Genomic DNA, 179,256 nt, shown 5'->3' with positions numbered 1-179,256 from the left:
ACGAACAGGTCCCGTCGTCGGAGTGAGCCTCGTGTTGCACGAGCTCCGTAGGCCTTCCGGCCGTGCTCGGCCCCGACGGTATGGGTCAATATTGTCACGTGAATTCCGAAGTTCCATACGACCCCACCCATCCGGAACCAGAGCTCGACGCCGACCGGCTGATGCTCCAGTCAGCAGTCGTTCTTCGCCTTGGCAAGCTCATGCTCGCCGCTGGGGCGGGCTCGTATCGGGTGAAGTCCTCGATGGCCAAGGCGGCCTCGGCAGTCGGGCTGGACCGGCACGAGGCGACGGTGACGATGACCGAGCTGGTCACGTCCTCCTTCATTGGTGAACGCTTTCGGACGGAGGCCTGCGAGGTCCGTCGAGTGGGCGTGAACGTGGACCGTCTCGAGGCTCTTCGGCGAATCGTGCACGACCTGCGGGCTCACGAGACCGTGGAGCAGCTCGACCGTAAGCTGGATGAGGTCGAGGGCATGCACGCTCTGTACGGCGCCGGCGCCAACGCGGCCGCCTCCGGAGTGGCGTGCTCAGGGTTCTGCTTCCTCAACCAGGGCGGTTGGATCGAATGCCTGGCTGTCCTCGTCGCCGCCTTCGTCGGCCAGCTTGTTCGGCGGCAGATGCTCAAGCGCTCCTACCAGCATTTCTTCACCTGGATGGTGTGCGGTGTGGTCGCCTCAGCCGCTTACATGGGCATCGTGAGCCTGCTCCAGACGACGGGGATCGCCGAGGGCAACCACCAGGGCGGTATCATTTCAGCGATCCTCTTCCTCATTCCCGGCTTCCCCATGGTCACGTCCATGCTCGACCTGGTGCGTCAGGACTTCTCGAGCGCCCTCTCCCGCGCTGCCTACGTCGTCGTCGTCATGGCGTCAGCCGGCATGGCCGTGTGGACGGTGACCTTCATCTTCCACTGGGAGGTCGATGCCACCGACGTCGCCGTACCCACGGGGCTCGTCCTTCACGTCCTGCGCTGCTTCTGCTCATTCATCGCCGCCTATGGGTTCGCCATGCTCTTCAACGCCGGCGTCAAAGCGTCGCTGCTGGCCGCCGTCGTCGGCGCGCTGGCGAACACCGGGCGTCTCGTCGTCATCGATGAGTTCCATGTGCCGTGGCAACTGGCCGTGGGCCTGGCCGCTGTGACGATTGGCCTGCTCGCTCAGCTCTTCGTCTCCCGCGCCTCCCTGTCGAGGGTCGCCCTGTCGGTTCCGGCGGTCGTCATCATGATTCCCGGTGTGCCCTTCTACCGGGCCGTCTCCGCCCTCAACAATCAGACCGTGGACGCCAACGTCGCCGTCGGCCAGGCAGCGGGAAACTTGGCGGAGGTCTTCTTCGTCATCACGTCCATCGGAGTCGGCCTTGCCATTGCGCGCATTATGACCGACCACAACTGGCGCCACGACGTCGCCACCTCCGAGCATGTGATCCTGCCTGAATCCCATGGGAGCGCCGCCGAGCCGGGCCAGCGGCCCGACCACCGGTCCCGCCACCGCTGAATCAGCCGTGGCGACGGCCGCTCTGTACGGCTCATAGTCCGCCGAGAAGCTGGGCGATGAAGATCTTCACGATCATGGCCACCGGGTAGACCATGGCGTAGCCCAGGGCCACGCGGGGATCGGCACCGGTGCGCTCATTGGCGAAAGCCAGCACCGCGGGCTGAGTCTGCGCGCCCCCCAGGAGACCGGACAAGCGCGTACCACCCATCTTCATGACCCACCGCATGGAGACGTACAGGCCCAGGCCCATAATGGTGGTAATGATGAAGCCCGTTGCGAGGATCTTCCACCAGTCGCCGCCGGTGAAGGCGTTGGCGATCTGGCCGCCGGCCTTCGTGCCCGCCTGCGCCAGGAAGATGAGCAGCCCGAACTCGGAGAGCACCGCCGTCGCCGTGAACGGCATGGCCGTCACGAAGTTCCGAATACGGCCGATCTTGCCGAAAATCAGTCCGACGATGAGGGTGCCCGCGGCCGACCCGATGGAGAAGGTCGCCCCGGTAGGGGTCAGGATCTTCCACTCGCCGATGATGATTCCCACCGCCATGCCCAGGCCCAGAGCGACCGGATTGATCGACGATAGCCCGCGCGAGGAATCACCGAAGAACTTCGAGATCTCCGTCATACGGCCCGTGGGCGCCACTACGCGCACGCGGTCCCCCTGCTGGAGGACCAGGTCGGGGGTGCCCACCATGTCGGTATCACCACGGCGCACGCGGGAGATAGTGGCACCGAAACGGTGGTCGATGTCGAGCTCGGCGACTGTATGACCGGCGATCCTGGGATCGGAGACAGTGATCCGACGAAAATCCAGGTACTTGCGATCCTCGATCAGCGAATGGGAGGAGCCATGGCCCAGAGCCGTGATGACCTGCGTGACGGCGTCCCGGGTGCCGACGACGGTGACCAGGTCGTCCTTGAAGAGCTTGTCCTCCCGGGCCGGGCGTGTAATGGGCCCCTGCTCGCCGCGCCGCAGGCGTGAGAACTTCAGCTCGCCCGAGATCGTCTCGGCGATGTCACCTATCATGGGGCCGTCGGAGCGCTCGACTCGGATTGTGCGGTTGACCAGGGGCGAGGGCGCGTCCTTGTCGCTGCGACGGTAGCGCAGGGCCAGCAGGCAGAAGAACAGCATGCCGATGACGCCGTAGAGGTAGGCCACCGCGTAACCGACCGTGGCGATCGCCGCACCGTCGGAGTATCCCGCGATCGCAGCCGCGTTGCCAGCGGCCGCCAGAGCGGGGGTGTTGGTCGCCGCGCCCGCGAAGGTGCCCGCGATCATAGGACCGCTCATTCCCAGGGAGCGGCCGATGCCGAGTCCCGCGACGGCGGCGATGATGAATGCTGCGAGCATGAGGGCCAGCGGGCCGAGCGCGGTGCGGATGACGTGGAAGAAGTTGGGGCCGGACTGGACTCCGATGGCGAAGGTGAAGACCGCTAGCCCCAGAGTACCCAGTGGCGGTGGGATCTCGATGATCACACCCTTGGCGACTCCCAGGGCCGCCAGGACGATGCCCGCGAAGAGTACGGCGGCTGCGCCCAGACTCACGCTCTTGACCTTGATGTGCCCGACGAGCATGCCCAGACCGACGAGCAGGAACAGAACGAGAACGGAGTTCTCGGCGAGGTGGTGGAGGAGACCTATGACCACGAGTGCGAAGCCTTCCGGTGCCGCTGCTCGTCGGCGCGCGGCGGGGAGATGTACGAAGAACGAGCACAGTCTGGCACTGGGGCGCCTGGCTCGTGTCGGACCAAAGACCAGGGCGCGTCGGGAACGCGAATTCGGGACGGACGACACAGCATCAGGGTCGTGATTCCAATATGTAAGACATTCTTCCTGTCTGTTCGACTCGTATCTTGAGACGTCCTACGGTTGACCAGCGGCCGGCCGTCAGGCCGCGCCCGATCGCGCAGATCGTACAGAAAGGAGGGCGGAGGATGACGCGCGGCAACGCATCCCTGGCCCAGGAGTCGCAGGACCGCCGGGTGATCACGGGCGCCCAGGCGCTCGTACGGGCTTTGGAGAAGGTCGGCGTCACCGACATCTTCGGCATGCCGGGCGGAGCTATTCTGCCCTTCTACGATCCTCTTCTCGCCAGCGAGCAGATCCGTCACGTGCTCGTGCGTCACGAACAGGGAGCGGGCCACGCCGCAGAGGGCTATGCCATGGTCACCGGCAGGCCCGGCGTGTGCGTGGCGACCTCCGGACCCGGTGCCACCAACCTGGTGACAGCCATTGCCGACGCCCATATGGACTCCGTCCCGTTGGTGGCGATCACCGGCCAGGTCGGCGCCAGGGCGATCGGTACCGACGCTTTTCAGGAGGCGGACATCGTCGGCGCGACGATGCCCTTCGTCAAGCACTCCTTCCTCGTGACGACGGCCCAGGAGATCCCCGTGCGCATCGCGGAGGCCTTCCACATCGCCTCCACCGGCCGCCCGGGCCCCGTCCTGGTTGATTTCTCCAAGAGCGCCCAGGAGGATCTGACCGAGTTCCGCTGGCCGGCCCGGCTCGACCTGCGCGGCTATCCGCTTCCCGGTAGGCCCAACCAGCGTCGTCTCGCCCAGGCCGCGGAGGTCATCGCGGCCGCTGAGCGCCCCGTGCTCTACCTGGGCGGCGGCCTGAGTCGAGCGGACGTGCCGACCGAGGAACTCACCGAGCTGATCGACCTCATCGGCGCCCCCTTCACGACGACGCTCACCGCTATCGACGTCATGCCCACGGACCACCCCCTCAATCTGGGGATGCCGGGCATGCACGGCACCGTGGCCGCCGTCGGGGCTCTTCAGCGCGCCGATGTCGTCGTCGCACTCGGAGCTCGCTTCGACGACCGTGTCACCGGCAGACCCGACACCTTCGCCACCCGCGCCACGATCATCCACGTCGACATCGACCCCGCCGAGATCTCCAAGATCCGTACCGCGGATGTGCCGATCGTCGGCGACCTGATCGACGTCGTCCCGGCACTGATCTCCGCCTGCCGTGCCCAGTTCGCCGAGGAGCCCCGCGCCGAGATCGACCAGTGGCTCACCGAGGTCGCTCATATACGCGTCACCTATCCCACTGACTGGACCGACACCGACGATGGCCTTCTCCAGCCTCAGGAGGTCATCACCCACTTGGATAGAGCCGCGTCCAAGGACACCATCTGGGTCACCGGCGTCGGCCAGCACCAGATGTGGGCCGCCCACTACCTGCATTTCACGCGACCGCACTCCTGGCTCACCAGCGCGGGGGCCGGCACTATGGGCTACGGCGTGCCCGCGGCCATGGGCGCGCAGGTCGGCGCTCCGGATCGCCCCGTGTGGCTCATCGACGGGGATGGAAGCTTCCAGATGACCAATCAGGAGCTGGCGACCTGCACGCTGAACGGCGTTCCTATCAAGGTCGCCGTCATCAACAACTCGTCGCTCGGCATGGTGCGTCAATGGCAGACGCTGTTCTACGGGCAGCGCTACTCCAGCACCGACCTGCACACCGGAGCGGACACTCGGCGCGTCCCCGACTTCGTCAAGCTGGCCGAGGCCTACGGAGCCCTCGCGCTGCGCTGCGAGCGGCTCGAGGACGTCGATGACGTCATCGCCCGGGCCAACGCCGTCAATGATCGGCCGGTCGTTATCGACTTCATCGTCTCCGCCGACGCCCAGGTGTGGCCGATGGTGGCTGCGGGTGTGTCCAACGACGAGATTCAGCACGCCCGGGGCATGAGCCCGGCGTGGGAAGAGGAGTGAGACCGTGAGCGAGAAGCACACGTTGTCCGTCCTGGTGGAGAACAAGCCCGGCGTGCTCACGCGCGTCTCGGCGCTGTTCACCCGCCGCGGCTTCAACATCCACTCCCTGGCCGTGGGTCCCACCGAGCACGAGGCTGTCTCGCGCATTACGGTGATCGCCGACGCCGAGGGACCGGCTATGGAGCAGGTGACCAAGCAGCTCAATAAGCTGGTCAACGTGCTCAAGATCGTTGAGCTCGACCCGGCCACCTCCGTGGGCCGCGAGCTCTACCTCGTCAAGGTCCGCGCCGATGACTCCAACCGCACCGCGGTGCTGCAGATCGTTGATCTCTTCCGGGCTCACGTTGTGGACGTGTCGCCGACATCGGTGGTCATCGAGACCGTCGGCTCGGAGTCGAAGGTCAAGGCGCTGCTGGAGTCTCTGGGACCCTACGGGGTCAAGGAGATCGTCCAGTCCGGTGCTGTCGCCATCACGCGCGGGCCTCGGTCCATCACAGATCAACTCAAGGAGAAGTGAAATCAATCATGGCAGCTGAGAAGTTTTACGACGACGACGCCGACCTGTCCGTCATTCAGGGCAAGAGGGTCGCCGTCCTCGGCTACGGGTCGCAGGGTCACGCCCACGCGCTTAACCTGCGCGACTCGGGTGTCGAGGTCGTTGTCGGCCTGCGCGAGGGCTCACGTTCCATCGCCAGGGCCGAGGAGGTCGGGCTGACTGTCAAGCCGATCGCCGAGGCCGTCGCCTGGGCGGACGTCGTGACGATTCTCGCCCCCGATCAGGTTCAGGCCGAGTTGTACAAGAACGAGATCGAGCCCAATCTCAAGGATGGCGCGGCGCTGCTTTTCGCGCATGGCTTCAACATCCACTTCGGGTACATCAAGCCGGCCGCCGGCCACGACGTCATCATGGTCGCCCCCAAGGGGCCCGGTCACACGGTGCGCCGTGAATTCGAGGCCGGCCGGGGCGTGCCCGTCCTCGTGTGCGTCGAGCAGGACGCCTCCGGCGAGGCCTGGCCCCTCGTCCTGTCCTACGCCAAGGCCATCGGCGGGACCCGCGCCTGCGCCTTCAAGACCACCTTCCGCGAGGAGACGGAGACCGACCTCTTCGGCGAGCAGGACGTCCTGTGCGGCGGACTGTCCAAACTCATCCAGTACGGGTACGAGGTCCTCGTTGAGGCCGGCTACCAGCCCGAGATGGCCTACTTCGAGGTCTGCCACGAGATGAAGCTCATCGTCGACCTCATTAACGAGGGCGGCATCTCCAAGCAGCGCTGGTCCTGCTCCGATACCGCCGAGTACGGCGACTACGTCTCCGGCCCGCGCGTCATCACTCCCGACGTCAAGGAGCACATGAAGGAGGTCCTGTCCGACATCCAGAACGGCTCGTTCGCTAAGCGGTTCATGGACGACCAGGCCGCCGGTGCACCGGAGTTCAAGAGGTTCCGCGCCGAGGGCGAGGCCCACCCGATCGAGAAGACCGGCCACGAGGTCCGTTCCATGTTCGCCTGGCGCTCCGACGTCGACAAGGACTACACCGAGGGCTCCGTCGCCCGCTGAGCCGCAGCATCAGGCAGCGCCGGAAGATCGACGGCGCGAACGGGCGGGTCCGTCTTCTGCTCCGGCGGGGTGCGGATCCGCCCCTCGTGCATCTGCCGGCCCATGCGGATGGAGTGGTCACGGCGCTCGGTCCCCTCCGGCTCGCGCGGAGATGATCGTCTCGTCCATACCCGGCACGCTGACGCCCCGGCCCGGGCGCCCCGCCACTGCGCCACCATCCGAGCTTCACGTCTCGGACGCTGGCAACTGCCGTAGCCTGAGGCCATGACTGAGACCGCGCAGAGCAGCACCATCGAGCTCGCAGTGATCCCCGGTGACGGCATCGGCAGGGAGGTCGTGCCCGAAGGCCTGAAGGTTCTGGACGCCGCCCTGGCCGGCACCGGCGTCCGGGCCGCCATCACCGACTTCGACCTGGGGGCCGAGCGCTGGCACCGCACCGGCGAGACCCTCTCAGACGGCGACTTGGAGGCCATCAAAGCCCATGACGCCATCCTTCTGGGCGCCGTCGGCGACCCCTCGGTCCCTTCCGGCGTCCTCGAGCGCGGCCTGCTGCTGCGATTGCGCTTCGCACTGGACCATTACGTCAACCTGCGCCCCTCCAAGTGCTACCCGGGCGTGCCCACGCCACTGGCCGACCCCGGCGACGTCGACTTCGTCGTCGTGCGCGAGGGGACAGAGGGCCTGTACTGCGGCAACGGCGGAGCCGTGCGCGTGGGCACCCCCCACGAAATCGCCACGGAGGTGAGTGTCAACACCGCTTACGGCGTCGAGCGGGTTGTGCGCTACGCGTTCGAGAAGGCTCGCTCGCGCCCCGCTAAGCACCTGACCCTGGTTCACAAGCACAACGTGCTCGTCAACGCCGGTCACCTGTGGCGCCGCACGGTCGAGACGGTCGGCGCGGAGTATCCCGAGGTGAGCGTCGACTACAGCCACGTCGATGCCGCCACCATCTACCTGGTCACCGATCCCGGTCGTTTCGACGTCATCGTCACCGACAACCTCTTCGGCGACATCCTCACCGATGAGGCCGGTGCCATCACCGGCGGCATCGGTCTGTCCGCCTCCGGGAACATCAACCCCGATCGCACCCTCCCCTCCATGTTCGAACCCGTTCACGGCTCCGCCCCCGACATCGCGGGACGGGGACGGGCCGACCCGACGGCCACCATTAGCGCCGTCGCCATGCTGCTGGAGCACGTCGGCCGGCCCGAGGCGGCCGCGCGCGTGCACGCCGCCGTCGATGCCGATATGACGGCCCGTGCTGAGGCCGACGCCGCCGGCATACCGCTGAAGCGTTCGACCGGCGAGATCGGCGATGCGATCGCCGAGACCGTGCGAGGGTGCGAGGGATCGCCTGAAGCCGACGAGGGCTGATGTGGGACGCTGACGTCGCGTCCGAGAGCGCGGCGCCGGCTCATACGGGGAGTTGCCGGCCGGCCCGTTCTGCGCCGGCCGGCGGCCGGTCAGTATGCGAGAGGAGCGAGTCGGCGCTCCTCCTACGACGGTAATGTGATCCCATGCCTGAGACTTCGGCCGCCGCTTCCACACCCGCCTCTCTCGAAACACCACTGGCTCGTGCCGCCGCCGTCCCTGTTCCGGATGCCGACGCTCTCGCCGGACGTTTCCCCCTGGGCCCCGGCACGGCCGCCGCCAGCGACGCGGAGCGCGCTCGGGCTCTGACGGATCTCCATTTCGGATCCGTCTTCACCGACCATATGGCGCACGCCCGGTGGACCCGCGGTGCGGGCTGGGCTGAGCACGGGGTCGTGGCCTACGGCGATCTGACGCTGTCACCGGCGGCCGCCGTGCTGCACTACGGGCAGGAGGTCTTCGAGGGGATCAAAGCTTACCGGCACGCTGACGGCAGCATCTGGACTTTTCGGCCGCGCTATAACGCCGCCCGGCTCAACGTCTCCGCCCGTCGTCTGGCGCTGCCCGAGTTGCCCGAGGAGGACTTCGTTGCCTCGCTGGTCGACCTCGTCCGTGCTGACGCCCGGTGGGTCCCCTCCGGCGAGGGCGAGTCCCTGTACCTGCGTCCCTTCGTCTTCGCCTCGGAACCCTTTCTGGGGGTGCGGCCCGCCGGCGTCGTGGATTACTACGTTATCGCCTCGCCGTCGGGCGCCTACTTCACCCACGGCCTGGAGCCCATCAGCATCTGGGTCACCCAGAACTACCACCGGGCGGGACGCGGCGGGACAGGCTTCGCCAAGACCGGCGGAAATTACGCCTCTTCGCTGCTACCCCAGGGGGAGGCCGCGGCCAAGGGGTGCGATCAGGTGTGCTTCCTCGACGACGTCACCGAGCGTAACCTCGAAGAGCTCGGCGGCATGAACATCATGGTTGTCGACGACGACGGCACGGTGCGCACCCCCCACCTGACCGGCACGATCCTGGAGGGCAGCACGCGCTCGGCGATCATCCGTCTACTCACCGACGCCGGGCGGAGGGTTGTGGAGGACACCATCAGCCTGGAGGGGCTGCTGGCCGACATCGATTCGGGCAGGGTCCGCGAGGTCTTCGCCTGCGGCACGGCCGCCGTCGTCGTTCCCCTGGGGCGCCTGACGGGTGAGGGGTTCGACGTGACCATCGAGGGATGCGCGGTCACCCACGAGATTCACGACCGCCTCATCGGCATTCAGTACGGCGCCCATGAGGACCCGTACGGCTGGATGTACCGACTCGCATGAGTCCGCACTTCGCACGGCCGAGGCCCTGCAGGGATGCGACGGGCACGTTATCCGATTGATGCGCCACGGTATGCGGAGTGGATGCGAGGCGACGCTCAATAGGTGATTGCATAGGGTCATGAGCGACCCCACCCCGACCCGCCCCTCCCCGTCGGCCGTCACCCCCGTGGAGCCCGGTGACTCCCCGCTCCCGGCATCGGACAGCAGTGCGCCGGCGCGCACGTCGGGCCGCGGATGGAAGGTCGCTCTGCTCTCGGTGGTGGGAGTGATCGTAGTTCTGGTGCTGGGGACGACGGCCGCCGGTCTGTGGATCCGTCATGCACTGGCCGGCAATGTGGAGACTTTCGCCGACCCGTTCGCGAACCTGACCGCGCGTGCGCCCCAGCAGGTGCCCGGGGACGGTCGGGAACCGGCCACGAACATTCTTCTGCTCGGTTCGGACTCGCGCATCAGCGCGGGCGACCCCTCGCAATGGGAGGCCGGAGCGCAGCGCACCGACGCGATGATGGTCGTGCAGATCAGCGGGGACAGGAAGGACGTGTCGATCATGTCGATCCCGCGCGACTCCTGGGTGGACGTCCCCGGGCACGGTCGGGCCAAGATCAACGCCGCTTACTCCTACGGCGGTCCGCCGCTGACCATTCAGACCGTCGAACAGCTCACCGGTATCCATATCGATCATGTCGTTGTCGCCGACTTCGAATCCTTCAAGGCTCTGACCGATGAGATCGGCGGCGTGACCATCAACCTCAAGAACCCGCAGACACTGGCCGGTAGCGACTTCAACTCGGGGGCGCAGTTGCTCGACGGCGAGCAGGCACTGGCCTACGCGCGCGAACGGAAGACGCTTCCCAACGGGGACCTCGACCGCGTCAATCGCCAGCAGGCGTGGATGCGGGCCATCATCGCGCAGGTGTTCGACAACGGCACGCTGTCGGACCCGACGAAGCTCTACTCCTTCCTCCATGCGGTCACCAATACGATGGCGGTCGATGAGGGATTCACCATCGGCCAGATGCAGGACCTGGCGCTGGGCTCACGCTCCATCCGTTCGAAAGATATCCACTTCATGACTGTGCCGACGGCCGGGACAGGCATGTCCGAGGACGGCCAGTCGATCGTCAACCTCGATCCGGATGCGGACGTCCCGCTCTTCGAGGCCTTCGCCACCGACATGGTGGGCGATTATTTGAGGGAGCACCCCGATGCCGTCGAACTGCTTCCCGCCACGGTGAACTGACCCGGCCCGGCCGCCGATTCGACCGAGAGCCCGTCAACAATCGCGGACCGCCCCGGACTGCGCGGTCCGATAAGTGGGACACGCACGTGACATGCGTCAGCTCGCCCGCGGCTGATGATGGCTCTGGTGATCGTCTGAAGAATGTGATGCCGAAGCTCGCCGCGATTCTTCTTGGTCGTATTGAGGCCACGACGGACGGACCTTGCCTTTGTTACCCTTCTGCGACGTCAATAGCGCCGTGTGCGACCGACGCTCGCATCGACGCGCTCGTAGTGTCATCCATGCAGGATTTCAGGTGAGTGAAGTGCACCGCCTCACGAGTACGATGCGCGCAGGGGACGACGGATGGCAGAAGAGGGCCCAGGGTCGGTTACCGGTGCGGGATGGTCGCCCGCCGTCGCTGTGCTGACCCTGCACAATGTCAGGAACTACGGGTCGGTACTTCAGGCTTTCGCGACCCAGGAACTCCTCAAGGAGGTCGGGGCGCGGTGCACGGTGATCGATTTCCGTCGTGAGGGAATAGGGGACGACGCTGCGAGTTACTTCGCGGGAAGCCGGTACTCGAACGTTCCTCTGGCCTCGCAGGCGTACCGCGTCGTGCGAGGGCGCGATGCGCGTCGACGCTCATTGGTTTTCCGCGACTTCCTCGCGAGAAGAATCAATTTGACTGGCCGTCATTACAGCTCCTTCGAGGAGCTGCGTCATTTTCCATTCGACGATTATGATGCCTACTGCGTGGGCTCGGATCAGGTGTGGAATATCGAGTACAACCGTGACAACCGCCCGTTCTACCTCTCGTTCCTGCCGGAGGGGTATCCGCGCTTCTCCTTCTCCTCGTCCATCGGTCTCGCCCGCCTCCCGCGCGGCGAGGAGGAGCGCGCGCGAGAGGCGCTCTCCCTTTTCGATGGCCTGTCCGTGCGGGAGGTCAGAGCCTACGAGTACCTCATGTCGCTCGGCCTGCGGGTCGACCAGCACGTGGACCCCACTCTTGCCCTCTCTCCCGAGTACTGGTGCAGAACCGCATCCCCGCCTGTTGTGGCCGGATCGTACGTTCTGGTCTACCAGCTCAATCGGAATCCTCTGCTTGTGAGCGCGGCGGCCCGTCTGGCCAGAAGGACCGGCCTGCCGGTGGTCAGGATCGACTACTGGCCGACCGCACGCATGCCCAGTGCGAAAAGCTATATCACACCTTCAGTGGAGGATTTTCTGGGTTTGATCAGGAATGCGTCATTCGTGGTGACCGATTCCTTTCACGGTATTGCCTTCTCGCACATATTCGAGACGCAGTTCGCGGCAGTCCCCCCACCCCGGTACAGCGGTCGGATCATGTCGGTCCTTAACCTTCTGGGAACGGACCGGAATCTTGTCCTATCTGTGGAACAGGTCGACGACATCGCCCTCAGCTGGGGTGTGCTCTCCTTCGATCGCGAGCGACTCGCGTACGAACGCCGGCGCGCTCTGGACTATCTTCGCTCGCAGGTCCCGGGCTAGTGAGAGGGGCAAACGAGACCGGTTTCAATCAACCTCAGCCGGTATTATCGATCCGCCTGTGCACGGCCTCGCTCGGGAACCCGACGTGACTGTCTATCTTCTGACCGGCCTCGTCGTGATCGTTCTCCAGATGCTGCGCGCTCATACTGTCACGGCGCAGGAGAGCGCGCCATCAGGACGCCGTGCGAGCCAGTGCGCCATCGACGTCCTGTGCGTGGTGGTTCTCGCTGCCGCGCCGGCGCTGCGCGCCGAGCAGGTCGGCACCGACACGTGGATGTACGTGGAGATGTACGACACGTCGGTGGAGACGGATTCGTGGACGAGCACGATGACGCAGTCGATCGTCGAACCGGGGTATACCGTGTGGGAGTTCGTCCTCAAGTCCGCGGGACTGGACGCCCGTGCGTTCGTGATCGTCACAGCGCTGGTGATCAACGGTCTTCAATACGAGGCGATCCGCGTCTCGCGCGTGAATCCGCTGCCGGCGGTCAGCGCGTACGCGCTGTCGGGCGTCTACCTGTTCCAGTACAACGGGATGAGGCAGGCGCTGGCCATCGCCCTGTTCCTGCTCGGCGCGGTCCATGTCGCGGGCGGGCGCCGGCTCGGCTGGATTCCCGCGCTGATGGCGGCGACGATTCACCAATCAGCTTTGCTGGCCACCATCGCCTTTGCCGCGGCGCTGCGGTTCCCCGGGCGTTCGACCTTCAGAATGCCCGCGGTGCTGACGGCCGGCGGTCTCCTCCTGGCAGTCCTGCTGATCAGCTCGGATGTGACATCGGCGATCGCGGGGCTGCTGGGCGAGAAGTACGGCGACTATCTCGGTCAGGACGCCGGATCCGGGTACGGGCGGATCGTGCACTTGTTCCTGATGCTTCTCGTGGTCTGGTTCCTCAACACGACGGAGGTGCCGGCCGGGCTGCGGAGCGTCTCGCGATTCTATTCGTTGGGCGTCGGCGTCCAGGTGGTCGGGCTCCAGCTAGCCGTCCTGGACCGGGCGACCTTGTACTTCGCGGCGAGCCTGCCCCTGCTCACGTCCTCACTGGTCTCGCAGGGCTCCCGGGCCAGGCATGCGGCCCTGTGGACGGCAATGGCCGTCTACTTCTGCATCTGGCTCGTCCGCTACGGCGATCTCCTCCCGTACTCGTGGTCCTGGAGCTGAGGCGCGTGGGCGGGCGTGCATGAGAGGTAATCGGATGGAGCGGAGTTCATCGTGACACTGAAGTCGTGGGTCAAGACTCATAGTCCGGCATTCGCCGTGCGGGCGTATCGGAGGGCGGCCATCGCACGGGAGTATGCGAGGGACTGCCGGGACTACGTTCGTTCCACCGATTGGGAGGCGGGTAGCGCGGGGCGCAGTGCACAGATCGATCGGACCGAGTGCGCCGCTTCGCGTCTGATCCTCGCCTCTCACGGACTGGAGAAGGGCGCGACCCTGCCCCGTGCGCGTCGCCCTTTCGGACATGCGCGGCGCCGGCAGATCGAACGGATCCTGGCTTCACCCGAGCAACTCGAGCTGCTCCCGGATTGGTTGGTGGACGCCTGCCGGATCGCGCTCGGCCAGCACGCCGCCTTCAACGCCACGGGCGTGATCTGCGACGATCTGACACCGCCGGGCCCCGAGCGCACGATCGCCTACCCGGTGGAGCGGGTCGAGGCGTTCGTCGATGCCCGGCATTCGGTGCGCAGCTTTGATATGTCCCGCCCTCTCGAACGTAATCTGCTGGTCGAGGCCGTGCGCATTGCGGGGCGCACACCGTCGGTGTGCAACCGCCGGTCCTACCGCGCCCACCTCATCGACGACCACGACTCGGTCATGCGCGCGCTGGACATGCAGAATGGGAGTGCTGGATTCCGCGACCGCGTCCCCGCCCTGTTCATCATCACTGAGCGCAGGTCGGCATTCATCGGAGCAGGTGAACGGAATCAGCGCTGGGTCGACGGCGGCCTGTTCGCCATGACCCTGGTCTGGGTGCTTCATGCGCTGGGGCTGGACACATGCTTCCTCAACTGGTCGCAGCCCAACGCAGTAACCGACGGGCTGCGCGCACAGGTGGGGATCAGCGTCAGCGAGGACATCGTCGTCATGATCGCCGTGGGGCATGCTGCGCGCGGGTACCGGGTCGCACGTTCGCTGCCTCGCCCGTTGAACGACATACTCACGATTCACGACTGACCGATGGATGTGAGGCGCATGGGGAGGGGGAATCCTCGTCCCGGACGGGTGCTGGTCCTGGTCGGGACGTTCGTCGCCCCGTTGTCCCAGTGGTTCGTCTTCTGGCTGCTCGCCCGATCGGATGGGCCCGGGGGGCCGGGGGAGTTCGCGACCGTCATGGCTTACGCGACGCCCATTTTCGTGGCATCGGGATGGGGGTTGAGGAACACCTGCATCACCATTCGGCGGGCTTACCCGTTCTCGTCGTTCCTGCGGCTCCGGGCGGCGGGGATCATGGCGGGTCTGATTCTTCTCGCCTGCACCGGCGCCCTGGTCGGCCTTCAGCCCGTCATGGTGGTGGCGGTGGCGATCATGAAGAGCGCCGACGCCGTCGTCGACATTCTGTACGCGCCGCTGCAGAAGAGCGGCAGGCTCGTCGCCTTCGGCTCGCTCATGGTGCTCAACGGGGTCGTCACCTCGCTGGCGGCGGGCGGTATTGCGATATGCCATGCGCCCGCCGGCGTCGTCGTTCTGGGCTCGTCGTCCGGTTCGCTCGTCACGGCCGTCGCCGCGGCCACGGCCACGCGTCGCCCTCGCCCGGACGGCGGGAGGGCGCCCGCCGCCGGGAGTCTACGCCGCCTCACGGCGGCCTCCGCACCCGTCGCCATCGCCCAGGCGGCCGCCGTCCTCGTGGCGAATCTGCCCACCTGGATCGTCTCGGGCACCGGGTCGGCGGTCGACGTGGGACGGTTCGCCGGCGCCGCCTACATCCTCACCGTCGGTTCGCTGCTGGGGTCCTCCCTCAACTCGATGTACATCGGTGAGTACCAGTCGATGGTCGTGACGCGGGGGCCCAGCGGCCTCGTGACCCGGGTAGTGCGCGCGTCGGGGTGGATTCTGCTCTGCGGAGCGGTGTGCGCGGTCGGCGTCTACGCGCTCGGGCCCGCTCTCCTCCACCTGGTGTACGGCGGCGAATTCGTCTACTCGCCGTGGTTCTTGGTGCTGATGACCTCCGCCGCGGTCCTCAACCCGGGCACGCATGTGCTGAACGCGGCGCTGCTCGCCCTGAACCTCTACCGCACCCAGATGCGGGTGGTGCTGTGGGCGTTGGCGCTGGGCGCTGCGGTCGTCGTCCCGTGCGCGGTGTGGAGCGTTCCCGCCGTTTGGTCCGGTGCGGTGAGCGCCGCGGTGACCAGCGCGGCCAAGTTCGTGCTCTCAATGAGGTGCATCGGATCTCTGAAGCGATCGCGGTGCTCGTGATGCGGTACGCGATGCGTTGCCGGTGTTCGGAAAGGAGAGGGGCCCGTGTCTGTCGCGATGCTCATGTCGGGTTTCTTCGCCGGTGAGGACTACTACATCGAGCGGTTGAGGAGCCGGGGAGTCGGTGTTGCCCACTCGCTGGCCGTTCTCAGGTCCAGGGGAATGAGAGGTCTCAGGCGGCTGCACATGCGGTCCGGCCTGCCGGGGTACGCGGCCTGGTTCGAGGACTGGGAGCGAACGGTCGACGGTGCCGACACGATCATCGTGCACGCGAGCGACCTATCGGTCCCTGTGGCCGGGTACATCCATCGCCGGTGGCCGAGGAAAAGACTGATCTCGTGGTACTGGAACCCGGCCGGTCCGGGTTCGGACCCCGGGCTCGTCCCGCCGGGCACCGGCGAGGTGTGGTCGTTCGACAGGGGGGACTGCCGCGCTCTCGGGCTGAGCCTGAACACCACCTATTCCTTCCGCGAGCTGGGGGACTTCCGGGGACGGGGCGAGGTGGATTTCCTGTTCGTCGGTTCTGACAAGGGTCGGGCCGCGGTGCTGGCCGATCTCGCCCGGCGCCTGGAGGCCGACGGCTACACCTATCGGTTCTGCGTCGCTGGGATGAGCCGGCGGACCAGGGACAGGTATCCCCGTCTGGAGCCGATCGGTCCGATCCCCTACGTCGAGATTCTGAGGATGACCGGCACGGCGAGGGCGGTCGTCGAGATTCCCCAGGCGGGGCAGCGGGGCTCCTCTCTGAGGCCGGTGGAGGCGGTGCTCATGGGCAGGAGCGTCCTCAGCCTCACGTCGGATATTCGCGCGGAAAGGCTCTACGACCCCGAGCGCGTGTTCATCGTCGGGCGGGACCGCTGGGACGGGCTCGAACAGTTTGTGGAGCGCGCCTCGGCCGGGCCCGTGCAGGACATCGTCGACTACTACGACTTCAACTCCTGGATCCGTCGTTTCGATGACGGCGGCGTGCCGTTGTGAGCGGGCGGGCGTCTCGCGCTGAGAACAACGGATGCAAGGGGGAAACGGTTTTCATGGGTGAATGTGTGACGACGTCGGGCCTGATTCACGACCAGAGGGGGAGGGCACGCCCCCTCAGGGTCCTGCACGTCACCGAGTGTTTCGGCGCCGGTGTCGGGCGCGCGATTGGTCTGAGAGCCGCGGCCCTGCCCGAGGCCGAGCACCACCTGCTGTGGACGGGGGAGGAGACGCCGACCGCCTCCCGCTGGGCGAGCATGATGAGGCTGCCGCGAACCCTACCCTCCCGCATCAGCGCCGCCAGGAGAAGAACGCGCGAACTGGGGGTGGACGTCGTGCATGCCCACTCCAGCTGGGCGGGCGTTTACACGCGGGTGGTGAGTCTGGACGCGCCCGTGGTCTACGAACCGCACTGCTTCAAGTTCACCGACCCGGCGCTCAGGGGGCCGGTGAGCCGGACCTACCGGTTCATCGAGCGCTGCCTGACGATGAACACCGCCGCAGTGGGCGTCCTGTCCCCCGACGAGCGCGCGATCGTCGCCGGCATGTCGCGCCGCCTCCCGGCCATCGAGATCCCCAACGTGCCGACTCTTTCGCAGCCGGATGTCGTGGACGGGCCGCGGCGACCCTCCCGGCTCGTCATGGTCGGCAGGCTGGCGCCTCAGAAGGACCCAGGGTACTTCGCCGAGGTGGTCGCGCAGCTGCGCCGCGGAGGCTTCACCGGTGATGCCGTGTGGGTCGGCGATGGCGACCTGGGGCTGCGCCGGATGCTGACCGCGGCGGGAGTCCGCGTGACCGGATGGCTGGGGCCGGCCGATCTCGAGGCGATGCTCCGGGAATCGATCTACATCCACTCCGCGCGCTACGAAGGGTTCCCGCTGAGCATCCTCGATGCCGCGGTCTGCGGCGCGCCCATCGTCGCGCGAAGGATTTCCGCACTGGAGCGGACCGGACTGCTGATGGCGAGTGCCGCGCACGACGTCGCCGACCTCGTCGCGAGGCTGCTCCGCTCCCCGGAGGCCGTGGACCGGTGCAGGCTCAGAGGCGAGGCTCTGCTGGCGTCCCACTTACCGGAACAACTCGCCCGGGCGCTCGCGACGCTGTACACGAAGGCGCTGTCTGAGGAGTCCGAGTGAGCGAACGCGAGCGGATCTGCCTCGTGATCCCCTACTACGAGGCCGGCGACGATCTGACGACGACCCTGGGCAGCGTCAGGCTCCGTGCGGACGACCTCATCGTCGTCGTCGATGACGGGTCGCGACGGCTCCCGGCCAGGGACGTGGCACCGCGCGAGGCCGGCCGGACACCCGTCGAACTCGTGGAGCTAGAGCGTCATGGCGGCATCACGGCCGCTCTGCGCGCGGGGGCGTCGAGGGCGCCCGAGGAATTCGGACTGCTCGGCCGCCTCGACTGCGGCGACACCTGCCGGCCGGACCGGTTCGACAAGCAGCGACGCTACCTGGAGGTCCACCCGTCGGTAGTCCTCGTCGGATCCTGGGTGGACTTCGTCGCGCCCGACGGGTCCTTCCTCTACCGTCTCGAGCAGCCCGCGGGCCCCGAGTCCGTTCGCAGGAGGATGCGCATCAACTGCGCCGTCACCCATCCGGCCGCCGTTTTCAGGCGCAGCATCTACCAGCAGGTCGGTGGTTACCCCGCTGGATACCCGGCTGCCGAGGACTTCGCCCTCTTCATGCGGCTCCTCGAGCGGGGGGAGGGGGCGAACATTCCGGAGGCGCTCGTGCGCTGCCGCACGGGAGACGGCGGGATCTCCGAGAGCAGACGACGCCAGCAGCTGGCGTCGCGGTGCCGCATCCTGATCGAGCACTTCGAGGCTCGGCCTGTGGCCGTCTACGGTCTTCTCAGAGCCGTGGTCCAGATGGTCACCCCACGTCGCTGGAGCACTTGCGCCCACCGGGTCCGTACCATGATCGACGGCGGAGGCTGAGCCGTGGAGACTGGGCCCGTCGCTCAAACCGACCCCTCCCGGGCGAGGACGACCCGCAACGTCCTGAACAGGATCCGGATGTCCATGGACAGCGCCCAATTCTCCACGTAGAAGAGATCGAAGCGCAGCGCCTCCTCCCACGTCAGCGACGACCGGCCGTTGACCTGCCACAATCCCGTCATACCCGGCTTGATCAGGAGCCGGCGGGCTGCGGTGTCATCGTAGAGCTCAACCTCCTCGGGCACCTGGGGCCTCGGGCCGACCAGGCTCATCGTCCCCCTGAAGACATTGAACAGCTGCGGGAGCTCGTCCAGGGAGGTCCGCCTCAGGAAACGGCCGAGACGGGTGATGCGGGGGTCGTTGTCGACCTTGAACAGTGGCCGGTCCGAGGTCCCCTGCCGGGCGAGGAGCGCGGTGAGCTCGGCGTCGGCGTTGACGCGCATCGTCCGGAACTTCCAGATGCGGAACTCATGGCCGTCCAGACCCACCCGTGTCTGGCGGAAGAACACCGGGCCGCGATCCTCGCTCCAGATGAGGACCGGGAGCACGATCCACAACGGCGTGAGCACGATGATGAGCGCCGCGGACAAGACGACATCCCACAGGCGTTTGATGAAGAGCCCCGCACCGTCGAGGTGGGGGACCTGGATCTCGATCAGGGAGATACCGTCGACCGGGCGCAGATGGAGGCGCGGGCCGGCGACGTCGAGCATGGAGGGAACCATGATGAGTCGGCTCGTCGCTCCCAGGACCCAGCTGATCCGACGGATGTCGGACGGGTTCAGACCGGATGACCGTGCGATGACGAGGGTGATCCCGTCGGCTCCGTCGACGGCCTTCAACAGGCATGCGGTGCCCCCGATCACCGCAGCGGGCAGCTCCGCGTCCCGGTGATCGTCCGCGCCCGCCTCGGGCGGGAGGTCGGATAGGAAGATGCCGCAGACCGCCAGCCCGAGCTCGGGCCGCCGGCCGATCTCCGCGATCACGGCGGATGCGGACTCGCAGGACCCGACGACGAAGGTCGGGTGCGTGAACACCCCGTTCCTGCGGGCCCTGACGAAACGACGGCGGGCCAGCCACCGCCACAGGTGGAGGGCGACCAGCCCGCCGGGCAGCGCCACCAGGAAGTAGCCGCGCGAGAGCTGGATCCCGGCGAGGTAGGAGACCAGCGCGAGTCCGCCGAACTCGGCGACCGTCGCCTGGAAGACGCGGTGGTACTCGTCCGGTCCGTACCCGAGCAAGTGCTCCCTGTAGGACTTCACGGCCGCCAGGAGCAGCCACCAGGTGATGACGATGCCGACGCCCAGGGGTACATAGCTCGACCACGTGCCGTGTCGAAGCGTGGCGATGGAGGCGTCCCCCGGGCCGAAGCGCACGAGGTGGGCCCCGAGGATGACCAGCGAGATGATCGCGAGGTCGCCGACTTGCAGGGCGCGTTGGAAGGACTCGGTCGTGTGGACCACCGCGTCCGTGCGGACCTGGGGGTGGTGGAGGCGTGTCTGAGTCATGGTCTCATCGGTGGGGGTTCGTTGGCGGGGGAGGGCGTTGAGGGCGAGGGACGGCTGGGACGCGACGTGGCCGTGCGGGTGGTTCGCCAGGAGACTCGAGCGGTGAGAAGGTCGAGATCGGCTATGATCATCCGCGCGATCCGGCGGAAGGCCCGTCGGTCGCGTCCGTAGGGGTCATCGATCCAGTCATCCGGCTGCGGAGTCGGGCGACGTGCGAGAACGGTCTCGGTCAGTGCCCACCATGGGACGACGACCCGCTGGGGCAGGGACGCGAGGACGGCGCCGACCTGGCCGAGCGAGAGCACGCGGTCCGCCACCTCGGGCTGGTTCGTGAAGACCCACTCGTGATGCTCCGCGCTGAAGACCAGGAGGATGTCGGAGTCCTTCAGGAGCCTGCCGGTGAGCTGTTGGGCGCGGTGCCCGCGGGGATCGATTCCCAGGTCCTCAGCGAGACGGGCGAAGGGCTCGTCCATCCCATGCCCGACGACGGCCGCGGTGCCCGCCGAGGCGGTCTCGACTCCCCGGGTCCTCGGGCTCGAGGTGAAGTAGCACGCGGCAAAGGCGGATCGGCAGATGTTTCCCGTGCAGACGAACAGCGCTCGCGGGGGGCGCCAGGCCCTTCTCCGCTGCGTCCGGGCCGCGGAATCGGTCATGAGCCACGACGGCGGTTGAGTCATTGCGACCTCGGCCTCCTGCCGTCGCGGCGAGGAGGGCTCCGCACGATCGGTGCGTGCCCGGCGCTCGCGGTGTCTCACCGTGCCTCGGCCGCGTTCGCGGCGCCGTAACCGGGGCGGGTGCGCCACGTTTGCGCCTGAGCCGGCGTCCACCTGCTGGCAGTGGGACGCTGGCGCTCCAGCATGGCGATGAAGTCCATCGTGGACGGAGCGCTCCCGGCACCGTCATCGCTTCCTGCACCCGGAGTCCGGTTCGCGGAATCCGCCGGTCCGTGCGTATCGGGGACGGCTTCCTGCATGATGCGCGGAACCGATTCGCGAGGGCCTTTCGGGGGCTTCGGGGACGGGGATGACGGGGCGTAGTCGGTGGCCGCGTATCCGTACAGGTCTTCGCCGTAGCGCAGGCGGTCGAAGCCAGTTGAGGGGACCTGGTTGAGGACGACGCCGAGGACCGCGCCGCCACCCTGCTTGATGCCGGCGGCGGCCTGACGAAGCTGGTCCTGCGTGGTGGACCCGGAACGGACGACGAGGAGGACTCCGTCGGCGTGCTCGGCCAGCGCCACTGCGTCCGTGACCGGCAGGATGGGGGGCGCGTCGATGATGACGACGTGGTCGGCGGCGAGGTAGGACAGCAGCTCCGACATGCGTGTGGAGCCCAAGAGTTCCGACGGGTTGGGAGGGGTGTCGCCTGCGGGGATCACCTGCAGGCCCGCGACGGGGGTGCGGACGAGCGCCCGTTCCAGGGAGGTTGCCCCGACAAGGAGCTGGGAGAGTCCCGGATGGTGCGAGCCCATGCGGAAGGTGTCCTTCATGGTCGGCCTGCGCAGGTCTCCCTCCATGAGGATGACGTCCTGCCCGGATAACGCCATGACGCGGGCGAGGTTGGCCGAAACGGTCGATTTTCCGTCTCCCTGCAGGGCGGATGACACGATAAGGGTACGGAGTCCCTTGTCTATATTGGCGTACCGCAGATTGGTACGCAGTTTGCGGAGCGCCTCCTCAGCCCTGTGGTCGTGATCCTCCGAGCGCTCGTCCCGTGCGATTGACGCTGAACGAGGAATGGCGGCCAGAACAGGCTCCTCGACGACTGATGCGACGTCCGACTGAGACCGGACGCGTTTGTCCAGGGCGTTGCGGGTGAAGGCCAGGAGATAGCCGAGGACGACTCCGCCGAGTCCTCCGAGCCCGAGGTGCTTGGGGAGGGAGGGCGATCGGGTCGCACCCGACATGCTCGACGGGGACATGAGGACGAGGCCGACTGGCGACCGCGAGCCCTCGAGGCGCCTGATCTGCGCGTCCGCCTGGCGGACGGTTTCGTCGGCCACCGCCTGCGCCTCGGCAGCGGTCGGGGCGACGGCGGAGACGTTGATCGTCAGGGCGTTCTTCTCGCTCGTGGCGGTGATCGAGCCGGACAGCTCCGCAGGGGTCGTTGCCAGGCCGAGGGTGTTGATGACCCCCTGGGCCACAGGCTCAGAGGTGAAGACGGGGACGAAGGCCTTGACCTTCTGGGAGGCGAGCTGCGAAGCGGCGTAATACGAGTCGGCCCGGCTCTGGTCCTCGGAGTCTGAGGGGACGGAGACCCTGACGTAGGCGACCGCCGACGCTGTATATGTGATGGGGGTGAGCCATAGGCTGACGAGTGACAGCGCGATTCCGATTACAAGGCCGACGGCGATAGCGCCGATTCTCTGCCGCGTGAGTTTGAGAACGTCTTCGAACGTCATATCAGGTCACCGGTCGCGGAGCGGGCTCGGAAAATCTTGCCGCTCCTGCGGGAAGTGGGGGATGAGCGCGGGAATCACATTTGAGGAGCCTACAGCGCTTGTGCCCGGGTGGGCCTCGTACGGCGACATCTGTGGCTGAGTCGTTATGCCGGGTGCTATTCCGATCAGTGCGGGTGCACGATGTCGGACACGTGCGGCGAGCTTTCGACCGAAGCTGAGAGGGATATCGGGTTCGCCTCGACGCGAGCGGCTGGATGTCTCGATCGGGCATAGATTCGAATCGCAACCCTAGCTATCTCAATGCTAGCAACGCACCAGCGTTAAGGTGCGCCTGCGCGGTCGCCCCTGCGCGACGGCGACTGCCGTCGCGCCCCTGCCCCGATGTCCACGATCGGACGGAGGACCGCCCGGAAGAACGATCTGAAGGACTCCGAAGGACAGCATGCCGACCCCAGTTAACGCGTCAGGACCGGTGGACGCCCGCCTGCGGTCGACGTCCGTCTCGCGGCCGGTCGCGCCCCCATGGGCTCCGGGACGCCGAACACCGACCGCGCACCCATGATCCGGCTGACTCTCCCGGGCTCCTCGAGACGCCCTCGTCATCGCCCGCGACACCCTGCGCTCAGCGTCGTCATCCCGCTTGCCCCCGATTTCCCTGTCACCGACGGCGATTGCGATGATTCTGGTGTTTCCGACGTTTCCGGAGCTTCCGGCATCCCGGATCGGCAGGACGTCTGCGCCCTCCCCGCTCCGGGCGCGCCCTGTGCGGATGATGCCGAGCGGGCGATCCGGTCCGTTCTCGACCAGTCGCTGCGCAGCCTCGAGGTGCTCCTCGCCCCTGGCTCGCCCGGGGCGACGGCGCCGTCCGCCGTCGCCGCAACGCGGCGATGGGCCCGGCGTGATGAGCGCGTGCGTCTCCTGCGGGACGCCGGCCTCGCTGCCGCCGTGCGCGCGGCACGGGCGCCCCTGCTCACCGTCCTGGACCCCCGCGACGTCGTCGTGCCCGGAGCCTACGAGACCATGACCGCGTCGTTGAGGGACTCCGGATCCCGGGCCGTCCTGGGAGCGGCGCATGCGCGTTCGACGGTCGACGGGGACCGCGATGCCCGTGCGAGCCGCATCCGCGCCCGGCTGGTCGATGCGCCCGAGGCCGTGGACGAGCCCCTGGCCGGCCGCCTCCTGGCACGCACCAGGCTGTGGGACGCCGCCGCGGTCCGGGCGGACGAGAGCGCCGAGGCGCTGGCGATCCGAACACTGCTGTCGGCTCGCAACGTCGACATCCTCGAATGCGACGTTCTTGCGTACCCCGAGCGCGAGGGGGGAGTCGATGCGCGCCTGGCTCGTAGCCTGATGCGGGCACGGGCTCTCGCCGTCGTCACCGCAGCTCCCGCGGCCATCCGCAGTCGCCTGCTGGGCGCGTGGATGCGCGATGAGTTGGTCGATTTGGCCGCTTGCGCCGCCGAGCTGCCCGCCGGCGGCGTCGAGCGACTGGGCGCCGTCCTCGACGACCTGCTGCCCGGGCCCGCCGACGACGCCTGGGCGCTGCTGCCCCTGCTTGATCGCGCACTGGTGTGGACCCTGGCCCGCGGCACCCGCGGAGACCTGGATGAGCTGATCGCCTCGCGCATCGAGGAGACCACCGTCTGCCCGATTCAGGTGGTCGGAGACCTCTACTCGCCGTTGCGTGCCGCCCCGCCGGTACTGGACCGCATCGCCGACCTGCCCGCCGAGCTGGTCGCCGTCCGCTCTGCGGACCTGCCGCTGACCGCCACCGCGTCCGTGCGTCTTATTGCGCCGGGCCGTCTTGAGGCCAGCGGCCTGGCTTATGTGCGCGGCCTGTCCACCGGCGACACGGGACGCCTGGATATCGAGGCGCTCGATGAAGCCGGTTGCCTCCTCGCCCGGGGGCGGGCCGAGCGCAGACGGGCGCCGGAGGCCGATCTGGAGGCCGACGATCCATGGCGCAGCCACATCGACTCGGGTTTCACCGCCGTTCTCGACCTCGGCGACCGGATGCGCTCGGACGGGCGGGTGCGGCTGCGCGCAGTACTGACCGTCGTGGACCGTGCTACCACCGCCTGGCTGCCCGACCTCTCCAGTGTCTCCGGCGCGCCCGACGCGGCTGCGGCCCCCGGGACGGGAGCCGCAGCCGGGCCCGCCTGCGCCGGGGTCACCCTCGACTCCGCCTGTCTGGAGGACGGGGTTCTCACCCTGGAGGGCCGGGCGCCCGAGGACCTGGAGCGCCTCGTCATCACGGCGCGCTCCCGCCGCGATCATTGCGCGTTAGCCACGGCCCGCCCCGCGTCCGGCGCCTGGCGCGCCACGGCCGACCTGCACGACGCCGCCCTGACCACGGGCGAGCATGCGCTGACCTGGGGCGCCGGGCCGGGGCGGGGCGGACCGTGTCTGGCGGGAGCCTTCCTCAGTGCCGCCCCGGTCGAGCTGAACGGCCAGGTGCGCTCCGTGCGCCTGCACGCCGGGCCCGACCGTGCGATGACCCTGACCGTCATGGCGCCCTTGACGGCTTTCGAACGCTCGCGCTACGGACGCACTCAGTTGGCCACCGGCGAGGCGGGCCCCATCAGATCCGCGATTGCTTTCGAGTCCCTCAGCGGCCGCTCCGACGAAGGCGACCCGGCGGCGATTCTGGCGGATCTACGCGCCCACGATCTGAGAGTGCCGATGTGGTGGACGGTCCTGGACGGTGCGATGAGTGCGCCACCGGGCGCCGTGCCCGTCGTACGCGGGTCGCGGGCCTGGTTCCGGGCTCTGCGCACATCACGAGTCCTCATCACCGATGACATCCTTCCCGATTGGTTCTCCAAGCGACCCGGCCAGCACGTCCTTCAGGCTCTGCACGGCGCGCCGGTCGGAGGCCCCCACCCGATGGACTCCGCGGCGTGCACGACCTCCCCGGCTCGCCGGGGCCTTGGACTGCGCCGCGTTCCCCAGTGGGATCTTCTCCTGGCCCGTGACGATGAGGCCGCTCGTCACCTGCGTGCCGTCACGGGCTACACCGGTCGGGTGCTGGTCGGCCGGCCGCCCCGCACCGCGGGTCTGCTGGCCGGTGAGGAGGGGCGGCGCCGTGCGCGCGCCGAACTCGAGATCGGCGCCGGCAGCCGGGTTGTTCTGTACGTCCCGGCCCGATGCGCGGGAACGTGCGACGAGCAGTGGACCTTCGAGCCGGGTCGTCCACTGGATCCGGCGGAGCTCGCGGCGCGCACGGACTCGGTCGTGCTTGTGCGAGGTCCCCGCGCGAACGGGACACGGGCGCGCGGCGCGGCCGTCGTCGACGTCAGTGCGGGCCCGAACATGGAGGACCTCATGCTGGCATCGGACGTCCTCGTGACCGACTGCCCGGACGCCGTCCTCGACTACGTCTCGACCGGCCGGCCGGCAGTCCTGCACGTACCCGACATGAGTCGCTATCGCGACGTCGAGCGGGGGCTGTACCGGAGCTGGCCGGAAGGTTCAGGTCTGTCGATCGCTTTCACGCGGGCCGACCTCATCGAGTGGGTGCGCGCGGCGTTGCACGACGCGACGTGCGAGGGCTCGACCCGCGGGTGGATCGACCCCGCACCCGTCCGGCGGACGTTGAAGCGGGTACGGGCCTGGATCCGCAACGCCCTGGACGACGAGCGGTGAGAGAAGAGCGGTCTCGACCGAGGTGCGGTCGTGCCGGTTCCCATCCGCCTCAGGCCGCCGACGGCATGGAGCGCGGGGGCCGTACGGGCCTCATCGTCGTGCCGTCCGCTGCGGCGGATTCCATCCAGCGGCGCACCGCGGCGCTGTGAAGGTCCGCCCGCGCATTCTCCTGCAGCTCGTCGATCGCCCCCAGCGTCGACATGGGAACGGGAGGAACGGCGGTCTGCGCGATCAGCGGGTGCCGGGGCCGCTCATCGACTTCACTGGCACCGAACAGGCGCTCGGTCACCTTTTCTCCCGACCCGATTCGGGTGTAGACCACGCGTGCGTTGGGATGACCCAGCAGATTCGCAAAGCGCCGTGCAACCTCCTCGAGATTATGCGGCTCACCCATGTCGAGAACCGCCACCTCACCGCTGCGGGCCAGCGCGCCCGCCTGCAGGATCAGTCGGCAGGCGTGGTCGGCGCTCATGAAGAAGCTGCGCATCCGCGGGTCCGCGATCGTCATGGGCAGGCCCCGCTCCAGCTGGGAGGCGAAGGTCTGCAGCACCGAGCCGTGCGACTCCAGCACGTTGCCCAAGCGCACCGAGACGAAACGGTGATCCTCGTCCAGGCGAAGGCCGAAGGTCGAGGTCAGGCGCTCAGCTACGCGTTTGGAGCAGCCCAGCGCGCCCTGAGGGTCAGCGGCCTTGTCGGTGGAGATGTTGACGAAGCGGCGCACGTCGTACGCCGAGGCGGCCAGCAGTAGATCCCGGGTGGCCACGACATTGGTCAAGAACGCCTCATCGGGGAAGCGCTCGGTGAGCGGGAGGCTGTTCAGCGCCGCCGCGTGGAAGACGATCGTGGGGCGGGTCTCCTCGAACAGGGCGTCGATGAAGCCGGGCGTGCGCAGGTCCCCCAGAACCAGGTCGGGGGAGTCCATGATCGGTTCCCCGTCCAGGGAGAGCTGGACGTGGTGGAGAGCAGACTCGTCGCGGTCGACCATAACGAGGCGCTCGGGCTCGTAGCGGGCGATCTCATGGCACAGCTGGGAGCCGATGGAGCCACCCGCGCCCGTCACCAGTACCCTCTCCCCGGTCAGATAGGCGGCGATCGCCTCGACGTCGGTGCCGATGACGCGTCGCCCCAGCAGGTCCGCGATCTCGAGCGGGCGGAAGAGCCGGGTCCCGCGGATCGCCGACGCCCCCGGGCGTCGCGGGGGCGCCTTGGCCATGACTTCGGCGGGGGAGGGCATCACCCGAACCTCCAGTCCCAGTGCGTCCGCCTGACGCGCCACTCGGTCGATGCTCTCGGGGTCGGCAGGGGCTGTCGTCAGGAGCAGCAGATCGGCCCCGGTGTCGCGGGCGACCCTCCCCAGGGCGCTCCACGGCCCGAGGACCCGTACGTCGCGGATGCTCCGGTGATGCGTCGCGGGGTCGTTGTCGAGCACGGCAACCGGCTGGAAGCCCGAGCCGTCCTCGAGCATGGAGCGGATCGCCTGCGCAGCACCGTAGCCGGCCCCCAGGATGATGGTCCGGCGCGTCCTGCGCGCCTCGGAACGGTGCGGCGGCTCAACCGCCCGCGCGAAGCACCATCGTGCCGCCAGGTGGGTCAGGAGCGCCAGTGCGCTCGCCACCACGGCGGCTTCGACGGATATGAGCCGGTCGGCGAGGACGAGCGAGACAACCGTGATGATGGCGGCAATCGACAGATCGATGGACAGAAGCCGGGGGACCTCATCGATTGTGGCCGAGCGGGGGCGGTTCGATGCGAAGAGCGCGTCGATGACCGTGTGCAGGCCCACTGCCAAACCCATCACCGCCCCCGCGACGAGTCCTCCGCCGCCGCAGGCGCCCTCGCCGGGGGCGAGGCGGGTCGCCACGACGATGCTGACCGCCCACACGACGGAGTCCAGAATCGCCGTGCCGCGCGGGAACCGGATGCGCTGGCCGTCGACGACCGTCGGCGCACGATTCGAACACGGAACGGCGCTCATAGGACGGCCGCCCCGTGCGCCGGGACGGTGCGGGCGCATTCCTCCCGCCGATGATGGATCCCGCGCAGAACGGTGACGTGCTCGGGCATCGGGTCTCCTACGGCTGAGCGAGACAGGCGGCGCTGCGGAACGCACCGCCGATGAGGACCGGAACACGGTAGCGCGCGTCCCCGCATGCGCACCGGCCGGCCCTCGACTTGTTGCCCAGTCGTGACCCGGCGGCCCATGCCGAGCGCCGCCTCATGCTCTTGGCCGTCGCGAGGGCGGATATGACACACTGTCCCGCTGAAGGACGTGAGCCGAGGACGGGGGCATATGGACCACGCATGTATTCCGAGCGTTGTCGGTGTTGCCGCCTACGACACCACTTTGCGCGACGGCGCCCAGCAGCAGTCCATCTCCTTCACCGTGGAGGACAAGCTCGCCGTCGCACGACTCCTCGACGAGCTCGGCGTGGCCTATATCGAGGCCGGCTGGCCCGGCGCCATCCCCAAGGACACCGCTTTCTTCGCGCGGGCCCGCCAGGAGCTTGATCTGGCCGCCGCGCGGCTCGTCGCCTTCGGCTCCACCTGCAGGGCCGGTCGTCCCGCCGCCGAGGACGCTCAGGTGCGCGACCTGCTGGACTCGGGCGCACCAGTGGTCACCGTCGTCGCCAAGTCAGATCCGGTCCATGTCGAGCGGGCCCTGCGCACCAGCCGCGAGGAGAACCTGCGCATGGTGCGTGAAACCGTCGAGGTGCTGGCCGCCGCCGGACGGGAGGTCATGGTCGACCTCGAGCACTACTTCGACGGCCTGAGGCGCGATTCCGACTACGGCGTGCAGGTCGCCACGACCGCGGCGCGCGCCGGAGCGGTCACCGTCATCGCCTGCGACACCAACGGCGGCACCATGCCCGATCGCGTCGCTCGGCGTGTCCGCGAGCTGCGCGACGCTCTGGACGCCGCGGGGCGGGAGAGCTGCGCCGTCGGGATCCACACGCACGACGACGCCGGCGTCGCGGTTGCCGGCGCCCTGGCCGCCGTCGAGGCCGGCGCCCGCCAGGTGCAGGGCTGCGTCAACGGCTTCGGCGAACGCACCGGCAACGCCAATCTTTTGACCCTCATCGCCGACCTCGAACTCAAGAGCGGTTGGACCGTCCTGCCCGGGGACGATGCCGAGCGCGCTCGTCGTCTGAGCGAGCTGTCCGCCGTCTCGCGCACCGTTGACGAGATCGCCAACCGCGCCCCCTCCGGCCGCCTGCCCTACGTGGGGACCAGGGCCTTCGCCCACAAGGCGGGGCTGCACGCCAGCGCCATCAGAGTCGATCCGGACCTGTACCAGCACATCGACCCCGCCCGGGTCGGCAACACCACGACCATGCTCGTCTCGGAGATGGCGGGACGAGCCTCCATCGAGCTCAAGGCCCGTGAGCTGGGCATCGACACCGGCGGCGACGCCGAGCTGCTCGGACGCGTCACCGAGATGGTCAAGGCGCGTGAGGCCGCCGGCTACGCCTACGACGCCGCCGACGGCAGCTTCGAACTGCTGCTGCGCTCCGCTCGCGGGGACCTGCCCGCCTACTTCCGCGTGGAGTCCTGGCGCGCCTCCATCCAGGCGCGCCCGCGCGCTGGCGAGGTGGTTCTGCTCGCGGATGGCCGCACCGACACCGAGGCGGAGGCCACCGTGCGGCTGCGGGTCGGCGGACGGCGTCGCGCCGTCCTGGGGGAGGGCAACGGTCCGGTCAACGCTCTGGATCGCGCTCTGTGCGATGCCTTGGCGGAGACCTACCCCGAGATCAGACGTTTCGAGCTGACCGACTTCAAGGTCCGCATCCTCGACTCCGAGCGTGGCACGCGCTCTATCGTGCGCGTGCTGATCGACATCACCGACGGTGAGCGCACCTGGTCCACGGTCGGAGTGGGCACCGACATCATCGAAGCCTCCTGGGAGGCTCTCACCGACGGGCACACGGTCGGCCTGCTGCGGGCGGGCGTCGTCCCCCGATGAGCCCGACCGTCGCGCTCGCGGTCCGTCGCAGACATCCCCGCGGAGGCGGTTTCGTGGCACGGCCGGGGCCGGAGCCCCGCCCGGTCAGTCGTTGTGCTGGACGACCTCGAAGCCAAGCGGCTCGACGCTCATGCCGCGGCGCTCGTCGTCCGCATGGCGGCCAGTCGGTCGGGCGGCGGCCCACGCCTCGTAATGCTCGCGGGTGTCCCACCGGGTGACGACGAAGTAGCGGTTCTCCCCGATGACGGGGCGCAGGAGTTCGAAGCCTGCGAAGCCTTCGGCCCTGTCGACGGCCCGTTTGCGGGCGGCGAAGCGGCGTTCGATCTCGGCATCCGCGTTCTCGGGGATCGTCAGAGCGGTGATATTGACGAAGGTCATGGGGGCTCCTCACACGATAGATGGATCGGGGTGGACACCACGTCGGTGCTCCGGTCACGGCTCACGACGGCGTGAGAATACTCCCGCACCCTCAACGCTCGGGTTCGTGTGCCCGCGAGGGCCTCGACCTGCGCGGCGATCGGGGACGCGGTGTTCTCACGGATCCGTGCGCCGACGACGACGCCGGGCCACCGCGAGGATCAACGGGACGAGCAGCAGCCAGAATCCGGATGACGGCATGGTGACGATGCCACCGAGAGTGAGCGCCCCCAGGCCTCCCACCAACGCCCACGGCAGGGCGATTCCGCGGCGCTCGAGGGTCGCGATCGCTCCGCCGAGAAGTATCAGGGCGAAACCGGTGACGAGGAACCAGTAGATCGCCCGCCGGTCCGGAGCGGTGTCCCATGCGCCGATCGTTCCTGCGACAATGCCCTCCCTGATCGGGGATCGCCCCGTGACCAGTCCGATGATGCTGTGGAGGATCCCGATACCGATGAGGCACCAGCCGACGAGGGGACGTGCTCGTGAATCCTCCGCGGGTTCTGAGATTCGTGAGATTCCTGAGGTTTTTGCGCACATGTTGGGGGAGACCAAATTCTTCCGACACGGGTCGTCATTGCGTCGCGTGCGGTGCGAGCGCACGACGGTGCAGTCACGTACAGCGGGCACCGACGAGAAACTGCGTCCGCGCACTAGCAACATCATATCGTAATCCGGCGAGATCGGGGAGAGGTCGGCCGCGCATAGAGGGCTGAGCGCGGCAACTGGTTAAAACGCTCATCGCCGCCCGACGATCAGTGAGTGGGGTGGCTGACGGGGTTTGAACCCGCGACCTCCTGGACCACAACCAGGCGCTCTACCTACTGAGCTACAGCCACCATCGCCGCGAGCGGATCGCAACGGGTCAGTACTTTATCGGCTTGCTCGCGTGGGCACCAATTCGTTCTTCGTGCGCTGCATCACGTGCGCGCAGCGATGCTCGACGGTGCGCAACCACTGCCTCGGGCGAGCGCGGAGGACAGATCGGACGTCAGAACGTCGATGATGTCGGGTGCGCCGAGATCTCCTCGGCGACCGACCTGCACTCCTCACTCGTCGGGCCCTCGCCGGCGGGGAAGAGGAGTCTGCGGTAGTAGCGCAGTTCGTCGATCGACTCCAGGATGTCGGCCAGGGCGCGGTGCCCCCCGTGCTTCTCGGGGGAGTGGAAGAAGGTGCGCGGGTACCAGCGCTTGGCGAGCTCCTTGATCGAGGACACGTCCACGACCCGGTAGTGCAGGTACTTGATCAGCTCAGGCATGTCGCGTGCGAGGAAGGCCTTATCGGTGCCCACCGAGTTCCCGGCCAGTTGGGCTGTGCGGGGCTGGGGCACCAACGACCGCACGTGCTCCAGTACCTTCTGCTGCGCCTCGGTCATGGTCAGCCCCTGCCCGAGCTCGTCGAGCAGGCCGGAGGTGGTGTGCATCTCGCGCACGAAGTCGCCCATCTGCTCCAGCGCGGACGCCGGCGGTCTGATGAGTACGTCGATCCCCTCCCCGAGGGGCTTGAGATCGTAGTCGGTGACGACGACGGCCACCTCGATGAGCGCGTCGGCGCTCAGGTCGAGGCCGGTCATTTCGCAGTCGATCCATACCAACGGGTCGGAGGTAGTCATCTGTCGGCTCACGGTGACCGAGTGTAGCCCCGGCCCGGTTCGCTCTCCCGGGATCCCGGGCAGCGCAGCCGGGCCGCTCGTGCACCTCGTGAGCGGCGCATCCGCTCCATGAGCGGCGCCCGTGTCCGCGCGGGGGCATGCGAGACTATGGAAGGGCGTGGGGGCGCGAGGAGGGGCTCTCGCCCCCGCTAGCGGAGGTGAGAGGATCCAGTGCCCCCGACAGGACTCGAACCTGCAACCATCGGATTAGAAGGCCGGTGCTCTATCCATTGAGCTACGGAGGCGGGCGGGCTCAGCGTACGGCATCGGGTGCAGTTGTCCCCATCGGCGGTGCGCAGGCGCGCCGCGTGGGGGCGTCCCGATCTCGGTATCGTACCGGTACCCCGGGCGCTCGCGCCCACGTCGTCGTGAAAGGACCCTCGTGCCCTACACAGCGTTAGCCGTGCGGCTGTCCGCAGCGCCCGCCTACGTCCAACCGCGGCTGTTCGCCGCTCCCTTCGTCGTGGGCCGTCTTCCCGAATGCGACGTCGTCGTGTCCAACTCCTCCATCGTCTCGCGCCGGCATCTGAGCGTCTCACCGACCCCTCAAGGCTGGCTCGTGGAGTGCCTGTCGGACAACGGGATGGTGGTCGCGGGTCAGAAGGTCCCCCGGGTGCTCGTCACCTCCCCGACCCGCATCCATCTCGCCGACGGATCCGGCCCCGGCCTGGATCTCGTCCCGACCCGGACCCCGGCCCGAGGCCCCGCCCCCGCCGCAGCGCCCGGGTCATCCGCCTCCGCTGCCCAGCCCGCCGCGAATGCGAGCGGGCCCGTCTCGCCCGCGGGCGCCGCCGGTCGCCGCACCGCCCCCGGGGATTACGGCGCCGGGCCGATCGCGCCGGGAGCCTCCTCGGGGCCGGGCGCGCCCGCAGGGCCCGGCCCGGGGAGCGGTTACGGTTCGGCGCCGCCGGCCTTCCCCCGGGCGGCCGACACGACCATGGCCATCGGCCGTGCCGTCGGCGGTTCCGCGCCGGGGAACCCACTGCCCGGTCGGCCCCCGCAGCCCGCCCGCGTCACGATCAGCGGCTCGGGCACGATCGGTCGTCATCCCGATAATGTCCTGACCGTCAATGACCCCACCATGTCCGGTCACCACGCACGCGTCGACGTCACCCCGCGCGGCGCCCTCGTGACGGATCTCGGTTCACGCAACGGCGTCCTGCTCGGCCACCAGCGCATTCAGAGCCACCTGGTCACCCGGCCCACCACCTTCGGCATGGGGTCGACCTTCGTCGAGATCGCCCCCGACGGCACCTGCTCCGTCAAAGTCGGTGGCGGGGGCGAACTGGTCGGCAAGGACCTGACGTTCAGCGTCAACGACGGCAAGCTCCGCCTGCTCGACGGAATCTCCTTCAAACTGCCGGGCAACGAGCTCCTGGCGGTGGTGGGCCCCTCGGGCGCGGGCAAGTCGACGCTGCTCAAGGCGTTGACCGGCGAGCAGAAGGCGCAGACCGGTCAGGTGCTGTTCGACGGACTGGACGTGTACGAGCACTACCCGGTCATGCGCAACAAGATCGGCGTGGTCCCGCAGAGCGACGTCATCCACTCGGCGCTCACGGTGCGTCAGACCCTGGCGTACGCGGCCGAGCTGAGGTTCGCCAAGGACGTGTCGAAGGCCGAGCGGCGCCAGCGCATCGACGAGGTCCTGGAGGACCTCGACCTGACCGAGCAGGTCGACAAGCGGGTCAAGAAGCTCTCCGGCGGCCAGCGCAAGCGCGTATCCACCGCCATCGAGCTTCTCACCGGCCCCTCACTGCTGTTCCTCGATGAGCCGACCTCCGGACTGGACCCCCAGCTGGACCGTGACGTCATGGATCTGCTGGCGGCCCTGGCGCACGGTACCCGTCCCGGGGATGCCGGCCGCACGGTGATGGTGGTGACCCACAACGAGAACCACATCGACAGGGCCGACAAGGTCCTCATCCTGGCCTCCGGCGGCAAACCGGTCTACTACGGGTCCCCGCGTCAGGTCATCCCCTACTTCCGCGCGCGTTTGACGGAGCTGCGGGCGCAGGGGCAGGCGGTGACCTTCGCCCCCAGGGGCGGGTTCCCGGACCCCGGTGAGATCGAGGGCTTCGCCGACGTCTACACCCTGATCCGCAATCACACCGATGTGCTGCGCGCCCACCTGGAGGCGGTCGAGCCGTCGACCCGCCGCGGGGACGGGCGACGGATCCCCACCGCGTTGTCCGCGAGTTATCTCAAGGCTCCTCAGCAGTCGGCCGTTCGGCAGATCTCCACCCTCGTGCGGCGCCACATGCGGATCATCGTCGCCGACCCCTCCTACCTGGCCTTCATGCTCGTCCTGCCGATCATCATGGCGCTGCTGACCAAGGCCATTCCCGGCGGCGACGGTTTCGCCGTACCCGTGCCGCCCGATCCCACTCCGGACGTCCCCTGCCCCATCGCCTCCACACAGGCTCTCGAACTTCTTGTGGTTCTCATCACGGGAGCGGCATTCTCTGGGATGGCCGCCACGATCCGTGAACTGGTGGGCGAGCGCGACGTGTTCCTGCGGGAGAAGGCGGTCGGCTTGCGATCCGGCTCCTACCTGGTGGCTAAGGCCATCATGCTGGCCCTCATCGTCACCGTGCAGACGGCCATCATGGTGGGCGTCGCGCTCATGCTCAACGCCCAGCCGTCCGAGGCCATCCTGTTGGGCAGCCCCGGCCTGGAGCTAGCGGCGTGCTGCTGGGCGGTGGCCTTCGTCTCCGGTCTGCTGGGCCTGGCGGTCTCCGCGTTCGTATCCTCTTCCGAGCAGGTCATGCCCGTACTCGTCGTCGTCATCATGGGCCAGCTGGTTTTGGCCGGCGGCGTCGTCCCGATCGCCGGGCGCGCCGTATTCGAGCAGCTCGCCTGGTTCATGCCCGCCCGCTGGGGCTACGCTCTGGCAGCCTCCACCGTGGACATGAACCGGATCGTCCCTCACCGCGCCGATGACCTGTGGGACCACACGGCTTCGCAGTGGCTCGCCAGCTACGGCGTTCTATCGACCATCGGACTGGTCTGCCTGATCGCCTGCTACGTCGGACTGGCCCGTCGCGGACGGCGCTGATCCGTTGACCGCGTCCGGCCCACACGCCCGGGATCAGTATTGCGACAATGGCACGCGCACGCCCCCGACGGCCCTAAAGTTGGCCCATGGCCGCATCCGTGTCCCTGCTTCCCCCCGGGGACGTCCCCGTCTCCGCGCTCAGCCGCGCCCAGCTCATCAACGTCCTGACGGACACCGTGGGGGATCTGGAGCGGCTGGAGCTCATGCTCGACGCCGACGGGGTCGCCGACGCCCGTCGACTGCGCACCAGTCTTGTGGGGCAGGTCCGCGACCACGTGCTGCCCCGTTTGGCCGACGCCGAACTGCCCGCCGTCGTCGTCGTGGGCGGTTCCACCGGCGCGGGCAAGTCGACGCTGGTCAATTCCGTTCTGGGCGCCGAGGTCTCCGACGCCGGGGTCCTGCGCCCGACGACGCGCACGCCCGTGCTGGTCGTCAATCCCGAGGACATCAAGGCCTTCACCGAGCACCCTCTGGCGCAGGTCTGCCTGACCGTCGTCTCCGACGCCGTGCCCTCGGGTCTGGCCCTCGTCGACGCCTCCGACCTCGATTCCGTGCACGAGGCCAACCGCACTCTGGCGGTGCGTCTTCTGGAGGCTGCGGATCTGTGGCTCTTCATCACCACCGCCGCACGTTACGGTGACCACACTCCCTGGTCGACACTGGAGGACGCCGCAGGACGCCGCACTCCCATCGGCGTCGTGCTCAACCGCGTCCCCGCCCGGATCCTCCCGGAGGTGCGTCGCGACCTGGTCGAGCGCCTCGAGGGCCTGGGTCTGGCCGAGTCCCCCTTCTTCGTCGTCCCCGACGTCGGTCCTCATGAGGGTCTGCTGCCAGAGAGCTCCGTCGCCCCGCTGCGCGACTGGCTGCGGCTGCTGGCCGGCCGCCATCGCGCCGCCGGCCTGGTGCGCCGCACCGGGCGCAGCACATGGGCGGGCCTACGCGCCGACCTGGTCCGACTGGCCGATGACGTCGACGCTCAGGACGACGCGGCGAGGCGGCTCGAGTCCGCCACCCAGGCTCTCCTGACGGCTCCGGTGGCGACTATGCGGGCCGAGATCGATGCGGGTTCGTGGGGTCAGGGCGCTCCCGCCACTCGCTGGCTCTCCCTGGCGTCCGCCGGTGGGCCGCTGGCCTCCATGGCGGCGCTGGAGACGGGTCGTCGCCTGCGCGCCGGGCTTTTCGGACGGCGCACCAAGGCCCGTACTCAGGCTCTGGGGGAGTTGGCGGCCGACGCAGTGGAAGTCGTCGCCGACAGACTTCATGCCGCCCTGGTCTCGCTCGCCGGACAGGCCCGTGAGCTGTGGACCGGTGCGGGCGTTCCCGAGTCGGTCGCGACGGGGCGGCTCGGGACTGTTCGCGACGGCGATCTGGCCGCGCGGTGGGCGCATGACCAGGTTCGCGCTCGTCTCGTCCCCGCCGGTCCCCCCAGGGGTATGAGCGCCGACGGCGTCGGTCACCTGCTCGTCGCGGCCGCGGTCGGCGTCGACGGGGCCCTCGAAGCCGCCCGCGGGCTGGGCTTGGCCGAGGCCGTCGCCCAGGCCCGTGACGCCCTGGTCCAGACCCTGGCGGCCGAGCTGGCCGCCATCGTGCCCGCGGGCGCCGCTCGCGGACTCGCTCCCGACCCGGCGCTGGCCGCGGCGCTGCGTCTGCGCGCCGGTGAGCTCAGCCCCTTCGTCCGTCCCGGAGCCTCTGCATGACTTTGGAATCGCCCGTCTCACACGCCGAACCGCTCGATGCCGTCCACCTCGAGGCCCGTCTGGCGCGCCTGCGCGCAGCTCTCGACGTCTGCCCCGCGGAGGTGCCCGCCTCCTTGGCTATTCCCGCTCGGCAGGCACTTGACGAGGTCGGTGAGCGCCTGGCTCTGGGCGTGGATCATACCGTCGTGGCCCTGTTCGGCGGGACCGGGTCGGGAAAGTCCTCCCTGTTCAACGCCTTGACCCAGCTGCAGTTCGCCGATGTCGGCGCGCGCCGCCCCACCACCTCGCAGGCTGCGGCGTGCTCGTGGGGCGACGACGCGAATGCGCTTCTGGATTTCCTGGGTGTGGATCGGGAGCGGCGCATCCGTCGCGAGTCCCTCCTGGACGCCTCCGATCAGGACGAGCTCGCCGGACTGGTACTGCTCGATGTGCCCGACTACGACTCGGTCACCACCGCCCACGCCCTGCAGGTCGACCGGCTGGTGCCGCTGGCGGACATCCTCGTGTGGGTTGTCGACCCTCAGAAGTACGCCGACGCTGCGCTCCACGAGGGCTATCTGCGCGGCCTGGGGGCCCGCCAGGAGGACATGCTGATTCTGGTCAACCAGATCGACACCTTGCCCGCCGGGGGCGCCGCAACCCTGCTGAAGGACGTGCGCGGCCTCCTGACCGCCGACGGGCTTCACGATGTTCAAGTCCTGCCGGTCTCCGCCGTCCGCGGGGACAATCTGGGCAGGGTCCGCCAGATCCTGTGCGACCGCGTGGCCCACGAGTCCAACGCTGCTCGCACCGCCTCGGCCGAGCTCGACGCCATCACCGCCAGGCTGCGCCCGACCGCGGCGTCCGAGGCGATCGTGCCTAATCCCGCCGTCGCCCAGGAAACCGCGGCCTCCCTCATTCGCGCCTCCGGTGCGCAGGCTGTCGAGGACTCCGTGCGCACGGGTCTGGCTCGGACTCTGCCTCGTGCTCTGGCGCGTCCCGAGCCGCCCTCCAGGACGGTGGTCGCGGCGGCTCGCACCACCTGGCTGCGGCAGGTCACCGACGGTCTGCCGCCGGTGTGGCTGCGCAGCGTCGAGAACGCCGTGGCCGCGCCCGAAACTCTGGCCGCCCAAACCGCCGAGGCCGTCGGATCGGTCTCTCTGCCCGGCCACCGCGCGCCGGTCGTCGAACTGACCTGGTGGGGAGGACTCGTCCTCGTGCTCGTCGGGATCATCTGGGGCGCGGCCGCGGCAGTCGGCGGCGGTCGGGTGATCCTGCCCGCAGTGGTGCTCGCGCTCGGCGTGCTCCTCGTCGTCGCGGCGATGACCCTGCGCCGTTCGCGTGCGCGCGAGGAGGCCAGACGCTACGGTGCGCAGGTGCGCACCCGCGTCGGCTCCGTCGTCGCCCGCGGGCTGACCAGTCCGGCCGATGGCGTGCTGGGCCGCCACCGCCAGCTTCAGGAGGCCCTCGGGATCAAGGTTCGTCCCGAGCGCGGACCCGGGCCCTGGTGACGCACCGCCCCGCCATGGGGGCGATGGCCGAGGTCGGCGGGACGGGAGCCTCCCGGTCGCGGGGCTCCACAGGCGCTCTCGCGCGGGGTGCGTCCACCGGGCCGGATAGGGGCGGTGGCGCGCACCAGTACTCGGACGCGACCGTGGGGGAGTGCCAGCACGGTGCTGGCCGCACTCGGCTAGGAGCACCTCATGAGTCGTCAGCTCGATCTTGTCGTTCAGGGCCTTCTGGGCACCAATCCGATCATCTCCCGCACGCCCTCGGGACGCCTCTTCTGCTACTTTCGCGTGGCCACGGCCCCGTCCTTCCGCGTCGAGGGCTCATGGCGGGAGGGACCGACTGTCTGGTTCACCGCCAAGGCGTGGGGCCACCTCGCGGAGAACTTCGCGCGCAGCCTGCACAAGGGCGATCCCGTCGTTCTCGTGGGCCGATTCTCCCAGGACGCCTGGGAGAGCGACCGCGGACAGCATGTGACCAATGTCTTGACCGTCTCCTGCGGCGGGCACGACCTGACCCGGGGCGAGTCCCGCTTCATGCGGGTATCCCGCGCGGCGCAGAGTGCGCGGACGGCACCGAGTGCGCAGTCCATGCAGTCCGCGCCGGCGGACGCCGGGCCCGCGACCGCTTCGGGCGCTGCGGCGCCCACGACCGCCTCAGCGGACGACGCCCGCGGGCCGGACGGGCCCGCCTCCGCCGCTGCGGGTGTTGCAGACGCCTCCGGGATGGCGGCGGACCCCCTGACGGATGCGCACTGGGAGACCGCCCGGGACGAGTCCGTCGCACCGCCCGACCCGGTTCCCTCCGACCCGCTGACGTACACGGTCCGCGACGAGGCCCTCGTGTGAGAGCCGGTGGACGGCTTCCTCTGCGCGAGTTCTCAGCCGTGCGGCATCACTCGCCAGTCGAGATCCGCCGGGTGAGCGACGCCGAGTACCTCGATGAGCACTCGGGTGACCGCTTCGGCCGCCGACCCCCCGTCCGGCAGGACCCTCACGAGCGTCTGCCGGCGCCGCTGCCATCCCATGGCGGTCAGTCGGGTGCGGGCGTCGGCGTCCAGCAGGATTCGCCCGGCGTCGTCGAGTACGGACAGGTCCAGCTCCACGCCGTCTCTCCCCCCGTCAGTGCTACGCCGGGGACCTCAGGGGATAGGGCGCGGCGCGGCCGTCCGCGCCACAGCGAGCGCAGACCGCCGGCGGCCGGCTCCTCCTTCACGGCCACGGGGGCGGGGGCCGTCAGCAGAACGGTCAGCCCGTCGCCGGGACCGCCCGGCAGGCCGCGGGACCGCACCTGTTCGTCGAGGAAGATGGCCAGAGATGGTGAGAACCTCGCCCAGGAGCCGACGTCGACGACATCGCCCAGGGCGGGAAGGGGCTGCGGATCGGGCACGGATCACACGGTAGCGGGCGTCAACACCGTCTCGACCCGCGTGTCACGCCGAGGATTGCGCACCCGCACTGGCTACGGTGGTCTGGGAGCGGGTCTCACCGCACCCTCGCACGCCAGGAAGCAGCCACTGAATGATCCGGTTCGACCACGTCTCCAAAGTTTACAAACGGGGCGCGCGCCCCGCGCTCGATGACGTCTCGATCGATGTTGAGAAGGATGAGTTCGTCTTCCTCGTGGGGGCGTCGGGCTCCGGGAAGTCGACCTTCCTGCGCTTGACCCTGCGCGAGGAGCGGCCCACCGCCGGCGCCATCCACGTGCTGGGGCGCGACCTGGCTCAGATCTCCAGCTGGAAGGTGCCCAAACTGCGCCAGGAGATGGGCTTCGTCTTCCAGGACTTCCGTCTGCTGGAGAACAAGACCGTGTTCGAGAACGTCGCCATCGCCTCCCAGGTGATCGGCAAGCCCCGGCACTACATCCTGTCCGCGGTGCCCGAGGCCCTGGATCTGGTCGGACTGGCCGACAAGGAGGAGCGCCTCCCGCACGAATTGAGCGGGGGCGAGCAGCAGCGCGTCGCCATCGCCCGCGCCATGGTCAACCGACCCAAGCTGCTCATGGCCGACGAGCCCACTGGCAATCTCGACCCCTCCACCTCAGTGGGCATCATGCGTCTGCTCGACCGCATCAATCGGCAGGGCACTACCGTGGTCATGGCCACTCACGACGACGAGATCGTCGACCAGATGCGCAAGCGCGTCATCGAGCTCAAGGCGGGAGAAGTCGTGCGCGACCAGGCCCGCGGCGTCTACGGCTCGGACCGCTGAAAGGGGTACTTGTGCGCTTCCGCTTCATCGTCTCCGAGACCGGCAAGGGTCTGGCCCGCAACTTCGCCATGAGCGTCTCGGTCGTCCTGGTTTCCTTCGTCTCCCTGCTGTTCGTGGGCGCCTCCGCCCTCCTGCAGACTCAGATCTCTACCATGAAGGGCGACTGGTACGACAAGGTCGAGGTCAGCGTCTACATGTGCCCGGCCGCCTCCTCGGCGTCGACCTGTTCAGGAGGCGAAGCCACCCAGGAGCAGATCGACGCCGTCGAGAGCCTTATCAACTCCGACGCGCTCAAGCCCTACGTCAAGAGCTACACCGTCGAGTCCAAGGCCGAGGCCTACGACAACTTCATGAAGGCCTATGGAGGTTCCCGGATCGGACGCAATGCCACCGAGAGCATGATGCCGGTGTCCTTCCGCATCAAGCTGGTCGACGCCGAGAAATACCAGGTCGTCGTCGAGCAGCTCACCGGACGCGACGGGGTGGAGCGCGTCCATGATCAGCGCAAGACCCTCGAGCCGTTCTTCCTGGTCATGAATCGCGCTTCATGGATCACCGCGGGACTGGCGGCGATCATGGGGCTGACCGCTGTGCTCCTGATCACCACTACTATCCGGCTGTCAGCGATGAGTCGGTCCAAGGAGACGGAGATCATGCGGCTGGTCGGCGCCTCCAACTTCTTCATCCAGTTGCCATTCATGCTGGAGGGCGTCATCGCGGCCCTGATCGGGGCGCTGGCCGCCGTCGGAACGCTGTGGGCCGGCGTGCACTTCCTAGTGCAGAGGTGGCTGGCGTCCTCGATCGCCTTCACCACGGCCTTCATCAACGCCGGGGATGTCATGCGCCTGGCTCCGTGGCTCATCCTGACGGCCGTTGTCCTGGCAGCGGTCTCTTCCTCATTCTCCCTGTCGAAATACACGAGGGTCTGACCGCCATGCGCTCCTCCCGCCCGCCCGTCGAGGCCCCTGCCGCCCGGCAGTCGCAGCCGTTCTCGCACGCCTCCGAGACTTCGCGGCGCCGGGTCCGTCTCAGGCGCCCGGCCGGGGTGCTTGCCGTGCTCGCGCTGGCGGTGGCCCCCGTGGGAGTCACGACCGCCTGGGCCGACGACCGCTCCGACGCCGCCGACGAGCAGACCGACGCCGAGCAGAGGCGGGCGGAGCTCACCGCCTCGCTCGAGGGAGTCTCCGCGGAGCTCGGCCAGGCCTACATCGACCTGCAGAACGCCGACACCTCACTGACCACAGCGCAGGACGATCTGACAGCGGCCGACAACGCCCTGGCCGAGAAGGAGCGCGAGCAGCAGCAGGCCTCGGACCGTCTCGATGTCGCCGAGTCCGACCTGGCCGCTATCGGCGCGCAGGCCACGGATTCCCAGGCCGACGCGACGGAGAACACCACGTCCGTGGCCGATCTGGTCGTCGCCACCTACCAGGGGGACGGCGATGTAAGCTCGTGGTCCTACGTCCTGGCCTCCGACGACGTCGATGATCTGACTCAGCGCGCCTCCACCATGGAGATCGCCACTTCAGTTCAGGAGAATGCCCTGGTCTCTGCTGAGGAGGAGCGCGCTCGGGACGCCAACCGCAGAGCTCGTCAGGACGCGGCGACCAATCGTGTCGCCACTTTGAAGGCGGATGCGGATGCCGCTCAGGAGCAGGCGCGGGCGGCCCGCGACAGCGCCGCCGCCAAGCGCGACGAGGTCGCCTCCTTGAAGTCCGAGAAGGAGACGGCGGCCGCGACTCTGGAGGAGCGGAAGAAGGACTTGAAGGAGCAGCAGGCGCAGGCGTCGGCCGACGCCGACGCGGCGGCCGAACGTGTCGCGCAGATCGATGCCGCCAATCGAGCCGCCTACGAGGACGGACGGACTGGGATCTCCTCCGGTTCCATCGGCGCCGACTCTCTGGGGGACGGCTTCATAGGCCACCCCATTACCGGGGCTCTGACAGTCACCTCCCCCTTCGGCTTCCGCGTCCATCCCGTCACCGGGGTCGGAACGGGTCACCAGGGCACCGATTTCGCCGCCTCGGAGGGCACGCCCCAGTACGCCGCGGTTTCGGGCACGGCCACGTACTGGGACTCCGCATCGTGCGGGATCGGAATCGACATCAACGCGGGCTATATCGACGGGCATTCCTACGTGATCACACTGTGCCACCTATCGGGGCGCGTCATATCCGACGGACAGTACGTCAGCCGTGGCGACGTGGTCGGTTACACCGGCTCGACCGGGTACGCCACCGGACCCCACGTTCATTTCCAGGTGGCGCGCGACGGGACGTACATCGATCCGATGACCCTGCCCGGTTTCTGAGGCCGGCGACCGGGCGATCCCCGGCAGGACCGAGATCGGCCCTCGGCGCTCCCCGGCGAGTTGACCGTCATGACCGGCCGCGTAGGCTGAGGCGTCGTGCCCGTCAGTCGCACGGCGCGCCCAGGACCGAACCGGGGAGGAGGCTCTCGTGGCCAGGAGGCCCGCACGGAGAAGACCCACGCCGGCAGAGCGCGCTAAAGCCGCTTCCGACGCCCGCAAGACAGTCGCCCGCAACAGGAGAGCGACCCATGATTACGTCATCGAGGATCGCTACGAGGCGGGGCTCGTGCTCACCGGCACGGAGGTCAAGGCACTGCGGATGGGGCGCGCCTCCCTGACCGAGGCGTGGATCGAGGTCGACCGCCGCGGTGAGGCCTGGCTTCAGGGCGCCCATATCCCCGAGTACCTTCAGGGCACGTGGAACAACCACGCGCCGCGCCGTCGGCGCAAACTGCTGCTCCATCGCTCCCAGCTCGAGCGTCTGGCGCAGCGGGTGAGCGCCAAGGGCTACACGATCGTGCCCCTGGAGCTGTACTTCCTTCGCGGGCGGGCCAAGCTCGAGATCGCTCTGGCGCGGGGCAAGCAGGTGTGGGATAAGCGTCAGGCGCTCCGCGAGGCCCAGGACGAGCGGGAGGCTGCGCGCGCTCTGGCGGCCGCCAACCGGCGCCGCGGCTGATGGTGTCGCGGCTCGTCCTGCCGGTGATCGCGCCTACCAGTGGTTGTGGACGTGCATGCGGATGAGCCGGTCGTAGAGGTCCGTTACAGCGGCGTGCATGTCCCGGCTCAACGGGGGCAGCGCGGCGGCCCGGGCGTTGAACCGCGCCTGGTGGGGACTGCGGGCCTCGGGCAGGATGCATGTGATCCCCTCCTGGTCGAGGACCCACCGCAGTGCGACTTGAACCGGGTGGACGTGCTCGGGCACCAGCTCGCGGCACAATCCGGCGAATTCGCGGGCCGCCTGCGCCCCCACATCCTCGGGGACGACCGTGAAGATCCGGCCGGCGTCGACAGCGGCGGCTGGATCGAATCGGGGCGGCGTGCCGTCGGTGCTTCGGCGGCGATTATGGGAGAGCAGGCCCTCGGGCAGAGGGACCCTGACGAGCACCGCCGTGCCCGTCTCGCGCGCGGCGGGCACGACCTCCTCCAGCGGCTTATGACGGAAGACGTTGATGATAATCTCCACGCTTGCGCAGCCGGGGTGCCCGATCGCTTGGAGCGCCTGCTCGCAGGTCTCCGCGCTCACTCCGTAGGCGCGGATCCTCCCCTCGTCGACCATGTTATCGAGTACCTCCCAGACGCGCGGGGCCTCGATGACCTTGCTCGGCGGGCTGTGCATCTGGGCAAGGTCGATGGTTTCAACGCCGAGGTTCTCCCGGGAGCGATCGTTCCAGGACAGGAGATTGTCGCGGCTGTAGGACTCGGGAGTCGGGGGGAGCCTGCGTCCCGTCTTCGTGACCACCGCGAGTCCGGCTCCGGGGTGCTCGGCGAGGAACCGGCCGACGAAGCGTTCCGAGCGGCCGTCGCCGTAGACGTCCGCGGTCTCGACGAGGTTGACGCCGGTCTGGCACGCGCAGCTCAGCGTCCCGGCCGCCTCGTCGAGACCGACCTCGCCCTGGTCGACGCCCAGCTGCCACGTGCCGGTGCCGACGACGCGGATCTGACGCCCCAGCGTTGTGAACGGACGATCGTCCACACAACCCTCCTCAGGCCTCTTGGAGCCTTCGCACTCCCCGGGGTCCGAGGCTGGCGACCCATGGGACAATCATGCCAGTCTCGCGGATGCGATGCGCGCATCGTGAAGGCACATCCACCCCGAGCCCGCCTCGACGGCGCATGCGCGTCGTGCAATGAGGCGGGTGACGGACGGCGACCATTCTGCTACAGTCACTTCCTGTCCGCATGCGGACAGGTACCGGTGGCCTTCTGGTTCGCCGGTGACAACTGGCAACTCCACAGGGGATGATCGGTTTCGACGACGGTCGTGGGTTCAGGAGAAGCGGGTCGAGGACGCGCAGTCATCTCGTTAACGCTCTGTGCGAACCAATAGGTGCCGATAACACTCGCACCGACTTCGCCCTCGCCGCCTGAGCGAGCTCCGAGGTCCGTCAGCCCGGGGAGCGCTTCCGCCCCGGTTCCTGGCGTCATCCAGGAAGCCACTGCTGAGGTCCTTCGCTGTCGGGGGCCTTGGAACATGCAGGCAGCTGAGCCCGTCGGTGTCCTTGTCCGCGTGAGATGCCGGGGCTGAGAAACTCGTGAGCGGACTGCACCCGGAGAAGTCCTGTTGCACCACCGTCGGACGGGGGTTCGATTCCCCCCATCTCCACGTTCCGGAGCCCTGGGGCCACGAAATCTCGTGGCCCCAGGGCTCCGGCCGTCTTCGCCGGGTGTCGGTCGTCCCCACTCGGGGAGGGTGATCACTCGGGATGGCGCGACCGTACCCGATTACCGTGGCGAATGTGGCTCATGTGACGAACGAGGTCGCTATAGATCACAAACGACCGCGCCACGCCGCGAGAAACGCCGTCATATCTGACAAAACGGCCCGTTTATGCATAGCGTTGCCGCCAACGGCACCGCACCTGGTGTCCACCAACCACCGAGAGGCAGATACATGTCCGTTAACCGCACTGAGCTCATCGCCGCCATCGCCGAGAAGGCCGGACTTACCAAGGTTCAGGCCGATGACTTCCTGGGCGCCTTCCAGGAGGTTCTCGTCGAGAACGTCGCCAAGGGCGAGGCCGTCAAGATCACCGGCCTGATGGGTGTGGAGCGCGTCGAGCGAGCCGCTCGTACGGGTCGCAACCCCCGCACTGGCGAGGAGATCCAGATCCCCGCCGGTTACGGCGTCAAGCTGACCGTTGGCTCCGCCCTGAAGAAGGCCGTCGCCAAGTGACCCCGGCATGAGGACCCGGTGCCGCTGAGCGCGGCAGACCATGGACGTCAAGGCGCGTCACCTCCAGCGGGTGGCGCGCCTTCGTCATCTCGTCGTGAGCGGCACCGACGTCGGCCGAGCGGGCGGCTGGCCTTTCGACTTCCCGGACGGAGGCGCGGCGGTGAGCTCGACGGATGACCGCCTTCCCGAACGGTTCATCCCCGAGCAGGAGGCGCCGGAGGAGACTGTGTTCATAGCCTCGCCGGCATGGATGACATTCGCTTTCCGCCTCGGAGGTCGGAGGATGCCTCTCCGGCACTCGCTCTGCAAGGCCTATGCAAGGCCTTCGGTCAGAAGATCGCCGTCAATATGCTTTCCCTGACCGTTCCCACCGGTTCCATCTACGGCATGGTCGGTCCCAATGGGGCGGGCAAGACCACGACTCTATCCATGGCCACCGGGCTGCTGGTTCCCGACGCCGGCCGCGCCGCGGTCCACGGCACCGACGTGTGGGCCCGGCCGGGCGTCGCCAAAGCGCGGCTCGGCGTCCTTCCCGACGGGCTGCGCACCTTCGACCGCCTCACCGGACTCGAGCTGATCACCTACGCCGGTCTGCTGCGCGGCCTGGAGCGCGATGTCGTCGTCGCCCGCGCCACCCAGCTCCTCCACGTCCTGGATCTCGGCGGTGCCGGCCGTGCGCTCGTCGCCGATTACTCCGCCGGCATGCGTAAGAAGGTTAACCTCGCCTGCGCCCTCATCCACTCGCCGAGCGTGCTCGTCCTGGACGAGCCCTTCGAAGCTGTCGACCCGGTCTCCGCCCGGGTGATCCAGGCGATCCTCACCGACTTCGCCGCCGACGGCGGCACCGTCATCATCTCCAGCCATGTTATGACGACCGTGCAGCGCCTGTGCACTCACGTGGCCATTATCGACGTCGGCCGGGTCGTGGCCGCGGGCACCACCGCCCAGGTCGCCGCGGGCATGGACCTGGAGGAGCGCTTCACTCAGCTGGTCGGGGCGCCGGAGGCGAAGGAGGACCTGTCGTGGTTGCGACCCTCATCCGTCTGAGGTGGAGGCTGACCTTCAACGCCCTGCGTCGTAGTGTCTGGATCATGGTGGCCGCCGTGATCGGCGCCGCCTGGGCCGCCGGCGCGATCATCACGATGGTCGCGGCGGCGGTCGCGTTCGGCCTGCACGAGTCGACGGCCGTGGCGGCGACCGCCATCGGCGGGCTGGGGGCGCTGACGGTGCTCGGATGGGCCCTGGTGCCGCTCCTTCTCACAGGTGTCGACTCGACGCTCGACCCCCGGGCGCTCGCTGTATGGATCGCGCCCTCGCGGTCATTGGCGTGCGGGCTCGCCGTGGCCGGGGCCGCCGGGATCCCCGGCATCGTCACGGCCGTCTGCTTCCTCCTGCCCGCGCTGGTGTGGGCGCTGGGCGGACGCTGGGGCGCCGCCGGGCTCGCTCTCCTCCTGGCTCCGGCCGCTCTGGCGACGTGCGTGCTGCTCTCCCGCGTCGTCGTGATCGGCTCCGGCGCGTCGGCCTCGCGCCGAAGCCGCGATATCGTCGGAGCCGTGGGCGGGGTGGTCGTCATCGGGGCAGGCCTCCTGCCGAGTGCGGTTAACCTTGTCGCCGCGCGCGCCGAGGAGCCCGGCACCGCCGGGTTGATGACGATCGGCCGGGTGCTCTCCCTGAGCCCCTTCGGCTGGGCCTTCGCAGCACCGGGCTGTCTCGCTCGGGGACAGGCAGTCCAGGCACTGGTCCTGACTCTGGGCGCCCTGGCTTCTCCGATTGCGCTGGCCCCTGCGTGGGGCAGGATTGTGGGGCGCGTCATGTCCGGGGGCGGCCGAGTCATCGGCCGAAGCGGTCGCCCGAGGCGTTCAACGGGTGTCCGGGATCGCGGGAGCGGGGAGAGCGCGTCCGTCCCAGAACCGGTGACCCCTCTGCCATGGCATCGGCGACTCTCACGGTCGCTGCCCTCGCCAGCCGCCGCGATCACGGCGCGGTGCTTGCGCTACTGGCGCACCGACCCGCGCTACCTGGTGCTGGCGGTCTCCAGCATATTCGTCGTACTCGTCCTCGGTACTGTGATGGTGCTCAATGCTCGGCACGGCCTCCCGGGGGGCGGTCAGGGCGAGGTCGGCTTCGAGACGGCCCCGGCCAGCATGGCGCTCGGCCGGGCCCCGGCGGGTCTGCTGGGTGTGCCGGTCTTCGTCGCCCTGGTGTCCGGATGGGGAATCCACGACGACCTGGGCTATGACTCCACTGCCCAGTGGATGCACCTGAGTGCCGGAGTGCGCGGCCGTGACGACCGGCTGGGGCGAGTGAGTGCGGCGGCCCTGTGGCAGCTGCCCCTCATCGCGGTCATCACCATCGGCTTCGGCGCGTGGACCGGTCGTTGGGACATCGTGCCGGCCGTCGTCGGGGCGCAGCTGGGGCTCTACGGCGCCGCGCTGGCCTGGTCCAGCGTCATGGGGGCGATCATGCCCTACGAGGTCACCGCACCGGGGGCGAGCCCGCTGAAGTCGCGGACCTCGGGCATGACCCTGGTGGCCTCCTTGGTTCAGATGATCGGGTTCCTGGCCGTCGCCGTGCTCGCGCTGCCGGTTGTCGCCGGGATCTGCGCCCTCATGCTCCTGGGAGCTTGGCAGTGGGGCTGGGCGCTTCTGATCGTCGGTGTCCTGTGGGGCGCCGGGCTCGCCTGGGCGGGTGTGGTCGTCGGCGGCCGTACGCTGGACCGGCGCTGGCTCTCGGTGCTCACCACCGTGCGCTCCTGGCCCGGCCACGCCGAGACCCGCTAGAGACCCGCTGACCGTAGCCCGGGCCGGTCCCGTCCGGATTACGGGGCGCTTTTCGGACGGGGCGGCAGGGCGCTTCCGGGAGCGTTCGGCGCGGCGAGAGCCTTCGCACACGCGCCTCGCGACTCCGGTGAGGCACGGCGTCCTACACTGACCGCATGCGTCAGTACCTCCTCAGGCCGCGCGCCGCCGACGACCCGGCGGGTCCTGTGGCCCCTAGCGACCCCGCCGCCGAGCCCGGCCGGTCCGTGGGCACGGCCGTGCTCGAGCGCGAGGAGCTCCAGTCCACCGACGACGGCGACGCCGACCGCTTCGCGCACTATGTGCGCAAGGACAGGATCGCAGCGGCCGCGACGACGGGGCGCCCCGTCGTCGCCCTGTGCGGCAAGGTGTGGACTCCGGGGCGGGACCCGTCGAAGTATCCCGTGTGCCCGACCTGCAAGCAGATCTACGAGGAGATGCGTTCCAGCGGGGACGATGGTTCCGGCGGGGGCGGTCGCCGCTTCCCGCGCCTGCCCTTCTCGCGGGGCGGTCGGTGAATCCGGCACGAGGTTCCCAGGGCCGGCACAATCCGACTCAACCCTCCATCTTCGCCGCTGAGAGCCTCTCGCCCGCGTACCCGCAGCGCGCCGCCTGGGGAACATCGGGGTCGTTGCGCGCCTGGCAGGCGGCCGCGCTGAAGACGTACATGACCGACATGCCCGAGGACTTCCTCGCCGTGGCCACGCCCGGTGCGGGCAAAACGACGTTCGCCTTGCGCGTGGCCACCGAACTACTCGCCGCCGGTGATGTTCACCAGGTCACCGTCGTATGCCCCACTGAGCACCTGAAGTACCAATGGGCCGAGGCCGCGGCCCGCGTGGGCATCCGTCTGGATCCCTCCTACGTCAACTCCCAGGGGGTGCTGGGCTCCCATTTCGACGGCGTCGCCCTGACCTACGCGCAGGTCGCCGCCAACGCCGCCCTTCACCGCGCTCGCACCGACGCCACCCGCACCCTAGTGGTCCTCGACGAGATCCACCACGGCGGGGACGCGCGCAGCTGGGGTGACGCTATGCGGGAGGCCTTCGCACCGGCGCGCCGCAGGCTCGCGCTAACCGGCACACCTTTCCGCTCCGACGAGTCGCCCATACCCTTCGTGCGCTACGTCGAGGAGGCCGGCGGAGTCAGGCGCTCACGGGCCGACTACTCCTACGACTACGCCGACGCCCTGCGCGACGGGGTCGTGCGCCCGGTGATGTTCATGACCTACTCCGGCCGAATGCGCTGGCGTACCAGAACCGGCGATGAAGTCGCCGCCCGGCTGGGCGAGCCGCTGACCAAGGATCTTCAGACCCAGGCCTGGCGCACCGCTCTCGACCCGGAGGGCGAGTGGATCCCCGCGGTTCTGGCCGCCGCCGACCAGAGGCTGAGCGAGGTGCGCCGCCAGATGCCCGACGCCGGAGGCCTGGTCATCGCCTCCGACCAGGGCTCGGCCCGTGCTTACGCGGGGCGATTGCGGGCCATTACCGGCGAGGCCGCCACCGTCGTCCTGTCCGATGACACCGGCGCTTCCAGCCGCATCGAGACCTTCTCGGCCGGCCGGGACCGCTGGATGGTGGCCGTGCGCATGGTCTCCGAGGGCGTCGACGTGCCCCGCCTCGCTGTCGGCGTCTACGCCACCTCGACTTCCACGCCGCTGTTCTTCGCCCAGGCGGTCGGACGCTTCGTGCGTTCACGCGCCAGGGGTGAGACCGCCAGCGTTTTCCTGCCCTCGGTGACCCCTCTGCTGGAGATGGCCAACGAGGTGGAGCTCGCTCGCGACCATGTTCTGGGCCGGCCCCGCTCTGAGAGGGATCGTCTGTTCGCCGGCCCCGAGGATCGACTCATCGCTGAGGCCAATGAGGAGGAGCGGGCCAGCGACGATCTTCTCGGCGCCTTCGAGGCGATGGATTCCACTGCCGAGTTCGATCGTGTGCTTTTCGATGGCGGTGAGTTCGGCACCGGCGCTGTGGTGGGCAGCATTGAGGAGCAGGAGTACCTGGGTCTGCCCGGCCTGCTCGAGCCCGAGCAGGTCACCGCCCTGCTGCGCCAGCGCCAGGACAAGCAGGTCGAGGCCCGCGAGCGCCGGGCCGCCGCGGCCGCCCAGCGCCGGGACGACTCCGGGATCGATGATGCCCGGCGCCGGGCGTCGGCCCGCAAGGAGCTCTCCCGGCTCGTGGCCGCTTGGGCGCGCCGCTCCGGCCAGCCCCATGGCGTCGTCCACAACGACCTGCGCCGCGTGTGCGGCGGACCCGAGGTGGCGCGAGCCTCCACCGAAGAGATCGAGAGACGGGTCAACACCCTCAGGCGCTGGTTCGTCGGGAAGCGGTGAGGGTTACCGGGGTCGGGCGACGACGTCGTACGGCCGTCGCGGGCCACGACGCGTCGCGGGAGCGGGGCGCGCGATCGTGCGCGGGGCGATGCTGATGGTGAATGCGATTCCGGAGCTCATCACGTGTCGTCTTGCGGGAGAGAAGGATCCCGAATGGCCGGGTACGCCGAGGGGCGGGGAAGATATATGGATCGGTCCCCGCGCTCAGCGTCCGATGCGGGGGCGTCGTGCCTGGCGGGGCGCAGGAGCATCATTCACGCAGTGCGGTGCGGCCGTCGAGCTCGAGGTGACGGGTCGGCACGGCGGGCTCGCCCTCGCTGAGTCTCCAGGCGTCGTAGGGAAGCTCTGCCCGTGCCGCCCGGTGGCGTTCGGCCGCGGCGGTGAGCGCCCGCGGTCCGCGGTGCTCCTCAACGACCTCGCCGTCGCGCACGAGCTCGACCTGGAGGGGGCGCCCTCCCTCCCGCTTCAAGGCGCCCAGCGCCTCCCCCTGCTCGCGGGCTGAGAGGACCAGCTCCTCGGTGGCGGTCCCCGCGGTGTCCAGGACCCGTCCCGCCCACTTGCGCCCGCCGACGGTGGCCTTGCCCCCCTCGGAGAACTTGGCGACCTCCTGCATGACGCCGTCGGTCCCCTCCCGTTCGACGAGCTTGTAGACCAGCTCCGCCGTCGGGCGTCCCGAGCCGGTGACGAGCTTGGTGCCCACCCCGTAGGAGTCCACCGGGGCGGCGCCCAGTCCGGCGATCGCGTATTCGTCCAGGTCGTTGGTCACCGTGATCCTCGTCGTCGTGGCGCCCAGGGCGTCGAGCTGGGCGCGCACCTTGAAGGCCTCGGCGACCAGGTCGCCGGAATCCAGTCGCACGGCCCCGAGTTCGCCGCCGGCGCCCCGGGCTGCCTTGACGGCCCGTTCCACGCCGCGGGCGATGTCATAGGTGTCGACCAGGATCGTGGTGCTCGGGCCGAGGCTGGCGACCTGGGCTGTGAAGGCGTCCTCCTCCGAATCGTGCAGCAGGGTGAAGGAGTGCGCCGAAGTCCCCACCGTGGGGATCCCATAGCGCATGCCCGCTTCAAGATCGCTGGTGGCGACGAAGCCGCCGACGACGGCCGCGCGGGCCGCCGCGACCGCCGCCCGCTCGTGGGCGCGTCGGGCGCCGAAGTCCACACAGGGCCTCCCGTGCGCGGCGATCGTCATGCGCGAAGCCGCCGAGGCGACGGCGCAGTCGTGGTTGTAGATCGACAGGGCTAGAGTCTCCAGGATGCAGGCCTCGGCGAAGGTGCCCTCGACGGTCAGCAGGGGGGAGCCGGAGAAGTAGCACTCGCCCTCGGCGTACCCGCGGATCGTGCCCGAGAATCGGTATTCGCGCAGGTAGTCCAGCGTCGTGTCATCCACGATGCCGGCGGTGCGCAGGAAGTCGATCTGGGCGCCGGTGAAGACGAACTCCTCGATGGCCTCCAGGAGGCGGCCCGTGCCCGCGACGACTCCGAAACGCCGGGAGGAGGGCAGACGCCGCCCGAACAGTTCGAAGACGCTCGCGCGCTCGGCGGCTCCCGAGTGAAGAGCCCCCTGGAGCATGGTGAGCTCGTACATGTCGGTCAGTAGGGAGGTGGAGGGGCTTGTCGGGTCGAGCGCGGCGTGCTGCGTAGGTGTCATGACTCCCAAGCTATCCTGGAAACCGGATCAGCACACGGCGCCTGGACCACAGCATTCATTCCGGCCGCTAGGCTGGGGCACATGAGTGCACATGTCGTCGAGCCCGACGTCGGGGAGCGCGCGCGCACCGTCTCCCAGTCCCTGTGGCGCACGGTCGTCCATGACGATCCGGTCAACACTATGGATTACGTCACCTGGGTCTTCCACTCCTACTTCCACTTCTCCCTGCCCCTGGCGCGAAGCCGCATGATGCAGGTGCACACCACCGGGCGCGCCACCGTGTCCTCCGGCGCGCGCGAGCGCATGGAGGTCGACGTCACCGCCATGCACTCCTACGGCCTGCGCGCTACCCTCGAACCGGTTGCCGATGACTGCGACGAGCACGGGGACAATCCCTGATGCGAAGCTTCGTCGAGGCGGCCGACGGGTGGGAGAGCCGGTTGGAGACCTGGGAGCGCGAGTACCTCGCGGGCCTGCTCGAGCAGGTGGCCGTGCTGCTGGCCGCGGACGAGTCCGCTCTGGGCGGCATTCGCAGCGCCGCTCCGCCGCACTCCGGGCAGCGGAAGGGGGAGAGTCCCCGCGACGGCGACGTTCTGGCCGCCCTGGACTTCGATCCGGGCCCGGTGGCCCGGCCGCCGGCGCGCGAGCCCCGGCCGCCGTCGTCCACCCCGCCGGCGCTCGCTCCCGTCCTCGACATGCTGCTGCCCGACGCATCGGAGGATCCTGACATCGCACTCGAAGTGGCGGATCTGACCCGCTCGCGGTTGCGCGCCCTGAAGTACGAGCGCCTGGAGGCCGCCATCGCCGAGCTGCTCGAGCCCACCGGGGGCGGGGGCGCGGTTCGCGTCGTCCGCGGGCACGAGCAGGAGTGGCTCGGCGCCCTCAATGACGTGCGCCTCGTGCTGGCGCAGCGGTTGGACATCGACGGACCCGAAGCTGCTGATGACGTCCACGCCGTTGCTTGGCAGGAGGCTCCGAGCAGCGAGAACGACGATGCCCGCTGGCGCCGCGGTATCGCTCTGTCCTACGACATGCTGACCTGGTGGCAGGAATCACTGGTAACCGTGCTGCTTTCCGGCTGAGCCGCCGCCTAGTCTCAGGTGCGTGAATGACGCGCCGATCGGGATGTTCGACTCCGGGGTCGGAGGCCTGACGGTGGCACGGGCCGTGCTCGACCAGCTGCCCGGCGAGCAGATCCTCTACATCGGGGACACCGCCCATAGCCCCTACGGCCCCAGGAGCGTCAGCGAGGTTCGTTCTCTGGCGCTCGGTGTCATGGACGAGCTCGTCGATGCGGGCGTCAAGATGCTCGTCATCGCCTGCAACACCGCGTCGGCGGCGGTCCTGCACGACGCTCGGCGCCGCTACACCAAGGATAGGGGCGTCCCCGTCGTCGAGGTCATCCATCCCGCCGCTCGAGCGGCCGCCCGCGTTACCCGCAACGGCCGTATCGGTCTGATCGCCACCCAGGGCACCGTCGACTCGCGCGCCTACGCCGATGCGCTCGAGGCCGTCCCCGGTGTTGAGCTCTTCTCCGAGGCTTGTCCACGCTTCGTCGAACTGGCCGAGCGCGGGGTGACCACCGGTCCGCAGGTGCTCGCCACCGCTGAGGACTACCTGGCTCCCGTCAAGGCAGCCGATGTGGACACCCTCATTCTGGGATGCACCCACTACCCGCTGCTCATCGGACCGATCTCCTACGTGATGGGCCAGGATGTGACTCTGGTGACCTCGAGTGAGGAAACCGCCAAGGACGTCTACCGCGAGCTGGCCCGGCGCGATCTGCTGCGCGATCCCGACGCCGCCCCGCCGCGCCACGAGTTCCGCTCCACCGGCGATCCCGGATCCTTCGCGGTCCTGGCGCGCAGGTTCCTGGGACCCGAAGTCGGACGGGTTTCGCGGGTGGACTCGGTACCCGGGTCGACGCACATGGTCTTCTCCTCCGACGTTCCGGCTCCCGCCCCTATCGTCCCTGTCACCGCCGACGATCGCGTCCCCCGTACGGACCCCGAAGAATTGAGCAAGGATCCCGCATGAAGCTCACGGTCATCGGCTGCGCCGGAAGCATGTCCGGTCCCGATTCCTCGGCCTCCTCCTACCTCGTGCAGGCCGACGGCCCGGGCCCGGACGGGGAGCGGACGTGGTCGATGATCCTGGACCTGGGGCCGGGGTCGATGGGGCAGATGCTGCACTATCTCGACCCGGCCGACTTGGATGCGATCGCGATCTCCCACTGCCACGCCGACCACATGGTCGACCTCGTGGGCATGCACGTCTTCCGACGGTGGAACCCGACCGGAGCGTTGGGGCCCGTGCTCACCCTGGGGCCCAGCGAGCTGCGGACGCGCCTGAACGGTGTCGACGGCACCGCGCCCGAGGAGACCTACGCCTCCGAGTTCTCCTTCCGCACGGCTGTGGCGGGCGAGACGGTGCGGGTGGGACCGATGACGATCACTCCCTACACCGCCCTGCATCCGGTGGAGGCCTACGGCTACCGCATCGAGGGGCCTGGCCGGGATGGGCGACGGATGGTGAGTCTGGCCTTCACCGGGGACACTGACCTGTGCTCCGGTGCGGAGGCCATGTCCGACGGCGTCGATCTGCTGCTGTCCGAGGCCGCCTTCCTGGAGGGGCGCGACACCTATCGCGGGATGCATTTGACCGGCAGGCGCGCCGGCGAGCTCGCCGCGGGCACGAGCGGTGAGGGTGGGCGTACGCCCGCGGGCGGCCTCGTGCTGACCCACATCCAGCCGTGGACGGATCCGGCCGACACGCTCAAGGAGGCCGCCGAGGTCTACTCCGGACCGCTCGAGGCCGCGACCTCGGGGGCCAGCTGGCAGGTCTGAGGTGACGGTACCGGTGCGCTACATGCCCGCCGTCCCCGATGGACCGGATCGCCCCTGGACCCGGGGGCGGCGCACCCGGTGGTGGCTCGTCGTTCCGGCTGATCTGGTGACGGTGTCGCTCGTGGCCCTCTTCACGGCCGCTTCGGCGCACGAGACCTCGCGGACCCTCGGGCTGCTCGTCCGCGGGGTCGGTTCCATCGCCCTCGCATGGCCGGTGGCATGGGGATTGAGACGCGGCCGCGACCACCTCGAAGCCCTATGGCCCGAGGGCGGAATCGTCATCGGCACCACGTGGATCGTGTGGACGGTCGGACACGGATTGGCCGGCGGAGCGTTCGCGTCCTTCGCTCCGGTATTGGCGGCTTTCCTCGTTGTTCTCCAGGCGGGGTGGCGCTGCTTGTACGGCTATGCCAAGGCTCACGACTCGCTGGTGCCCGAGCCGGTCCAGCGCAGGCTCGACGCCGAGGAGAACCGACAGGCCCCGGACCGGCCCGTCGATGATGGGTGAGGGCGGTCCGCTCCCGCTGTCGGGCGCGGAGTGGGGGCGGCGGATGGTCCAGGGCCTCGGGCGGGGTGCCGCGGGACCAGCCGTCACGTGCGGTCCTCTCTTGAGGCCCTTGCTCTTCAGGATGCCAGCAGCTCTGCCAGTACGGGCGCCAGCTCGCGGAACGCCTGACCGCGGTGGGAGATCGCACTCTTCTCGATCGCACTCATCTGCGCCGTCGTCCGCCCGGCGCCGCCGGGTGCGTCCTCCTGAACGGGCACGAAGATCGGGTCGTAGCCGAAGCCGCCCCCGCCGCGGGGCTCGCCCAGCAGCCGTCCCTCCATCGATCGCTCGATGATGGTGACAGCCGGCTCATCGCCCGGATCCGGACCCGGTGCGATCAGCACGGCGGCGCATGTGAAGCGCGCCGTGCGGTGCGGATCCGTCACGTCGGTAAGTTGGTTCAGCAGCAGGTGCAGGTTCGCCGCGTCGTCGCCGTGTCGACCCGACCAGCGGGCCGAGAAGATGCCCGGGGAGCCGCCGAGGACATCTACGCATAGGCCCGAGTCGTCGGCGACGGCAGGAAGGCCGGTGCCGTCCGCCAGGGCGCGGGCCTTGATCTCGGCATTGGCCGTGAAGGTGAGTCCGTCCTCGACGGGCTCGGGGACGCCCGCGGTGGCTGCCGAGATGATCGAGGACGGGTCCAGACCGGGCACGAGTGGCGCCAGGATCGCCCGCAACTCGGCCAGCTTGCCGGGGTTGCGCGTGGCCAGGACGAGGCGCGCGCCTTGCGGGACCGCCGTGATGGGAGGCGTCATGCTCCAGTCCCGTCGTCGGTGGAGCGCACGGTGAAGGGGACGTCCGCCGGGCCGGACAGGGCCTTCGTCTGGAGGGCCGCCAGTTCGGTGTTGCCCTTGGCGGCCAGATCCAGCAGGGCGCACAGCTCATCGCGGTCGAAGGGGACGTGCTCGGCCGTGCCCTGCACCTCGATGAAGTGCCCGTCACCGGTCTGGACGACGTTCATGTCGGTGTGGGCGCGTACGTCCTCCTCGTAAGGCAGGTCCAGGCAGGCAGTGCCGTCGATAATGCCGACGCTGATCGCGCTCAGCGAGTCCGACAGGACCGGCCTGCCGGCTCGCGGCCGGATGTGCCCGCCCGCCGTGCCCCAGGCGATGGCGTCGGCCAGGGCCACGTACGCACCGGTGATGGCGGCGGTACGGGTGCCGCCGTCGGCCTGGAGGACGTCGCAATCCAGAGCGATCGTGTTCTCCCCCAGGGCGGCGACGTCGATGATGCCACGTAGGGACCGGCCGATAAGCCGGGAGATCTCGTGGGTGCGACCGCCGATCCTTCCGCGTACCGATTCCCGGCCGCTGCGCTCGGAGCCCGCGCGGGGGAGCATGGCGTACTCGGCCGTCACCCAGCCCTCGCCTCCGCCCTTGCGCCAGCGCGGCACGCCTTCGGTGAAGGAAGCCACGCACAGGACGCGGGTGCGGCCGAACTCGATGAGCACCGAGCCCTCGCCGTGGTCCAGCCAGTGTCGGGTGATGGTGACGGGGCGCAGTTCATCGGCGGCGCGCCCGTCTTTGCGGGTTCCGGTGTCAGTCACGGCGCCAGGCTACCCGCCTCCGGGGCATCGACCTCATCGCTCGCGGAGACGGTGACCGTGCGGGAACAGTCCGCGAAGCAGGTCACGATCTCCTAAAAACTTAAATTCTAGGATTGATCTAGCAATGTGTATGTTTATATTTAGAGGGTCTTGGTTCTTCACATCTTAAGGAGTGCGTCATGCCGATCGTGCCCAGGCCCCATGGGATTCGTCCGCAGCCTTCGAGGATTCGGGCGCTGCCCGTCAGCGCCCGACTCCTCGCTCTCGTCATCGTTATCGTTCCGGTGCTCGCCGGCTGCAGCGAGCCCGCTGCGCGCGTCACTGCCACCGCATCCGCGAGTTCCAGCCCCACTCCCACCCGACAGGTGACGGTTGCGGTTCCGAACGTCGTCGGTATGAAGGGCGATGCAGCGGCCGATACCCTCAAGGAGGCCGGGTTCACTGAGAAGCCGACGTACGCGGATGTCGACGGCGAGGAGACCGTGCAGGAGGAGAGCGACTGGACGGTGACCGCGCAGGGTCCGCAGGCGGACACGCAGGCCCCCGTGGATCAACCGATCACTCTGATGGTCCGCCACGATCGCGCGGACGCATCCGCCTCCGCATCGGCGGTGGCCACGGAGCCGGAGTCCGCACCCGAGCCGGCTCAGGCCCAGGAACCCGAACCCGCACCCGAGCCGGCTCAGCCCCAGGAACCCGAACCCGCACCCGAGCCGGCTCAGCCCCAGGAACCCGAACCCGCACCCGAACCCGCTCAGCCCCAGGAACCCGAACCGGGGGGTGTGTACTACAGAAGCTGCAAGGAGGCGAAGGCTGCGGGAGCGGCTCCGCTGTACCAGGGCGAACCCGGCTATCGGCCCGGTCTGGATCGCGACCACGACGGGATCGCCTGCGAGAAGTGAGCTGCTCGCGTGAGGTATTCGTCGTCTCCGCGCACCGGATGGGGTGCGCCCGCTGCGGGCGTCCGTCCGCAGCGGGCGGAGGACGATGAGCTCCAGGTCGGCTTGGGCGCGAAATACGGCCGGATCGGTGCGAAATTGGGCCGAGCCCGGCAGCGGGGACGGGAGCGGGGTGCGCAAGAAGGGATTCGAACCCTCACGCCCGAAGGCACCAGAACCTAAATCTGGGGCGTCTACCAATTCCGCCACTCGCGCCGTGGCCCCAGCCTACCTGCTCGCGCTCGTCGTGTCCGATGCTCGCCTCGCAGCCGTCCTTCCCGACGCTTCAGTGCGCTGGTCGTCCCCTTGCCGAGGCGGCGACGGCGGGGGGCATGACGTGGAGGCTCCTCGAAGCGGCGAAGCGCCCGCCGATGCCGCCTCGAACGTTGCCACGGCCCGCCGGACGCGTCGTGGGCGAGCGGGGGCTCAGGCAGCCAGAGCCCGCTGCGCGGCCTGGACGCGCTCGAGAGCGCGCTCGATACGTGAGGGCGATGCGGCCGAGCCCAGGGAGCTCAACTCGGCACGAGCTGCGATCAGCTCCCGCTCCGCGGCCTCGCGGTGGGCGGGCTCGATCGTGCGACTCTGCGTCTTCATCATGTTCTCCTTGTGTCTTCACGGCCCGCATATGGGCCCTTCGAGGCCGGGCGGAATGCAGGTATCTCCTGCGACCCGGCGATGGGTGGCTGATGGGAAGCCGTCATGGCGCGGCTGATGTGACGAGCCGGCACCCGGTGGTCGGGAGGTCCGCGCGAAACCGTTGCGGTCCCTACGACCGACGCAGGGGGGAACGCTCAAGGTGGTGGGAGTATTCCCGACGCACGGACAGACGGCACGATGAATCGACCGGGAGTCATGCGAGCGACGAACCGTTCCGGCCCTGCACGTCGCAAGCGCACCGCACAGCCATGGGCACGACATCCCCGTGCGTAGTACCTCCTCAGGGACTCGAACCCTGGACACCCTGATTAAGAGTCAGGTGCTCTAACCAACTGAGCTAAGGAGGAATGGTTCATGGTCACCGCCTCGCCCCGCAATGGGACCCGACGATGGTACCCCCTCAGGGACTCGAACCCTGGACACCCTGATTAAGAGTCAGGTGCTCTAACCAACTGAGCTAAGGAGGCATGTCCTCACGCGCATGCGCCCGATGACAGAAGTCGACTCTACGTCCTGGAGGCGGACGAGTCCAATCCCTGAGGTGCGGAATCATCCCGATGTGCGGGAAGTCTCAGGAATGGTTCCGAGATTCCGACCGGACGCGGGACGGGTCCGCCTCCCGAAACCGGCCGTCCCGAGTTCGTCGGCGGCGAAGCGGTCGGTGGCATCGAGGAGCGCGGACAGCGTCTGCGGCTCGGCGTAGGAGTGCCCCGCCGTCGGCGAGATGCGCAGCTCGGCCTGCGGCCAGGCGCGGTGAAGGGCCCAGGCCGTCCCGATGGGGCAGCACATGTCGTAGCGGCCCTGGACGATGACGCCGGGAATGCCGTACTCGGTCAGCACGTGCGCGCCATCGATGAGTCGGCCGTCCTCCATCCAGCCGCGGTGGAGGAAGAAGTGGTTCTCGATGCGGGCGAAGGCGATGGCGTAGGCGGGGTCCTGGACTTCGTCGACGTGCGCCTGGTCGCGCACGAGCGTGGAGGTCGCCGCCTCCCAGGTCGTCCAGGCGATTCCCGCCGGGCCGTGCACGGCGGGGTCGGGGTCGGTGAGCAGCTCGTGATAGCGCTCGATGAAGCCGCCGGGCTCCACGTTCGTGCCGGCGGTCGCCACGAAACGCTCCCACTCGTCGGGCCATACCATGTCCGCGCCCCCGGCCTCGTAGTACCAGTCGAGCTCGCGTTTGCGCAGAGTGAATACTCCCCGCAGAACGAGGCCGAGGACGCGCTCCGGATGGGTCTGGGCGTAGGCCAGCGCCAGGGCGGACCCCCAGGAGCCGCCGAAGACGAGCCAGCGCTCCACACCCAGGTGTTCGCGCAGCCTCTCCATGTCCGCCACGAGATGCCAGGTTGTGTTCACCCGCAGGTCGGACTCCGGTTCCGAGGCGTGGGGCCGCGAGCGCCCGCATCCGCGCTGATCGAACAGGATGATGCGGTACCGCTCCGGATCGAAGACCCGGCGATGGTCCGGGCTGCAGGCGCCCCCGGGCCCGCCGTGGACGAAGACCGCCGGGATCCCCTCGGGACGGCCGCAGGTCTCCCAGTGCACGCGCTGTCCTTCCCCGACATCGAGCAGGCCCGAGGCCGTCGGTTCAATCGGCGGGTACGGGACGCGCAGCTGCTGGGCGCGGGCGAGCGGCGCCGCGGAGGGCGCTGGGGATGATGTGAAGGATGCAGTCATGGATGCATGATGGCTGATGGCTTCGTCCCTCGGATGCGGTACCGGTGTCAGCACGTCGATGGCCGCGGGGCATCAGCCCCGTTACGGCGCGGACGCGCACGTCAATGGCTCGTGTCGCGGTACGGTGGACACGTGACCAGCCCGATTGTGACGCTCGCGACCTGCGCCGACTACCCCATGCTCGACGATGATGACCGTGGTCTGCCCGACGCCCTGCGCGAGCGGGGCATCGAGCCGCGGGTGGCCGTATGGAACGACCCGAGCGTCAACTGGGATGATGCCGGCGTCGTCGTCCTGCGCTCGGTGCGCGACTACGCCAAGAAGCGCAACTACGCCGACTTCCTGACTTGGTCCCGGCTGATGCCGCGCTTGACCAACCATCCCGACGTCGTGGAGTGGAACTCCGACAAGCACTACCTTTCGCGTCTGGCCGAGCTCGGAGTCCCCATGATCCCGACCATCTGGCTGGAGCCGAGCGCTGGGTACTCCAAGCACCAGGTGCACACGCGTTTCCCCGCCCACGGCGACTTCGTCGTCAAGCCCGCGGTCTCCTCCGGCGGACGCGGGACCGGCCGCTACACCGCCACGGACGCGCGGTCGCGCTCCGAGGCGATCAATGACACCATGCACCATCTCGGGCGGGGCCGGTCGGTTATGGTCCAGCGCTACCTCGAGGAGGTCGACCGCAAGGGCGAGCTCTCTCTGGTCTACTTCAACGGTGTGCTGTCGCATGCGGTGGAGAAGGCTCCTATGCTCCACCCCTCCTTCCGCTCCACCGACGAAGTGCACGAGGAAATCGTCACCGCCCGCGAGCCCAGCGAGCAGGAGTGGTTGTGGGGTGAGAAGGTCCGCAAGGCCATCCACGGCCTGATCAAGGAGCGCTCCGGACGTGATATCCAGCTCCTGTTCAACCGCGTCGACGTCGTCGAAGACGGACAGGGCGGCTTCTACCTCATGGAGGTCTCGCTCATCGACGCCGGCCTCTACCTCGGCTCCGCGCCGGACGCCCTGAACAATTTCGCGGACGCCATCGCCCAGCGCGTGTTCTGGTGAGGCGTCGGCCGTCCTCCTCTCCCGGGATCGCGTGCACGGCCCCCTCCTGCATGCCGCTCGTGCTCCAGCCTCCTCCTGCCAGAGGATGAGAGCTTCGCGCGGCCGGTGATGTACACATGCCCTATGCGCACACTGCTCAACATTATCTGGGTCGTTTTCGGCGGTTTCTGGCTCTTCTTGGGATACGTGTTCTTCGGCGTCCTCGCCTGCATCGTCATCATCACGATTCCGGCGGGGATCGCCTCCTTCCGCATCGCCGGCTATGCCCTGTGGCCCTTCGGACGCGAGGTTGTCGAGACGCCGGAGGCCGGCGTGATGAGCGGCCTGTCCAACATCATCTGGTTCCTCGTGGCGGGCCTGTGGCTCGCCATCGGCCACATCACCACCGCTGCCGCCCAGGCCATCACCATCATCGGCATCCCACTGGCGATCGCCAACCTCAAGATGATCCCGGTGACCTGCTTCCCCTTCGGCAAGAGAATCGTCTCGGGCCGCGGAATCGTGTGATCACGGGCCACCGGCCGGCGGCCCGCTCGCGCTCTCAGGCGGTCAGTGGTGCGAACGCACCGCCCGAGACCGATGCCAGATCCGCCGGGGCGAGCGCGATGCTCATGCCGCGTCGTCCGCCCGAGACCACGACCCGGTCCAGGGCCTTGACGGAATCGTCGATCATCGTCGGCAGACGCCGCCTGTGGCCCAGCGGGGAGATTCCACCGACGACGTATCCCGTGATCCGCTCGGCGGCGGACGGCTCGATCAGAGAGACCTTCTTGAGTCCCAGCGCATGCGCCGCGGCCTTGAGACTCAGCCGGCGATCAACGGGGATGACGCATACGCCGACGTCGCGGTCCTCACCGTCCTCGCCCACCAGCAGCGTCTTGAGAACCGCAGCGGGATCCTCCCCGAGCGCCCGGGCGGCCTCGGGTCCGAAGCCGAGCTCGCAGCGGTCGTCGTGGGTGTAGGTCAGTATTTCGTGGGGCGCATCGGCGTCGTCGAGCGCTCTGATGGCCGGGGTCGCGCCCGCGTGCGCGCCCCTGCCTCTGCTCTTCCTGCCCATGGCGCCGACTCTACTCGTGACGGGCGGCGGGGCGTGCGGGGGAGGGGGCGGCGCCCGGTCCGGGCGGGATGAGTGGAGGAGACCCGATGGTTCGGACGCAGAAACCGGTGAAGGACGCGGCCAGTCTTCGATTCGGTTAGCGTGTCGTCATGCGATCCCCTCCGGCTCCGGACGGGCGACGCCCCCGGATCCTCCTGTCCGACCTGATGGCGGCTGGTCCCGTCGTCCTCGACGGCGCCATGGGCACCGAGCTCGGCGCCCGGGGAGTCGACACGACGAGCGGGCTGTGGTCGGCCCTCGCTCTGACCGAGGCGCCCGAGGCGATCGCCGCCGTCCATGCGGACTATCTCACCGCCGGTGCTCGGGTCATCTGCACGAACTCCTACCAGGCCGTCGTCCCCGCGCTCCTGCGCGCCGGTCGTACCGAGGACGAGGCCCGCGCCGTCATTGCGGCCTCCGCGCGCCTGGCGCTGGGCGCCCGTGACCGGTACACGGCCGTCCAGCCGCGCGAGGCCGTGCTCGTGGCGGGCAGCATCGGCCCCTACGGCGCCTGGCTGGCGGACGGGTCGGAGTACACCGGGGCCTACGGGATGCGCGCTCCGGACTTCGCCCGAGTCCACCTGCCGCGCCTGGAGGTTCTGGCCGCTGAGGGGCTGCGGCTCTTCGCCATTGAGACCCAGCCGCGCCTGGACGAGGCTCGATGGCTGACCGAGCGGATCGGGGAGCGCCTGCCCGATGCCGAATGCTGGGTCTCCTTCCAGGTGCGCCCCGACGGCGCGCATCTGGCCGACGGCACCCCGTTGGCGCGGGCGGCCGCATGGGCGCAGCGGGCGCGCAACGTTGTCGCCGTCGGCCTCAACTGCGTGGCGCCTCCGGTCGTCGACCGGGCTCTGCCTGTGCTGCGCGCGGCTGCGGACAAGCCGCTGGTGGCCTACCCCAACTCCGGGGACGTCTACGACCCGGTCACCAGGACCTGGCGGGCCACCGTCGGGCGGGGGCGGTTGACGGCGTCAACTTCCGCATGGCTCGACGCCGGCGTGCGGCTCATCGGCGGCTGCTGCCGCACCACCCCGGCGGACACGGCGGAGCTGCGGGACGCTGTTCGGAGCACCGCCCGCCCACGCTGAGCGCGAGGCGCGTCGGCCGGGACGGGGTCCCGGGCGGCCCGACCGGGGCCCGCGCTGAGCGGGTCGGGACCGGGCTGCGCTCGGACCCGCCTGGGGGACCACCGCGGGTACCGCCTTGACCTTCCCACGGAGTCAAGACGGATAACGGGGCCACGCTGAGATGCGAGTCCGACGGGCCGGCGATCATGTCCGGTTCCGCTGTGCCGCGTCCGCCGCGCCCTCGAAGGAGACACGATGAGAATCGATATGAAGAAGGACCGCAAGGACCTCTACCACCCGCCGTCGACCGACTTCACCGAGGTCGACGTACCGGAGACGACCCACCTGGCGGTTGACGGTCATGGCGACCCCAACACCTCGTCCGCCTACACCACCGCGGTCCAGAGCCTGTACATGAGCGCCTATGCGGTCCGCGCGGCCTTCAGGGCCCGCACCGGGGACGACTTCGTCGTCGGCCCCCTCGAAGGACTGTGGACCAGTGCCGACCGCGACGCCTTCACCGTCCGCGACAAGGACGAGTGGGACTGGACCATGCTGATCCCACTCCCCGACGCCGTTGGTGCGGCGGACATCGCGGAGGGCCTCGCGGCCGCCTCCCGGAAGAAGCCCGACCTTCCCGTCTCGTCGCTTCGCCCGCTCTCTCTGGCCGAAGGGCGCTGTCTTCAGATCCTCCACGTGGGGACCTACGACGAGGAAGGCCCCGTGTTGGCGCGCCTGCATGACGAGATCATGCCCGAACGCGGGCTGACCTGGAACGGGCCCCACCACGAGATCTACCTGTCCGACCCCCGACGCACGGCTCCTGAGCGGATGCGGACCGTCCTGCGCCAGCCCGTGCGGCCGGTCTGAGGATCTCCCGGGTCCGGGAGTCCGCGAGGCGGCCGACCGCTGCGGGGAGGAGGAGATCGATCAGCTCTGTGGCCCGACGCTCAGCAGGTGGATGACGGCGTGCTCCGCCCTGTCGCACTCGGCCGGGTCCACCAGGGCGGTCAGCCGCCAGTCATGGTCGGCCTGCGGGTCGTCGATGATCTGGGTGGCCAGCCAGACCCGCCGGCCCGAGGTCTCCAGGGCCTCCCGTAGTCGCTCCGGGACCCCGGCGGCCGCCAGCGCGGCCCCGTCGGGCGTCTCGTCCAGCGGTGCTAGAGCAGCCGCGCGGGCGGCGTTGTCCGTGCCGATCCAGTCGTACTCGTCCCAGTAGCGAGCCAGCGCCGCGTCCCAGCGTTCTCCGTCCCAGCCGGAGGCCGCATCCAGCTCGGCCAGGCCCTCGACGTCGTCGCGCGCCATGAGCTCGACGCGGCGGAACATCTCGCGGCGCACCGCCACCCGGAAGGCGTGCCGGTTGCGGGTGAAGGCGACCCTCCCGTCGGCATCCGCTCCGAAGGCCCGTTCGACGCCGGCGGAGTCGTCCGCCTCCGAGCGCTCGTCCTTCAGCGCGTCCGCAACCTTCTCGGCCTGGCCGGACTGCGCCGCGCCCAAAGCCTCCCACTCGTCCAGCAGAGAGGAATCGACGGCGCGCACCAGGGCGCCGAGCCAGTCGACGAGCTCGTCGACCTCGTCTGTACGGTGCTCCTCGGGCACGACCTGACGCAGGGCTCGGTAGGCATCGGTGAGGTAGCGCAGGACCACGCCCTCGGAACGGCCGAGCTCGTAGCGGGAGATCAGGTCGGAGAAGGTCATGGCGTTCTCGACCATGTCGCGCACCACACTCTTGGGGTGCAGCTCGTATTCGGCGATCCAGGGGTTGGACTGCTTGTACATCTCCAGGGCGGGGCCCAGAAGGTCGGCCAGCGGCTGGGGCCAGGTGATCTCCTCCAGGGCCGCCATGCGTTCGTCGTAGTCGAGCCCTTCGGCCTTCATCGCGGCGATCGCCTCGCCGCGCGCGGCCCGCTGCTGGGCGTGCAGAAGGGGACGCGGGTCGTCGAGAGTGGCCTCCACCGCGGAGACGACGTCGAGCGTGTGCTCGGGGGAGTCCACGTTCAGCAGGTCCATGGCCGCCAGGGCGAAGGGCGCCAGCGGCTGGTTGAGGGCGAAGTCATCGGGCAGGTCGACGGCCAGGCGCAGCCGGGGGCGCCCGTCGGCTGCCGCCTGCGCACTGGAGGCGTGGGAGAGGACCCCGGCGGTGCGCAGTGAGAGGTAGATCTTGATCGCGCGGCGCACGTGCCGGCGCCGCGCGGCTTCGTTGTCGTGGACGCGGGAGAGCAGCTCGGCCATGGCGGCCACCGGGTCGCCGTTCCGCTCCATAAGGTTCAGGACCATGGTGGTGGTGACCTGGAACTGGCCGGTGAGGGTCTCCGGGGCGGCGTCGCGCAGGCGCGAATACGTCTTGTCCGTCCAGTTGACCCGACCCTCGGGCGCCTTCTTGCGCACGATCCTGCGGCGCTTGCGCTCGTCGTCGCCCGCCCTGGCCAGAGCGCGCGCGTTCTCGATGACGTGCTCGGGGGCCTGGACGCAGACGTACCCGCGGGTGTCGAATCCTGCTCGGCCCGCCCGGCCGGCGATCTGGTGGAATTCGCGGGCGGTGAGGTGACGCTCCTTAGTCCCGTCGAACTTGACCAGGCTGGTGAGCACCACGGAGCGGATGGGGACGTTGATGCCCACCCCGAGGGTGTCAGTGCCGCAGATGACGGCGAGCAGGCCCGCGCGAGCCAGGCGTTCGACGAGCCGTCTGTAGCGCGGCAGCATGCCTGCGTGGTGGATGCCGATGCCGCGGCGCAGCAGGCGCGACACAGTGGCACCGAATCCGCCGCCGAAGCGGAAGTCCCCCAGGGCGGCGGCGATCTCGTTCTTGTGCGCCCGAGCGCCCAGGTCCACGCTCAGCAGCGAGGTCGCCCTGTCGATCGCCTCCTTCTGGGAGAAATGGACCACGTAGATCGGGGCCCTGCCCTGTCCCACCAGCCGTTGAAGTAGCTCGCCGATGGGTTCGACGACGTATTCCATCTCCAGGGGCACGGGCCGCTCGGCCTTGTCCAGGACCGCGACCTCGCGGCCCGTGCGCCTGTCCATGTCGGCGGCCAGGAAGGATACGTCGCCCAGAGTGGCCGACATAAGCACCATCTGCGCCCGGGGGAGCTCCAGGAGCGGGACCTGCCAGGCCCAGCCGCGCTGGGGATCGGCGTAGTAGTGGAACTCGTCCATCACCACCGTGTCGACGTCGAGCTCCTCGCCTTCGCGCAGCGACTGGTTGGCCAGGATCTCCGCGGTGCAGCAGATGATGGGGGCGGCGGCGTTGATGGAGGTGTCGCCGGTGACCATGCCGACGTTGTCGGCGCCGAACAGGCGCACCAGCTCGAAGAATTTCTCGCTGACCAGGGCCTTGAGAGGGGCCGTGTAGTAGGAGCGGCCGCCGCGGGCGAGCGAGGCCGTGTGGGCCGCGAGCGCGATCATGGACTTGCCCGATCCCGTGGGGGTGGCGGCGATGACGTGCCTGCCCTCCAGGATCCGGCTCAGAGCCTCGTCCTGGTGCGGGTAGAGGGGGCGGCCGGTGGACTGGGCCCACTCGTTGAAGGCGAGGTAGACCTCCTCGGGCTCGGGCACCCGCTCGGGGTCGTCGGCCGGAATGAGGGAGTCGAGCATCGCATTGAGCGCCGGAGCCGGGGACGACGAGGTGGTTGGAGGCATGCCGCCATGGTCTCACGGGCCCCGGCGGGTTCTGATGGCGTCCTCTGTGGGTGCGGGGCGCGGCCGCCGCGGGTTCCCGGGGTGAACCGGATCCCGGGCATAGGGTGGCGGTACTCACGCCGATCGCTGCCGTGCCGCGTCGGCGCGGGCGGACACCGTATCTATCCGGCTGCTGACAGGAGGAGACCATGACCAGCACCAAGCGCGTCTACCAGCGGACCTTCCCCGTCTCGCCCGATGGGAACCCCTTCGTCCACAACGACCTGGGCCTGTACACCCACAATCATCCGACTCCTCCGTCCGATGTCGCCGAGCGTAGGGCCTATCTCGTGGGCTCGGGCATCGGCGCCCTGCTCGCCGCGGCGTTCCTTGTCCGTGACGGACGCATGCCCGGGCGCAACATCACCATCCTCGAGCAGCTCCCCGTCCCCGGCGGCTCCTTCGACGGCGCCGGCGACACCGGCAGGGGCTTCATCACTCGCGGCGGACGCGAGATGGGCCAGCACTTCGAGTGCTTCTGGGACATCATGCGCGAAATCCCCGCCCTGGAGATGCCTGCGCCCTACACGGTCCTCGACGAATTCCGGACCGTCAACGAGAACGACCCGAACATCGACCCCTGCCGCATCATCCACCACCGCGGGAAGCGACGGGACGCCTACAGGATGGGAGTGGGCAAGAAAGGTCAGCGCGCCGTCGTCAGGCTCCTCATGGCCAGGGAGGAGGACACGTTCGGTAAGACTATCGAGGATTGGTTCGACGCCGACTTCCTCGCCTCGAACTTCTACACGCTGTTCAAGACGATGTTCGCCTTCCAGCAGTACGAGTCGCTGACGGAGATGAAGCGGTATATGCACCGTTTCCTCCAGTATCTCCCCGGTTTCTCGGATCTGTCCTGCCTGCGCTTCTCCCGCTACAACCAGTTCGAGTCGTTCATCGTGCCGCTGGTCGACTGGCTGAAGGGCAAGGGCGTGGTCCTCCAGTACGACACGTGCGTCGACGATCTCGAGATGACGATCACCTCCGGACGCAAGGTCGTCAACGGAATTCTCTTTCATCACGCCGATGGCGGCCGGGACCGCATCGACGTCGCTGAGAAGGACTTCGTTCTCGCCACGATCGGATCGTGCACCGAGTCCACCGGCTACGGGGACATGGACACCGTTCCGCCCTTCCACACCGACCGTCCGGGTGGTGCCTGGACCCTGTGGCGCAATCTCGCTAGGAAATCCGCGGTCTTCGGCCGCCCGGACGTCTTCTGCTCCGACCCGCACAAGACCGTGTGGGAGTCGGCCTCCTTCAGTTTCATGGGAGCCGATCACCCCTTCCTGGGCAGGATCCGCGAGCTGACCGGCAACGACCCCCTGTCCGGGCGCACCGTCACCGGCGGCATCATCACTGCGGAGGACTCCGGCTGGTGCCTGTCGCTGACCATGAACCGTCAGCCCCAATTCCGCTCTCAGCCGGCCGACTGGGGGGTCGCCTGGGCCTACGGGCTCTATCCGCACGCTCTGGGCAACTGCGTGCGCAAGCCGATGATCGAGTGCACGGGCGAGGAGGTCCTCAAGGAGTACTGCTACCACTTCGGTCTGATCAGTCAGTTCGACCAGATCAGGGAGCGCACTTTGGTGCGCCTGGCCACGATGCCCTACATCACCTCCTTCTTCATGCCTCGTCGTGCCGGCGACCGCCCCGGGGTCATCCCGGACGGGTGCGTCAACCTCGCTCTTCTCGGCCAGTTCGTCGAGACGCCCGACGACTGCGTCTTCACGACCGAGGGCTCTGCGCGCACCGCGATGATGGCCGTCTACGGACTGCTCGATCTGGATCGTGACGTTCCGCCGGTCTGGCCCGCGCAGTACGACATCCGGGCTCTCCTGGCCGCTGCCAAGACGCTCAACGACGGCTCCCTGCCCGGTGAGAAGATGCTCACCAGGTTCCTGCGCGGCACCTACTACGAGGACATCCTGCCCTGAAGCGGCATGACCGGGGTCGATGGCGGTGGGAACATCCCGAGGCGGGCCCTTGCCGAGGCTCGGACGCCGAGTATGAGACGATGCCGGGCGTTGCTGTCCCCTATCCCCTTCTTGAGCGCAAAGGTCCCCTCTCATGGACGCCCTCGCCGCCTCTCTCCAAACCGCCGCTGACTGGATCACGGTCCACATCACCATGTGGGTCCTCATCGCCACGGGCCTGTTCCTCACCGTCATCACCCGCGGCGTTCAGGTGCGCCACCTGCCCGACATGGTTCGGCAGGTCGGCGGCTCACGCTCCGGGGCCGAGGGTGGCATCTCCTCCTTCCAGGTCTTCGCCATCTCCCTGGCCGCCCGGGTCGGGGTCGGCAACGTCTTCGGCGTGGCGGCCGCTCTGCTCATGGGCGGGCCCGGCGCCGTCTTCTGGATGTGGGTGGTCGCCGGCGTCGGCATGGCCACCGCCTTCTTCGAGGCCACCCTCGCCCAGGTTTTCAAGGTCCGCGCCTCCGACGGCTCATTCCGCGGCGGTCCCGCCTTCTACATGGCCCGCGGCGTGGGCAACCGGACTCTCGCCGCGGTCTTCGCCGCGATCACCGTGGTCACCTGCGGTTTCGTCATCACCTCCGTGCAGTCCAACGCCATCGCCGGGACCCTGGTGGCGGCTCTCGGGGGCGGGAGTGAGTCGCCGCTGCCGGGTTTCGGCGGGCTGAGCGCCGCCCAGCTGGTCGTCGCGGGGCTCGTTCTCGTGCTCACCGCCGTCGTCGTCTTCGGCGGCATCCGTGCCGTGGCCCGCGTCACCGAGTGGATGGCTCCCGTCATGGCGCTGGTCTACATCGTCCTGATCCTCATCATCTGCCTGGTGAACCTCGACGAGTTCCTTCGCGTCATCGGCCGGATCCTCTCCTCGGCCTTCGCGCCCGAACCGCTCGTCGGCGGGTTGGGCGGCGGCGTTCTGGCCGCCGTCATCAACGGCACCAAGCGGGGCCTGTTCTCCAACGAGGCGGGCCAGGGCACCGCCCCCAACGCGGCTGCCACCGCCACCGTGTCCCATCCCGTTCAGCAGGGCTTCATCCAATCCCTCGGCGTGTTCATCGACACGATCGTCGTGTGCACCGCCACCGCCTTCGTCATCCTCATCGCCGGTCCCCAGACCTGGACCGCCGAGGGGGCCGGCCCCGCCACGCTCACCACGCTCGCCATCTCCCACGAGTTGGGCGGTTGGACGGTTCTGCCCATGGCGGTGCTCATCTTCGTGCTCGCCTACTCCTCGATCATCGCCGCCTACGTCTACTCCGACGTCAACATGAGCTATCTGACCGGCGGCAAACGCTGGGCGTCCTGGGCGGTCCGCGTCGTCTGCGTCGCCTCCGCCACCGCCGGTGCGGTTCTGGCCCTCGACGTCGTGTGGAACGCCGTCGACATCGCCATGGCGGTGATGACGCTGACTAATCTCATCGCCCTGCTGTGGCTGTCCCGGTGGGGCGTCGGCGCTCTGCGAGACTACGAGAACCAGCGAGCCCGCGGCGTCGTCGAGCCGGTCTTCCACGCGCACGGCAACCCGTATCTGCCCGGGGATGTGCCCGGCGACGTCTGGGCCTCCGCCGCTTTCCCGAGCCCCGTTCCCACCACCGAGGACTGATGATCATGACCACCTCCGAGACGACCCCCGGGACGCCCCGGCCCGCCGCTGTGACGGGAGCCGATCGGTGAGCGCCGTTCAAGTCGCGGCGGCTTCGGCGGTCAACGGCGCGCGCGGCATGGTCGCCGCCGCGGGCTGCACCGGCACCCCCGTCGAATGCGCTTTGCAGAAGGTTGACGACGACTTCTACACCTACGTGCTCTCCGCGCTGCTGGTGATTGTCGGCCTGTACTTCACGGTGCGCACCCGCGGAGTCCAGCTGCGCCACTTCGGCACCATGATGCGCACGATCGTCCGTTCCCGTTCCGGGGCCGAGGGCGGCATCTCCTCCTTCCAGGCCTTCGCGGTCGGGCTCGCCGCGCGCGTGGGCATCGGCAACGTCGCCGGGGTGGCCCTGGCCGTCGTCGCCGGGGGGCCGGGCGCCCTGTTCTGGATGTGGGTGGTCGCCGTCATCGGCATGGCCACCGCCTTCGTGGAGTCCACGCTCGCCCAGGTGTTCAAGGAGCGCGGCCGTGACCTGACCTTCCACGGCGGTCCCGCCTACTACATCAAGAACGGACTGGGCTCGAGGGTCTGGAGCGCTGTTTTCGCAGGACTGTGCATCATCAGCGTCGGGGTGACCGTTGTCATGGTGCAGACCAATTCCCTGGCCGGCGTCATCAATGCCACCGTTCCTGAAGTCGCTCCCTGGATGGTCGGCGTCGCTCTGGTCCTGCTGACCGCGCCCATCGTGCTGGGCGGATTGAAATCCGTGGCTCGAGTCACCGAGTGGGTCGCCCCGCTCATGGCACTGGTCTACCTGCTCGTCGCCCTGGTCGTCCTCCTACTCAATCTCGCCGACCTCCCGCGAATCCTGTCCGAGGTCGTTCGCGGGGCTTTCGGGGCCGACCAGGCCCTGTACGGAGTCGCCGGCGGCATGACGGCCGCCGTCATCAACGGTGTGCGCCGCGGGCTGTTCTCCAACGAGGCCGGCCTGGGCACCGTCCCCAACGCCGCCGGCACCGCCACCGTCACCCACCCGGTCAAACAGGGCCTCGTCCAATCCTTCGGTGTGTTCGTCGACACGATTCTCGTATGCACTGCCACGGGCCTGATCATCCTGCTGGCCACCGACGCCTACCGGCCCGGCGACGACAGCCTCATCGGTGCGGTCCTGACCCAGCAGGCCATCGTCGAGCACCTCGGTGGATGGACCACCTGGCCCATGGTCGCGCTCATCTTCGTTCTCGTCTTCTCCACCGTGCTGGGCTGCTATTCCTACTCTCAAGTCAACGTCGACTTCCTGGGAGGCGAGCGCCGCGCCGAGCAGGTTCTGGGCATTGTGCTCACGGCTGCGGCCTTCGCCGGCACCGTCCTGACCCTGCCGGTCGTGTGGGCGCTGACCGACATCGCCCTGGGCCTGCTCGGTGTGCTCAACCTCGTCGTCATCGTGCGGCTGACGCCCTGGGCCCTCGGCGCCCTGAAGGATTTCGAAGCCCAGTGCGCGGCGGGGGAGGACCCGGTCTTCATCGGGCATGCCAATCCGCTCCTGCCCGGCGATGTTCTGGAGGGGGTCTGGCAGGCCTCGCGCAGCGCGAGTCGGGCCCCGCGCAGCGCGAGCCCGGCGGGCGACCGCGGAAAGGCCCCCGGCGGCTCCGAGGCCCCTAGCCGGGGCGACCACGGTGACGACCACCGCCGACTGCCGGACTCCGGGGAGGAGTGAGTGGTGGACGCCGTCGGCTCGATGCTGTCCGCCCTGTCGAACTGGTTGTTCGGGACCGTCCTCATCTGGGTCCTACTCGGCGCCGGCATCTGGTTCACCCTGGGCACGCGCGCCGTCCAGCTGCGACACATGGGTTCCATCGCACGGGCCGTGGCGGGCTCACGGGACGGGGCTGGCGACGGTGTCTCCTCCTTCCAGGCCTTCGCCATGGGGCTGGCCTGCCGCGTGGGCACGGGCAATATCGTCGGCGTCGCCCTCGCCCTGGTCCTGGGCGGGCCGGGCGCCGTCTTCTGGATGTGGGTGGTGGCCCTGGTGGGCACCGCCACCGCCTTCACCGAGGCGACCCTGGGTCAGCTGTTCAAGGTCGATCGCGGCGACGGCACCTACCGCGGGGGCCCGGCCTACTACATCGCCCGCGGTCTGAGTCTGCCGGCGGTCGGCGGGGTCTTCGCGGTCGTCTTCATGATCGCCAACGGCCTGGCCATGCCCATGGTGCAGGCCAACGCCATCACCGCCGCCCTGGGAGGAGCCACCGGGCTGGGCCCGTGGTGGGGCGCAGCGCTCGTCGCGGTACTGGTCGCACCAGTGCTCCTCGGCGGGGTGCGATCCATCGCCCGTGTCACCGAGTGGATGGCGCCCGCCATGGCCGTCGTCTACCTGCTGCTCGTCTGCGTCATCATCGTCCTGCATCCCGTGCGGGCGGCCGAGGCCGTCGGGGGCATTGTCGAGGGCGCGTTCGGGCTGCGAGCCGGCCTGGCCGGTGTCGCCGGAGGAGTCCTCGCCGCTGTCCTCAACGGGGTGCGCCGCGGCTTGTTCTCCAACGAAGCGGGGCTGGGCGGCGCAGCCTGCGCGGCTGGATCAGCCACCGTCGCCCACCCCGTGCAGCAGGGGTTCATCCAGGCCTTCGGCGTCCTGGTCGACACGATCCTGGTGTGCACAGCCACAGCTCTGGCCATCCTCATCGCCGGAGGGGCCGACGCCTCGGTGTACACCCCGGGCGCGACCGGGACCGACGTCTGCGGCACCCTGACCCAGAGCGCCATCGCCTCCACTTTGGGGGGCTGGACCGCCTGGCCCATGACGGTCCTCATCGTGGTGCTGGCCTACTCCACGATCCTGGGCGCCTTCTCCTACGCCGAAGTCTGTCTGGACTACCTTACCCGCCACCCGGCGGCGACCAGAGCACTGCGCGCGGCTGCCGTGGTGTGCGCCTTCATCGGCGGGGGAGCGGCCCTGACCACCGTGTGGACCCTGGCCGACGTCCTTCTCGGCACCGGGGCGCTGATCAACCTGGTCTCCCTAGTGCTGCTCAGCCGGTGGGTCCGCGGGGCCCTGCATGACTGGGAGGAGCAGCGCGCCCGAGCCCGGGCGGGAACGCGCCCAGCCCGGGCGATCCGCTTCGTCGCCTCGGGCAATCCGCATCTTCCCGGCGACCTGCCCGGCGACGTCTGGTCGCGCTGACGCCCGCGGGCGAGCACACCCGCGGGAGGAACCGGTTGGGTGGGGGAGGCGCCCTACCGGGAGCCTGCGGGAGGAGCGACCACCGGATGCCTCTGGCTTGTCGGTCCGATGACATGTCGGCGAAAATGTGTGTCGCCTAAAGTTAGGTGCTCATCTGCTCCGGGCCCCGCCTCCCCGTATGCGGTCCGGCCCCGCGCTCACGGAGGTTCCCCAGTGTTTCCCACGTTCTCGGCGGTCACGAGCTTCTTCGACCGTGCGGCCGACGTCCTCAGCACGGTCTCGGACCACCTGTACGGCGACCTGCTCGCCTGGCTCCTCATCGCCACCGGAGTCTGGTTCACCATTCGCACCCGCGCAGTCCAGCTGCGCCTGTTCCGTCAGATGCTGCGTGCGATCATGGGCTCCCGCGTCGGCGGCGGGGGCATCTCCTCTTTCCAGGCCTTCACCATCGGCCTGGCCTCCCGGGTGGGCACGGGCAATATCGTGGGTGTGGCACTGGCCATCACCCTGGGCGGGCCGGGCGCCGTCTTCTGGATGTGGGTGGTGGCGTTCGTGGGCATGTCCACCGGGTTCGTCGAAGCGGTCCTGGCTCAGCTGTACAAGGTCCGCCACCCCGAGGGCACGTTCCGCGGAGGACCCGCCTATTACATCAGCCGGGGCCTGGGGTCGAGGCTGTGGGCGAGCATCTTCGCCGTCGTCATCACATTCGTCTTCGGCTTCGCCTACGAGGCCACGCAGGCCAACGCCATCTCCGGCGTCATGACGGAGACCTTCGGAGTGGACTCTCGCCTGACCGCGATCGGCCTCGTGCTCGTCACGACGCCCGTCGTCTTCGGGGGCATCACAGCCGTGGCCAGGATCGCCGAGTGGATGGCGCCGCTCATGGCCGGCGTCTACGCCCTGCTGGCGCTCGTCGTCCTCCTGCTCAACGCGCAGGCCATCCCTGGCGCGCTGGCGAGCATCTTCGAGGGGGCCTTCGGCCTCGATCAGGCCTTCGCCGGCGTCGAGGGCGGTATCATTGCGGCGGCCCTCAACGGCATCAAACGGGGTCTGTTCTCCAACGAGGCGGGGGAGGGGTCGGTCCCCAACGCGGCTGCCACCGCCACTGTGTCCCATCCCGTCCAGCAGGGACTCATCCAGTCATTCGGCGTGTTCGTCGACACGATCGTCGTGTGCACGGCCACCGCGCTGATCGTCCTGCTCTCGGGCGTCTACTCCCCGCAGACGGCTCTGGCCGATCCCGCCGTCGCTAAGGCGACCTCCTCCTCCCTCACCTCCGCCTCGGTTGGGGCGACGCTCGGCAGCTGGGCGCAGTACCTTATGGCGGTCGTGATCTTCGTCTTCGCCTACTCCTCGCTGCTGGGAAACTACACCTACGCCCAGGTCAACATGGACTTCCTGCGGGGTATGGGGCACCGGCACTACGGCCTGCGCGTCATGATCGTCGCGGCGACCGCGATCGGCGCCGTCGCCTCGCTGGACTTCGTGTGGAACCTGTCCGACGTCGCCATGGGGCTCATGGCGATCATCAATATCGTGGCGATCCTTCTGCTGGGCGCGTGGGCCTTCGGCGCCCTGGCCGACTGGCAGGCCCAGAAACGGCGTCTGGAGGCCGGCGAGATCGAGGAGATCCGTTTCGTGGCTGAGAGCAACCCCCTTCTGCCGGGGGACCTGCCCGGGGACGTGTGGAGCCGGGCCAACGCCGGCCGTCCGGCCGCCGAAATCGGTTAGCCGGGTCCGTCGGCCCGGGCGCACTACGCTGCGACCATGAAGATCGCACGCTTCTCCACCGGCGACGAGCTCCGCTACGGCATCGTCGAGGGGCTCGACTCCGATGACCCGATGTCGTCGGGCGAGTCCGAGGGCCATCTCGTCGTCCTCAAAGGTGATCCGCTTTACACCGTCCCGGAAGCCACCGGCGAGGTCGTGCCCCTCGGTGAGGCCCGTCTCCTCTCCCCGGTCATACCGCGCTCCAAGGTGGTGGGCGTCAGCGGGAATTACGCCGCGCGCGCCGTCGAGTCGCACGGACGGACCCCTGCTGAGCCCATCGTCTTCCTCAAACCCAATACGGCCGTGATCGGGCCCGACACCCCTATCGTCCTGCCCGCCTGGTCCGACGATGTTCACTACGAGGCCGGGCTGGCCGTCATCATCAGGACGGTGGCCAGGGACCTGTCCCCGACCGGCGCCGCTGGGGCGGTCTTGGGCTACACGGTCGCCAACGACGTCTCCGCCCACGACCGCCAGCGCGAGGACGCCACCTGGGTTCGGGCCAAGGCCTTCGACACCTCCTGTCCCCTCGGCCCGTGGATCGAGGTTTCCGAGCCCGGAGGGGCCGGCGGTTTCGATCCCGGTGCCGCTGCAGTGCGCGCGCGGGTGGACGGCTCCGCCGATCAGGAGGGCGCCACCGCCGACATGATCCGCGGCGTCGCCGAGCTCGTCTCCTTCGTGTCCGGGATCTTCACACTTTTGCCCGGCGACGTCGTGCTGACCGGAACGCCCGACTGCTCCGGGCGGATCCGAGCCGGGCAGCGCGTCGAGGTCGGTATCGAGGGCATCGGCCGCTTCTCCAACCCGGTCGTACGCCGTTGAGTTGAGACGGGCGCCCGGCCCCCGTTCCGGGCCCTGCTGCCTCAGCCCCGCGGCTCTGCCGCGGCGTCGACCAGACGTTGAGCGATCTGGGCGGCGATGGTGCGGCCGGTGGCCAGGTTGAGACGGCAGAAGGATTCGTACCCCCGTCCAAAGGCCGCTCCCGGACTCATTGCCACGCCCGGCTCCCGGCGGAAAAACCGTGCGGGGGACGCGCCCTCCGGCACCGGCAGCCTCGAGCAGTCCAGCCATGCCAGGTAGGAGCCTTCGGGCACGGTCAGCTCCACCGTCTCGATGCCGGCCAGTGCCCCGGCTATGAGGTCGCCGTTGCCGTGGAGGTAGGTCCGGACCGCCCGGTTCCAAGCCAGGCCCTCGGGTGAGAGGGCGGCGGCGACGGCCCGGGCGCCCAGGTACGCCGCCTCGTCGGCCAAATGGGCGCTGAGGGGGTCGGCCTCCCAGGCGGATCGGGCCCCGCCCGAGGCGATGAGTTGGGCGCACATGAGGCCCGGGATATTCCACCCCTTGGACACGGCGGTTACCGTGAAGGTCAGGTCGGGGTCGGCGCCGGGGCGCGACCCGTAGGGCGTGTGGGCCGCCGCCGGGTCGAGCACGAGGGAGGAGTGGATCTCATCGGCGAGAACCGGGATGTGGTAGCGCGATGAGAGTTCCGCCACGGCATCGAGTTCAGCGGGGGAGAGCACCCGTCCCACCGGGTTCCACGGGTTGCACAGGATCAGCAGCCCCGCGCCGGCCGCCATGGCCGCCTCGATGCCGTCCAGGTCGAGCCTCCAGACGGGAGCCCCGGAGGCGTCATGAGTGTGGAGCGCGGGGACCTGCATGCACCGGCGGCCATAGCGGCCGGGTATCGACAGGAACGGCATGTAGGCCGGCGTCGGGACGACGACGGGGGAGCTGGGGGCGGTGTGCTGCGCGATGACGGCTCCCAGCGCGGACAGGACGTTGGGCAGCAGACTCACGTCCCTTCTCGGAACGGCCCAGCCGAAGGAGTGCCGGTGGAAGGCGGCGACCGCTTCGCGCGCCCTCTCGCCCACGCTCATCGGCATGTAGCCCAGCGAGCCGTCATCGACGGCGCGCCTGAGGACCCGCGCGACGGCGGGTGCGGTGCCCAGATCCATCTCCGCCACCCACGCCCCGATGACGTCGCCGTCGTAGGTGCTCCACTTCAACGACCCCCGGGCGCGCATCGTCTCAGGGGTGAGGGCGTCGAAGGAGGCCAGAAGGTCGTGCGCGGACTCATGGGGGCCGGTCGTGTCGTCAACCACGATGCCAGCCTAAGGACTGCGGCGCCGGCTCGGGGAGGGTGTCCGCGCGAGCACCCCGCGACGCGGCGCGCGCCGGCCATGGCGGCGGGCCGGGTCAGCCATCCATGCCGGTCGGGCTGGCGCCGATGATCGAGACGTCTTTGAGCAGGGCGTCCAGCGCGGTGGCGTCATAGACCGGTGCGGGGCAGAAGTACGACAACTGGAGGAGCATGGGCGTGCGCATCCGCGTGAAGGCGCGGAACCAGCGCACGCCGGTGTACTGGTTGCCGTCCGCGCCCGTGTAGCTGAGGTCCATGCGGATTGTTTCGACGATGCTCGAGCCGCCCAGGCCGTGGATCGAGGCGACATCCTCGGAGGAGGAGTAGGACAGATCGGTGACGCCCGCCTGCTCGTAAGCCTGCCGTGAGGCCTCGATACGACTCTCCGACTCCTGCCTGTCCCCGCCGGAGGCCGCGGTGTCGACGGGGTTCTGCTGGGACGTGAGCTGGCACCCGTCGGCGCGTGTGAGCTGGTTGACGCCGTCCTGGTCCCGCACGGCGGCGGTCCACCCGGGGGCGCTTGTCGGGAAGTCCCATGAGGCGACATCGGCCGTCGTCCCCGCCGGCGGCGCCGGGGAGCCGGCGTCGGGCCACGACGGCATCGGCGTCGTCGTCGTTCCCGCCGGCGGCGCCGATGTCCGCTCCGACCCGGGGGAGACATCGGGCGTCGCCGGGGAGATAGTGGCGGGAGTGGGCTGCTGCAGCGGGCCGTCGCAGGCCGCCAGGCCCGGGGCGAGCAGGAGGAGGCTGAGGACGGCCGGGATCGTCGCAGCCGTCGGACGGGGGAGACGTGGGGAACGAGTGGTGCGCAGCATCGTCGATCGCAAGGTGTCGTCGAGGGTCGGGCCGGCGCCGCCGGCCTAAGGGTGGGAACACCGTAGACGCTCGGGCCCTCGGTCGCCACAGTCGGGGTCAGAACGGCCGTCTCGGACGCGAGCCCCTGACGCTAGGCTATGCGCCATCATGACTGACATCGCCCCGCCCCGCCCGGATGGAGGACCCTCCTCGATCCGCGTTCGCTTCTGCCCCTCGCCCACGGGCGCCCCGCACGTCGGGATGGTCCGCACCTGCCTGTTCAACTGGGCCTGGGCCCGTCATACCGGCGGCACCTTCGTCTTCCGCATCGAGGACACCGACGCCGCCCGCGACTCCGAGGAGTCTTTCGACGCGATCGTCGACTCCCTGGACTGGCTCGGCCTGGACTGGGACGAGGGCATCGGCAAGGGCGGACCGCACGGACCCTACCGGCAGTCCCAGCGCATGGACCTGTACGGTCGGGTCACCGCCGAGCTGCTCGAGGCCGGCTACCTCTACGAGTCCTTCTCGAGTCCCGAGGAGGTCGAGGCGCGGCATCGGGCCAGAGGCGAGGACCCCAAACTCGGTTACGACGGGTACGACCGCGATCTGACCGACGATCAGAGGGCCGCCTTCCGCGCCGCCGGCCGTGAACCCGTGCTGCGCATGCGCATGCCCGACGAGGACATCACCTTCACCGATCTGGTCCGCGGCCCCATCACCTTCAAAGCGGGATCCATTCCCGACTACGTCGTCGTGCGCGCCGGCGGTGATCCGCTCTACACTCTGGTCAATCCGGTCGACGACGCGGCCATGGGCATCACCCATGTCCTGCGCGGTGAGGACCTGCTGTCCTCCACGCCCCGCCAGATCGCCCTGTACCGAGCCCTTATCGCCATCGGCCGTGCGCGGGCCGTGCCCGAGTTCGCCCACCTCCCCTACGTCACGGGGGAGGGCAGCAGGAAGCTCTCCAAGCGCGATCCCGAGTCCAACCTCCTCATCCACCGCTACCGCGGCATGATCCCCGAGGGCCTGGTCAACTACCTGGCGCTGCTGGGATGGTCGCTGTCCAAGGACGAGGATGTCTTCAGTCGTGAGGAGATGATCGCCTCCTTCGACGTCCATGACGTCAACCCGAACCCCGCGCGCTTCGATGTGAGGAAGTGCGAGGCCATCAACGCCGAGCACGTGCGTCGGCTGACCCCCGATGACTTCCGCGATCGCCTCGTGCCCTACCTGGCTGATGCCTACCCCGACCCCGCCGACCCCGAACGACCCGCCCGGCCGCTCGTGTCCGCGGGCGCCTTCGATGCCCTGAGCGGACGCGAGCGGGAGATCCTCACGGCCGCCGCCCCGCTCATCCACACGCGCATCCAACTGCTGCGAGAGAGCAGGGACATGCTCGCCTTCCTCTTCGTCTCCGACGAGGGGCTCGCCGTCGACGACGGAGCCGTGACCGCGCTCAAGGATTCCGCCCCCCGGGTACTGGACGCCGCGATCGAGGCGCTGGAGGGGGTCGGCGCCGACCAGTGGTGCGCCGGGGCCCTCCAGGGCGCTCTGCGCACGGCCATCGTCGACGGGCTCGGCATCAAGCCGCGTCTGGCCTTCGGGCCGCTGCGCGTGGCCGTCACGGGCCGCCGAGTCTCACCGCCCCTGTTCGAGTCCATGGAGATCCTGGGCCCCGCCTCCTCGCTGAATCGACTGCGCGCGTTGCGGGCCCGACTGGGCCCGGCCCCGCTGGCGCTGGGCTGAGCCGCCCGCCGGCGCCGCGCATCGGGCGGCCGTCAGCTCATCTTGCCGGCGGTCAGACCCTCGATCCGGATACCGCTGAGGATGGTGCGCCACTGGTCGTAGGAGATGCTCGAGCCCTTCAGGCACATGACCATGACCGAGAAATCGAGCCCGGCATCGTTGACGGTGCGGGCGAACTTATAGCCCTCAACGTCCTCCGGCGCAGCGCCCTGGGCCGTGTAGACCCCCGTCCAGGTGATGGAATAGCCGTCCATGGTGCCGCTGTCGTCGTGGACGAGGTCGAGGGTCTCCCGGCTTGTCTCGTTGACGTCGGTGATGCTCGTATTGGTGACGTTGACTTTGCTCCCGCTCATGATGTCGTCCGATAGTGAAATATTATGGATCAGTTCGGAGATGTCGCGGGTCACGTACCCCAGGCAGCTGCCGTTGTAGGTGCGGTACCCCTCGATGTTGCCCTGGTCGGTGACGGAGTCCGTGTGGACCACTGAATCATCCTGGTACCACACCGAGTCGTCCTCGCTGTAGAACTTCAACGACGGTGCGGTCCACGGCGTCGGACTGGCGGAGGGCGTAGCGGAGGCGGAGGGGGTGCGTGTCGGGCGGGGCGTAGTCGAGGGGGACGCGGACGCCGTCGCGGAGGAGTCGGCCGTCTTGGCCGATGTAATGGGGATGGGGTCGCCGCCGCAGGCGCTCAGTGCGAAGGCCGTCGTCAGGCACAGGCCCGCGCCGAGGGCTCGGGCCGTGCGACGGGAGAGGTGGAATCCATGGAAGCGGGGAGTGGGGGTCATATGCACCTCGTGTACCTGATTGTCTGTACTCGGGCCGTGCCCGGTGCGTCTCGCCGGTGTCGGAGCGAGCGGGGGTTAGGGGCGGGACTGGTAACAGCCCGGTGGCAGTCTACGGTCTTGGAGCGTTCTCGAAACGGTATTGGCGGACGGTGGTGACGGGGGCGGGCGGGGCGTTCGTCGCGTGCGTTGGCGACGTCGAGACCGACGACGAACGGTGTGGTCGCGCTCACGTCGTGCGGATTTGTCGGTGGGGGAGCGTGCGTGTAGATTACTCTTCACTGCGTCGGGGCCCGTCCCTGATGCGCACCGTCATTGGGGTATGGTGTAATTGGCAACACAGCTGATTCTGGTTCAGCCATTCTAGGTTCGAGTCCTGGTACCCCAGCGGAGAGCGGGGGATCTCCGCCGGCCGTCTGTTCGTGCCGGTGACGGATTTCCCTCATCACAAGTGAAATGCACTGCGCCCCGTTCGTCTAGCGGCCCAGGACACCGCCCTCTCACGGCGGCAGCACCGGTTCAAATCCGGTACGGGGTACGAGTCAGGAGGTCATCCGTCCCGCCTGATCAGCGCCCCGTTCGTCTAGCGGCCCAGGACACCGCCCTCTCACGGCGGCAGCACCGGTTCAAATCCGGTACGGGGTACCGCCCGTTTCACAGCGCCCGACCGTTTCCCCGGTCGGGCGCTCGTTATGAGCCGCCTTCAGTGCGCGCCCCGCTCGATGACGCGGTGGCGCGCCGGCACGGAACCGCGGGCGGGCACCGGAACCGGCGCGACCCCAGGCGCATCGTCCTCCGGTTCCACTCATCTAGACTGCCTGCCGTGACGAACTTCCCCACGCTCAAGAATCCAGGCCCGATCCCCGACGGTGCGATGCGCATCGTGCCCTTGGGGGGCCTGGGCGAGGTCGGCCGCAACATGACCGTCTTCGAGGTCGACGGAAAGCTGCTCGTCGTCGACTGCGGCGTTCTGTTCCCCGAGGAGGATCAGCCCGGCGTCGACCTCATCCTGCCCGACTTCAGCTACATCGAGGACCGCCTCGACGACGTTGTCGCTCTGGTCCTGACCCACGGCCACGAGGACCACATCGGCGGCGTCCCCTACCTGCTGCGCCTGCGCGAGGACATCCCCCTGGTCGGCAGCGAACTGACTCTGGCCTTCGTCGAGGCCAAGCTGCGCGAGCACCGCATCCACCCCCTGCTGCGTCAGGTGCGTGAGCATGAGGAGGTATCCTACGGGCCCTTCGGCCTCGAATTCGTTGCCGTCAACCACTCCATTCCCGACGCCATGGCGGCCATGATTCGCACCGATGCCGGCAATGTCCTGATCACCGGCGACTTCAAGATCGACTCCCTGCCCATCGACGGGCGTATCACCGACCTGCGCTCCTTCGCCCGCTTCGGGGACGAGGGTGTGGATCTGTTCTGCGTGGACTCCACCAACGCGGAGGTTCCCGGCATGATCGGTCACGAGAACCAGATCGGTCCGGTGCTCGACAACGTCTTCGCCGAATCCGACCAGCAGATCATCGTCGCCTCCTTCTCCAGCCACGTGCATCGCGTCCAGCAGGTCCTGGACGCGGCCGCGCTCCACGGCCGCCGCGTCGCCCTGGTGGGTCGTTCGATGGTGCGCAATATGGGCATCGCCGCCGAGCGCGCTTACCTCAAGGTCCCCGATGGCGTTCTCATCGACGCCCGAGACGTGACCGCCCTTCCGCCCGACGAGCGTGTCCTCATGGCCACCGGTTCCCAGGGCGAGCCCATGGCGGCCCTGTCGCGCATGGCCCACGGCGAGCACCGGTCCGTCACCCTGGAGCCTGGCGACACCGTCATCTTCGCCTCCTCCCTCATCCCGGGAAACGAGAACTCCGTCAACCGCGTCATCAACCAGCTCATGCGGCTCGGCGCCCGCGTCGTCCACCAGGGCAACGCCAAGGTCCACGTCTCGGGACACGCCTCCTGCGAGGAGCTCCTGCACGTGTACAACATCGTGGGACCGCGCAATGTCATGCCCATCCACGGGGAGATCCGCCACCTCGTGGCCAACGGCGCGCTGGCCGTCAAGACCGGCATCGACCCGGACCGCGTCATGCTGGCCGAGGACGGCGTCGTCGTGGACCTGCGCGCGGGCCGGGCCCGCCTCGCCGGGGCGGTCTCCTGCGGGTACGTCTACGTCGACGGGTCCTCCGTCGGAGAGATCGACGAGACTGAGCTCAAGGACCGCCGTATCCTGGCCGAGGAGGGCTTCGTGTCCGTCTACGCCGTCGTGGAGACCAGAACCGGCACCATCCTGGCGGGTCCGGATATCCAGGCCCGGGGCGTGGCTGAGGACGGCTCCGTCTTCGACGACGTTCTGCCCGACGTCACCACGGCCCTGCAGGAGGCTCTTGACAAGGGCAATGCCGACGCCCACTCCCTTCAGCAGGCGATGCGCCGCACGCTGGGACGGTGGGTCGGGCGCCGTCTACGCCGCCGTCCAATGATCGTGCCTGTCGTCATTGAAGCATGATGAGGGTGTGAGCCCGCCGAACATGCGTCGTCCGTCCTGCTTCATCGCCACCGGGAGCGTCCTAATCGACCTTCCGCTCCACGTCGGCCGTGTGCCCGCGCCCGGCGGTGCTGTCACAGCCACCTCCTCCGGTCCCACCGTCGGCGGCGGCTACACGGTCGTCTCGGCGGTCGCCCGCCAGGGCGTGCCCGCCGCCCTGGCCGCCACCCTGGGCACCGGTCCGAATTCCGCCCAGGTGCGCGAGGCCATGATGCTCGACGGCGTCGAGCTCGTCGTCGAGGAGCTCGTCGGTGACATCGGAACGTGCACCACCCTCATCGAGCCCTCCGGACGACGCACCTTCATCACCACCGAGGGGGTCGAGGCCGAGCCGCAGCGCGACGAGCTCGACCGTCTCGAACTCAGGCCGGGCGACTGGGTTCACACCACCGGTTACGACCTGGCGCACCCCACCTCCCGCGAAGCCCTCGCCGAGTGGCTCCTCGCCCTTCCCCCCGGCGTCGGGCTGGTCGCCGATCTCGGCCCCGTCGAGCCGGAGATCCCGGAGTCCATCGTCGAAACGCTCTTGCGCCGCACCGACCTGCTGACCGGCAATCACCTGGAGATCACGCAGCTCTCGGCGCGTCTGGGCAGTCCGGAGGCCATGCGCCGGGCCGCCCCCGAGGCGCTCATCGTGCGGCGCACCGGCGTGCACGGATGCGTCCTGTGGCCCGCTCACGGCGACCGCATCGAAGTGCCCGGGTTCGTCCGGGACGTTCTGGACACGACCGGAGCCGGCGACACCCACACGGGAGTGCTGGTGGCCGGACTCATGGACGGCCTCGACGTCGTCGCCGCCGCTCGCCGTGCCAACGCCGCCGCGGCCGAGGCCGTCAGCCGTCTGGGCCCGGCGCGCTCACCGCGACGCGACGAGATCGACGCCCTGCTCGGCTGCGGATCCTGTCGGGACCGGCCGGACCCGCAGTGACGCACACATGATGATCTCAGCGGCGTGGCGGGCGGCCGGGCCGCCGTCGGCCCGATAACGTCTCAGGCACCATGGCCACTCGTCCCGCTTCGACCCCCGCACGCTCCGGTTCGCGCGGTTCGCGCGCACGCGCCTCGAAGCAGCCCGCCCAACCGCCCGAGTCCTCACCCTCCGCAGGCTCGGCGGGCCGTTACCGGCGCACCGGATGGGCCTTCGTCGTCCTCGCCCTGGCCGTCGTCACCGGCCTGCGCGAGTGGTTCGGCGTCTCCGGCGCCGCCGGCGGACTGCTGCACCACCTGGCCGCCGGCCCCGTTGGCGCCTTGGGCATCGTCGTCCCCCTTCTGCTGGGGGCGCTGGGCATCGCCATGCTGAGGGTTCGCCGCCTGGGGGCGGTCCACGCCCGTATCAGCGTGGGGGCGCTGGGCGTGCTCACGGGTGTGACGGGCATCGTCCAGGTGGGTTCGGGCAACCCCTCCCTGTCCTACGGCGTGGCTCCGCTGGAGGAGGCGGGAGGGCTGCTCGGCTGGGTTGTCGGCTACCCCCTGGTCGTGCTTTTCTCATCGGTGGGCGCCATCATCTTGTTCATCCTGCTCATCGTCTTCTCGGCCCTGGTGATCTCCGGACGCACCATCGCCGACCTGCGCGAGCAGCTCGCCGAGCGCCGCACCGCCTCCGGACGGTCCGGGGGCTCGCCGGAAGACACGCTCGCCACGCGTGTGCTTGGTCGGATGCGCCGTACCGCGTCGGGTGGCGGAACGCAGGACGACGCCTCCGACGATGCGGGTGGCCCGGACGCCTACGACGGCGACGAGCCGTTCCGCTCCGCCCTGGAGACCGAGAAGAAGCGACCGCGGGGAAGCGGACGCCGTAAGCGCTCGATGCGGTCGAGCATGGCGAATGCCGACACGACGATCCAGCCGTCCATTGATGGCACTGATGATACCGCCGTCGCCGCCGGCTCCTTCAACGCCTCGCGCGATGAGATGACGACCTCCGTGCTGGACGATCCGCTGGCCGACCCGACCACTGATTCCCTCGCGCAGGCCGATCGGTCGGCGGCGCCTCCGTCCGTGCCCCCCGACCGCTCCGCCCGTACCGGTGCGGCGGACGCCCGAGGCACGCGCCCCGTCCCTCCCGCCGAGCCAGACGCCGTCACTAAGGAGACCAGGGCGCAGGCGTCCGGGCCGGACCTGGCCGACGAGCTCGGCATGGTGGAGATGACGGCGATGGCCCTGCCCGACGGCACGACCTACTCTCTGCCCGACGAGAGCCTGCTGGAACCGGGGCCCGGTCATGCCACGCGCACCGAGGCCAACGACGCGATCGTCGAGAAGCTTCAGGACGTCTTCACTGAGTTCAGGGTCGATGCCACGGTCACCGGCTACACCCGGGGCCCGCAGGTCACCCGCTATGAGGTCCACCTGGGACGCGGCGTCAACGTCTCCCGCGTGACGGGCCAGGAGAAGAACATCGCCTACGCGGTGGGCAGCGACGAGATCCGGCTGCTGACCCCCATCCCCGGCAAGAGCGCCATCGGCGTGGAGATCCCCAACTCCGACCGCGAGATGGTCAAGCTCGGCGACGTCCTGCGCTCGGGCGCCGCCAAGAAGCAGACGCACCCACTGGTGGTGGGTCTGGGTAAGAACGTCGAAGGGGACTACGTGGTGACCAACCTCGCCAAGACCCCCCACATGCTCGTCGCCGGACAGACCGGATCCGGCAAATCTTCCTTCGTCAACTCCATGATCACCTCCATCATGATGCGAGCCACCCCCGAGGAGGTCCGCATGGTCCTGGTCGACCCCAAGCGCGTGGAGCTGACGATCTACGAGGGCATTCCCCACCTGATCACCCCCATCATCACCAGCCCCAAGAAGGCGGCGGAGGCCCTGGAGTGGGTCGTGCGCGAGATGGACGCCCGCTACGACGACCTGGCCGCTTTCGGGTTCAAGCACATCGATGATTTCAACCGAGCGGTGCGCGCGGGGCGGATCGAGCCTCCGCCCGGCTCGCAGCGCACCATCTCGCCCTACCCCTACTTGCTGATCGTCGTCGATGAGCTCGCCGATCTCATGATGACCGCGCCCAAGGACGTCGAGGCCTCCATCCAGCGCATCACCCAGCTGGCCCGCGCCGCCGGGATCCACCTGGTCCTGGCCACCCAGCGCCCGGTGGCCTCCGTGGTCACGGGGCTGATCAAGTCCAATGTGCCCTCGCGCCTGGCTTTCGCCACCGCCTCCCAGCTGGACTCGCGCGTCATTCTGGATCAGAACGGCGCCGAGACCCTCACCGGCCAGGGCGATGCCCTCTACCTGGGGCCCGGCACGTCGGCGCCCGTGCGCGTGCAGGGCTCATGGGTCGACGAGTCCGAGATCCGTGCCGTTGTCGAGCACGTCAAACACCAGCTCGAACCCGACTACCGTGAGGACGTTATCGTCCCGGAGGTCAAAAAGCAGATCGATGAGGAGATCGGCGACGATATGGACCTGCTGCTGCAGGCCGCCGAACTCATCATCTCCAGCCAGTTCGGCTCGACCTCCATGCTCCAGCGCAAGCTGCGCGTCGGCTTCGCCAAGGCCGGTCGGCTCATGGACCTCCTGGAGTCCCGCGAGGTCGTCGGCCCCTCCGAGGGCTCCAAGGCCCGCGACGTCCTGGTCGCCCCCGAGCAGCTCGAGGAGACGCTGGCCTGGATCAAGGGCGACGGCGCAGCACCCGGTGGCGAGCCCGCCCACGGGGAGCCGGCCGACGCGACCGACGCGACCGACCATCGGTCGACGCCCGCTGCGTCCGTCTCGGACCGACGCGACCATCAGGGCACCGGCTCCCCGGAGGCCGGCGGCACGCCGATTCGGGAGCCGCGGAAGGACGTCTGCGCCGGGGAGGATTCGTCGGACGCCGGTGAGGACGCCTGGAGCCTGACGGGTCGCGGCGCCTCCTGGTAATTCGCCCGCGCTCGTCGTGGCGCCCTCCCGCACGGCGCCCGACGGGTCGCCGCTTTCGGCCCGGGTTCTCAGCCGCGCGGCAGGACGGCCGGCTCGGGCCCGGTCATGGCGGGCGCATCCTCGGAGTAGGTCTCCATGCCGAGGTTGGTCGTGACCGCCCGCCATCGTTCGGAGATCTCCTCCGCGCTCAGCGTGCAGCCGGCGGGCACGTCGCCCGCCCGGGCCGCGGCCAGATCGATTAGGCGGTGGCCTCCGTCGTTGTCCACGGTGAAGGGGTGCCAGTGCAGGGAGTCCACATGCGCGTCGTCGGCTCCGTCGGCTCCCTGGTCGACGGTGACGTCGACCCACACGAAGGTGCCGACGCCGGCCAGAACGGTGCCCTGGTCGATCGACTGGTTGGAGATGAAGTTGCCGGCCGAGTACGACACCCACATGCCCGCCCCGTCCGGGCCTCCATCGAGCAGGTCACTGGACTGGGGCACATGCGGGTGCGCTCCGAATAGGACGTCGATCTCACCGGTGGCCGCGATGGCGCGGGCGTACTCGGTCTGGGCGGCGACCGGATCGGGCGTGTACTCCTCGCCGATCTGAGAGTGGAGGACGACGATATCGGCCCCCGCCTCGCGCGCGGCGCGCGCCTGCTGGGCGGCCCACTCGACGTCGTTGATGTTGACCGACCAGGACGGATCGGCGGTCGAGCCGTTGAGACCGTAGGTGCTGGAGAGCTGGGCGACCCTGACCGTGCGTCCGGCGCGCGTGAGCTCATAGATCTGATAGGGAGCCTCCGCCTCCGCCTGCGTGCGGTTGGTTCCGCTCCAACCCAGATCGGCTGCCTGGAGGGTGTCGGCCGTGGCGATCACGCCATCGAGTCCCTGGTCCCAGGCGTGGTTGGAGGCGGTCGCGCACCCGTCCCAGCCGGTGTCCGCCAGGGCCGTGACCACGCCCGGCAGCGTGCCGAAGGCCGGATAGCCCGAGGCGACACCGGTGGGGGAGATGGGGACCTCCATACCGCACAGGGCCAGGTCCGCTCCGCCGGTCCAGGGGTCGGCCGCTGAGGTGAGCGGGGCGATGTCACCCTGTCCGTTCTCGGTGTCCCCCATGACGGATGTGTGCATGAGCACGTCGCCGCCGTACCCGATGGTCAGGTGCGCGTCGGGCGGACCGGTGGCATCCGGCGCCGCTTCGGGCGTCTCCGGCGTCGTCCCGATGGCCTTCGGCGTTGGTGACGAGGCGGGGGAGCCACCCCGCCCGCTGACGATGAGGGCCCCGGCGGCGCCCGCCAGGATGAGGACGACGACGCTCGCTATCAGCGCGACGCGTCCTCGCTGCCGGTGGAGGCGGGTGCGTATGACGGGCTCGGCCCTGTGACGTGCGGACATTTCACCAGGCTAGAGGCCCAACGCCGTCGTGAGGAGAGGAGAGCGGAATGTCTCCGGCCGGGGCCGGGGGATCGGCGGGCCGGGCCTGATCGGCACGAGCCTCCGGCGCCGCTAGGCTGGGGCTGATGAATGCCACCCCGACGCACCCGGACCACGGGGACGTCCCCGCCCGGCCCCCGGCCTCGACAGGTCCGTCGGAGCCGGGTCCGGCGCCGCTGCTCAACATCGCCAACATCCTCACTATTGTGCGGCTGGTCCTGGTGCCGGTCTTCGTCCAGCTCATGCTGGGGCAGGGCGGGGACGTGAGACTGATGGCCACCGCCGTTTTCATCGGTGCCGCTCTGACCGACCGGCTCGACGGTCAGCTGGCCCGTTCGCGGGGCCTGGTCACGAGTTTCGGCAAGATCGCCGATCCCATTGCGGACAAGGCCCTGACGCTGTCGGCCTTCGTGCTGCTGTCGGTAGCGGGACATCTGTGGTGGTGGGTCACCATCGTCATCATCGTCCGTGAGCTGGGTATCACCCTGCTGCGCCTGGTCATGCTGCGGCGCGCGGTCATAGCGGCCTCCCGCGGCGGCAAGCTCAAAACGGCATTGCAGATCGTGGGTATCATCGGTCTGCTGACGCCGTGGGATGTCCTCGTGCCGGGCGCGGCGGCCGGCGCGCTCACCGTGCTCGCTCGCCTCGTCATCGCCGGCGCCCTGATCGTCACCGTGGTCACCGGCGTCGACTACGCGGTGAGTGCCTGGCGCATCTGGCGTCAGGGTCCCCCGGAAGAGGACTTCCGGTGAGCCCGGTCGATGGCGCGGGACCCCCCACTGCCTCGACCCTCGTGGAGGCGGCCCGCTACCTCCTGTCCAGCGCCGAGGAGCGCGGCCTGAGCGTAGCGGTGGCCGAGTCCCTCACGGGCGGGGAGGTCTCCTCCGTCCTCGTGAGCGTTCCGGGGGCGTCGACGGTCGTCGTCGGTGGCGTGGTCGCCTACGCCACCCGCATCAAGGCCGAGATTCTCGGGGTCGATGTGCGTCGTCTGGAGCTCACCGGGCCGGTGGACGGCGAGGTGGCCAAGCAGATGGCCAATGGCGTCGCGGCGCTTCTGGGTGCGGACCTGGGGCTAGCGACCACGGGGGTGGCGGGTCCGGGCCCCGCCGACGGCCGGCGTGCAGGGACAGTGCACGTGGCGGTTGCCTCGCCGTGGGGGACAGTCTCACGCGAGCTCCACCTGGACGGGGACCGCACGCAGGTGCGCGACGGGGCGACGACGGCGGTCCTCGCCCTGGCTGTGGCGCTGCTCGACGCCGCCGGGTCCTAAATCTGCTCCAGGCCCTCATGGGCGGGCCGAATCGGATATTCAGGTTCTTCCCAGACTCCTCGGCTTTGATGAGGCCATCGCCGACGAGAGGCTGCCTCTCAGAGGCGGGAATGAAACTCCGCAGTGAATGGTTGTGTCTCACGATGAACAACGCGACTCACCCCCGCACCACCCGATCCGCACGTCCGAACGGGCGCGCGCCAATGCGTTCGGCTGCCACGGCAGGGTACGGCACGGCTGTGGACGGCAACACCGCCGGCAAGCACGAGAACGTCCTTCTGCGCCGGGAGATCGGCGAGGTCCTGCGCTCAGTGCGTCAGCATCAGGGCCGTACTCTGCGCGAGGTCTCCGGCCAGGCCCGGGTCTCACTCGGCTATCTCTCGGAGGTCGAGCGAGGTCAGAAAGAGGCCTCCTCCGAGCTGCTCGCCTCCATCTGCCAGGCTCTTGACGCCCCGCTCTCCGCGGTTCTGCGCGAGGTCTCCGACCGCATCGCCGTGACCGAGGGCGTGACCATTCCAGACACCGTCCCCGACGAGCTGGTGCGCCAGCAGGGTGTGACCCTGCGCTGAAGGCCACCGGGAGGGCTCGGCTCGTTCGATCCTGTCTCCGGTGCCGCTCCTGCGGTACCGGAGACAGTTCTGCGTCGGTGGCCTATGACCCGTGCCGCGTCCGTCGTCGATGAGGAGTCATGATGAAGCACTCCGAGTTCTGGAGGGCCGTGGAGACCGTGTATGGCTCGGCTTACGGGCGGTCCCTCGCTCAGGATCTTGTGCTGCCGGGCTTGCGGTCCACCTGCGTCGAGGCGCTGGACGCCGGGATTCCGCCTCGGGAGGTTTGGCAGGCTCTGTGCGATGAGACGCAGGTCGGCGATGCCGATCGCTGGGTCTTCCGGGAGGATGCGCGCAGGCGCCCGCGGTCGTGAGGCCCTGCCAAAATGTTATGCACCGTCACGTCAGTATGACGGGGCTGACTCATGAGGCGGGCATCTCCTCGTGGTCGAGGAGGCCCGCCACTACCCCACGTTCAAGCAGCCGGGACCGGCTTACACGGCTCCTGCCCGTCACGTCCGCGGCTTGGGCGAGGGGCGCGCATGAGCGAGGGATTCGTTGACCCCGACGGGCCAGTTGGGACGGCCTTTCCGGGCTCTCGCGACAGGGTCGTCCTGCGGGCCGTCGTTCTCGCCGACGAGGTCGACTCGCGGGCCCTGACGATCGTCCGCCAGGATCGGGACTTGCCGCCTCGACGTTTACCGGCATGCGCGCGACGCCGCCGATCTGCGCGCCGCGATCGAGCGTCAAGCCGAGCTCGAGCGCTCCGGGGGGCATGCGCAGGCTTGACCGGCCGACGCTGAGAGCCTTGGCGATGAGTTGCGCACCGGGCCCATGAACGCCTCGGACGGTAGCGGCCCTGCAGGGCGGACACGCCGGCGGGACGACTGGGACTCGAACACGTGTTCGGCTACAGTGCTCCACAGACGACGTTCGCGCTCCTGGCGTCCACAGGGCCCGGTCGTGCGCGGTGAAACATGTCAGTGGTCCGGCATACCGTCGTTCGCGAGCCCCGGAGAGGGGACTTCGCTACAGGGCCAGTCCTGACCGCCGCGGCGTCGAGCCGCCCGAGAACCGAGACCGAGGTAGTCCAATGCCAGCCGTCACCCAGACCCAGGACCGCTCCAAGGCCCTGGCCACCGCGCTCTCCCAGATCGACAAGTCCTTCGGTAAGGGCTCCGTCATGCGATTGGGAGATGACACGCGTCCGCCCGTGGCCGTCATCCCCACCGGTTCGACCGCCCTCGACGTCGCCCTGGGGATCGGGGGCCTGCCCCGCGGGCGCGTCGTCGAGATCTACGGGCCCGAGTCCTCGGGTAAGACGACCGTTGCGCTCCACGCCGTGGCCAGCGCCCAGAAGGCCGGGGGGAATGCCGCCTTCATCGACGCCGAGCACGCGCTCGACCCCGTCTACGCCAAGGCTCTGGGGGTTGATACCGACAACCTCCTCGTCTCCCAGCCGGACACCGGTGAGCAGGCCCTCGAGATCACCGACATGCTCATCCGCTCGGGGGGCCTGGACATCATCGTCGTCGACTCCGTCGCCGCACTCGTTCCCAAGGCGGAGATCGAGGGCGAGATGGGCGATTCCCATGTGGGTCTGCAGGCCCGTCTCATGAGCCAGGCGCTGCGCAAGATCACCGGGGCCCTCTCGGCCACCGGCACCACCGCCATCTTCATCAACCAGTTGCGAGAGAAGATCGGTGTGTTCTTCGGCAATCCGGAGACCACCACCGGGGGCAAGGCCTTGAAGTTCTACGCCTCAGTGCGCATCGATGTCCGCCGCACCCAGACTCTCAAGGACGGGGACCAGCCTGTGGGAAACCGCACCAAGGCCAAGGTCGTCAAGAACAAGATGGCTCCGCCGTTCAAGCAGGCCGAGTTCGACATCCTCTACGGTCAGGGGATCTCCCGGGAGGGCGGTCTGCTGGATCTCGGCGTGGAGGGCGGCGTCGTCCGCAAGTCGGGGGCCTGGTACACCTACGGCAGCGACCAGCTCGGCCAGGGCAAGGAGAACGCCCGGACCTTCCTGAAGGACAATCCCGAGCTCGCTGACGAGATCGAGAACAAGATCCTGGCAGCTCTCGGCATCGGTGAGCCCGGGCGCAGGGCCCGGGAGGGGGCTGCGGATGCTGCGGCGCAGGCGGGGGCCGACTCCAGGGCCGATGCCAAGGCTGATGTCAAGGAGAAGGACGCGGCCGCCAAGGGCGCCGTCAAGAAGGCCAGGAAGCGCACCAAGAAGAACGCCGCCGAGCTGGACATCTCCGCCTTCGGCGAGGACGCCGGCGGTTTCTGATGGCGTGGCTCACCCCGGATGAGCACCAGGAGGAGGTCGAGGCGGCCCGGGACATCGTTCTTCGCCGCCTCGACCGTTCACCCGCCCCGCGCGCGGCTCTGGCCGATCTCCTGCAGCGCAGGCAGATCGATCCCCGCATCGCCCAGGAGATTCTCGACCGCCTCGAGTCGGCCGGTCTCATCGATGACGATGCCTATGCCGCCGCCCTGGCCCGCACCCGTTTCGCCGAGAAGGGCGCCGCGCGCAGGGCCATCGCCGAGGAGCTCCGTCTCAAAGGCCTGGGGGAGGGCTCCATCTCGGCGGCCCTGGGGCAGATCGGGTGCGAGGACGAGTCGACGGCCGCTCTCACTTTGGCGCGCAAGAAGATCGCGGCGACCCGGGGGCTCGAACCCCCGGTCCGCAGGCGCCGGACCCTGGCGCTGCTCGGACGCAAGGGCTACTCCCACGAGGTGGCGATGCAAGCCCTCGAGCGGGCGCTGGCGGGTGAGGACTGACGGGACCCGGCCGGTCGGGACGAGGATCGGTACCCTGGAGGCATGAGCACACCCTCACACGCCTCCGCCGCTTCCGGGCGCCCGGCCGTCGGACAGGAGACGCCGGAGGCCGACCTCACCGGGCATACTGACCTCGACGACCTGGCCGGGCGCGCCGGCATAGGGGCTCGTCATGTCATCCCCTACGGGCGCGACGTCGCCAAGATCGCCCTGAATGTTCTGGCTGACGACGGACCCGCCGCCGCGCCGGGGGAGGAGGCCCACTACATCGTCGTCACCGGCATCACCCCCACGCCCGCCGGAGAGGGCAAGACCACGACCGCGATCGGCCTCGCTCAGGGCCTCGCTCTGCGCAGGCGGCGCCCCGTACTCACTCTGCGCCAGTCCGCCATGGGCCCCACGTTCGGTATCAAGGGCGGCGCCGGCGGTTCCGGCGGGGCCCGCATCGTTCCTGCCGAGCGCATGAATCTGCACTTGACGGGAGATTTCCACGCCATCACCGCCGCCCACAACCTGCTGGCGGCCCTCATCGACAACCACCTCCACCACGGCAATGCTCTGCGCATCGATGAGCGGACGGTCTCCTGGCCGCGCGTCTTGGACGTCAACGACCGCGCCCTGCGCCATATCGTCACGGGCCTAGGGCCCAGAGCCGACGGCGTCACCCGGCAGTCCTCCTTCGACATCACTCCCGCCAGCGAGATCATGGTCATCATGTCTCTGGCCACGTCTTTGACGGACCTGCGTGAGCGTCTGGGACGCATCATCATCGGACGCGACTGCGACGGCCGGTGGGTGACCGCGGAGGATCTGAGGGCGGCCGGCGCCATGGCCGCGATCCTTCGTGATGCTCTAGCTCCCAACCTCCTGCGCACCGGTGAGGGGGTGCCCGCCCTGGTCCACACCGGTCCGTTCGGCAACATCGCCACCGGCTGCTCCTCCGTCCTGGCCGACCTCGTCGCGGCTCGCGGCCTCGCCGGTCGGCCGGCGGCCCGTGACCGGCGGGCCCGCGAACCGGGCTACGTGCTCACCGAGGCGGGTTTCGGCGCCGACATGGGCCTGGAACGGTTCATCGACCTCAAGTGCGCGACGTCGGGCATGCGACCCGAGGCCGCGGTCCTCGTCGTCACCGTGCGCGCTCTCAAGGTCCACTCGGGCCGGCACCATCTCGCCGGCCGCCAGGAGCCGCCCGACCGGATGCTGCGCGAGAGCGTCGACGACGTGCGCGCCGGCGCCCCCAACATGCTCAAGCATCTGGACATCGTGCGCGGTTTCGGCTTGGAGCCGGTCGTGGCCGTCAACGTCTTCCCCACCGACCACGACGCGGAGATCGACGAGGTCCTGCGGCTGGCTCGCGGAGCAGGCGCCAGGGCGGCCGCCGTCAGACCCGCGACCGACGGCGGGGAGGGGTGCCTCGAGCTCGCCGATGCTGTCGTCGAGGCTTGCGACCGCGCGCGGGCGGGAGCCGTCGCGCGGGGAAGACCCGTGTACCGTCCCGACGACGATCTGCGGACCAAGATCGGGGCGGTCGCATCCGTGTACGGCGCCGACGGCGTCGACTACACGCCCGCTGCGGCCCGTTTCCTGGACGACTGCGAGTCCGATGGGTTCGGCTCTCTTCCAGTCGTCGTCGCCAAAACCCCGCTGTCCCTGTCGCACGACCCGGCCCTCAAAGGCGTGCCGACCGGCTGGAGGCTGCCGGTGCGCGAAGTCCGGCTCGCCGCCGGAGCCGGCTACGTCTACGCCTTGTGCGGGACGGTCTCCACCATGCCCGGGCTGCCCACTCACCCCGCGGCCGAGCGCATCGAGGTCGCGCCCACCGGTGAGATCTTGGGCCTGCGCTGAGCCGCCGGTCGACCGCTCGTGGTGGGCGCGGTGCGTCGCCGCGTCGGCGGCGTACCACGCCCACCGGGCGAACCCTGGGGCAGGATGTTGATGTCCTCGTCCTGGCCGAGCGGCTCGCCGCGCCCGGCGGCGTCGACGGCGACAGCCGGTTCTCGCCGGGCTGGAGGGGTTACTGCGTTCGCCGGTAGAAGGGCGCGGTGACGACCTCCATGGGGCGGGTCCGCCCGCCCGCCGCTTCGACGTTGAACGTCGTGCCCGTCGCCCACGCCGGTTCCTCAGGCGAGGCGGGGGCCAGCAGCGCCAGAGCGATCGGACGGCCGAGTGTGGGGGAGAGCAGACCGGAGGTGATCGCTCCCACCCGCCGCCCCCGAAGGTCGAAGACCCCGTCGCCGGCGCGCGCCGCACAGCGCCCTCGGCCGATCAGGGCGACGAGGCGCGTCGTGCCGGCGGCCCCCTCGCGTCCGGCGCGAACGGCCAGCGCCCTCCTGCCGATGAAGTCGGGCTTGTCGAGGTCGACGGCATCGCCGGCAGAGGCGTCCCACGGAGTGATCGACTCGGTCAGCTCGTGTCCGTGCAGGGGCACGCCCGCCTCCAGGCGCAGGGACTCGCGCGCCGCCAGGCCGCAGGGGGTCAGCACCGGTAGCGGGCGCCCGTCGTCGTCCCGACCCCGGGCTGGCAGCGTGGCCGCGTGGCCGGTGATGACCGTCCACAGATCAACGGCATCCTCCGCGCCGCAGAACAGTTCGAAGCCGTCCTCGCCCGTGCAGCCGGCACGGGCCAGCAGGACAGAGTGCCCGGCGGCCGTGGCCCGTACGGCCGCGTGGCGGCGCAGGCGGCGCAGGAGCGTCGACCCGCACAGCACGTCCGGTCCGCAGTCCCCGCCGTCGGTCGGTGATCCGGTCTCTCGGGGGTGCAGGGCTGCGGGTATGCCGGCCCCCGACTCGACGGCGCCAGAGAGCATCTCTGTGGTGCGCGGCCCCTGCACCGTGATGAGAGCGGTGGCGGTCGAGATATCGTCGATAGTGCATGCGTGGCCGTCGCGGCGCCGGGCGAGCTCGGCGACCACGCGCTTCCGGTTGCCTGCTCCGGACACAACCATGTACTCATGCTCGCCCACGTGATGGACCATGAGGACGTCGATGACGCCGCCGGCCCCGGTTACCATCATTGTGCGCAGGGACCGCCCCAGCGCCACCGTCGAAACCCTGCCGACCAGGGCGCGGTCGAGGGCCGCGGCGGCGCCCGGGCCCGTCACTTTGATCTCGCCCATGTGGGACAGGTCGAAGATGCCCGCGCTCGTGCGCACCGCCCGATGCTCCGTCGGGGCGCAGCTGTAGCGCAGCGGCATCCGCCATCCGTCGGCGTCCGTGAAGAAAGCGCCTGCTGCGGCGTGGACGGAGTGCAGCGGGGTCGTGCGCAGGACGGGTGCCGTCATCTGACTCATCGGTTCTCCTCGGAGGTCTCGGGCGCGGGGCCCGCCACCGGCCCTTGGGCGCTCGACTCGACGTGGGAGGAGTCACCTCACGGTAGGGGACCGGAAGGCGACTCCCAGTCGGCCCGGCGGGGGCCGCGCTCTAGACTGCCGTGCGATGACGATGACCCAGATGCCTCTCGCCTCCGGCCACCCGGTGGCCCGACCGCGAACCTACCACGTGCGCACCCTCGGCTGTCAGATGAACGTCCACGACTCCGAGCACATGGCCGGTCTCCTCGAGGGCGCCGGCTATCGGCGCGCCGAGGAGGTGCCCGCCGCCGTCGCGCGCGCCACTGAGGCGGGCGACGGCGGTGCCGACGTCGTCATCATCAACACCTGCTCCGTGCGGGAGAACGCGGCGACCCGTCTGTTCGGCAACCTCGGCCAACTCGCCGCCGTCAAGCGCGAGCGGCCCGGTATGCAGATCGCGGTGGCCGGCTGCCTGGCTCAGCAGATGGGGCGGGGCATCGTCGAACGGGCCCCGTGGGTCGACGTCGTCTTCGGCACCCACAACCTCGACGTCCTGCCCGCTCTGCTCGAGCGGGCCCGGCACAACGCCGAGGCCGCCGTCGAGCTCGAGGAGTCCCTCAAGGTCTTCCCCTCCACCCTGCCGACCCGCCGCGAGTCCGCCTACGCCGCGTGGGTGTCTATCGCCGTGGGCTGCAACAACACGTGCACCTTCTGCATCGTGCCCTCGCTGCGCGGCAGGCAGCGCGACCGCCGACCCGGGGACGTTCTGGCCGAGATCGAGGCGGTCGCCGCCGACGGGGTCATTGAAGTGACCCTGCTGGGGCAGAACGTCAATTCCTACGGCGTCGGCTTCGGCGATCGGGGCGCCTTCGCCAGACTCTTGCGAGCGGCCGGCGGAGTCGAGGGCATTGAGCGGGTGCGCTTCACCAGTCCTCACCCGGCGGCATTCACCGGCGACGTCATCGACGCCATGGCGACCACGCCGCAGGTCATGCCGAGCCTCCACATGCCGTTGCAGTCCGGATCCGACCGCATTCTGAGGGCCATGCGCCGCTCCTACAGATCTGACAGGTTCTTGAGGATCCTCGCCGATGTGCGCGCCCGCATGCCCGAGGCTGCCATCACCACCGATATCATCGTCGGCTTCCCCGGAGAGAGCGAGGAGGATTTCGCCGCCACACTGGAGGTGGTGGAGAAGGCCCGTTTCGCCTCCGCCTTCACTTTTGAGTATTCTCCGCGGCCCGGCACTCCCGCCGCCGACCTGGCCGACCCGGTCCCGCCGGAGATCGTCAAGGACCGGTACCGCCGCCTGAGTGAGCTTGTGCGACGCATCAGTCAGGAGGAGAACGCGAGGCGGGAGGGGAGCCTCGTCGAGGTGCTCGTCGCCGAGGGCGAGGGACGCCGTGATGCGGCGACCGCCCGAGTCTCGGGGCGCGTAGCCGATAATCGGCTCGTCCACGCCGCCCTGCCGGTCGGGCTCGCCGCTGATGACTATGCCGCGGGCGCCCCGCGGCCCGGCGACATGGTGAGGGTGCGCGTGACGCACGGAGCCCCGCACAATCTCATCGCCGATTCGGCCCTGTGCGGCGGGGCGCTGGGAGGACGGGAGCGGGCCGTCAACGACGCGCTGAGCGCCGGGGATCGGGCCTGGTACGACGACGGGCCGGCGCTGTTCGAGGTGCGTCGCACCCGCGCCGGGGATGCATGGCAGCGGCGCCGGGCCGAAGCCTGCGCGTCGCCCGAGCCCGACTCGGCGCCCGTGAGCCTGGGCATACCGCGCGTGCGCGCGGGTGCAGGCGATATGGGCGGGCGCACGGCGCTCGGCCAGCCGCGCACTCTGTGACGGATCTTCTCTTGCCGCCTGTCGGAGCCGATCCGTCCGGTTCGCCGTGCGGGCCGAGTATGCGGACCGCGTTGGGCCCGGATGGCCGCCTCGTGCGAGTGCCCGGTCCACAGCGTCCGCGATCTCGGTGCCGCGAGCCCCGAGGCGCGGACCGGCGAGACCGCGTCCTGCGCCATCTGCGCGAGCAGATCCGTGCGCTCGGCCTCGTCCTCACTCGCCCATGACCAGACCCGACCGCCAAAGGCCCGCGACGCCGCGCTCGGTCAACCGCACCGCCCTGCTCCCCGAACGGGTCTCGACCCATCCCAGGTCCATGAGCGAATGGCACACGGCGGTCCCGAGAGGACCACCGAGGTGGAAGCGGCGCTCAGTCGAATCCAGACAGGATGTCGCCGGCAGGCGCCCGGGTTCCGGGATCCCCCACTGCTGCAGGATGCGCGCACCAGTCGTGGTCGCCCTCCAGGTCCGGTCGATCATGCCTCTGCTCCTGAGCCCCTCGGCGAGGTCCACGCCCAGCCCGCCCGCGAGGTGCTTGTAGCAGGTCCGCCCGGCGAGGAGGTCGCGATTCGTCGTCCACGCGCGCGCACTCGGCGGGGTGGGGAAGGTGCGCTCGTCGAGCGCCGCCAACCGCTCGAGCAGGCCGGCCACCTCCTCGCCCGCGAGCATAACGTAGCGGTGCCGCCCCTGGCGGATCTCGCTGGCCAGCCCGCGGGCGACGAGCACGCTGACGTGCTCGCTGGCCGTCGACCGGGCGACGCCCGCGTAGCGTCCCAACTCGCCCGGCGTCCATGCACGCCCGTCCATGAGGGCCGCGCACATGGCGGCGCGCGTGGGGTCGGCCATCGCCGCGGCCGCACGGGAGACGTCGGGCAGGGCCTCGGGAAGCACGCGCTGATTCATGCCCCCAGTGTGCTCGCCCGACTGTTCGATGCCGACCGAACACCCGCCGCGTGAGGCTGAACCCGCCATCGGCGCGCGAGTCCGAGACCGCGGGCCGTCGCCACTCACACCGAAACGAGGCCCTCATGCCAGTGCTCCACCGGCGGACCGCTCTCATCGCGGCCCTGCTCGGCTTCTTCATCGTCATGCTCGACACCACTATCGTCAACGTCGCCCTGCCCTCCATGGGGGCGGACCTGGGCGCCGGCGTCGCCTCGCTCCAATGGGTCGTCGACGCCTACGCCCTCGTCCTGGCGGCCTTCCAGCTCGGCGCGGGCTCCGTCTGCGATCGTCTGGGTGCCAGGACGGTCTATCTCACCGGTCTCGCGGTCTTCGGCGCTCTGTCCGCTATCTGCGCCCTGTCCCCGAACTCCACCGCTCTCATTGTCGCCAGAGCGGCGCAGGGTCTCGGCGCCGCGGCCGTCATTCCGGGCTCATTGGCCCTGCTGTCGGAGCTCTTCGACGACGATGCGGACCGTGCCCGGGCGATCGGCCTATGGGGAGGAGCGGGCGGTATCGCCTCGGCTGTTGGACCGGTCGCCGGGGGCGGCCTCGTCTCTCTCATCGGGTGGCGAATCGTCTTCTGGGTCAACGTGCCCGTCATCGCCCTGGCTGTCCGGCTCACCACGACCGCGGTGCCGGCGGGGCGCTCGGGTGCGCGATCGCGCGGTGCCGATGTCCCCGGTCAGATCCTGTCCGCAGCGGCTCTGGGATGCCTGACCTGCGGCGTCATCGCATGGGGGGAGCACGGGCCCTCTCCGCTGGCAGTCGTAGTTCTCGTGGCTGGCTGCGCCGCCGGGGCGGTGCTCGTCGCGGTCGAGCACCGCAGGCGCGAGCCGATGCTTCCCCCAGGACTCTTCGCCTCGGCCGGGTTCTGCGTTCCCGCTTTCGTGGGCCTGTGCCTCAACGTGAGTTTCTTCGGCCAGCTCTTCGCCCTGTCGCTGTTCTTCCAGCGGTACCTGGGCTACAGCCCCTGGGCAGCGGGCCTGGCCCTGACCCCGCAGGCGTGCAGCGCAATCGTCGCCGCTCCGCTGGGCGGGCGCGCCGCAGCACGGCTCGGACCTCTGCCCACGATGCTCGCGGGACTACTCGTGGGCGCCGCGGGGTTCGCCGGCCTCACTCTGGTCGGAGCGGGGACGCCGTTCGTGCTGATCGGTCTGACCAGCTTCGCCGGCGGGTTCGGGATGGCCCTGGCCATGCCTGCGGCGACCTCGGCCGCCGTGGCCTCGGCCCCCGGGACATACCGGGGCCTGGCCGGGGGCGTCGTCAACGCCGCCCGCCAGGTCGGCAGCGTCGTTGGTGTTGCGGCGCTCGGCGCGATGGTGGCCGGGAGGATGTTCCCGCGCGGATTCCTGCCGGGCTTCCGGGCCGCGACGGGCGCCGCTGCGGCCGTCTTCCTTCTGGCCGCGCTCGTCGCGGTCGTTGTCCGGCCGGGCCGGTTGCGTCGGATGCAATCGGCTCGTCAGTGAGGGAAGACACAATGAATGTGTACCTTGAAGTAGGTACACTGAGTGCCGCCGGGTAGACTCGGCGTATGAGTTCCAAGGAAAGATTGGTGGAGGCGATGGGCGAGCTGATGTGGAAGCACGGCTACAGCACCACCAGTCCGCGGGAGGTCCGCGAGCTGTCGGGCGTCGGGCAGGGGAGCATGTACCACTACTTCCCGACCAAGCGCGACTTGGGTCTTGCGGCCCTGCGTCATAACTGTCAGAAGCAGTCCGAGGTCTCCGACGCCGCGCTCGAGAGCTCCGACGATCCTCTGGAGGCGCTCACCGCTTACATCAGTCTGCCCCGCCAGGCCCTCAGGGGTTGCAGGGTGGGGCGGATGGCTCAGGACAGGGCCGTCATGGCCGACGACGAGCTCCGTGCCGTCGTCGCTCAGGCCTTCGACCGGCTGCACGAGAAGCTGGTCGTCGTCATCGGAGCGGCGATCACTGCGGGCGAGCTGCCGAGCGGTCTCGACCCCGAGCGCCTGGCCTACATGCTCGTCGCCGTCCTCCAGGGAGGGTACGTCCTGTCCATCGCCCGGCAGGATCCGACTCCCTACCAGGCCGCCGCCCAGGGGGCCCTCGAGCTGCTCGGCGCTGCCGGGGGGAGTGCGCCGACCGCGGCTCTCTCGGATCCCTCACCGGCTCCTGTGCTCGCCGGGGTCGGCCGTACCGCACCGCAAGGAGAGAAATCATGACTATTCGCATCGGTATCAACGGCTTCGGCCGCATCGGACGCACCTACCTGCGCGCCGCCCTGGCCACCGGCGCGGACGTCGAGGTCGTCGCCGTCAACGACCTCACCGACGCCGCGACTCTCGCCACCCTTCTGGAGTGGGACTCGATCAGCGGTCACCTCGACGGCGTCGCCGTTCAGGACGATGGTCTGCGGGTCTCGGATCGGACCATCGAGGTCTTCTCCGAATCGGACCCGGCCCGGATCCCCTGGGGCGAGGTCGGGGCCGATGTCGTGATCGAGTCGACCGGCTTCTTCACCACTCGGGACAAGGCCGCCCTGCACCTGAAGGGCGGAGCGAGGAAGGTCGTCGTCTCCGCGCCCGCGAAGGGGGACGTGCCCACCTTCGTCCTGGGCGTGAACGACGACCGTCTGGACGTGGACGACGCCGACGTGTTCTCCAATGGCTCGTGCACGACGAACTCGCTGGCACCGCTGGCCAAGGTCCTCAACGACGCCGTCGGGATCGAGACCGGCTTGATGACCACGGTCCACGCCTACACCGGTGACCAGCGCATCCAGGACGCGCCCCACCGGGACATGCGCCGGGCGCGAGCCGCCGCCGAGTCGATCGTCCCGACTTCCTCCGGGGCCGCCCGGGCCATCGGCCTGGTCATCCCCGAGCTCGACGGCCGTCTGACCGGTGCGGCGCTGCGGGTGCCGATCCCGGTCGGATCACTCACCGAGCTCACAGCGGTCACCACTCGCCGGACGACGGCGGAGGAGGTCGATGCCGCCTTCCGCGAGGCCGCCTCCAGCGGCCCGCTGGCCGGCTACCTGCAGTACTCCGAGGCGCCGATCGTCTCGCGCGACATCGTCGGCAACCCGCACTCCTCGATCTTCGATGCCCCCATCACCCAGGTCATGGGAGCTCAGGTCAAGGTCTTCGGCTGGTACGACAACGAATGGGGCTTCTCCAACCGTCTGGTCGAGTTCTCCCAGAAGATCGGTGAGCGCCTCTGAGCCCTCGGGCGCGTCTCCGGCACCGGCTCCGCAATCCGGGTCGGTGCCGGACGGCAGCCCGGTGGCGCTCCAGTCAGGGCTGTCCGCCGCAGATGGTGAGATCACAGTCACAAAGGCCAGCCACAACGCTTTCACCACGATGAACCGGGTCGCTTCGCGACGATCACCACCGTGGAACGGATCGTAGGAGGCTGAGCCCGTGGCCCCGAACCGTCGGTCCTCATCGTCCTGCCCGAGCGCGTGCACCTCATGGACGTCGTCGGCCCCGCCCAGGTCTTCACCAGCGCGGCCGAGGCTGGGGCTGGCTACGCGCTCTCCTACGTCGCCGAGCGTTCCGGCACCGAAACTCACCAGGGGCTGGGGCTGACAGCCCCGACCAGTTGGCCGGCACTCGGGGAGGGAGACCTCGTCATCGTCCCCGGGTGGAGGGCCCGGGCCGGGGGGCGGTTCTCGACGTCCTGTCGTCCGGTGTGCTCGACCGGCTTTGTCGGTATTGGGAACGCGGCGGTCATCTCGCCTCCGTGTGCGCCGAGCCTTCGCGCTCGCCGAGGCCGGCCTCCTGGAGGGGCGCACGGCCACTACCCGTCACGACCTGACCGAGGTGTTGGCGCGGGGTGTCGCGGTATCCGTGTGCCCGGGGACGTCCTGTTCACCTGCGAGGAGCGGGGGCGCACGTCCGCCGGTATCGCCAGCGGCACGGACCTGGCGCTCCATATCGTCATATCGTCGCTCATGACTATGGGCCGGCACTGGCAGCCGGAGTGGCCCGCCGCCTCGTCGTGCCCGTCTCAAGGCCCGGGTCGGCCTCGCAGCGGTCGGTCGTGCTCGCCCACCGCAGCCACATGGATGAACTCGTCCACTGCGCTCAGGACATTCTCGACGACCCCGACCGGCTGCCCTGGACATTGGATGCGCTCGCTCGCGACCTCGGGGCGAGCAGAAGAACCCTGCCCCGGCGCTTCGCCGCGGCGGCGGGACTGAGCCCTCAGGCCTACGCCCGAGCCGTACGCCGGGAACGAGCCGAACGACTCCACTCCCAGGAGGCTTCCTGGGAGGAGGCCGCCCGGGCCGTCGGCTACGCCGACGCCAGATCCCCGCGCGCTCGTTGGGTCCCGTCCGCCTCGTCCGTTTGATCGGTTCGGGCGGTGAAGATCTCGCCGGGGATGTCCGCGAAGCCCCGCGAGAGCGCGACGGAGCCGTCGGTCCTCATAAGGACGAAGTCGTAGCGGAAACCCGCCCGGGCCAGCTCCTGCGGAGAGGTGAGGAACAGGGCGGTAGCCAGAGCGTCGGCCTCGGCGCAGGTCGCGGCCATGGCCCAGGAGGCGAGTGCGCCGCGGACCGGCAGGCCGCTCCGGGCGTCCAGAAGGTGGTGCAGTCCATCACCCCAGGACCGGCGGTTGACGGCGGAGGCGCACACCGCCGCGTCGGCGAGGGAAACCACCCCGATCACCCGGCCCGTCCGGCGCGGGTCCTCCAGACCGATGCGCACCGGCTCGGGGGAGGAGACCCGCAGGTCGCCCGAACCGTCGATGACGAAGGCGCCGACGTCGGCGGCGCGCAGCTCGTGGAAGAGAATATCGACGAGGAAGCCCTTGCCGACCGCGCCGACGTCGATCAGGGTTGGTCGGGCCAGGTGCAGGCGGTCGCCGTCGTGGCGGGCGTCCCGCGCCCAGGTGGCGCGTCCATGAGCCGCGCCCAGGCGGGAGGCGGCGCCGCGGCGGACGGTGAAGGAGTAATCGGGGTCGTAGCCGAGCTCGATCAGGTCGGCGCCCACCAGCGGGTCGACCCGGCCCCCCGTGGCGCGGTGGACCCGGTCGTACAGGTCGAGCAGCACGGCGGAGCCGGGTGGGAGATCGAGTGTCAGAGCTCCGGCGCCCAGGCGTCCATCGGCGGCCCGGCGGATCAGGGAATCAGGGCGGAACCGGGACCACACATCCTCGAAGTCGGCCACGAGCGCGGTCAGGTGAGTGCGCAGAGCACTCGACAGCGGGGATGCGGTGAGGAGCTGCCACCGCGTCCCGGTCGCTCTAAAGCACCACCGCCGGCTCAGCGGGCCGGGGTCGTGACCGGGATACGGCTCGGGCGGGGCCGCGCTCGCAGGTGGACATGACACGACGTGCGTCTCCTGACGGTGATGATTTGTCTTCGGCTACCAGGGAAGCCTAATCTCATACTGTTATATCGGCGTCATCAATTGAGGCTCCCGGTACCCGTCAGTGTCGCGTGAAAGACCGCATCGATGTCCTACATCCCCTCCGCCCTCCCCCCGGCCTCGAACGAACACGTGCGCCGCCGTGGGACACCGCTCGTCCTGGTCGCGGTGTTCCTGGTCACGCTCGCCTCACTGACGCTGGTTCACTCCGGCGGCGCACGTGCCGAGGAGTCGGGATCGGCCACTGCGAGTGCCGACTCCTCCCAGGCGGGCACCGCCACCGACTACGACACCTGGAGCGCCGTCGCCGTCGCTGTGTCGGCCGACCTCGACGGGGCGCTGGAGCAGTACCGGTCGGGCAACACCGCCGGCGCCGCCGCCACCTTCCAGAAGGCCTACTCGACCGATTACGTGGCCTCGAACCTGGGGCGCGTCGTTCAGGACAACCTCGGTCAGGATACGTCAACCTCGCAGCAGCAGTCCTTCGCGGATTTGCGCACCCGGGCCTACAAGGTCGGCGACGACGCGCTCGCCGCCGACGCCGCCTCTCTGAAGTCCTCCGTGGCCGACTCCGCCGCCAGCCTCGATGCCACGAGCTCCCTGGCTTCACCGCGGGACTACGCGGCAGCCCAGGCGGACGCCGTCGCCACTCAGCGCGCTGAGATCCAGGCCAACAGTCAGGAGGTCAACGAGGGGCGCCAGGGCCGCACCTGGACCGAGGTCGCCGACGAGATGACGCCGCTGATCGACCAGGGCGTCGACAAGGCCGGCAACGGCGACGGCCAGGGCGGCGCGGAACTGGTCAACAAGGCCTACTACGGGTACTACGAGAAGCTCGGCTTCGAGAAGACCGTCATGTCGGCGATCTCCGGCGATCGCGTCTCCCAGGTGGAGAATCAGTTCAAGGTCGTCCGCCAGGCCATGCTCGAGGGAGCGGACTCCTCCACGGTGACCTCTAACGCCCAGCAGCTCAAGGACATGCTGACCCAGGACGCGGCCACTCTCGACAGCGGCGCCGCGGCGGGCGTCAACCCGGTCAAGGCCTTCTTCACCGGCTCCTTCGGTCAGGCGTTCATCATCCTGCTGCGCGAGGGACTCGAGGCGATCCTCGTCGTGGCCGCCGTCATCGCCTACCTGGTCAGAGCGGGCATGAAGGATCGCGTCAAGTTCATCTACGCGGGCATTCTCCTGGGACTGATCGGATCGGGCGTCGTCGCCGTCCTCTTCGCCCTCCTGTACAACTCCGCCGATGCCCACCAGGAGGTCCTCGAGGGCGTCGTCGCGCTCATCGCCATGGCGATGCTGCTGTTCACGAGCAACTGGATGCTCTCCAAGTCCTCCGTCTCCTCCTGGAACGCCTACATCAAGGACAGGACCGAGGCCTCGATCTCCTCCGGCGGCTTCTGGGCGCTGGCCTCCCTGTCCTTCCTCGCGGTCTTCCGCGAAGGAGCCGAGACGGTCATGTTCTACGAGGCCCTGTTCACCATGGATCCCTCCGGGTCCGCCAGCATCTGGCAGGGTTTCGCCGCCGGTGCGGTCTGCCTGGTCGTGATCTTCCTGATCATCCGCTTCACCAGCGTGAAGATCCCGCTGCGTCCCTTCTTCGCGATCACCAGCTTCATCATGGCGGTTCTCGTCATCATCTTCGCCGGCGGCGGTGTTCACGCCCTCGTCGAGGGTGACGTTGTGCCCGCCTCCTACCTGCCCGGCTGGCCCACCTACGACTACCTCGGCCTTTACCCCTACAAGCAGACTCTCGTGGCCCAGGCGGTCATGGCGGCCGTCGTCGTCGTCCTGTTCGTCGTCTCCACGGTGCGTCGGCGCCGTGAGGAGCGGGTTGAGGCGGTCGAGGCGGCGGCCGCGGAGGACACCGGCCCGGCCGCATCGACCGGCTCGGCGGACGGGGCGGGCGAGCCGGCCCCCTCCGCTTGCGCCGATGAGGAGGATCCGGTCGGTCATGACCCGGTTCGCCGAGATTTCGGTGATGCTCCCGCGCCGACCGGGGGCGGCGCCGGCCCGGAAGTCGAGGAGAGCTGAGCGTCCTGCCCCTCCCACCCCACGACTCCCAGAACTTCCCGGCCCGCTCCCAGGGGCCCGCCGGGAGACCGACGCCCGCCGCCCGGCGGCGCGTCCCCAACGCAAGCAAGGAAACCTCATGCGTACCAATCCCAAGCTCATCAGCGCCATTGGCGCGCTCGTCCTCGCCGGAAGCCTCGGCCTGACCGCCTGCGGCGGCTCCAACAGCACCTCCACCGCCGCATCCGGTGACTCCGCCTCCCAGGGTGCGCAGGAGGGGCAGGACTCCGGCGCCGGCTTTGAGGAGTACCCCGTCGGAGACGAGGGCGACAAGCAGATCGAGGACCAGGTCAACATCTCCGTCGTCTACTTCCAGCCCGTCGACATGAAGCCCTCCGGCATGGCGCTGAGCGCCTCTGAGGCGAACTTCCACCTGGAGGCGGATGCCTCCGGTCTGGAGGGCAACACGCTCGGCTACGGCGTCGGCGACTTCGTCCCCGGCCTGACCATCGACTACGAGATCACCGACAAGACGAGTGGCGCGGTCGCCAATAACGGGCAGGCCAAGGGTACTTTCATGCAGATGAACGCCTCCGACGGTCCGCATTACGGAGCCAACATCGCCCTGCCCGACGCGGGCCAGTACGTCCTGACCCTGACGGTGCACAGTCCGGCGGAGAACGGCTGGGTTCTGCATTCCGATCCCGAGACCGGGGTCAAGGGCGACTTCTGGACCGAGCCGGCCAAGCTCTCCTGGGACTGGGACTACACACCGCACGAGTGGTGAGTCCCCCCGCCCGGGGCCGGGACCACGGGCGCGCCGGGGAACGGTTCCCGCGGACCGTCCTCGGCAGGCCGGCGGCTCGTCCGCCGGGGCCTGCACGCACTGCCCGTCGCCGAGCACGGACGGAGCCGACCGACCACGAACGCACCGACTTGAAGGGACCGATCAGACATGCTGGCACGCTTCGTCTCCGTCGTGGGCGGGATGACACTGCCTTTCCTGCTCTACGCCGCCCTGGCCGTCGTGCTCAGCCACCCGCAGCCCGAGGGGTGGCCCCGTGCGAGCCGCTGGCGCCTGGGCACCTCCGCTCTGGGGCTGTCCGCGGGGGCGATCTTCGCAGCGCTGCGCGCCACCGCCGTCATCACCTCCCGCACCGCCGTCAACATCCCCACGCTCGAGGCCTGCACGGTCGTCGATCTCGCCCTGCTCGCCGTGCTGATCGTGGTGGTGATCCGCCCCTCCTGGGGGTGGGAGGGACGTTTCGCCCCGGTCGCCAACACGATCGCCTGTCTCACCCTCGCGCTGGCCTTCTTCGACGCCGTGCCGGAGATGATCCTCCAGCTCGCAGCCTTCATCGAACCGGGTGAGGCGACCTTCTCCTCCACGATGCTCCTGCGCGTCCTCGGCTTCCTCGGCGCCTGGGCGGCCGTGGCCGTCTTCGCCTTCCTGTACTACCGGGCCTGCCGGCGCTCGCCCGTCCGCCTGACCCGCGTCATCGTCGCCGTCTTCGCACTGCTGCTCGTGCTGGCGCACGCGACTGCGCTGGCCACCGTCCTGCACGGTGCCCGCCGCATCCACCTTCACGGGCAGGCGTTCCGCATGATGGTGTGGCTGACCAACAACGCCGAGAGCACCGTCCTGCTGCTGACCGCCGGACTCTTTCTCATTCCCATGGCCGTCGCCGTCGCCGCCACGCTGCGTCGCGTGCCCGACCAGCCCAACCCCGCTCGTCGGCGCCACGAGATCGCCGAGCGCCGGCGCTCCCGCCGCTGGGCGCTGGGAGCCGCCGCCGGTTTCGCCGCTCTCGTAGCCACCCGGACCCTCGCGGTCGCCAAGGTCAACGAGGTGCCGACGCTTTCCGACCCCGAGCACTACGACATCGAGGGCGGCAACGCCGTCATTGCCCTGGATGCCATCGCCGACGGCCACCTGCACCGCTTCGCCTACGACACCGGCGGCACGCAGGTCCGCTTCATCGCGATCCGGAAGAACGGAGGCGCCTACGGGGTGGGTCTGGACGCCTGCGAGAACTGCGGCCCCGCTGGCTACTACGAGAAGAACGGCAAGATCATATGCAAGCGCTGCGACGTCGCCATCAACTCAGCCACCATCGGGTTCAAGGGCGGGTGCAACCCGATTCCGATTGACTTCACGGTCGACGCAGGGAGCCTCCTGGTGCCCACCTCGGTCCTGGACGACTCCGCGAAGGTCTTCTCATGAACGCCTGCACGACCCGCTGCGCAGCTTGCCTCTGGAAGGAGCACTGATGTTCTTCGCCAGACTCGTCTCCCGCTCCTTCACCCGCCAGCCCCGCCGCCGCGGTCTGATCGCCCTGACGGTCGCCCTGTCCACCGCGATCTCGGTGGCGATGCTCGGCGTGGTCCTCGACGTGGGCGACAAGCTCAACGCCGAGCTGACCACCTACGGCTCTAATATCATCGTCCAGCCCAAGGCCGACGCCGTCGTCTCCGACCTGTACGACACCGGCGACGAGCCCGACCCGACCTCCTTCCTCGATGAAGGCGAGGTCGGCAATATCAAAACGATCTTCTGGGCCTACAACATCATCGACTTCGCCCCCTCGCTCACCGCCCACCTCGACGTGGCCTCGGGCTCGACCGACGGCGGCACGGTGCGCGTGGACGGGACCTGGTTCAACAAGGACCTGGCGCTGTCCACCGGCGATCACGTGACCGCCGGCGTGACGACTCTGCGCTCGTGGTGGACGCTCGAAGGCGCCTGGCCCGACGACGACGCCGACGAGGCCGTCGTGGGCCGCACGCTCGCCTCCCAGCTGGGCGTGAGCACGGGGGACACCATCACCCTGGGCGGGGCGAGCGGTACGAGAGAGCTCACCGTCACCGGCGTGTACACCTCCGGTGATGACGACGACAAGACGCTTTACGCACCCCTAGCCGACATCCAGGACCTGTCCGGCCACGCCGGGCAGATCGAGCAGATCGAGGTCAAGGCTCTGACCACTCCGGAGAACGAGCTGTCCCGCAAGGCCGCCGCCAACCCAAAGCTCCTGTCCCAGGCGGATTGGGAGACCTGGTACTGCACCGCCTACCCGTCCTCGATCGCCTACCAGATCGAGGAGGTCATCACCGGTTCGGTCGCCAAGCAGGTGCGCCAGGTCTCGGCCGTCGAAGGCAACGTGCTCGAGAAGACTCAGGCCCTCATGATTCTCATGACCGGCCTGTCCCTGGTGGCCGCCGCCCTCGCCGTCGCCTCGCTGTCCACCGCCTCCCTCGTCGAACGCACGGGCGAGTTCGCCCTCCTGAAAGCCATCGGCGCCTCCTCGGCCTCGGTCATCAGGATGATCCTGGGGGAGACCGCTGTGATCGGGGTGATCGGCCTGGCAGTCGGCGCCGCCATCGGCTCGGGCCTGGCGCAAGTGATCGGGAGGGTCGTCTTCGACTCCTCGATCACCATGCGCCCGATGGTCTTCGTTCTCGTCGCCCTGCTCATCGCCGTCGTCCTCCTGGCGGCGACCACCTCCTCCATGCGCTCCATTCTGCGCATCCAACCGGCCACGGCCCTGCATCGGAGGTGAGAGGCGTGAGTGGAACAAAGAAGAAGAGCCGCGCCATGACGAACCGACGCATGTTCGTCACCATGCTCCTGGGCTCCATGTTCCGGCGTCGCAGCCGGGTCCTGGCGGCCGTCCTATCCTCCGCGGTCGGCGCGGCGACGCTGTTCTGCCTCGCCGCCGTCTGCCTGGCCGTGCCCGCCCAGATGAGCGCTCAGATGCGCCAGTTCGGCGCCAATCTCATCGTCGTCCCCGCTTCCGCCGACTCCGGGACCGCGCGGATCGACCAGGCGGGCGTCGACGCCGCCACCGAGGCGATCGCCTCGGCCACCGGCACGACGGCGAGCCAGGTGAGCACCGCTTCGTACCGCTATGAGACGGTCCGGGTCAACAAGAGCCCCTACATGGTCGCCGGCATCGACGTCGACCGGGTCAGGAGCCTCAACGGGCAGTGGGAGGTCCAGGGCGACTGGCCGGCCGCGGGTGAGGTGCTCGTCGGCCTCGACGTCGCCGACGCCGCCGGCCTGACGGTCGGCTCCGGCGTGAGCGCCGAGTACCTCTCCAGCGATAACCTGCGGCTCGCCTCCGGCGAGAGGGCCGCGGCCAGCGCGACGGCCCCCGCGACGCCGAGTGCGGCCCCCACCGGCTCCGCCGCGACGGGCGGAGTAAATGGTGCGGGCGGCTCGGCCGCCGGTCAGGTCGAGTGGCGGGTCTCCGGCATCGTCGATACCGGCGGCGATGAGGATGACATCATCTACGCCAACGAGGGGGACGTCGACGCGCTCACGGGGACGGCGGACGCCGGCTACGACGTCATCGAATACTCGGTGGACACGTCCTCCGCTCCGATGTCATCCATCGTCGACGCCGCCCAGGCCTCCTCCGACGGCATCCAGGCTGAGCCGGTCTCCAAGATCACCTCCGGCGACTCGCGCATCATCACCATGCTCGACACCCTGTTCTGGGTCGTCTCACTTATCGTCCTGGCCCTCACGCTCGTCGGAGTGTCGACCACGATGACCGTCATCGTCTCCGAGCGGCGCAACGAGATCGGTCTGCGCAAGGCCCTGGGCGCCTCCGGGCGCGCCATCAGCCTCGAGTTCTACTGCGAGGCGGCCGCACTCGGCGCCATCGGCGGTGTCACGGGCACGGCGGTCGGCTACGCCCTGGCGGTGGCCGTGTCCGTCGGCGTCTTCGAGCAGCCTCTGGGCTTCCGCTGGTGGCTGGCGGTGCTGGCCATCCTGATGACGGCCCTCGTCGCCGTCATCGCCTCGTACTCTCCGGTGCGCCGCGCCTCGCGCATCGACCCCGCGCTCGTCCTGAGGGAGGAATGACATGCTGCTCCAGCTGTCCCACGTGTACAAGATCTATGGCGAGCTCCACGCGGTGGATGACCTCAGCCTCGACGTCGAGAAGGGCGAATGGCTGGCCATCGTCGGCTCCTCAGGCTCGGGCAAGACGACGCTGATGAACATCATCGGCTGCATGGACACGCCCACCAAGGGCACCGTCACCCTTGACGGGCGCGAGCTCGGGCGCCTCAACGCGTCCCAGCTCACCGACATCCGCAAGAATGTCATCGGCCTGGTCTTCCAGCAGTTCCACCTTATCGCGCATCTGACAGCCGTCGAGAATGTCATGGTGGCGCAGTACTACCATTCGATGACGGACCAGAAGGAGGCCATGGAGGCCCTGGAGAATGTGGGTCTGGGGGACCGAGCCCACCACTTGCCCTCGCAGCTGTCCGGCGGCGAGCAGCAGCGCGTGTGCATCGCCCGCGCCCTCATCAACCATCCTGAGATCATCCTGGCCGACGAACCCACCGGGAATCTCGACGAGACCAACGAGCAACTCGTCCTCGACATCTTCCATCGCCTCCACCGGCAGGGCACGACTCTCATCGTCGTCACCCACGACGCCCACGTCGCCTCCAACGCTCAGCGCGAAATCCTCCTCAATCACGGCAGACTCGTGGGGGAGAGGACCAACGAGGCGTCCGAGTCGAGGCGCGAACGCAATATGCTCGACTTCGGCGGAGACACCTCCGCCCGGCAGGGCACCGTGACGCGGGCCGATGGTGAGCGAGAGGAGCACGAGTGAGCACGCACGAGACGGCGGGCCCGGCCGCGCGTAGAGTCGCGGCCGCGGCCGGCGCCGTCCTGGCCGCAGCAGGCCTTGTCGGCTGCGGCGGCGGGAGCACGACGCCCGGTGACGACGAGTACGCCGGCAGGGCGCAGACGGCCGACCCGCCTCAGACGACCGCATCGGGCACCGCCTCGGCGTCTCCCACCGCGGCGCCGACCCCGACCAGCGGCCCGTACGCCGACGGCAGGTACACGGCCAGCGAGTCGTACGGAGTCGTCGACGATCTCGTCGAGGAGGACTCGATCGACGTGGCGCTCACGCTGGAGTCCGGATACATCACCGCCGTCGAGGTCACCGGGCACCCCTTCACCTCCAAATCCCAGGGTTACATCGACGGATTCACCCAGGAGGTCGATGGCGCTGTGGTCGGCCGCAGTGTGGAGGACGCGCACGTGACCGCGCTCGCGGGCGCCTCCAAGACCTCTGCCGCCTTCAACGCCGCTGTCGACGCCATCGCCGGGCAGGCCCGCACGGAAGGCTCGACACCCCAGGCTCCCGCCGCCGGGTGATCCAGGGTCTTCCTCAGCCCGCGTCCCTCCTCCGCTCGCGGCGAGAGTGGCCCCTACCATGGCGTCGGACTCCGCTGTCGCCGGTCGGGCCCGTTAGGCTGGCTGTATGACTCGCTCTAAGCCCATGAGCGCCGCCGACGCGCCCGCCCCTGCCGTCCCGGCGCCGGTGGATGTCGACCGCATCATGGCCTGCGTGCGTGAGTTGGGACTGCGCTTCTTCCTTGATGACGAGGGTGACATCGGCATCCCGTGGCGCTATGTCACCGTTCACACCATCTTCCAGGACACGCGGGCACTGCAGCTGCGTGGCGTGTGGCACCGCATCGCCGACACCGAGCATCTCACCGAGCTGCGTCGTCTGGTCGAGGAGTGGAATGCCACCCGCATCGGTCCCAAGGCGTACCTGACCATTGCCGACGGCGGTGTCGTCCGGCTCCACGGCGAGGTCACCTACCCTCTCGAGGCCGGCATGACCGATGCCCAGCTCGGGGATTTCGTCCTGACCGGCTGCCGCCTCATCGTGGCACTCATGCGGGAGGCCGAGGACCTCTTCCCGGACCCGCTGCGCGGCAGGCTCGAGCCATGAGCCGTCTGAGTGACCTCCTCGCCCGGCTTCTGGGCCAGCACCAGGGCCGCGTTCGAGCACCCGCCGGTGGCCCGCGCCCGACGGGACGGGCCGCCGTTCCTCGTGACGCCGTCCGTCCCAGCGGGCACGACTCCTCCCCGCTCGCCGCCGAGCTGGCGACGACGGGCGAGGCTGACTCCAGTTCCGAGGACGACGAAACGCACTCCGTCCAAAGAGAGCGCACGACGTCGAGCCCGGAGGACGAGGTGGAGGCTACCAGTGGACTCACGCTGGATCGCATGGAGGCGATGATCACCGACGTCATGGGCTACGGGGTGCAGCGTCATGCGGAATCGGGGCATCCGTGCCTGCTGGGCACCTGGGACACCTACCCCTTCGTCATCGAGATCCCCGACGGGCACGAGGGGTGGCTCCTGGTGTCGGGGGATTGGGAGGAGCCGGTCGGCGAGGGGCTGCGCGACGAGCTCGCCGCCAGCGTCAACGACTGGAATCGTGACAAGTTCTTCCCGACCGTCTCCATCATTGACTCCCCGGCCGGCCCGCTGGTGCGCGCCACCTACCTCGTCGACCTCAGCTCGGGGGTCACCGACACCCAGTTGCGCCTCCACCTGGAAACCGCCCTGTCCTCGTGCACGCAGGCACTAAGCCTCGTGCGTCCCCTCCTGCCCGAGCTGTGAAGGCGGCGGATGGAAGAGGTTTCGGGGGTTCCGAGGATGCCACGGTGAGCCCGCCGTCCGTCCGCGTGGTCATCGTCGGTCCCACGGCCACCGGCAAGTCGGAGCTGGCGCTCGACCTCGCCGACGCCCTCACCCGGAGGGAGGACGGCCCGGCGGCGGGCGTCGGCGTCGAGGTGCTCAACGCCGATGCCTTCCAGCTCTACCGCGGCATGGACATCGGCACCGCCAAGGTGCCGGCCGCCGGCCGCCGCGGCTACCCCCATCACCAGGTCGACGTCCTGGACGTGCATGAGGATGCAAGTGTCGCCGCCTACCAGCGCCATGCGCGCACCGACCTGGACGCCATCGAGGCGCGTGGCGCCCGTGCTCTCATCGTCGGCGGCTCGGGCCTGTACGTGCGCGCGGTCACCGACGCCCTCGAGTTCCCCGGCACCGACCCGGCCGTGCGTGCGGATCTTCAGGGGCGCGCGCGCCACGAGGGGACGCGCCGGCTCTGGGAGGAGTTGGAGGGGGAGGATCCCGACTCGGCCCGACGCATCGACCCGGCCGACACGCGCAGAATCGTACGGGCTCTGGAGGTCCTCGCCGTCACCGGCAGGCCCTTCTCCGCCACGCTGCCCCGCTACGAGGACGTCGCCCCGACACTCCACCTGGCACTGCGCCCCGACCGCGCCGCCCTGGAGGCGCGCATCGACGCGCGCGCCGCCGACATGTTCGCCGCCGGGCTGCGTGAGGAGGTGGAGAACCTTGTGGCGGCGGGTCTGACTCGGGGCACAACCGCCTCACGGGCCATCGGCTACGCCCAGGCCATCGACCTGCTTGCCGGGCGGATCACCCGGGAGCGGGCCGTGGAGCTCACCGCCCGGGCGACCCGCCGGCTGGCCTCGCACCAGTTCACGTGGTTCCGTCGCGACCCTCGGATCCATTGGCTCGACGTCGGCCTCGACGCGCGAGGGCGATGGCTGCCCGGCGAACGCGAACGCGTGACGCGTCAGGCAGTTCGCCTGGTCGCTCGGGCGGACGAGAGCGGCCGCGGCGTCGCCTAGGCTGAGGACCATGACTACTGCCCCCGGCCTGACCGGCCATGAGCTCATCAAGGGTCATGGCACCGAGAATGATTTCCTCATGCTCGTCGACCCCGAGCGCCGGGTGCCCGTGAGCGCCGCCGACGTCACCGCCGTGTGCGACCGGCGCGCGGGGTTCGGCGCCGACGGGCTCGTGCGGGTCGTGCGCACGGCCGCCCTGCCGGGTGCGCAGGCCTTCCATGAGGCCGTGCCCGAGGCCGAGTGGTTCATGGACTACTACAACGCCGATGGCTCCGTGGCCGAGATGTGTGGCAATGCCTCCCGCCTGTTCGCCGCCGTCCTGGACGCCGAAGGGCTGGCGGACGTCGGGGAGGGGGGATCGATCACGATCGGCACGCGCGGGGGCGCGCGCACCGTCACCCGCGTGGGGGACCTGTGGACGGTCGACATGGGGCCAGCGCGCCTGTCCCCGCCCGACGGCGCCCTGGCCGATGCCGAGGCGGAGGGCTGGGACACCGCCGTTGTCGTCCCCGGCCTGGAGGGTGAGAGGGCAGGGCTGTCCATCGTGATGCCCAACCCGCACACGGTGGTCGCCCTCGGCGGGGAGGAGGAGCTCGATGCGGCGGTTTTCACGGGCCTGACCGACTCGGGCGCACCGGTCGTTTACGAGCCCGAGCCGCCGGAGGGTACCAATCTCGAGCTCGTCGTACCGCTGGGGGAGGATGACGCGGCCGGTGAGCAGGTGGGGCGGGCGCGCGTGCGCATCCTGGAGCGCGGCGTGGGGGAGACGCGCTCATGCGGTACCGGCTGCTGCGCCGTGGCCGTGGCGCTGCACGTGTGGGCGGGCGATGGCGCGCCCGAGGAGTACCTGCTCCGGGTGCCCGGGGGGGAGATCGGAGTCCATGTAGGGGCTGATCCCTTCGCCGAGGGCGCTACCGTCCTGCTGACCGGGCCCGCCGAGATCACCGGGCGCGTAACCGTCGGCGGCCCCTCGTCTGCGGGCACCCGCCCATCCTGACCCCCTGCCAGTGCCCGGACCGAGGACGAACCCCCATGAGCCGACCAGCGCGAATCGCCCGGGCCGTCACCGGCCGCGTCGGGACGACCGTCGTCACAGGCCTCATGCTGTTCGCTCTGTTCTTCGGCGCGGGCAATCTCATTTTCCCACCGGTGCTCGGCGCCTCCGCGGGGATCGAGCTTCCCGCGGTCATGGCGGGGTTCCTCATGACCGGGGTGCTCCTGCCGCTGGTCGCGGTCATCGCCGTATCCACCTCCGGCGAAGGCATTCTCGGGCTCGCGCGTCGTGCGGGCAGGCGTTTCGGCGCGGTCGCACCCGCGGCCGTGTACCTGTCGATCGGACCGCTCTACGCGATACCGCGAGTGGTGACCGTCGCCTACGAGCTCGCGACACGCCCCGTGCTGGAGCTGGCCGGAGCGGATCCCGGTCGCTGGGCGCTGCTGGCGCACGTCGCAGGCTTCCTGGCCGTCTCTGTCCTCATCGCCCTGCGACCCAGCCGGATGGCAGACCGCATTGGGCGGTGGCTCACCCCGGCGCTGCTGGCCCTCATCACCGTGCTGTGCGTCGCGACCATGATGAGGGCGGATGTCATCGACCGCGCTGCCACGGGCCCGTACGCCGCCTCCCCCTTTAGCACTGGACTGACCCAGGGCTACCTGACTATGGACGTCCTGGCCGCGACGGTGTTCGGCATTGTCGTGATTCAGACGCTGCGCTCCCGCGGGATCGACTCGATCGGCGGGATCGTGCGCGGCACTGCGGGTGCGGGCGTCATCGCGGCCGCCTGCCTGGCCGCCGTGTACGTCGGCCTGGCGATGATCGGGGCGCGAACCGACGGCACCGCCGATGACGGCACGGCGCTGCTGCGAACGGCGGCGTCCAACGCCCTGGGATCCGCGGGCATCATTGTTTTCGCGGCGATCGTCACCCTGGCCTGCCTGACGACGAGCATCGGTCTCCTATCCGCCTGGGCCGGCTACGCCTACGCGACTCTTCCCAGAGTGAGCTTCCGGCGCCACCTCGTCATCGGGGCCGGATGCGCCTTCGTCCTGTCCAACCTGGGTCTGGCGGTCATCATCACGATCGTCTCGCCTCTGACGCTGCTGCTCTACCCCATCACCATCGCTCTCGTGGCGGCGGCCATCATTGACGTCGTTGCGCCAGGCCGCCTGCGAACCGCCTACATCTGGCCCGTGGCGGTGGCCAGCGCCCTCGGCCTCGTCTCGGCCCTGTCCAAAGCGGGCTGGAGGTCCCCGAGCGCCCTGCTGGCGCGGACCGGAGTGTGGAATGATTCGACGGGCTGGATAATGCCGACCCTGCTCGCCCTCGCCATCGGGGTCGCTGCGGACATGCTCGCGGGCCGCTGGTCGACGCCGGTGAGTGACCTGTCCGACGCCGCCGAGGACGTCGAGCGGGCCGTCACCGGCGCGCCGGCGGCTCCTCGCGAGTGAGTCCACTGCCGGGGCGGTCCACGACGTCCCCGCGCAGGTCGGCCGCCGCCGCGAGCAGGTCCGCCTCGTCACCGCCGACCGCTCCCAGATGAAGGCCAACCGGCTGGCGGCCGGCGACCGGCCAGGGCACGGTCATCGCAGCGGTCCCGGTCATGTTGAACACGGTGGCCCACGGGGTCCAGCGGGTCTGCGCGTCGAAGTCGTCCTCGGGCGCCATGGCGGCGAAGTGCCCGATCGCGGGCGGATCCTCGGACAGGACGGGGGACAGGACGACGTCGACGTCCCAGCTCGCCCTGACCAGGCCGGCCGTCTCCTCGCCGGCGGCTTCGGCGGCGGCGTGGTCGGAGAGTGACATGCGCAGGCCGTGCTCCTTGAGCCACAGCCCGAGGGACGACTCGACGGGCAGATCCCGCGTATACCAGGCGAACAGGTCACGGAAGGGGGCGAAGCGTTCCGGCGTGTAGGGAACGGGGACCGGGATCACCTCATGGGTCCTCGACAGCAGGCTGGCGGCCTCCTCGACCGCGGCGATCATGGCGTCGGCCACGGGGGTCTCGGCGTTGACCGGCGCGGTCAGGACTCCAATGCGCAGACGCCGTCGACGCGGTGAGCGGTCGAGGACGAAGGCGAGATCGTCCAGATCGGCCGCCACCAGGCCCTGGATGCCGCCGCGGCCTGCGGGTTTGAGCCCGTAGATTCCGCAGCAGGCTGCGGGCACGCGGATCGACCCGCCCCGGTCGGAGGCGTGGGCGACGCGCACGTGCCCGCCGGCGACGAGCGCGGCAGCGCCGCCCGATGACCCTCCCGGGGTGCGCCCGGGCCACAGGGGGTTGTCCACGGCGGGGAAACCGATCGGCTCGCAGTAGGTCGCGACCCCGTACTCCGAGGTCTGGGTCTTGCCGGCGATGGTGGCGCCCTGAGCGAGCAGATGCTGCGCGAAGGGGGCGGTCGTGGTGGGACGCTGGGTGAGATGGGCGTTACCTCGCGACATGGGCAGGCCAGCCACCGGCAGCAGATCCTTGACCGGGATGCGCCAGCCGTGGAGACGGCCGCGGGGAGCACCCTCGACGGCGCCCCGGTGAGCGTAAGCGTGGTGGGGATTGCAGGGATCGCCGTGTGTCACGGCGCAACAGTGTAGAGGGGCGGGGCGGTTGAAAGCACCGATGGGCCGTCCGAGATCGGCATGTGATGTGCTCGAGCTCCACCGACCGGCGGGCCGCCGGGCGCTCGGTGCCGAACTCGACTAGATCGAGATCCGCGCCCCATACCACTGGCCGTCGGCAGGTCGTGAACTTCCCCCTCAAGCACGCTTATAAAACAGCCCCGGCTTCTCGCCTCGAGCAGCGGTCCGGATGGCAGTAGGAGGATTCGATTTTCCAGCCCTTCGGCACCGGCCGGCTGGACCTGCGCTAGCAGCGCTACCGGCAGGCCGAGGAATTCACTATCACCTGCGTCAGGGGTCGATGAGGGCGGGCGCGCCCGCGAGCGAGGCGGGCGGCTACTCGGAGCGGGCTCGCATTGTCGAGGGGCTGGTCGTGCGGCGCTCCGAGTGCGATCACGTCATGGCGAGTCAGGTGAACGCGGGAGGAGTGAAGGCCCACCTGTTCGAGTCCCTCACGCCGGCGCATGGGCTCGGACTTCCCCTCACGAGCGCCGGCTGAACGTTCGACGGCCTTCAGAGTCTGGTTTTGAAGGGTGTTGTTCGAAGGTGGCATTAGCGCTTCACGCGCAGGACGCGGAACCCCTTGGACGAGGCCGTCCGGCTCACCGCCCAGCTCCGGTCGGCCAGCCAGCGGACCAGGGAGTCCGCACCTAGGTTCCTGTTGACGACCAGCCACGCCTCGCCGTCGTCGGCCAGCAGCCCCAGCCAGTCGGACAGCAGTGCGTGCAGCCCCTCCTTGCCGATGCGCACAGGCGGGTTGGACCAGATGAGGTCTATTCGCGCGCCCTCGCGCTCCAACCGTGAACGCAGCGCCGAGGACTCCTCCACGTGAACACCCGCGCGCCCGGCGGCGGCCGCGTTGCGAGCCGTCAGTTCCAGAGCGCGTTCGTTGACATCGGCGGCCAGTACGCGGGCCCGCGGGGCGGCGTCGGCCAGAGCCAGGGCGATCGGGCCCCAGCCGCACCCCAGGTCCAGGAAGGTGCCCTGCCCGGGCGGGTCGGGCACGTGATCGAGGAGCACCTGCGTGCCCTTGTCGAGGCGGTCGGCGCTGAATACGCCCGACGCCGTCGTCACCCGGTGGTCGACTCCGCGGATGACGAAGGAGTGCGTGCGCTCGTGCATGGCGGCGTCGGGGGAGGGGGTGAAGTACTGCTCGCTCACACCCTGAGGCTACCGGCGCGCGCCCGTCCACGGCCCCGGTGCCTTCTGCGGGCTCGGTCTCAGCCGGCCCTGAACTTGGGTGCGGTGCTTGGCTCGGCGCACCCGCCGCAGGCCGCGGATTTTGTTCATACGTGGTTCCCGTCGGAGTGGGTAGGGGCGGTGGAGCTATCGGGTTCAGGCGGCCCGGCGGGCGAGCAGTGCCGTGAGGGCTAGAAGCGCGGTCAGAACGGTCACGACCGGTACGACCAGATCGACCTGGATCCCCTGCTCCGACGGGGCGACCGCAGCTGTGACGAAGGTGCCGAGCCCCGCCGCTCCAGCGCTGTCCGCGACCGTCACGGAGGTGGCGACCCGCGCGGGGGACAGGCCGTCATCGGCCTCCCCCAGCTCGGTGGGCGCCGTGACGCAGCGGATCATCGTGTCCTGGTGGACCAGGCCCATGCCCAGGCCGCACAGGGCCCAGCCGAGGTGCAGTGTCCACCACGGGAGCCGGCTGGCGAGCGCCCCCGCCACGAGTCCGCCGCCAACGGCGAAAAGAAGACAGCCCGCGCCTACACGCGTCAGGTACGCGCGCCGCGGCCTCGCCGGATGCGCCCCGGTCCACATGGCGACGGCGCTCCACCCGACCCCGGCGAGTGTGAGCGCCAGGCCTGCCCTTCCGGGGCCCAGGTCGAGCACGTCGTGCGCGGACGGTGAGATGAGGAGATCGAGGCTGAAGTAGGTCGTGCACACCCAGGCGAGCGTTGCGATCGCCGACCGCCGTCCCGGTTCCAGACGCATGACGCCGGACGGGAAGACGCTTCCGCAGGCCCATACGACGGCGCTGCCTCCGGCCGCCCCCGCGACCGCCAGCCAGGGTGTCCCGGTGGGGGCGATCCCCAGGGCGGCCACTCCCGACGCCAGGGCCAGGGCGGGCAGAACCGGCGGCCGGGCCTCCTCCTCGGACATCCGCAGCCCGCCCATCTGACGGGCCATGACCAATCGGGCCATGACGAGCACGGGCGTGTAGGCCACCAGCGCCCAGCGCCAGCCCCAGGTCGCCGAGATCCCCGCCGCGTAGACGGGCCCGACCAGTGAGGACAGGACCCACATCGCCGAGCCCGCCGCCAGGCACAGGCGCCTCCACGCCTCGGGCAGCCCTGCCACCATCACTCCCATGGTGATCGTCGACAGCGCCCCGGCGGCCAGGCCGCGCAGCACCTCCCCGGCCGCGTAGACGCTGATGTCCGGGGCCGCAGCTCCCAGCACCGCCCCTGCGACGAGCAGGGCGGTCAGTGACGTCATGAGCGGGCCCGCGCGCCACCGACTCAGCATCGCCCCGCCCAGGGGCATTGTCAGGAAGGTGGGCACCGTCCCGGCCGCCGTCACCAGCCCGTAGTGGTCGCGGGCCCTCAGGTCTGTGGCGAGCAGCGGAAGGATCGTCTGATTGAGGTAGGTCTGCATCCCCGCCAGGAGCTCGACGACGAGCAGCGCCAGAGCCAGGCGGCCGACGCTCGTGGTCACCAGACGCTGCACTAAGGGAGGGGCGGAGTCGTCAGGCCGGCGAATGGTGGAGCGCACCGTCCGAGCCTAGATGAGGACGACCGGTGCGACGTCGGAGGCTGGTCCATCGCCGCCGATGACGCTACAATGCCATCTCTGTGGTTCGTTCGTATGCGATGAGACCGCGTCGGTGCGAGGCTCTCGCACGCGATCCCCGGCCACGGCCCGCCCTCATCGGGCCGGTCCGTCGAGCTCCGCTCCGCCGTACGCATACGCGAAGGATGATTCTTGACCGCTTCCAATGATCCGGCCCTCCAGTCCGACGACGACGTCGAACCGGCCCGCCCGCAATCGCTCACTGATCCGCAGGTGCGGGCCCCCTCGCCCGAGGAGATCGTCGACCGTATCCTCTCCCGCGGCGGGACCGCCCTGGCGTCCACCGCCGGTGAGCATGCCAGCCGTGAGGCGCTCGACGACGGTGCCCTGGAGCGCGAGGCCCGCGCGGGCACGAGGCGCGTCGCTACTTTGAGCACCGAACTCCAGGACGTCAGCGAGGTCGAGTACCGTCAGGTCCGCCTGGAGAAGGTCGTGCTCGTCGGCCTGGACCTGCCCCGGGCCGCCGCGCGGGTCCCGGCGTTTGGCACCGCCGATGCCCAGGATGCCGAGACCAGTCTCGCCGAGCTCGCCGCCTTGGCCGAGACCGCGGGCTCCCAGGTCCTCGATGCCCTCATCCAGAAGCGCGATCACCCCGACCCCGCCACCTACCTCGGATCGGGCAAAGCCGGAGAACTGGCCGAGACGGTCGCCGCCGCAGGCGCCGACACCGTCATCGTCGACGGCGAGCTTGCCCCCTCCCAGCGCCGTTCCCTGGAGGATGTCGTGGGCGTCAAGGTCGTCGACCGCACCGCCGTGATCCTCGACATCTTCGCCCAGCACGCCAAGTCGCGCGAGGGCAAGGCCCAGGTCGAGCTCGCCCAGCTGGAGTACCTTCTGCCGCGCCTGCGCGGCTGGGGTGAGTCGATGTCCCGTCAGGCCGGAGGACGCGTCGCCGGGGGGGCGGGCATCGGCTCGCGCGGGCCCGGCGAGACCAAGATCGAGCTCGATCGGCGCCGCATCCGGGCCCGCATGGCCAAGCTGCGCCGGCAGATCAGGTCCATGACGCCCTCCCGGGAGGTCAAGCGCGGTTCGCGGCGCCGCGGCCCCATCCCCTCGGTGGCGATCGCCGGGTACACCAACGCGGGTAAGTCCTCCCTCATGAATGCACTCACCGGCGCCGGCCTCTTGGTCCAGGACGCCCTGTTCGCCACCCTCGACCCGACCGTGCGCCGGGCCGAGACCTCCGACGGACGCGTCTACACCCTCACCGACACGGTCGGTTTCATGCGCGACTTGCCCCACGAGCTCATCGAGGCGTTCCGCTCCACTCTGGAGGAGGTGGGCGGCGCCGATCTCGTCCTCCACGTCGTCGACGCCGCCCACCCCGATCCGGTCGGTCAGGTGACCGCCGTGCGGGCCGTCCTCGCGGACATCCCCGGCGGCCTCGACGTCCCCGAGCTCGTTGTGCTCAACAAGGTCGACCTTGCCGACGCCGTCACTCTCGCCGCCCTGCGCACACGCCTGCCCGGGGCGATCGGCGTCTGCGCGCGCACCGGCGGGGGTCTGGAGACGCTGCGACGGCGCATCGAAGAGATGCTGCCGCGTCCGGAGGCGGATGTCGACCTCGTCGTGCCCTACGCGCGGGGCGACCTGGTCTCCAGGGTGCACGCCGATGGCGAGATCGATGCCATCGACTACCTCGAGGCCGGCACCCGCGTCGTCGCCCGGGTCGCTGCGCCACTGGCCGCTGAGCTGCGCGCCGCCGCCGTCTCGGCGGCATCGGCATCCGGGTGAGCGCGAGGTGAGCGAGGACCGGGATGCCCGGGAGGCGCTCGCCGAGGCGGTCCGCCGGCTCGGCGGGAGCCTTCGAGCGGGGCAGGCCGAGATGGCGGACCGAGTGGAGGCGGCGCTCGACGCCGGTTCGCACCTGCTGGTGCAGGCCGGCACCGGAACCGGCAAGTCGCTGGGCTACCTCGTGCCCGTCATGCTCCACGCGGCGACCGCCGAGGAACGGGCCGTGGTCTCCACCGCGACGCTCGCCCTTCAGCGGCAGGTGATGACCAAGGATGCGCCTGTGGCGGCCGACGCCGTCGAGGCCGTCACCGGCGTGCGGCCCTCCGTGGCTCTGCTCAAAGGTTGGCAGAACTATCTGTGCCGTCACCGGTTGGCCGGCGGCTACCCCGACGATGACGCTGACACTCTTTTCTCCGCCGGCGCGGCGACAACCCCGGGCCGGGTGGGGGAGGCCGACCGTGGCAGCGTCGGGGAGCAGATCGTCCGACTGCGCGAGTGGGCCGCCGAGACCGCCACCGGCGACCGCGACGATCTGATCCCCGGTGTGAGCGACCGCGCCTGGGCGCACGTCTCGGTGTCGCGGGCGGAGTGTCTGGGCCCGTCCTGCCCGCTGCACGAGGAGTGCTTCCCCGAGCTGGCCCGCGCCGCCGCGAGCCAGGCCGACGTCGTCGTCACCAATCACGCTATGCTCGGTATCGCAGCGGCGGGCAACGTCGGAGTGCTGCCCGACTACCGGGTCCTCGTGGTCGACGAAGCCCATGAGCTGGCCGGCCGGGTCCGCTCCCAGGGCACCGTGAGCCTGTCCGCGGCCGCCGTCATGCGGGTGGCCGCGGCCGCTCGGCGGGGCGCCTCGGTGGTGGTCACCGAGCTGGAGGAGGCGGGCCAGCGCCTCCAGCTCGCCCTGGCCGACCTGCCCGACGGGCGTCTGGCAGACGGGCTGCCGCCGGCCGGGCGCGAAGCGCTCGTCGTCCTGGACGGGGCCGCGCGGCGGGTGCTCGCCGATGTGCGGGGAGCATCCAGGGCGAGCAGGGACGAGGGCACCGACGCCGGGGGAGCGGCGCTGGCCCGCACCGCAGTGGCCGACCTGATCGACACGATCGAGCGAATGACCTCGGACTCGGTGCGCGAGCGTCGCGATGTCGCCTGGGTGGAGCGGCCTCGCGCGGGGGCGGAGCCGCCGCGCCTGACGCTGGCTCCCATCGATGTCGCCGCCGCGATCGCCGACTCCCTGCTGAACGATCGCGCGGTCGTCCTGACCTCGGCCACTCTGGCCCTGGGCGGCGGTTTCGAGCCGATGGCCCGCGCCCTGGGACTCACTGTCGCCTCGGATCGGTGGGACGGCGTGGACGTGGGCACCCCCTTCGATTATGCGCGTCAGGGCATTCTCTACGCGCCTACCCACCTGCCCAGGCCGGGGCGGGGGATCTGCGAGGCGGTTCTGGACGAGCTCCTCGCGCTGACCGAGGCCAGCGGCGGCGGCATGCTGGGCTTGTTCTCCTCGCGCCGGGCCGCTGCGGAGGCCGCCGAGGTGCTGCGCGGCGCTACGGACCTGACCGTTTACGCGCAGGGCGACGATCAGCTGTCGACTCTTGTGGAGGCCTTCGCCGCCGACGAGGACGCCTGCCTGGTGGGGACCCTCTCCCTGTGGCAGGGGGTGGACGTGCCCGGACGCACCTGCCGTCTCGTGATCATCGACCGCATCCCGTTTCCGCGCCCGGACGATCCCGTGGCCCAGGCCCGTAGCGAGGCCGTCGCGGCCGCGGGCGGCAACGGATTCATGAGTGTGTCGGCGACCCACGCGGCTCTCCTGCTCGCCCAGGGGGCCGGACGACTGATCCGCCGGCCCGATGACCGCGGTGTTGTCGCCGTCCTCGATCCGCGGCTGCGCACCGCCCGTTACGGCTCCTTTCTGGCTCGGTCGATGCCGGCGCTATGGCCCACTGGGGATCGCGATACCGTTCTCGGAGCCCTGGGACGGCTGGCCCGGTCCGGTTCGTGAACGCATCGCCGGCCCGATGACGACCTGAAGACTCGGGTGCACGGCGTGCTCGTCGGCTGCGCGGTCCTGCTTTGAACGGATACGGATAATGACGTTTTCCCCACGGGCGGGTTTGCACCGCGTACGCTTGGCCTTGGCCGGCTCGCCTGCCGTGCCACCACCCGATTCGGAGGAAGACCGTGTCCGAGGCCATCAACACCAACAGTGCTCAAGGTTCCTACCCGACAGGCTCGGGAGGTCGTCCGTCCAAGGTCGCCGTCATCGGGGCGGGTGCCGTGGGCTCGACACTCGCGTACGCCTGCGTGACCAAAGGCGTCGCCCGCGAGGTCGTGCTGCAAGACATCGTGAAGGACAAGGTCGAGGCGGAGGCCCTCGACATCGCCCAGGGCATCCAGTTCACCTCGGCCGGTTCGGTCTCGGGCTCCGACGATCCCGAGATCTGCCGCGACGCCGACGTCATTGCGATCACCGCCGGGGCCAAGCAGAAACCCGGTCAGTCGCGCCTCGAGCTCGCCGGTGCGACGGTGGGCATCATGGAGAAGATCCTGCCCAAGCTGGTCGAGGTCGCTCCGAACGCGATCTTCCTGCTGGTCGCCAACCCGGTCGACGTCGTGACCTACTGCTCCAGGAAGATCACCGGTTTGCCGGAGAACCAGGTTTTCGGCTCGGGCACCGTGCTGGACACCGCTCGCATGCGGTACCTCGTCTCTCTGGAGACGGGGACGGCCACCCAGAACATCCACGGGTACATCGCCGGCGAGCACGGCGACTCCGAGGTCGCCCTGTGGTCCTCCACGGAGATCGGCGGCGTGCCGATCACTCAGTGGGGCAGGACTCTGGACGGCGGCGTCTTCGACCAGGACAAGCGCGACCGCATCACTCACGACGTCGTGCGCTCCGCCTACCGCATCATCGAGGGCAAGGGCGTGACGAACTACGCCGTCGGCCTGGCCGTCCAGCGCATCATCGGGGCGATTCTCAACGACGAGCAGCGCGTGCTCACGGTGTCCCCGTTGTTGGACAACTGGCACGGCATTTCCGACGTCTGCATGTCGGTGCCCACGATCGTCGGGCGTAAGGGTGCCGGGCGCCGCCTCGAGCTGCCGCTGACCCTCGACGAGCGCGACCGCCTGACCTCGTCGGCCGAGCGGCTGCGCGAGGTTGCTCGCGGCCTGGGGTACTGAGAGCCGCTCGGCTCCGGGAGGAGCCCGCAGTTCCGACCGCTCACGACGTCGCAGCACCATCACGGGGCCCGGCTCCTTCTCAGGGCCGGGCCCCGTCGTATCGGCGCGACGCGGAGCCGCGCAGGCGGAGGAGACGACCTCGCGGGCGGCTGCGGGAGTGTCGCGCTACAGCGCGCGCAGGACCGTGACGACCTTCCCCATGATGCTGGCCTCGTCCCCGAGGATCGGGGAGTAGTCGGGATTGCGGGGGAGCAGCCACTGGTGGCCGTTCTCGCGCGAGAGGACCTTGACCGTGGCGGAGGCGCCATCGACGTCATCGAGCAGGGCGGCCACGACGTCGCCGTTCGAGGCGTCCGCCTGAGCGCGCACCACGACCCAGTCCCCGTCGCAGATGGCGGCCTCGGTCATGGAATCGCCGTGCACCTTGAGCATGAAGAGTTCGCCATCCCCGGTCAGGCGCCGGGGCAGAGCCATGACGTCCTCGATGCTCTGCTCGGCGAGGATGGGGGAGCCCGCCGCGATCCGTCCGACGAGAGGCACCGCGACGGCCTCGCCCTCAGCCACGCCGGGTAGCACCGGCAGTGCGGAGGCGGCAGCGGATTCCTCCATGCCTTCGGAGGAGGAGAGGGATCCGCTCCCGGAGGTGGGATCCGGCTGCTCGGACGCGATGACCTCCATGGCGCGCGGACGGTTCGGGTCACGACGCACCAGGCCCAGCCGCTCGAGCTTATCGAGCTGATGCTTGACAGAGGACGGACTCGTCAGGCCGACTGTGGCGCCGATCTCCCGCATGGATGGCGGATAGCCGTGGGTGGTGACGGCGTCCCGCACGGTCTCGTAGACGGCGCGGGCGCGGGTGTCGAGCGTGCTGAGGGCCGCTGCCGTCGAGACCGGGGCGGTGGTGCCGGTGGTTTTCATGACCGGGCGATCCTTCCTCGGCCCCGTCCCGCATGCGGTCGTTGCCGCGGGTTCCGGACGATCCGGACGATCCGGACATGCGGTCGATCGAGGGGTCGAATTCGTGTCGGTGGTCCATGGTGGTCTTGGCGCCTCAAGCCTACGGGGGATCGACCACTGTTTCAAACATGTGTTCGAAGACGTTCTGGACACGGAGTTCGTTCCCGGCTAGGGTATCGAACAGGCGTTCGTCGAACATATGTTCAGGAGGTTTCCATGAGCCCGTCCGCTCCGCCCTCGTCCCGTCGTCGGGACGTCGTCCCAACGGTCCTTCCCGGTGCCATCGACCGCGCCGGTGGCCGCCTTCGCCTGGTGACTGAGGCGCCCTCGGCCGCCCGGACATCGTCGGCGGCCCGGAGGGCGGAACTCCCCGTGGAACTGACTCGCCGACCCGTCGCCCCGAGAGCCGGGCGGCCAGCCGACCTCCCCGGGATGCGACCGGCGGATCTGGCGCCGCATCACCCGGCCGTGCGGGCGCAGCGCCGCCGAGAGCTTCAGGCCCGATACCGCGGGGCGGTGCGCGGTGAGGCCTCCGGGAGCTCCGCTCGGGGGCCTCACCGGGCGCCACCGGTCGGGCTGCGCCGACTCGCGGCGGTGAGTTGCCTGACGCTCGCAGCCGTCATGGTCATTGCGCTCGGCATCGCGGCCACTGGCTTCGCGGGCGCTCCGGGCGGGACGACGACGGCCACCGTTCAGATCGGTCAGTCGCTGTGGGAGGTCGCGGCACAGACGGGCACCGGGGACGTCGGCGAAACCGTCACTCGGATCGTCGAACTCAACGGTCTGACATCGTCCTCGGTCGAGCCCGGTCAGGTTCTGGTGGTTCCCGTTGAGTGAGCTGCGGGCAGACGCGGCTTGCGGGGAACCGGTTGTGCGTTTAGTCTCCATTGCACATCGATGCAATCAAGTGGAGGATCTCGGCGTGCACTGTCCCTTCTGCCGGCATGACGGCTCGCGCGTGGTGGACTCCCGCACCGCTGAGGACGGGACGTCGATCCGCCGTCGTCGGGAGTGCACTCGGTGCGGGCGCCGCTTCACCACGGTGGAGACCGCCAGCCTGTCGGTGCGCAAGCGGTCCGGCGCGGTCGAGCCCTTCTCCCGCGCCAAGGTGATCATGGGCGTGCGCCGCGCCTGCCAGGGACGGCCCGTTTCGGACGACGACTTAGCGTTGCTGGCCCATAAGGTCGAGGAGGCTATCCGGGGCACCGGCCAGGCGCTCGTCGACTCCCACGATGTCGGACTGGCGATCCTGGGACCGCTGCGCGAGCTCGACGAAGTCGCTTACCTGCGCTTCGCCTCCGTCTACTCGGGTTTCAACAGTCTGGATGACTTCGAGTCGGCCATCGCCGACCTGCGCTCCGGCCACCTCGCCCACGAGGGGTGAATGCTGACCGCACGACGCGCCGGGCGTCGGCTCGTCAATCCGCAGGGTCCGCGGTGACGCAGGTGACGTAGCGGTGGCGGTGACGCACCTCGAATCCCAGCCGGAGATAGCAGGCGATGGCGCCGTCGTTGCCGTCCTCGACCTCCAGTGCCACCCGGTGCGCATTTCGCGCGGCCGCCGTCTCGATGAGCGCCTTGACCACGGCGGTGGCCTCTCCTCGACGTCGGGCCCACCGCGGCACGAAAATGCCATCAATGACAGCGGTGCCATCGATCCCGGTCAGGGCCAGTCGTCCCGTGGCGCCGGACGGCGTGCTGGCGAAGACCTGCTCGGGCGCGCTCGTGAGCAGGCGAGCGGCCAGCGCCCGGGCTTGAGTGGGGGGCGTTCCGGGGCGGGCGCGTCGCGCCGTGCGTTCAATGAAGGACCCGTGCGGCTCGGTGCTCACGCATGCCGTTGGAGCTCGGGTCGGACGGCGGGCTCCGATCGCCTCGCGGGTCTGCGCGGTCATGACGAGCACCTCGGGATCGATGCTCGGGCGCACGCAGGGCGGAAGAGCCGCCCCGCATGGGACCATCGCCACGGGCTCGTGACCGTGACGGCCGTACCATCGTGCCGCCTCGCCCAGACTCCCGATGGACGGGGCGAGCGCGAGCGCCGAGTTGGCCCTTTTCGTCATTCCCGAGTGGTAGCGCACGACACAACCGCCCCCGTCCGGTCGGGCCAGGAGGGTCTGCGGGCACCAGGCGGCCAGCAGTGCGAGTTCGAGTCGGGTGGAGGGGTCCGTGGCGGTGCGCGCCAGCAGTTCGGGGTTCGTGCGCTCCCATTGCGCTGTCACCGGGTTCGCGACCTCCTCCTGGGGCCGCCCTCGGGCCGTTCCGGTGCCGCTTCCGCCCTCATCGTGCATCGATGGCCCCGGTCAGGCCGGCGACCAGTGACGGCCAGGTCCACCGCTCCTTCATGAGTGACCGGCCCGCTGCACCCATTCGCTCCCGCAGTGCCGGGTCGGTCAGCTGAGCGACCAGGGCCTCGACCAGCGCGTCCTGATCGCGGCCGTCGACCACGTTCCCGGTCACGCCCTCTTCGACGGTCTCCGGGGCCCCGCCGCTCGCACCGGCGATGACGGGCAGTCCCGTCGCGGAGGCCTCGAGGAAGACGATGCCCAGCCCTTCGACGTCGAGGCCATGACCGCGTGTGCGGCACGGCATGGCGAAGACGTCGCCCATGGCCATGTGGCCCGCGAGCTCGTCATGGGGGACGCGGCCGGTCAGGGTAATCGACTCGCGCGTCGGTGAGGAGCGCCTGAGTTCGGCCAGCCGCCTGGCGTAGGGACCCCAGCCGACGATGACGAGCCTGGCCCCCGGGACCCGGTCGACCACTCGAGGCCAGGCCGCGATGAGAGAGTCCTGGCCCTTGCGCGCCACAAGTCGTGAGACGCATACGGCGGTCGGCGCCTCGCCCAGGCCGTAGCGGGATCTCAGCGCCGCACGGGCTCGGGCGTCGGGGTGGAAGCGCTCGACGTCGATGCCGCTGGGCAGATGCAGCACTCGCTGGTCGGCGGGCATGTGGGGGCGGAGTTCATCGAGCGTGTAGCGCGAGATGTAGGTCACGACGTCGGCGTGGCGGAAGATCCTGCGCAGCATCTGGCGGGCTCCCAGGACCATGCTCCAGCCGACCTCGTGGCCGTGAGTGGTTGCGATGATGCGAGTCGCACCGGCCCGTCTCGCCGACGCGCCGAGCAGGCCCAGAGGAGCGGCGGCTCCGAACCAGACGGTTTCGATACCGCGGGCGTCGATGAGGTGCTCCATGCGCGCCCGCACCCTCGGCGTCGGGAGCAGCATGCCAGTGGGCACCCGCACCACTTCGAAGGTCCGGGTCTCGTCGAAGGTGCGGGCCGCCTGCGGGCCCTCGGGGGGCGTGGAGGCCAGGACCACGAGGTCGTCGGCCGGCAGGCGCGAGGTGTAGTCATCGAGGTAGGACTGAATGCCCCCCACGACGGGTGGGAAGTCGTTGGTGACGAGCAGAGTGCGGCGCATGAATGAAGTCTACGGTCGGTTGCGGACCGGCCACGGGCCCTGGTGCAGGTCGGCCCGCAGCGGGCGCGGAGCGTGACCGACTCCGGACGGAGGCGGGTGGGTCAACCCTCATCGCTGTTGCGCAGGATCTCGGATAGTCGGCGCGCCGCCGCCATGACGACCCCGCCGTGGACGCGGCCGGGCTGACGACCCATGCGCTCGATCGGCCCTGAGATCGACACGGCGGCGATCACCTTGCTGCTCGCCCCGCGCACCGGGGCCGAGACGCTGGCGACGCCGGGCTCACGCTCGCCCACGGACTGGGCCCAGCCGCGACGGCGCACGGCCGAGAGCATTGTGGCATTGAACCGCGCTCCCACCAGACCGCGGTGCAGGCGATCGGGCTCCTCCCACGCCAGAAGCACCTGGGCGGCGGATCCGCCCTGCATCGACATGGTGGCGCCCACGGGGATGGAGTCGCGCAGGCCTATGGGACGTTCGGCATTGGCCACGCAGACGCGGACATCGCCCTGGCGGCGGTAGAGCTGGGAGGACTCGTGGGTCTTGTCGCGCAGCGCCGCCAGCACCGGCCCCGCCGCGGCCAGGAGATGGTCCTCCCCGGCGGCGGAAGCGAGCTCGCTCAGGCGCGGGCCGAGGACGAAGCGGCCCTGGGAATCGCGCGAAACGAGCCGGTGGAACTCCAGCGCCACGGCGATGCGGTGGGCGGTGGGGCGAGCCAGGTGGGTGGAGGAGACGAGCTGGGCCAGAGTCGCGGGCCCCGCCTCCAGCGCGTTCATGACGAGGGCGGCCTTATCGATGACGCCGACGCCGCTGCTGGTCTCAGTCTCCATCTCGCTCAACTCGTCCATAATCTGATACTGCCATTCCGAGTGATGAGACTTCAAGTATTCTGCGATCCAGAAATGGCGTCGTGTCAGCATCCTCACGATCGATCGTCATGCTGGCCGGCACCCCGTACCGTCGTGGGAAGCGCCACGGCGCTGCCGCGGCTGCGCACCGCGGCGCTCTGGCGCCTCGACGGAGATAGAGTCCTCAGGGCCCCGGGCCCCTCCGGGAAAGGAAAGGATACGCAGCGATGGGAATGACCCTCGCCCAGAAGGTCTGGCGCGACCACGTCGTCTCTCAGGGCACGGACGGAGCTCCCGATCTGCTCTACATCGACCTCCACCTCGTCCACGAGGTCACCAGCCCCCAGGCCTTCGAGGGGCTGCGTCTGGCGGGTCGCGGGGTCCGCTGTCCCGACCTGACCCTGGCCACCGAGGACCACAACACCCCCACGCTCGACATCGACCTGCCGATCGCCGACGTCACCAGCCGCGCCCAGATCGAGACGCTGCGCGCCAACTGCGCCGAGTTCGGTGTGCGCCTGCACTCCCTGGGCGACGCCGATCAGGGCATCGTCCACGCCGTCGGCCCCCAGTTGGGTCTGACCCAGCCGGGCATGACCGTCGTATGCGGCGACTCCCACACCTCCACTCACGGCGCCTTCGGGGCACTGGCTTTCGGCATCGGCACCAGTCAGGTCGAGCATGTGCTCGCCACCCAGACTCTGCCCATCGCGCCGTTCAAGACGATGAGCGTGCGCGTCGACGGCGACCTGCCCGCCGGGTCCGGGGCCAAGGACATCATCCTGGCCGTCATCGCCAGGATCGGCACCAACGGGGCCCAGGGTCATGTCATCGAGTACCGCGGCCGCGCCATCGAACAGCTCTCGATGGAGGCCCGCATGACCATCTGCAACATGTCCATCGAGGGCGGCGCCCGGGCCGGCATGATCGCCCCCGATGAGACAACCTTCTCCTATCTCGCCGGCCGTCCTCATGCCCCGCGGGGCGCGGACTGGGATGTCGCCGTGGAGTACTGGAGGAGTCTGCGCACCGATGAGGACGCCGTCTTCGACGCGGAGGTGGATCTCACGGCCGCCGACATCGAGCCCTTCGTCACGTGGGGCACCAACCCCGGTCAGGGCCTTCCCATCTCCGCCCGCGTCCCCGATCCCGAATCCATCGCCGATGAGACCCGGCGCCGCGCCGCCGAGCGGGCCCTGGAGTACATGGACCTGACCCCGGGCACGCCGCTGCGGGACATCAGGGTCGATACCGTCTTCCTCGGCAGCTGCACCAACGGGCGCATTGAGGATCTGCGCGCCGCCGCCGAGGTCGTGCGGGGGCGCCGCAAGGCGCCGGGCGTGCGCATGCTGGTCGTGCCCGCTTCGGCCCGCGTGCGCCTTCAGGCCGAGGCCGAGGGCCTGGACCGGGTCTTCAAGGAGTTCGGTGCCGAATGGCGCAACGCCGGCTGTTCGATGTGCCTGGCCATGAACCCCGACAAGCTGGCGCCCGGCGAGCGCGCCGCCTCCACCTCCAATCGCAATTTCGAGGGCCGCCAGGGCAAGGGCGGGCGGACCCATCTCGTCTCGCCCCTGGTCGCAGCCGCCACCGCCGTGCGCGGCACCCTGTCCACCCCTTCCGATCTGCCCGCGCCTGTCGTCGGCGCCGCGGCCTGAACCGGACCGGGGCGATTCGTCAGCGGGCTTGGCAGGAGCCCCGCTCAAGATTCACCAGGAGAACCACTGTGGACGCATTCATCCGTCACACCGGCATCGGCGCCCCGCTGCGGCGCAGCGCCGTGGATACAGACCAGATCATTCCGGCCGTCTACCTCAAGCGCGTCACCCGCACCGGGTTCGAGGACGCCCTTTTCGCCTCCTGGAGGGCGAACGAGGACGACTTCGTTCTCAATCGGGAGGCCTACAAGCACGCCAGCGTGCTCGTGGCCGGTCCCGACTTCGGCACCGGCTCCTCGCGCGAGCACGCCGTGTGGGCCCTGAAGGACTACGGGTTCAAGGTGGTCCTCGCCCCGCGCTTCGCCGACATCTTCCGCGGCAACGCCGGCAAGCAGGGGTTGGTGGCGGGCGTCATCAGCCAGGACGACACCGAGCAGCTGTGGAAAATCCTGGAGACCGAGCCCGGCACCGAGGTCACGGTGGATCTGGCCGAGCGCACCGTCGAGGCCGGTGGTCTGCGCACCACGTTCCAGATCGACGACTACGTGCGCTGGACCCTCATGGAGGGGTTGGACGACATCTCGCTGACCCTTCGACACTCCGACGAGATCGTCGCCTACGAGCGGGCGCGCCCCGCCTTCAAGCCGACCACGCTGCCGGCCCGGCATCTGCCCGAGGAGGAGGTCGTGCCCGCGCGCGCCGCCGATATGCCCGTCGTCCCCGGGTTCCTGACGGCCCGCGCCGAAGGCTGAGGCGCACGCCACGGGCCGAGTGCGCTCCGCGATTCCCGCTGGGCCGTGGTCTCGCCTATGCTGAGACGGCGCTGCGCTCACAGGGCGTCCCCAGACATCCGCGGCATCCGCGGCCACATCGTTTCGGAGGTACTTGATGGTCGACGGACTGCTCCAGGTCCAGGGCGGACGCCCCCTCGCGGGAGAGATCACGGTACGCGGGGCGAAGAACTTCGTGCCCAAGGCGATGGTTGCCGCTCTGCTCGGCACGACCCCGTCCGTCCTGCGCAATGTTCCTCTCATCCGTGATGTCGACGTCGTCTCCGGTCTGCTGTCCCTGCACGGAGTGGCCATCGACTACGACCAGACCGAGGGGGTGCTGCGCCTGGACCCCTCGCGAGTCGAAAGCGCCCACATGGCCGACATCGACGCGCATGCCGGCAGCTCCCGCATCCCCATCCTCTTCTGCGGCCCGCTGCTGCACCGGCTGGGGGAGGCCTTCATCCCCGATCTGGGAGGCTGCCGCATCGGGGATCGTCCGATCGATTTCCACCTGGAGATCCTGCGCAAGTACGGGGCGGTCGTCGACAAGCTCGAGGGCGGGATCCACATCACCGCCCCGGCCGGGCTGCGCGGCACCGTCATCGACCTGCCCTACCCGAGCGTCGGCGCCACCGAACAGACGCTGCTCACCGCGGTGCGCGCCGACGGGCTGACCGAGCTGCGCGGCGCCGCCGTTGAGCCCGAGATCCTCGATCTGGTCGACATCCTGCAGAAGATGGGCGCCATCATCTCGGTGGACACCGACCGCACCATTCACGTCGAGGGCGTCAGCGAACTCGCCGGGTACAACCATGCGGCCCTGCCCGACCGCATCGAGGCGGGGTCATGGGCCTCCGCCGCCCTGGCCACCCACGGCGACGTCTTCGTGCGCGGCGCCCACCAGGGCGACATGACGACCTTCCTCAACACCTTCCGCAAGGTCGGCGGCGCCTTCGACGTGCGCGATGACGGCATCCGCTTCTACCACCCCGGCGGTGACCTGCGATCCATCGTGGTGGAGACCAACGTTCATCCCGGCTTCATGACCGACTGGCAGCAGCCGCTGGTGGTCGCCCTCACCCAGGCGGATGGTCTGTCGATCATCCATGAGACCGTCTACGAGAACCGCTTCGGCTTCACCAAGGCTCTGCGCAAGATGGGCGCCACCATCCAGGTCTACCGGGAGTGCCTGGGCGGGACGGAGTGCCGTTTCGGCCAGCGCAACTTCTACCACTCGGCCGTCGTCTCGGGCCCCTCGCCGCTGCACGGCGCCGATATCGTGGTGCCCGACCTGCGCGGCGGCTTCTCCCATCTGATAGCGGCCCTGGCCGCCGAGGGCGCCAGCCGGGTCGAGGGGATCAACCTCATCGATCGTGGCTACGAGCACTTCATGAGCAAGCTCGCCTCCCTCGACGCCGACGTCTCCAGGCTGGCCTGACAGGGCGCCGGCCGAGACGCCCCATCAGACCGCTCATGCGCCCGAGCGCGAGCACCGGCTAGAGTCGCGTCGTGCCCACGACCCGACCCATGCCCCTCTTCTACCGGTTCGCAGCTCGAGGAGCGATCATCCCGTTCCTCAAGCTCGTCTCCCGCTTCCATGTGAGCGGGGCGGAGAACATTCCGCGCGAGGGCGGCTTCATCGCCGTGTGCAACCATCTGTCCGATCTGGACTCGCTGACGGCCATGCGCGCCCTGGTCGATCAGGACGTGCCGGCGTACTCGTTGGCCAAGTCCTCGATCTTCAACGTCCCGCTTCTCGGGCTCGTCTTCAAGGCCGGCCGTCAGATCCCCGTCTACCGGGGGACGAAGAACGCCGGCAGCTCCCTGGTCGAGGCGGAGAAGCGGCTGCTCGCCGGGGACGTCATCATGATCTTTCCCGAGGGCACGCTCTCGCGCGACCCTCTCCTGTGGCCCATGACCGGCAAGACGGGCGCGGCGCGCCTGGCCATGAGTACGGGTGCGCCCGTGCTGCCCATGGGGCAGTGGGGCGCGCAGGACATCCTCGATTCCTTCGGCGGTGGCTTCCACCCCTTCCCCCGCAAGGATGTGCGAGTCGTCATCGGCGAGCCCTTCACTGTGGAGTCCTTCGGCTCCGATACCGGGAACCATGCGGCGGTGCGCACTGCGACGGCCGAGATCATGCGGCGCATCACCTCCTTGGTCGAGGACCTGCGCGGCGAGGAGGCCCCCCGCCCCTACGATGTTCATTACGACGGCGACCCCGGTAAGAATCGGCACGGCGTGCGCAAGCCCGATCCGGCCCCGCAGCCGGGCCCCGACATCGAGGAGGGCTCCCGCCCGGACGCCGGAGAGCAGAGCGGGCCCGACGCGCAGACGGGCACGGAGGCGCAGCCGTGAGCGGGGGGGACGTGGCGCGGGCGGCCGTCGTCGGCGCGGGCGCCTGGGGCACCACCTTCGCCTGCCTCCTCGCCGAGGCGGGCACGCCGACGACTCTGTGGGCCCGCCGTACGGATCTGGTCCGCGAGATCAACGCCGGCCGCAACGAGCGCTACGTCCCCGGGCACCACCTTCCCGAGGGCGTGTCGGCCACGAGCGATCTGGTACGGGCCGTCGAGGGCGCGGGTCTGGTCGTCGTCGCCGTGCCCTCTCAGAGCGCCCGCGGCGTGCTGGCCCCTCTGCGAGGTGAAATCGCCGACGGTGCTCTCGCCGTCTCCCTGATGAAGGGGGTCGAGCTCGGTACGAGGATGCGCATGAGTCAGGTCCTCGCCGACGTCCTCGACCTGCCGGCGGAGCGGGTCGCCGTCGTCTCGGGGCCCAACCTCGCCGATGAGATCGCGGCCCGCCAGCCCACGGCCACCGTGGTCGCCGCTATCGACGAGGTCGTCGCGGCGCGGGTGGCAGCGCTGTGCGCCACGAGCACCTTCAGGCCCTACACGAACACCGACGTGCTCGGCGTTGAGCTGTGCGGGGCGGTCAAGAACGTCATCGCCCTGGCGGTGGGGGCCGCGGCCGGGTGCGGCTTCGGCGACAACTCCATGGCGACCATCATCACCCGCGGCCTGGTGGAGATCACCCGCCTGGGACTGGCCCTGGGGGCGCGCCCGGAGACCTTCCCCGGATTGGCGGGCCTGGGGGACCTGGTGGCGACCTGCTCCAGCCCCCTGTCGCGCAACCAGACCTTCGGCCGCCGCCTGGGTGAGGGCATGAGCGTGGCCGAGGCCGGTCGGGCCTCGCGCGGCGTGGCCGAGGGGGCCAGATCGGCCCGCGCGGTGCTCGACCTGGCCGCCGCTCACGGCGTCGAGATGCCCATCACCGCGGGTGTCGTCGCCGTCGTCGAGGGGCGGGCCACAGTCACCGAGGTCAACGACGCCCTGCTGGCCAGACCCCGCAAGGCCGAAGGCGTCCACGCCGGCCCCATCGCCTGACGGCGGGATCGGGCGGACGGGGAGCGATCCGGTGCGCCGGGCCCGGGAGTTCGGGCAGGCCAGGGACGGTAGTGGCCGGAGCGGCGACCGGGCGGCCTTCCGGCCCGATGCCCCGCCGGAAGCGGGGCGGCGGTAGCGTTGGCGGCATGCCGGACAGCCCAGCCACCCAGCCGACCCCCTCACTCGAGTCCTCCCGCGACGCGATCCGACGAGACAAGCGCAAGCCGCGTGTGGCGGTCGTCTTCGGAGGGCGCAGCGGGGAGCACACCATTTCGTGCGCGACGGCCGCCGGGGTCCTGTCGGCCATCGACCGCGACCGTTACGACGTGCTGCCCATCGGCATCACGCCGACCGGTCAGTGGGTCCTCGTCGACGACGACCCCGCCGCCCTGGCCCTGGACGACTCCCGGCCCCCGGTCCGGATCACCGCCGACGGCCTGGGCCGCGGCGAGCTCGCCGTACGACTCGGAGGCGGGGCGCTGACCGCTCTGACTCCCACCGGTCCGAACGTTCTGGGCGATGTCGACGTCGTTCTGCCGCTGCTGCACGGCCCCTACGGCGAGGACGGCACCATCCAGGGGATGCTCGAGATGCTGGGCATCCGCTACGTGGGCTGCGGCGTCCTCGCCAGCGCCGCGGGCATGGACAAGCAGGTCACCAAGGTGCTTCTGAACGCCGCCGGCATCGCCACAGCCCCGCACGTCGTCGTCGGCCCCCACCGGTGGAGTCGGGACCGCGATGCCGTGCTGGGCGAATGCGAGGCGCTCGACTACCCGTTGTTCGTCAAACCCGCGCGCGCCGGTTCGTCGTTGGGCATCACCAAGGTCGAACGCGGCGATGACCTGCTCGCCGCTATCGAGGCCGCCCGCGCGGTGGATCCCAAGGTGCTCGTAGAGACGGGGATCATCGGGCGCGAGATTGAGGTCGCCGTCCTGGGCGGTCACGGCGACGCCGCCCCGCGCGTCGCCGAGCCCGGCGAGATCGTCATGGACGCCTCCCACGGCGCCGGCGAGTTCTACGACTACCAGACCAAGTACCTGGCTCACGAGGCCGTCCAGATGGTCTGCCCGGCGCCCATCGCGCCCGACGAGCGCGAGCTGATCATGTCCACCGCCGCCGAGGCCTTCCTCGCCATCGGGGGAGAGGGGCTGACACGAGTCGACTTCTTCCTCACTGAGGATGGACGCCCCATCGTCAATGAAGTCAACACCATGCCGGGCTTCACCCCCTTCTCCATGTACCCCTACATGTGGAATGTGACCGGAATGGACTACCCCACGCTGATCGGAGAGCTCATCGATCTGGCTCTGGAGCGCCCTGACGATGTCAACCGCTGAGGACTCCGGCCCCCGGAGCCGCCGGCCGGCCACGGTTGCCGACCTCACGGAGGAGGGGCTCCTGGCCGCTTTCGCGCCGCTGCTGCCGCGCAGTCGTCGTGAGCTGGTCGGCAACGGGGACGATTGCGCTGTCCTGACAGCCCCCGACGGACGCTACTGCGTGAGCACGGACGTGCTGGTCCAGGGTCACCACTTCTCCATCGCGTGGTCGAGCGCGCAGGAGATCGGAGCGCGCGCCGCCGCCCAGAACCTCGCGGACATCGCGGCGATGGGGGCCCGACCGGTGGCGCTGGTCGTCAGTCTCGTCCTGCCGCGGGCCACGCCCCTGGCCTGGGTCCGGGATCTTGCCCGCGGCCTGGGCCGCACCTGCGAGCAGGCGGGGGCCGGCGTCGTCGGCGGGGACCTGAGCGCGGGCGAGAGCCTCATGATCGCCGTCGCGGTCCACGGCGATCTGGAGGATCGCCCGCCCGTCCTGCGGTCAGGGGCCCGACCCGGTGACCTGCTCGTCCACATCGGCACGCTGGGCCGCAGCGCCGCCGGACTCGCACTGCTCGACGCCGGCATCGACGACCCCGGCCGCACCGGGGCGCAGAAGGGCGCCTTAGCCTGGGACGGGCTCCCGCAGGATGCGCGCGCCGCGGGGCACGAGGCGCTGTCCGTCTTCCGCGTCCCCGCCCCGCCCCTGGCGGCCGGCCCCGCTCTGGCCGATGCCGGCGCCACCGCGATGATGGACATCTCCGACGGGCTGCTGCGCGACGCCGGGCGCATGGCCGTCGCCTCCCGGGTGCGCATCGACGTCGAGGATCCCGCGGGGCTGGACACCGGTGTCGGGGAGGACCTGGCCGCACTCGAGCCGGTGGCGCGCCTGCTGGAGGGCTCCAGGACCGCCGCCCGGGCGCTGGCCCGTCGGTGGGTGCTGACCGGGGGGGAGGACCACGGCATGCTCGCCGCCGTTCCACCCGAGGCCGCCTCCGGGCTCCCGGCCGGCAGTCGCGTCGTCGGGCGGGCGCTGGCGCCGGGCGACGGCCCGCGCGTGATGGTCGGTGGGAGAGCCCCGGACGTCGGGACCGGATGGGACCATTTCCGCGACTGAGAGCGGATCGCCCGCGGGATCAGCGGCGCACGGCATCACTACTTCGGGGTTTCGGCGCGGAGCCGCCGATGCCGGCGAGAGGACGACGACACGACGAAGGCCGCCACCGATGAAGGTGACGGCCTCCGGAGCTCGGCGGAAACGCTCTCAGATGTTGCGCGTCACCTTGCCGGCCTTGAGGCAGGACGTGCATACGTTGAGGCGCTTAGGGGTGCCGTTCACGAGAGCACGCACACGCTGGATGTTCGGGTTCCATCGGCGGTTGGTCCGCACGTGGGAGTGCGAGACGCTCTTGCCGAAGATGGGGCCCTTGCCGCAGACGTCGCACACAGCAGCCACGGTCTCACTCCTGAATCTTCTTGCGGGGCACCGGACGAGCTCCCGGTGCTGGATCAACCGCCCGAGAACTCGCGCCTCAGGCAACCACTGCACCCTACCGGACGGCCGGCGGGCGGCCCAAGCGATCTCGGCGTGGGCTCGGGCACACGTTCGGACCGTTCAGATCGCCCGCCGCGCGGCGCGTCGCCGGGTGCAGGGCGCGCGCGCCCGCGCATACCGGTAGCCTTTGATGGTGCAGGGGTCCTCCCACCGCCCCGTACGGACGGCCGGGCCCGCCACCCACAGCAGCCAAGGAGAACGCGGCGTGATACGGCAGAGGAACGGCCAGCCGCCCGCCCCGGTTCCCGCGCGCGCGATCACCGCCGACGTGCTGCGCGCCTGGCTGCGGCTGGCGTGCCGCACGGGCGAGATCACCCGCCCTCTGGTCGATTCTCTCAACGTCTTCCCCGTCCCCGACTCCGACACCGGAACCAACGTTCTGCTCACCGTGCGCGCCGCGTGCGACGCCCTGGATCTCCTCCCGTCCGGCACCGACCTGGCGCAGGCCTCCCGAGCGGCGGCCGACGGCGCTGTGCGCGGCGCGCGCGGCAACTCCGGGCTGCTGATCTCCCAGGCCCTGACCGCGCTCGCGGACGTCTGCGCCGAGGCGCCCGAACCGGACGGCCTCAGGCCGGTCGAGCTCGTCCACGTCTACGAGCGCATCGCGGCCACCACCTGGGCCGCCGTGTCCCATCCGGTGCCGGGCACCCTGCTGACCGTCGCCCGCGATGCCGCTGCGGCCTCCCGCACCGCCCTGGAGGAATCAGGACCCGCCGCGCCCTCCAGCGTTTCGGCGATCTGCGCGGCCGCGGCCTTCGGAGCCCAGGAGAGCGTCGTGGAGACCGCCGGGCTGGGGCACGGTCCGGTCGACGCCGGGGGCGCCGCCCTCATGCTCGTCCTCACCAGCCTGTCGGACACGGTCGACGCCGGCGACCGGCCCCTGAGCGGCGACCGGGCGCAGGAGAGCACGATCCCGCGCCCCTACACCGACGTCGCCCACCAGATGCTCGTCGACCTCCTAGCCGGTGCCGCGCACGGGGCCGCCGGTGCGGACACCGATGCGCAGACGGCCTCCGCCGGAGCGTTCGAGGTCATGTACCTGCTCGAGGCCACCGCCGCCCAGGCCGAGACTCTGCGCCGCGAGCTCGAGCGCGTCGGCGACTCGGTAGGTGTCGTCGGCACCCCCGACGCTTTGGGCGTGGGCCTGTACCAGGTGCACGTCCACACCGACACTCCCCGTGCGGCGCTGCCTCGCGTCGGACGGGCCAGGCAGGTGTGCGTCCACCACCTCCGCCCCACGGCCCTGGCCTCGGCCACCGCCTGGGAGGCCGATGAGCCGCCTCTGCCCGGTGCCGGCAGTCTCGAGGACTCCCATGTCGTGTCCTTCGAGCGTCTGGCGGCCCGTCGTGCCCGACGCCGGGCCGCCAGACGCGACCTCTCCGTGCGTCAACACCCCTCCCAGCTCCACCCTCCCGCCCCGACCGGCGACCGCGTCGGCGTCATCGCCTGCACCCGAGCGCCGGGGCTGATCGAACAGCTCGCCCGCACCGGTGCCGTCGTCGTCCTGAACCCCGAGCGGGACGGGATCGTTCGAGCCTGCGTCGACCTCGATCTGGCCCAGGTGATCGTCCTGCCCTGCGACGCCGACTGCGTCGCCAGGGCTCACGAGGCGGCGCGATTCCTGGCTGCCCGCGCGGCCGTCTCGCGCGTGCGCGGCGCCGCCGGCACCGGGACGGCGCCCGGCGACGGCGTCCAGCTCCTCGTGTGCGACACCGACGACGAGGCGCGCGTCCTGGCGGCGGCTGTGGCAGTGGCCGGGCGGAATGAGGGCCTGACTGCCCTGGCCGGGCGGGCCGGACGCGCCGCCGTCGGACTGCGCACCCTAGCCCTCAACGGGCCGGACGCCGAGGCCGACGTCGTCGCCGTCACCGCGGACAGGGCCCTGAGGCCCGAGGACGAGCTGGTCACCGTGGTCCTCGGCCGGGACGCCGTCCCCGATGTCGGCGCCCTCGTGGCCGAGGCGGCCACCCGCTACGGCGAGCGAATCCACGGCAGTCACGATGCCGTCGAAGTCGTCGTCCACGCCGGCGGGCAGGCCCGCCCCGACGTCCTGCTCGCCCTGGAATGATCGGCGTGAGCCCTCGAACCGCATCCGCCCGCGGGACCGTGCCCCTGCTGGACCGCCCTCTGGACAAGACGCTGGGCAAGCGGACCGCCGACCAGCTCGCCAAGCAGGGGGTCCGCACTGCGGGAGGGCTCCTGCGCCTCCTGCCGCGTCGCTACGACACCTGGGGAGAGCTGACCGACCTGCGCACCCTGGCCGACGGGGAGCAGGCCACCGTTCAGGTCCGGGTCGTCCGTTCCCGCGCGCGACGCACCCGGGGCGGCCGCCCGCCGGCCATTATGGAGGCCACCGTCACCGACGGGGCCGCGACCATGGACGTGGTCATGTTCGGCACCGTCGGTCTCATGAACCACCAGGTCGACCAGCTCTCGCCGGGCACCACGGCGCTCATGTCGGGGAGAGTCGGCCTGCACCGCGGCCGCAAACAGCTGGCCGGCCCACGCTTCCAGATTCTCGATGACCTCGACGAGGCCGAGCGCGAGGCCCTCCTCGCCCGCCCCCTGCCCATCTACCCGGCCACCGAGGCGCTGCCCAGTTGGCGCCTGGCCAAGGCCGTGCGCACGGTGCTCGACCAGCTCGAACCGGCGGATGTGCCCGATCCGCTGCCCGAACACGTGCGCGAGGCCCACGGCCTGGTCGACGCGCTGACCGCCTACCGGTGGATTCATGCTCCCGAGAACGCCGAGCAGTGGCGTCTGGCGCGGCGGCGGTTCCGCCACGAGGAGGCACTCGTCCTCCAGACGGCCCTGATCCAGCGCCGCGCCCGGCACCGGGCCACGCGCACCGCCGTGGCCTGGCCCGTCCCCGGCGCCGACTCGCTGCGAGCCGACCTGGACGCCTCCCTGCCCTATGAACTCACGGCCGGGCAGGAGCGCGTGGGCCGGGACCTCGCCCGAGCCCTCGAAACGACCGTGCCCATGCAGATCCTCCTGCAGGGCGATGTGGGTGCCGGCAAGACCCTCGTCGCCCTGCGGGCCATGGCCCAGGTCGTCGGTGCGGGCGGACAGGCGGCGCTTCTAGCCCCCACCGAGGTTCTGGCCGCCCAGCACCAGGCCAGTCTGGAGGCGCTCCTGGGCCCTCTGGGGCGGGCCGGCATGCTCGGAGGGGCGCAGCGCGCCACCCGGGTCATGCTGCTGACCGGTTCCACCCCGGCCGCCCGGCGGCGCGAGATCCTCACCGCTGTGGCCGGTGGCGAGCCCGCCATCGTCGTGGGCACGCACGCGCTGCTGAGCGAGACCGTCCGGATGCCCCTCCTGGGGCTCGTGGTCGTCGATGAGCAGCACCGCTTCGGAGTCGCTCAGCGCGACGCCCTGCGCGAGCGCCAGGGTGTGACCGACCCCGCCACCGGCGCTGAGCGCACCCCGCATCTGCTGGTCATGACCGCCACCCCCATCCCGCGCACGATCGCCATGACGGTCTTCGGCGACCTGGACACGGCGGTGCTCGACGAACTGCCGGCGGGCAGGCGACCCGTGGTCACTCACCTCGTCCCCTGGGAGCGGCGATCGTGGGTCGAAGGCATCTGGCGGCGCGCGGCCCGCGAGGTCGCCGCCGGCGGGCGGGTCTACGTCGTCTGCCCGCGGATCGACGCCGGCGATCAGGAGCAGGGGGACGACGTCCCCGAGAACCCTGACGGCCACCTGGAGTCTCGGGACGCCGGGGAGCCGGTCCGCTCGCCGGCGGCCGTGACCGAGTGGGCGGCGCGGCTGGCCGACGAGCCGGCGCTCGCGGGGACGGACGTGGTCACGCTCACCGGACAGATGTCCGGTGCCGAGAAAGATGCCGCCATGGAGGCCTTCGCCTCCGGCGCTGCGCCGGTGCTCGTAGCGACCACCGTCATTGAAGTCGGAGTGGATGTGCCCGAGGCGTCCATGATGGTCATCCTCGACGCCGACCGATTCGGCCTCTCCCAGCTCCATCAGCTGCGCGGCCGGGTGGGGCGCGGGGAGCGGCCCTCGGTGTGCATGGCTGTGACCGGCGTGGAGGTCGGCTCCACCGCCTTCCACCGTCTCAAGGCTTTCGCCCAGACCGCGGACGGCTTCGCCCTGGCCGAGGCCGATCTGGAGCTGCGCAGCGAGGGCAATGTGCTGGGCGCTGCCCAGTCCGGGCGGCGCAGCGACCTCGACCTGCTGCGGGTCACGCGGGACAGAGGGGTCATCGAGGCGGCCCGCGGCGAGGCGGAGGACATTATCGCGGCCGATCCGGACCTGGAGGATCACCCCGCTCTGGCCGCCGCCATCGCCGATCGTCTCGACGAGGAGTCGCAGGCCTACCTGGAGCGGGCCTGAGCGGGCGTCGGTCGGCCGGCAAGCCCTCCGCCGCGGCTCGGCCGGAGCTCCCCGACGGCTCCTCCACCCGCCTCTACGCGTCCGGCTCGGCGAACCAGACGCGAGTCTCGCCGTACGTGCGCTCGCTGAGGCGGCGTAGACCGGCCGGCCATGTCGGCTCGGGAGAACGGGTCCGACGCTCGATGACGACGACTGCGCCGCTGGCCAGCCACGGGTCCCGGTCGCGAGCCAACGGTCGGAGCATTGCCGTCAGGCCGGCCTCATCCACCTCGTAGGGTGGGTCGATGAGCACCAGGTCCACCGGTCTTCCGGCGGGCCCCGCCAGGAAGGCGGCGGCCCCGGCCGTCCTCGTGCGCACCTCGGGCAGTCCCAGGGCTCGGATGTTCGCCTCGCACACCCTCGTGGCGGCCCGAGCGCAGTCCACCAGGGTGACGTCCGCGGCGCCGCGGCTGGCGGCCTCCAGGCCCAGGGCCCCGGAGCCCGCGCACAGGTCGAGTACGCGCGCGTCCTCGATCATCCCGTAATGCTCCAGGCGCGCGAACAGGGCCTCGCGCACGCGCTCGGAAGTCGGGCGCGTGCCCGTGCGGGGCACCGCGATCCTGCGTCCGCCGGCCTGCCCGGCCACGATCCTGGTCATGCCCGGAGCCTACGCGGGGGACCACTCGGGCGGCGCCCTGCAGGCTTCCCGGGCTCGAGAGGGTCTGCGCGGGCCCGGAGTCGGAAGAACAGCGCGGGTCGATGCGAGAGCACGGCCCCGGCTGGGAGGCTCGCCCCCGGCGTCCGATCCGCCCGGCTCGCGGCACCGGTTCCGGCGCGCGTCCACCGCTCGACCCGGCCGCCCCGATAGCCTCGGAGTCATGACGCTCGCCGTGTACCCCGGAACCTTCGATCCCATCACCCTGGGTCACGTCGACATCGTGCGCCGCGCCCTAACCGTGTTCGATCGGATCGTCCTGGGCGTCGCCCGGAATGTCGCTAAGGCCGCCGACCACCTGTTCGACCTCGATGCTCGCGTGGCCCTGGCGCGTCGAGCTCTGGCCGATCTGCCCGGCGTTGAGGTCGACGTCGTTCCCGGGCTCCTGGCCGACTACTGCCGCGCCCGCGGCGCCGATGCCCTCGTCAAGGGCCTGCGCAACGGCACCGACCTCGATGCCGAGACGCCGATGGCCGTGCTCAACCGCGATCTCGGCGCACCCGAAACCGTCTTCCTCGTCGCCGCTCCCGCCCGCGCCCACGTCTCCTCCTCCCTCGTCAAGGACGTCGCCCGCTACGGCGGCGACGTCTCCCGCCTCGTGCCCGACGCCGTCCTGCACGCGCTCGGGGACGCGGGCGGCATCGCACACCCGCTGAGGAAGGACATCCCTCGTGACGACCAGTCGTGACGCCGGAGACGATCTGCTGCGCATTCTCGACGAGCTCGACCAGCTCATCACGAGCGCGCGCTCCATGCCGATGAGCGCCTCGGCCATCGTCAATCGCGACGACGCCCTGGCGCTGATTGACAGCGCCCGGCATTCCGTGCCCACGGCCGTGCGCCGGGCCGAGGAGATCGTCGCCGACGCGGACGACGTCCTGGCTCAGGGGCGGGAGGAGTCCGAGCGCATCGTGCTGCACGCCCAGGAGGAGGCCGAGCGTCTGGCTGCGAGCGAGAACGTCGTGCGCATGGCTCACGAGCGCGCCGACGAGATCGTCGCCGCAGCGGAGGAGCGCGCAGCCGAGCTCCGCCGCGGGGCCGACGACTACTCCGACCGTTGCCTGGCGGGGATCGAGGCCGAGCTCGCCAAGATCTCCGAGCAGGTTCGCGCCGGTCGCGACGTCCTCGCTGCCCGGCTCGAGGAGCCCGCCGACGCGGACGGGGCGGCGGTCCCGCAGACCGCTCGCCGCAGGCCCGGGTGGCCCATCGGTCCCGGCGGAGTGTGATCGCCTCCGGGTTCTCGGACGGGTCCTTGGCCGTGCCGCCGGAAGGTCACGATTCGACGTGTGACGTGCGGACGACGGAGGAGGGGACCAGCGTCTTCGACGTCCAGGTACCCTGGCCCTCTGCGGATGCGGGTCCGCACCGACCGCGCACGAACCGGACAACCGGAGGAGCACCATGACCGCCACGGCCGCACTAGTCGTCGACATCGTCGATCTGCCGCACCGGATCGGGGCCACTAAGGACGTCTGCGTCGAGGCGGGCGCGCCCGCGGGCCTGGGCACCGCGGTCATCGGTGTTCCCGAGGGCAGCTCTCTCGTCGTGGATGCGCGATTGACCAGCCTGGAGGACGGAGTGCTCGCCCGCGGCCGGGCCGACGTCCACGTCCATGGCGAGTGCGTGCGCTGCCTGCGCGACCTTGACGAGGAGCGCACCGTCACCTTCGACGAGCTCTACTACCTGCCCGAGGCGGCCCGGGCCGCCGAGGACGGCGAGGACGTCGACGACGTGCTCCTGGTCGGCGAGGACAGCCTCGACCTGGAGCCGGCGCTGCGCGACGCCCTCGTGCCCGCCCTCCCCTTCAGACCCCTGTGCCGCCCCGACTGCGCCGGCCTGTGCCCGGAGTGCGGCCGGAGGGTCGACAACCTGCCCGCCGATCACCGCCACGACCACCCCGACCCGCGTTGGTCCGCCCTGGCCGCTCTTCTGCCCGATCGGGACGGATCCGACGATCCGGCCGACGCCGACGGGGAGGAGCAGGCCTGATGGCCCACTCCTCGCGTAAGAGCGGGCACAGGCAGTCCCGTCGTGTCGCCGCCCCGGCGCGCTCCGACGTCGAGGTCCTCGTTTACCGGTGGGGGCCGCGGATCGACCCCGGGTTGCTCGCCCTGGCGCTGACCCATCGCTCCTTCGCCCACGAGAACGGTGGTCTGCCCACGAACGAGCGCCTGGAGTTCCTGGGCGATTCGGTGCTGGGGATCGTGGTGACCGAGTACCTCTACCGCACCCACCCCGACGTTACCGAGGGGCAGCTGGCCAAGATGCGTGCCGCCACCGTCTCCGAGCCCGCACTGGCCGCCGTCGCCCGGGATCTGGGCTTAGGAGAGTTCATCAGGCTGGGCAAGGGGGAGGCCCTGTCCGGCGGCCGTGACAAGGACTCGATCCTGTCCGACACGGTGGAGGCTCTCATCGGTGCCACCTACCTCACCCAGGGACTCGAGCCGACCCGCGCCGTGGTCGAGCGACTCGTGGCCCGCTTCTTGAGCTCGGCCCGTACGCGTGGCGCGGGCCTGGACTGGAAGACCAGCCTGCAGGAGCTGACCGCGGCCCACGGGCTGGGCGGACCGCGCTACGAGGTCGAGGGGGTCGGACCCGACCACGAGCGCATTTTCACCGCGAGGGCGATCGTCGACGGCGAGGTGCGCGGTCAGGGCACCGGCACCTCGAAGAAGATCGCCGAGCACGAGGCTGCCGAAGCCGCCTACGCCTCCATCCTCGCCAGCCGCGGCGACGGTGGCCTGAACCTGCCCGGGGTCAACGAGGCCCTGCGTGCCGACCTGGCCCTCATGACTGTTTCCGGGACGCGGGGCGGGGCCGCCGACGTCCTGGAGTCCGAGGGCTGAGCGGGCGTGCCGGAGCTGCCGGAAGTCGAGTCCGTGCGCGCCGGACTGGCCCGGTACCTGATCGGCCGCACGATCGAGGCGGTCGAGGTGCTCGACCCGCGCCCCCTGCGCCGCCAGGTGGGGGGACCGGAGGCTTTCGTTCACGCTCTCATCGGACGCACGGTGAGGGCGGCCGTACGCCGGGGCAAGCTTCTGTGGCTGCCCTTGGATGACGACCGTGCGCTGTCCGCCCATCTGGGCATGAGCGGGCAGATCCTTGTACGCGGCGTTCTCGGCACCGCATCGCCGCCAGGGGTCGTGCGCCCCCGGCGCCCGGAGCTGGGAGGTGCCCGCTGCGCCGCTACGGCCGGCGGGACCGATGCGATCGGCATGACCGGCGCGACCGATACGGCCGGCATGAGCGCCGCCCGCGCTTCGATCCTCGTGCGCGGGCCGTCCGTCCGACCGCGCCATCTGCGCGTGCGGTTCCGACTGGCGCCCGTCGAGGGGGACGCCCCCGGCGGCGCTGCTGTCGATCTCGTCGACCAGCGCATGCTCGGCGGCATGCACGTGACCGACTTGGTTCCCACCGCCGACGGCGCATCCGGCGGGACGGGCAGTCCGCGGGCGCTGCTGCCCGCCGACGCCAGTCGCCTCGCCCGCGACCTGCTCGACCCCGCGCTGGACCGGCGCGCCGTTATCGCCCGGATGCGATCCTCGCGGCGGGCGGTCAAGACCATCCTGCTGGACCAGCACGTCGTGTCCGGCGTGGGCAATATCTACGCCGACGAGGGGCTGTGGGCCGCCCGCGTGCACGGCCTGCGACCAGGCGACCGGTTGGGGCCGCGGGTGGTGATGCGCCTGCTGAAGGAGACGGCCGCGGTCATGGAGCGGGCGCTGGCCGTCGGAGGGACGAGCTTCGACTCCCTGTACGTCGATGCCGACGGCGCTGCCGGCTACTTCGCCCGCGAGCTCGCCGCTTACGGACGCGGCGGACTGGAATGCCGGCGGTGCGGGGAGGCGATGCGCACCGAGGCGATCGGCGGACGCAGCCACACCTTCTGCCCTCGCTGCCAGGTCCGTCCGCGGCGTTGAGACGCGGTGGGACCGGCGGTGGGCTTTCCGGGGCCGGTTTCGGGTCGGCCAGCCGCCCGAGCGCCCTGACGGCCCACCGTCCCAGAAGAATTTCCCAGGACGGCGCCGTGCTTGTGGCGTTGGTCCCCGGCGCTGATAGGCTCGCTGCCATGCCGAGACCCGCCGAGACCGTCCGTGTCATGATCGTGGACGACCATGAGATCGTTCGTCGTGGGATAGCTGAGATCATCGACCGCGCCGACGGACTCGACGTCGTAGCCGAGGCGGGATCGCGTGCCGAGGCCGTCAGGCGCGCCGAACTCGTGCGCCCCGACGTGGTCCTGGTCGACCTGCAGCTGCCCGACGGCACCGGCATCGAGCTCATGCGCGAGCTGCGCGAGTCCGTCCCCTCCGCTCTGCCGATCGTGCTGACGTCGTTCGATGACGACGAGGCCCTCGCCGAGGCCTTGGACGTGGGTGCTCGAGCCTACCTGCTCAAGACCGTCCACGGCGCCGAGATCAGCGACGTCGTGCGCGCCGTCGCCTCGGGACGCGTCCTGCTCGACGAACGGACGGTCACGCGTCGGCGCGCCGACCATGACGATCCGACGGCGGACCTGACCAACGCCGAGCGCAAGGTTCTCGACCTGATCGGGGACGGCCTGTCCAACCGAGAGATCGGCGATCGCCTCGGCGTGGCTGAGAAGACTGTGAAGAACCACATCACCTCGCTGCTGGCCAAGATGGGATTGCAGCGCCGCACACAGGTCGCCGCCTGGGTCGCCGGCCAGCGCGCCTCCGGATGGCGCCGCGGCTGATCCGCCTGCCTGAGCCGAACCCCGTCGAACCGCCCCTCGATTCGCCGCGGGGCCGCGCCCGCTGCGCTCACAGTCCCCGGCTGGTCCGTCTGGGCGGGGGACTCAGCTCAGGGGCCGCGGTTCCAGCGGCACCCGCCAGGTGAAGCAGGTGCCGCGACGCTCGCCGTCGGAGCGCGCACGCGGGCCGATGGCGAAGGTGCCGCCATGGCGACGGGCGCGCTCGGCCATGTTCGCCGTGCCCGAGCGCCGCGTCACCGCGGGGTCCACACCCACACCGTCATCGCGGCAGACGACCTCGACCACCGGCATGCCGTGGAAGGGCTCGGCGTCCCCGGAGGCCGGGCCCTCGCCGGCCAGCAGGCTGGAGCGCCCGGGCAGGACGCCCTCGATCTTGACGTCCACCGTCACCGAGGAGGCCTTGGCGTGCCTGGCTACGTTGGATAGGCCCTCGCGCACGACGGCGACCATGTCGTCGGCGATGTCCGCCTCCACGGCGGCGTCGACCGCGTCAATGATCTCGTCCTCCGCCTCGCGTTCGATCTGCGCCAGGCCGTGTCCGTCGACGGTCAGGATCAGGGAGGGCGCGTAGCCCAGGGACGTGCGTGCCAGCGATGCCTCGCGCCGCAGCCGCTCGACCACGCCGACCTCCTCGTCGCGGTCGCGCAGCGAGCGCACGATGGAGCGGATCTGACGCACCGACTCGTCGACCGCCTCCAGTGAGGATTCCAGCGCCCCGCACACCGAGGCCAGGTCGAGGGGGCCGTCGGCCTGACCCGCGCGCAGACGATCATGCGCCGCGGAGATCTGCATTCCGGTGGCGAAGAGCTGCTGGATAGCCAGGTCGTGCAGGTCGCGGCCGATGCGCGCCCGCTCGTCGAGCAGGGTCGCCATCTCCTCGGCGTGCTGGGCATCGGCCAGCTCGAAGGCCATTGTGGCCTGTCCGGCGACCAGCTCGGCGATCTCCAGGTCCTGCTGGGTGAACACCGCGGACCCCTGCTCGCGCAGGAGTAGCATGACGCCCACGCCACGGCCCCGGTGGATCATCGGGGCGTACAGAGCGGGGCCGAAGACCGCTAGTTCGGGCACGAGCAGGTCGCGAGCGTCCCAGGCCTCCGTCAAGGAGTCGACCGTCAGGCCGGTCTGGTGCGCCAGGGTCGTCATTGCCCGTCCCTTCGGGGGGAAGGACGTCCCGATGAGCTCGGCGGAGTGCGCGCCCGCCGCGATCTCGCAGACCCATGTCTGCCCGACGCCGGGCAGGACGAGGGCAGCGGTGTCGGCGTGGGCGACCTCGCGGACGCGGCGGGCGATCAGGGTCAGGGCGTCGTCCTCCTCGGCCCCCGACAGCAGCAGTGTCGTCAGCTCCTGGGACACCGCCATCCACTGCTCGCGGTCCCGCGCCTCCCGGTACAGACGCGCGTTCTCCACGGCAACGGCCGCGGCCTCGGCCAGGGTGAGCACGATCGAGGCGTCCCCGTCCTCGAACCCTCCGTCCTTGTCGCACAGATACAGGCGTCCGTAGACCCGCCCGTGCACTCGCAGGGGGGCCGACAGAATCGAACCCGTGCCCTCTCCTTCGATCCGGCCGGTGAAGGCGGCCACGTGCGACAGGTCGTTGGCGATGACGACACCGCCGGCGGCGGGGCCGACGGCGTGGGCGCCGGCCAGCATCGAGTCGAGCTCGCGCGGCGAGGCCGGGCTCGCCGCCGTCGGGGTGGGCGCGCCGGTCTCGGCCGCGCCTAGCACGCCGATCGTCCCCCAGGCCGCGCCCGTGATCGTGCAGGCTGAGTCGACCAGCCGGTGCAGCGCGTCGGGGACGTTGAGGGAGCCGGTCAGCCGCAGCGCGGCGTGGAAGAGCTCGATGGTGCCCCCGTTCAGGGTGACGTCGGGCGCCTGTCGATGCCGTGCGGTGGACAGCTGCTCGGTGTGGATCGAGTAGGCGAGCGACCCGATCCCCGCGGGGTCATCCGGGCTGGGGCCGCTGGGCAGCGACAGAACCAGGTCGTCGTCGGGCATTCCCGGGAAGGCGGTCGGCTCATCACGGGGACTACTGGGGGGGCTCGCGTCGGTCATCTCAGTCGTGTCTCCTGCTCCAGGGACCAACGATAGGACTCGTTGCGGGCGGCCAGCCGGATGTGCGCGCCCCGGCGGGCGATGGTGGCCGGTCCGCCGGATTCGGGGGCCTCCAGGACCAGGACCTCGTCGGCGCCGCCCAGGGCGCTCAGACGGTGAGTGACCAGGAGGACGCCGCGCGCCCGTCCCTCCGACTCGTCGCCAGCGTGTAGCAGGTCGGCCACGAGCTGGTCCGCCGTGGCGGGCTCGAGGTGCTCACCGGGCTCGTCGAGCACCATGAGGGGCGCCGGGGCGGCCAGCGCCCGGGCCAGCAGCAGACGGCGCCGCTCGCCGCCCGACAGGGTCGTGGCGTCCGATGCCAGCGGCGTGTCCAGTCCGAGGGGCAGGCCCGCCAGCCAATCATCCAGGCCGGCGCGCTTGAGCAGAACGCGCGCCTGAGCGGGGGTCAGGGCGCCGTCGGCCACGCGCAGGTTCTCCAGGACCGTGGTGGCGAAGATGTGGGCGTCCTCGGCGGTCAGAGTGATCCGACGGGCCGCGTCCGCCCGCCTCGCCGTCCACGGGGAGACTCCGTCGAGCGTCAGCTCGCCGCCCTTGGGCTCCAGGAGACCGGCCAGGGTCAGCAGGAGAGTCGTCTTGCCGGCTCCCGACGGGCCGACGATGGCCCGTCGGTCGCCGGGTGCCAGGTCGAGATCGATGCCGTCGGCCACGACGGGCCCGTTCGGCCAGCCGACGGCCAGGGCCCGCGCCCGCAGGCGGGGCCCGCCCTCGGTGATGGGCGGCAGCGGACGGGGGGAGGGAGCGTCGGCACGCGAGGCTTCCGCCCGATCGATGAGGTCGACGATGCGCGTGGCGGCGCCGGCGGAGGCAACCAGCTGGAGGCTGGCGGGTCCGAGCGCCGAAGTGGCTTCGAACGCGGCCAGCGGTACCAGCGCGATGACCGCCAGCCACACCGGGTCCATGCCTCCGGCGACGGCCGGGACACCGATCAGCAGGCCCGCCACGACCGCCAGGCCCATGGCGGCGACGTCGACGGCGGCCGCGGCGGCCGCAGGGCGGGCGCCCCGGTCCCGGGTACTGGCCAGGTGCGTCTCGAGGGCGGCGAGATCGTCCATGACCCTGGGCAGGCGTGCGGACACGCGCAGCTCGGAACCCCCCTCCAGGGTCGTCAGGACGGTGGCGGACAGATCGGTGGCCTGCTCCTGGCGGGCGAGCTCGGCGGCCCGCGCCGCGCGGATCGTCACCAGGGGGCCGATGATGCCCGCCAGCAGCAGGCACGCCGCCAGGGCCAGCCCGGCCAGGGGGTGAACGAGGGCCAGGGCGGCACTGGTGATGGTGCAGACGGCGGCCGCCACCGCCATCGGCAGGTAGCAGCGCACGACGAGATCACCCACGGCGTCGACGTCGGCGCCGACTCGGGCGAGCACGTCGCCCCGGTGCAGCCCCGCCACAGTGTCGGTGCGCGAGGCGGACAGGATCTCGTACAGGTGCGTACGCAGGGAGGTCATGCCGCGCAGCGCGGTGTCGTGGGACAGCAGGCGCTCGCAGTAGCGCAGGACCGAGCGGGAGATGCCGAGCAGGCGTACCGCCACGGGGGCCACGCCCAAGGCGACGACGTCGGGCACCTGGCAGGCGCGGGCGATCATCCAGGCCGCGACGGCGGATAACCCGATGGCACTGCCCAGGCCCAGCGCGCCGGTGGCCACCGAGCCGATGAAGCGGGTCTGGTCGAGGTCGAGCAGGTGGACGGCACGGCGCAGCGCCCGGCGCTCGGTCGCCGACAGGAACGCGTTCATCGCTCGCCCCCTGCTCCGGCGTCCACGGCGCTGACCGGCTGCGGTGCGCTGGCCCGGGACGGGGTCGTCGAGGTCAGCGGATCCTCGGGAACGGGGTACGAGGCGACCTCGATCACGTCATCGGCCATCGCCACCAGCGCCGCCCGGTGGGCGATGGCCACCACGGTGTGATGGTCAGAGCGCAGTGCCTCGACCCCGTTGAGGACGTGCGCCTCACTGGTCGCGTCTAGGTGAGCGGTCGGCTCGTCCAGGACGACGAGAGGAGCGTCGCGGATGAGGGCGCGGGTCAGGGCGAGGCGCTGGCGCTGCCCGACCGACAGACCGAGGCCCCCCTGCCCCACCGGGGTGCTCCATCCCAGGGGGAGGGCGGAGACGACCTCGTCGAACCCGGTGGTGCGGGCGGCCTCGGCCAGCGGGGGGAGATCCCGGGCCTGTCGGGCATCGATCCCGGCGGTGTGCTCGGGACCGAGGACGTTGGTCAGCACCGTTCCGGGGACGATGATCGGGCGCTGGGGGACCCACGTGATCTGCGCCCACCACGTGGCGGGGTCGATGTCTCTCAGATCCGTCGCGGTGCCGCCGGTGCGTACGCGCACACCGCCGCGATCGACGTCCAGGAGTGAGAGCAGCACCTGGGTCGCCGTGGTCTTGCCCGCCCCCGACGGGCCGGTCAGCACTGTGAGGCGTCCGGGGCGGATCGTCGCGCTGAGTCCGGAGGGCGCCCAGGCGCCGCGCGCCGCGACGCTCAGGTCCTCGATCTCGATGACGGCGCGGGCGAGGTCCGGCGCGGGGGCCGTGCCGTGCTCGGGAGCGCTCGTGCCGAGCACCTCGAAGACGGCATTCGCGGCGGCGATGCCGTTGGCCGAGGCGTGGAAGTGGAAACCGACCTGGCGCAGCGGCTGGTAGACCTCGGGCGCGATCATGAGGACGAGCAGGGCGGTGGTCAGGTCCATGCGGTCGAATAGCAGGCGGAAGCCCACCTGGACGGCGATGATCGCCACCGACAACGTCGTGATGAACTCCAGAACCGCTCCCGACAGGAAGGCCACGCGCAGGGTTCGCATGGTGGTGGCGCTGTAGGCGCGTCCCAGCTGTCGGACTCGTGCGGCCGGTCCGGCCTCGCGGCCGAGGGCCTTGAGCGTCGGCAGTCCGGCGAGCAGGTCGAGTACCTGGCCCCCCAGGCGCTCCATGGCCAGTAGGCGGTCCGCGCTGCGGCGCTGAGTCAGACGTCCGATGAGGATCATGAAGATGGGGACGAGGGGGACGGTGCACGCCACGATGATGGCGGACGGCACGTCCTGGACGAGCATGACCAGACAGGTCAAGGGCGTGACCGTCGCGGCCAGGAGCAGCTGGGGCAGGTACCGCGTGAAGTAGGGTTCGAGATCGTCCAGTCCCCGGGTGAGCAGTGTGGCCGTGTCGGAGCCGTGCCCGGCGAGCCAGCGCGGACCGAGCGTCGCGGCGTGCTCCAGGACCTGGCGGCGCAATTCGATGATCGTGCGCGAGGCGGCGCGGTGGGCGAGGGCCTCCTGGGCGTAGAGGACGAGGACGCGCGCCACCACGACGAGCGCCAGCAGTCCGACGAGGGGGGCGACCGCGCTCAAGGGAACGCGGGTCGTGATGACCGGGGAGACGGACCGCGAGATGAGGACGGCCTGGGCGATGACGAGCAGGGCGGTCGTGCCACCGGTCAAGGCGGTGGTGATGATGTAGCGCCGAGCCGCGCGCGCGTGGCGCATCAGCCGAGGGTCCAGAGGCTTCACCATTCCAGAATAGTGTTTTTAGGACTGTCGTCCCTGGTCACCTCGGTCATGATGTGATCCGTGAGTTAAGAAACACACTGGTCTGCCTGGTCTGCGCAGTCAGGTCGTGACCGCGTGGCCCGCGATGCCGTGGGGACCGTGCCTCCTCGCGGCCCACTGGGCGGGAGAGGCTCAGTAGCCGATGGCCGCCTCGGGCTGGGCCGTCTCGCGTACTCTGGTGGGGTGCAGGCCCCCCTCATCGGGATCGATCGCCTCGGCGTGGATGCGCGCGGAGAAGATCCTGTATCCCCAGATCGTGTAGATGAGCACCACGGGCACGAACAGGACTGCGATGACGGTCATGATGAGCAGTGTCGTGTCGGCGCTGGCGGCTTGACTGATCGTCAGCGAGTAGGCGTCGTCTACGCGGGAGCGCATGACGTTGGGCGCCGTGGTCGAGAAGATGAAGACGACGGCGAGGGCGATGCCGGCGAAGTGCAGTGCGAAGGCTCGGCCCTCGCGGCCCTGACGGGTCAGGACCAGTGACCCGATGAGGGCCAGTGCCGCCAGGATGAGGGGGATCCAGGCCAATGCGTTGAGCGAGTGGGCCAGCTGAGCCCACAGCATCCACGCCGAGCACACGAGTGTCGAGATCATCGAAGAGCCCCGGGCGAGGCGGAGGGCCCGCCGTGAGAGCTCGCCGCCGGTCTTGAGGGCGGTGAACAGCGCGCCGTGGGTGATGAACAGCAGGCAGACGGCCGCGCCGCCCAGCAGCGTGAAAGGGGTGAGCATGCCGGCCAATCCTCCGGTGATCTGGTGCGAGGCGCCGTCGATGAGGGTCTCGGCCGGCACCTCCCCGGCCGGCACGGGGGCGCCGGAGGCCGTGTCGATCACCTCGATCCTCATGCCCTGGACCAGATTGGCGAAGGCCGCGCCCCACAGGATCGAGGGGATCCAGGCGCTGATCGTGTGCGCCCAGTCCCAGCGGTCGCGCCAGACCTGGTCGTTGATCTTCTCGCGCCACTCAATGGCGCACACGCGCACGATGAGGCACAGGAGGATGGCGAGGAGTACGAGGTAGGCCCCCGAGAAGAGGGTGCCGTACCAGTCGGGGAAGGCGGCGAAGGTGGCGCCCCCCGCCGTAAGCAGCCAGACCTCGTTGCCGTCCCAGTGCGGGCCGATGGTGCCGAGCATCGCTCGGCGCTCCCTCTCGTTGCGGCCGAGGATCCTCAGCAGCATGCCGACGCCGAAGTCGAAGCCCTCCAGGGTCAGGTAGCCGACCCACAGGGCAGCGATGAGAATGAACCAGAGGACGGGCAGGGTCGTCGATGTCGTGGGTGTCATGAGTGGCACGGTGCTCTACCTTCTTCCGACTCAGTACTCGAAGGACAGGACGGGGGCCTTGCCGGGCGCGCTCGCGCGGACCAGGGCGACGGACTCCTCGGTCTGCGTTCGCACGCCCTCGCGGACGTAGCGGCGCAGCAGCATGAACCAGACGACGCCGAGAGCGGCGTACAGGAGAGTGAAGATGACCATGGAGGTCAGCACGACGCCCGGTGAGACGATCGTGGACACGCCGTCCGCCGTCAGCATGCGGACCCCGGAGAGGGGATCGGCCAGGTCCGGGACGACGACCCAGGGCTGGCGACCCATCTCGGTGAAAATCCAACCGGATGTGCAGGCGGCGAAGGGCAGCCACATCGTCCACAGGGCTGCGATGCCGAGGTGGTGGCTGCTGATCAGACGGTTGCGACGGGTCAGCCACAGGGCGAGCGCTCCGATGGCGACGGAGGCCGTGCCCGCAGCGATCATGAGCCGGAAGGACCAAAAGGCCGTCATGACGTCGGGGGTGTAGTCGACGTCCTCGCCGTAGGTCTGCTCGTACATCTCCTGCGCCTGGTTCAGACCCATGACGTCGGCGTCGGGGTCGTTGGTGGCCATGAACGAGTAGACCTTGGGCACCGTGATGATCCTGGTGGTCGACTCCTGCGAGCCGCCGAGGGCGAGGGCCGTGAAGCCGGCTCCCTCCTCGGAGTCGAACAGGGCCTCGGCGGCCGCCATCTTGGCGGGCTGCTCCCGGGCGATGACCTGGCCCATGAGGTGTCCGGAGCCGGCGGTCAGGATTCCGGCCACAATCATGGTGACGGCACCGAAGCGGGTCAGGCGGCGCCACAGTTCGCGGGCCTCATAGTCCTGTCCGGCGCGGGCCGCCTTGGTCATCCACCATACGGCGACGCCGAGGACGACGGCGCCGGCGACGAGGAAGGCCGAGGAGATGGTGTGAACGAGGGTGGTCCCCAGGACCTCGTTGCTGAGCACCTCGAAGAAGCCTCCCAGACCGTCGAGCTCGGCGCGGCCGGTGTCGGGATTGACGACGGCCCCCACCGGGTGCTGCATCCAGGAGTTGGCGGCCAGGATGAACAGGGCGGAGACGTTCGTGCCCAGCGCGACCATCCACATGCACAGGTTGTGCAGTTTGGGGGACAGGCGGTCCCAACCGAAGATCCACAGACCCAGGAAGGTCGATTCCATGAAGAAGGCGAGGAGGGCCTCGAAGGCCAGCGGGGCACCGAAGATGTTTCCGACGAACCGTGAGTACTCTGACCAGTTCATGCCGAACTGGAACTCCTGAACAATGCCGGTCGCCACGCCGAGAGCGAAATTGATCAGCAGAAGCTTGCCGAAGAACTGCGTGGCGACGCGCCACTGCTCGTTGCCGGTGCGCACGTAGCGGGTCTCCATGAGGGCTACGAGCGGGGACAGGCCGATCGTGAGCGGGACGAGGATGAAGTGGTAGACGGTCGTGATGCCGAACTGCCATCGAGCCAGGTCGAGAGAGCTCAGCGCCGTCGATGCGATGACCATCAGCGCTACCTTTCAGAAGTGGTGATGAGAAAAATAGGCGTCTCCGTATGGATGGCCACGGAGCGAGTGGACGAGTCTGAGGATATCAACAACGTGGGGGCACGAAGACTGAAATGTTTAACCGACTCTAGCATCATTGATTCCAGCCTCTTGTGGAGGTTGAGATTCGTCATCCTCGGCGGCTTCGCGCGCCACAACGGCTGGGGTGTGGAATACTGTTGGCGGCCCCGGGCGCCGCGTACCGGTACCCGGTGTCCGAACCTCGGTCGAGGCCGCGCCGAAGAAGCCGGAGAAGTGCGCCGCTGAACGCGTCGCCGCACTCTCGGATCGCGCGGTTCCCCCGCAGGCCGGCGCCGCAAGGCGAGAACACAGACTTTCCGGCTCCCTCGTCGGGAGCACGACCGCGTCCCGGCGCCGTGGGTACGGCGGAGGCCGGGGCATCCGGAGAGTGCATGGCATCGTGTCCACGTCACAGAAATCACAGACCCCATCATCCCTGCCCGGTTTCGACACCTTCGACGCTCCGGCGTCCGAGCCGGAGGCCTCCGTCTCCGGCGCCGAGGGCGTCTCGCCCCCCAAGGCGCCGGCCCGTCGACGCCGTAAGGTGACCGCGTCCCAGAGGGCCCCGAAGCATGCGGAGGAGTCCGATGCCGTCGGTGCCCGCTCCGTCCCGCCGACCGCGCCCAACCGGTCCGAGGGGCCGGACGATGAGGCGGCCCCCGAGGAGCCGGACGATGCGCCGCCCCGGCCCGCCTCATCTGAGGCCTCCGGTGAGTCCTCCGATTCCCCCGAACCGTCGGGCTCCTCGGGGGCGCCCGATGCGTCTGCGCCGCCCGCGGGGCGACCTCCGGCTCGCCGGCGCCGCAAGGCGACCGCGGCCACTACCGCCCCCGCTCGGATGCCCGCCGCACGGCAGCCGGTCCTCCCGGTGCCCGATGACTCCCGGGACGATCAGGGGGGGCGAGCGGCGGGACGGCCCGGGCGACGGGAGGCCGGCGCGCCCCCGCCGGCCCGAGGCCGGTGAGGGGACCGGGCGCGACAAGCCGACGGCGCGGGACGCGGATGCCGCCGCTGGCGGCGATACCGCGGACGATGGCGCCGCGCCTCTCGCGCACGCCGGCGAGGTCGCTCGCATGAGCGCAGCCGACGGGGAGGACGAGGGCGAGCGGACGCCGTATCTTCCTGCCGCCTCCCTGCTCTTCCAGGCTCCGGATCCTGCACGGGCCCGCCGCCGGCGCCGTAAGGTGACCGCGGCCGCCACGGCCCCCGCTCAGGCTCCCGCCGCGCAGCAGCCCGCGTTATCGGGCGCTGATGAGTCCGGGGCGTCCTCCGACGCGGGGAGGGACGACTACGCGGCGTCCGCCCCGAAGGCCGGGCGTCGTCGCTCGAGTACGTCTGCTTCCCGGAGTTCCTCCGGGCGAGCCGACGGACGCGTTGAGCCGGCCGCCGAGGGCTCCGGGGCCGCCGGTGAATCCGAGGGCTCGCAGGAGGCCGGGACCACCGCGCGGGCCGAGGAGCAGGACGGCTCGGGACGCCGTAAGCGCCGCCGTGGAGGCCGAGGCCGCCGCGCGCGCTCCCGCGCGGAGGAGCACCGCGACACCGAGAGCCCGCAGGGCGGAGAGGAGGTCGGTTCCCGGACGGGAGGGGCCGACGGGGGGAACGGGACGGCCGACGCCGAGGAGAGCGGCTCGACTCGTCGTCGTCGCCGTCGTTCGCGCTCGCGCACCCGCTCGGACTCCGGCCGGGACGCGCGCGACGAGGTGACTCCTCTCAAGGGGTCGACGCGCCTGGAGGCCAAGCGTCAGCGCCGCCGCGAGGGCCGCGCGGCCGGGCGCCGTCGCCCCATCGTCACCGAGGCTGAGTTCCTGGCCCGCCGTGAAAGCGTGGACCGCCAGATGATCGTGCGTGAGCACGACGGCCTCAACCAGATCGCTCTGCTCGAGGACGGGCTGCTCGTCGAGCACTACGTCGCCCGCCGCACGCAGACCTCGATGGTCGGCAACGTCTACGTCGGCCGCGTCCAGAATGTGCTGCCCTCCATGGAGGCGGCCTTCGTCGACCTGGGCAAGGGGCGCAACGCCGTGCTCTACGCCGGTGAGGTCAACTGGGACGCCGCCGGCATGGAGGGAAGGCCGCGCCGCATCGAGGACGCGCTCTCCAGCGGGGACACGGTCCTGGTGCAGGTGACTAAGGATCCCATCGGGCACAAGGGCGCGCGTCTGACCAGCCAGATCACCCTGGCGGGCCGCTACCTCGTGCTCGTCCCGGGCGGCACGATGACCGGCATCTCCCGCAAGCTCCCCGACAACGAGCGGGCGCGCCTGAAGAAGATCCTCAAGCGGATCGTCCCCGACGACGCCGGCGTCATCGTGCGCACGGCCGCCGAGGGCGCCAGTGAGGAGCAGCTGGCCGCCGACGTCGAGCGACTGGTGACTCAGTGGCGGGCCATCGACAAGAGGACGTCCTCGATCCTCAAGGGCTCCGGCAAGGCCCCCGCACTGCTCAAGGGGGAGCCCGAACTGGCCGTGCGCGTGGTGCGCGACGTGTTCAACGAGGACTTCCGTCGTCTGGTCGTTCAGGGACCCGACGCATGGAAGACCATCAGCGACTACGTCACGGAACTGAGCCCGGACCTGGCCGACCGCCTCGAGCACTGGGTCAGCCCCGAGGACGTCTTCAGCGCGCACCGCGTGGACGAGCAGCTCGCCAAGGGCTTCGACCGCAAGGTGTGGCTGCCCAGTGGCGGTACGCTCATCATCGACCGGACCGAGGCCATGACCGTCATCGACGTCAACACCGGCCGCTTCACCGGCGGCGCCGGCGGTACGCTCGAGGAGACCGTCACCCGTAACAATCTCGAGGCGGCCGAGGAGATCACCCGCCAGCTGCGGCTGCGCGATATCGGCGGCATGATCGTCATCGACTTCGTCGACATGGTTCTAGAGTCCAACCGCGACCTCGTCCTGCGCCGTCTAGTCGAGTGCCTGGGGCGCGATCGCACCCGGCACCAGGTCACCGAGGTCACCAGCCTCGGTCTGGTGCAGATGACTCGTAAGCGCGTGGGTCAGGGATTGGTCGAGGCCTTCTCCACGCCGTGCGAGTGCTGCGGCGGGCGCGGCTTCATCGTCCACGACAACCCGGTCGAGAATCAGACGACCGACATGTCCGCCTCCGCCCGGCACGGCTCGGGATCGGGTCGTCGCGGCCGCAAGAAGCGGGACGAGTCCTCCGAGTCCCCCTCCGGCGCCTCCGCGCAGGTCCGCGCCGAGGCGCAAGCTCCCGAGCGCGAGGACACCGCCCGGGCCGCCGTGCGCGGGGCACTGGCTCAGATCGCGGCGGCGACGGGCCACGGTCACGAGCACGCGCGCACCGACGAGGCGACGTCCCCTCAGGACGGGGATCCGCCGGAGCAGCCGGCTCAGGACGGGGCCGGGTCCGCCCGAGCCGATGCCGCGCCGGAGGATGCGGACGCGGAGCGCAGGCCCCGTCGTCGGCGGGCCGTTTCGGCGGCCGCGGCCGCTCCGCAGGCCGACTGAGCCGACTCGACCGGCTGAACCGGTTGAGGAGCCGATCGTGCTGCCTCGCGGTGCTTCCGAACGGCTCCGTGCCCAAGAACACAGATCCGTGGGGTGACAGCGGGTTGGCCCGACGCTGCCGATCACTTACAGTTGTTCGGCAGTGCCTCGTGCACCTTTACCAAGGAGATCGTCCCTCTCGTGGTGGAGCGGCTGGTGGAGCCGCGGTTCCCCGGGAGACGGTCCGAAGATTCGACAGAGATGAGCAGTCAAGTGGTCTACGCGATCGTCAGGGCCGGCGGCCGTCAGGAGAAGGTCTCCGTCGGTGACGTCGTGGTCGTCGACAAGCTCGCCGGCGAGATCGGCGATGAGGTCTCCCTCGCTCCAGTCATGCTGGTGGACGGCGACAAGGTGACCGCTGGAGCCGACGATCTCGCCGAATCCTCCGTCACCGCCGAGATCGTCCGTAACGAGAAGGGCCCCAAGATCAACATCCTCAAGTTCAAGAACAAGACGGGCTTCCGCAAGCGTCAGGGGCATCGTGCCCAGCTCACGGCAGTCAAGATCACAGCGATTGAATGACCCGACCCGCGGCATCCTGAACGCACCAGCTTAAGAGAGAGAAACCTCATTATGGCACACAAGAAGGGGCTCGGCTCCTCCCGCAACGGCCGCGACTCCAATGCTCAGCGTCTCGGCGTCAAGCGTTTCGGCGGGCAGGTCGTCAAGGCCGGGGAGATTATCGTCCGCCAGCGCGGAACCCATTTCCATCCCGGAATCAACGTGGGTCGGGGCAACGACGACACTCTTTTCGCCACGGCCGCCGGTAGCGTTCAGTTCGGCAGGCATCGCGATCGCAAGGTCGTCAACGTCGTGCGTTCCGAGGCCTGAGCCTCCAGCACCGCCATCTGGTTCCGCGAGGGCGAGCGGCTTCGGCCGTCCGCCCTCGCGATGCGCATTCCGCTGACCGTCGGTTCTGCCGATCCGCCGGCCGCGCTCGCTATGCATGCGGGACGTCTTCCGCCACTGCGCCCACATCATCCAGGAGGACCCATGCCCAGTTTCATCGACCGAGTGGTTCTCCACGTGAGCGGCGGCCGCGGCGGCGACGGATGCACATCGATCCACCGCGAGAAGTTCAAGCCTCTGGCCGGACCCGACGGCGGCGACGGCGGGCACGGCGGCAGCGTCGTGCTCGTCGTCGACCCGCGGGCCACCACTTTGCTGACCTACCATCGCTCGCCTCACCGCGCCGCCGGCAACGGCACGCCCGGTATGGGGAGTTGGCGTCGCGGCACGGACGGCGCGGACCTCGTGCTGCCGGTTCCCGAGGGCACCATCGTCAAGGACGCCGAAGGCGGTATCGTCGCGGATCTCGTCGGTGAGGGGGCCAGCGTCGTCGTGGCCGAGGGAGGCACCGGCGGACGCGGCAACTTCTCCTTGGCGTCCTCCCGGCGCCGAGCTCCCGGGTTCCACCTGCTGGGCGAGCCGGGGCAGGTGCGCGACGTCGTTGTGGAGCTCAAGACCATCGCCGACGTGGCGCTGGTCGGCTATCCCAGCGCCGGCAAGTCCTCCCTCATTGCGGCCATGAGCGCGGCTCGGCCCAAGATCGCCGACTACCCCTTCACCACTCTGGTGCCGAATGTGGGCGTCGTCGAGGCCGGTGAGATCCGTTACACGATCGCCGACGTCCCCGGCCTTATTCCAGGCGCCAGCCGGGGCAGGGGACTGGGGCTGGAGTTCCTGCGCCATGTTGAACGCTGCGCCGTCATCGTTCACGTCCTGGACTGCGCCACACTCGAGTCCGGCCGTGACCCGCTGAGCGATTTGGACGCCATTGAGGCCGAGCTCGCCGCTTACGCCGCTCGTCTGAGCGAGGAGGAATCCGACCCGGCCCGTACGGGACGCGCACCGCTCATGGACCGGCCCCGTGTCGTCGTGCTGAACAAGATCGACGTCGCCGAGGCCGCCGAACTCGCCGATTTCGTGAGGGATGACATCGCCTCCCGCGCTCTGCCCGTCTTCGAGGTCTCGGCCGTCGCCCACACCGGTCTGCGGACCCTGTCCTTCGCTCTGGCCGAACTCGTGGAACGAGCGCGGGTGGACGCCCGGGCCTCGCGGGCGGTCGTCGAGGCCTCCCGACCTGTCATCCGTCCGGCCGCCGTCGCCGGCCGGGGCAGGAGGGCAGCGGCGACGGTGCATCTCATTCATCACCCCGGCGAGGGGGATGTCTACCAGGTTCGCGGGGACGGGCCCGAGCGCTGGGTGCGTCAGACAGACTTCGCCAATGATGAGGCCGTCGGTTACCTGGCTGATCGTCTGGCGGCCGGCGGGGTCGAGGACGAACTGGTCGCCGCCGGTGCGCACGCCGGGGACTCCGTCCTCATCGGGTCAGTCGACGGCGGGGTGATGTTTACATGGGAGCCGACCGTGTCGGCCGGCGCCGAGCTTCTCGGGGCGCGAGGCACCGACCCGCGGGTCGACAGACCTCACCGTCGCACCAGCGCCGAGCGCCGAGCTCAGTACCATGCGCTCATGGACGCCAAGGAGGCTGCACGCCAGGAGCTGCGTGACGAGGCCGCCGAAGGTTTGTGGACCGACGTCGCCGACCGGCTCGGCCGGGATGACGCATGAGCACGGCCGGGCTCCGGCCCACGAGTCTGGCCGACAACGCTCGCGTGGTGCTCAAGGTCGGCTCGTCCTCTCTGACCCGTTCGGACGGGGGACTGGACCTCAACCGCATCGATATCATCGCGGGCCTCGTCGCCGGGCTGCGACGACGCGGTCACGACGTGGTTCTCGTGTCCTCGGGTGCTGTGGCCGCAGGGCTGATCCCCCTGGGCATGACCGGGCGCCCGGGCGAGCTGCGCCTGCTGCAGGCGGCCGCCTCGGTCGGTCAGGGACACCTGGTCTCGCGCTGGCAGACTGCGATGAGCGCCTACGGGGTGGTGACGGCCCAGGTCCTGCTCACCGCCCAGGATGTGGCGGTGCGCAGCCACTACCGGACCGTGCGGGCCACCTTCGGCGCCCTGCTGTCGATGGGAGCGGTCCCTATCGTCAACGAGAACGACGCCGTGGCGACCGCCGAGTTCAACCTCGGCGACAACGACCGGCTGGCTGCGCTGGCGGCCCACCTGGTGACGGCTGATGTGCTCGTGCTGCTCACCGACGTCGACGGCGTGTGGACGGCCAGACCGGGCACTCCCGGGGCCGAGCCCGTGCGCTACGTCGGCGCGCCGGACGAGCTCATCGACGTTGACGTCACCGGGCGTGCGAGCACACTCGGCACGGGCGGCATGCGCACCAAGCTTCAGGCGGCGACGATCGCCTGCGCCTCCGGAACGGCCGCCGTCATCGCATCGGCCGACGACGCTCCCCGTCTGCTGGGGGAGCGGGAAGTGCCCGTCGACCTGGGCACCTGGTTCGCCCCGACCGGCCCGCACCGTCCCAGCCGTCGGCTGTGGATGGCGCACGCCTCCGTTCCCGAAGGACGCATCGTGATCGACGCCGGTGCGCAGCGGGCGATCACAGTGGGCAAGAAGTCCCTTCTCCTGCCGGGCGTGACGGGCGTGAACGGGGACTTCGAGTCCGGGGCGGTCGTCGAGCTCGTGGGCCCCGCGGGCGTCATGGCCCGCGGCATCTGCCGTTACGCATCGGGCGAGCTCGAAGAGGACCTGCGGGCGCGCCGGGACGGTTCCGCCGATCCGCTCGACCATGTCGCCCCGGTGGTTCACCGCGACGACCTCGCCGAGTTGCCGCGTACGGCGGGCGAGCGCATCTGATGCGTGCGTTCCGCCGTTGCGAGCAGGGTGCGCCGCCCTCAGGACGCGGACGGGGTCGAGACGAGTTTGGCGCGCATGGTCGTCAACCGTGCCACCGCGCGAGCGAGGCTGGGGCTGCGCTCGCACGCTCTGGCCACGTCCCAGTGCCCGCGGCAGAAATTGATGACTCGATTGACGTAGAGTGGTCCGGTGCTCCCGTCAGCGCGCACCATTTCTTTCTGGATGGTGGTGGACCTGGAATGCTGGCACAGACGGAGAAGCTCATTTTTGGCGTGCTGAAGATCATCGGGTGCTGCGGGGAGCTTCTTCCTGCTGACTCTGAAGAACTTGGCGAACCCGTTTGCGTCTGCCAGAATCCAGGCCTCAGTCATGGAGCAGGCCAGGCGCAGCTCGAATCCGTTGCCGCGATCGGAACCGATGAGTTCCTTCTTCAACTCGACTGGACACCGATTATCGGAGTCTCGGAAGACGATCCATGGCGCCTCGATCGGGGCGCGGCTGAGCTTCGGAATCATCTTGTCGAGATTGGACGCCCCGCGTTTGACCACGCAAGGGCGGCTGAGTGCGAGCCCAACGTAATTGAGTAAGGATTCGACCATGCCCGTATCGGATTGCCCTTCCACCGCGACCGAGACATAAGGGCTCGGGCTCATCGACGGCTCCGGGCGGCGGTCATCAGCCCGGTGAGGTCGTCCGGGGCGATGAGTCCGTCGACGACGTCGGAGGTGGCGAGCCCGAGCTCGAGGTCCGCGACTTCGGGCAGGCTCGAGAGGAGATCGGCCGTCGACCCGTCGTCCGTGACCCGCAGGACGAGGACCTCGTCAGGGCTGATGCCCTCGTCGTTGAGGATCTCGGGGGCGTGGGTGGACAGCACGATTTGAAGATCGGAGGACCTGCGCACCTGGGCCAGGACTGAGGGCAGGATCTTCACGATCGCATTGTTGAGGGAGAGCTCGGGCTCTTCCAGAAGGAGGACGCCCGGGCTCGCCGGCGCCTTGATGATCGACCACAGCAGACCAATGAGACGCAGTGTTCCGTCGGAGAAGTCCGACTCGTTCTGCTTGGATGGCGTCGCGCGCCAGTTCCTGTATCCGGCGATCAGGTGCGGCTTGCCGGCGGGGTCCGTCTCGATGGCCAGCGACTCGAAGCCCGGAACGGCGGCCTGGAGCGCCTCCTGCATGCGTCTGAGCCAGGCGTTGCGTGTGATCATGGGCGTGCTGTTCATCTGGGTGATGAAATCGCTGCCGTAAGGATCGTGATGAGTGGGGGTGGTTCGTGCAGGATCACGGATGATCTGGGGGACGAGATGGAAGTACTGAACCTTCGACAGGTGCGCGGCGATGGGACGGAACTCATGGTTTGCCGCGATCTGCTCCAGGTGAGTCTGCGTGAGCCTCTCAGGATCCGCATCGTCCTGGGAGTCCGGCCGCGACAGAATGGTCCGGCCGTTGCGTTCCACGAGCTCCGTGTCCACGATCGGACGGTTTCGTCCGCCCTTCTCGCCCCGTACAGCGAGCTGGTACCTCCACGTGGTCTCCGCCTCCTGCAGGGTGACATCGATGATGAGGCGTCCCCCGGCGTAGTTCCGTGCGAACAGGCTCCGAACTTTCTTGAGCCCGCCGCGGCGTTCGATGGCCGATGAGAGCCCACCGCCCGATGCGGCGATATCCGACAGGAAGCGGAAGATATCGAGCAGGTTCGACTTGCCGGCCGCATTCGGGCCGACGATGAACAGACGCTCCCCGACGTCGAACTCCACGCTTTTGAAGTTGCGCCAGTTGCTCGCCTCCAGGTGCGTGATCCTCATCGACGGTACCTGCTCCCCTGCCCGACCATTAACCGGGAGAATTATATAACGTCGAGACGATCACGGGCGACGACGAAGAGGCCGGAGAAGAGACCGGACGACGGCCTCGTCGGAGGGGAGAGGCGAGGGCGCCCGCGCCGCGGGTGGTGGTGGTGTCGCCCCACGGCGAGCGGTGCGGATGCTCAAGCCATGGGCGGTACGGCCGGGCGCCCTCGCGCCAGGCAGCATATCGTGTCTTTCCCCGAAACGGTACCTGTGGACGCCGGCGGATCGGAGGGCGGATCATCCAATGGCCCTCGCCTGGCCCTCACAGCCCGGTCGGCCGGGGTCACCTGAACCGGGGCGGTCCCGTATGGTGCGGTCATGGACGTCTCCATCAGCCCCTCGCCCCAGCAGGACGCGGTCGAGTCGGTCACCCGCACGGCGCGCTCCGCCCGTCTGGCGCAGCGCGCCGCCTCAGGCGTGCGCCGCGAGCTCAAGGACGCCGGGCTGCACGCCATGGCCGACGGGCTGCTGGCCGGCACGCAGACGATTCTGGCCGCCAACTCCGTCGACGTGGAGCGCGCTCGTCGGGCGGGCATGAGGGAGGGGCTGGTCGACCGATTGACCCTCACCGTCGGGCGCGTCGCCGCCGTCGCCGCCTCCCTGCGCGAGGTCGCCGGCCTGCCCGATCCGGTCGGCCAGATCGTCGACGGCCGGACTCTCCCCAACGGGTTGAAGGTGCGCCGTGTGCGCGTGCCCGTGGGCGTGATCGGCATGATCTACGAGGCCCGCCCCAACGTCACCGTCGACGTGGCCGCTCTGGCCCTGAAGTCCGGCAATGCGGTCGTGCTGCGCGGCGGAAGCGCCGCGCAGCGGACCAACGCCACTCTTGTCGGCATCCTGCGGGACGCCCTGGAGAGCGTCGGTCTGCCCGCGGATCTGGTGACGAGTGTGGACGCCGCCGGAAGGGCGGGCGCCACGGCGCTCATGCGGGCTCGGGGCTTGATCGATGTGCTCGTCCCGCGCGGTGGCGCCGGACTCATCGAGACGGTCGTGGAGGAATCGGCGGTGCCCGTCATCGAGACCGGGTCGGGCAACTGCCACGTCTACGCCGACGCCTCGGCCGACCTCGAGGCGGCCGTGCCGCTCGTCGTCAACGCCAAGACTCAGCGTGTGGGCGTGTGCAACGCCGCCGAGACCCTGCTGGTGCACTGCGACATCGCCGAACGCCTTCTGCCCGCCGTCGCGGCGGCGCTGTGGGATGAGGGCGTCGTCCTCCACGTGGACGCCGCCGCCGAGACCGTGCTGCGTGATTCAGCGGGGCGGGCCGGTCGCGGGGAGCTGCTGGTCGCGGCCACCGACGAGGACTGGGCCACCGAGTACGGCAGCCTTGACCTGGCCGTGCGGGTCGTGGCGGATCTGGAGGAAGCCGTCGATCACATCTCCCGGTGGTCGACCGGGCACACCGAGGCGATTCTCACCCGGGACATCACAGCTATGAATCGTTTCACGGAGGCGGTCGACTCCGCCGTCGTCATGGTCAACGCCTCGACGCGCTTCACCGACGGCGGTCAGCTGGGTCTGGGGGCGGAACTGGGTATCTCCACCCAGAAGCTTCACGCCCGCGGGCCCATGGGGCCGGCCGCTCTGACAACGACCAAGTGGATCGTCGAGGGCGCCGGTCACGTGCGCCCCTGAGACGACCCCGCCGTATCCCCGAATCTCCGACATCCCGCGCGTCGCCTCATGCGGGAGGGCGTCACACCAGGCGGACGTCGATCCCCGCCTCGCGCATGGCGGCGACATCGGAGGAGCGGGCGTCCTCGTCGGTGATGAGCAGATCGATATCGGCCCTCTCGCAGATCAGGGCGAAGGCGGGTCCGGCGAGCTTGGTGCGGTCCGCGACGACGACGGTACGGCGCGCGGCCCTGACGAATGCGGCGCCCACGGCCGCTTCGCCCTCGTGGGACGCGTAAGCGCCGGTGCGGTCGAGTCCCTCGACGCCCAGGAAGACGGTCCCCACCGAGATCCGGGGGAGGATCAGGTCGGCCAGCGGGCCGGTCAGCTCGTAGGAGCGGGCTCGGGTCACACCTCCGGTGACGACCACACGAACCGTTTGGCGCACGGTCAGCTCGCTGGCGATGTTGACGGCGTTAGTCACGACCGTCACGGGATCCTCCGGGGCGGTCGGGTTCGGCAGGAGCGCGACCTCCCGGGCGACTTCCGTCGTTGTCGTCCCGCCGTTGAGAGCGATGACGTCGCCGGGGCGCACCATCTGGGCGGCCGCGCGGGCGATACGGGCCTTCTGGCGCCCCATGCGGGTCGTGCGGTAGCGCAGTGGGAGCTGAGAGGAGATCGGGTTGGCGCAGGCGCCTCCGCGGGTGCGGGTGATGAGCTGCTGCTGGGCCAGAAGATCGAGATCCCGCCGCGCCGTGGCGGCCGAGACGTCGAGTCGCTTGATAATGTCGTCGATGTGGACGCTGCCCTCCTCGACGACGATGCCCAGGATGGTGGACAGACGCTTGTGGCGGCTCATCGGGTCTCCTTCGCGGGCTCCCCGGGGACCGCACAGCGGGAGCATTGCCGGGGTCGTCGCGGTACCCGCAGCATAGGTCACGCCGGCGCACGGGTACGGGACGGCGGGCTCGACGGGGCGGGCGGGATGATCGATCACGACCGCGTTCACGGCGGGCGTGGCACGAACCGCTGCGCCCCCTGTCCGTGGCAGTATGGGTATGTCTGCGTGCACAGGGCTCGCAGTGACAGAAGGAGCGGTAGTGCCGAACAGCGACAGGGGGGTGGTGCCGATGAGCGGCGCCCCACGCCGGCTGCGCATCGGTCTCATGGGCGGCACCTTCGACCCGATTCATCACGGTCATCTCGTCGCTGCCTCCGAAGTCCAGCACGTCTTCGGGCTCGACGAGGTCATCTTCGTACCGACGCTGACCCAGCCCTTCAAGAAGAACCGTCGTGTCGCGCCGGCGGAGCACCGCTACCTCATGACGGTCATCGCCACCGCGTCGAATCCGCGCTTCACCGTCTCCCGCGCGGACATCGACCGTGGCGGCACGACCTACACGATCGATACCCTTCACGACGTCATCGCGGAGTACCCCGGCGCCGAGCTCTACTTCATCACCGGCGCCGACGCTCTGACGCAAATCCTGACGTGGAAGGACAACGCGGAGATCTTCGACCTGGCCCGCCTGGTCGGCGTCACACGTCCCGGGCATGTCCTGACGGACACCGGCCTGCCGGAGGACAGAGTGTCGCTGGTCGAGGTGCCCGCTATGGCCATCTCGTCCACGGACTGCCGCAGTCGGGTCGCCCAGGGCGGCCCCGTCTGGTACCTCGTGCCCGACGGTGTCGTCCAGTACATCCGGAAGTACGGGCTCTACCGTACGGTGGAGCACCCAGCATCGACGACGTCGATGACCGCTCGTGTCGCACGAGAGCAGTCCCTGAGGAAGGAGAACGACGGTGACTGAGACCACCGACGTCAACCAGAGCCAGCCTGACGTCGCAGAGGACGACGCCGGCCCTCGCCGCAGCCGACGGGAGATGCGGCAGGCCGAGCGCGCGGCCGAGCGCGAGGCCATCCTGACCGGACAGCAACCCCTTCTGACCCGGCGGGAGCTCAAGCGCCTGCGCGAGGAGGCGGCGGCGCTGCGTGCCGCCGTCGCGGCGGGGGAGATCACCCCTGAGCAGGCCAGGGCGCTGCAAGACCCGCTGGCCGAGCAGCCCGAGATCAGGACGCCCAGCCTGGAGGCTGCCGGGAGTCACGCGGCGTCGACCCCCTCCGGATCGGCGGATACGAGGACCGGCGGGTCCACCGGCGTGCGGTCCGATGAGGGCGGGCCGGACCTGCCCGCGTCCGATCAGCGCGCCGCAGGCGAATCCATGGGTCCGACGCCCTCATTCGCCCGGACGCAGGCGGCGCAGACCGTGGGGCGCCCGAGCGGCTCCCGGGAGGCCGCGGCTCCCGGGGCCGGTGCGCGGACGGCGCCCGCGCACGATGACGAGACCGCGACGGCGCGCTCGCAGGCCCCCGTGCCGTCTCCTCTTCTCGCGGGGGCTCACTCCGCCGGCGAACCGCCCCTTTCCGACATCGCTGAGAAGAGGGACGCCGAGTCCGGGGGATATGCCTCGGCACCGGGCCCGGCTTCGCGGGTCGCCGACGTTCCCGAAGACCGCTCGCCCCGGACACCGCTCGCCGGGCGCCCGCCCGCGGCCGGCGATGTCGAGCAGGGGCCTGCGCCCGCATCCGGGATCGACAGGCCCGGCCCCGAGCATCCGGCGTCGGCCTCTCCCGGTGGGACGGGCGGGGCCATGCGGTCCGCGGCCGCCGGTACGGCCTCTCCCGCTGCCCCGACCGGTCTGGAGGCCTCCGAGGAGCCGGTGCCGCAGGTCGCCAATACGTCGCTGTCCGATGATGACATCGAGGACATTTCCGCACAGCCGACCGGTGTGATGAACGCCGTCAACTTGCCGGCGGCGGCGCCGCCCTACACTGCGGCACCGGCCACGGACGAGCCGGCCGTCATGCCTGAACGGCGCTCCCTGCTCAACCGTGAGACGCCGAGCGCCTCCGAGGCCGGCCACGATGAGGCGACGGGTAGCACGGGGGTCGGCCACGACGCGCCGGAGACGATCGGTCTCGACCGTGAGGCCCCGGGGGCGCCGGGCAGCGGCTTCCAACCCGTCGGCGGTACTGAGGCGGAACCGGAGGAGGCTGCTGTGCCGAGCCCGCCCGCCCCTTCGAGTCCGCCCAATGGTGACGAGCTCGGCACGGGTGCGGCGGCGCAACCTCAGGGCCTGCCCGACTGGGCGACCGAGCCGGCCGCCGGGGGGCCGTCGCGCCGACCCATTGTCAGGATCCCCAACGCGGCGCAGGGCGTGCGCACGGTCGATACCGATACGGGCGAGCTCAGCGACGTGCGTCCCGTCGACGAGGAATTCGACGAGATCGACAATCCGCAGTGGCGCGTCCTGCGTCCCGAGGACGAGCAGCAGCCCCCCTCCGGCGGTACCGGCACGCCCGATGCGCCCGACTCGCCGCCATTGAGGGAAGCCGGTTCGGCCTTCGATGAGTCCGGACAGGCCTTCACCCCCTACGGGCCGATGCCGGAGGCGACGCCCGGGGCGGCTCCGCAGCCGGGCGCCCCGGCCCCCCAGCCCGCAGGGGCGCCGGCGCCCGATCAGGACCTGGGATGGGGTTCGCGCACGACTCCCGCAACGACGACGGCGATGGCCTCGATGGGTCCGGTCTCCGAGCGGCCGCGGACGTCGACGATGAGCAGGATCCTGATCATCGTCGCGATCGTCGCGATCGTCGTGCTCGTGATCGGCGCTCTGGTGTGGTTCTTCCTCAACCACGGGGGCTCTAGCTCTGCCAGCGCCTCCACCGTCGGGGCGATTCCGACGTGGACCTCACTGCTGGGCTGAGGGCCCGGCAGCTCGACCACTCCGACCGTTCCGAGGAGACTCGTGCCCGCCACTGACCGCGCCGTCGACCTGACCCGTATCGCCGCCCGCGCCGCCGCTGAGAAGAAGGCGGAGAGGATCATCGCGATCGATGTCTCCGAGCGTCTCGCCCTGACCGATGTCTTCCTCATCATTTCCGGGGGCAACGACCGCCGGGTGCGGGCCATCGTCGACGCCGTCGAGGAGGCCATGCTCGCTGCGGGTGCCAGACGCGTTCAGCGGGAGGGCTTCCAAGAGGCCCGCTGGGTCCTCGTCGATTATGCCGACGTCGTCGTCCACGTTCAGCAGACCGAGGACTACGAGCACTACTCGTTGGAACGGCTGTGGAAGGATTGTCCGCTCATCGAGCTGCCCCAGGACGTCCGGACGCCGACCGATGTCGCGAGCTGATCGTCCTCGCCCATGACGCAGCTCATTTTGTGGCGGCACGGTCAGACCGATGACAACGTCGCAGGCCGAGTCCAGGGGCGGGTCGACACCCCCCTCAACGGGGTGGGGCGCACTCAAGCCGCTTCGGCCGCGCCGGGGCTCGCCGCCCTGAGGCCGACCGCGATCGTGTCCTCGCCTCTCGGACGCGCCCGGGAGACGGCGGAGGCGCTGGCTGCGGTGAGCGGCTTGACCGTGAGCGTCGACGGCGGCCTGGTGGAGCGCTCCTTCGGCCGATGGGAGGGTCTCAGCCGCGCTCAGATCGAGGCGGGTTGGCCCGAGCAGTTCGCCGTGTGGCGCGATGGCGGGGACCCCGAGGGCGTTGGGGTCGAGACGCGCGCTGCGACCGCCTCCCGCGTCGGCGCGATTCTGGAGCGGATCGCCGCGACGGCGGGCGAGGACGCGGTCGTTGTCGTCTCGCACGGAGCGGCCATCACCTTGGGCGCCACTCGCCTCCTCGGGCTTGATCCTTCGGCGTGGTTCGGTTTGCGCGGTCTGGATAACTGCCACCACGCCGAGTTGGGGCGCACGGCGCGCTCGCCGGGCTGGGTGCTCGTCCGCTGGAACGGGGGCGGGGGGCGGGCCGCTTCCGCAACGAGCGGGATGATCAGCGGATTCCTGTCGTAGCACCGTGCCCGAGCGAGGTCCGTCGTCACAGGGTGAGGCACCGCACGCGAGGTGGATTTGCCCATGAGGCCTGGACTTCATACAGTTATGCCCGTCGCCCGCGGGGCGGCACCCGCGTTCGGGGCTATGGCGCAGTTGGTAGCGCGCTTCCATGGCATGGAAGAGGTCGGGGGTTCGAATCCCCCTAGCTCCACGATCCGCATAAGGGTTCACTCATGGGGCTATGGCGCAGTTGGTAGCGCGCCCCCACGTTGTGGGGGAGACGGGGGTTCGATTCCTTCTAGCTCCACTGGTCGGCGGCCGTCACCTACGGGTGGCGGTCGTTTTCGTTGGAATGGCGCCAGAATGTTTGGTGGTAGCACGTCGATTCATGCCCGGGGGTTGGCAGGAGGTCATGGCCGCGCTGCGCAATTTGGCTATCAGCCTCATCCGGCTCCTCCACGGCTCCGGCGTCTCCATCACCACCAGCTCCCTGACAAGAGACCCGAAGCGAGTTATCAGGTCACTGATCCATTGGGTGGGCGGTAGCGCTGTAGCCGCTTGCGAGGACGGGGTGTCTTAGTCGAGCAGCGGCCCGACAGCTCGACCCAGCCAGCCGCTGCTGCCGGTCTGGATGGCGCCCTGTACCGGTCACCGTGGTTGAACCGGTGGGGTCGGCGCCGAGCGTTGCGAGTCGATGAGTGGGCCGTTGACCGTCAGTTGTACGTCGGAGCCGCCGGTGGCAGTCACTACTGACGTGACGTGCATGCCTTGTCGCACTGAGCGATCTGCGTCCGGGTCATCATGGTGGGGGTCGCCGCGGGGCCGGCACTGCTTCAGTGTCTGCGGGCGTAGGGCTAGCGGTGCGGATGACGCCGGGTCGTCCCCGCTTCCGGCCCGAGTCTCATACCCCCACCACGGTCGCTAGTACGAGAATCGTTGCACCGACTCTCCTACGCGCCCGATGGGTCATAGCACGTCGATCCGTCGTTCCTGTTGCCGTGCCCCTGGGAACGGGTCACGGTCCTGGACACGAGGCGGATGGGGCCAGGGGGATGCGATCGAACTCGTCGCTCTTGCCGATCTTGAGACAGGCGTTCTGGACGACGTCGTCGACGTTGGACGGCTTTCCGATGCGATCGCGCTGTTTGACGGCCGTTGAGGCGACGACTCCGGACAGGTCCCGGCCCCTGATCGTTCGGGCTTCGTCCGGCTCCTCGAGGGACGCGGCCGGTGGTCCGGAGGCCTTGAAGTCGAAGCGTCCCGCCTCGGTGCGGTTGACCTGGCTCTCGTTCGCGCCCTGCGGGCCTCTCGTGCGGGGCCGACGGGGCGCCGCAACGGGATATTCATCTGATGGCCGCGATGTTCGACTTTACCGAGCTCACGGGTGTTCATGCTGTCCAGGCCCGTACCGCCATGGTCGGCATCTGGCAGGCGCTCGCCTCGTGAACATGGGCCGGCCTAGGCGGGCTGATCGCGGGCCTGCTGATAACCCCGTCTCTCACCCTCATCACCTCCTGCCCGACCCGCCCGGGGCACCCCGGAGGCGCCAGACCAGGTTCTCGCAGACTCGTCAGCAGACGCCACCGGCTCAGGATCCATCCTGGATTCCAGTGCTGGAGTTGATCAGTCGACTCCTGACGCGTTCTCCACCAGTGTTGTCGACACTGCGCGCAACGGGCAGGACATCACTCGCTACATCGTCGCGGACAGGAAGACAGACGAGGTCTGCGCCTCCACCAGTTGTGGCATATAAAGTCCCTCTCAACCGTTTCCTGGCACGCCCGGACCCACCTCGAGGGGGAACTAACCCCACACGTGGAGAGTGCTCATCGAGATGATGACGTCTCGTTAATTGTTCATATTACCGCTGCTAACGATGAGTCGGGTTTCTGCTCGATGCACGTGTCTAAGTTCGACGGCCGGTGGTGGCTCAGCGGCTGAATTCTGACCTCGGCTCCCATGCGCTCGTCGGTCGCGTCGGGCTGGCGTCCAACCCATCCGCCTGCCTCCAATCGTCTGAGAACTCCCGTCATGGTGGCCAGGTGAGTGCGGATGCGTCGGCCCAGCTGGGCGGGGTGGCGGTCCCTCGTACGCTCTCCGGGCGCCGTTGCGGTCGCCTACGGCGAGGGGCGGGTCTGGACGAGTGCGTCCGCGAGGCCGCGCCGGCGCCGATCACGAAGCTGCTGGACTGCCACGGCCCGCAGTACATCGACCTCGCCCTGACGTTCGGCTTGAACTCCGGCGCCGAACGCCGCGAGGGCGGGCGGGAGGCCGCTCGGAGCGTCGACTCGGCCCCAGCGGGCGCCGGATCCTATAGTCTCTGGCCGTATCGACCAGGACACTCTCAGGGGACAGCGATGAGCCATGTGGCATGCGGGATCGACATCGGCGGATCGGGTGTCAAAGGGGCTCTCGTCGCCCTCGATACCGGTCAGTTCGTGGGTGAGCGGGTGCGCATCCAGACTCCGCGGCCCTCCACCCCCGAGGCGGTGGCGCAGGTGTGCCGTCAGATCATCGACCGGCTCGGCGTTGGTTCCGACGTGCCCGTCGGCATCACTTTCCCCGCGCCCATCGTCCACGGGACCGTGAGGTTCATGGCGAATCTCGACAAGTCCTGGGAGGGGATTAATGTCGATGAGCTCATGACCCGCCTCCTGGGGCGCCGCTCCTACGCCCTCAACGACGCCGACGCCGCCGGCCTGGCCGAGATCGCCTACGGGGCGGCGCAGGGCATGGCCGGCACCGTCATCGTCACCACGCTGGGCACCGGTATCGGGTCGGCCGTCATCGTCGACGGCACGCTCGTGCCCAACACCGAGCTCGGCCACCTCGAGATCGACGGCCACGACGCCGAAACCCGCGCCTCCTCGGGGCAGAGAACGCTTCACGACATGTCGTGGAAGAAATGGGCCAAGCGCCTGCAGCGCTACTACTCGCACGTCGAGATGCTCTTCAGCCCGGACTTGTTCGTCGTCGGCGGGGGAGTGTCGAAGAAGCATGAGAAGTTCCTGCCGCTGCTGCGGTTGCGTACTCCGATCGTACCGGCCGCCCTGCTCAATACCGCCGGCATCGTCGGCGCCGCCTGGCGGGCCTTCCGGGTCGGGTGAGCGATCCACCCGATGAGGCCCCGCGGACGGGGCCGGGCGGCCGTCAGCAGAACGCCGCGGCCGTCGCCAGGCGCAGGGCGTCCTGGAAGCGCGTCTGCCGGTCGACCGCGCTCATGTCGCCGGAGTGGTCGAGCAGGTGGTCGGAGACGTTGAGCACCGCCAGGGCCCGCCGCCCGTACTCGGCCGCCGTCCCGTACAGGGCCGCGGCCTCCATCTCCACGCACAGCGTTCCGTAGGCGGCCAGACGTTCGGTCTGCCCCTCGGGCGTGAGGTAGAAGTGGTCGCGGGAGATGATCGTGCCGATGTGGGTGCGCTCGACGATGCCCGCAGCGACGGCCTCCCGGTAGGCGGCTTCCGCCATGTGGAAGTCCGCGACGGCGCAGAAGCCGATGCCCGGGATGCGCAGTTGGTTCATGGACGAGTCGGTGTGCGCGCCGGTGGCGATGACGACGTCGCCCACGCTGACACGCTCGCTGATGCCGCCGGCCGTGCCCACGCGGATGATGCGTTCGACGCCGAACTGGTCGAACAGTTCGGTGGCGTAGATCGTCAGGGAGGGCTGGCCCATGCCCGAGCCCATGACGCTCAGCCGCTTGCCGTCCACGGTTCCGGTGAAGCCCAGCATGCCGCGCACGTCGGTGACCAGGCGGGGCCGGGTCAGAAGGGTCTCGGCGATGCGCCGAGCGCGCCCGGGGTCCCCGGGCATGAGGACGGCGGGGGCGAAGTCGCCGGGCTCGGCGGCGATGTGCGGGGTGGCCATGAGGTCCTTCGAATTGCTGATCGGTTGTGGAACGGTCGCGGAGCAACGAGCCCGGTGAGCGCGGCGGGGCGAGATCCGTCACTGCAACGCGCTGACCGGTCCAGTGTCGCACACCATCGGCCACCACCGGCGTCCCAGATCGTGGTATACCATTCGTCCGCTCCGGGGGCGGGGCTACGGTGCATGGGTTCCCGTCCTCGCGCCTGTCTCGCAGGCCGATGACGCTGCTCGCACGGCGTCGCTCACGGCGCTCGTCCATTAGATACTTCAGACGACAGAGGCTTCACCATGTCCTCCATCCCCACGACCTCATCGCCGGCGCGCGAGCAGTGGAGCG

General features: G+C 69.8%; 150 protein-coding genes, 10 tRNA genes and 1 other RNA gene (1 of these 161 running past the window's edge). 111 read left to right on the top strand and 50 right to left on the bottom strand.

Annotated elements, in window-relative coordinates:
• Positions 1 to 161 precede the first annotated feature (161 nt).
• Entirely contained in the window at positions 162 to 1,493 is a 1,332-nt protein-coding gene (locus HMPREF9062_RS09810; protein ID WP_009749966.1) for a threonine/serine ThrE exporter family protein, read from the top strand.
• A gap of 31 nt (positions 1,494 to 1,524) precedes the next feature.
• Here HMPREF9062_RS09810 and HMPREF9062_RS09805 read toward each other — a convergent pair whose 3' ends face one another.
• Entirely contained in the window at positions 1,525 to 3,138 is a 1,614-nt protein-coding gene (locus tag HMPREF9062_RS09805; protein ID WP_009749965.1) for an aspartate:alanine exchanger family transporter, read from the bottom strand.
• Positions 3,139 to 3,425: 287 nt separating this feature from the next.
• Between HMPREF9062_RS09805 and HMPREF9062_RS09800 the strand changes: the two genes are divergently transcribed.
• The 13 genes from HMPREF9062_RS09800 (at position 3,426) to HMPREF9062_RS09740 (ending at position 18,526) form a co-directional block, all read left to right on the top strand.
• The gene (locus tag HMPREF9062_RS09800; protein WP_009749963.1) at positions 3,426 to 5,219 is read left to right on the top strand and encodes an acetolactate synthase large subunit; all 1,794 of its coding nucleotides are present in this window, start codon (positions 3,426 to 3,428) and stop codon (positions 5,217 to 5,219) included.
• A 4-nt stretch (positions 5,220 to 5,223) separates the two neighbouring features.
• Complete coding sequence (ilvN, locus tag HMPREF9062_RS09795) at positions 5,224 to 5,736, top strand: acetolactate synthase small subunit (RefSeq protein ID WP_009749962.1); 513 nt, start codon at positions 5,224 to 5,226, stop codon at positions 5,734 to 5,736.
• Positions 5,737 to 5,744: 8 nt separating this feature from the next.
• A complete protein-coding gene (gene ilvC / locus HMPREF9062_RS09790) occupies positions 5,745 to 6,776 on the top strand; it encodes a ketol-acid reductoisomerase (RefSeq protein ID WP_034254136.1) in 1,032 nt (343 codons plus the stop codon).
• A gap of 264 nt (positions 6,777 to 7,040) precedes the next feature.
• Positions 7,041 to 8,150: a 3-isopropylmalate dehydrogenase gene (locus HMPREF9062_RS09785; protein ID WP_009749959.1), complete on the top strand. Its 1,110-nt coding sequence runs from the start codon at positions 7,041 to 7,043 to the stop codon at positions 8,148 to 8,150.
• 143 nt (positions 8,151 to 8,293) lie between these two features.
• Complete coding sequence (locus HMPREF9062_RS09780) at positions 8,294 to 9,463, top strand: branched-chain amino acid aminotransferase (RefSeq protein ID WP_009749958.1); 1,170 nt, start codon at positions 8,294 to 8,296, stop codon at positions 9,461 to 9,463.
• A 118-nt stretch (positions 9,464 to 9,581) separates the two neighbouring features.
• Positions 9,582 to 10,703, top strand: coding sequence for an LCP family protein (locus HMPREF9062_RS09775; RefSeq protein WP_009749957.1), 1,122 nt, complete (start codon positions 9,582 to 9,584; stop codon positions 10,701 to 10,703).
• 402 nt (positions 10,704 to 11,105) lie between these two features.
• Positions 11,106 to 12,194, top strand: a complete 1,089-nt coding sequence (locus tag HMPREF9062_RS09770; protein ID WP_009749956.1) for a polysaccharide pyruvyl transferase family protein — start codon at positions 11,106 to 11,108, stop codon at positions 12,192 to 12,194.
• 85 nt (positions 12,195 to 12,279) lie between these two features.
• Entirely contained in the window at positions 12,280 to 13,353 is a 1,074-nt protein-coding gene (locus HMPREF9062_RS09765; RefSeq protein WP_034254948.1) for an EpsG family protein, read from the top strand.
• Between the two features lie 51 nt (positions 13,354 to 13,404).
• A complete protein-coding gene (locus tag HMPREF9062_RS12210) occupies positions 13,405 to 14,367 on the top strand; it encodes a nitroreductase family protein (RefSeq protein WP_050795281.1) in 963 nt (320 codons plus the stop codon).
• Between the two features lie 18 nt (positions 14,368 to 14,385).
• Positions 14,386 to 15,606: a lipopolysaccharide biosynthesis protein gene (locus HMPREF9062_RS09755; protein WP_156790017.1), complete on the top strand. Its 1,221-nt coding sequence runs from the start codon at positions 14,386 to 14,388 to the stop codon at positions 15,604 to 15,606.
• A gap of 45 nt (positions 15,607 to 15,651) precedes the next feature.
• Positions 15,652 to 16,584: a hypothetical protein gene (locus tag HMPREF9062_RS09750; protein WP_253270698.1), complete on the top strand. Its 933-nt coding sequence runs from the start codon at positions 15,652 to 15,654 to the stop codon at positions 16,582 to 16,584.
• A gap of 65 nt (positions 16,585 to 16,649) precedes the next feature.
• The gene (locus tag HMPREF9062_RS09745; RefSeq protein WP_253270697.1) at positions 16,650 to 17,717 is read left to right on the top strand and encodes a glycosyltransferase family 4 protein; all 1,068 of its coding nucleotides are present in this window, start codon (positions 16,650 to 16,652) and stop codon (positions 17,715 to 17,717) included.
• Positions 17,714 to 18,526: a glycosyltransferase gene (locus HMPREF9062_RS09740; RefSeq protein ID WP_009749950.1), complete on the top strand. Its 813-nt coding sequence runs from the start codon at positions 17,714 to 17,716 to the stop codon at positions 18,524 to 18,526. Before HMPREF9062_RS09745 ends, HMPREF9062_RS09740 begins: the two co-directional genes overlap by 4 nt.
• A gap of 23 nt (positions 18,527 to 18,549) precedes the next feature.
• Here the strand turns inward: HMPREF9062_RS09740 and HMPREF9062_RS09735 are convergent, their stop codons facing one another.
• The 3 genes from HMPREF9062_RS09735 to HMPREF9062_RS09725 form a co-directional block, all read right to left on the bottom strand.
• On the bottom strand, positions 18,550 to 20,034 hold the full coding sequence (locus tag HMPREF9062_RS09735; RefSeq protein ID WP_009749949.1) for a sugar transferase: 1,485 nt from the start codon (positions 20,032 to 20,034) through the stop codon (positions 18,550 to 18,552).
• The gene (locus HMPREF9062_RS12205) at positions 20,031 to 20,711 is read right to left on the bottom strand and encodes an arsenate reductase/protein-tyrosine-phosphatase family protein (RefSeq protein ID WP_050795280.1); all 681 of its coding nucleotides are present in this window, start codon (positions 20,709 to 20,711) and stop codon (positions 20,031 to 20,033) included. The genes HMPREF9062_RS09735 and HMPREF9062_RS12205 overlap by 4 nt, the downstream gene beginning before the upstream one ends.
• A 74-nt stretch (positions 20,712 to 20,785) precedes the next feature.
• Positions 20,786 to 22,432, bottom strand: coding sequence for a polysaccharide biosynthesis tyrosine autokinase (locus HMPREF9062_RS09725; RefSeq protein ID WP_009749947.1), 1,647 nt, complete (start codon positions 22,430 to 22,432; stop codon positions 20,786 to 20,788).
• 909 nt (positions 22,433 to 23,341) lie between these two features.
• Between HMPREF9062_RS09725 and HMPREF9062_RS09720 the strand changes: the two genes are divergently transcribed.
• Complete coding sequence (locus tag HMPREF9062_RS09720; protein ID WP_009749945.1) at positions 23,342 to 26,077, top strand: CDP-glycerol glycerophosphotransferase family protein; 2,736 nt, start codon at positions 23,342 to 23,344, stop codon at positions 26,075 to 26,077.
• A gap of 49 nt (positions 26,078 to 26,126) precedes the next feature.
• On the opposite strand, the gene HMPREF9062_RS09715 is transcribed toward HMPREF9062_RS09720, so the two are convergent.
• Entirely contained in the window at positions 26,127 to 28,052 is a 1,926-nt protein-coding gene (locus tag HMPREF9062_RS09715; protein WP_009749944.1) for a polysaccharide biosynthesis protein, read from the bottom strand.
• Between the two features lie 315 nt (positions 28,053 to 28,367).
• On the opposite strand from HMPREF9062_RS09715, the gene cimA reads away from it, so the two are divergent.
• Positions 28,368 to 30,038: a citramalate synthase gene (gene cimA / locus HMPREF9062_RS09710; RefSeq protein ID WP_009749943.1), complete on the top strand. Its 1,671-nt coding sequence runs from the start codon at positions 28,368 to 28,370 to the stop codon at positions 30,036 to 30,038.
• Between the two features lie 84 nt (positions 30,039 to 30,122).
• On the opposite strand, the gene HMPREF9062_RS09705 is transcribed toward cimA, so the two are convergent.
• From HMPREF9062_RS09705 to HMPREF9062_RS09685, 5 genes are all read right to left on the bottom strand, one after another.
• Positions 30,123 to 30,416, bottom strand: coding sequence for an antibiotic biosynthesis monooxygenase family protein (locus tag HMPREF9062_RS09705; RefSeq protein WP_009749942.1), 294 nt, complete (start codon positions 30,414 to 30,416; stop codon positions 30,123 to 30,125).
• 156 nt (positions 30,417 to 30,572) lie between these two features.
• On the bottom strand, positions 30,573 to 31,109 hold the full coding sequence (locus tag HMPREF9062_RS13675) for a DUF6463 family protein (protein ID WP_253270696.1): 537 nt from the start codon (positions 31,107 to 31,109) through the stop codon (positions 30,573 to 30,575).
• Positions 31,110 to 31,218: 109 nt separating this feature from the next.
• Positions 31,219 to 31,294: transfer RNA gene (locus tag HMPREF9062_RS09695), tRNA-His, on the bottom strand.
• Positions 31,295 to 31,446: 152 nt separating this feature from the next.
• Entirely contained in the window at positions 31,447 to 32,067 is a 621-nt protein-coding gene (gene orn / locus HMPREF9062_RS09690; protein WP_009749940.1) for an oligoribonuclease, read from the bottom strand.
• A gap of 211 nt (positions 32,068 to 32,278) precedes the next feature.
• Positions 32,279 to 32,351, bottom strand: a tRNA-Arg gene (locus HMPREF9062_RS09685).
• Between the two features lie 137 nt (positions 32,352 to 32,488).
• On the opposite strand from HMPREF9062_RS09685, the gene HMPREF9062_RS09680 reads away from it, so the two are divergent.
• The 4 genes from HMPREF9062_RS09680 to HMPREF9062_RS09665 all read left to right on the top strand — a co-directional run bounded on the left by HMPREF9062_RS09680 (position 32,489) and on the right by HMPREF9062_RS09665 (position 39,194).
• The gene (locus HMPREF9062_RS09680) at positions 32,489 to 35,161 is read left to right on the top strand and encodes an ATP-binding cassette domain-containing protein (RefSeq protein WP_009749939.1); all 2,673 of its coding nucleotides are present in this window, start codon (positions 32,489 to 32,491) and stop codon (positions 35,159 to 35,161) included.
• An 86-nt stretch (positions 35,162 to 35,247) separates the two neighbouring features.
• The gene (locus HMPREF9062_RS09675; protein ID WP_009749938.1) at positions 35,248 to 36,858 is read left to right on the top strand and encodes a GTPase domain-containing protein; all 1,611 of its coding nucleotides are present in this window, start codon (positions 35,248 to 35,250) and stop codon (positions 36,856 to 36,858) included.
• On the top strand, positions 36,855 to 38,348 hold the full coding sequence (locus HMPREF9062_RS09670) for a GTPase (protein WP_050795279.1): 1,494 nt from the start codon (positions 36,855 to 36,857) through the stop codon (positions 38,346 to 38,348). Before HMPREF9062_RS09675 ends, HMPREF9062_RS09670 begins: the two co-directional genes overlap by 4 nt.
• A gap of 192 nt (positions 38,349 to 38,540) precedes the next feature.
• Positions 38,541 to 39,194 (top strand): single-stranded DNA-binding protein, encoded by a 654-nt coding sequence (locus HMPREF9062_RS09665; protein WP_009749935.1) that lies wholly within the window; start codon positions 38,541 to 38,543, stop codon positions 39,192 to 39,194.
• Between the two features lie 32 nt (positions 39,195 to 39,226).
• Here HMPREF9062_RS09665 and HMPREF9062_RS13900 read toward each other — a convergent pair whose 3' ends face one another.
• Both HMPREF9062_RS13900 and HMPREF9062_RS09660 read right to left on the bottom strand, forming a co-directional pair.
• Positions 39,227 to 39,373 carry a hypothetical protein gene (locus HMPREF9062_RS13900; RefSeq protein ID WP_441293810.1) on the bottom strand — a complete coding sequence of 49 codons (147 nt, stop codon included), beginning with the start codon at positions 39,371 to 39,373 and terminating at the stop codon, positions 39,227 to 39,229.
• A 5-nt stretch (positions 39,374 to 39,378) separates the two neighbouring features.
• On the bottom strand, positions 39,379 to 39,735 hold the full coding sequence (locus HMPREF9062_RS09660; RefSeq protein ID WP_009749934.1) for a hypothetical protein: 357 nt from the start codon (positions 39,733 to 39,735) through the stop codon (positions 39,379 to 39,381).
• Between the two features lie 131 nt (positions 39,736 to 39,866).
• Between HMPREF9062_RS09660 and ftsE the strand changes: the two genes are divergently transcribed.
• The 4 genes from ftsE to smpB all read left to right on the top strand — a co-directional run bounded on the left by ftsE (position 39,867) and on the right by smpB (position 43,543).
• On the top strand, positions 39,867 to 40,556 hold the full coding sequence (ftsE, locus tag HMPREF9062_RS09655; RefSeq protein WP_009749933.1) for a cell division ATP-binding protein FtsE: 690 nt from the start codon (positions 39,867 to 39,869) through the stop codon (positions 40,554 to 40,556).
• A gap of 11 nt (positions 40,557 to 40,567) precedes the next feature.
• Complete coding sequence (gene ftsX, locus HMPREF9062_RS09650) at positions 40,568 to 41,485, top strand: permease-like cell division protein FtsX (RefSeq protein ID WP_009749932.1); 918 nt, start codon at positions 40,568 to 40,570, stop codon at positions 41,483 to 41,485.
• A 116-nt stretch (positions 41,486 to 41,601) separates the two neighbouring features.
• Positions 41,602 to 42,867 carry a M23 family metallopeptidase gene (locus HMPREF9062_RS09645; RefSeq protein WP_009749931.1) on the top strand — a complete coding sequence of 422 codons (1,266 nt, stop codon included), beginning with the start codon at positions 41,602 to 41,604 and terminating at the stop codon, positions 42,865 to 42,867.
• Positions 42,868 to 43,015: 148 nt separating this feature from the next.
• Entirely contained in the window at positions 43,016 to 43,543 is a 528-nt protein-coding gene (smpB, locus tag HMPREF9062_RS09640) for an SsrA-binding protein SmpB (protein ID WP_034254131.1), read from the top strand.
• A 33-nt stretch (positions 43,544 to 43,576) separates the two neighbouring features.
• On the opposite strand, the gene HMPREF9062_RS09635 is transcribed toward smpB, so the two are convergent.
• The gene (locus tag HMPREF9062_RS09635; protein ID WP_009749929.1) at positions 43,577 to 44,560 is read right to left on the bottom strand and encodes an aldo/keto reductase; all 984 of its coding nucleotides are present in this window, start codon (positions 44,558 to 44,560) and stop codon (positions 43,577 to 43,579) included.
• 262 nt (positions 44,561 to 44,822) lie between these two features.
• Here HMPREF9062_RS09635 and ssrA point away from each other — a divergent pair.
• The 5 genes from ssrA (at position 44,823) to HMPREF9062_RS09615 (ending at position 49,076) form a co-directional block, all read left to right on the top strand.
• Positions 44,823 to 45,193, top strand: a transfer-messenger RNA (tmRNA) gene (gene ssrA, locus HMPREF9062_RS12630).
• 285 nt (positions 45,194 to 45,478) lie between these two features.
• Complete coding sequence (locus HMPREF9062_RS09630) at positions 45,479 to 45,760, top strand: HU family DNA-binding protein (protein ID WP_009749928.1); 282 nt, start codon at positions 45,479 to 45,481, stop codon at positions 45,758 to 45,760.
• A 246-nt stretch (positions 45,761 to 46,006) separates the two neighbouring features.
• Positions 46,007 to 46,807 (top strand): ABC transporter ATP-binding protein, encoded by an 801-nt coding sequence (locus HMPREF9062_RS09625; protein ID WP_009749927.1) that lies wholly within the window; start codon positions 46,007 to 46,009, stop codon positions 46,805 to 46,807.
• Entirely contained in the window at positions 46,783 to 48,540 is a 1,758-nt protein-coding gene (locus HMPREF9062_RS09620; protein WP_009749926.1) for a hypothetical protein, read from the top strand. The genes HMPREF9062_RS09625 and HMPREF9062_RS09620 overlap by 25 nt, the downstream gene beginning before the upstream one ends.
• Positions 48,541 to 48,695: 155 nt before the next feature.
• On the top strand, positions 48,696 to 49,076 hold the full coding sequence (locus HMPREF9062_RS09615; protein WP_009749925.1) for a DUF3039 domain-containing protein: 381 nt from the start codon (positions 48,696 to 48,698) through the stop codon (positions 49,074 to 49,076).
• A 37-nt stretch (positions 49,077 to 49,113) separates the two neighbouring features.
• Here the strand turns inward: HMPREF9062_RS09615 and HMPREF9062_RS13785 are convergent, their stop codons facing one another.
• Positions 49,114 to 49,236 carry a hypothetical protein gene (locus HMPREF9062_RS13785; RefSeq protein WP_291455331.1) on the bottom strand — a complete coding sequence of 41 codons (123 nt, stop codon included), beginning with the start codon at positions 49,234 to 49,236 and terminating at the stop codon, positions 49,114 to 49,116.
• Between HMPREF9062_RS13785 and HMPREF9062_RS09610 the strand changes: the two genes are divergently transcribed.
• On the top strand, positions 49,226 to 50,890 hold the full coding sequence (locus tag HMPREF9062_RS09610) for a DEAD/DEAH box helicase (protein WP_253270695.1): 1,665 nt from the start codon (positions 49,226 to 49,228) through the stop codon (positions 50,888 to 50,890). The two genes, HMPREF9062_RS13785 and HMPREF9062_RS09610, sit on opposite strands and share 11 nt — an antisense overlap.
• A gap of 250 nt (positions 50,891 to 51,140) precedes the next feature.
• Here the strand turns inward: HMPREF9062_RS09610 and HMPREF9062_RS09605 are convergent, their stop codons facing one another.
• Positions 51,141 to 52,535, bottom strand: coding sequence for a nicotinate phosphoribosyltransferase (locus HMPREF9062_RS09605; RefSeq protein WP_009749922.1), 1,395 nt, complete (start codon positions 52,533 to 52,535; stop codon positions 51,141 to 51,143).
• 81 nt (positions 52,536 to 52,616) lie between these two features.
• Here HMPREF9062_RS09605 and clpS point away from each other — a divergent pair, with 81 nt between their 5' ends.
• From clpS to HMPREF9062_RS09580, 5 genes are read left to right on the top strand one after another with little or no spacing between them, the layout of a single operon-like run.
• Positions 52,617 to 52,934: an ATP-dependent Clp protease adapter ClpS gene (gene clpS / locus HMPREF9062_RS09600; RefSeq protein WP_009749921.1), complete on the top strand. Its 318-nt coding sequence runs from the start codon at positions 52,617 to 52,619 to the stop codon at positions 52,932 to 52,934.
• Entirely contained in the window at positions 52,934 to 53,617 is a 684-nt protein-coding gene (locus tag HMPREF9062_RS09595) for a DUF2017 family protein (protein ID WP_009749920.1), read from the top strand. The genes clpS and HMPREF9062_RS09595 overlap by 1 nt, the downstream gene beginning before the upstream one ends.
• A 43-nt stretch (positions 53,618 to 53,660) precedes the next feature.
• Positions 53,661 to 54,572 carry a glutamate racemase gene (gene murI, locus HMPREF9062_RS09590; RefSeq protein WP_009749919.1) on the top strand — a complete coding sequence of 304 codons (912 nt, stop codon included), beginning with the start codon at positions 53,661 to 53,663 and terminating at the stop codon, positions 54,570 to 54,572.
• Positions 54,569 to 55,381 (top strand): MBL fold metallo-hydrolase, encoded by an 813-nt coding sequence (locus tag HMPREF9062_RS09585; protein WP_009749918.1) that lies wholly within the window; start codon positions 54,569 to 54,571, stop codon positions 55,379 to 55,381. Before murI ends, HMPREF9062_RS09585 begins: the two co-directional genes overlap by 4 nt.
• Positions 55,382 to 55,403: 22 nt before the next feature.
• Positions 55,404 to 55,889, top strand: a complete 486-nt coding sequence (locus tag HMPREF9062_RS09580) for a hypothetical protein (protein ID WP_009749917.1) — start codon at positions 55,404 to 55,406, stop codon at positions 55,887 to 55,889.
• A 116-nt stretch (positions 55,890 to 56,005) separates the two neighbouring features.
• On the opposite strand, the gene HMPREF9062_RS09575 is transcribed toward HMPREF9062_RS09580, so the two are convergent.
• Complete coding sequence (locus tag HMPREF9062_RS09575; protein ID WP_009749916.1) at positions 56,006 to 56,683, bottom strand: non-canonical purine NTP pyrophosphatase; 678 nt, start codon at positions 56,681 to 56,683, stop codon at positions 56,006 to 56,008.
• Positions 56,680 to 57,474, bottom strand: a complete 795-nt coding sequence (gene rph / locus HMPREF9062_RS09570; RefSeq protein WP_009749915.1) for a ribonuclease PH — start codon at positions 57,472 to 57,474, stop codon at positions 56,680 to 56,682. Before rph ends, HMPREF9062_RS09575 begins: the two co-directional genes overlap by 4 nt.
• Before the next feature lie 179 nt (positions 57,475 to 57,653).
• On the opposite strand from rph, the gene HMPREF9062_RS12970 reads away from it, so the two are divergent.
• Positions 57,654 to 58,376: an excalibur calcium-binding domain-containing protein gene (locus HMPREF9062_RS12970; RefSeq protein ID WP_009749914.1), complete on the top strand. Its 723-nt coding sequence runs from the start codon at positions 57,654 to 57,656 to the stop codon at positions 58,374 to 58,376.
• A gap of 170 nt (positions 58,377 to 58,546) precedes the next feature.
• Here the strand turns inward: HMPREF9062_RS12970 and HMPREF9062_RS09560 are convergent.
• From HMPREF9062_RS09560 to pip, 5 genes are all read right to left on the bottom strand, one after another.
• Positions 58,547 to 58,628, bottom strand: a tRNA-Leu gene (locus HMPREF9062_RS09560).
• Between the two features lie 210 nt (positions 58,629 to 58,838).
• Entirely contained in the window at positions 58,839 to 59,006 is a 168-nt protein-coding gene (locus HMPREF9062_RS13130; protein WP_172634841.1) for a hypothetical protein, read from the bottom strand.
• Positions 59,007 to 59,342: 336 nt separating this feature from the next.
• A tRNA-Lys gene (locus HMPREF9062_RS09555) sits at positions 59,343 to 59,415 on the bottom strand.
• A 44-nt stretch (positions 59,416 to 59,459) separates the two neighbouring features.
• Positions 59,460 to 59,536 (bottom strand) — tRNA-Lys (locus HMPREF9062_RS09550).
• 82 nt (positions 59,537 to 59,618) lie between these two features.
• Entirely contained in the window at positions 59,619 to 60,743 is a 1,125-nt protein-coding gene (pip, locus tag HMPREF9062_RS09545; protein ID WP_009749912.1) for a prolyl aminopeptidase, read from the bottom strand.
• A 132-nt stretch (positions 60,744 to 60,875) separates the two neighbouring features.
• Here pip and HMPREF9062_RS09540 point away from each other — a divergent pair, with 132 nt between their 5' ends.
• Together HMPREF9062_RS09540 and HMPREF9062_RS09535 are read left to right on the top strand one after the other, a co-directional pair.
• Complete coding sequence (locus tag HMPREF9062_RS09540) at positions 60,876 to 61,796, top strand: ATP-grasp domain-containing protein (RefSeq protein WP_009749911.1); 921 nt, start codon at positions 60,876 to 60,878, stop codon at positions 61,794 to 61,796.
• A 123-nt stretch (positions 61,797 to 61,919) separates the two neighbouring features.
• Positions 61,920 to 62,303, top strand: coding sequence for a YccF domain-containing protein (locus tag HMPREF9062_RS09535; protein ID WP_009749910.1), 384 nt, complete (start codon positions 61,920 to 61,922; stop codon positions 62,301 to 62,303).
• Positions 62,304 to 62,337: 34 nt separating this feature from the next.
• Here HMPREF9062_RS09535 and ybaK read toward each other — a convergent pair whose 3' ends face one another.
• Entirely contained in the window at positions 62,338 to 62,853 is a 516-nt protein-coding gene (ybaK, locus tag HMPREF9062_RS09530) for a Cys-tRNA(Pro) deacylase (RefSeq protein WP_009749909.1), read from the bottom strand.
• Positions 62,854 to 63,002: 149 nt separating this feature from the next.
• Between ybaK and mmuM the strand changes: the two genes are divergently transcribed.
• Together mmuM and HMPREF9062_RS09520 are read left to right on the top strand one after the other, a co-directional pair.
• On the top strand, positions 63,003 to 63,980 hold the full coding sequence (gene mmuM / locus HMPREF9062_RS09525; protein ID WP_009749908.1) for a homocysteine S-methyltransferase: 978 nt from the start codon (positions 63,003 to 63,005) through the stop codon (positions 63,978 to 63,980).
• Between the two features lie 234 nt (positions 63,981 to 64,214).
• Positions 64,215 to 64,829: a GyrI-like domain-containing protein gene (locus tag HMPREF9062_RS09520; protein WP_009749907.1), complete on the top strand. Its 615-nt coding sequence runs from the start codon at positions 64,215 to 64,217 to the stop codon at positions 64,827 to 64,829.
• A 60-nt stretch (positions 64,830 to 64,889) separates the two neighbouring features.
• Here the strand turns inward: HMPREF9062_RS09520 and HMPREF9062_RS09515 are convergent, their stop codons facing one another.
• On the bottom strand, positions 64,890 to 67,598 hold the full coding sequence (locus HMPREF9062_RS09515) for a DEAD/DEAH box helicase (protein ID WP_009749906.1): 2,709 nt from the start codon (positions 67,596 to 67,598) through the stop codon (positions 64,890 to 64,892).
• A 188-nt stretch (positions 67,599 to 67,786) separates the two neighbouring features.
• Here HMPREF9062_RS09515 and HMPREF9062_RS09510 point away from each other — a divergent pair, with 188 nt between their 5' ends.
• The 6 genes from HMPREF9062_RS09510 to HMPREF9062_RS09485 all read left to right on the top strand — a co-directional run bounded on the left by HMPREF9062_RS09510 (position 67,787) and on the right by HMPREF9062_RS09485 (position 76,965).
• Positions 67,787 to 69,574 carry an oleate hydratase gene (locus tag HMPREF9062_RS09510; protein WP_009749905.1) on the top strand — a complete coding sequence of 596 codons (1,788 nt, stop codon included), beginning with the start codon at positions 67,787 to 67,789 and terminating at the stop codon, positions 69,572 to 69,574.
• A gap of 133 nt (positions 69,575 to 69,707) precedes the next feature.
• Positions 69,708 to 71,210 carry an alanine/glycine:cation symporter family protein gene (locus HMPREF9062_RS09505; protein WP_009749904.1) on the top strand — a complete coding sequence of 501 codons (1,503 nt, stop codon included), beginning with the start codon at positions 69,708 to 69,710 and terminating at the stop codon, positions 71,208 to 71,210.
• A gap of 118 nt (positions 71,211 to 71,328) precedes the next feature.
• Positions 71,329 to 72,912, top strand: a complete 1,584-nt coding sequence (locus HMPREF9062_RS09500) for an alanine/glycine:cation symporter family protein (protein ID WP_009749903.1) — start codon at positions 71,329 to 71,331, stop codon at positions 72,910 to 72,912.
• Between the two features lie 21 nt (positions 72,913 to 72,933).
• Positions 72,934 to 74,373 carry an alanine/glycine:cation symporter family protein gene (locus HMPREF9062_RS09495; protein ID WP_034254933.1) on the top strand — a complete coding sequence of 480 codons (1,440 nt, stop codon included), beginning with the start codon at positions 72,934 to 72,936 and terminating at the stop codon, positions 74,371 to 74,373.
• Between the two features lie 213 nt (positions 74,374 to 74,586).
• Positions 74,587 to 76,104: an alanine/glycine:cation symporter family protein gene (locus tag HMPREF9062_RS09490; RefSeq protein ID WP_009749901.1), complete on the top strand. Its 1,518-nt coding sequence runs from the start codon at positions 74,587 to 74,589 to the stop codon at positions 76,102 to 76,104.
• A gap of 36 nt (positions 76,105 to 76,140) precedes the next feature.
• Positions 76,141 to 76,965 carry a fumarylacetoacetate hydrolase family protein gene (locus tag HMPREF9062_RS09485; protein ID WP_009749900.1) on the top strand — a complete coding sequence of 275 codons (825 nt, stop codon included), beginning with the start codon at positions 76,141 to 76,143 and terminating at the stop codon, positions 76,963 to 76,965.
• 41 nt (positions 76,966 to 77,006) lie between these two features.
• Here HMPREF9062_RS09485 and HMPREF9062_RS09480 read toward each other — a convergent pair whose 3' ends face one another.
• On the bottom strand, positions 77,007 to 78,245 hold the full coding sequence (locus HMPREF9062_RS09480; protein ID WP_009749899.1) for a MalY/PatB family protein: 1,239 nt from the start codon (positions 78,243 to 78,245) through the stop codon (positions 77,007 to 77,009).
• A 94-nt stretch (positions 78,246 to 78,339) separates the two neighbouring features.
• Positions 78,340 to 79,098, bottom strand: a complete 759-nt coding sequence (locus HMPREF9062_RS09475) for a hypothetical protein (RefSeq protein WP_009749898.1) — start codon at positions 79,096 to 79,098, stop codon at positions 78,340 to 78,342.
• A gap of 148 nt (positions 79,099 to 79,246) precedes the next feature.
• On the opposite strand from HMPREF9062_RS09475, the gene gltX reads away from it, so the two are divergent.
• Complete coding sequence (gene gltX / locus HMPREF9062_RS09470) at positions 79,247 to 80,830, top strand: glutamate--tRNA ligase (protein ID WP_009749897.1); 1,584 nt, start codon at positions 79,247 to 79,249, stop codon at positions 80,828 to 80,830.
• 32 nt (positions 80,831 to 80,862) lie between these two features.
• On the opposite strand, the gene HMPREF9062_RS09465 is transcribed toward gltX, so the two are convergent.
• Positions 80,863 to 81,618: a hypothetical protein gene (locus HMPREF9062_RS09465; protein ID WP_009749896.1), complete on the bottom strand. Its 756-nt coding sequence runs from the start codon at positions 81,616 to 81,618 to the stop codon at positions 80,863 to 80,865.
• A 313-nt stretch (positions 81,619 to 81,931) separates the two neighbouring features.
• On the opposite strand from HMPREF9062_RS09465, the gene HMPREF9062_RS09460 reads away from it, so the two are divergent.
• The 6 genes from HMPREF9062_RS09460 to HMPREF9062_RS09435 all read left to right on the top strand — a co-directional run bounded on the left by HMPREF9062_RS09460 (position 81,932) and on the right by HMPREF9062_RS09435 (position 88,033).
• Positions 81,932 to 82,003 (top strand) — tRNA-Gln (locus HMPREF9062_RS09460).
• 77 nt (positions 82,004 to 82,080) lie between these two features.
• Positions 82,081 to 82,153, top strand: a tRNA-Glu gene (locus HMPREF9062_RS09455).
• A gap of 34 nt (positions 82,154 to 82,187) precedes the next feature.
• Positions 82,188 to 82,260: transfer RNA gene (locus HMPREF9062_RS09450), tRNA-Glu, on the top strand.
• Between the two features lie 229 nt (positions 82,261 to 82,489).
• A complete protein-coding gene (locus tag HMPREF9062_RS09445) occupies positions 82,490 to 84,124 on the top strand; it encodes a ribonuclease J (protein WP_034254931.1) in 1,635 nt (544 codons plus the stop codon).
• Positions 84,125 to 84,146: 22 nt separating this feature from the next.
• Complete coding sequence (locus HMPREF9062_RS09440) at positions 84,147 to 85,091, top strand: PfkB family carbohydrate kinase (RefSeq protein WP_009749894.1); 945 nt, start codon at positions 84,147 to 84,149, stop codon at positions 85,089 to 85,091.
• Between the two features lie 71 nt (positions 85,092 to 85,162).
• Positions 85,163 to 88,033, top strand: a complete 2,871-nt coding sequence (locus HMPREF9062_RS09435; RefSeq protein WP_009749893.1) for a DNA translocase FtsK — start codon at positions 85,163 to 85,165, stop codon at positions 88,031 to 88,033.
• 68 nt (positions 88,034 to 88,101) lie between these two features.
• On the opposite strand, the gene HMPREF9062_RS09430 is transcribed toward HMPREF9062_RS09435, so the two are convergent.
• Positions 88,102 to 89,412, bottom strand: a complete 1,311-nt coding sequence (locus tag HMPREF9062_RS09430; protein WP_009749892.1) for a CapA family protein — start codon at positions 89,410 to 89,412, stop codon at positions 88,102 to 88,104.
• A gap of 125 nt (positions 89,413 to 89,537) precedes the next feature.
• Here HMPREF9062_RS09430 and pgsA point away from each other — a divergent pair, with 125 nt between their 5' ends.
• The 7 genes from pgsA (at position 89,538) to HMPREF9062_RS09395 (ending at position 95,904) form a co-directional block, all read left to right on the top strand.
• On the top strand, positions 89,538 to 90,203 hold the full coding sequence (gene pgsA / locus HMPREF9062_RS09425) for a CDP-diacylglycerol--glycerol-3-phosphate 3-phosphatidyltransferase (protein WP_009749891.1): 666 nt from the start codon (positions 89,538 to 89,540) through the stop codon (positions 90,201 to 90,203).
• Positions 90,200 to 90,721, top strand: a complete 522-nt coding sequence (locus HMPREF9062_RS09420; RefSeq protein ID WP_009749890.1) for a CinA family protein — start codon at positions 90,200 to 90,202, stop codon at positions 90,719 to 90,721. The genes pgsA and HMPREF9062_RS09420 overlap by 4 nt, the downstream gene beginning before the upstream one ends.
• Positions 90,722 to 90,864: 143 nt before the next feature.
• The gene (locus HMPREF9062_RS09415; RefSeq protein WP_172634840.1) at positions 90,865 to 91,290 is read left to right on the top strand and encodes a helix-turn-helix domain-containing protein; all 426 of its coding nucleotides are present in this window, start codon (positions 90,865 to 90,867) and stop codon (positions 91,288 to 91,290) included.
• A 122-nt stretch (positions 91,291 to 91,412) separates the two neighbouring features.
• Entirely contained in the window at positions 91,413 to 91,643 is a 231-nt protein-coding gene (locus tag HMPREF9062_RS09410) for a DUF3046 domain-containing protein (protein ID WP_034254928.1), read from the top strand.
• 719 nt (positions 91,644 to 92,362) lie between these two features.
• A complete protein-coding gene (gene recA, locus HMPREF9062_RS09405) occupies positions 92,363 to 93,565 on the top strand; it encodes a recombinase RecA (RefSeq protein WP_009749887.1) in 1,203 nt (400 codons plus the stop codon).
• Positions 93,565 to 94,059: a regulatory protein RecX gene (locus HMPREF9062_RS09400; protein ID WP_009749886.1), complete on the top strand. Its 495-nt coding sequence runs from the start codon at positions 93,565 to 93,567 to the stop codon at positions 94,057 to 94,059. The genes recA and HMPREF9062_RS09400 overlap by 1 nt, the downstream gene beginning before the upstream one ends.
• A 42-nt stretch (positions 94,060 to 94,101) precedes the next feature.
• The gene (locus HMPREF9062_RS09395) at positions 94,102 to 95,904 is read left to right on the top strand and encodes a formate--tetrahydrofolate ligase (protein ID WP_009749885.1); all 1,803 of its coding nucleotides are present in this window, start codon (positions 94,102 to 94,104) and stop codon (positions 95,902 to 95,904) included.
• 169 nt (positions 95,905 to 96,073) lie between these two features.
• Here the strand turns inward: HMPREF9062_RS09395 and HMPREF9062_RS09390 are convergent, their stop codons facing one another.
• Positions 96,074 to 97,348 (bottom strand): aminomethyltransferase family protein, encoded by a 1,275-nt coding sequence (locus HMPREF9062_RS09390; protein ID WP_009749884.1) that lies wholly within the window; start codon positions 97,346 to 97,348, stop codon positions 96,074 to 96,076.
• A gap of 145 nt (positions 97,349 to 97,493) precedes the next feature.
• Between HMPREF9062_RS09390 and miaB the strand changes: the two genes are divergently transcribed.
• The gene (miaB, locus tag HMPREF9062_RS09385; RefSeq protein WP_009749883.1) at positions 97,494 to 99,191 is read left to right on the top strand and encodes a tRNA (N6-isopentenyl adenosine(37)-C2)-methylthiotransferase MiaB; all 1,698 of its coding nucleotides are present in this window, start codon (positions 97,494 to 97,496) and stop codon (positions 99,189 to 99,191) included.
• A gap of 210 nt (positions 99,192 to 99,401) precedes the next feature.
• On the opposite strand, the gene HMPREF9062_RS09380 is transcribed toward miaB, so the two are convergent.
• Positions 99,402 to 100,091, bottom strand: a complete 690-nt coding sequence (locus HMPREF9062_RS09380; RefSeq protein ID WP_009749882.1) for an ArsR/SmtB family transcription factor — start codon at positions 100,089 to 100,091, stop codon at positions 99,402 to 99,404.
• A 125-nt stretch (positions 100,092 to 100,216) separates the two neighbouring features.
• Between HMPREF9062_RS09380 and HMPREF9062_RS09375 the strand changes: the two genes are divergently transcribed.
• The 4 genes from HMPREF9062_RS09375 (at position 100,217) to HMPREF9062_RS13260 (ending at position 104,449) form a co-directional block, all read left to right on the top strand.
• On the top strand, positions 100,217 to 101,599 hold the full coding sequence (locus HMPREF9062_RS09375) for an MFS transporter (protein WP_009749881.1): 1,383 nt from the start codon (positions 100,217 to 100,219) through the stop codon (positions 101,597 to 101,599).
• A 65-nt stretch (positions 101,600 to 101,664) separates the two neighbouring features.
• On the top strand, positions 101,665 to 102,315 hold the full coding sequence (locus tag HMPREF9062_RS09370) for a TetR/AcrR family transcriptional regulator (RefSeq protein ID WP_009749880.1): 651 nt from the start codon (positions 101,665 to 101,667) through the stop codon (positions 102,313 to 102,315).
• Positions 102,312 to 103,316 carry a type I glyceraldehyde-3-phosphate dehydrogenase gene (gene gap / locus HMPREF9062_RS09365; protein WP_009749879.1) on the top strand — a complete coding sequence of 335 codons (1,005 nt, stop codon included), beginning with the start codon at positions 102,312 to 102,314 and terminating at the stop codon, positions 103,314 to 103,316. Before HMPREF9062_RS09370 ends, gap begins: the two co-directional genes overlap by 4 nt.
• An 842-nt stretch (positions 103,317 to 104,158) precedes the next feature.
• Positions 104,159 to 104,449, top strand: a complete 291-nt coding sequence (locus HMPREF9062_RS13260; RefSeq protein ID WP_216584416.1) for a helix-turn-helix domain-containing protein — start codon at positions 104,159 to 104,161, stop codon at positions 104,447 to 104,449.
• Here HMPREF9062_RS13260 and HMPREF9062_RS09355 read toward each other — a convergent pair.
• Positions 104,392 to 105,429, bottom strand: coding sequence for an FAD:protein FMN transferase (locus HMPREF9062_RS09355; protein WP_156790015.1), 1,038 nt, complete (start codon positions 105,427 to 105,429; stop codon positions 104,392 to 104,394). The genes HMPREF9062_RS13260 and HMPREF9062_RS09355 overlap by 58 nt on opposite strands.
• 126 nt (positions 105,430 to 105,555) lie before the next feature.
• Between HMPREF9062_RS09355 and HMPREF9062_RS09350 the strand changes: the two genes are divergently transcribed.
• The 12 genes from HMPREF9062_RS09350 to brnQ all read left to right on the top strand — a co-directional run bounded on the left by HMPREF9062_RS09350 (position 105,556) and on the right by brnQ (position 118,431).
• Positions 105,556 to 107,505: an FTR1 family iron permease gene (locus tag HMPREF9062_RS09350; protein WP_009749875.1), complete on the top strand. Its 1,950-nt coding sequence runs from the start codon at positions 105,556 to 105,558 to the stop codon at positions 107,503 to 107,505.
• Positions 107,506 to 107,623: 118 nt separating this feature from the next.
• Positions 107,624 to 108,271: an iron transporter gene (locus tag HMPREF9062_RS09345; RefSeq protein ID WP_009749874.1), complete on the top strand. Its 648-nt coding sequence runs from the start codon at positions 107,624 to 107,626 to the stop codon at positions 108,269 to 108,271.
• A gap of 168 nt (positions 108,272 to 108,439) precedes the next feature.
• Positions 108,440 to 109,708, top strand: coding sequence for a DUF2318 domain-containing protein (locus tag HMPREF9062_RS09340; protein ID WP_009749873.1), 1,269 nt, complete (start codon positions 108,440 to 108,442; stop codon positions 109,706 to 109,708).
• Between the two features lie 46 nt (positions 109,709 to 109,754).
• Entirely contained in the window at positions 109,755 to 111,044 is a 1,290-nt protein-coding gene (locus tag HMPREF9062_RS09335) for an ABC transporter permease (protein ID WP_009749872.1), read from the top strand.
• Between the two features lie 5 nt (positions 111,045 to 111,049).
• Positions 111,050 to 112,354, top strand: coding sequence for an ABC transporter permease (locus HMPREF9062_RS09330; protein WP_009749871.1), 1,305 nt, complete (start codon positions 111,050 to 111,052; stop codon positions 112,352 to 112,354).
• A 1-nt stretch (position 112,355) separates the two neighbouring features.
• Positions 112,356 to 113,120 carry an ABC transporter ATP-binding protein gene (locus HMPREF9062_RS09325; RefSeq protein ID WP_009749870.1) on the top strand — a complete coding sequence of 255 codons (765 nt, stop codon included), beginning with the start codon at positions 112,356 to 112,358 and terminating at the stop codon, positions 113,118 to 113,120.
• On the top strand, positions 113,117 to 113,674 hold the full coding sequence (locus HMPREF9062_RS09320) for an FMN-binding protein (protein ID WP_009749869.1): 558 nt from the start codon (positions 113,117 to 113,119) through the stop codon (positions 113,672 to 113,674). The genes HMPREF9062_RS09325 and HMPREF9062_RS09320 overlap by 4 nt, the downstream gene beginning before the upstream one ends.
• A gap of 106 nt (positions 113,675 to 113,780) precedes the next feature.
• Positions 113,781 to 114,260 (top strand): YbjN domain-containing protein, encoded by a 480-nt coding sequence (locus HMPREF9062_RS09315; protein WP_034254116.1) that lies wholly within the window; start codon positions 113,781 to 113,783, stop codon positions 114,258 to 114,260.
• Entirely contained in the window at positions 114,257 to 114,937 is a 681-nt protein-coding gene (locus HMPREF9062_RS09310; protein WP_009749867.1) for a YbjN domain-containing protein, read from the top strand. The genes HMPREF9062_RS09315 and HMPREF9062_RS09310 overlap by 4 nt, the downstream gene beginning before the upstream one ends.
• Before the next feature lie 44 nt (positions 114,938 to 114,981).
• The gene (miaA, locus tag HMPREF9062_RS09305) at positions 114,982 to 115,983 is read left to right on the top strand and encodes a tRNA (adenosine(37)-N6)-dimethylallyltransferase MiaA (RefSeq protein ID WP_009749866.1); all 1,002 of its coding nucleotides are present in this window, start codon (positions 114,982 to 114,984) and stop codon (positions 115,981 to 115,983) included.
• Between the two features lie 10 nt (positions 115,984 to 115,993).
• Positions 115,994 to 116,980, top strand: a complete 987-nt coding sequence (dapF, locus tag HMPREF9062_RS09300; protein ID WP_009749865.1) for a diaminopimelate epimerase — start codon at positions 115,994 to 115,996, stop codon at positions 116,978 to 116,980.
• A 35-nt stretch (positions 116,981 to 117,015) separates the two neighbouring features.
• Positions 117,016 to 118,431 (top strand): branched-chain amino acid transport system II carrier protein, encoded by a 1,416-nt coding sequence (gene brnQ, locus HMPREF9062_RS09295; RefSeq protein WP_009749864.1) that lies wholly within the window; start codon positions 117,016 to 117,018, stop codon positions 118,429 to 118,431.
• Here brnQ and HMPREF9062_RS09290 read toward each other — a convergent pair.
• The 3 genes from HMPREF9062_RS09290 to HMPREF9062_RS09275 all read right to left on the bottom strand — a co-directional run bounded on the left by HMPREF9062_RS09290 (position 118,400) and on the right by HMPREF9062_RS09275 (position 122,314).
• Entirely contained in the window at positions 118,400 to 119,554 is a 1,155-nt protein-coding gene (locus HMPREF9062_RS09290; protein WP_156790014.1) for an amidase family protein, read from the bottom strand. The two genes, brnQ and HMPREF9062_RS09290, sit on opposite strands and share 32 nt — an antisense overlap.
• A 591-nt stretch (positions 119,555 to 120,145) precedes the next feature.
• A complete protein-coding gene (locus HMPREF9062_RS09280) occupies positions 120,146 to 120,754 on the bottom strand; it encodes a class I SAM-dependent methyltransferase (RefSeq protein WP_009749861.1) in 609 nt (202 codons plus the stop codon).
• A 174-nt stretch (positions 120,755 to 120,928) separates the two neighbouring features.
• A complete protein-coding gene (locus HMPREF9062_RS09275; RefSeq protein ID WP_253270694.1) occupies positions 120,929 to 122,314 on the bottom strand; it encodes an MFS transporter in 1,386 nt (461 codons plus the stop codon).
• Between the two features lie 291 nt (positions 122,315 to 122,605).
• On the opposite strand from HMPREF9062_RS09275, the gene hflX reads away from it, so the two are divergent.
• The 3 genes from hflX to HMPREF9062_RS09260 all read left to right on the top strand — a co-directional run bounded on the left by hflX (position 122,606) and on the right by HMPREF9062_RS09260 (position 127,309).
• Positions 122,606 to 124,126 carry a GTPase HflX gene (hflX, locus tag HMPREF9062_RS09270; RefSeq protein WP_050795341.1) on the top strand — a complete coding sequence of 507 codons (1,521 nt, stop codon included), beginning with the start codon at positions 122,606 to 122,608 and terminating at the stop codon, positions 124,124 to 124,126.
• Between the two features lie 91 nt (positions 124,127 to 124,217).
• Entirely contained in the window at positions 124,218 to 126,125 is a 1,908-nt protein-coding gene (locus HMPREF9062_RS09265; RefSeq protein WP_156790104.1) for an ATP-dependent DNA helicase, read from the top strand.
• Positions 126,126 to 126,304: 179 nt separating this feature from the next.
• Positions 126,305 to 127,309, top strand: a complete 1,005-nt coding sequence (locus HMPREF9062_RS09260) for an L-lactate dehydrogenase (protein ID WP_009749856.1) — start codon at positions 126,305 to 126,307, stop codon at positions 127,307 to 127,309.
• 165 nt (positions 127,310 to 127,474) lie between these two features.
• Here the strand turns inward: HMPREF9062_RS09260 and lexA are convergent, their stop codons facing one another.
• On the bottom strand, positions 127,475 to 128,227 hold the full coding sequence (lexA, locus tag HMPREF9062_RS09255) for a transcriptional repressor LexA (RefSeq protein WP_009749855.1): 753 nt from the start codon (positions 128,225 to 128,227) through the stop codon (positions 127,475 to 127,477).
• A gap of 633 nt (positions 128,228 to 128,860) precedes the next feature.
• Here lexA and HMPREF9062_RS12965 point away from each other — a divergent pair.
• Both HMPREF9062_RS12965 and nrdR read left to right on the top strand, forming a co-directional pair.
• Entirely contained in the window at positions 128,861 to 129,103 is a 243-nt protein-coding gene (locus tag HMPREF9062_RS12965) for a LysM peptidoglycan-binding domain-containing protein (RefSeq protein ID WP_253270693.1), read from the top strand.
• Between the two features lie 85 nt (positions 129,104 to 129,188).
• Positions 129,189 to 129,650, top strand: coding sequence for a transcriptional regulator NrdR (nrdR, locus tag HMPREF9062_RS09245; protein WP_034254918.1), 462 nt, complete (start codon positions 129,189 to 129,191; stop codon positions 129,648 to 129,650).
• A 34-nt stretch (positions 129,651 to 129,684) separates the two neighbouring features.
• Here nrdR and HMPREF9062_RS12190 read toward each other — a convergent pair whose 3' ends face one another.
• The 3 genes from HMPREF9062_RS12190 to HMPREF9062_RS09230 form a co-directional block, all read right to left on the bottom strand.
• Positions 129,685 to 130,485, bottom strand: coding sequence for a GNAT family N-acetyltransferase (locus tag HMPREF9062_RS12190; RefSeq protein WP_050795277.1), 801 nt, complete (start codon positions 130,483 to 130,485; stop codon positions 129,685 to 129,687).
• A gap of 58 nt (positions 130,486 to 130,543) precedes the next feature.
• Entirely contained in the window at positions 130,544 to 131,683 is a 1,140-nt protein-coding gene (locus HMPREF9062_RS09235; RefSeq protein ID WP_009749851.1) for a glycosyltransferase family 4 protein, read from the bottom strand.
• A gap of 101 nt (positions 131,684 to 131,784) precedes the next feature.
• Positions 131,785 to 132,531, bottom strand: a complete 747-nt coding sequence (locus tag HMPREF9062_RS09230) for an IclR family transcriptional regulator (protein WP_034254114.1) — start codon at positions 132,529 to 132,531, stop codon at positions 131,785 to 131,787.
• A 227-nt stretch (positions 132,532 to 132,758) separates the two neighbouring features.
• Between HMPREF9062_RS09230 and leuC the strand changes: the two genes are divergently transcribed.
• From leuC to thiL, 7 genes are all read left to right on the top strand, one after another.
• A complete protein-coding gene (leuC, locus tag HMPREF9062_RS09225; RefSeq protein WP_009749849.1) occupies positions 132,759 to 134,186 on the top strand; it encodes a 3-isopropylmalate dehydratase large subunit in 1,428 nt (475 codons plus the stop codon).
• A gap of 68 nt (positions 134,187 to 134,254) precedes the next feature.
• The gene (gene leuD / locus HMPREF9062_RS09220) at positions 134,255 to 134,938 is read left to right on the top strand and encodes a 3-isopropylmalate dehydratase small subunit (protein ID WP_009749848.1); all 684 of its coding nucleotides are present in this window, start codon (positions 134,255 to 134,257) and stop codon (positions 134,936 to 134,938) included.
• A gap of 136 nt (positions 134,939 to 135,074) precedes the next feature.
• Positions 135,075 to 136,397 carry a UDP-N-acetylglucosamine 1-carboxyvinyltransferase gene (gene murA, locus HMPREF9062_RS09215; protein WP_009749847.1) on the top strand — a complete coding sequence of 441 codons (1,323 nt, stop codon included), beginning with the start codon at positions 135,075 to 135,077 and terminating at the stop codon, positions 136,395 to 136,397.
• Positions 136,398 to 136,486: 89 nt separating this feature from the next.
• Positions 136,487 to 137,317 carry a lysophospholipid acyltransferase family protein gene (locus HMPREF9062_RS09210; RefSeq protein ID WP_009749846.1) on the top strand — a complete coding sequence of 277 codons (831 nt, stop codon included), beginning with the start codon at positions 136,487 to 136,489 and terminating at the stop codon, positions 137,315 to 137,317.
• Positions 137,314 to 138,345 carry an NAD(P)H-dependent glycerol-3-phosphate dehydrogenase gene (locus HMPREF9062_RS09205; RefSeq protein WP_009749845.1) on the top strand — a complete coding sequence of 344 codons (1,032 nt, stop codon included), beginning with the start codon at positions 137,314 to 137,316 and terminating at the stop codon, positions 138,343 to 138,345. Before HMPREF9062_RS09210 ends, HMPREF9062_RS09205 begins: the two co-directional genes overlap by 4 nt.
• A gap of 146 nt (positions 138,346 to 138,491) precedes the next feature.
• Positions 138,492 to 139,682, top strand: coding sequence for a D-alanine--D-alanine ligase family protein (locus tag HMPREF9062_RS09200; RefSeq protein ID WP_009749844.1), 1,191 nt, complete (start codon positions 138,492 to 138,494; stop codon positions 139,680 to 139,682).
• A complete protein-coding gene (gene thiL / locus HMPREF9062_RS09195) occupies positions 139,669 to 140,775 on the top strand; it encodes a thiamine-phosphate kinase (protein WP_009749843.1) in 1,107 nt (368 codons plus the stop codon). The genes HMPREF9062_RS09200 and thiL overlap by 14 nt, the downstream gene beginning before the upstream one ends.
• Positions 140,776 to 140,922: 147 nt before the next feature.
• Here thiL and rpmB read toward each other — a convergent pair whose 3' ends face one another.
• Entirely contained in the window at positions 140,923 to 141,114 is a 192-nt protein-coding gene (gene rpmB / locus HMPREF9062_RS09190; RefSeq protein WP_009749842.1) for a 50S ribosomal protein L28, read from the bottom strand.
• A gap of 304 nt (positions 141,115 to 141,418) precedes the next feature.
• Here rpmB and HMPREF9062_RS09185 point away from each other — a divergent pair, with 304 nt between their 5' ends.
• Positions 141,419 to 143,281 carry a DAK2 domain-containing protein gene (locus HMPREF9062_RS09185; protein ID WP_034254110.1) on the top strand — a complete coding sequence of 621 codons (1,863 nt, stop codon included), beginning with the start codon at positions 141,419 to 141,421 and terminating at the stop codon, positions 143,279 to 143,281.
• On the top strand, positions 143,278 to 145,566 hold the full coding sequence (locus tag HMPREF9062_RS09180; RefSeq protein WP_009749840.1) for an ATP-dependent DNA helicase RecG: 2,289 nt from the start codon (positions 143,278 to 143,280) through the stop codon (positions 145,564 to 145,566). The genes HMPREF9062_RS09185 and HMPREF9062_RS09180 overlap by 4 nt, the downstream gene beginning before the upstream one ends.
• A 73-nt stretch (positions 145,567 to 145,639) precedes the next feature.
• Here HMPREF9062_RS09180 and rsmD read toward each other — a convergent pair whose 3' ends face one another.
• Positions 145,640 to 146,203: a 16S rRNA (guanine(966)-N(2))-methyltransferase RsmD gene (gene rsmD, locus HMPREF9062_RS09175; protein WP_009749839.1), complete on the bottom strand. Its 564-nt coding sequence runs from the start codon at positions 146,201 to 146,203 to the stop codon at positions 145,640 to 145,642.
• A 220-nt stretch (positions 146,204 to 146,423) separates the two neighbouring features.
• Between rsmD and coaD the strand changes: the two genes are divergently transcribed.
• From coaD to HMPREF9062_RS09145, 6 genes are all read left to right on the top strand, one after another.
• Positions 146,424 to 146,948, top strand: a complete 525-nt coding sequence (gene coaD, locus HMPREF9062_RS09170; protein WP_009749838.1) for a pantetheine-phosphate adenylyltransferase — start codon at positions 146,424 to 146,426, stop codon at positions 146,946 to 146,948.
• Positions 146,932 to 147,486, top strand: a complete 555-nt coding sequence (locus HMPREF9062_RS09165; RefSeq protein WP_009749837.1) for a hypothetical protein — start codon at positions 146,932 to 146,934, stop codon at positions 147,484 to 147,486. Before coaD ends, HMPREF9062_RS09165 begins: the two co-directional genes overlap by 17 nt.
• Before the next feature lie 175 nt (positions 147,487 to 147,661).
• On the top strand, positions 147,662 to 148,249 hold the full coding sequence (locus tag HMPREF9062_RS09160; protein ID WP_009749836.1) for a YceD family protein: 588 nt from the start codon (positions 147,662 to 147,664) through the stop codon (positions 148,247 to 148,249).
• Positions 148,249 to 149,106: a ribonuclease III gene (gene rnc, locus HMPREF9062_RS09155; protein ID WP_009749835.1), complete on the top strand. Its 858-nt coding sequence runs from the start codon at positions 148,249 to 148,251 to the stop codon at positions 149,104 to 149,106. The genes HMPREF9062_RS09160 and rnc overlap by 1 nt, the downstream gene beginning before the upstream one ends.
• 6 nt (positions 149,107 to 149,112) lie before the next feature.
• On the top strand, positions 149,113 to 150,180 hold the full coding sequence (gene mutM / locus HMPREF9062_RS09150; protein WP_009749834.1) for a bifunctional DNA-formamidopyrimidine glycosylase/DNA-(apurinic or apyrimidinic site) lyase: 1,068 nt from the start codon (positions 149,113 to 149,115) through the stop codon (positions 150,178 to 150,180).
• A 149-nt stretch (positions 150,181 to 150,329) separates the two neighbouring features.
• Complete coding sequence (locus HMPREF9062_RS09145; RefSeq protein WP_009749833.1) at positions 150,330 to 150,977, top strand: response regulator; 648 nt, start codon at positions 150,330 to 150,332, stop codon at positions 150,975 to 150,977.
• 102 nt (positions 150,978 to 151,079) lie between these two features.
• Here HMPREF9062_RS09145 and HMPREF9062_RS09140 read toward each other — a convergent pair whose 3' ends face one another.
• The 5 genes from HMPREF9062_RS09140 to HMPREF9062_RS09120 form a co-directional block, all read right to left on the bottom strand.
• Entirely contained in the window at positions 151,080 to 153,047 is a 1,968-nt protein-coding gene (locus HMPREF9062_RS09140; protein WP_034254107.1) for a GAF domain-containing sensor histidine kinase, read from the bottom strand.
• Entirely contained in the window at positions 153,044 to 154,840 is a 1,797-nt protein-coding gene (gene cydC, locus HMPREF9062_RS09135) for a thiol reductant ABC exporter subunit CydC (RefSeq protein WP_009749831.1), read from the bottom strand. The genes HMPREF9062_RS09140 and cydC overlap by 4 nt, the downstream gene beginning before the upstream one ends.
• Positions 154,837 to 156,579 (bottom strand): thiol reductant ABC exporter subunit CydD, encoded by a 1,743-nt coding sequence (gene cydD / locus HMPREF9062_RS09130; protein WP_050795340.1) that lies wholly within the window; start codon positions 156,577 to 156,579, stop codon positions 154,837 to 154,839. Before cydD ends, cydC begins: the two co-directional genes overlap by 4 nt.
• Positions 156,580 to 156,774: 195 nt before the next feature.
• Entirely contained in the window at positions 156,775 to 157,926 is a 1,152-nt protein-coding gene (gene cydB / locus HMPREF9062_RS09125; RefSeq protein WP_034254104.1) for a cytochrome d ubiquinol oxidase subunit II, read from the bottom strand.
• A gap of 30 nt (positions 157,927 to 157,956) precedes the next feature.
• Positions 157,957 to 159,447 carry a cytochrome ubiquinol oxidase subunit I gene (locus HMPREF9062_RS09120; RefSeq protein ID WP_009749828.1) on the bottom strand — a complete coding sequence of 497 codons (1,491 nt, stop codon included), beginning with the start codon at positions 159,445 to 159,447 and terminating at the stop codon, positions 157,957 to 157,959.
• A 935-nt stretch (positions 159,448 to 160,382) separates the two neighbouring features.
• Here HMPREF9062_RS09120 and HMPREF9062_RS09110 point away from each other — a divergent pair.
• The 5 genes from HMPREF9062_RS09110 to proB all read left to right on the top strand — a co-directional run bounded on the left by HMPREF9062_RS09110 (position 160,383) and on the right by proB (position 166,744).
• Positions 160,383 to 162,983: an Rne/Rng family ribonuclease gene (locus HMPREF9062_RS09110; protein ID WP_009749826.1), complete on the top strand. Its 2,601-nt coding sequence runs from the start codon at positions 160,383 to 160,385 to the stop codon at positions 162,981 to 162,983.
• A gap of 240 nt (positions 162,984 to 163,223) precedes the next feature.
• A complete protein-coding gene (gene rplU / locus HMPREF9062_RS09105; RefSeq protein WP_034254910.1) occupies positions 163,224 to 163,544 on the top strand; it encodes a 50S ribosomal protein L21 in 321 nt (106 codons plus the stop codon).
• Positions 163,545 to 163,595: 51 nt separating this feature from the next.
• Positions 163,596 to 163,853: a 50S ribosomal protein L27 gene (rpmA, locus tag HMPREF9062_RS09100; RefSeq protein ID WP_009749824.1), complete on the top strand. Its 258-nt coding sequence runs from the start codon at positions 163,596 to 163,598 to the stop codon at positions 163,851 to 163,853.
• A gap of 162 nt (positions 163,854 to 164,015) precedes the next feature.
• Positions 164,016 to 165,596 carry a GTPase ObgE gene (gene obgE, locus HMPREF9062_RS09095; RefSeq protein WP_009749823.1) on the top strand — a complete coding sequence of 527 codons (1,581 nt, stop codon included), beginning with the start codon at positions 164,016 to 164,018 and terminating at the stop codon, positions 165,594 to 165,596.
• Positions 165,593 to 166,744, top strand: a complete 1,152-nt coding sequence (gene proB / locus HMPREF9062_RS09090) for a glutamate 5-kinase (RefSeq protein WP_009749822.1) — start codon at positions 165,593 to 165,595, stop codon at positions 166,742 to 166,744. The genes obgE and proB overlap by 4 nt, the downstream gene beginning before the upstream one ends.
• Before the next feature lie 38 nt (positions 166,745 to 166,782).
• On the opposite strand, the gene HMPREF9062_RS09085 is transcribed toward proB, so the two are convergent.
• Together HMPREF9062_RS09085 and HMPREF9062_RS09080 are read right to left on the bottom strand one after the other, a co-directional pair.
• A complete protein-coding gene (locus HMPREF9062_RS09085; protein ID WP_156790013.1) occupies positions 166,783 to 167,397 on the bottom strand; it encodes a hypothetical protein in 615 nt (204 codons plus the stop codon).
• Positions 167,394 to 168,551 (bottom strand): AAA family ATPase, encoded by a 1,158-nt coding sequence (locus HMPREF9062_RS09080; protein WP_009749820.1) that lies wholly within the window; start codon positions 168,549 to 168,551, stop codon positions 167,394 to 167,396. Before HMPREF9062_RS09080 ends, HMPREF9062_RS09085 begins: the two co-directional genes overlap by 4 nt.
• Before the next feature lie 363 nt (positions 168,552 to 168,914).
• Here HMPREF9062_RS09080 and HMPREF9062_RS09075 point away from each other — a divergent pair, with 363 nt between their 5' ends.
• On the top strand, positions 168,915 to 170,231 hold the full coding sequence (locus HMPREF9062_RS09075; protein ID WP_009749819.1) for a glutamate-5-semialdehyde dehydrogenase: 1,317 nt from the start codon (positions 168,915 to 168,917) through the stop codon (positions 170,229 to 170,231).
• Positions 170,232 to 170,292: 61 nt separating this feature from the next.
• Here the strand turns inward: HMPREF9062_RS09075 and HMPREF9062_RS09070 are convergent, their stop codons facing one another.
• A complete protein-coding gene (locus HMPREF9062_RS09070; protein ID WP_034254098.1) occupies positions 170,293 to 171,069 on the bottom strand; it encodes a DeoR/GlpR family DNA-binding transcription regulator in 777 nt (258 codons plus the stop codon).
• 271 nt (positions 171,070 to 171,340) lie between these two features.
• Between HMPREF9062_RS09070 and nadD the strand changes: the two genes are divergently transcribed.
• The 6 genes from nadD to HMPREF9062_RS09040 all read left to right on the top strand — a co-directional run bounded on the left by nadD (position 171,341) and on the right by HMPREF9062_RS09040 (position 175,359).
• A complete protein-coding gene (nadD, locus tag HMPREF9062_RS09065; protein WP_034254095.1) occupies positions 171,341 to 172,021 on the top strand; it encodes a nicotinate-nucleotide adenylyltransferase in 681 nt (226 codons plus the stop codon).
• On the top strand, positions 172,014 to 173,978 hold the full coding sequence (locus HMPREF9062_RS09060; protein WP_009749816.1) for a hypothetical protein: 1,965 nt from the start codon (positions 172,014 to 172,016) through the stop codon (positions 173,976 to 173,978). Before nadD ends, HMPREF9062_RS09060 begins: the two co-directional genes overlap by 8 nt.
• Before the next feature lie 42 nt (positions 173,979 to 174,020).
• Complete coding sequence (gene rsfS, locus HMPREF9062_RS09055; RefSeq protein ID WP_009749815.1) at positions 174,021 to 174,407, top strand: ribosome silencing factor; 387 nt, start codon at positions 174,021 to 174,023, stop codon at positions 174,405 to 174,407.
• 12 nt (positions 174,408 to 174,419) lie between these two features.
• The gene (locus tag HMPREF9062_RS09050; RefSeq protein WP_009749814.1) at positions 174,420 to 175,070 is read left to right on the top strand and encodes a histidine phosphatase family protein; all 651 of its coding nucleotides are present in this window, start codon (positions 174,420 to 174,422) and stop codon (positions 175,068 to 175,070) included.
• A 120-nt stretch (positions 175,071 to 175,190) separates the two neighbouring features.
• Positions 175,191 to 175,263 (top strand) — tRNA-Ala (locus tag HMPREF9062_RS09045).
• Positions 175,264 to 175,287: 24 nt separating this feature from the next.
• Positions 175,288 to 175,359: transfer RNA gene (locus HMPREF9062_RS09040), tRNA-Asn, on the top strand.
• A gap of 1,549 nt (positions 175,360 to 176,908) precedes the next feature.
• On the opposite strand, the gene HMPREF9062_RS13855 is transcribed toward HMPREF9062_RS09040, so the two are convergent.
• The gene (locus HMPREF9062_RS13855; RefSeq protein ID WP_156790103.1) at positions 176,909 to 177,118 is read right to left on the bottom strand and encodes a MarR family transcriptional regulator; all 210 of its coding nucleotides are present in this window, start codon (positions 177,116 to 177,118) and stop codon (positions 176,909 to 176,911) included.
• 291 nt (positions 177,119 to 177,409) lie between these two features.
• Here HMPREF9062_RS13855 and ppgK point away from each other — a divergent pair, with 291 nt between their 5' ends.
• Positions 177,410 to 178,159 (top strand): polyphosphate--glucose phosphotransferase, encoded by a 750-nt coding sequence (gene ppgK / locus HMPREF9062_RS09035; protein WP_034254092.1) that lies wholly within the window; start codon positions 177,410 to 177,412, stop codon positions 178,157 to 178,159.
• A 43-nt stretch (positions 178,160 to 178,202) separates the two neighbouring features.
• Here ppgK and deoD read toward each other — a convergent pair whose 3' ends face one another.
• Complete coding sequence (gene deoD, locus HMPREF9062_RS09030; protein ID WP_009749808.1) at positions 178,203 to 178,919, bottom strand: purine-nucleoside phosphorylase; 717 nt, start codon at positions 178,917 to 178,919, stop codon at positions 178,203 to 178,205.
• Between the two features lie 288 nt (positions 178,920 to 179,207).
• Here deoD and HMPREF9062_RS09025 point away from each other — a divergent pair, with 288 nt between their 5' ends.
• Positions 179,208 to 179,256 carry the beginning of a sodium-dependent transporter gene (locus HMPREF9062_RS09025; RefSeq protein ID WP_009749807.1) on the top strand. It continues 1,514 nt past the right edge of the window, so the window shows 49 of its 1,563 coding nt (coding positions 1-49); the start codon lies at positions 179,208 to 179,210; its stop codon lies beyond the right edge, outside the window.

Source organism: Actinomyces sp. oral taxon 448 str. F0400, from assembly GCF_000220835.1.
In the GTDB taxonomy this organism is placed as follows: domain Bacteria; phylum Actinomycetota; class Actinomycetes; order Actinomycetales; family Actinomycetaceae; genus Actinomyces.
The sequence above is the reverse complement of the archived record's forward strand: the minus strand, read 5'-3'. Positions and strand labels throughout refer to the sequence as shown.

Coding starts and splice junctions, on each gene's coding strand:
- HMPREF9062_RS09430 (WP_009749892.1), bottom strand. CDS start 89,412: ATGTCCGCACGTCACAGGGCCGAGCCCGTCATACGCACCCGCCTCCAC.
- HMPREF9062_RS09465 (WP_009749896.1), bottom strand. CDS start 81,618: ATGACCCCCACTCCCCGCTTCCATGGATTCCACCTCTCCCGTCGCACG.
- HMPREF9062_RS09775 (WP_009749957.1), top strand. CDS start 9,582: ATGAGCGACCCCACCCCGACCCGCCCCTCCCCGTCGGCCGTCACCCCC.
- HMPREF9062_RS09210 (WP_009749846.1), top strand. CDS start 136,487: ATGCCCCTCTTCTACCGGTTCGCAGCTCGAGGAGCGATCATCCCGTTC.
- HMPREF9062_RS09800 (WP_009749963.1), top strand. CDS start 3,426: ATGACGCGCGGCAACGCATCCCTGGCCCAGGAGTCGCAGGACCGCCGG.
- HMPREF9062_RS09520 (WP_009749907.1), top strand. CDS start 64,215: ATGAGAATCGATATGAAGAAGGACCGCAAGGACCTCTACCACCCGCCG.
- HMPREF9062_RS09435 (WP_009749893.1), top strand. CDS start 85,163: ATGGCCACTCGTCCCGCTTCGACCCCCGCACGCTCCGGTTCGCGCGGT.
- HMPREF9062_RS09630 (WP_009749928.1), top strand. CDS start 45,479: ATGTCCGTTAACCGCACTGAGCTCATCGCCGCCATCGCCGAGAAGGCC.
- HMPREF9062_RS13260 (WP_216584416.1), top strand. CDS start 104,159: ATGGATGAACTCGTCCACTGCGCTCAGGACATTCTCGACGACCCCGAC.
- rsmD (WP_009749839.1), bottom strand. CDS start 146,203: ATGACCAGGATCGTGGCCGGGCAGGCCGGCGGACGCAGGATCGCGGTG.
- recA (WP_009749887.1), top strand. CDS start 92,363: ATGCCAGCCGTCACCCAGACCCAGGACCGCTCCAAGGCCCTGGCCACC.
- HMPREF9062_RS13900 (WP_441293810.1), bottom strand. CDS start 39,373: ATGGGATGGCAGCGGCGCCGGCAGACGCTCGTGAGGGTCCTGCCGGAC.
- HMPREF9062_RS09390 (WP_009749884.1), bottom strand. CDS start 97,348: ATGAGTCAGATGACGGCACCCGTCCTGCGCACGACCCCGCTGCACTCC.
- HMPREF9062_RS09495 (WP_034254933.1), top strand. CDS start 72,934: ATGCTGTCCGCCCTGTCGAACTGGTTGTTCGGGACCGTCCTCATCTGG.
- thiL (WP_009749843.1), top strand. CDS start 139,669: ATGTCAACCGCTGAGGACTCCGGCCCCCGGAGCCGCCGGCCGGCCACG.
- HMPREF9062_RS09325 (WP_009749870.1), top strand. CDS start 112,356: ATGCTGCTCCAGCTGTCCCACGTGTACAAGATCTATGGCGAGCTCCAC.
- HMPREF9062_RS09725 (WP_009749947.1), bottom strand. CDS start 22,432: ATGACGTTCGAAGACGTTCTCAAACTCACGCGGCAGAGAATCGGCGCT.
- HMPREF9062_RS09715 (WP_009749944.1), bottom strand. CDS start 28,052: ATGAGCGCCGTTCCGTGTTCGAATCGTGCGCCGACGGTCGTCGACGGC.
- HMPREF9062_RS09315 (WP_034254116.1), top strand. CDS start 113,781: ATGACTCGCTCTAAGCCCATGAGCGCCGCCGACGCGCCCGCCCCTGCC.
- HMPREF9062_RS09120 (WP_009749828.1), bottom strand. CDS start 159,447: ATGGTCATCGCATCGACGGCGCTGAGCTCTCTCGACCTGGCTCGATGG.
- pgsA (WP_009749891.1), top strand. CDS start 89,538: ATGAATGCCACCCCGACGCACCCGGACCACGGGGACGTCCCCGCCCGG.
- HMPREF9062_RS09070 (WP_034254098.1), bottom strand. CDS start 171,069: ATGAGCCGCCACAAGCGTCTGTCCACCATCCTGGGCATCGTCGTCGAG.
- HMPREF9062_RS09755 (WP_156790017.1), top strand. CDS start 14,386: ATGGGGAGGGGGAATCCTCGTCCCGGACGGGTGCTGGTCCTGGTCGGG.
- HMPREF9062_RS09500 (WP_009749903.1), top strand. CDS start 71,329: ATGGTCGCCGCCGCGGGCTGCACCGGCACCCCCGTCGAATGCGCTTTG.
- HMPREF9062_RS09415 (WP_172634840.1), top strand. CDS start 90,865: ATGAACAACGCGACTCACCCCCGCACCACCCGATCCGCACGTCCGAAC.
- HMPREF9062_RS09665 (WP_009749935.1), top strand. CDS start 38,541: ATGAGTCGTCAGCTCGATCTTGTCGTTCAGGGCCTTCTGGGCACCAAT.
- deoD (WP_009749808.1), bottom strand. CDS start 178,919: ATGGCCACCCCGCACATCGCCGCCGAGCCCGGCGACTTCGCCCCCGCC.
- clpS (WP_009749921.1), top strand. CDS start 52,617: ATGAGTGCACATGTCGTCGAGCCCGACGTCGGGGAGCGCGCGCGCACC.
- HMPREF9062_RS09780 (WP_009749958.1), top strand. CDS start 8,294: ATGCCTGAGACTTCGGCCGCCGCTTCCACACCCGCCTCTCTCGAAACA.
- HMPREF9062_RS09200 (WP_009749844.1), top strand. CDS start 138,492: ATGCCGGACAGCCCAGCCACCCAGCCGACCCCCTCACTCGAGTCCTCC.
- dapF (WP_009749865.1), top strand. CDS start 115,994: ATGACTACTGCCCCCGGCCTGACCGGCCATGAGCTCATCAAGGGTCAT.
- HMPREF9062_RS09585 (WP_009749918.1), top strand. CDS start 54,569: ATGAAGCTCACGGTCATCGGCTGCGCCGGAAGCATGTCCGGTCCCGAT.
- HMPREF9062_RS09610 (WP_253270695.1), top strand. CDS start 49,226: ATGACCGACATGCCCGAGGACTTCCTCGCCGTGGCCACGCCCGGTGCG.
- HMPREF9062_RS09510 (WP_009749905.1), top strand. CDS start 67,787: ATGACCAGCACCAAGCGCGTCTACCAGCGGACCTTCCCCGTCTCGCCC.
- obgE (WP_009749823.1), top strand. CDS start 164,016: ATGCCCAGTTTCATCGACCGAGTGGTTCTCCACGTGAGCGGCGGCCGC.
- HMPREF9062_RS12970 (WP_009749914.1), top strand. CDS start 57,654: ATGCCGATCGTGCCCAGGCCCCATGGGATTCGTCCGCAGCCTTCGAGG.
- ftsE (WP_009749933.1), top strand. CDS start 39,867: ATGATCCGGTTCGACCACGTCTCCAAAGTTTACAAACGGGGCGCGCGC.
- HMPREF9062_RS09675 (WP_009749938.1), top strand. CDS start 35,248: ATGGCCGCATCCGTGTCCCTGCTTCCCCCCGGGGACGTCCCCGTCTCC.
- HMPREF9062_RS09235 (WP_009749851.1), bottom strand. CDS start 131,683: ATGCGCCGCACTCTGCTCGTCACCAACGACTTCCCACCCGTCGTGGGG.
- cimA (WP_009749943.1), top strand. CDS start 28,368: ATGGACCACGCATGTATTCCGAGCGTTGTCGGTGTTGCCGCCTACGAC.
- HMPREF9062_RS09575 (WP_009749916.1), bottom strand. CDS start 56,683: ATGACGCCTCCCATCACGGCGGTCCCGCAAGGCGCGCGCCTCGTCCTG.
- HMPREF9062_RS09265 (WP_156790104.1), top strand. CDS start 124,218: ATGGCGGACCGAGTGGAGGCGGCGCTCGACGCCGGTTCGCACCTGCTG.
- HMPREF9062_RS09370 (WP_009749880.1), top strand. CDS start 101,665: ATGAGTTCCAAGGAAAGATTGGTGGAGGCGATGGGCGAGCTGATGTGG.
- rplU (WP_034254910.1), top strand. CDS start 163,224: ATGAGCAGTCAAGTGGTCTACGCGATCGTCAGGGCCGGCGGCCGTCAG.
- HMPREF9062_RS09505 (WP_009749904.1), top strand. CDS start 69,708: ATGGACGCCCTCGCCGCCTCTCTCCAAACCGCCGCTGACTGGATCACG.
- HMPREF9062_RS09085 (WP_156790013.1), bottom strand. CDS start 167,397: ATGAGCCCGAGCCCTTATGTCTCGGTCGCGGTGGAAGGGCAATCCGAT.
- HMPREF9062_RS13785 (WP_291455331.1), bottom strand. CDS start 49,236: ATGTCGGTCATGTACGTCTTCAGCGCGGCCGCCTGCCAGGCGCGCAAC.
- HMPREF9062_RS09080 (WP_009749820.1), bottom strand. CDS start 168,551: ATGAGGATCACGCACCTGGAGGCGAGCAACTGGCGCAACTTCAAAAGC.
- rpmA (WP_009749824.1), top strand. CDS start 163,596: ATGGCACACAAGAAGGGGCTCGGCTCCTCCCGCAACGGCCGCGACTCC.
- coaD (WP_009749838.1), top strand. CDS start 146,424: ATGACGCTCGCCGTGTACCCCGGAACCTTCGATCCCATCACCCTGGGT.
- HMPREF9062_RS09335 (WP_009749872.1), top strand. CDS start 109,755: ATGTTCTTCGCCAGACTCGTCTCCCGCTCCTTCACCCGCCAGCCCCGC.
- brnQ (WP_009749864.1), top strand. CDS start 117,016: ATGAGCCGACCAGCGCGAATCGCCCGGGCCGTCACCGGCCGCGTCGGG.
- HMPREF9062_RS09145 (WP_009749833.1), top strand. CDS start 150,330: ATGCCGAGACCCGCCGAGACCGTCCGTGTCATGATCGTGGACGACCAT.
- HMPREF9062_RS09615 (WP_009749925.1), top strand. CDS start 48,696: ATGCGTCAGTACCTCCTCAGGCCGCGCGCCGCCGACGACCCGGCGGGT.
- mmuM (WP_009749908.1), top strand. CDS start 63,003: ATGCGATCCCCTCCGGCTCCGGACGGGCGACGCCCCCGGATCCTCCTG.
- HMPREF9062_RS09595 (WP_009749920.1), top strand. CDS start 52,934: ATGCGAAGCTTCGTCGAGGCGGCCGACGGGTGGGAGAGCCGGTTGGAG.
- HMPREF9062_RS09400 (WP_009749886.1), top strand. CDS start 93,565: ATGGCGTGGCTCACCCCGGATGAGCACCAGGAGGAGGTCGAGGCGGCC.
- orn (WP_009749940.1), bottom strand. CDS start 32,067: ATGACTACCTCCGACCCGTTGGTATGGATCGACTGCGAAATGACCGGC.
- HMPREF9062_RS12205 (WP_050795280.1), bottom strand. CDS start 20,711: ATGACTCAACCGCCGTCGTGGCTCATGACCGATTCCGCGGCCCGGACG.
- HMPREF9062_RS09485 (WP_009749900.1), top strand. CDS start 76,141: ATGAAGATCGCACGCTTCTCCACCGGCGACGAGCTCCGCTACGGCATC.
- murA (WP_009749847.1), top strand. CDS start 135,075: ATGGTCGACGGACTGCTCCAGGTCCAGGGCGGACGCCCCCTCGCGGGA.
- cydC (WP_009749831.1), bottom strand. CDS start 154,840: ATGAACGCGTTCCTGTCGGCGACCGAGCGCCGGGCGCTGCGCCGTGCC.
- HMPREF9062_RS09535 (WP_009749910.1), top strand. CDS start 61,920: ATGCGCACACTGCTCAACATTATCTGGGTCGTTTTCGGCGGTTTCTGG.
- HMPREF9062_RS09440 (WP_009749894.1), top strand. CDS start 84,147: ATGCGTCGTCCGTCCTGCTTCATCGCCACCGGGAGCGTCCTAATCGAC.
- HMPREF9062_RS09345 (WP_009749874.1), top strand. CDS start 107,624: ATGCGTACCAATCCCAAGCTCATCAGCGCCATTGGCGCGCTCGTCCTC.
- miaB (WP_009749883.1), top strand. CDS start 97,494: ATGACGATGACCCAGATGCCTCTCGCCTCCGGCCACCCGGTGGCCCGA.
- HMPREF9062_RS09670 (WP_050795279.1), top strand. CDS start 36,855: ATGACTTTGGAATCGCCCGTCTCACACGCCGAACCGCTCGATGCCGTC.
- HMPREF9062_RS09075 (WP_009749819.1), top strand. CDS start 168,915: ATGGACGTCTCCATCAGCCCCTCGCCCCAGCAGGACGCGGTCGAGTCG.
- cydB (WP_034254104.1), bottom strand. CDS start 157,926: ATGACACCCACGACATCGACGACCCTGCCCGTCCTCTGGTTCATTCTC.
- HMPREF9062_RS09625 (WP_009749927.1), top strand. CDS start 46,007: ATGGATGACATTCGCTTTCCGCCTCGGAGGTCGGAGGATGCCTCTCCG.
- HMPREF9062_RS09785 (WP_009749959.1), top strand. CDS start 7,041: ATGACTGAGACCGCGCAGAGCAGCACCATCGAGCTCGCAGTGATCCCC.
- ppgK (WP_034254092.1), top strand. CDS start 177,410: ATGAGCCATGTGGCATGCGGGATCGACATCGGCGGATCGGGTGTCAAA.
- ybaK (WP_009749909.1), bottom strand. CDS start 62,853: ATGGGCAGGAAGAGCAGAGGCAGGGGCGCGCACGCGGGCGCGACCCCG.
- HMPREF9062_RS09140 (WP_034254107.1), bottom strand. CDS start 153,047: ATGACCGACGCGAGCCCCCCCAGTAGTCCCCGTGATGAGCCGACCGCC.
- HMPREF9062_RS09580 (WP_009749917.1), top strand. CDS start 55,404: ATGCCCGCCGTCCCCGATGGACCGGATCGCCCCTGGACCCGGGGGCGG.
- HMPREF9062_RS09735 (WP_009749949.1), bottom strand. CDS start 20,034: ATGACTCAGACACGCCTCCACCACCCCCAGGTCCGCACGGACGCGGTG.
- nadD (WP_034254095.1), top strand. CDS start 171,341: ATGAGCGGCGCCCCACGCCGGCTGCGCATCGGTCTCATGGGCGGCACC.
- HMPREF9062_RS09310 (WP_009749867.1), top strand. CDS start 114,257: ATGAGCCGTCTGAGTGACCTCCTCGCCCGGCTTCTGGGCCAGCACCAG.
- HMPREF9062_RS09340 (WP_009749873.1), top strand. CDS start 108,440: ATGCTGGCACGCTTCGTCTCCGTCGTGGGCGGGATGACACTGCCTTTC.
- HMPREF9062_RS13130 (WP_172634841.1), bottom strand. CDS start 59,006: ATGAAGACGCAGAGTCGCACGATCGAGCCCGCCCACCGCGAGGCCGCG.
- HMPREF9062_RS09230 (WP_034254114.1), bottom strand. CDS start 132,531: ATGGACGAGTTGAGCGAGATGGAGACTGAGACCAGCAGCGGCGTCGGC.
- HMPREF9062_RS09395 (WP_009749885.1), top strand. CDS start 94,102: ATGAGCACACCCTCACACGCCTCCGCCGCTTCCGGGCGCCCGGCCGTC.
- lexA (WP_009749855.1), bottom strand. CDS start 128,227: ATGAAAACCACCGGCACCACCGCCCCGGTCTCGACGGCAGCGGCCCTC.
- leuC (WP_009749849.1), top strand. CDS start 132,759: ATGGGAATGACCCTCGCCCAGAAGGTCTGGCGCGACCACGTCGTCTCT.
- HMPREF9062_RS09350 (WP_009749875.1), top strand. CDS start 105,556: ATGTCCTACATCCCCTCCGCCCTCCCCCCGGCCTCGAACGAACACGTG.
- gap (WP_009749879.1), top strand. CDS start 102,312: ATGACTATTCGCATCGGTATCAACGGCTTCGGCCGCATCGGACGCACC.
- proB (WP_009749822.1), top strand. CDS start 165,593: ATGAGCACGGCCGGGCTCCGGCCCACGAGTCTGGCCGACAACGCTCGC.
- HMPREF9062_RS09705 (WP_009749942.1), bottom strand. CDS start 30,416: ATGACCTTCGTCAATATCACCGCTCTGACGATCCCCGAGAACGCGGAT.
- rnc (WP_009749835.1), top strand. CDS start 148,249: ATGGCCCACTCCTCGCGTAAGAGCGGGCACAGGCAGTCCCGTCGTGTC.
- HMPREF9062_RS09380 (WP_009749882.1), bottom strand. CDS start 100,091: ATGAATCAGCGCGTGCTTCCCGAGGCCCTGCCCGACGTCTCCCGTGCG.
- HMPREF9062_RS09605 (WP_009749922.1), bottom strand. CDS start 52,535: ATGACACCTACGCAGCACGCCGCGCTCGACCCGACAAGCCCCTCCACC.
- HMPREF9062_RS09110 (WP_009749826.1), top strand. CDS start 160,383: ATGACTCCCGGGACGATCAGGGGGGGCGAGCGGCGGGACGGCCCGGGC.
- pip (WP_009749912.1), bottom strand. CDS start 60,743: ATGACTGCATCCTTCACATCATCCCCAGCGCCCTCCGCGGCGCCGCTC.
- HMPREF9062_RS09375 (WP_009749881.1), top strand. CDS start 100,217: ATGCCAGTGCTCCACCGGCGGACCGCTCTCATCGCGGCCCTGCTCGGC.
- murI (WP_009749919.1), top strand. CDS start 53,661: ATGTTCGACTCCGGGGTCGGAGGCCTGACGGTGGCACGGGCCGTGCTC.
- HMPREF9062_RS09515 (WP_009749906.1), bottom strand. CDS start 67,598: ATGCCTCCAACCACCTCGTCGTCCCCGGCTCCGGCGCTCAATGCGATG.
- HMPREF9062_RS09160 (WP_009749836.1), top strand. CDS start 147,662: ATGACCGCCACGGCCGCACTAGTCGTCGACATCGTCGATCTGCCGCAC.
- ilvC (WP_034254136.1), top strand. CDS start 5,745: ATGGCAGCTGAGAAGTTTTACGACGACGACGCCGACCTGTCCGTCATT.
- HMPREF9062_RS09445 (WP_034254931.1), top strand. CDS start 82,490: ATGCGCATCGTGCCCTTGGGGGGCCTGGGCGAGGTCGGCCGCAACATG.
- HMPREF9062_RS09475 (WP_009749898.1), bottom strand. CDS start 79,098: ATGCTGCGCACCACTCGTTCCCCACGTCTCCCCCGTCCGACGGCTGCG.
- HMPREF9062_RS09810 (WP_009749966.1), top strand. CDS start 162: ATGCTCCAGTCAGCAGTCGTTCTTCGCCTTGGCAAGCTCATGCTCGCC.
- HMPREF9062_RS09180 (WP_009749840.1), top strand. CDS start 143,278: ATGATCGGCGTGAGCCCTCGAACCGCATCCGCCCGCGGGACCGTGCCC.
- HMPREF9062_RS09410 (WP_034254928.1), top strand. CDS start 91,413: ATGAAGCACTCCGAGTTCTGGAGGGCCGTGGAGACCGTGTATGGCTCG.
- HMPREF9062_RS09050 (WP_009749814.1), top strand. CDS start 174,420: ATGACGCAGCTCATTTTGTGGCGGCACGGTCAGACCGATGACAACGTC.
- gltX (WP_009749897.1), top strand. CDS start 79,247: ATGACTGACATCGCCCCGCCCCGCCCGGATGGAGGACCCTCCTCGATC.
- cydD (WP_050795340.1), bottom strand. CDS start 156,579: ATGCGCCACGCGCGCGCGGCTCGGCGCTACATCATCACCACCGCCTTG.